At 41.4% G+C, this 230686-nt stretch carries 205 protein-coding genes, 10 tRNA genes, 1 other RNA gene, 17 pseudogenes and 1 riboswitch (1 of these 234 cut by a window edge); of the genes and pseudogenes, 99 read left to right on the top strand and 134 right to left on the bottom strand.

Translation table 11 applies throughout. From position 1 onward, the window contains the following. On the bottom strand, nt 1-201 hold a 201-nt coding region (locus B9T38_RS00005; protein ID WP_143222626.1), incomplete at its 3' end, for a MerR family transcriptional regulator. Nucleotides 202-956: 755 nt separating this feature from the next. On the opposite strand from B9T38_RS00005, the gene B9T38_RS00010 reads away from it, so the two are divergent. From B9T38_RS00010 to B9T38_RS00030, 5 genes are all read left to right on the top strand, one after another. After that, a complete protein-coding gene (locus tag B9T38_RS00010; RefSeq protein WP_086194856.1) occupies nt 957-1901 on the top strand; it encodes an ABC transporter permease in 945 nt (314 codons plus the stop codon). Beyond that, on the top strand, nt 1901-2782 hold the full coding sequence (locus B9T38_RS00015) for an ABC transporter ATP-binding protein (protein ID WP_086195122.1): 882 nt from the start codon (nt 1901-1903) through the stop codon (nt 2780-2782). Before B9T38_RS00010 ends, B9T38_RS00015 begins: the two co-directional genes overlap by 1 nt. A gap of 77 nt (nt 2783-2859) precedes the next feature. After that, nucleotides 2860-3867, top strand: coding sequence for an isopenicillin N synthase family dioxygenase (locus B9T38_RS00020; RefSeq protein WP_086194857.1), 1008 nt, complete (start codon nt 2860-2862; stop codon nt 3865-3867). Beyond that, entirely contained in the window at nt 3864-4742 is an 879-nt protein-coding gene (locus B9T38_RS00025; protein WP_086194858.1) for a hypothetical protein, read from the top strand. The genes B9T38_RS00020 and B9T38_RS00025 overlap by 4 nt, the downstream gene beginning before the upstream one ends. A gap of 8 nt (nt 4743-4750) precedes the next feature. After that, the gene (locus tag B9T38_RS00030) at nt 4751-5080 is read left to right on the top strand and encodes a DMT family transporter (protein WP_086194859.1); all 330 of its coding nucleotides are present in this window, start codon (nt 4751-4753) and stop codon (nt 5078-5080) included. 76 nt (nt 5081-5156) lie between these two features. Here B9T38_RS00030 and B9T38_RS00035 read toward each other — a convergent pair whose 3' ends face one another. The 16 genes from B9T38_RS00035 to B9T38_RS00105 form a co-directional block, all read right to left on the bottom strand. Next, complete coding sequence (locus B9T38_RS00035; protein ID WP_086194860.1) at nt 5157-6179, bottom strand: ABC transporter substrate-binding protein; 1023 nt, start codon at nt 6177-6179, stop codon at nt 5157-5159. After that, nucleotides 6176-7984: an allophanate hydrolase gene (gene atzF, locus B9T38_RS00040; RefSeq protein WP_086194861.1), complete on the bottom strand. Its 1809-nt coding sequence runs from the start codon at nt 7982-7984 to the stop codon at nt 6176-6178. Before atzF ends, B9T38_RS00035 begins: the two co-directional genes overlap by 4 nt. Next, on the bottom strand, nt 7981-8433 hold the full coding sequence (locus tag B9T38_RS00045; protein WP_086194862.1) for a CopG family ribbon-helix-helix protein: 453 nt from the start codon (nt 8431-8433) through the stop codon (nt 7981-7983). The genes atzF and B9T38_RS00045 overlap by 4 nt, the downstream gene beginning before the upstream one ends. Next, nucleotides 8426-8551, bottom strand: a complete 126-nt coding sequence (locus tag B9T38_RS17075; protein WP_266096747.1) for a hypothetical protein — start codon at nt 8549-8551, stop codon at nt 8426-8428. Before B9T38_RS17075 ends, B9T38_RS00045 begins: the two co-directional genes overlap by 8 nt. 519 nt (nt 8552-9070) lie before the next feature. Then, on the bottom strand, nt 9071-9274 hold the full coding sequence (locus tag B9T38_RS00050) for a hypothetical protein (RefSeq protein ID WP_086194863.1): 204 nt from the start codon (nt 9272-9274) through the stop codon (nt 9071-9073). 3 nt (nt 9275-9277) lie between these two features. Next, nucleotides 9278-10201: an Abi family protein gene (locus B9T38_RS00055; RefSeq protein ID WP_086194864.1), complete on the bottom strand. Its 924-nt coding sequence runs from the start codon at nt 10199-10201 to the stop codon at nt 9278-9280. A 122-nt stretch (nt 10202-10323) separates the two neighbouring features. Beyond that, complete coding sequence (uca, locus tag B9T38_RS00060) at nt 10324-13929, bottom strand: urea carboxylase (protein ID WP_086194865.1); 3606 nt, start codon at nt 13927-13929, stop codon at nt 10324-10326. Between the two features lie 3 nt (nt 13930-13932). Further along, nucleotides 13933-14595, bottom strand: a complete 663-nt coding sequence (locus B9T38_RS00065; protein WP_086194866.1) for an urea amidolyase associated protein UAAP2 — start codon at nt 14593-14595, stop codon at nt 13933-13935. A 14-nt stretch (nt 14596-14609) separates the two neighbouring features. Next, nucleotides 14610-15341 carry an urea amidolyase associated protein UAAP1 gene (locus tag B9T38_RS00070; protein ID WP_086194867.1) on the bottom strand — a complete coding sequence of 244 codons (732 nt, stop codon included), beginning with the start codon at nt 15339-15341 and terminating at the stop codon, nt 14610-14612. A gap of 30 nt (nt 15342-15371) precedes the next feature. Continuing rightward, nucleotides 15372-15501: riboswitch (guanidine-I (ykkC/yxkD leader) on the bottom strand. A gap of 759 nt (nt 15502-16260) precedes the next feature. Continuing rightward, a complete protein-coding gene (locus tag B9T38_RS00075) occupies nt 16261-17613 on the bottom strand; it encodes an MFS transporter (RefSeq protein ID WP_086194868.1) in 1353 nt (450 codons plus the stop codon). Nucleotides 17614-17681: 68 nt separating this feature from the next. After that, complete coding sequence (locus B9T38_RS00080; protein WP_086194869.1) at nt 17682-18749, bottom strand: enoyl-CoA hydratase/isomerase family protein; 1068 nt, start codon at nt 18747-18749, stop codon at nt 17682-17684. A 23-nt stretch (nt 18750-18772) separates the two neighbouring features. Further along, the gene (locus tag B9T38_RS00085) at nt 18773-19546 is read right to left on the bottom strand and encodes an enoyl-CoA hydratase (RefSeq protein ID WP_086194870.1); all 774 of its coding nucleotides are present in this window, start codon (nt 19544-19546) and stop codon (nt 18773-18775) included. A gap of 22 nt (nt 19547-19568) precedes the next feature. After that, nucleotides 19569-20696 (bottom strand): acyl-CoA dehydrogenase family protein, encoded by a 1128-nt coding sequence (locus B9T38_RS00090; RefSeq protein ID WP_086194871.1) that lies wholly within the window; start codon nt 20694-20696, stop codon nt 19569-19571. 60 nt (nt 20697-20756) lie between these two features. Continuing rightward, nucleotides 20757-22406 (bottom strand): AMP-binding protein, encoded by a 1650-nt coding sequence (locus tag B9T38_RS00095; protein ID WP_086194872.1) that lies wholly within the window; start codon nt 22404-22406, stop codon nt 20757-20759. An 85-nt stretch (nt 22407-22491) separates the two neighbouring features. Beyond that, a complete protein-coding gene (gene mmsB / locus B9T38_RS00100; protein ID WP_086194873.1) occupies nt 22492-23382 on the bottom strand; it encodes a 3-hydroxyisobutyrate dehydrogenase in 891 nt (296 codons plus the stop codon). An 11-nt stretch (nt 23383-23393) separates the two neighbouring features. Next, nucleotides 23394-24923 (bottom strand): CoA-acylating methylmalonate-semialdehyde dehydrogenase, encoded by a 1530-nt coding sequence (locus B9T38_RS00105; protein WP_086194874.1) that lies wholly within the window; start codon nt 24921-24923, stop codon nt 23394-23396. Between the two features lie 174 nt (nt 24924-25097). Here B9T38_RS00105 and B9T38_RS00110 point away from each other — a divergent pair, with 174 nt between their 5' ends. Beyond that, entirely contained in the window at nt 25098-25982 is an 885-nt protein-coding gene (locus B9T38_RS00110) for a LysR family transcriptional regulator (RefSeq protein ID WP_086194875.1), read from the top strand. A 1914-nt stretch (nt 25983-27896) separates the two neighbouring features. Here the strand turns inward: B9T38_RS00110 and B9T38_RS00120 are convergent. Continuing rightward, nucleotides 27897-28157 (bottom strand): helix-turn-helix domain-containing protein, encoded by a 261-nt coding sequence (locus B9T38_RS00120; protein WP_086194876.1) that lies wholly within the window; start codon nt 28155-28157, stop codon nt 27897-27899. 193 nt (nt 28158-28350) lie between these two features. Continuing rightward, nucleotides 28351-29111 (bottom strand): IS5 family transposase gene (locus tag B9T38_RS00125; protein WP_502687111.1). Its coding sequence is split into 2 segments (ribosomal slippage): nt 28351-28877 and nt 28877-29111, totalling 762 coding nucleotides; the frame shifts between segments, so codons are not numbered across the junction. A 304-nt stretch (nt 29112-29415) separates the two neighbouring features. On the opposite strand from B9T38_RS00125, the gene B9T38_RS00130 reads away from it, so the two are divergent. The 3 genes from B9T38_RS00130 to B9T38_RS00140 all read left to right on the top strand — a co-directional run bounded on the left by B9T38_RS00130 (nt 29416) and on the right by B9T38_RS00140 (nt 33366). Further along, entirely contained in the window at nt 29416-30660 is a 1245-nt protein-coding gene (locus B9T38_RS00130; protein ID WP_086194877.1) for a tyrosine-type recombinase/integrase, read from the top strand. 241 nt (nt 30661-30901) lie between these two features. Then, nucleotides 30902-31129 carry a hypothetical protein gene (locus B9T38_RS00135; protein ID WP_086194878.1) on the top strand — a complete coding sequence of 76 codons (228 nt, stop codon included), beginning with the start codon at nt 30902-30904 and terminating at the stop codon, nt 31127-31129. After that, nucleotides 31099-33366, top strand: coding sequence for an ankyrin repeat domain-containing protein (locus B9T38_RS00140; RefSeq protein WP_086194879.1), 2268 nt, complete (start codon nt 31099-31101; stop codon nt 33364-33366). The genes B9T38_RS00135 and B9T38_RS00140 overlap by 31 nt, the downstream gene beginning before the upstream one ends. 50 nt (nt 33367-33416) lie before the next feature. Here B9T38_RS00140 and B9T38_RS00145 read toward each other — a convergent pair whose 3' ends face one another. From B9T38_RS00145 to B9T38_RS00185, 9 genes are all read right to left on the bottom strand, one after another. Beyond that, nucleotides 33417-35132 carry a DUF262 domain-containing protein gene (locus tag B9T38_RS00145; protein ID WP_086194880.1) on the bottom strand — a complete coding sequence of 572 codons (1716 nt, stop codon included), beginning with the start codon at nt 35130-35132 and terminating at the stop codon, nt 33417-33419. A 102-nt stretch (nt 35133-35234) separates the two neighbouring features. Then, complete coding sequence (locus B9T38_RS00150) at nt 35235-36986, bottom strand: AAA domain-containing protein (RefSeq protein WP_086194881.1); 1752 nt, start codon at nt 36984-36986, stop codon at nt 35235-35237. Next, nucleotides 36987-37367, bottom strand: coding sequence for a hypothetical protein (locus B9T38_RS00155; protein WP_086194882.1), 381 nt, complete (start codon nt 37365-37367; stop codon nt 36987-36989). Next, nucleotides 37360-38601, bottom strand: coding sequence for a hypothetical protein (locus B9T38_RS00160; protein ID WP_086194883.1), 1242 nt, complete (start codon nt 38599-38601; stop codon nt 37360-37362). Before B9T38_RS00160 ends, B9T38_RS00155 begins: the two co-directional genes overlap by 8 nt. 9 nt (nt 38602-38610) lie before the next feature. Then, nucleotides 38611-40560 (bottom strand): hypothetical protein, encoded by a 1950-nt coding sequence (locus tag B9T38_RS00165; RefSeq protein WP_086194884.1) that lies wholly within the window; start codon nt 40558-40560, stop codon nt 38611-38613. 166 nt (nt 40561-40726) lie between these two features. Then, a complete protein-coding gene (locus B9T38_RS00170; RefSeq protein ID WP_086194885.1) occupies nt 40727-44017 on the bottom strand; it encodes a type I restriction endonuclease subunit R in 3291 nt (1096 codons plus the stop codon). A 45-nt stretch (nt 44018-44062) separates the two neighbouring features. Next, entirely contained in the window at nt 44063-45364 is a 1302-nt protein-coding gene (locus tag B9T38_RS00175; RefSeq protein WP_086194886.1) for a restriction endonuclease subunit S, read from the bottom strand. Then, on the bottom strand, nt 45365-47575 hold the full coding sequence (locus B9T38_RS00180) for a type I restriction-modification system subunit M (protein WP_086194887.1): 2211 nt from the start codon (nt 47573-47575) through the stop codon (nt 45365-45367). It abuts the gene before it with no gap. Between the two features lie 62 nt (nt 47576-47637). Continuing rightward, complete coding sequence (locus B9T38_RS00185; protein ID WP_086194888.1) at nt 47638-47964, bottom strand: helix-turn-helix domain-containing protein; 327 nt, start codon at nt 47962-47964, stop codon at nt 47638-47640. A 286-nt stretch (nt 47965-48250) separates the two neighbouring features. Between B9T38_RS00185 and B9T38_RS00190 the strand changes: the two genes are divergently transcribed. After that, entirely contained in the window at nt 48251-48514 is a 264-nt protein-coding gene (locus B9T38_RS00190; RefSeq protein WP_086194889.1) for a hypothetical protein, read from the top strand. Between the two features lie 196 nt (nt 48515-48710). Here B9T38_RS00190 and B9T38_RS00195 read toward each other — a convergent pair whose 3' ends face one another. Further along, nucleotides 48711-50513: an AAA family ATPase gene (locus tag B9T38_RS00195; protein ID WP_086194890.1), complete on the bottom strand. Its 1803-nt coding sequence runs from the start codon at nt 50511-50513 to the stop codon at nt 48711-48713. Between the two features lie 103 nt (nt 50514-50616). After that, nucleotides 50617-50796: a helix-turn-helix domain-containing protein gene (locus B9T38_RS00200; protein ID WP_086194891.1), complete on the bottom strand. Its 180-nt coding sequence runs from the start codon at nt 50794-50796 to the stop codon at nt 50617-50619. Between the two features lie 101 nt (nt 50797-50897). On the opposite strand from B9T38_RS00200, the gene B9T38_RS00205 reads away from it, so the two are divergent. Continuing rightward, nucleotides 50898-51773 carry a hypothetical protein gene (locus tag B9T38_RS00205; RefSeq protein ID WP_086194892.1) on the top strand — a complete coding sequence of 292 codons (876 nt, stop codon included), beginning with the start codon at nt 50898-50900 and terminating at the stop codon, nt 51771-51773. A gap of 217 nt (nt 51774-51990) precedes the next feature. On the opposite strand, the gene B9T38_RS00210 is transcribed toward B9T38_RS00205, so the two are convergent. From B9T38_RS00210 to B9T38_RS00245, 8 genes are all read right to left on the bottom strand, one after another. After that, nucleotides 51991-52266 carry a hypothetical protein gene (locus B9T38_RS00210; protein WP_086194893.1) on the bottom strand — a complete coding sequence of 92 codons (276 nt, stop codon included), beginning with the start codon at nt 52264-52266 and terminating at the stop codon, nt 51991-51993. 142 nt (nt 52267-52408) lie between these two features. After that, the gene (locus B9T38_RS00215; protein WP_086194894.1) at nt 52409-53026 is read right to left on the bottom strand and encodes a cytochrome b/b6 domain-containing protein; all 618 of its coding nucleotides are present in this window, start codon (nt 53024-53026) and stop codon (nt 52409-52411) included. Between the two features lie 233 nt (nt 53027-53259). After that, nucleotides 53260-53595: a carboxymuconolactone decarboxylase family protein gene (locus B9T38_RS00220; RefSeq protein ID WP_086194895.1), complete on the bottom strand. Its 336-nt coding sequence runs from the start codon at nt 53593-53595 to the stop codon at nt 53260-53262. A gap of 54 nt (nt 53596-53649) precedes the next feature. Beyond that, complete coding sequence (locus tag B9T38_RS00225) at nt 53650-54045, bottom strand: rhodanese-like domain-containing protein (protein ID WP_086195123.1); 396 nt, start codon at nt 54043-54045, stop codon at nt 53650-53652. 100 nt (nt 54046-54145) lie between these two features. Beyond that, a complete protein-coding gene (locus tag B9T38_RS00230; protein ID WP_086194896.1) occupies nt 54146-54925 on the bottom strand; it encodes a sulfite exporter TauE/SafE family protein in 780 nt (259 codons plus the stop codon). A gap of 68 nt (nt 54926-54993) precedes the next feature. Next, nucleotides 54994-55866 carry an MBL fold metallo-hydrolase gene (locus B9T38_RS00235; protein WP_086194897.1) on the bottom strand — a complete coding sequence of 291 codons (873 nt, stop codon included), beginning with the start codon at nt 55864-55866 and terminating at the stop codon, nt 54994-54996. 2 nt (nt 55867-55868) lie between these two features. Further along, entirely contained in the window at nt 55869-56285 is a 417-nt protein-coding gene (locus B9T38_RS00240; protein ID WP_086194898.1) for a DUF6691 family protein, read from the bottom strand. Then, nucleotides 56286-56702, bottom strand: a complete 417-nt coding sequence (locus B9T38_RS00245) for a YeeE/YedE family protein (RefSeq protein WP_086194899.1) — start codon at nt 56700-56702, stop codon at nt 56286-56288. 111 nt (nt 56703-56813) lie between these two features. Here B9T38_RS00245 and B9T38_RS00250 point away from each other — a divergent pair, with 111 nt between their 5' ends. Both B9T38_RS00250 and B9T38_RS00255 read left to right on the top strand, forming a co-directional pair. Further along, nucleotides 56814-57134, top strand: coding sequence for an ArsR/SmtB family transcription factor (locus B9T38_RS00250; protein ID WP_086195124.1), 321 nt, complete (start codon nt 56814-56816; stop codon nt 57132-57134). 526 nt (nt 57135-57660) lie between these two features. Then, nucleotides 57661-58284 (top strand): class I SAM-dependent methyltransferase, encoded by a 624-nt coding sequence (locus B9T38_RS00255; protein ID WP_086194900.1) that lies wholly within the window; start codon nt 57661-57663, stop codon nt 58282-58284. 136 nt (nt 58285-58420) lie between these two features. Here B9T38_RS00255 and B9T38_RS00260 read toward each other — a convergent pair whose 3' ends face one another. The 7 genes from B9T38_RS00260 to B9T38_RS00290 form a co-directional block, all read right to left on the bottom strand. Then, the gene (locus B9T38_RS00260) at nt 58421-58921 is read right to left on the bottom strand and encodes a Dps family protein (protein WP_086194901.1); all 501 of its coding nucleotides are present in this window, start codon (nt 58919-58921) and stop codon (nt 58421-58423) included. Between the two features lie 773 nt (nt 58922-59694). Next, nucleotides 59695-61053: an ATP-binding protein gene (locus B9T38_RS00265; protein WP_086194902.1), complete on the bottom strand. Its 1359-nt coding sequence runs from the start codon at nt 61051-61053 to the stop codon at nt 59695-59697. Beyond that, a complete protein-coding gene (locus B9T38_RS00270) occupies nt 61053-61715 on the bottom strand; it encodes a response regulator (RefSeq protein ID WP_086194903.1) in 663 nt (220 codons plus the stop codon). The genes B9T38_RS00265 and B9T38_RS00270 overlap by 1 nt, the downstream gene beginning before the upstream one ends. 140 nt (nt 61716-61855) lie before the next feature. Continuing rightward, nucleotides 61856-63163 (bottom strand): TolC family protein, encoded by a 1308-nt coding sequence (locus B9T38_RS00275; RefSeq protein ID WP_086194904.1) that lies wholly within the window; start codon nt 63161-63163, stop codon nt 61856-61858. Beyond that, entirely contained in the window at nt 63160-63486 is a 327-nt protein-coding gene (locus B9T38_RS00280; protein ID WP_016165445.1) for a DUF3240 family protein, read from the bottom strand. The genes B9T38_RS00275 and B9T38_RS00280 overlap by 4 nt, the downstream gene beginning before the upstream one ends. Beyond that, on the bottom strand, nt 63479-66562 hold the full coding sequence (locus B9T38_RS00285) for an efflux RND transporter permease subunit (RefSeq protein WP_086194905.1): 3084 nt from the start codon (nt 66560-66562) through the stop codon (nt 63479-63481). The genes B9T38_RS00280 and B9T38_RS00285 overlap by 8 nt, the downstream gene beginning before the upstream one ends. A gap of 10 nt (nt 66563-66572) precedes the next feature. After that, a complete protein-coding gene (locus tag B9T38_RS00290; protein ID WP_086194906.1) occupies nt 66573-67811 on the bottom strand; it encodes an efflux RND transporter periplasmic adaptor subunit in 1239 nt (412 codons plus the stop codon). A 604-nt stretch (nt 67812-68415) separates the two neighbouring features. Here B9T38_RS00290 and B9T38_RS00295 point away from each other — a divergent pair. The 4 genes and pseudogenes from B9T38_RS00295 to B9T38_RS00310 form a co-directional block, all read left to right on the top strand. After that, nucleotides 68416-68880 carry a DUF2946 family protein gene (locus tag B9T38_RS00295; RefSeq protein ID WP_086194907.1) on the top strand — a complete coding sequence of 155 codons (465 nt, stop codon included), beginning with the start codon at nt 68416-68418 and terminating at the stop codon, nt 68878-68880. A 50-nt stretch (nt 68881-68930) separates the two neighbouring features. After that, nucleotides 68931-69203 (top strand): annotated as a pseudogene (locus B9T38_RS00300) (cytochrome d ubiquinol oxidase subunit II); the annotation flags it as partial. A gap of 145 nt (nt 69204-69348) precedes the next feature. Beyond that, the gene (locus B9T38_RS00305; protein ID WP_143222627.1) at nt 69349-69606 is read left to right on the top strand and encodes a helix-turn-helix domain-containing protein; all 258 of its coding nucleotides are present in this window, start codon (nt 69349-69351) and stop codon (nt 69604-69606) included. Nucleotides 69607-69868: 262 nt separating this feature from the next. Then, nucleotides 69869-70065, top strand: a pseudogene (locus B9T38_RS00310) (DDE-type integrase/transposase/recombinase); the annotation flags it as partial. 109 nt (nt 70066-70174) lie between these two features. Here B9T38_RS00310 and B9T38_RS00315 read toward each other — a convergent pair. The 4 genes and pseudogenes from B9T38_RS00315 to B9T38_RS16525 all read right to left on the bottom strand — a co-directional run. Next, nucleotides 70175-70397, bottom strand: a pseudogene (locus B9T38_RS00315) (IS607 family transposase); the annotation flags it as partial. Nucleotides 70398-70415: 18 nt separating this feature from the next. Beyond that, nucleotides 70416-71163 (bottom strand): annotated as a pseudogene (locus B9T38_RS00320) (IS5 family transposase). A gap of 144 nt (nt 71164-71307) precedes the next feature. Then, nucleotides 71308-71775: an RcnB family protein gene (locus B9T38_RS00325; RefSeq protein ID WP_086194908.1), complete on the bottom strand. Its 468-nt coding sequence runs from the start codon at nt 71773-71775 to the stop codon at nt 71308-71310. Between the two features lie 221 nt (nt 71776-71996). Further along, nucleotides 71997-72089, bottom strand: a pseudogene (locus tag B9T38_RS16525) (transposase domain-containing protein); the annotation flags it as partial. Between the two features lie 62 nt (nt 72090-72151). Between B9T38_RS16525 and B9T38_RS00330 the strand changes: the two are divergent. Next, nucleotides 72152-72617, top strand: a pseudogene (locus B9T38_RS00330) (IS6 family transposase); the annotation flags it as partial. Between the two features lie 25 nt (nt 72618-72642). On the opposite strand, the gene tnpC reads toward B9T38_RS00330, so the two are convergent. From tnpC to B9T38_RS00355, 5 genes and pseudogenes are all read right to left on the bottom strand, one after another. After that, entirely contained in the window at nt 72643-74214 is a 1572-nt protein-coding gene (gene tnpC, locus B9T38_RS00335; RefSeq protein WP_143222628.1) for an IS66 family transposase, read from the bottom strand. Nucleotides 74215-74288: 74 nt separating this feature from the next. After that, nucleotides 74289-74624, bottom strand: a complete 336-nt coding sequence (gene tnpB, locus B9T38_RS00340) for an IS66 family insertion sequence element accessory protein TnpB (RefSeq protein ID WP_067726311.1) — start codon at nt 74622-74624, stop codon at nt 74289-74291. Beyond that, a complete protein-coding gene (locus B9T38_RS00345) occupies nt 74621-75001 on the bottom strand; it encodes a transposase (protein ID WP_086194812.1) in 381 nt (126 codons plus the stop codon). Before B9T38_RS00345 ends, tnpB begins: the two co-directional genes overlap by 4 nt. A 205-nt stretch (nt 75002-75206) precedes the next feature. Continuing rightward, entirely contained in the window at nt 75207-75659 is a 453-nt protein-coding gene (gene hemJ, locus B9T38_RS00350) for a protoporphyrinogen oxidase HemJ (RefSeq protein ID WP_086194909.1), read from the bottom strand. An 80-nt stretch (nt 75660-75739) separates the two neighbouring features. Beyond that, nucleotides 75740-75926, bottom strand: a pseudogene (locus B9T38_RS00355) (beta-ketoacyl-ACP synthase I); the annotation flags it as partial. A 487-nt stretch (nt 75927-76413) separates the two neighbouring features. Here B9T38_RS00355 and B9T38_RS00360 point away from each other — a divergent pair. The 3 genes from B9T38_RS00360 to B9T38_RS00370 are packed head-to-tail and all read left to right on the top strand — an operon-like array spanning nt 76414 to nt 79394. Then, nucleotides 76414-77481, top strand: coding sequence for an efflux RND transporter periplasmic adaptor subunit (locus B9T38_RS00360; protein ID WP_251992191.1), 1068 nt, complete (start codon nt 76414-76416; stop codon nt 77479-77481). Beyond that, on the top strand, nt 77478-78686 hold the full coding sequence (locus tag B9T38_RS00365) for an ABC transporter permease (RefSeq protein WP_086194911.1): 1209 nt from the start codon (nt 77478-77480) through the stop codon (nt 78684-78686). The genes B9T38_RS00360 and B9T38_RS00365 overlap by 4 nt, the downstream gene beginning before the upstream one ends. 3 nt (nt 78687-78689) lie before the next feature. Further along, nucleotides 78690-79394, top strand: coding sequence for an ABC transporter ATP-binding protein (locus B9T38_RS00370; RefSeq protein ID WP_074947794.1), 705 nt, complete (start codon nt 78690-78692; stop codon nt 79392-79394). Between the two features lie 59 nt (nt 79395-79453). On the opposite strand, the pseudogene B9T38_RS17170 reads toward B9T38_RS00370, so the two are convergent. Beyond that, nucleotides 79454-80163, bottom strand: a pseudogene (locus tag B9T38_RS17170) (IS982 family transposase); the annotation flags it as partial. Nucleotides 80164-80281: 118 nt separating this feature from the next. On the opposite strand from B9T38_RS17170, the gene B9T38_RS00380 reads away from it, so the two are divergent. The 3 genes from B9T38_RS00380 (at nt 80282) to B9T38_RS00390 (ending at nt 82187) form a co-directional block, all read left to right on the top strand. Beyond that, nucleotides 80282-80701, top strand: coding sequence for a DsrE family protein (locus B9T38_RS00380; protein WP_068912717.1), 420 nt, complete (start codon nt 80282-80284; stop codon nt 80699-80701). A gap of 406 nt (nt 80702-81107) precedes the next feature. Further along, a complete protein-coding gene (locus B9T38_RS00385) occupies nt 81108-81515 on the top strand; it encodes a rhodanese-like domain-containing protein (protein WP_004973758.1) in 408 nt (135 codons plus the stop codon). 24 nt (nt 81516-81539) lie between these two features. Further along, nucleotides 81540-82187: a peroxiredoxin gene (locus tag B9T38_RS00390; protein ID WP_086194912.1), complete on the top strand. Its 648-nt coding sequence runs from the start codon at nt 81540-81542 to the stop codon at nt 82185-82187. An 85-nt stretch (nt 82188-82272) separates the two neighbouring features. Here the strand turns inward: B9T38_RS00390 and B9T38_RS00395 are convergent. Together B9T38_RS00395 and B9T38_RS00400 are read right to left on the bottom strand one after the other, a co-directional pair. Beyond that, nucleotides 82273-82623, bottom strand: a pseudogene (locus B9T38_RS00395) (Dps family protein); the annotation flags it as partial. Nucleotides 82624-82627: 4 nt separating this feature from the next. Further along, nucleotides 82628-83775 (bottom strand): IS3 family transposase gene (locus tag B9T38_RS00400; protein ID WP_143222629.1). Its coding sequence is split into 2 segments (ribosomal slippage): nt 82628-83529 and nt 83529-83775, totalling 1149 coding nucleotides; the frame shifts between segments, so codons are not numbered across the junction. A gap of 343 nt (nt 83776-84118) precedes the next feature. On the opposite strand from B9T38_RS00400, the gene B9T38_RS00405 reads away from it, so the two are divergent. Next, nucleotides 84119-84706, top strand: coding sequence for a 1-acyl-sn-glycerol-3-phosphate acyltransferase (locus B9T38_RS00405; RefSeq protein WP_086194914.1), 588 nt, complete (start codon nt 84119-84121; stop codon nt 84704-84706). Nucleotides 84707-84827: 121 nt separating this feature from the next. Here the strand turns inward: B9T38_RS00405 and B9T38_RS00410 are convergent, their stop codons facing one another. Together B9T38_RS00410 and B9T38_RS00415 are read right to left on the bottom strand one after the other, a co-directional pair. Beyond that, on the bottom strand, nt 84828-85130 hold the full coding sequence (locus B9T38_RS00410; protein WP_424623895.1) for a hypothetical protein: 303 nt from the start codon (nt 85128-85130) through the stop codon (nt 84828-84830). 219 nt (nt 85131-85349) lie between these two features. Next, nucleotides 85350-86084 (bottom strand): sulfite exporter TauE/SafE family protein, encoded by a 735-nt coding sequence (locus B9T38_RS00415; RefSeq protein ID WP_086195127.1) that lies wholly within the window; start codon nt 86082-86084, stop codon nt 85350-85352. A gap of 241 nt (nt 86085-86325) precedes the next feature. Between B9T38_RS00415 and B9T38_RS00420 the strand changes: the two genes are divergently transcribed. After that, nucleotides 86326-86532, top strand: coding sequence for a hypothetical protein (locus B9T38_RS00420; protein ID WP_086194916.1), 207 nt, complete (start codon nt 86326-86328; stop codon nt 86530-86532). A 56-nt stretch (nt 86533-86588) separates the two neighbouring features. Here the strand turns inward: B9T38_RS00420 and rsmD are convergent, their stop codons facing one another. Both rsmD and mrdA read right to left on the bottom strand, forming a co-directional pair. Beyond that, a complete protein-coding gene (gene rsmD, locus B9T38_RS00425; RefSeq protein ID WP_086194917.1) occupies nt 86589-87146 on the bottom strand; it encodes a 16S rRNA (guanine(966)-N(2))-methyltransferase RsmD in 558 nt (185 codons plus the stop codon). Nucleotides 87147-87149: 3 nt separating this feature from the next. Further along, on the bottom strand, nt 87150-89174 hold the full coding sequence (gene mrdA / locus B9T38_RS00430; RefSeq protein ID WP_086194918.1) for a penicillin-binding protein 2: 2025 nt from the start codon (nt 89172-89174) through the stop codon (nt 87150-87152). 235 nt (nt 89175-89409) lie between these two features. On the opposite strand from mrdA, the gene B9T38_RS00435 reads away from it, so the two are divergent. The 4 genes from B9T38_RS00435 to B9T38_RS00450 all read left to right on the top strand — a co-directional run bounded on the left by B9T38_RS00435 (nt 89410) and on the right by B9T38_RS00450 (nt 92344). Continuing rightward, nucleotides 89410-89928 carry a hypothetical protein gene (locus tag B9T38_RS00435; protein WP_086195128.1) on the top strand — a complete coding sequence of 173 codons (519 nt, stop codon included), beginning with the start codon at nt 89410-89412 and terminating at the stop codon, nt 89926-89928. A 64-nt stretch (nt 89929-89992) separates the two neighbouring features. After that, nucleotides 89993-91309, top strand: a complete 1317-nt coding sequence (locus B9T38_RS00440) for a DUF445 domain-containing protein (RefSeq protein WP_086194919.1) — start codon at nt 89993-89995, stop codon at nt 91307-91309. Nucleotides 91310-91391: 82 nt separating this feature from the next. After that, entirely contained in the window at nt 91392-92051 is a 660-nt protein-coding gene (gene adk, locus B9T38_RS00445) for an adenylate kinase (RefSeq protein WP_086194920.1), read from the top strand. An 83-nt stretch (nt 92052-92134) separates the two neighbouring features. After that, nucleotides 92135-92344, top strand: coding sequence for a hypothetical protein (locus B9T38_RS00450; RefSeq protein ID WP_086194921.1), 210 nt, complete (start codon nt 92135-92137; stop codon nt 92342-92344). Nucleotides 92345-92387: 43 nt separating this feature from the next. Here the strand turns inward: B9T38_RS00450 and nth are convergent, their stop codons facing one another. Further along, nucleotides 92388-93083, bottom strand: a complete 696-nt coding sequence (nth, locus tag B9T38_RS00455; RefSeq protein ID WP_086195129.1) for an endonuclease III — start codon at nt 93081-93083, stop codon at nt 92388-92390. Beyond that, nucleotides 93083-93904 carry an RnfABCDGE type electron transport complex subunit B gene (locus B9T38_RS00460; RefSeq protein ID WP_286086724.1) on the bottom strand — a complete coding sequence of 274 codons (822 nt, stop codon included), beginning with the start codon at nt 93902-93904 and terminating at the stop codon, nt 93083-93085. The genes nth and B9T38_RS00460 overlap by 1 nt, the downstream gene beginning before the upstream one ends. A gap of 307 nt (nt 93905-94211) precedes the next feature. Here B9T38_RS00460 and gdhA point away from each other — a divergent pair, with 307 nt between their 5' ends. After that, nucleotides 94212-95555 carry an NADP-specific glutamate dehydrogenase gene (gene gdhA / locus B9T38_RS00465; protein ID WP_086194923.1) on the top strand — a complete coding sequence of 448 codons (1344 nt, stop codon included), beginning with the start codon at nt 94212-94214 and terminating at the stop codon, nt 95553-95555. Nucleotides 95556-95626: 71 nt separating this feature from the next. Here gdhA and B9T38_RS00470 read toward each other — a convergent pair whose 3' ends face one another. The 3 genes from B9T38_RS00470 to rlmH all read right to left on the bottom strand — a co-directional run bounded on the left by B9T38_RS00470 (nt 95627) and on the right by rlmH (nt 98004). Further along, a complete protein-coding gene (locus B9T38_RS00470) occupies nt 95627-96394 on the bottom strand; it encodes an META and DUF4377 domain-containing protein (protein ID WP_086194924.1) in 768 nt (255 codons plus the stop codon). A gap of 149 nt (nt 96395-96543) precedes the next feature. Continuing rightward, nucleotides 96544-97320: a dioxygenase family protein gene (locus tag B9T38_RS00475; protein ID WP_086194925.1), complete on the bottom strand. Its 777-nt coding sequence runs from the start codon at nt 97318-97320 to the stop codon at nt 96544-96546. A gap of 201 nt (nt 97321-97521) precedes the next feature. Beyond that, the gene (gene rlmH / locus B9T38_RS00480; RefSeq protein ID WP_086194926.1) at nt 97522-98004 is read right to left on the bottom strand and encodes a 23S rRNA (pseudouridine(1915)-N(3))-methyltransferase RlmH; all 483 of its coding nucleotides are present in this window, start codon (nt 98002-98004) and stop codon (nt 97522-97524) included. Between the two features lie 154 nt (nt 98005-98158). Between rlmH and B9T38_RS00485 the strand changes: the two genes are divergently transcribed. Next, nucleotides 98159-99118, top strand: coding sequence for a M28 family peptidase (locus B9T38_RS00485; protein WP_086194927.1), 960 nt, complete (start codon nt 98159-98161; stop codon nt 99116-99118). Between the two features lie 264 nt (nt 99119-99382). On the opposite strand, the gene lon is transcribed toward B9T38_RS00485, so the two are convergent. The 3 genes from lon to B9T38_RS00500 form a co-directional block, all read right to left on the bottom strand. Continuing rightward, on the bottom strand, nt 99383-101809 hold the full coding sequence (lon, locus tag B9T38_RS00490; RefSeq protein ID WP_086194928.1) for an endopeptidase La: 2427 nt from the start codon (nt 101807-101809) through the stop codon (nt 99383-99385). 146 nt (nt 101810-101955) lie between these two features. Next, the gene (locus B9T38_RS00495; protein ID WP_086194929.1) at nt 101956-102543 is read right to left on the bottom strand and encodes a 5-formyltetrahydrofolate cyclo-ligase; all 588 of its coding nucleotides are present in this window, start codon (nt 102541-102543) and stop codon (nt 101956-101958) included. 48 nt (nt 102544-102591) lie between these two features. Continuing rightward, complete coding sequence (locus B9T38_RS00500; RefSeq protein WP_086194930.1) at nt 102592-102972, bottom strand: MerR family transcriptional regulator; 381 nt, start codon at nt 102970-102972, stop codon at nt 102592-102594. Between the two features lie 82 nt (nt 102973-103054). On the opposite strand from B9T38_RS00500, the gene B9T38_RS00505 reads away from it, so the two are divergent. Next, nucleotides 103055-106147 (top strand): heavy metal translocating P-type ATPase, encoded by a 3093-nt coding sequence (locus B9T38_RS00505; RefSeq protein WP_171263129.1) that lies wholly within the window; start codon nt 103055-103057, stop codon nt 106145-106147. 172 nt (nt 106148-106319) lie between these two features. Here B9T38_RS00505 and ssrS read toward each other — a convergent pair. From ssrS to B9T38_RS00520, 3 genes are all read right to left on the bottom strand, one after another. After that, a non-coding RNA gene (gene ssrS, locus B9T38_RS00510) (6S RNA) lies at nt 106320-106503 on the bottom strand. A 100-nt stretch (nt 106504-106603) separates the two neighbouring features. Next, complete coding sequence (locus tag B9T38_RS00515) at nt 106604-106888, bottom strand: cell division protein ZapA (RefSeq protein ID WP_086194931.1); 285 nt, start codon at nt 106886-106888, stop codon at nt 106604-106606. A gap of 2 nt (nt 106889-106890) precedes the next feature. Continuing rightward, nucleotides 106891-107442, bottom strand: a complete 552-nt coding sequence (locus B9T38_RS00520) for a hypothetical protein (RefSeq protein WP_086194932.1) — start codon at nt 107440-107442, stop codon at nt 106891-106893. Between the two features lie 64 nt (nt 107443-107506). On the opposite strand from B9T38_RS00520, the gene B9T38_RS00525 reads away from it, so the two are divergent. From B9T38_RS00525 to B9T38_RS00550, 6 genes are all read left to right on the top strand, one after another. Next, nucleotides 107507-108139 (top strand): UPF0149 family protein, encoded by a 633-nt coding sequence (locus B9T38_RS00525; RefSeq protein ID WP_086194933.1) that lies wholly within the window; start codon nt 107507-107509, stop codon nt 108137-108139. A gap of 75 nt (nt 108140-108214) precedes the next feature. After that, a complete protein-coding gene (pepP, locus tag B9T38_RS00530) occupies nt 108215-109546 on the top strand; it encodes a Xaa-Pro aminopeptidase (RefSeq protein WP_171263136.1) in 1332 nt (443 codons plus the stop codon). 444 nt (nt 109547-109990) lie between these two features. After that, a complete protein-coding gene (locus B9T38_RS00535; protein WP_086194935.1) occupies nt 109991-110227 on the top strand; it encodes a DUF378 domain-containing protein in 237 nt (78 codons plus the stop codon). A gap of 441 nt (nt 110228-110668) precedes the next feature. Then, entirely contained in the window at nt 110669-111877 is a 1209-nt protein-coding gene (gene ubiH, locus B9T38_RS00540; protein ID WP_086194936.1) for a 2-octaprenyl-6-methoxyphenyl hydroxylase, read from the top strand. Continuing rightward, nucleotides 111874-113121 (top strand): FAD-dependent monooxygenase, encoded by a 1248-nt coding sequence (locus tag B9T38_RS00545; protein WP_086194937.1) that lies wholly within the window; start codon nt 111874-111876, stop codon nt 113119-113121. The genes ubiH and B9T38_RS00545 overlap by 4 nt, the downstream gene beginning before the upstream one ends. A 176-nt stretch (nt 113122-113297) precedes the next feature. Further along, the gene (locus tag B9T38_RS00550; RefSeq protein WP_086194938.1) at nt 113298-113546 is read left to right on the top strand and encodes a hypothetical protein; all 249 of its coding nucleotides are present in this window, start codon (nt 113298-113300) and stop codon (nt 113544-113546) included. Nucleotides 113547-113626: 80 nt separating this feature from the next. Here the strand turns inward: B9T38_RS00550 and rsmI are convergent, their stop codons facing one another. Next, nucleotides 113627-114466 carry a 16S rRNA (cytidine(1402)-2'-O)-methyltransferase gene (gene rsmI, locus B9T38_RS00555; RefSeq protein ID WP_086194939.1) on the bottom strand — a complete coding sequence of 280 codons (840 nt, stop codon included), beginning with the start codon at nt 114464-114466 and terminating at the stop codon, nt 113627-113629. A gap of 12 nt (nt 114467-114478) precedes the next feature. Between rsmI and B9T38_RS00560 the strand changes: the two genes are divergently transcribed. Genes B9T38_RS00560 through B9T38_RS00575 form a run of 4 tightly spaced genes read left to right on the top strand, consistent with a single transcriptional unit; the run spans nt 114479 to nt 117463 of the window. Beyond that, nucleotides 114479-115417, top strand: coding sequence for a penicillin-binding protein activator (locus tag B9T38_RS00560; protein ID WP_086194940.1), 939 nt, complete (start codon nt 114479-114481; stop codon nt 115415-115417). Then, on the top strand, nt 115414-115842 hold the full coding sequence (locus B9T38_RS00565; protein WP_086194941.1) for a YraN family protein: 429 nt from the start codon (nt 115414-115416) through the stop codon (nt 115840-115842). The genes B9T38_RS00560 and B9T38_RS00565 overlap by 4 nt, the downstream gene beginning before the upstream one ends. 60 nt (nt 115843-115902) lie before the next feature. Further along, entirely contained in the window at nt 115903-116586 is a 684-nt protein-coding gene (locus tag B9T38_RS00570) for a BON domain-containing protein (protein ID WP_086194942.1), read from the top strand. Next, the gene (locus B9T38_RS00575) at nt 116576-117463 is read left to right on the top strand and encodes an alpha/beta hydrolase (protein ID WP_086194943.1); all 888 of its coding nucleotides are present in this window, start codon (nt 116576-116578) and stop codon (nt 117461-117463) included. The genes B9T38_RS00570 and B9T38_RS00575 overlap by 11 nt, the downstream gene beginning before the upstream one ends. A gap of 1 nt (nt 117464) precedes the next feature. On the opposite strand, the gene nudC is transcribed toward B9T38_RS00575, so the two are convergent. The 3 genes from nudC to dnaQ all read right to left on the bottom strand — a co-directional run bounded on the left by nudC (nt 117465) and on the right by dnaQ (nt 121453). After that, the gene (gene nudC, locus B9T38_RS00580) at nt 117465-118238 is read right to left on the bottom strand and encodes an NAD(+) diphosphatase (protein ID WP_086194944.1); all 774 of its coding nucleotides are present in this window, start codon (nt 118236-118238) and stop codon (nt 117465-117467) included. Next, on the bottom strand, nt 118238-119884 hold the full coding sequence (locus B9T38_RS00585) for a chemotaxis protein (RefSeq protein WP_086194945.1): 1647 nt from the start codon (nt 119882-119884) through the stop codon (nt 118238-118240). Before B9T38_RS00585 ends, nudC begins: the two co-directional genes overlap by 1 nt. Before the next feature lie 126 nt (nt 119885-120010). Then, complete coding sequence (dnaQ, locus tag B9T38_RS00590; protein WP_086194946.1) at nt 120011-121453, bottom strand: DNA polymerase III subunit epsilon; 1443 nt, start codon at nt 121451-121453, stop codon at nt 120011-120013. 221 nt (nt 121454-121674) lie between these two features. Here dnaQ and B9T38_RS00595 point away from each other — a divergent pair, with 221 nt between their 5' ends. The 6 genes from B9T38_RS00595 (at nt 121675) to B9T38_RS00620 (ending at nt 131846) form a co-directional block, all read left to right on the top strand. After that, complete coding sequence (locus B9T38_RS00595) at nt 121675-124953, top strand: lytic transglycosylase (protein ID WP_086194947.1); 3279 nt, start codon at nt 121675-121677, stop codon at nt 124951-124953. A 28-nt stretch (nt 124954-124981) separates the two neighbouring features. Continuing rightward, the gene (locus B9T38_RS00600; protein WP_086194948.1) at nt 124982-126820 is read left to right on the top strand and encodes an extracellular solute-binding protein; all 1839 of its coding nucleotides are present in this window, start codon (nt 124982-124984) and stop codon (nt 126818-126820) included. 39 nt (nt 126821-126859) lie between these two features. Next, nucleotides 126860-127924, top strand: coding sequence for a microcin C ABC transporter permease YejB (locus B9T38_RS00605; RefSeq protein WP_086194949.1), 1065 nt, complete (start codon nt 126860-126862; stop codon nt 127922-127924). Continuing rightward, nucleotides 127924-128937, top strand: coding sequence for an ABC transporter permease (locus tag B9T38_RS00610; RefSeq protein ID WP_086194950.1), 1014 nt, complete (start codon nt 127924-127926; stop codon nt 128935-128937). Before B9T38_RS00605 ends, B9T38_RS00610 begins: the two co-directional genes overlap by 1 nt. Continuing rightward, nucleotides 128912-130501 carry an ABC transporter ATP-binding protein gene (locus tag B9T38_RS00615; protein ID WP_086194951.1) on the top strand — a complete coding sequence of 530 codons (1590 nt, stop codon included), beginning with the start codon at nt 128912-128914 and terminating at the stop codon, nt 130499-130501. The genes B9T38_RS00610 and B9T38_RS00615 overlap by 26 nt, the downstream gene beginning before the upstream one ends. Before the next feature lie 100 nt (nt 130502-130601). After that, entirely contained in the window at nt 130602-131846 is a 1245-nt protein-coding gene (locus tag B9T38_RS00620) for an NADH:flavin oxidoreductase/NADH oxidase family protein (RefSeq protein WP_086194952.1), read from the top strand. A 222-nt stretch (nt 131847-132068) separates the two neighbouring features. Here B9T38_RS00620 and B9T38_RS00625 read toward each other — a convergent pair. The 9 genes from B9T38_RS00625 to pyrC all read right to left on the bottom strand — a co-directional run bounded on the left by B9T38_RS00625 (nt 132069) and on the right by pyrC (nt 137607). Beyond that, a tRNA-Glu gene (locus B9T38_RS00625) sits at nt 132069-132144 on the bottom strand. 10 nt (nt 132145-132154) lie between these two features. Continuing rightward, a tRNA-Glu gene (locus B9T38_RS00630) sits at nt 132155-132230 on the bottom strand. Between the two features lie 127 nt (nt 132231-132357). Next, nucleotides 132358-133251 (bottom strand): alpha/beta fold hydrolase domain-containing protein, encoded by an 894-nt coding sequence (locus B9T38_RS00635; protein WP_086194953.1) that lies wholly within the window; start codon nt 133249-133251, stop codon nt 132358-132360. An 80-nt stretch (nt 133252-133331) separates the two neighbouring features. After that, complete coding sequence (locus tag B9T38_RS00640) at nt 133332-134750, bottom strand: amino acid permease (protein WP_086194954.1); 1419 nt, start codon at nt 134748-134750, stop codon at nt 133332-133334. A 110-nt stretch (nt 134751-134860) separates the two neighbouring features. Next, a tRNA-Glu gene (locus tag B9T38_RS00645) sits at nt 134861-134936 on the bottom strand. Nucleotides 134937-135355: 419 nt separating this feature from the next. After that, nucleotides 135356-135517 carry a hypothetical protein gene (locus B9T38_RS16680; protein WP_171263130.1) on the bottom strand — a complete coding sequence of 54 codons (162 nt, stop codon included), beginning with the start codon at nt 135515-135517 and terminating at the stop codon, nt 135356-135358. Nucleotides 135518-135832: 315 nt separating this feature from the next. Next, nucleotides 135833-135908: transfer RNA gene (locus B9T38_RS00650), tRNA-Glu, on the bottom strand. Between the two features lie 20 nt (nt 135909-135928). Further along, on the bottom strand, nt 135929-136588 hold the full coding sequence (gene rnt / locus B9T38_RS00655) for a ribonuclease T (protein ID WP_086194955.1): 660 nt from the start codon (nt 136586-136588) through the stop codon (nt 135929-135931). Continuing rightward, the gene (gene pyrC / locus B9T38_RS00660; RefSeq protein ID WP_086195131.1) at nt 136573-137607 is read right to left on the bottom strand and encodes a dihydroorotase; all 1035 of its coding nucleotides are present in this window, start codon (nt 137605-137607) and stop codon (nt 136573-136575) included. The genes rnt and pyrC overlap by 16 nt, the downstream gene beginning before the upstream one ends. A 151-nt stretch (nt 137608-137758) precedes the next feature. On the opposite strand from pyrC, the gene B9T38_RS00665 reads away from it, so the two are divergent. Continuing rightward, complete coding sequence (locus B9T38_RS00665; protein WP_086194956.1) at nt 137759-139036, top strand: GGDEF domain-containing protein; 1278 nt, start codon at nt 137759-137761, stop codon at nt 139034-139036. A gap of 56 nt (nt 139037-139092) precedes the next feature. Here B9T38_RS00665 and argG read toward each other — a convergent pair whose 3' ends face one another. Continuing rightward, nucleotides 139093-140436, bottom strand: coding sequence for an argininosuccinate synthase (argG, locus tag B9T38_RS00670; protein ID WP_086194957.1), 1344 nt, complete (start codon nt 140434-140436; stop codon nt 139093-139095). A gap of 748 nt (nt 140437-141184) precedes the next feature. Here argG and lldP point away from each other — a divergent pair. The 6 genes from lldP (at nt 141185) to B9T38_RS00700 (ending at nt 149349) form a co-directional block, all read left to right on the top strand. After that, nucleotides 141185-142861 carry an L-lactate permease gene (gene lldP, locus B9T38_RS00675; RefSeq protein ID WP_086194958.1) on the top strand — a complete coding sequence of 559 codons (1677 nt, stop codon included), beginning with the start codon at nt 141185-141187 and terminating at the stop codon, nt 142859-142861. Nucleotides 142862-142893: 32 nt separating this feature from the next. Then, nucleotides 142894-143637, top strand: a complete 744-nt coding sequence (lldR, locus tag B9T38_RS00680) for a transcriptional regulator LldR (RefSeq protein ID WP_086195132.1) — start codon at nt 142894-142896, stop codon at nt 143635-143637. 2 nt (nt 143638-143639) lie between these two features. Next, entirely contained in the window at nt 143640-144794 is a 1155-nt protein-coding gene (gene lldD, locus B9T38_RS00685; protein ID WP_086194959.1) for an FMN-dependent L-lactate dehydrogenase LldD, read from the top strand. A gap of 443 nt (nt 144795-145237) precedes the next feature. Next, on the top strand, nt 145238-146947 hold the full coding sequence (gene dld, locus B9T38_RS00690) for a D-lactate dehydrogenase (protein WP_086194960.1): 1710 nt from the start codon (nt 145238-145240) through the stop codon (nt 146945-146947). A 181-nt stretch (nt 146948-147128) separates the two neighbouring features. Further along, nucleotides 147129-149162, top strand: coding sequence for an NADPH-dependent 2,4-dienoyl-CoA reductase (locus B9T38_RS00695; protein ID WP_086194961.1), 2034 nt, complete (start codon nt 147129-147131; stop codon nt 149160-149162). A gap of 97 nt (nt 149163-149259) precedes the next feature. Then, nucleotides 149260-149349, top strand: a tRNA-Ser gene (locus B9T38_RS00700). A gap of 103 nt (nt 149350-149452) precedes the next feature. Here B9T38_RS00700 and B9T38_RS00705 read toward each other — a convergent pair. The 4 genes from B9T38_RS00705 to B9T38_RS00720 all read right to left on the bottom strand — a co-directional run bounded on the left by B9T38_RS00705 (nt 149453) and on the right by B9T38_RS00720 (nt 151606). Next, entirely contained in the window at nt 149453-149863 is a 411-nt protein-coding gene (locus tag B9T38_RS00705; RefSeq protein ID WP_086194962.1) for a hypothetical protein, read from the bottom strand. 377 nt (nt 149864-150240) lie between these two features. Further along, the gene (locus B9T38_RS00710; RefSeq protein WP_086194963.1) at nt 150241-150549 is read right to left on the bottom strand and encodes a NifB/NifX family molybdenum-iron cluster-binding protein; all 309 of its coding nucleotides are present in this window, start codon (nt 150547-150549) and stop codon (nt 150241-150243) included. Nucleotides 150550-150621: 72 nt separating this feature from the next. Then, nucleotides 150622-150882 carry a helix-turn-helix domain-containing protein gene (locus B9T38_RS00715; RefSeq protein ID WP_086195133.1) on the bottom strand — a complete coding sequence of 87 codons (261 nt, stop codon included), beginning with the start codon at nt 150880-150882 and terminating at the stop codon, nt 150622-150624. Between the two features lie 253 nt (nt 150883-151135). Further along, nucleotides 151136-151606, bottom strand: coding sequence for a DUF2946 family protein (locus tag B9T38_RS00720; protein ID WP_251992193.1), 471 nt, complete (start codon nt 151604-151606; stop codon nt 151136-151138). 556 nt (nt 151607-152162) lie between these two features. On the opposite strand from B9T38_RS00720, the gene B9T38_RS00725 reads away from it, so the two are divergent. From B9T38_RS00725 to B9T38_RS00755, 6 genes are all read left to right on the top strand, one after another. Next, nucleotides 152163-152510 (top strand): rhodanese-like domain-containing protein, encoded by a 348-nt coding sequence (locus B9T38_RS00725; protein WP_086194965.1) that lies wholly within the window; start codon nt 152163-152165, stop codon nt 152508-152510. Nucleotides 152511-152888: 378 nt separating this feature from the next. Next, nucleotides 152889-153347, top strand: coding sequence for a DUF2946 family protein (locus B9T38_RS00730; protein WP_424623892.1), 459 nt, complete (start codon nt 152889-152891; stop codon nt 153345-153347). 260 nt (nt 153348-153607) lie between these two features. Next, on the top strand, nt 153608-155053 hold the full coding sequence (locus B9T38_RS00740; RefSeq protein ID WP_086194967.1) for a cytochrome ubiquinol oxidase subunit I: 1446 nt from the start codon (nt 153608-153610) through the stop codon (nt 155051-155053). Further along, a complete protein-coding gene (cydB, locus tag B9T38_RS00745) occupies nt 155050-156054 on the top strand; it encodes a cytochrome d ubiquinol oxidase subunit II (RefSeq protein ID WP_086194968.1) in 1005 nt (334 codons plus the stop codon). The genes B9T38_RS00740 and cydB overlap by 4 nt, the downstream gene beginning before the upstream one ends. 9 nt (nt 156055-156063) lie before the next feature. Next, entirely contained in the window at nt 156064-156171 is a 108-nt protein-coding gene (locus tag B9T38_RS00750; protein WP_004973777.1) for a DUF2474 family protein, read from the top strand. Between the two features lie 127 nt (nt 156172-156298). Further along, complete coding sequence (locus tag B9T38_RS00755; protein ID WP_086194969.1) at nt 156299-156616, top strand: hypothetical protein; 318 nt, start codon at nt 156299-156301, stop codon at nt 156614-156616. A gap of 394 nt (nt 156617-157010) precedes the next feature. Here B9T38_RS00755 and B9T38_RS16895 read toward each other — a convergent pair. Further along, nucleotides 157011-157158, bottom strand: a pseudogene (locus tag B9T38_RS16895) (MFS transporter); the annotation flags it as partial. A 211-nt stretch (nt 157159-157369) separates the two neighbouring features. Here B9T38_RS16895 and B9T38_RS16900 point away from each other — a divergent pair. Continuing rightward, nucleotides 157370-157621, top strand: coding sequence for a LysR substrate-binding domain-containing protein (locus tag B9T38_RS16900; protein ID WP_251992194.1), 252 nt, complete (start codon nt 157370-157372; stop codon nt 157619-157621). A gap of 251 nt (nt 157622-157872) precedes the next feature. On the opposite strand, the gene B9T38_RS00765 is transcribed toward B9T38_RS16900, so the two are convergent. From B9T38_RS00765 to B9T38_RS00775, 3 genes are all read right to left on the bottom strand, one after another. Further along, nucleotides 157873-158844, bottom strand: coding sequence for a methyltransferase (locus B9T38_RS00765; protein ID WP_086194970.1), 972 nt, complete (start codon nt 158842-158844; stop codon nt 157873-157875). Between the two features lie 339 nt (nt 158845-159183). Continuing rightward, on the bottom strand, nt 159184-159882 hold the full coding sequence (locus B9T38_RS00770; RefSeq protein ID WP_086194971.1) for a pirin family protein: 699 nt from the start codon (nt 159880-159882) through the stop codon (nt 159184-159186). A 182-nt stretch (nt 159883-160064) separates the two neighbouring features. Continuing rightward, complete coding sequence (locus B9T38_RS00775; protein WP_086194972.1) at nt 160065-161300, bottom strand: L,D-transpeptidase family protein; 1236 nt, start codon at nt 161298-161300, stop codon at nt 160065-160067. A gap of 203 nt (nt 161301-161503) precedes the next feature. Here B9T38_RS00775 and hemE point away from each other — a divergent pair, with 203 nt between their 5' ends. From hemE to B9T38_RS00800, 5 genes are all read left to right on the top strand, one after another. Continuing rightward, nucleotides 161504-162574 (top strand): uroporphyrinogen decarboxylase, encoded by a 1071-nt coding sequence (hemE, locus tag B9T38_RS00780; protein WP_086194973.1) that lies wholly within the window; start codon nt 161504-161506, stop codon nt 162572-162574. Nucleotides 162575-162612: 38 nt separating this feature from the next. Then, nucleotides 162613-163413: a DUF817 family protein gene (locus B9T38_RS00785; protein ID WP_171263137.1), complete on the top strand. Its 801-nt coding sequence runs from the start codon at nt 162613-162615 to the stop codon at nt 163411-163413. A 146-nt stretch (nt 163414-163559) separates the two neighbouring features. Further along, nucleotides 163560-164030, top strand: a complete 471-nt coding sequence (locus B9T38_RS00790; protein WP_086194975.1) for a DUF3015 family protein — start codon at nt 163560-163562, stop codon at nt 164028-164030. 86 nt (nt 164031-164116) lie between these two features. Further along, nucleotides 164117-166018, top strand: coding sequence for an Lnb N-terminal periplasmic domain-containing protein (locus B9T38_RS00795; protein WP_086194976.1), 1902 nt, complete (start codon nt 164117-164119; stop codon nt 166016-166018). Between the two features lie 140 nt (nt 166019-166158). Next, nucleotides 166159-167535 carry a diguanylate cyclase gene (locus B9T38_RS00800; protein ID WP_086194977.1) on the top strand — a complete coding sequence of 459 codons (1377 nt, stop codon included), beginning with the start codon at nt 166159-166161 and terminating at the stop codon, nt 167533-167535. Between the two features lie 56 nt (nt 167536-167591). Here B9T38_RS00800 and B9T38_RS00805 read toward each other — a convergent pair whose 3' ends face one another. The 6 genes from B9T38_RS00805 to B9T38_RS00830 all read right to left on the bottom strand — a co-directional run bounded on the left by B9T38_RS00805 (nt 167592) and on the right by B9T38_RS00830 (nt 171886). Continuing rightward, entirely contained in the window at nt 167592-167951 is a 360-nt protein-coding gene (locus B9T38_RS00805; RefSeq protein WP_086194978.1) for a cupin domain-containing protein, read from the bottom strand. Between the two features lie 113 nt (nt 167952-168064). Then, nucleotides 168065-168613 (bottom strand): GTP cyclohydrolase I FolE, encoded by a 549-nt coding sequence (folE, locus tag B9T38_RS00810; RefSeq protein WP_171263138.1) that lies wholly within the window; start codon nt 168611-168613, stop codon nt 168065-168067. Nucleotides 168614-168707: 94 nt separating this feature from the next. Continuing rightward, complete coding sequence (locus tag B9T38_RS00815; protein ID WP_086194980.1) at nt 168708-169397, bottom strand: Smr/MutS family protein; 690 nt, start codon at nt 169395-169397, stop codon at nt 168708-168710. 15 nt (nt 169398-169412) lie between these two features. Beyond that, on the bottom strand, nt 169413-170219 hold the full coding sequence (gene trpC, locus B9T38_RS00820) for an indole-3-glycerol phosphate synthase TrpC (RefSeq protein WP_086194981.1): 807 nt from the start codon (nt 170217-170219) through the stop codon (nt 169413-169415). A gap of 18 nt (nt 170220-170237) precedes the next feature. Further along, on the bottom strand, nt 170238-171284 hold the full coding sequence (gene trpD, locus B9T38_RS00825; protein WP_086194982.1) for an anthranilate phosphoribosyltransferase: 1047 nt from the start codon (nt 171282-171284) through the stop codon (nt 170238-170240). Nucleotides 171285-171301: 17 nt separating this feature from the next. Further along, entirely contained in the window at nt 171302-171886 is a 585-nt protein-coding gene (locus tag B9T38_RS00830; protein WP_086194983.1) for an anthranilate synthase component II, read from the bottom strand. Between the two features lie 965 nt (nt 171887-172851). Here B9T38_RS00830 and glnA point away from each other — a divergent pair. The 4 genes from glnA to ubiA all read left to right on the top strand — a co-directional run bounded on the left by glnA (nt 172852) and on the right by ubiA (nt 176135). Beyond that, nucleotides 172852-174267 (top strand): type I glutamate--ammonia ligase, encoded by a 1416-nt coding sequence (glnA, locus tag B9T38_RS00835; protein WP_171263131.1) that lies wholly within the window; start codon nt 172852-172854, stop codon nt 174265-174267. 92 nt (nt 174268-174359) lie between these two features. Continuing rightward, nucleotides 174360-174635 (top strand): hypothetical protein, encoded by a 276-nt coding sequence (locus B9T38_RS00840; RefSeq protein WP_086194985.1) that lies wholly within the window; start codon nt 174360-174362, stop codon nt 174633-174635. 103 nt (nt 174636-174738) lie between these two features. Continuing rightward, entirely contained in the window at nt 174739-175239 is a 501-nt protein-coding gene (locus B9T38_RS00845; protein WP_086194986.1) for a chorismate--pyruvate lyase family protein, read from the top strand. A gap of 17 nt (nt 175240-175256) precedes the next feature. Then, on the top strand, nt 175257-176135 hold the full coding sequence (gene ubiA / locus B9T38_RS00850) for a 4-hydroxybenzoate octaprenyltransferase (RefSeq protein WP_086194987.1): 879 nt from the start codon (nt 175257-175259) through the stop codon (nt 176133-176135). A gap of 81 nt (nt 176136-176216) precedes the next feature. On the opposite strand, the gene B9T38_RS00855 is transcribed toward ubiA, so the two are convergent. Next, entirely contained in the window at nt 176217-177101 is an 885-nt protein-coding gene (locus B9T38_RS00855; protein WP_086194988.1) for a LysR family transcriptional regulator, read from the bottom strand. Nucleotides 177102-177289: 188 nt separating this feature from the next. Here B9T38_RS00855 and B9T38_RS00860 point away from each other — a divergent pair, with 188 nt between their 5' ends. Both B9T38_RS00860 and B9T38_RS00865 read left to right on the top strand, forming a co-directional pair. Then, on the top strand, nt 177290-179032 hold the full coding sequence (locus tag B9T38_RS00860; RefSeq protein ID WP_086194989.1) for an FAD-dependent monooxygenase: 1743 nt from the start codon (nt 177290-177292) through the stop codon (nt 179030-179032). Between the two features lie 141 nt (nt 179033-179173). Continuing rightward, nucleotides 179174-179419 carry a hypothetical protein gene (locus tag B9T38_RS00865; RefSeq protein ID WP_086194990.1) on the top strand — a complete coding sequence of 82 codons (246 nt, stop codon included), beginning with the start codon at nt 179174-179176 and terminating at the stop codon, nt 179417-179419. A 58-nt stretch (nt 179420-179477) separates the two neighbouring features. Here the strand turns inward: B9T38_RS00865 and B9T38_RS00870 are convergent, their stop codons facing one another. The 7 genes from B9T38_RS00870 to B9T38_RS00900 all read right to left on the bottom strand — a co-directional run bounded on the left by B9T38_RS00870 (nt 179478) and on the right by B9T38_RS00900 (nt 182512). Continuing rightward, nucleotides 179478-179924: a DUF2726 domain-containing protein gene (locus B9T38_RS00870; RefSeq protein ID WP_086195135.1), complete on the bottom strand. Its 447-nt coding sequence runs from the start codon at nt 179922-179924 to the stop codon at nt 179478-179480. Nucleotides 179925-179978: 54 nt separating this feature from the next. Next, nucleotides 179979-180054, bottom strand: a tRNA-Asn gene (locus tag B9T38_RS00875). Nucleotides 180055-180157: 103 nt separating this feature from the next. Continuing rightward, nucleotides 180158-180463: a hypothetical protein gene (locus tag B9T38_RS00880; protein WP_086194991.1), complete on the bottom strand. Its 306-nt coding sequence runs from the start codon at nt 180461-180463 to the stop codon at nt 180158-180160. A 198-nt stretch (nt 180464-180661) separates the two neighbouring features. Then, nucleotides 180662-180737 (bottom strand) — tRNA-Asn (locus B9T38_RS00885). A gap of 5 nt (nt 180738-180742) precedes the next feature. Next, nucleotides 180743-180818 (bottom strand) — tRNA-Asn (locus B9T38_RS00890). 158 nt (nt 180819-180976) lie between these two features. Further along, nucleotides 180977-181603 (bottom strand): superoxide dismutase SodB, encoded by a 627-nt coding sequence (gene sodB, locus B9T38_RS00895; RefSeq protein WP_086195136.1) that lies wholly within the window; start codon nt 181601-181603, stop codon nt 180977-180979. A 150-nt stretch (nt 181604-181753) separates the two neighbouring features. Further along, a complete protein-coding gene (locus B9T38_RS00900; protein WP_086194992.1) occupies nt 181754-182512 on the bottom strand; it encodes a Nif3-like dinuclear metal center hexameric protein in 759 nt (252 codons plus the stop codon). 170 nt (nt 182513-182682) lie between these two features. On the opposite strand from B9T38_RS00900, the gene B9T38_RS00905 reads away from it, so the two are divergent. After that, nucleotides 182683-183864, top strand: coding sequence for a S1C family serine protease (locus B9T38_RS00905; RefSeq protein ID WP_086194993.1), 1182 nt, complete (start codon nt 182683-182685; stop codon nt 183862-183864). Nucleotides 183865-184031: 167 nt separating this feature from the next. Here the strand turns inward: B9T38_RS00905 and B9T38_RS00910 are convergent. After that, nucleotides 184032-184107, bottom strand: a tRNA-Asn gene (locus tag B9T38_RS00910). Nucleotides 184108-184345: 238 nt separating this feature from the next. Between B9T38_RS00910 and B9T38_RS00915 the strand changes: the two genes are divergently transcribed. Continuing rightward, on the top strand, nt 184346-184804 hold the full coding sequence (locus B9T38_RS00915) for a hypothetical protein (RefSeq protein WP_086194994.1): 459 nt from the start codon (nt 184346-184348) through the stop codon (nt 184802-184804). Nucleotides 184805-184900: 96 nt separating this feature from the next. Here the strand turns inward: B9T38_RS00915 and B9T38_RS00920 are convergent. Next, nucleotides 184901-185295: pseudogene (locus B9T38_RS00920) on the bottom strand (PaaI family thioesterase). A 387-nt stretch (nt 185296-185682) separates the two neighbouring features. On the opposite strand from B9T38_RS00920, the gene B9T38_RS00925 reads away from it, so the two are divergent. After that, on the top strand, nt 185683-186534 hold the full coding sequence (locus B9T38_RS00925) for a DMT family transporter (protein WP_086194995.1): 852 nt from the start codon (nt 185683-185685) through the stop codon (nt 186532-186534). Between the two features lie 124 nt (nt 186535-186658). Here the strand turns inward: B9T38_RS00925 and B9T38_RS00930 are convergent, their stop codons facing one another. From B9T38_RS00930 to map, 3 genes are all read right to left on the bottom strand, one after another. After that, complete coding sequence (locus B9T38_RS00930) at nt 186659-187885, bottom strand: pyridoxal phosphate-dependent aminotransferase (protein ID WP_086194996.1); 1227 nt, start codon at nt 187883-187885, stop codon at nt 186659-186661. A gap of 306 nt (nt 187886-188191) precedes the next feature. Continuing rightward, nucleotides 188192-188611, bottom strand: coding sequence for a hypothetical protein (locus B9T38_RS00935; protein WP_086194997.1), 420 nt, complete (start codon nt 188609-188611; stop codon nt 188192-188194). 162 nt (nt 188612-188773) lie between these two features. Beyond that, on the bottom strand, nt 188774-189601 hold the full coding sequence (gene map / locus B9T38_RS00940; RefSeq protein ID WP_086194998.1) for a type I methionyl aminopeptidase: 828 nt from the start codon (nt 189599-189601) through the stop codon (nt 188774-188776). A 207-nt stretch (nt 189602-189808) separates the two neighbouring features. Between map and rpsB the strand changes: the two genes are divergently transcribed. From rpsB to B9T38_RS00955, 3 genes and pseudogenes are all read left to right on the top strand, one after another. Then, the gene (rpsB, locus tag B9T38_RS00945) at nt 189809-190561 is read left to right on the top strand and encodes a 30S ribosomal protein S2 (RefSeq protein WP_086175302.1); all 753 of its coding nucleotides are present in this window, start codon (nt 189809-189811) and stop codon (nt 190559-190561) included. Between the two features lie 140 nt (nt 190562-190701). Beyond that, nucleotides 190702-191577, top strand: a complete 876-nt coding sequence (gene tsf / locus B9T38_RS00950; RefSeq protein ID WP_086194999.1) for a translation elongation factor Ts — start codon at nt 190702-190704, stop codon at nt 191575-191577. Nucleotides 191578-191655: 78 nt separating this feature from the next. Then, nucleotides 191656-192140: pseudogene (locus B9T38_RS00955) on the top strand (DUF3465 domain-containing protein). A gap of 114 nt (nt 192141-192254) precedes the next feature. On the opposite strand, the pseudogene B9T38_RS16905 reads toward B9T38_RS00955, so the two are convergent. From B9T38_RS16905 to B9T38_RS00990, 7 genes and pseudogenes are all read right to left on the bottom strand, one after another. Further along, nucleotides 192255-192665, bottom strand: a pseudogene (locus B9T38_RS16905) (Mpo1-like protein). Nucleotides 192666-192912: 247 nt separating this feature from the next. Then, entirely contained in the window at nt 192913-193521 is a 609-nt protein-coding gene (locus B9T38_RS00965; RefSeq protein ID WP_086195000.1) for a septal ring lytic transglycosylase RlpA family protein, read from the bottom strand. Between the two features lie 285 nt (nt 193522-193806). Beyond that, the gene (mltB, locus tag B9T38_RS00970; protein WP_086195001.1) at nt 193807-194808 is read right to left on the bottom strand and encodes a lytic murein transglycosylase B; all 1002 of its coding nucleotides are present in this window, start codon (nt 194806-194808) and stop codon (nt 193807-193809) included. Between the two features lie 922 nt (nt 194809-195730). Further along, nucleotides 195731-196381 (bottom strand): hypothetical protein, encoded by a 651-nt coding sequence (locus tag B9T38_RS00975; protein ID WP_086195002.1) that lies wholly within the window; start codon nt 196379-196381, stop codon nt 195731-195733. 26 nt (nt 196382-196407) lie between these two features. Then, on the bottom strand, nt 196408-197223 hold the full coding sequence (gene queF, locus B9T38_RS00980) for an NADPH-dependent 7-cyano-7-deazaguanine reductase QueF (protein WP_086195003.1): 816 nt from the start codon (nt 197221-197223) through the stop codon (nt 196408-196410). Further along, nucleotides 197223-197996, bottom strand: coding sequence for an ABC transporter permease (locus tag B9T38_RS00985; RefSeq protein WP_086195004.1), 774 nt, complete (start codon nt 197994-197996; stop codon nt 197223-197225). The genes queF and B9T38_RS00985 overlap by 1 nt, the downstream gene beginning before the upstream one ends. Then, nucleotides 197993-198928: an ABC transporter ATP-binding protein gene (locus B9T38_RS00990; protein ID WP_086195005.1), complete on the bottom strand. Its 936-nt coding sequence runs from the start codon at nt 198926-198928 to the stop codon at nt 197993-197995. The genes B9T38_RS00985 and B9T38_RS00990 overlap by 4 nt, the downstream gene beginning before the upstream one ends. Before the next feature lie 179 nt (nt 198929-199107). Here B9T38_RS00990 and B9T38_RS00995 point away from each other — a divergent pair. From B9T38_RS00995 to B9T38_RS01010, 4 genes and pseudogenes are all read left to right on the top strand, one after another. Continuing rightward, nucleotides 199108-199183: transfer RNA gene (locus B9T38_RS00995), tRNA-Arg, on the top strand. A 154-nt stretch (nt 199184-199337) separates the two neighbouring features. Further along, nucleotides 199338-200171, top strand: a pseudogene (locus tag B9T38_RS01000) (tyrosine-type recombinase/integrase); the annotation flags it as partial. Between the two features lie 43 nt (nt 200172-200214). Further along, nucleotides 200215-200898: a DUF3987 domain-containing protein gene (locus tag B9T38_RS01005; protein WP_251992195.1), complete on the top strand. Its 684-nt coding sequence runs from the start codon at nt 200215-200217 to the stop codon at nt 200896-200898. Between the two features lie 362 nt (nt 200899-201260). Beyond that, nucleotides 201261-202139 (top strand): IS982 family transposase, encoded by an 879-nt coding sequence (locus B9T38_RS01010; RefSeq protein WP_086195137.1) that lies wholly within the window; start codon nt 201261-201263, stop codon nt 202137-202139. A 300-nt stretch (nt 202140-202439) separates the two neighbouring features. Here the strand turns inward: B9T38_RS01010 and B9T38_RS01015 are convergent, their stop codons facing one another. The 5 genes and pseudogenes from B9T38_RS01015 to B9T38_RS01030 form a co-directional block, all read right to left on the bottom strand. Beyond that, a complete protein-coding gene (locus B9T38_RS01015) occupies nt 202440-203318 on the bottom strand; it encodes a hypothetical protein (protein WP_086195006.1) in 879 nt (292 codons plus the stop codon). 278 nt (nt 203319-203596) lie between these two features. Continuing rightward, the gene (locus tag B9T38_RS01020; protein WP_251992196.1) at nt 203597-204652 is read right to left on the bottom strand and encodes a S8 family serine peptidase; all 1056 of its coding nucleotides are present in this window, start codon (nt 204650-204652) and stop codon (nt 203597-203599) included. 249 nt (nt 204653-204901) lie between these two features. Then, a pseudogene (locus B9T38_RS16910) lies at nt 204902-204988 on the bottom strand (IS1 family transposase); the annotation flags it as partial. A gap of 99 nt (nt 204989-205087) precedes the next feature. Continuing rightward, the gene (gene ggt, locus B9T38_RS01025) at nt 205088-206830 is read right to left on the bottom strand and encodes a gamma-glutamyltransferase (protein ID WP_086195007.1); all 1743 of its coding nucleotides are present in this window, start codon (nt 206828-206830) and stop codon (nt 205088-205090) included. 348 nt (nt 206831-207178) lie between these two features. Beyond that, on the bottom strand, nt 207179-207541 hold the full coding sequence (locus B9T38_RS01030) for a MerR family transcriptional regulator (RefSeq protein WP_086195138.1): 363 nt from the start codon (nt 207539-207541) through the stop codon (nt 207179-207181). A 67-nt stretch (nt 207542-207608) separates the two neighbouring features. On the opposite strand from B9T38_RS01030, the gene B9T38_RS17110 reads away from it, so the two are divergent. Both B9T38_RS17110 and B9T38_RS17115 read left to right on the top strand, forming a co-directional pair. Further along, nucleotides 207609-207962 carry an SDR family oxidoreductase gene (locus B9T38_RS17110; RefSeq protein ID WP_353615841.1) on the top strand — a complete coding sequence of 118 codons (354 nt, stop codon included), beginning with the start codon at nt 207609-207611 and terminating at the stop codon, nt 207960-207962. Nucleotides 207963-208159: 197 nt separating this feature from the next. Next, nucleotides 208160-208297, top strand: coding sequence for a hypothetical protein (locus tag B9T38_RS17115; RefSeq protein WP_353615842.1), 138 nt, complete (start codon nt 208160-208162; stop codon nt 208295-208297). A 229-nt stretch (nt 208298-208526) separates the two neighbouring features. Here the strand turns inward: B9T38_RS17115 and B9T38_RS01040 are convergent, their stop codons facing one another. Then, entirely contained in the window at nt 208527-209930 is a 1404-nt protein-coding gene (locus B9T38_RS01040; RefSeq protein ID WP_086195008.1) for an LLM class flavin-dependent oxidoreductase, read from the bottom strand. Nucleotides 209931-210571: 641 nt separating this feature from the next. On the opposite strand from B9T38_RS01040, the gene B9T38_RS01045 reads away from it, so the two are divergent. Beyond that, nucleotides 210572-211822 carry an SfnB family sulfur acquisition oxidoreductase gene (locus B9T38_RS01045; RefSeq protein WP_086195009.1) on the top strand — a complete coding sequence of 417 codons (1251 nt, stop codon included), beginning with the start codon at nt 210572-210574 and terminating at the stop codon, nt 211820-211822. 13 nt (nt 211823-211835) lie between these two features. Then, on the top strand, nt 211836-213092 hold the full coding sequence (locus tag B9T38_RS01050) for an acyl-CoA dehydrogenase family protein (RefSeq protein ID WP_086195010.1): 1257 nt from the start codon (nt 211836-211838) through the stop codon (nt 213090-213092). A 150-nt stretch (nt 213093-213242) separates the two neighbouring features. Here the strand turns inward: B9T38_RS01050 and B9T38_RS16915 are convergent. From B9T38_RS16915 to B9T38_RS01060, 3 genes and pseudogenes are all read right to left on the bottom strand, one after another. After that, nucleotides 213243-213683, bottom strand: a pseudogene (locus B9T38_RS16915) (acyl-CoA dehydrogenase family protein); the annotation flags it as partial. A gap of 109 nt (nt 213684-213792) precedes the next feature. Then, entirely contained in the window at nt 213793-215412 is a 1620-nt protein-coding gene (locus tag B9T38_RS01055) for an oleate hydratase (protein ID WP_086195011.1), read from the bottom strand. Nucleotides 215413-215909: 497 nt separating this feature from the next. Beyond that, nucleotides 215910-216911: pseudogene (locus B9T38_RS01060) on the bottom strand (winged helix-turn-helix domain-containing protein); the annotation flags it as partial. A 661-nt stretch (nt 216912-217572) separates the two neighbouring features. Here B9T38_RS01060 and B9T38_RS01065 point away from each other — a divergent pair. The 5 genes from B9T38_RS01065 to B9T38_RS01085 all read left to right on the top strand — a co-directional run bounded on the left by B9T38_RS01065 (nt 217573) and on the right by B9T38_RS01085 (nt 222280). Then, nucleotides 217573-218574, top strand: coding sequence for a DUF1852 domain-containing protein (locus B9T38_RS01065; protein ID WP_086195013.1), 1002 nt, complete (start codon nt 217573-217575; stop codon nt 218572-218574). A 29-nt stretch (nt 218575-218603) separates the two neighbouring features. Further along, nucleotides 218604-219632, top strand: coding sequence for a methionine synthase (locus tag B9T38_RS01070; RefSeq protein ID WP_086195014.1), 1029 nt, complete (start codon nt 218604-218606; stop codon nt 219630-219632). 97 nt (nt 219633-219729) lie between these two features. Then, complete coding sequence (locus B9T38_RS01075) at nt 219730-220224, top strand: flavin reductase family protein (RefSeq protein WP_086195015.1); 495 nt, start codon at nt 219730-219732, stop codon at nt 220222-220224. A 44-nt stretch (nt 220225-220268) separates the two neighbouring features. After that, nucleotides 220269-221066 carry a sulfite exporter TauE/SafE family protein gene (locus B9T38_RS01080; protein WP_086195016.1) on the top strand — a complete coding sequence of 266 codons (798 nt, stop codon included), beginning with the start codon at nt 220269-220271 and terminating at the stop codon, nt 221064-221066. Nucleotides 221067-222061: 995 nt separating this feature from the next. Then, on the top strand, nt 222062-222280 hold the full coding sequence (locus B9T38_RS01085) for a hypothetical protein (RefSeq protein WP_086195017.1): 219 nt from the start codon (nt 222062-222064) through the stop codon (nt 222278-222280). 96 nt (nt 222281-222376) lie between these two features. Here B9T38_RS01085 and B9T38_RS01090 read toward each other — a convergent pair whose 3' ends face one another. The 3 genes from B9T38_RS01090 to B9T38_RS01100 form a co-directional block, all read right to left on the bottom strand. Next, entirely contained in the window at nt 222377-222727 is a 351-nt protein-coding gene (locus B9T38_RS01090; RefSeq protein WP_086195018.1) for a hypothetical protein, read from the bottom strand. 215 nt (nt 222728-222942) lie between these two features. After that, complete coding sequence (locus B9T38_RS01095) at nt 222943-223569, bottom strand: hypothetical protein (protein ID WP_086195019.1); 627 nt, start codon at nt 223567-223569, stop codon at nt 222943-222945. Nucleotides 223570-223654: 85 nt separating this feature from the next. Next, nucleotides 223655-224353: a putative quorum-sensing-regulated virulence factor gene (locus tag B9T38_RS01100; protein WP_086195020.1), complete on the bottom strand. Its 699-nt coding sequence runs from the start codon at nt 224351-224353 to the stop codon at nt 223655-223657. A 617-nt stretch (nt 224354-224970) separates the two neighbouring features. Here B9T38_RS01100 and B9T38_RS01105 point away from each other — a divergent pair. Together B9T38_RS01105 and glyA are read left to right on the top strand one after the other, a co-directional pair. Then, nucleotides 224971-226221, top strand: coding sequence for an alpha/beta hydrolase (locus tag B9T38_RS01105; protein ID WP_086195021.1), 1251 nt, complete (start codon nt 224971-224973; stop codon nt 226219-226221). Between the two features lie 154 nt (nt 226222-226375). Beyond that, complete coding sequence (glyA, locus tag B9T38_RS01115) at nt 226376-227629, top strand: serine hydroxymethyltransferase (RefSeq protein ID WP_086195022.1); 1254 nt, start codon at nt 226376-226378, stop codon at nt 227627-227629. Here glyA and B9T38_RS16685 read toward each other — a convergent pair. Beyond that, a complete protein-coding gene (locus tag B9T38_RS16685; RefSeq protein ID WP_171263132.1) occupies nt 227604-227771 on the bottom strand; it encodes a hypothetical protein in 168 nt (55 codons plus the stop codon). The genes glyA and B9T38_RS16685 overlap by 26 nt on opposite strands. Before the next feature lie 24 nt (nt 227772-227795). On the opposite strand from B9T38_RS16685, the gene rnk reads away from it, so the two are divergent. From rnk to B9T38_RS01135, 4 genes are all read left to right on the top strand, one after another. Continuing rightward, the gene (rnk, locus tag B9T38_RS01120; protein WP_086195023.1) at nt 227796-228200 is read left to right on the top strand and encodes a nucleoside diphosphate kinase regulator; all 405 of its coding nucleotides are present in this window, start codon (nt 227796-227798) and stop codon (nt 228198-228200) included. 474 nt (nt 228201-228674) lie between these two features. Continuing rightward, a complete protein-coding gene (locus B9T38_RS01125; protein ID WP_286086725.1) occupies nt 228675-229580 on the top strand; it encodes a TauD/TfdA dioxygenase family protein in 906 nt (301 codons plus the stop codon). Between the two features lie 149 nt (nt 229581-229729). Further along, entirely contained in the window at nt 229730-230278 is a 549-nt protein-coding gene (locus B9T38_RS01130) for a cyclic nucleotide-binding domain-containing protein (protein ID WP_086195024.1), read from the top strand. Beyond that, complete coding sequence (locus B9T38_RS01135) at nt 230193-230429, top strand: helix-turn-helix domain-containing protein (protein WP_086195025.1); 237 nt, start codon at nt 230193-230195, stop codon at nt 230427-230429. The genes B9T38_RS01130 and B9T38_RS01135 overlap by 86 nt, the downstream gene beginning before the upstream one ends. A 128-nt stretch (nt 230430-230557) precedes the next feature. Here the strand turns inward: B9T38_RS01135 and B9T38_RS01140 are convergent, their stop codons facing one another. Then, a protein-coding gene (locus B9T38_RS01140) for an FKBP-type peptidyl-prolyl cis-trans isomerase (RefSeq protein ID WP_086195026.1) crosses the window boundary here: on the bottom strand, nt 230558-230686 show its 3' portion. 354 nt of this gene lie beyond the right edge of the window; 129 of the gene's 483 nt are visible here — the last part of the coding sequence; its start codon lies beyond the right edge, outside the window; it ends in the stop codon at nt 230558-230560.

A 230686-nucleotide genomic window follows, 5' to 3' on the forward strand; every position in this document is an offset into this window, starting at 1 on the left:
TGCGTATGCAATGGTTTTCCTTTGAAGTTGACTATCGGGCTTGTGTATTTGCTCAGGCATGATCTTACTCAGATCATATCGTCTATGATTTTTAGGGGTTCGATCTGCAACCAAAGTGCCTTCTTCATCCCAACGCCTTAATGTTTGAATGGAAACACCTAATGTTTTAGCTGCAACGCTAATGCTTACATATTTACTCATGTTGTATATAATAGTATAGAAATAAGTAGATTTCAATTAGCAGTTACAAACCCTGAGTTTTTATCTGGCTATGGCAGGATTATACAAATATTTTAAAGGCGCAATATCTCGGGTGGTGATAACTGCAAGCTCCCACTCAGGTGGGTCGTTTGGCTTATTCAGTAGACTGGTACCCTTCAGCCAGCTTCAGAATATTCAGTGGATGAGTTAGAGAAAATAGCAACATATTTTAAGGATCGAGAAAGATGCGTAGATAGCTGCGCCTTGAGGTTAAGCAGAATGTCAATTTCTAATTTATTTACTGTAATCTGTTTACATACCAAAAGTAGCGAAATGATGAGCTAACTATCGCTATATGTCTGATCAAATTGTAGAAATTCTTCCATTTTTTAGTTTTTACATTATTGTTTAACTGCCCGTTTAAAAGCTTTCAATACTTGCTCTCTGGTACTCGCCACCCATTAAACCAGATCATGGTTGAGGCTAGCTCCTTCCCCATCTATCTAAGCCACCTGATTTTAGTTTCCACGTTTTTTAACCAAGGGCTAAACACACCAGATGATGGCCTGCACAACGTTCCCGCTTCTAAAGCCTTTGTCCTATGTAAAAGGTGGCATCATGCGTAATTTAAACATCAGTTTCTTTCAGCTTAGGCTATTTCCAGCAGTCCATTGAATGAAAACAATAATTTTGGCACCTATTTTGCTTAATCAGTATTACGTTTTATAAAAATTGTAATATTGAGGGGCAACACTATGGGTTACGTTGCACGTGAACTCAGTCAAAGAAATAAACTGCTGTTTGGCTTGGGGTCTTTTTTAATACCGGTCTTGATTTGGTGTGCAGTCAGCTATTTACCCTTTATCTGGCATCCACAAGTCCAGATTGCCGATTCAGGCAGCGTGAACTATTTACAGGTCGGTAGTCGCATTGATAAAGACGTCTTTTTCTCTGCCGCCCAGTCTGCGCTAGATCAAGGTCTGGCTCCACCTCAAGGGATTCTGGTGAATCCGATCTATCTGCCCGCCCCACATGAAGTGGCGATTGCCCTGGTCACGGCATTCACCACTGAACCTGCACAGGCCAATACACCCTGGTTCCATGAAAGCCTGTGGCACAGTATCAAACTGGTCTTTAGTGCTTTCTTTATTTCTTCGCTGATCGGGATTCCACTCGGTATTTTATGTGGTTTCTCTCACAAAATTTCCCAGCTGACCGAGCCTTTTGTTGAATTTTTCCGCTACCTGCCTGCCCCGGCCTTTGGTGCACTTGCGGTTGCTATTTTAGGGATCAATGATGCACCGAAAATTGCCATCATTGTCATTGGCACCCTGTTCCAGCAAATCCTGATTATTGCCAATACCACACGTCTGGTGGACCGTAGCCTGATTGAAGCCGGTTTTACCTTAGGCACCAATAAAATGAAAAGCTTGTTTTATGTGGTCATTCCAGCGGCCCTTCCTGAAATTTACCGCAATCTGCGTGTCCTGCTCGGCTGGGCATGGACCTATCTGATCGTGGCTGAACTGATCGGCAGTACCTCGGGGATTACCTGGTTTATTACCCAGCAAGCCCGTTACCAGAATTTTGACAATGTCTTTGCCGCGATCCTGATCATTGGGGTGATTGGTCTGCTTTGCGATGTGATGTTAATGAAACTGGGACAACGCCTATTTAAATGGAAACCGGGAGCAAATTAATGCAAAACCCTGAATTTAATACCCGCGAATACTTTGACAAGATTTATAGCCGTCCGGTGATTCTGGAAGCGAAACAGCTGACGCAAAAATTCAGTCATGGCAAAACTGAACGTACGGTTTTAAATGCCCTGGATCTCAAAATTCATAAGCGTGAGTTTATCTGTGTGATTGGTCCTTCTGGTTGTGGAAAGTCTACGTTTAGCCGTGTAGTAGCAGGACTAGACCCGTATAGCAGTGGTGAGATTCTGGTCGATGGCCAGCCGATTACCGGTCCGAGTCCGGAACGTGGCATGGTGTTTCAGGGCTATACCCTGTTCCCATGGAAAACCGTCAAAGAAAATGTCATGTTTGGCCCAAAAATGAAAGGCCAAAGTAATGCCTCAGCCGAAGCGCAGGCACGTGAATGGATCAATATCATTGGTCTGGAAAAATATCAGGACCAGTATCCGCATCAGCTTTCTGGTGGGATGAAACAGCGTGTCGCAATTGCCCGTGCGCTGGTCAATGAACCCAAGGTCTTGCTGATGGATGAACCTTTTGGTGCGCTGGATCCGCATACACGCCAGAAAATGCAGCGTCACCTGATGGATTTGTGGCAGAACATCGACATCACCATCATTTTCGTGACCCACGATATGGATGAAGCGATTTTGCTGGCCGACCGGATTGTGGCCTTGAAAGCCAATCCTGGTGAAATTAAAGAAATTATCGAAGTGAATCTGCCACGTCCACGTCATCCCGATCTCCTGCTGACGCCGGAATTTAAACAGCTGCGTGAGCATGTCGATCACCTGGTGCATGCCCAGGAAGATGAACTGGATCCTGCACTGGCGGATCTGCCGGAGATTCCGCGTCTGACTAAAGTGAGCACCAGCAAATAATCAGGTTAAAAGCACCTTTGGGACGACCCAAAGGTTTTAATCGCTGTGTTGGACGACCAACAATTAAGGTGATTGCCATGCAAGACCCATATGTACTCCCGCTTATTGATATCTCCAAACTGCAAAGTCCACATCTGGCCGACCGTCTTGAAGTCGCTCATGCTCTGGATCAGGCCTGCAAAGAGGTTGGCTTTCTCTATCTGCAAGGTCACCAATTTAATTTTGACTATGCCAAAGCCCTGATTGAAATTGCCCAATCCTATTTTTCACAGGATCTGGACAGCAAGATGCTGCACTATATTGGTCAATCCAGTAACCATAGTGGTTATGTGCCCATCGGTGAAGAACAGTTTGCCGGGAATAGCTATGACCTAAAAGAAGCCTATGATGTCAATTATGACTATCAGGGACCTAAAACGAATTGTCCGTTACTTGGCCGAACCTTATGGCCGGAAGACCCCAATTTCAAGGCGGTGGTCAGTCAGTATTACAGCCATCTGCGCGAGATCAGCCAGCAGATTTTTGCTGCTTTTGCACTGGCACTGGGCGTTCACGAGGACTTTTTTGAGCGCAAAATTACCGATGCCCCAAGCCAGTTACGCCTAATTCATTATCCCTATAATCCAGAAGTCACAGATGCCGAAGGGATTGGCGCACACACCGACTATGAATGCTTTACCTTGCTGCTACCCACTGCACCCGGTTTGCAGGTACTGAATAAAGCCGGTGAGTGGATCGATATTCCTCTGATTGAAAATACCCTGGTGATGAATATCGGTGACATGATGGAAATTCTGTCCAATGGTCAATACCTGGCGACCAAGCATCGGGTGAAAAAGGTTTCTGAAGAACGTTATTCTTTTCCGCTGTTTTGTGCCTGTAACTATGACACCGTGATTGAACCGGTCATTCAAACTGAAGATTGCAAATATGCTGCTCTAATTGGTGGCGAACATCTGTTTAACCAGACTGCACAAACGTTTCATTATTTAAAACAACGTATCGCTTCCGGTGAACTGGTCTTGAAAAATGCGGTCCCGCTGTCCTCCTTTGGCCTTGAAGAACAGCCAGAGGCAGCATCATGAATCTGTTTGAAGCGCTCAAAACTTTAACACCGATAAGCCACCAGTCCGAAGTCATTCCGAACTTTTTATACGGTGCTTTCCGGCGCAAAAGCATCAGCTTCTTTAATGGCCTGACCGATGAAAACACCATTGTGTACTGGTTTCAGTCGCGCAGCTTTAGCATTGATCTGCGCCTGAAAAGTCAGGGCACACCCGTCGCAGACCGTCAGGGCTGGATTGGCAATACCTTATGGGATGAATCCAAACAGCTGTTGTCCTGGGCAGTCGCTGACTACGCCAATTACCAGAACCATGTGCAATGGCCTGAGCCGGCAAAACTGCATGCAATTGGCAACTGCATTCTGGAATTCTCTCCCAGCAACGTTTATGTCGAAGACTGGCGTCAGCAAGTACAACGCGGTGTGTTTTTAGGTCTGCGACTTCAATCAGCACTTGATGTCCAGTTAGGACAAAAGCTGGAAATGGATGGTGGCCTGATTATCTGTGGCAATTATATGGCCTATGCCCTGACCCGTTTGCCCGATGTACAAAGCACAGTTGCTCAAATGGATTTAAAAGCGGTTGATCCAACTGTTTTTGCTTTAATTGAAAGTTTTGAAGTCTCGATCGGCACAGATGGCCAAACTAAAACGTACAGCACCCGCACCAGTGAAGCAGGTAAAGCTTTTAATCTGGAAAACTTTGAAATTCTTGATGAAACCCGTCTGGTTCAGCATGTAATTTTGGATGGTCGTGAAATCGACCTGATTTTTGCGGTAGATATGTATGTGCCTGACTACGAGTTTCAGCACAGCACTGCGACAACTGCAGAAGCGGAACACTGGCTGAAGTCAGAACAGGATCACCTGATGCATCATGCAGCACGCGTGGTATAGGGAGGAATATGGCTTTTTTATATCTGTCGATTGCCATCATTGCAGAAGTCATTGCGACTTCTGCCCTGAAAGCCTCCAATGGCTTTAGTGTGCTCTGGCCATCTCTGGCCACCATTCTTGGATATGCCGTTGCGCTATTCTTTCTGTCACTGACCATGAAAACCATTCCGATGGGCATTGCTTATGCGATCTGGTCCGGTGCCGGCATTATCCTGATTTCAACGGTTGGCCTGCTGGTGTTTAAACAGCAACTGGATCTTCCGGCACTGATCGGACTGGCATTGATGATCATGGGTATTATTTTTATCAATGTGTTTTCTAAAAGCACTGAACTTTAAATTTTTGATGTTTATCTGACTATAAAAAATCCCCAGCCTGATCAGGCTGGGGATTTTTCATGCACTAGATCTGGCTTTATTTCAGCTCTTGTACCAATGTCGGCACAATGACAGCATCGACATTCATTTCAGTGCTATAAATGCCATTGGTCACATTGAATTTATTGACATGGTAGCTGGAACCATAGATCGAATCGAAGCCATGGCCTTTAGTAAAGACTTTCTTGTTCGCCTCTAAGTCCAACAGATGTGTCCCCTCGATAAACTGCATATAGGCTTTGGCATCGACTCCGACCCGTTTGGCCATAATCCGGGCCGCATCTTCACGAGTCGCCGGATCATTAATATATTTTACCGTTTTATCCCAAACCTGGATCAGCTTTTTCCATTGTTCCTGGTTGGCTTGCAGATGTGCTGGATTCACCGTCAGGGTATCGTAGATCAGGCCGGCTTTATCTTTAGAACTAAAAATAATCTTTGAACCGGCAACAGCAGATAGAGCCTGATTGGCGACCGGCTGCCATACGGCAATCGCATCAATATCTGGAGTATTAAAGACCTGAGGCAGTTCATTGGTCATGGTATTGACCAGCTTGACATCGTTCAGCTTGATTTTGGCATCATCCAGTGCAGTCGACAGCAGCAGGTGATCGACCAGACCTTTTTCAGTCGCCACTGTTTTGCCTTTCAGTTCCTGAATCGTATTAATCCCCGGTTTAGCGATAATGACGTCATTTCCCGCCGAATAGTCGGTCGCCATGATCATTACGCCTTTGGTGCCACCTGAACCAGTCACCAGATTATCGCCGTTGGTGACCATGACTGCATCCAGCTGGTTTGCAGCAAAAGCAGACAAGGAAGCCGAATAGTCAAACCATTTAAAATCGGCATTTACGCCAGCTTCTTTTAACCAGCCTTTTTCAATAGCGACTTGCCAAGCCACCCAGCCCGGCCAGTCACTATAACCAATACGGATCGGCTGGGTTTGGACACTAGCGCCTGCCTTGGCATCTGATTCTGGCACCTTAGCCGTATTGTCACAGCCACTCAATAAAATGACGCCACAAATTGATGCGGCTAAACTTAGTTTTTTCATCATGGTGCAATTTCCCCTATACAATTACATTTAAAACGCGTGTTTGAAGGTTGTTTTGATTGAATAAAGTCACGCCAGCCACCGAAATGGCTGATGTCAGTGGCATCTTCCAGCGCATAGCCTTCACAGATAAAGCCTTTGAGCCAACGGCCATCTGCCAGCTGAACATTGCCAATACCGAGCGGTGCCGGTACTTCCGCAACAATCTGACCAAAATTAGCAAATGGAATATCCCAGACTTCGACTGCAATCTTCTGACCTGTGCTGCTGTACTGCAGGCCCGGTTTAGGCGGTGTGGTATTTTTCAAGGCATACAGTTTATAACGGGCGGCGGTCTGGGTGGCTTGCAGCAAGGTTCCGCCACGTGTGGTCAGTTGGAAGTTCAACGGCATGCCCGTCAGGTGTGCACCTACGACTGCGAGTTTGACCGAATGCTGAGATTGAATCGGCATTGTTGGAGCGTAAGTTTTTTGCGAAGTCCCCAGCGTTAAAACGGTCGCTTGCTGCCAGCGTTGAGCAAAGTTGGCCAAGGCCTGATCCATCCAGGCAGGAGCAATAAAGGTCACACCGCTTGGCAGGCCATCGGCACGAATGCTATTTGGCAGTGCCAAAGCTGACAGATCGGCAAAATTGACGAAATTGGTATAGGCACCCATATGGCTGTTTTTGACCAGTGGGTCTGCTTCAACCTCGGCAATCTTGTAAATGGTCGGTGCGGTAGGCACCATCAAGGCATCAAAGTCCGCCAATGCCAGATTGATTTGGCGCGCCAGCTGGGCACGTTCATATTCCGCCTGCATCATATCGACAGCGTTGAAGTTGTCCGCCTGACTGATGATCTGGCGAATCACCGGATGGGTCACCTCACGCGAGACCATTTTCTCTACGGCGCTGCAACGCTCTGCGACCCAGGCCTTGTTATATAAAGCCGAAGCCAGCTGATTGAAGATGCTGAAATCAATCGCTTCGACCGCATAGCCCAGCTGTTTGGCACGAGCGATCGCCAGGTCAAAAGCTTTTTCAGATTCAGCATCACCATAGAATTCCAGCTGTGCCGGAATGGCAATTTTGCCTTTGGAAAACTGGGTAGGCACATTGGCTGGATGCTGGCGTGAATACTCATCAGATGTATCATAGCCTTGCATTAGCTGAGCCACTTGCCAGGCATCATCCACCGTCAAGGCAAAAATTGAAATCACATCAATGGTACGGCAAGCTGGAATCAGCCCCGAAGTTGAGAACCAGCCCTTGGTCGGTTTAAGCCCCACAATATTGTTATGTCCTGCTGGCACACGGCCCGAACCTGCGGTATCTGTGCCTAAACTGAAAGGCACCAGACCATTAGCAACCGCCACAGATGAACCCGAACTTGAACCACCACTGATATAGTCTGGATGAAAGCTATTTTTCACTGCACCGTATGGAGAACGTACACCGACCAGACCGGTTGCAAACTGGTCCAGATTGGTTTTACCCACCACAATTGCACCAGCCGCTTTCAACTTGGCAACCACTGTTGCATCCTGGCTGGCCAGATAAGTAGCTTCTTTACAGGCCACCGTGCTATAAAAACCGGCAACATCAATATTGTCTTTCACCGCAAATGGAATACCGTACAGTGGCAGGTCTGCTACGGATTTACCCTTTAGAGTATCAATTTGGGTTTGGAGTTGCTGCTCGGTGGCAATGGAAATCCAGGCATGATCGTCATTGTTAAACGATGCGACATAAGAGATCAGGTCCTGTAACTGGATCTGCTGCTGTTGGTAAGCTTTCTGCCAGTCCTGAATTGTCCATAAAGTGTTCATGACAATACTCCTTTATTGGTATTTTGGGGAATCGGAGGCATCACGGCATCCATCAGTTCCAGGTGCCCTTTGAGCATCCCTTTCAATGCAATAAATTGTTCACTAATTTCTTTCAGGTCACTGCTCACGCCCTGCATCAGCATCACCTGCAGGACCTTTTCATCATCCAGCTGGATATGTAACGAGCTGATCACCTGTTCCAGATATTGCTGTTGCAAGTCCACCAGCTGGGAACGTAGCGGCTTAAGGCTGACGTCATAGACCAGCGTCAATGTGCCGACCATCACTTCATCGTGTGCCACTAGATCGTCAATCAAATAGCGGTTAATCATGTCGAGAATAGCCTGAGAACGGCTTTCGTAATGTTGCTCGACAATCTTTTGATCGAGTGCCTGAAGCGTGCTTTCTGGCAGGGTGATACTAATCCGTGCCAATTTTTGTTTAGCCACGGCGGTATTCCTTGTGCTGTGCAGATTGCTGTAAATGCAGTCCTGCACGTACGCTTAAAAGCTCAACTAAAAATTTCAGCCATGGATGCAGCTTTTTATTCGAGTCTGGATGATTCATGTGCATCTCCTACAGGTATTACAAAACTGGTATTTCGTATTACTTGCTAAAATGCAGAAAACGTGCCAATTGTGGCGATGGGATAAAATAAAAACGGCTAAAAAAAGCCCCAGTACGCTGAGCTGGGGCCTGTTTTAAATCAGGGGGTTATTGATGATTTCACCGGTTCGATTGCTTTTATTCTTCATGTACAGTTATTTTTTTTATACATGATGGATTGACCGATGAGTATGGTTGAGTGATCAAGTAAATGGCTCTCCTCTGTTTATCTGTCATATAAATAAAGGCAGGAAGCGTGCCAGCTTAGTTGTTATAAATAAAATTATGTAAAAACAGTTATTTATTAAAATAAAAAGTACTTTAAAATATTGATCAAATGTTTATGCGCCAAGATTGATCAGATTTGCACCAAAACAATGTCATTTAAAACATAAAATTGTGCTGTGTAGTCTTGGGTGAATGGTTTCGAGTTTACCAATAAACAATTCTACAATTTTCGGATTGAGCTAATCGAACTTTTTAAGCACGATTTTTGTGAACTCGAGCTCGTAGCTCTTTTAGACTCATCTTTACGGTTTCATCATTTTTAGCTTCTTCTGCAAGTTTTAATAATTGAATATCTTCTTTAACAAGATCATTCAAAATTATTTTTGCATTTTCAAAAATACGATTTTGACTTTCAATACTATGCATTCCTAAAAGTTCTTCTAGTTTTTTAGCCATCTTTTATAAATTCCAAATAGGATGATCTTCCCATTTTTCAGGGAAACCCATCGCAACACGCCAATTCTCATTTTTCAGTATAGGTTTTAATAGTTTATTCAGTTGATTGCACCACTCTGTATCAAAACCTGTCGGTCTGAGTAATGTTTTTAATATTAAGAGTACATAGAAGATACGTTTGTTGGTCGGTGTAATAGGTGGTTGCCAATTGGGATCTTTATCGACTTTGGATTTAATTGCTAATTCTTTATTCCATAATCGCCCATGATGTGCACAAGTATTTCGTACATACGTCAATATGTGCAACCATTCAGCTAATTTTTCATGATGTACTGAAAAGTGCTGTGAAACTTCCTTTTTATCTTCTATACCTTCAGACTTATTGTTCTTCAAGCCCTGATATAAAAAAGATAATGATCCCAAACTTAAAACTTCTGTCAGCATCCAAATAGGAATTTTTGGAAATCCGATATAGTTTTGTTCAAAATGTTGAATGAATGTATCTTTTGAACGCTCAACCTCTTTATTACAGTTGTTGATAAAACTGCTATGCTTAAATTTTGGATGAAAGTTTGTTACCTGATAAATTCCAAAAGCACCATACTTATGCACCATAAAATAGGTAATCTGTGTACGTAGATAAGTTTCAATCATCTCTATGGCATTAAAGACTTGTAACCTGAGTTCTGTATCAAACTCGTATAGCTGAACAATGCTTTCAAATCTTGTATTAGGTTGAAATGTATCTAAAATTTTATATTCTTGTCGTACACGATAAGGATACCAATATGCACTTAAACGATAATAACCATATTTAGACAATACAGATTCAGCCCAAGCATGATTATGAATAATCATGCCTTTGTCTTCCAAATGATTTACCTGTTCGATATATGAGAGTGGCTTTTTATTGTAGATTTTCAACATGGTTCATTATATTCAGACATAAAAAACCGCCAAGGTTGCGCGGACTCCCGAAGAAGAACTAAGCGTGGCGGCTGTATTAAGTATTATACTAACGACAATTGTCTCTATTAGCAAGTTATTCTTTAAGCCACTGGCGCCAAGGTAAACAACACCTGCCCCGTCTTCACCGTTTGCCCTTTTTCAATGGTAATGGCATCTACACGCATCCGCTCAGGGGCAATAATTGGAATCTCGATCTTCATCGCTTCAATGACGGCCAAAGTTGCGCCTTCTTCCACAATATCACCCGAAGCACATTCAATTTTCCAGATTGAACCCGGCATATGCGATTCCACTGCACAACCACCATCTGGAATTTCCACACCTTCACCATCATCGACAGCGTCCAGGCTTTCAGACACATATTCCGCCAGCCCTGCTGCATGCCAGCGACGACGTTCTGCATCAAAGTTCGCTTGTTGCACTTCTTTAAATGCTGAAATCGATTCCTGATGTTCCGTTAAGAAGTCATTGTATTCTTTTAAGTTCAATACACCTTCTTCAATACGCAGTTTTAAACGTCCCGCTTTAAAGTCATCACGCATCTGCATCAGTTCCGCTTCAGAGACTTCATAGAACTTGATCTGGTCAAAGAAACGTAGTAACCACGGTTTACCTTGTTCAAAGTCGGCATTTTTACGGTAGCGTGACCACATTTGCGTAGTACGACCAACAAACTGATAACCACCCGGGCCTTCCATGCCGTACACACACATATAGGCACCGCCAATCCCCACGGCATTTTCAGGTGTCCAGGTCCGTGCCGGGTTATATTTGGTGGTGACCAGAAGCTGACGTGGATCAAGCGGGGTCGCCACAGGCGCACCCAGGTACACATCGCCCAGGCCCATCACCAAGTAACTTGCGTCATAAACCACATCTTTCACGGCTTGTTTATCTTTTAAGCCATTAATACGGCGAATAAACTCGATATTGTCTGGACACCACGGCGCATCTGGACGCACAGTTTGCATATAACGTTCAGTTGCCAGTTGGGTTTGAGAATCTTCCCAGGCCAGTGGCAGATACACGGTACGCGATGGCACTTGCATTGCTGTCACATCCGGCAGTTCAGCTTCAGCGACTTGCAACAGACGCAGCAGGTCGAGCTGATCCAGCTGGATCGAATCAAAATGGATTTGCAGTGAACGGATGCCCGGCGTCAGGTCAATAATGCCGGCTATATTCTGTTTCTGTACCCATTGCATCAGTGCATGGATACGGAAACGCAGGTTAAGATCTAAAACCAGCTCGCCATATTCCACCAGCATATAGTTATTGCCAGCAGGACGATAGACTACATCCGGTAGACCATTTTGACCTTTTAAGGTATCTAAAATGGCTGATTTTAAGGTGCTGATTTCAGGGTAGAACGATTCATCAAATGCCATAGCTTGGGTATCAGAAGCTTCTAATTGTGCATGATATTTTTCATTTAAAAGTTTTGCTTGGTGGTAGCTGACAGGGACAAACTTGACTTTATCGCCGGCTTTCAGCTGACCGAGTTTCCACAGTTCTGAATTAATCACTACGGCTGGACAGACGAACCCCCCCAGACTTGGTCCATCTGGACCCAAAATAATCGGCATATCCCCGGTGAAGTCAATCGCGCCAATGGCATAGGCATTGTCATGAATATTAGAAGGATGCAGACCGGCTTCACCACCGTCCTCACGTGCCCATTCCGGTTTGGGACCAATCAGACGAATCCCGGTACGGCTGGAGTTAAAGTGAATTTCAAAGCTGTTGGCAAAGAAGGTATCAATGTCATTTTTGGTAAAGAAATCCGGCGCCCCATGTGGGCCGTACATCACCGCAATTTCCCATTCCTGACTAAAAGTCGGAACTTGTTCAGGTGCAAGAGCTTTTACTTCATTAGATGTAAATGCCGTGATTGGCAGCATATCGCCAATTAACAGGTTACGCCCGGCATGACCACCAAACTGGCCCAAGGTAAAGGTCGCTTGTGAACCCAGATATTTCGGGACATTCAGACCGCCCTTGATGCCGATATAGGTACGGCAACCTGTAGCGATTTTGCCACATTTTAAAATCTGGCCTTTACCTACATTCACCGTTTGCCACATCGGTACCTCTACACCATCAAGCGTAGAGGGCATATTACCCCCGGCCAGTACGATCTGGCTATCACAGTGGAATTTCAGTGTCGGGCCTTGCAGGGTACATTCCAGCCCTGCGGTATTAGCTGCATTACCGAGTAACTGGTTGGCGACATTGAGTGACAATGGATCAATCGCACCGGATGGCGGTACACCGACATCCCAGTAACCGAGACGACCAGTGACATCCTGCACAGCAGTCTGAATACCGGCTTGCAGCACTTCAATTTTTTGGGTTTTCCATACAAAGGTATTTAAAAAACGTGTAGTTTGGGTACCGGCTTTAAACACCTCACAGTCGATGATGTTTTGCAGATATTCCAGATTGGTTTCAATCCCCGCAACCTGCGTTTTTGCCAGCGTTTTGGTCATCGCCTGAATCGCAGATTCACGGTCGTCTGCGGTGACAATGATTTTGGCAATCATTGGGTCATAGAATGAGGATACGGTTGAACCGGTTTCTACCCATGTTTCATTGCGGACATGAGCATCAAACTCAACATGGGTCAATAAACCTGCACTGGGCTGGAAGTTCTTGATCGGGTCTTCGGCATACAGACGCACCTGAATAGAATGACCTTTGGCTTCAAGTTTTTCACTTGGTGCTGTCCAGTCGCCGCTGGCCAGAGTTACCATCCATTCCACCAGATCTACGCCAAAGACCTGCTCGGTCACGCCGTGCTCGACTTGCAGACGGGTATTCACTTCCAGAAAGTAAAATTCCTGCGTATCGGTATCCATCACGAATTCAACCGTACCGGCCGAACGGTAATTCACTGATTGCATCAGCTGGATCGCAACATTCTGGATATAAGCACGTTGCTCATCATTGATATGCGGTGCCGGGGTTTCTTCAATCACCTTCTGGTTACGACGCTGTACTGAACAATCACGCTCCCCCAGTGCAAGGACCTGTCCGTTGCCATCACCAAAAATCTGCACTTCGATATGACGGGCGTTTTGTACAAATTTCTCTAGGTATAAACCTGCATCTTTAAAATTGGCTTGAGCTAAGTAAGACACCGTTGCATAAGCATCTTTCAGTTCAGTCTCATTCCAGACCAGACGCATGCCGATGCCGCCACCACCTGCGGTACTTTTTAGCATCACCGGATAGCCAATACGTGCAGCCTCAGTCAGCGCTTCAGCTTCATCTGCCAATAACTGACTGCCCGGCAGTAATGGCACCTTGGCCTGAATCGCCAGTTCACGTGCGGTGTGTTTCAGGCCAAATTTACGCATTTGTGTGGAGTTTGGACCGATAAAGGCAATGCCTTGTGATTCACACAAGTCGCAGAAGTCTGCATTTTCAGACAGGAAACCGTAACCCGGGTGAATGGCCTGCGCACCGGTCTGTTTGGCAACTTCTAGAATTTTCTCAACATTTAAATAGCTTTGACTGGCCGCTGCTTCACCGATATACACCGCTTCATCGGCCAGTGTGACATGCAATGAATCACGGTCGGCTTCTGAATACACCGCAACCGACTGGATACCCAATTTCTTTAAAGTACGGATCACGCGGCAGGCAATCGCGCCACGGTTAGCAATGAGGACTTTATTGAACATGGCTTACTCCTCACCTTCACGGATGATCAGTTGAATTCTAGTTGGGTTATAGGCATTGCAGGGATTATTCAGTTGCGGGCAATTTGAGATCAGTACGATCAAATCCATTTCTGCTTGAATCTCGACAAATTTACCGGGTGCTGAAATGCCATCATCAAATTTCAAATGACCATCTGCTGTCACCGGCACATTCATAAAGAAATTAATGTTTGGACCAATATGACGCACATTCAGGCCATGCTTTTTGGCAATCGGATGCTGAGACAACGCCATCATGAAATTGTTACGGCAGCTGTGCATTGGAAATTTGTCATGCGCATAACGCACGCTGTTACTTTCACATGAACATGCACCGCCTAAAGTATCGTGGCGGCCGCAGTTATCATCCTGAATTTTCGCAATCGCATGGCCAAAGTTGGTATAAAGCGTGGTGCCTTTTTCTAGATAAATCTGTTTATTGATCGCAAGCGTATCGGTTGCGCTGTAACGCTCTTCAGGATTTTTTGCTGAAATAAATAAGGTATCCACCGCCTGATTGCCCTCCAGGTCAACAATACGGAAATACTGTCCTTTCTTGACTTCACCCATCCACGCTTCACCGGCAGGACAGACTTCACTTAATACTGATTTTTCTAAACCATTTCCTAAATTAGCTAATGCAGTCATGATGATTCCCCCAATTAAATGCTGAGTGCGTAGTAACGATTATTGTTTTGGAAAGCACGCTGATTTTGCGGGCATGAATCACGGCAAATATCGGTCTCGGCTAAAGTATTGGCTTTGAACAGTGACAATTGAATATCGGCAGGTTGATACTCAGCACTGTTATCTAAGGCATGGGGTGCTGCAGACAGGAACAGCAGACAGTCCATTTCAAAACGCAGTTCAATGAGCTGATTGGTATGGTCCGATGCCACATAAGACAGCTCACCAGCATCATTTGGCACAACTTTAGAAAACAGATTGACCGTAGCGCTTAAATCTTGAGTCGATAAGCCAAATTTGGTCATCTCTAACAGCAAGCTGTCACGACCATTGCGGTACATGTCATTGCGTGCATCTTGAAAGGTTTTGTTTCCAAACTGTTTTTCAATTTGTACTTTGGTGCTTGGAGCACATAAAACATCATTCCAGCCATGCTCATCTTTGACAATCGATGCCATGACCCGGCCGAGATCTGAATACAGCACATGGCCGGTGCTTAAAAATGCGGTATGCTGCCCTTTTAGACTGTCGGGCATGTTGTAGCGTTCCAGCTTATCTTCAGCATTAACACAGAACAGGGAAACGTTGGCATTGGCACCAAGTGCCTTGAATTGTAGAATTGCGCCTTTTTGAATGCGGCCCGACCAGTGATGCCCGCCTGGCAGGATTTCAGTCCATAAAGTCTGATTGTTATGATAGTCGCCCATTTGCTTGACCTCTCTAAGGTTTTTGTTCCAACCTCCCGGGCTTTTATCCCTCCGTGTAGCTCTGTTTTTATCAAAACTAAGCCGTGAACTCTCGGTCTCAGACACAGTATTTTTGCAAATAACTGCCCAAATAACTGCCGGAACCCTAGATCACTTTATGATGGATAGATAAATGCAAATGACGTGCCAGTTTAGTATTACGATTTTTTGTATTTGTAATACTGACATCAGTCTTTATATTCTAGAATTGTTGTTGACATAGAACTTGGCAATAAAAGCTGTTGTTCTATTAATGAGATAAAATTTGCATAACCTTAGCAAAGTTAAACATATTCAAGGTCCAAAAACGATGACGATGACTCGGGATTGCTGTCTTGACTTCGAGCAGATGATAAATAGATGCTCTACGATGAAGCATAGGTTAAATCATTTATTTCGAGATTCTCTATTAGATCTATTGAAAAAATCTCTTTTAATCATTTCCGTGCTGTAAATTGCAGCAATCAAATTCAGACCTAAACCCATACATTTACATCGATTACGGTAAAGTGTAGCAAAAATTCTGAAAATGTTTAATTTAGCATTTACATACTCAAGTCGAATGCGATATTCGCCCATTTCTCAATGAATCTGCTGATGCAAGAAGGTTAATGGATTGTTTTACTGGCTTTGAATGGGCTTAGGCATCTTATCCCTAATTGGCCGAAAGCCTGCTCTACTCTTATCAACAAGCATAAAGGCTTGATCTCTTTGCTTCCAGCGCTGTTATTTAAACCATTGAAAATTATGTGTTTTTTGTACGAGACTGATGGAAATCATCCGTATCGTTATTCTTTCAGTCTTGGAAAAATTATTTCCAAAACCGAAAGAAATATCCATTTCATTGCTACATTATTGAATAACTTCAATTTGATTCATATTAAAGGCTGGATAAATCGGTTTCTGTTGCATTTTTTACCATCACTTTGGAGTGGGGAATACTGAACTTGTCACGCTTCATAAAACATGTACAGAAAATCGCAAATATAGCCATGCCTATAATATAGCCAATAATCAAATGAGGACTCCCCCCACCCACACTCAAAAGCTTAGTTGCAATTAAGGGAGCTAAGCCTCCGCCAATGACTCCGGCAAACTGCACAGAAATTGAAATACCACTATATCGAATTTCGGTCGGGAATTGTCGAGCAAACAACTGGGATTGCGGTGCATACATGAGCGGGAAAACTACACCAATGGCCAATACGATTGCAGTCCAGACCAAGAGTGGGTCTTTTGTATCCAACATACTAAAAAATGGATAACAATAAAGTGTAAGGACCACCAGACCAAACATAAACATATTTCTTTGACCCACCTTATCTGAGAGATGTCCAAATAAAGGCGTCATAATCATAATCAAGCCACCTCCACAAATCGTGGCAAATAGAATGTCTTGACGGGGAATTCCCAGTTTTGTGGTGGTATAGGCGAGGGCGAAGGTAGAAGCAATATAGAACCATGCATTCTCAGCGGCACGAGCAAAAATAATGGTTAAAAGCTCTCGAGGATGATTTTTAAACACTTGCAAAGCCGGTACTTTAATCTCTTGCACCTGGTCTTTCATTTTTTCAAAATCGGGGGATTCTGGCACTTTGACCCGTATATACCAGCCAACGCCCAATAGAACAATACTGGCAAGGAATGGAATTCGCCACCCCCAACTAAATAGACTGGCTTCTGGCAGCATAGACACCAATCCCAGAGCAATTGATGCGAGCATCAGTCCACCACCCGCACTGGCCTGAGGTAAGCTACCCCAAAATCCCTTGCCTCCTTCAGGTGCATGTTCAACTGCCATTAAAACAGCACCACCCCATTCTCCTCCCATAGCCATACCCTGAATAAAGCGCAGGATAACCAGACACACGGTCGCCCAATAACCAATACTTTCATAGGTCGGCAATAAACCAATAAGCACGGTGGGAATACCCATCATAATCAGCGTAGTCAATAACATGGCTTTACGGCCAATTTTGTCTCCAAAATGACCAAATACAATGCCTCCCAAAGGCCGACCAATAAAGCCAACAGCGTAAGTCGCAAATGCAGCCATGACCCCCATCAATGGATCTAGATTAGGAAAGAAGAGTTTATTAAAAATTAATGCGGCCGCAGCACCGTAAATAAAAAAATCGTACCATTCAATGGTGGTACCCACCATACTGGATATACCCGCCAAACGGTGTGAAGGCTTTTTAGCTTGAGCATGTAATTCTTGTCCGGGTTTCATATCTATCCCTCTTATATTTTTAAGCTGTGTCATCCGTGACCCACTTTGTTATTTAAAATAAACTCCGATTATTTATAACAAAGCGAATCTATATGCTGCTTGGTCCAGACTGGCCAGCATTTTTCCAGCGTTTTTTCAAATTCTGCATTGTCTGTTTGCCACTGTGGATTTTTGTCTTTATCAATGATCAGTGCCCGTACTCCCTCGATAAAATCACCCTGCTCTAACCAGATATCCTGCAAATCCCGTTCTAACTGCATACATTTTTCCAGCGATAGGTTCTGGCCGGCCTGCTGTAATTTCAGGCTGATCTGTTTGGCCATCAGCGGACGCTGCTGCAAGATGGCCAGCATTTTATCCGCCCACTCCTGCTCCGTGGCATCGCTTGCATGGGCCAGACTGTGTTCAATCTCATCCAGGTTCTGATAGGCAAAATGCTTGTGAATAGACGCTATCCGTTTTTGTAATTCTCTTTCTTGCGGATGGGTGATAAATGTACTGATGATTTTGGGGATTTCCACCGGGTTTAAAATAGGCACAGCGCTCAATGCCGCTTCTAACTCAGCAAAACGCTCACTCGGAACATGATAATCAACCAGATCCAGATACAGCGCATCACTGCTGCTGATCTGTTCACCGGTCAGTGCCATATATACACCGACTTCATCCAGTCTGGACAGAAAATGGGTGGCACCGACATCCGGGAAAAAGCCAATCGCGGTTTCGGGCATGGCAAAACGTGATTTTTCACTAGTGACCTTAATATGACACGCCTGCGCCAGTCCAAAGCCACCACCCAAGACATAGCCATCCATCATCGCGATCACAGGTTTGGGGAAATGACGCAGCGTGCTCAGCATGGCATATTCAGTAGCGAAAAAATCCTGATATCCGGTATTTCCGGCCTGATAGCTGTCATACAGATAGCGGATATCGCCTCCGGCACAGAACGCTTTCGGACTGTTGGAATTGATCAGCACGGCTTGTACCTGCGGATCATGACGCCACTGATCGAGTTGTGCCTGAATACCCTGAATCATCGGCAGGGTCAAGGCATTTAAATGGCTGCTACGGTCCAGGCTGATGATGCCCAGACCTCCTGCGACCCGAATGTCTAAGTTGTTATCATCACTCATTATTTTTGTTCCTATTATGATTTTTATTGATGGGTAAATTGGGCTGGGCGTTTTTCTACAAAGGCCTGCATGCCTTCTTTTTGGTCAGCACTAGCAAAAATGGAATGGAAAACCCGGCGTTCAAAACGCAGACCTTCGGCCAGACTGACTTCAAAGGCCCGGTTAATCGACTCTTTAATCATCATCACTGCCGGCAAGGATTTCTCGGCAATTTTTTCCGCCGCTTGCAGGGTTTGTTGCAGCAGTTCTTCCTTGGCAAATACCCGTGCCACCAGACCACTTTGCTCGGCTTCCTGCGCTCCCATTTGCCGTGCAGTCAGGCACATTTCCATGGCTTTGGCCTTGCCAATAGCCAGTGTTAAACGCTGGGTCCCGCCAATGCCGGGCAACACGCCTAAGGTGACTTCAGGCAGACCAAATTTTGCATTATCAGCACAATAAATAAAGTCACACATTAAAGCTAATTCACACCCGCCACCCAAGGCATAGCCACTTACAGCTGCGATCAATGGCTTACGACGCTGCGCAATCCGGTCGGCCAGACTGAAAAAATCGTCCAGATAAATTTGCGGAAAAGTTAAATCGGCCATTTCCTTAATATCGGCACCGGCAGCAAAGGCTTTTTCCGAACCGGTAATCACGATACAGCCGATGGCCGGGTCTTTTTCCAGCTGATCCAAGGCCTGATTGACTTCAACAATCAGCTGGTTATTCAGTGCATTTAAAGCTTGCGGGCGGTTTAAGGTAATCAGTCCGACGCCGTTACGTTGTTCGAGTAAAATCGTTTGCCATTGCATGATAAAAATCCTTTTTAATTCCTTATAAACCGCGTGCAATCACCAGACGCTGAATATCGCTGGTGCCTTCATAGATCTGACAAATCCGCGCATCACGATAGATGCGTTCGATTGGAAAATCTTTCAGATAACCATAACCACCAAAAATTTGTAGCGCCTTGGAGCAGACACGTTCTGCCATTTCCGAAGCAAATAACTTGGCCATGGAGGCTTCAGTTAAACAACTTTCGCCGGCTTCCTTTTTACGTGCAGCAAAATGAACCAGTTGCCGTGCCGCTTCAATTTCGGTGGCCATGCTGGCCAGCCTGAATGCAATCGCCTGCTGCTCAAAAATCGGTTTGCCAAAGGCCACGCGGTCATGCGCATATTTGCTGGCTTCTTCTAAAGCAGCACGCGCCAGTCCGACGGCTTGTGCGGCAATGCCAATCCGTCCACCTTCCAAATTGGCGAGGGCGATTTTCAGGCCTTCACCTTCTGCACCGAGTCTTAAACTTTCATGAATGCGCACATCGGTTAAGGCAATCTGACAGGTATCCGAAGCGTGCAGGCCCAGTTTCTCTTCCACCCGGATCACTTCATAGCCTGGGGTATCGCGTGGCACTAAAAAGGCACTCATGCCTTTTTTTCCCGCAGATGGATCGGTCACGGCAAAGACAATAATCATCCCGGCGTTGTTCCCGGAGGTAATAAACTGTTTGGCGCCATTGATGATGTAGTGCTCGCCGTCTTTGGCCGCACGGGTTTTAATGGCAGCAGCATCCGAACCGGTATGTGGTTCGGTCAGGGCAAAGGCACCAATCATTTCGCCTTGGGCCAAAGGTTTTAAAAATTGCTGCTTTTGCTGCTCTGTCCCGAACTTGAGAATCGGTACACAACCGACCGAGTTGTGCACGCTCATAATCGCAGAGGTGGCACCATCAGCTGCGGCAATTTCTTCCAACGCCAACACATAAGCCAGTGTGCCTGTGCCGGAACCGCCCCATTCCTCGGGAATCAGCATGCCGAGGAAACCCAATTCGCCCATTTGAGCCAATGCATCTTTGGGAAAGATGCCTTTTTGATCCCACTCGCCGGCATGTGGTTTAATCTGTTCCTGGGCAAAGCTCTTGGCCATGTCCTGAATCAGTTGTTGTTCTTCCGTAAATTGCATTGATTCTTCCTTCAATCTCTTTAATTCGATCTTTTATTCAATCTGCTGAATTTGGCTGGTTTATGCAGTCTTCGCTTGTTGCTTGTTAATTTCCTGATTACGTAATAAGAAACGTTGAATCTTGCCACTCGGGGTTTTCGGCAGTTCAGTGACAAACTCGATCAGGCGCGGATAGGCATGGGCAGATAAACGCTTTTTCACAAACTGACCCAGTTCCTGTTGCAGCTCGGCAGTTGCAGGAGAATGGCTGGCCAGAATCACGAAGGCTTTAATGATTTCGGTCCGCTCTGGGTCAGGTACACCAATCACCGCCGCTTCGATCACCGCGTCATGCTCCAGCAAGGCACTCTCGACATCAAACGGACCGACGCGATAGCCTGAGGTGGTAATGACATCATCACTGCGCCCGACAAAACTCATACTGCCATCGGCATGAATTTCCGCAGTATCACCAGTTAAGTAGTAATCACCGACAAAAGGCGATTTACGGCTTTCTTCATAGCCCGAGAACCACATCATTGGGGACTGGCTGATATCCACCGCCAGAATACCCGGAACGTCAGCTGCCAATTCATGGCCCTGTTCATCCACGACGGCAATCCGGTAACCCGGGCTGGCAAAGCCTGCCGAACCTGAACGCACCGGATGTTCCAGCGCATGATGGTTACACACCACCATCCCGACTTCAGTCTGGCCATAATGATCATAAATCGGCACATCCAGCACTTCTTTAAACCAGCGGATCACTTCCGGATTTAACGGTTCCCCGGCACTACTCACGACGCGCAACTTGCCGCGCAGCTGGGCCATCTGGGCAGGGTCCGCTGCCATCATCATGCGGTAAGCGGTCGGTGCACCAGCCAGATTGGTGATGCCATATTCCTTGACAATATCGCAGACACTTTCAGCATTAAAACCGCCTTCATAAAACAGGGTCGAGTGTCCGAGCAGTAAAGGCCCGGTAATCGCATAGTACAAACCATAGGCCCAGCCCGGATCGGCAATATTCCAGAAGGTGTCATCCTTGGTGAGACCGATGGCATTGTGCATATAGCCGGCAAAAGCAATCAGCGCTTTTAGCGGAACCTTTAACGGTTTGGCTGGTCCAGTCGTGCCCGAGGTAAACATCAGTAAAAATGGCTCATCGATACCAAGCATTTCCAGTTCACAGTTTTCCGCTTGCCGGTTCAGCACCCTCCAGAAGCTGAGATCCTGCGGATAGGCTTCTGCCTGCAGTTCAGCCTGTACCGTCACAATCGGGGGGCAGTGGCTAATCTCGGATAATTTCTCCCGATTGGCCAGGTCTGTGACTACCAGCTTGCTTTGTGCCAGCTGAATACGATGCTCAATGGCTTTAGGGCCAAAGGCAGTAAATAAAGGCTGATAGACTGCGCCAATGCGCCAGGTCGCCAAAATGGTAATGATCAGCTCCGGGGTGCGCGGCAACAAGCCGGAAACGCGGTCACCTTTGCCAATCCCCTGTGACTTTAAGAAGTTGGCAAACTGGCTGGAATATTTCTTCAGTTCACGAAAGCTGTATTTTTCTTTGCGGCCATCTTTGCCATACCAGTACAAGGCAATCGCATCGGAATCGGCATGCCGGTCACAACATTCATAACAGGCATTCACTGCCTGCATCGAACCGGACAAATACTGCTTTGCCACCGCATCTAAATCAAAATTTTCAACCGTTTTTTGATAATCTAACATGTTCAACCTCAGCCTGAATTTATCGTTATTACTGACAAGGTATTGTTGATGAAGCGAGTCCTTGCTCCATTGAATCATTAAGTTTTTAAGCAGGTATTGTGGTGTATTGATGCATGATGCTGGAAAAATCCAGATGGGCATGACCGTCCTGACACAGCTGTTGATAAAGTTTTTGTACCATGCTGCCCAGAACCACCGGCTGCTCGGCCTGTTGTGCCGCATCGACCGCCAGACCCAGATCTTTCAGCATCAGTTGTGCGGCAAAACCGTCGGTATAACCCCGTGATGATGGTGCATTGGCACAGATATCCGGCCAGGGATTATAGATTTCAGAACTCCAGCAACGTCCGGTGGAACTGTTGATTACCCCAGCCAGCGCCTGCGGATCAATGCCTAATTTGGCCCCAAGCGCCATTCCTTCTGCAACCGCAGTCATGGAAATGCCCAGAATCAGGTTATTACAGATTTTCGCCACCTGTCCTGTACCCACAGCACCACAATGCACCAGATTTTTGCCCATACAGCTGAGGACTGGTTTGGCGGCTTCAAAGGTGGCAGCATCTGCACCGACCATAAAGGTCAATGTACCGTCTTTGGCGCCCAAAGTCCCCCCGGATACCGGTGCATCACAGACGCGAACCTGTTTGGCCTGCGCTACTGCGGCAATCTCCTGAATGGTTTGCGGGTCAATGGTGCTGCTATCGATACACAGGCTGCCCGCCTGAAGCACCTCCAGAATACCGTGTTCGCCTAAATAAACTTCACGGACATGCTTGGCGGCGGGCAACATGCTGACCACGACCTCTGCCTGCTTGGCAGCAGCTTGCGGGCTGTCACAGATGATGCCACCGGCTTGCGCGAAATGCTGTAGTGCTGTTTCGCTTAAGTCATAACCAAAAACCTGATGTCCCGACTTGAGCAGGTTCTGTGCCATCGAGCCGCCCATATTGCCTAAACCGATAAATGCAATCTTCATGCTGATGCTCCTTAACGCAGACTGATGGTGGTATTCACACCAGTGGTTTCCTGGTTGTCTTCAAACCAGCGGCTGGTAATTGTTTTGGTCTGGGTATAAAACTGCACTGCCTGTTTGCCATAAGGACCTAAATCGCCAAGCTTGGAACCGCGTGATCCGGTAAAGCTGAAGAACGGCACAGGCACCGGAATTGGAATATTGATACCGACCTGACCGATATCAATCTGGTTCTGGAAGGTGCGTGCCGTATTGCCATTTTGGGTAAAGAGTCCCACGCCATTACCAAACGGATTGGCATTAATCAGTGCAATCGCCTGTTCCAAAGTATCGACATGCATGATCGCCAGTACCGGACCAAATACTTCTTCCTTGTAAATGCGCATCTCGGTCGTGACCTGGTTAAAAATCGTGGGACCGACAAAATTACCCTGTTCATAGCCAGGAACCTGCACATCACGACCATCCAGCAGCAGTTCGGCGCCCTGTTCAACCCCACTGTTAATTAAATCTATGACACGCGCTTTGGCACGGGTTGAAATCACTGGCCCAACATCGGTATTCGGTTCATGTCCGGCATTGACCTTTAAGGTTTTGGTTTTATTGACCAGTTCATCGACCCACTGCTTGGTCTCACCGACCATCACCGCTACCGAAAGTGCCATACAACGCTGTCCCGCTGCACCAAAAGCTGCACCGACCAAGGCATTTAATGTCTGTTCCTTGTTAGCATCCGGCATCACCACCACATGGTTTTTGGCACCCATCATTGATTGCACACGTTTACCGTGCTGGCCTGCCAGATTATAGACATGCGTACCGACTGCGGTTGAACCGACAAAAGAGATGGCTTTGATATCACGATGGGTACACAGCAGATCGACCACCTCTTTACCACCATGCACCACATTCAGCACACCAGCAGGGATACCGGCCTGAATCGCCAGCTCAACCAGCATCATGGTCGACAGGGGATCCTGTTCCGAAGGCTTTAATACAAAGGTATTACCGCAAACAATGGCCATCGGAAACATCCAAAGTGGGATCATTGCCGGGAAGTTAAACGGGGTAATGCCGGCACAGACACCCAGCGGCTGCTGCAAGGTATAGGTATCGACCCCACGTGCCACGCCTTCCACATACTCCCCCATTTGCAGAGTACCGATAGAACAGGCATGCTCCACTACTTCCAGGCCACGCTGGATATCCCCCTCGGCATCGGCCAGGGTTTTGCCCTGTTCAGCAGTCAAGACCTGGGCAATGCTTTTCAAGTTACTGCGGATCAGGTCCTGCAGTTTCAGCATGATGCGCATACGGGCCTGAATTGGGGTTTGGCGCCAGCTGGCCAAGGCATTTTGCGCCGCCGCAATCGCAGCATTGACTTCTTTAGGGGTTGAGAATGGTACCTGACCCAAGACTTCCTGAGTCGCAGGATTGACAATATCTTGCCAATGAGTACTTTTTGAATCGACAAATTCACCATTAATCAATAATTTGGCCGTGGTGAATCCGGTACTTTGCTGTGGATGATGAATAGCGTTCATGGTCGCTCCGTGCTGGTTTGTTATTGTCGTTGTCTTTGCCTTTACTGGCTTTTTTAACGTATTTTTTTACGCTGTTTCAGCAGACTAACAAAGAACACTTTGACCACCAATAGAAATTGATGCACGATGGTTGTGCAAATATGCACAGCAATTTAACAGGATGTTAAATAGAAGATGAAAGTAGATTGGGATCATTTACGCTTTTTTTTAGTTTTGGCACGTGCTAAAACGCTCACCAATGCAGCCCGCCTGATTGGGGTCGAACACAGTACTGTGGCACGCCGGATTCAGGCACTGGAAAGTACCCTCGGTACGCAACTGTTTAAACGCGAAGCCAGCGGTTATGAGCTGACCTCGGAAGGTCTGGCGCTGGTCCCGCGTGTGGAACAGATGGAACAGTCCTTCATCCAGATTGACACGCGGCATGACCCCTTGCAAGGTCGGGTGCGTATCGGTGCACCGGAAGGATTCGGCACGGCATTTCTGGCCGGTCTGTTGGCGGAGTTTTCCCAGCATTATCCGTTGCTGACCATTGACCTGATTCCGGTGCCGAAAACCATCAAGCTCTCGCATCGGGAAGCAGATATCGTCATTTCCATCGACCGGCCCAAATCTGGGCCCTATATCATTACCCGACTTTCCAATTACTGTCTAAAGCTGTATGGCAGTAAACATTATTTACAACACAATCCGCCCATTCAAAAACTGGAGGATCTGAAACAGCACCGCTTTGTCGATTATATTGATGATCTGGTCTATAGCGCTGCACTGTATTCGCTGGAACGTTTACCTTTGCAGGTCAGTGCCTGTTTTCGCAGTAACAGCATTCTGGCACAAGAGATTGCAGTCCGGGCAGGTGCCGGACTGGCCATTTTGCCGAGATTTCTGGTGCATGATAAAAGCGAACTGGAAGAAGTTTTGGGTGATCAGCTGAGTTTTACCCATACTTTCTGGATGCTGACCCTGGTCGATTTGCAACATGAGCCCAGAATTAAGTTAGTGTGGGATTTTTTGCGTAAACAGGCCGATGTTCAGCAAGGACTGCTAATGGGCAGATAAATCACAGCTTGAATCTATTGCAATAACAACATCTTGATACAGCAAATGAACGGATCACAACAATCTACATGCCAGCGAATTGTTAAATTAACTTGCGATGATGCATATAAACGTTAAAGAAAGACAGGAAAATAATATGAACATTCTGTTGACATACTCCCACCACTTTCGTTTTACCTCAAGTGGGGGGATTCTAAAAGCAAAAGCTCTTAGGTGACTTCCTCACGGATTTCACTTGCTTTCTGCTTCACAGGGCGACCTTTACCGCATCCACCCTCCACAGACAAAACGGTATGTCCTACCGCCAAAATGTTACGAGAAGCATTAATATCCGCATTCTCGTACAGAGCATGGAAAAACGCTTTGGTGCGGTCAGTTATTTGCCTCAGCCCGTTGAATGACCGACAGATAATGGCAGTTGTTATATTGCAAAATCGACATGGCAATTTGCGCATGCACTTGGCTTTCTTTTCTGATGTTGTTATTGCTATTTTTGGCGACTTGAGCATATTTCTGATTGAGTAAGAAAAATTATGCTTAACTTAAAAGGTTGTTTTTTGTACAGCACTTATAACCACTTAATTTTTTTTTGTAACTATCTTATCAAAACATTTGTAATAGACCTTGTATCTTGGTTTAATTTTTTATTTCTAACAATTTAACTTAAATTTAAATTATTAAAACAAAAAAGTATATACTTATTACATCGTTATCTATCTAAATAAAAGTTTACCCCATATAATAATTATAATTTATTAAAATCTATTTCAACCCTATAATAACTTATATATTTAATTATATATATTTTTTAATATTATATAAATAAATAACAATATATTAGTTTTCTCAAGTGGATATATGATCTATTTATTTTTATACTTCTAATTAATATATTTTTATCATTTTATAAAAACAATAATATAAGATAACAATATCAAACCACCCCTAATTTATCATGTATACAAGATCACTCTATACCCCTCTATGGTCTTGTCCGTACTTTTGATCATTTTATATACTTGGATTATGTTACTACATCAAAATTTTACTGTTACCACATCAAAACCTGTATTTTTTAATTTCTGTTACCACATCAAAACCTGTATTTTTGAAGTCTGTTACCACATCAAAACCTGTATTTTTGAAGTCTGTTACCACATCAAAACCTGTTTTTTTGAAAAATTGATCATTTTATAATCTGTATATAAATTACGGAATTATAATAGATTTATGAAAAACATATAATAAATTCATATATTCCAGATAATGAATAAAAATTTCAAAATTATTCTTAGACACAATATTCTTTATTTTTATATTTTAACTAATTTAAGTTTTTAATATCCGATGCAAAACTATATTTATCAAATTACAGGATGTAAATTTTATTTTAGACATAATCTATATTAAGAACAAAAAAATATAAATTTTATATTTTTCAGATTACTTATTTCATTTTTTTATTTTAATTTCAATTTATGAATAAGAATATTTTTCTTAAAAAGAATAACTTCATTTCAAGAGGGTGTTAATTAACAAAATTAGAGAATTATTAATAATACAATATTATAAAAATATAAATTAAACCTATTTTAAGTTAAGTTTTTTACCAAGAATATGTAAATATTATGTAAAATTACTGATTAAAAAATGTGAATATAATGATTAAAGATAGTATAAAAAACGGAGATTTATGTCTAATAAAGGGTAATTTCTGTAGAAATATTTAATAAAAACTCAATTAATTGTTATTTCTGATCTTTTTATTGATAATTTTTTGTATATACAGTGTTAAGGTGGTGTTAAAATGAGCAGCATACATTTTGAAACACCACCAAATATTTATCAGTACTGCTCACGAAAACTTGAATTAGCTTCAAGACAATAGATTTGAAACTTTCTAAACAGGTTGCCTTATTCATCATCTTCTTTAAATAAAGATTCAATTTCATCCCAGTGCGGAAATTTACGCATTTTTGGCACAACCTGAAATTGTAACTCTACACAATTAAGTACTTTTTCAAACAAATCAAAAGAGCCGGTGAAACGACCGTTTTCCATTTCAGAAATTGTTGTTTTATGGACTCCTGATTTTTCTGAAACTACTTTTTGTGTATAGCCTAGCTTTTTTCTTGCAGAGCATATTGCTTGCCCTATTTCTTTTCTAGAAGCCATATTACTTCACTCCCAACCATAATATTAGCTATATAGCGAACATCAGGTATTTTATGACTTATATTCGCCATATAACTAACTTTTTATCAGAAAAAACCTATAGGAAAGTAAAATTCTCACTAGATAAGGTTGAAAGTGATTTTGGAGTAAAGCGTTTTGAGTAAGTTATCTCATTCTTTTTTAGGGCATGTCCTCATTTGGCTTTGCACCAAATAAATATGCAGGCTATACGGATCATAGATTTATAATTGCGTGCTAGTTTATCAAATCGAGTTGCAATAGCACGGAAATGTTTTAATCTCGCAAAAGCATTTTCAACTAAATGTCTTAATTTATATAGATATTTATCAAATTCCTTATTTGATCTCTTACTGTTTGATCTCAATGGAATAATGGGAATCATATTCTTGTTCTTGTTCTTGTTGGCACATATTCTAATGTGCTTAGCATCATACCCCTTGTCAGCAATAAGATAAGTTGCCTCGCCTACAATATCAATCAGTTGTTTTGCAACTTGACTGTCGTGGACGTCACCCCCAGTGATTTTAAAATCAATCGGTAATCCATTCGCGTCGGTTGCAAGATGTATTTTTGTTGTTCGTCCACCGCGTGATTGTCCAATTGCTCTTTCGAAACCATGCCGAGCTCCACTTGCATGTTGATGCACGCGTATGTAGCTTCCATCAATGAATACCCATTCCTGATCCAGAATGCCTCGTAATCTAAAAAAAATTTATCCCATAATCCCTTACTTGCCCAGCGATTAAAGCGATTGTAAGCAGTTTGCCAAGGGCAAAGTTCTTGAGGAATATCACGCCATGTCGCACCCGTACGTAGTTTCCATAAAATGGCTTCCATGATATTTCTACTGTTTTTTGAACAGTAACAACCGTGTAATCGCATAGTATCTTGAATTTGCTGCCAAATATCATCGGTGAGAAGAGTACGTGCCATTGAAAAAATATAGAAATGAAAAGAGCTTAAAGCAGGATTTTAAGTATTTAAAACCAATTCTTCAAATGAGGACACGCCCTAGTACACGTAAGTGGTTTTTTTATATGGTGGGCCCAGACAGACTTGAACTGTCGACCAACGGATTATGAGTTCTACAACCCACCTTACACACTATAAGTTAAAAACCACAAATATACATATATACAATAAGATACAAAACTTTCTTTTTCAACTATTGGCCCTTAAGGTTGCTTATAGTATCTTTAATACGCTTACTAATTGCTTACTTTTTTAGGTTAATGGCATGAATTTTACAAAACCACTTATTGAAAAACTAGAATGTATATCTGATTCTAAGCCATCTTTTTATTGGGATAGCTCGACTAGCGGTTTTGGAGTGAAAGTAACTCCTAATAATAAAAAGACTTACATCTTTCAAGGCCGTATAGGATCAACAACTCGACGTATCACTATAGGAAACATAAAAGATTGGCGGTTAACCGATGCCCGTGAAAAAGCTAAAGAGCTTGCTGTAATGTGTATACAAGGGATCGACCCCAAAGTTGAAAAAGATAAACGTATTAAATCCGACCAAGAATATCTTAAGACTGAAAAACGAAAAGAAACTTTATTCAAAGAAGCTTGGAATATTTATCTTGAAGAAAATAAAGAAAGATGGAGAGAACGCACCTATCTTGACCATTTATTGCTATCAAAAGGCGGTTTTGATGAAATCAAAAAATTTAACTATAAACCTCAGCCTATTTTTGAATTGTTAGAAGAAAAGCTCTCAAACCTTGATAACAACTATTTTTCTGACTGGCTTCAAAATAATAGTTACCGAGAAACCTCAGCTAGTAAAGCTTTCCGTCTCGTTAGAGCCTTTTTAAATTGGTGTGAAGAAGATGATAGATTCCAAGGAATAGCCCCTGCAAATGCCATTAAATCTAAAAAAGTAAGATCTAAAGTAAAACCAATTCAAGCAAGAAAAGATTGCCTTCTAAAAGAACAGCTGGAAATATGGTTTTCTACTGTCCTCAAATCTCAAAATAAGGCACTAGCCACATTTTATATGTGTTGTTTATTGACTGGTGCTCGTAAAGATGAATTCCTTTCACTTAAGTGGGATGACTTGGATTTTAGGTGGAAGACCATTCAACTGAAAGACAAAGTTGAAGATAGTGGTCGTACCATTCCAATGACTAAGTATGTTGAAAAGCTATTACGTGACATAGAAAAAATAAGCGATTCATCTTATATATTTAGTAGCAATACCTCTGCGACGGGATACATCGTCAATCCATACAAAGAATTTAAGAAAATCTGTAATGAAATAGATATTCAGTTAACAATTCATGGCCTTAGACGTTCATTTAAGTCATTGGCGGAATGGGTAGATATTCCTGTAGGTGTCACAGCACAGATTTCTGGACATAAACCAAGTGCTCTAGCGGAAAAACATTATACTTATCGGCCTATGGATATGCTTAGAGGGCATCTGCAAAAATATGAGAATTGGGTTTTGGAACAGGCTAAGATTAAGTTTTAAAAATTAAAACGCCATTCTCTCAGAAGAATAAAAAATCATACTTAGCTATCTTTGAAATCATAGCAAATTCGCTATGATTTCAAAGGATTCATTTCATGAAAACTCAATATAACCGCCCACCGTCATCTCATCCTGGTCCTGGTGGTAATTGGCCAAGCACAACAGGTCGCCCATCAGGTGGTGGTCGTGGTAATGCCAAGTAATTATTAAGGGGAGCAATCCCCTTAATCCAGGATTACCGATGAAAAAGTACAGTAATGACAAAGAACTGAACAAATTTATTCGGCAGCTTATCAAGGATGGTATCGCATCTTTTAGACCTGGCAAAAAACATGATTTTTTGCTTGTAAATCAATCACAAAAGATTACGATACCAGGTACACCTAGTGACCGAAAAGCTTATTTAAACTTTAAAACAGACATACGAAGAGCTTTACAATGCCAAAGAATACCTTTCCAACAACTATAGAAATTGTTCGTGATTTATTTAGTCACACGGATACCAAAAGCCAACTCTCAGAGACGAACTCTAAACACTTAGATGGTTCATCAAACAAACTATTCACTTCACACTATGATGTAGACTTATTTTTAGATCAGTTATGCCCAAAAGAATTTTCTGATCGCACAGATTTACAATTCATAACATTGCTTAAACGTAATGTTTTAGACCGCTATAATGCAATGCTAATACATGCTCGCTTAACTGCATTGATGAATGTTGATTCTATTCGAACTTCACTATGGTCGAATTACTTAGTTCCATCTCTTCATCAACTCATAACCTTTTGCATTACACAAATGGGTATCACTAAGCACTGGAAAGGCGAAAACTTTATTCAAGAAAGCTTAAGTTATCTAAAAAATAATGATGAGAACTTTGCTCATTTTTGGAAAAGTGACGTATTAAGTCCTGATGACAAAAATTACATTAGTAAATTTGGTCGCCCAGATGCATTACCTACGCCGTCGACCTTAAAACGCCTATTTTTGACCGATACAGAAGCATCGCAGGCACATTATGAGCTGTTGTGTTTTTCGCGATTACTACAAGCCTTAAAAATTAAATATGGGTTCTCCTTGCAACATGGAAACTTTATCCAGTTTTTAGCCGAACAACACAACCAAAAATTGAAGTCTCATCGTATTTCGCAACATGACACCCAAGCACTTACATTTAGAGCGATGGCTATTGCCAATGCACAAACACATTTTCCTTTTTTGATGGAAATCCCTCTTTCATATCAAAAACTAACTCAAGTATTTTTTGATAAAACGCATGTTAAACGTATTGATCAAACCGATGCTCGTTTAGCATCAATGGTCTATAGCTCAACAGGTGAGACAACTTTTCAACTAAATACATTGATGGTAAACCAAATAGATAAGTACCTTACTGAGCACCAAGAAGTCGGTCATCTTCTTCCATATATACATTGGGCTAAAGCAATTAATTTGGTATATCAATATCAATTTAAAGAAGCACTCACTGAATATAAACTGTGCTTAGATGGTTTGTTATATCGTGATATGCGTTACTTAGAAGTACTGCTGAATGAGATACTTTGCATTACTTCACTTGTGGAAAGCCAAAATAAACTCATTGGAAAGATTTCAAATTTAGCGATCCTATTTGACCTTAAAGTTGGAATCTTTGACCCAATCGAGCGCCCTGACCGCTTTAAAACTGACTTTGTTTTTGAAGAATGGGAAAAAGAGGCAACCCTGGTTGGATTCTTTAAATATTTTACTGCCGATACTTTTAGCGACAAAGGTACGGAAATTAAAAAATTAATTCCAAAAATCGGCAGCCTTGCAGTTCCTATGGATATTAGCCCTGACTTTAAAAAAGTGAATGCAAGCATTTACATTGATATTGAACAAAGACGTAAATGGCCTCAACTTCACTACTTTGTCGCTATCGGAGATTTTTCTACGGCTAGAAAGCTCATTGAAGCTGGTGCCAACATAAATGCTTTAACTTCAAATAACGACAGTATTGTGCTATTGGCATTAAACCACATTACAGCTAAATCAGATGAAACATACGCATTCATCCAATATGTATTCAAATGTGGTTTTGATAAAGAGCTTTTAAATGAACGCACAGCAAAAAAGCAGACCTGCCCCTTAAACCTCGCTGTTGAGAAAAATCTACCAAAACTGGTAAAACTCTTATTGGAAAATGGGGCTAATTCTAATAATACAGGTCTTTATGGTATTTCCATGCTTTACCAGAATTTAGGTGTGATTGGCATATTGAATGGTCATAAAGTTGAACAAGCCAATGATAAATATCATGCAGATTCGATTAAACGTCATTCTAACGGAGGCAGTGATATCGAAAGCTACAAACAACTTCAAAGCCTACCAAACAGTGATCCGAGAAAGGCCTTATTTGAAGAGGTGAAAAAAATGTCTCTTGGAGACAAAAAAGTTTGCGATGCATACGAGATTTTTGAATTACTTTTACAATATGGTGCCGATCCAAATCAAAGCACAGTTCAGCATCCAATTAAAGGCTATACCCCCTTCATGTTAGCTGTTGAAAAAGATAATGCTTATGCTGTCGATCTTATGCTAAAGCACGGCGCTCAATTGGAACAAAGCTATGTAAAAGCAGATGAGGGACGCCGTATTTTTTTAAATGACATCGCTGACTTCTTCAAAGCGAATCAAGCAAAAGGACTAATTTATCAACACTAAATAAACAAGGCAGTACCCTAACTTTATTTAGTTAGGGTACTGCCTGATACTTAAGCTGCAAAATGCTCTAGTAATTTAGTTTTCACATAAGCATGATTTTTACTAAAATCAGTCACAGTCCAAGTGGCGTATTGCTGAAAAATTCTTATTGAATTACTGAATAATTCAATATTTCCTTGGAAATATTTTTGCTTTTTATCAGCGTAATCTCGGTTATTTTGAGAAGAGTTTTTTCGTCTCGACAGTAATACTAAATTACCCAGTCTGTCTTTAGCATAATCCCTCTCCTCCTCAGTAAAATCGTGTAACCATTGGCTATCAACCTTAGGTGTTTGAGGAAGAATATGCTCAATACTAATGGTACTTGGGAAATCTAATTTAGTAGTATGACCATGCAAGATACAGTCCAATTTAAGCATAAGATATTTAGCAGCTCTCCTACCATAAATTTTCTTATCTAATTCATGAGCTAATTCTGTTTGATCTATATGTTCTTTCAATAATGCAATAACTTCTTCACTAGTTTTAGAATCTATAGTTTCCATCCAATGATTTACATTTTCTATTCGGCTTGTGGGGGTCAAACCTATCAACCAATCATAAGCAAACGCATTGTCTAATGATTTTACAAAATCGATTAATTCATGATTACCAAATTTATCGTAATACTTTAATAACGGCGCAATCCAGAAATCTGACTCAAATCCTGCTTTCATCATGATAAGTAAGTTATTCAATTCAAAGCTTTTTGATAGTTCATAATGGTGATTATCAAAAATTTCTATGTAATGCTTTCTGTATTTATCAACGAAGTTAAAAGTATCGATACCCTTATTTAACAAAGGAGGTAAATTTTTAGTAATTTTATTTGATCGATCATACTCTTTGGGTGCATAAATATTGTCCTCATATTCTTTCAGAAGACTAACAGTGGCTTTCTTTTTAACTAAAATAGAACGTAGATGAGATAAAAACTCATCAAAATCCTCACCAAAATAATTTTCGGCTTCTTCCCAATTTTTTGCAGCTTTAACTCTTTCATCATCCGAGACGAGAGCCAAGTTACTTGCTTTTAAAATATCGCTACTACGAAGTTTAACACCGCGATTATTCATGACTGTAAATAGTCTAAAAGCATCATCCAACTCTTCTGATCCGACATAAATCATCAAAACATTATTAAGTAAGAATTTAACAAACTGATCAAAATTTTGATTATGTTCAAAAAACTCTCGTATTTGGACAATATTTTTCGACATATTGATTACAGAAAGATCTGTGTCTTTACCATAACCCTGAATGAGTGATGAGTTAAGCTTACGTGTGGTGCCATCATCCTTCACATAAGTATTAATAAAATCTTTCACCTCCTGCCTAATATCGAAAACTATTCTCAATCGTTCAGGAATATTTTTAAATGTATTTTTCTTTTGAAAAATAATTTCTTTACATGTTTCAAAACAATCCTTATCACTAGTTAAATCGCGAATTACAGCAATAAGTAGAAAAAGTGTAGTTAATCGTTGTTGCCCATCCAGAACATCATACTCATCATAATGAGTATTGTTTTTTTCCAAAGTTTTCTTTTGTAAAACCATTGATCCTAAAAAATACTGAGAATTTTCATCACGATTCATTGCATCACACAAATCCTGTAAAAACTCAGCTATTTGATCCTTACCCCAAACATATGGTCTTTGATACTCAGGTACTCTGTACCATTTTTCAAAAACTTTACCAACGAATAGTTTTTCACTTTCAATCATTTTATATCTACTTTTTCAACAAAATTAATTAATCAAGCCATATGTAAAAGAGCTTTAGTACTAAGATGCTTAGCACACTTTTAACTAGCTTAATTACAGTATTCAGCTATCAGTATTCAAGATAGGTAGTTTGACGAGGGCATCAAGTACAGGTAAACGCTTACTAGAGATATACTTTATATCACCCACCAAATACACTGCGTCACGAGCTCGTGAAATCGCTACGTTAATACGACGGTCATCAGCATAAAAAGTTGCAGGCCCAATGTTACGTACAAACGAGAAGAAAACAACATCAGCTTGACGTCCTTGAAATGCATCAACAGTATCAACCTCTACTGCAAGTAGTTCCCCATAATCACATTTCTTTAATGCTTGACGTAAAGCTTTGCATTGAGCACGGTACGGTGTAATCAGTGCTACACTAATCTTTCTCTTTACTGAATTATTTTTTAAGCGGTTACTCATTTCAGTCAATTTTTTCAAGATAATGTCTATCTCAAATTCATTGATCAAGATTTTCTTTTCTTTACCTCTTTGTGCTGGTACTCGATATCCCGGAGACTTATAAGTTAGCCAACCAAAATCCTGAAATTCATGATTAGTTTCCTTTCTATAATGATCTAACTCACCTTTATAAAAATGCTCAGAGATAAATTGGCCAATGTGTGGAAGCATCCGAAATTGCTTTCCTAATGTTCCTTTCATATTAGTTGGCAAGTTATCAAATAAGCGGTCAATTACACCATTACGAATTAAACATTCCTTTTGTGCATCCATTTTTTCCAGAACTTCAGACTCTTCTGTACAAAAGGTAGGAAGTAATTGTTTATGGTCCCCCACCAAAATACATTTCTTAGCAACACTCATAGCCATAAGCCATTCAGGCATAGTTGCCTTGGAACATTCATCAACGATTGCTAAATCAAACGTCTGACTTTCACTATCCATCAAATGGTCGATCTGATTACACGTAACACCTATCACTTGGTGCATTTCTGCTAAATTCCGTGCTTGCCAACGAGCAATGGATACAACATCGTCATCATTATTGGTTTTAGAGGCATTTAGCTCATTCCATAATTCCATAGTCAGTTCTGGAGCTACGCCATAAGCCTGATGCCAAAGAGTATCTGCCCGTGTCAGAGCATCTGCCTCTCGAGCTTTTTCAGATTCGAATTCAGTAATACTAAATTTTGGATATCGTAAAATTGATTTTATAAGCTCTTGACCAATTTCATTCGACAGACGATCTATTGCATTATCGACAGCCACATGTGTTTCAGAACTAATCAAAATTCGAGCATTGGGTTTAGCCTTAATTAGTTGCAGAATTATCTCTACAATTGCTGTCGTCTTTCCCGTTCCTGGTGGACCTTGGATAAAAAAAAGATCTTCACTTGCCAAAGCTTTTTGAATTAACTTAAATGCAGCATCATTTGGTTCATAGCTTTTCTGTATTGGTTGAGTTGCACAAATAGACATAGACGAGCATTCACGTGCTTGAAATTCAGCAATAAACTCATCAATTTTTTCTTGTGCATTTGAACCTTGTTTATTGTTTCTTTTATTAACATCAATATTAGATTGATCATTCATTAAAGTAAAAAGCTTATCCCCATCAACGGCGTTATTGTTGTAATAATAATGCAGGATTCGATTATGATTGATATTACAATTGGTGCCTGCACGGAAACCTAACAAGCACCGTATTTGACGCTCAAGCTTGGTTCTAGTAGCCCGATCAACATTAACAAGCAACTCTGTAAGATATTCCAACCAATGATCAATGTGATCAATAAAGTCAATTGCCTGTTTAGCTTCAACGGACAATTGAGAATTATGTAGCCCCATTTATGCCTCGACGAATTTTGTATTTAGAAGCATTTCTACCCCTGCAGGATTTTTACAGCCCAATTTATTAAGAAGTAAACGGCGTATACCTGGAGTCTGTATCTCATCAATAGATAAAGGCAACTCAAATTTATTGTTCAGCAATTCAAAGATAATATTCATATCTGTATGGATAGTGAGTTCACCAAGATTATTTTCCAACATATCTGCTGTGATCAGGAGATCGATAGCTAAAGCAATTCTATGAAGTGAGAACTGAGGTAATACAGAAAGAAGTTTATCTTTGGTGTTATATCCACTCATCACTGCTTTCGTGACTGCAAAGACAGCTTCCTCAATAGCAAAGTGTCTCCAATAAAGCTGTAATTCGACTTTAGACATATTTTTCACTCCTCTTTTGTTTTTGTTTATTCTCCCAATGTCTAATTTTTTGTTTGGTGGTATTAATTCCAAAGATAAACCAAGCTTCTGATTTATGATCTAATGCTAGCATTTCATATAAAGTATCTATCATAGTATCTGGATGGAAAGGTTTAATGCGTTCAATATAACCAAGTAGTTCGTTGCGTCGATCATATAAAAAAGAACGAGCTGCTTTAAGTTCTTGTCTTTTATTATAAGCTTCGTCATGCCTTTTTTTTAATTGATCACGCTTTGCTTTATCACTAGAAAAGCTATCTGAATACACCTTAGTATCATGTGCAATTTTTACCAAATCTTTATACAATTTGAATTCTTCTTTAATATCATTAAAGTCACGATTGGCATCATCTACAGCTGAGTTTGCGATACGAAGGACTTGTGTGATCTCTTTTAATGTCCCACCTTCACGAAGATGTCGCATCCACATATTAACGTATTCAAGATCACAATCTTTAAAGGCATAATAAGCTTCAAAACCTTTAGAAATATAATTCCACTTCTCAACACATAGCTCATATTCTTTTTTTAAAGTATTTTTATTATTTTCATGCTCTTCTTTAGCCTCTTTCTTCTTTACAGATAAATCGCTATATTCTGCACGCAGCTCATTAGCTTGCTTTAAAAGCACACTACGATGACTTTGAAGACGTCTAAGCTCATTTTTAAACTCTTCGTAGTTAGATTTAGAAGTACGCTCAATACGTTCATTCGTTTTTAAAATAAAATTATTTTTAACTGTAAGCTCACGATTGGCTGTTAATTCTCTCCATGCGTGTCTTTCCTGGCTCTGAGAGAGCTTCTTTAGCTCAAACATATACGCATCAAGTAAATTAATTGTGGAAAATAAATTATTCATTTTTTTTGAAAGGATATTTAGCTCTTGTTGGTAGATATCCATATACATCCATGAATCCACACAACAAAACATCAAATCTTGAAAATTATTAAGTTTAGGCAAATAACCAGTTGTAATAGTTAATTGTTGATTCATAAACTCAATATGTTCTTTAAGCTCTATATTTCTCTTCTCTTGATGAGATTTTATCTTCTCCGAATAGTCTCTTTTTTTAACTTGAAGTCGCTGTTTTACAGCCTCTTTTTCACGATCTAACTCACGAATTAGAGATTTAGTACGGGCCTCTTCTTTTTCCAACTTTGAGCTAGCCCACCAATGAACAAAAGCTTTAATCATAATTCCCCCTTATTGCATTTCTAAAAATTCACAGGCTAGATCCCAGCCAGTCCTATGGGGAATAAGTATTTCCATACGTGTGAGAATCGTTTGTTGCATCATTTGCTTTATAGCGGCATCTGTTTGATCCGAGATAGTCAAATCTTTAATTTTCTTTTGTAGATCTTCAAGTTCATCTGAAAAAGCTTCTGAACGTTGTTGATCTTGTTGTTGCTTACGTAGCTCAATATCCATTAACTCGGTATACTCGATATAGCTCTTGCGTACAGATGTAAACATTAAATATTGAATTTCAAGATGTTGATTGAGATCTTTACTCATTGCATCAAACTGATCAAATGCTTGCTCTGTTATGCTCGCTCTAGCTTCTTCATACTGTAGATCGATGGCTGTAATCGCATTTTCATATTGCTTAGCTAATTCTTCCATCATTGCACGCTCTTGTTCAGGCAATGCATCAAGCTGGGCATATATACTACTTTGAACAGCATGCAATTGATTTTTACGAACCCTATATTCAGAAATTACAGATATAGCACCACTCAAAGGTAGTATGTCGCTCCAACTAAAAGTTAGCTCTGATAGCTTTCCAACTTTACCTACATAAGTGGTGAGATCGATTTGTCCACCATTTAGCAATTCAAGAGCAGATTTCAGATCAGTATTGGCAATCGCGATACCCTTGGATGAGAAATGATTAACATATGCGCCAGCTGCAACAGCAAAGCCAATCGCAAATACAGTGCCACAAGCCATTACACCTAATGCACCTAAAGTAGTTCCCCCAATTGCATAACCAGATATTGCTGCTGGTATAACAGCACCAAGGTAAGAGCTCGCACCCACTCCTAAGCTAAATGCCAAACTACTACCAACAACCTGTACAGCCCCACCAATCGTGGATGAAGCAAATTGAAGATTGTCAATTTCACCTTTTGAAAACTTATAGATGTTTTGAGCTAGCTGAAATGTAATTTGGGCTACGGCGGCTGCAACGTTGCCTTTAACAAGTTGCTTACCGATTGTTTGCCCTATCGCCTTACCCGTTTGCTGAGTTGCCGCATCAACCATGGCTTGGCCTGCATGCTGAATACTAGTGACCAACAATGCATTACCAGCCCCTTTGACTGAGCTAGCTACAATACGCTGTGCTATCTCCATACATTGATCCATCGTTAAAGGATCATCGCTACGCAAAACTTCTAGCAAGATCGTTGCTGATTCACTAACAGCACCACCAATCGCCCCTGCCTTTGCTGCATTACGATATTGCATTGCGTTAAACTCAGAACGTACTCGCTGCTTATCTTTGTATTCAGGCCCTTCTTGATTTTTTTTAGTTTCCTGTACCAATTCTTCAGCACTACCTTCACCCTTTCGGTTCAGACCTGTGCTGGACACTTTACCATCACTCGATGTTAGTTTATCTGTCGCATTATCAGCAGTATCCTGATAACTCTTAGATACTTCAGGACGTATTTCTTTATTTCTCAGTGCCTGTTTACGTGACGCCGCTTTTACAGAGTCAACCTGATCTTTTGGTACAATTTTACCAACACCATCGTATTTTTCTGGTGATAGTGCACCTGCTGTCTTTTCACCATCTTTATAAAATTTAACTTGATGTTTCGTTGTACCATCTGGCGTTACTACATGGATATCTGCGACAGGATCGTTATGCATTCCAACATCTAGTGTAGCCCGATGATTATTATGCCCCTTAGCTGCAGCTTCAATATTAAATGAGCCGGCATGATGTGCTTCCGATGCAAAACCTTGCTGAACATCAATTGTTTGACTGGTAAATCCCCCATTTTTATAAGATATTGCATCTTTTATCCCTTTACTATACTCACTCAAAGCTTGGTTTAAAGCATCACCCTGTACTTGGTTCCATGCACCCTGAAAATAAGAAATACTCTGCCCTGCGATATCCAGTGACTCTTCATTTTTTTTCATAAAGCTCTATCTATGCTATTTAACTTTTATACTGCTCAATATTTAAATATGAGTAATATCATGTGTATTTACGATCTATCTCACCAAATTCAATATAAGTGGCATCTTCTCAAAAATCTTATTTACTAAACCCATATCCTCTTTAATATTCATCTTATAAGTCCTTTTAACTCACCCACTTATCATCATTCATAGCTAAAGTTTTAACCAACTCGAATACTGTTGAAACCTTTTCTTTAAATTGAATCTGGTCATAACTTATTGGTAAGTCTTTATCCAATACTTTCTCAATTTCATCTTTAACAACTGCTTGAGTCTGAACATCCTTCCACCAATCTTGCACTAGAACTTTTGGAGTTGTATTTAACAAAGCACTGATTAGGTCTTTAGCTGCCAGCTTCACTTGCTGCTGCTCATCTTTCGTTAGTTTGTCTTTTAAGAGCAGATCATAGATTTCTAACTCGTCTTCAGTTAGACCTTCTCTGATATGACGTTGATCTTCTTCTTTAAGACCTTTTGTAAATTTCTGAAGTTCGTCAAACAATTGCTCAGTCGCCGTAGCACCAGAGTTATAACGATCAACCATCTGCTGATAACGTTCTGCAAAGTTAATACGACCACCATTTTGCTTAAGCATTTGAATGATTTTCTTTTCAAGAAAGGCACGCATATCAGCAATAGCAATATTTTTATGCTTGGTTTCTTTAAACTGTTCTTTTAGCTTGTCAAAATCTACAGTACTTAAATCCCATTTTTGTCCATGAATCAAGCTATAGCTTTCTTTAAAATCTTTAACAGTCTTCACAGTGTCTTCATTGACGACTACGCTTCTATCCAATAAATCGGAAACTGAAGTACCAGATTCATCCAAATCCTGACGCTCAATCATCGCTTCAATAAAACCATGGAGGAATTGAATCACTGACACAATTGGTCTAGGTTTTGCCAATATATTCGGTTTACATGCCTCATATAAAGCTGCGACTGTATTAAAATGAACATTAAAGGTTTTACGATACTCGTCTTTTTCTAATAATTGATCTGCATATTGCTCAAATAAAGCATTCTCTTTAAACGTACCGCCGGTCTCATTACGAGTTTCTAGGATTTGATTCAGATCAATGTCTTTAGACTCGCAATATTCTAGAGTCTTAGTAATCGCTTCATCCAACATTTGGAAAAGCACTGTTTTATCTTGTACTGGAGCATCTGTTTCACCATCTTCTCCGGTGCCTTGACCATAATCTTTTAAGGCTGTTTTTAGATTCCTGAATACGTTGTAATAATCAATGACTTCACCATTTCTTTTCTCTACAAGTTCACCCTCTGTATTCTTAATGCGGTAGGAAGTCACTCGGTTAGCACGAGCAATCGTTTGCATCAACGTATGGCCTTTCATAGGCTTATCTAAATACAGGGTTGAAACAGTTGGCGCATCAAAGCCTGTAAGCCACATTGCACACACGAAGACAAGTTGTAATGGATGCTCTGGATTTTTAAAGTTATCCTCAATATCAGCCCCATTGACATCGAGTTTACTGAGACGATCAATATGTGGCTGGATGTCTAGACCCTGTTTATCAAAGCGCTCTTTTTCCGAACTTGGATCACTAATCACTACCGCCATTTGTACGGTACTCATATATTTTTGGCGCTGTTTCAAACGGTGTTTTTCAATATCATTTTTAGAATTATGAATTCGAGTTTGTAGATTTTTTTGTTCTTCCTTCCAAAGTTTTGAAACCTTGTCGAACATACGTACTGCTGTGAATTGATCCACCGCAACCATCATACCTTTACCCAAATACCCACGGTGTGGGAAATGGTAAACAATATCTTCAGCGATACGATCTAGACGATCATCTCGCTTAATGACTTCTAGCTCAGTTGAAAACTTACGCTCTAGCTTTTCTTTTTGAGCATCATTTAACTCTTCATCTTCTAATATTTCAGCGAGCTCTTCATTGAGATCGTCATTTTGCAGTAACACCTCAGGTACTCGCTTTTCATAGAAAAGCGGTAATGTTGCCTTATCTTCAATGGCCTGTTGGAAGGTATATTCAGAAACGTATTCACCAAACCACTGCTTGGTCTTCTTTTGTTTTAGAATGGGTGTACCTGTAAAAGCAAGAAAATGAGCGCCGTCTAAGCCTTTACGCATATTCTCTGCTAATGATTCATATTGGGTACGATGCGCCTCATCAACAATAACAATGACTTCACGTTCAGAAGGATCGAATAGCTGTGGATACTCTTGACCTTTTTCGTATCTAAATTTTTGAATTAAGGTAAATACAATCTTGGTATTTTGACTCAGCAAGGTTCGAAGATGAGTACTATTTTTCGGTTGAGCAGCCTCAGCCTCTGTGACGGCTTGTGTATAAATGAAATTTTTATAAATCTGATTATCTAGATCTTCTCGGTCGGTAATCACGACAAAACTAAAATTACCGGTGACTTTACGATAAATCTTTCTGACGTAAAAAATCATTGAGAAACTTTTACCCGAACCTTGTGTGTGCCAAAACACCCCAAGGCGACCTTTCAACTCATCACGTTTCAAGAAGTTTTGGAAGGCATGATTTACCCCTAAAAACTGATGGTTTTGGGCAATAATTTTATGTTTTTCATTTTGGAATAAAATAAAATTTTCGACATAATCCAATAATCTTTCAGGACGACATAGACCATGAAGCAAGTATTCAATACTTGTACCTTGCTCTTCGATCTCTTCTTTATTCACCTTTTCCTTTTCTTGGTCTACCCGTAGCCAATTAAAAAAATGCTCCCATTCAGCCGTAAAGCTTCCAAGCTTGGTGTCTGTCGCATTTGAAAGCACACAAAAAACATTGGTTAAAAATAGCTGTGGAATATCATTTTTATAATTTTTTAGGTTTTCATCGAACGCATTTTTAAGTTTTACATTTGAATTTTTAAGTTCAATAAATACCAGTGGTAAACCGTTTACATAGAGAATTAAGTCTGGACGGCGATAAGCGCAATATGGCGTACGTCCTGTCGATTGAATCCATAACTGAGAAACCACCAAAAACTCGTTGTTTTCAGGATTTTCAAAATCAATCAGTTTCAGAGATTCATTTTCATGTTTCTCGCCATAGGAATCTTCGTAAGTAATCGAAGCGCCATTACGAATCTCTGAATACAGCTCCATATTGGCTTTAATAGCCGACATAGAGCCACGGCGACCCATCAATTTCGAGACAGCAGTTTCGATAGTAACTAAAGGAACTTGGGGATTAAATTGTACGCATTTGGCAATAACACGCTCTTTTAAGATGACATCTTTCTTGCTTGCACGACCTGAACCATCATTTAAATCACTTGAATCTGCGGTATAGCAGTTTAGATGCTCATACTGAAATTCAGTCTTTAACAGTGCAATCGTTGCTTGTTCAATATCGTCTTCACTTATAAAGTTACGTGTTACTTTTGCCACAATTAATCCCCTATATCCCTCTAAATCACTCTATTTTTTTATTACTTACTGGTCTTGCATCGATGGTGGAAAATATATATCTAAGTCTTCCACAGATAGTTTTTCTGAAATTAAACGAGGTAAAAGACTATTCCTTGTAGAAACTAACATTTCATTTTGAAGCCCTAAATTTTCCATTTGCTCAACTAAAGGTTTAACAACTTTTTCAAATTGATCTGTCAAAGACTTAGTTGGAACTTGAATAGTTTGATGCTTTAAAAAACTTTCAAATTGATAATTACTAATACCAGTCGATTGAACCTGATAAAGCCCAACTAAATCATATTTATAATAAAGTTTCATAAAGTATTTCATAAAGAAAGGATTAACTTTATCTAGGTTAAATCTAATCAATTTACAAAAACTTGCGCAAATTACTTTATTTTCGAAAATCTGAAGCAAATTAGGTGTAATCATCAAATTACGCCCTAATAATTGATCCTTACTACCACCTGATACTTCAAAAATTAAATCATATGCTTGAAGCAGTCTAGATTTAAGATTTGATGGCTTGTGAAATCTTAAAACCTTTTCAGAAAAATGCATTCCATTAATTTTGGGAATATCTGTTCCTCTAATTACATATGCTTCTTCCGAAAAATCAAGATTTTGTTCTTCCTCTCCCCAACCACCACCTATGTAGTAGCCCACTATCTCTGACATTTTTAAAGTATTCCAATCTTTTGGAATCCCTTTTTCAAACTCAGTATTTTCCCAATTCGGAAACCGAAAACGTACAAACCATTCTTTATATAACTCTTCAGCCATATTTTCTAAAATTTGGATACGTTTTTTATTGTTTTCAATTAGTTCATCGTATGCTGAAAGAATTGCCGCTATTTTCTTTTGGACTTCTAAATCAGGTACTACAACATTAATTTTTTCAAACACTGATTTAGGAACAATAGGCGTATCAATCCCTGAGTTGAAGCAGAAAATATATGGTCTATATTGCTGTAGAAGATAATACACAAACTTGTAATCATGCTTATCATTCACAACAATTGAATGAATTTGTTGATTTGTTAAGCTTTCTCTTGATGCTATCCCTATTTTACCGATTGCAAAACTTAAACTCGTATAAAATACAGAATTCTTAGGAACTCTTTGATTTTTTTGAGAATCATAAGCCTTATCAGTGACTTTAGTTTGGGTGTCATAAACATAATAACTGTTCCAGTCTAAATCTTTAGGTGAAACAAATGGCAACTCTCCATCCTTGTAAAATTCATCATTTTCTTTAGATGGAGTTTTTCCTGTTACCACTTTACCCAAATCTTTTATAGTCTTTACTTGCCATTCCATCATTTATACAGCTCCTGTAATGATTGAATTTAAGTTCTGACTAATAACTTTTTCTAGATTTAACACTTGTTCATTTAGTTGTTTAAACTCCTCATTCAATGAAGTGAGATAGTCTAAAAATTCTTCTTCTGTTCGCCCATCTTCTTCAATTACAACTCCAACATAACGTCCAGCATTTAAAGAGTAATCTTGCTCTTTTACCTCTTCAGGTGTTGCCAACTTACAAAGACCTGTTACATCTTCATATACCGCATTTGGGAAACGCTCTTGCAACCATGAAATATGATTAAAGAAATACTCAGCTTCACTTCGGTCAGTTTTAATATTGGCAAGTAAGAATTTCACCTCTTTAATATCTGCTGATAAAGCATTTAAAACTTTAAGCTTTGCATCCTTAACTTTTAAAATATCTTTGTTACCATTTGTCTTTGCCTCAGCAACTTCAGCACGAGTCAGTTTCACTAGCTCATTGTGTGCTTTTTCTTTTTCACGAATCGCTTTATCTAAAACTTTAGCTTCATCAGCAATCGCTTTAAAGAACGGCGTAAAACTTGCTCGTAAGGTCTTTTGAGCTTCATTTAGATTTTTCACTAAACCCTTTGTGACTACTTGAGGGAAAGTTTTCATATAAGCATCAAAGCTTTCTTTAAGTGGTTTAAGCGCATGCCAATGTTCATTGAGTGCATCAACACTTTTAATAATGGTTGCATCATCTTTTAAAGCTTCTTTGAGCTTGTTAAAGCTCGGCTCAACATGTGGCACAGTAGCTTCAAGCTTTGCCATTCCTTGTCTAAAGTAGTCATCTACCAAACTAATATATTCATGATTCCGCCCCTTATGCAGTTTGCTAATCATGGCAATATTAAAGATCTGTTCATCAGTGAAGTCACGATGTGTTTTATCAATTTGTCTAAAGATGTTGCGTGCATCAATAAACAAAATTTTGTCGTCTGTTTTATTTTTATCAAAGAACCATAAGGTTGCAGGCAGTGTGACTGTATAGAACATATTTGATGGCAAAGTTAGCATGCCATAAATCAAATTATTCTCGATTAATGTCTGACGTACATCAGCTTCGGAATTACGTGCATCTGAAGCTGAGTTAGGCATAACTAACGCTGCACGACCACTATTAGATAACTTCGCTTGCTCGGCATTCTTCAATGAAGTAGCAAATAAGTTAATCCAAAGATAGTTCGCATTAGGAACTGTTTCAGTCTTGGCATTATCATCTGCTTTTTTAGTTTTGGTTTTGTTACGAGGTAAACCATAGGTATTAAAACGAGGATCTTTTTCAACAGTCGCTAGTGCCACATCATCCACGTTAAATGGTGGATTCGCCATGATGTAGTCAAACTTTTCAAAGCCCTTAAACGGATCTTCTGCATAAGAGTTTGCTTGTCGAATATCACCTTTTAGACCATTTACAAACAAGTTCATTTTGGCAAGTTTACCCGTATCAAGCGTCTTTTCTTGACCGTAGACAAATAAGCTATTGTTTGTCTCAGCTTCACCTAGCTTTTTGCTCAGCTCTTTACGGCGCTCTACAAATTGTAAAGACTGAACAAACATACCACCCGAACCACAGGCAGGATCATATACAGAGCCGTTATACGGTTCGATCATTTCAACCATCAATCGAACAACTGAAGTTGGTGTAAAGAATTCACCACCTTTTTGACCTTCAGACAAAGCAAACTTACCTAAGAAGTATTCGTAAATCTTACCAAACACATCCCCTGAAGCATCAGAAGGAATATTTGAAAAACTACGAACCAAAGCTTTTAAAGCCTGTTTACTTTGAGCTAAGCGATTAAATGCCTGATAATCATTTTTAGGCAAGACATCTTTAAAATCTTCTTGACCTTGATGATCTTCAATCGCCTGCATCGCTTCTTTGATTTTTGATGCTAAATCTTCACTTTCAGGAAGTTCGAGTAAGTAGTTATAACGGGCATTATCCGGCAAATAGAAACCACAATGTTTAACGGCAATTTCTGACAGAGACTTTTCACGGCGTGTGCCTTTAAGCTCATTAAACTCTTTTAAAATCGCTTCTTCCGCTGCGCCGTATTTGTTATCTGCGAATTTCAAGAAAATTAAGCCAAGTACTGGAGTGGAATACTCATTCGGTTTCAAATCTGTATTTGCACGCAGACTATCTGCCGCTGACCAAAGTTGATCTTCCAACTGTTTTAATTCAGTAAGGTTCATAATTTTTCCAAATCAATCTATAAATCTGATCTGCTCAATATCTTGAGCAATTATTTTTTAAGTTATGCTTTTTGCAAAGATAAAATGAATTTCTGAATCATCTCTCTTTCAGACTCTGGTAAACCTTGGATTGATTTTGAAATTGGGTCAGTACCTAAATCTGAATACTGATCTGTTCGTCCTAAGAGATAATCACCAGACACATTCAGAACAACAATGAGCTTATAAAAATTTTCTAAAGACGGCTTTCGAGAGCCAGCTTCAATATGCGAAATTGAAGTTGAAGGAATACCTGTTTTGTCCGCGATATCTTGCTGTGTCATTTTTCTTTGTGTTCTTATTTCTTTGAGCCTTTTACAAAATAGCTCAGAATCCATCTCAATCAACATAAAACACCATAAATCGACAATAAAAACTTGACTATTTAGACAAGTTTGCATATATATATTGACAGTAGTTTATTGTCTATTTCGACAAAAAGACATATTAAAAAGATAATTAAAGGAGAGAATTTATATGAATCATATTGTATGTGCATGAGTGCCTTATCTCGACAATAAAGCACTCATGCGTTTCATATCAAAGCACTGACATGAAAGATGTAAAATTTCGACGTTTTACCTTTGCATTCTTTCATAACCGACCATTGAAGTAAATTCACTTTAGGAGTCTCTTATGAGCAGCTCACCGAGCCATATCCCTGTTTCTATCCATCCAGCAATTCGAAATTTAAATGTACGTCAAATTTCTAAAATGATTGCAACAAAAATTATTGAAACTACGGCGTTACAGCTTCAATTTAATCCGAGATTTTGTAGTCAGCTAGACGTAGTTCAACATCTTAATACTTATGAAGCGGTTGCATACTTCATGGATAATCAATATTTTGAAAAATATGGATTTAATAAGAGCTTTGGGCTGAATTTAGTTGCAGAGTGAACTATCAAACATCTATTTGAGCAAGTTGAGCAACACGAACAAATTAAATATAACCTAATGATTTATATAGCATTTCAACTTGATAATCATATTGCTCATACTTATTTATTTTGAGCAATATGAATATTAATATATTTCAATTATTTACCCCCATATCGTCCAACTTGATCATATTGTTCAATGGATGAATTTGGGATTAAAAATTGCTGGGCTCGTCTAATTTATGAATTTTGGGCAATGACCAAAACCAACTTTTTTCGCCGTGAGGCCTGAATGGCTTGATATTTAACCTTTCTTGTGCGCGACGAATTGATGCTAAACTAAAACCCGCTTCCTTAGCTTGAGCTTGAACATCTTTAGAAGACATTTTATCAACAGTACTTAACAACTCAATCAAGAACTCTTTTGCTGTATCAACTACAGAATTATTTTCACACCCACTTAACTCTGCAGTATTTAACAGCTCCTTAGCAGCCCCATCAATCACACCCAACCAAGTTGTTTTTGTAGTTTCAATAATATTTTCAACTATCATAGACTCAAGATCATAACGAATTCCGCCATCTAAAGTAGAAATATTACTTTTTGCTCGTACGAAAATATAATCACCCTCAGTTTCTCGCCGAGCAGCTGTCCAAGCCATACGTGCCAATGCACTGAACGCTTGAGAGCCTAAAATTCTGTCAGCCGGATTATTATTTACACTACCTTTGGCAAAATGAGTGATGCCCAAAATTGCAAAATTATATTGATTAGCCAAATCAACTAAAGGCTGTAAGGACCTTCTTACATCGTTTGCTTTATTCATATCCCCGCTTACAGCAGAGATGATGGGATCAATCATTAATAACTTAAGATCTGGATTATCCTTTATATACTTTTCAATTTTAGGAAAATCTTTCGCTGGATCAAATGGTTCTAATTTACCTTCATGATTTGTTCGTCCAGCAATGAAAGATACTTTGCTAATATCTGCATCATTTGCAATTAACCGAGGTTTTAATGTGTCTGCTGGATCATCTTCTGTTGAGTAGATTAAGACTTTCCCTGGATTTTCACATCGTAGGCCATCTGGAAAAAATCCGCCTGTTGTAATGGTTGCAATTAATGCAAGTGATAGATTTGTTTTACCACACCCACCAGCACCAGCCAAAATTGTCATCTTGCCCAATGGTAACCACCTAGGCCATAACCATAGAATTGGCAAGGCAGGAATATCATTCATATTTACGATGTTAATTGTATCTATTACGGTCTTATCAACTTGAGGATCTTCCTCCACAACCCCATACTGTTTAGTAAAATCAGTGTATAACTGTTGGAGATAGCTTTGTAGGTCTATCTTATTTTTTGCCTTTAAGATCACATCAGAATTAAACAATTTCAAGGCCTTAGAATTATTTTGTGAAGCATCAATCCCAATAGGGCTGTTATTTGTGGTATTTAAAAAGAATGTGACACAATCATCTACATTATCCGCCCATGCCACACGCTCACCACACTGAGCTATTTTTAGTGCAACATCGATTCTGTTCGTACAGTAATTTACTTTTGCATTTGCTGAGTTTTTATTAAATACAGCAATGCCGTTTGTTCCAACAACGTAGCTGCTAAATTGCGTTGATTTAAATAATCCTTTTTGCCTGCCAAAAGCAAGAACACCACAAAGTTGCCCATTCTTACTATATAAATCAACTGCCACAAATCCTTCATAGTCGAACTTTGCATTGTCTTTATCTAAATATGAATTTTCTCTAAACTCAAAAAATAGATGAGCAGTAGCAATATTAAATTTTACAAGTACGGGATTAGTATCGCAGGCTACCTGTGTACTCTTTGTTTTAAAGTCATTGATTGTAAGATAAACATGATCTTCGGCATCATTTTTCTGCACAAAAAATGGTTGCATCTCTACTAATAAAGACTTTTGTTCTACACTTTTGCCAATTGCACATTCATCGAAATTATGATTATTGGCAAAGGTTTTATTTTTTTGCATTTATATAAACCTAAAAATTAGACAAAAACCCCCTCAATCTGCTTTAGATTTATAAGCAGATTTTTTTAATTTAAAAAATTTACGAGGGGATAGGATAATTCAGTTACTTAATTTCACCAGCAAACTTTAGAATTTCATTACGGTTCCAACGAAGTAAACGACCATGCCTTTTTGGAACAATGGGGCCATTTTCATATACAGCCCAGCGACGAAGTGTCTGTGGTTGCATGCCTAGTAATTTAGCAGCCTCTGCTGTTGTAAGTAGTAAACTTTCTTGCTTCATTATGAAGTACTTCTTCTAAATTGAATTAAGTACTTTTTAGTTGATTTTTAAACTGAATATAATGTTCAATGTTTTAAGTAATAACTTGACAACTGATTTCGATGAACAAAGTAGGACAACCCAAGAAAAATATTCTTAATGCATTACAAACAATTTTTTGGTACAGATATGTAGAGATGAGAGTAGTAGCAAGCCTACATGAAGAAGAACTTGAACAGTTCTACAAAGCAAAAGACTGTAATATTTGGCTTAAAGAGTTAGATGAACAAATCCGATTACGAGAGGCTTTTCATTCTTCCAAGCTAAGTGAAGAGGAAATAAACTCCTATCATACAAATCCTAATAAAGTCGGGCATCACTTTAATCAAGCGGAATCCAGGATATGGTATAAATATGCCAAAGGTGAAACCAAACCCAATGCAGTTAAGTTAGCTAGAATTGATAAAATAATCGATAACGCAAGCATATATTTTAAACATCCAATTTGGAATTTTTTGAAAACACGACCAAATACTAAAGCCGACCTTGATATTTTTTTACAAAAATTAGAGCAATCAAGTATACAAGCTATTAATAATGGAAAAATTATTGACCCAAGAAGATTTTATATTGATCAATGTTTTGATAAGGATGAATTTTTAAAATATGGAAATATTTTAGATTTCTATAGTTATATCTTGTATTCATATTACGTTGCAAGATTTGCCTTGGACTCACAAGAAATTGATAATTGTATAGTTTTTTTTATTTGTAATTTGGAACCCATAATTAGTTTTTTTTGTTTAGAAAGCATCTTCTTTTTGAAAATATGTCAAATCCATATGAAACCAATGAAATATTCGGATTTAGAAGAGTTTGAGATATTTAAGCATTTTGAGGTACTTGGATTACTTCCTACGATTCGAGAGCAACTTAAGAATGAAAATAATAATTATGATTTTTTATCCAATCTTACTGATCAGTTCATTCTAGATTAATTTTTAGCTATTAAGGTTGATCTATTTTGCTTACCATGTGCTTACCAAATTTTAAAAATTAAAAAACCACTTAGGATTAGTACACCTAAGTGGTTGTTTTATATGGTGGGCCCAGACAGACTTGAACTGTCGACCAACGGATTATGAGTTGATTCTCTCACAGTAGAGTACATGCAGTATTGTTGCTGTGGTTTCAGACCCGTCATGCTACGAGCGATCACTGGTCAAACAGGGTATATAAAAGAATAATCAGGCCCATCAAAATGTACGGACATAAGTACAATGCCAAGGCAGCAGGCCAAGTCCAATCCCATCCATAATGTACCCCAAGCACACCCACAGTCGTGCCGACAACAGGAATCCCCGCTGTAATAATCGCCACGATTATTCCGAATACACCATGCCAATCAAGTACCTCATTGAAATAGGTATAAACTCCAAAAAACTGAATAATGGTGATTATCCAATAAGCTAAAAACTTAATTACTTTCATTACTCCACCACCCCATCAGAACTCATCCCATTTAAACGATCCATTCCATCAATGTTTTGTCATTTGATGTTATGAACCCTCTCAATGTGTCAAAGGAGATGTTTAAATCTCATCTCCTTCTCAGTTCTGCATTCATATCAGCTTAGCTCAAATAGAAAAACCAGAAAGCTATCAACACGCCTAGTGAAAATAGTGCAGCAAACAGGGTGAACCATGAATGTGATTCGGCTCCCCAGAACATCCGTTTTGCCAGCCATTTTTTAAGCAGAACACTATTCAGTGTCAGCGCTGTCAAATGCAGCAACACACTGGCTAAAAACAGATTGGCAAAGAGTTCATGAATTTCTTTTAAAGTGTGGCTATAGGTATAGTCGGTCAAAAAGCCGGCCAGCACCGTTAAAGGTAGCAGGAGAAAAATACCCAGTATGCTGAGCTGAAACAGGCTGGAACTGGCTGCTTTTAAAAATGTTGGCGAAATCCATTGCTGCGGCTGTGCCCAATAACGCTGCACAAAGGGCTTGATCACCTGCAATCGTCTGCTTGGCCCTGAAGGCTGAGTATGAGCCAGTCGGGGAGCGCCAAACTGCCATAAAATTCTTAATATCAGACTGATTCCGAGGGTATAGCCAAAGGCCATATGGATTTGATGCCATTCTTCTGCATCCCCGGTCAGATAAGCCCCGGTAAAACTCAACATGATGACAATATGCAGAAACCGGATCAGTAAATCCGTTGAAGAAGTGGTTGTACGCTGAAGCATAAGAAACCTGTGCTGACTTTATTTTAAATACAGCATAGCAAATCAAGCTGAGTTGAATCTTAAGATACAGCCAAAAAAAGTGCGCTGGTTGAAGCACACTTTTTAGTATGAGGAAATGTTATCAAGATCAATAGTATGAGGCCTCAATCATCAGTTTTTCTTGTGATTTATCGACCTGTTATTCCATCAGCTTGATTCTAAACTCGGCAGGACTGCCAGTGACCCGTATCCAATCAGCTGGAAAACTCTTTAAAGGCATCCAGTGCATTTGCAGCATACATCAATGAAGGCCCACCGCCCATATATACTGCAACACCTAACAGTTCTTCCAGTTCTTGCAGGGTCATCCCCATTTTGACCAAGGTTCTGACATGAAAACCGATACAACCATCACAACGCGATGCGACACCAATTCCCAAAGCAATCATTTCCTTGGTTTTGGGATCAATCACGCCGTCACGCATAGCCGTCTGGGACAACTGATTAAAACTTTTCATTAAATCAGGTGAATCCTGAGTTAAAGTTTTTAAACTGCCTGAAATGTTCTGGGTTAATTCTTTGTATTTCATTACTGCCTCTCACATTAAACAATCAACAATACGGTTTTTCATCTATTTAACGGCTTATTTTTCTACCGGATAGCCCTGCTCCAGCCAGGCCTGATAACCGCCATGCACAGACTTGACCTGGGTAAAACCCATATTCTGTAAGGTATCGGTTGCCAATGCGGAACGTCCACCCGTGCCACAGATCAGATAAATCGTCTGATCTTTAAGATGTTCCAGTGCCTGCAAGGTATCGCAATGATGGCTCGCCACAGGATGCTGGTGAATTCTCATTTCTAAAACACCACGAGGATAATTCACCGCACGGTCTATCGCTGCCGCCTGAAATTCATCCGGTTCCCGAACATCAATCAGAATGGTTTTATGGTTTTTCATCGCTTCAAACAGTTCAGCTACACTCACTTCCTGAATTCGGCTTTTTGCATTCTGGATCAATTGCTCTGCAGTTTTCATCATTTTCATTCTTCCTCAGCCATTAAAATCATATTCATATTTTATAAACTATGATCAGGTAGATTAAAAGCGGTTTAGTTTAAATTCCCAACCAGCTGTTTTAGCCCATGAGCGCTGAATAGATTAAATACATCGCCACCCCAATCACAGTCGTGGCAAAAATTTTCTGCACCTGATGACTGTCTATCCGGTGCATCGCACGACGTCCTATTAACATGCCCACAATACAGGCCAGAACGAAAGTCAGCGTGACCGAAACAGGGTATTGAAAGCCATCCAGTACGTGTACAGAAATACTGACACCGCCAATCAGGAAAATAATCATCAGCGAAGTTGCAACGATGCTGCGCATATCCAAGTCAGTCACTTTACGCAGTGCCGGGACAATCACGAACCCCCCACCCACTCCAAGCAAACCGGTCAGCAGACCTGCAACGACCCCAATAGCGCCGAGAGACAATGCTGTTTTCATATTCCAGATCAGGCGACCAGTCGTTTGATTAACCTTGCACAGTGCATTTCCATGATCATGGACCTTATTAAAGAATATCCGGTAAGCGATGATCAGCATCACCAAACTGAAAGCCAGCGTGAGCCATACAGGAGAGATAATTCCAGCCAAATGCACGCCATAACGCGCTGAAGGAATACTGATCAGTGCAATCCAGAGCGCGGCACGATAACGTACAATGCGCTTGGACAAACCTTCAAATGTTCCAACCAGTGCTGATAGAGTCACTGCCAGCAAGCCTACAGGTGCAGCCTGTGCTACCGTCCAACCCTGACTTGCCATCAGTGCCGGTACAGCCAGAATACCACCACCCGCACCGGTTAAACCCAGCAAGCCACCGATGGCCAGCCCTTCCAGTATCAACCACATCACACCTATACCTCTCTTGACTCCAGTGGTTCAACCCAAGAACCTACTGGTTTAATCCTGAAACTTGCCTATTTGAAGTAATTCAGCGGAAGCTTTAAATAAGAAACCCCATTCTCTTCCGGTTCAGGGAACTGTCCTGCTTTCATGTTGATCTGAATTGAAGGCAGAATCAGTTTGGGCATACTCAAACCTGCATCACGCTTGTTACGCATCTCGACAAATTCAGCTTTGCTCGTGCCATGATGAATATGAATATTGCGGTTTTTTTGCGTCTGGATATCCGTCTCACACACATAGCGATCACGCGTTTCTGGCAAATAGTCATGGCATAGAAATACCCGAGTACTTTCCGGCAATTCGAACAGGCGTTGTACCGAATCAAAAAGTATGGCTGCACTGCCACGCGGAAAGTCACAGCGTGCCGTGCCATAATCCGGCATAAACAAGGTATCGCCCACAAACACGGCATCACCGATGACATAACTCAAGCAGGCTGGCGTATGTCCAGGGGTGGGAATGTTATATGCTTCGATGGAACCAATCTGGAATTTCTCATCATCCTCAAACAGGTAATCGAACAACTGCTGGGCATTCCATTGCTTGATATCCAGATGATAGATCGCAGCAAAGGTCTCCTGAACCATCGCAATTTTCTGGCTCATGGCAATCTTGCCCCCGAGCGTAGCTTTGAGATACTGCGCTGCAGTCAAGTGATCGGCATGGACATGGGTTTCCAGAATCCACTCAACTGTTAAACCCTGCGCTTTGACATAGGCAATGATCTGATCGGCATGTGTGGTCGAAGTGCTGGCAGATGCAGCATCATAATCCAGCACACTGTCAATAATTGCACAGGCTTTCGTTGAAGGATCACTCACTACATAACTGAAAGTATTAGTATCTTCATGGAAAAAGTCTTTTACAACTGGGGAATTTGACATGATTAAGCTCCTGCCCACTTACGGTGAATCAACACGCCCACCAGCATCGCGACAATAAAATACAGAACCTGATAATGTCCAAGACCAATCAAGGTAAAACTTGGTGCAGGACAGATCCCGGCAATACCCCAACCGATACCAAAGAGCAGGCTGCCCGAAATCAGTTTAGGATCAATCTTGTTATTCTTTGGCAAATCGATCGGTTCATTAAAGATCGTTTTCGGTGCCTGGCTGCGTAGCGCTTTTTGAAAGGGAATAAATGCCACAGCAATTGCACCCATCATCACAAAAGCCAGACTGGCATCCCAGTCCCCAAACAGATCCAGGAAGTCGAGCACTTTTTCCGGATTCGACATCCCGGAGACCATCAACCCCACAGAGAACAAACCGCCAAAAATGAAAGCCAGAAAATTTTTCATTTAGAAAGCTCCTGTGATATGGCGAATGATATAAACCGTAACAAAACCAGCGAACATAAAGCTCATGGTGGCCAGGATAGAACGCTTCGATAAACGGCTCATCCCGCAAATCCCATGACCACTGGTACATCCTGAACCCAGGCGCGTACCAAAGCCAACCAGCAGACCCGCGATGATCATCATCAGCGGACTGGCATTCAACTCGATCTCAGGCTGGACAAATAATCCATAAATAAAGGGCGTGATAATCAAACCTGACATAAACCAGATTGCAGGGGTTTTAAACACGGTGTGTGGATTCAGTACCTGTCCAATCAATCCGCTGATCCCTGCGATACGGCCATGCACATAGAGATAGCCGACTACCGCTACCCCCAGTAATAATCCGCCGAGAAATGCGATGAGAAAATCATGCATAGTAAATCTACTCATTTACAATATATATTTTTATATTATATAATAAATAAAAATATTCAAGCAAAAATGCTGATTTTTTTGTATCTCATCATGGCTTATCAGGACACCTACATGAACGCTGCACCGTTAAAAGCACAAATAGACTTTTCACAAGTCGATTTTGTCAGTGATTGTCTGAAAGTTTTATCCAACCCTGCCCGTCTTAAAATTCTCTGTGTCTTGGTCGATGGCGAGCTGAATGTACAGCACATAGAACAACGTACGGATATCCACCAACCCACCTTGTCACAACAGCTGACTGTATTAAGAAACAGCCAGATCGTATCGACACGACGGGAAGGCAAACAGATTTTTTATCAATTCAGTGATATACGGGTGCTAAAAATCATGCAGACCCTATATGAAGTGTACTGCAGCCACGATTGTGATTGATATACCCCTCCTTTTAAGATCACTTTTGGCAAAACAGGTTTTTCAGGGATGCTAAAAGCAAAAGTCTTTAGCTGATTTGCTCATAGATTCCCCTTGCTTTCTGTTTCACAGGGCGACCTTTAACGCAGACTCCCGCCATTAAAATGTTAGGTGCAGCATAAAGCCTACATCTGCAACATAACCCTATTCGACACCTTCCAACTGTACTGGAGTGGGTCGGTTTTCTTTACATCAATTCGACATTATTTATCCAGCTGAACCAAGCGAATTGCATCACAGCCATCTGATTTAGGCTTGAATATTGGCATCAGTGGGCGAAGTTAAACCGTTGTGCCATCAGCTCATTTAAAGAATTAGTTTTTTTTTAGGTTTGTGCTTATTTTCTTTTAGTTGTGTATGTTGATTAGTATTAAAAAATTTGGATCATGCAGCAAGATGACAAAGCTGTTGTTGTAGCGACATGTGTTTGGGGTAGCTACAATCGATGAGGTATTTTTAGATTTTATTGAGTAAAAGGATAATCCATATGCATCAAGAATGGGACAAGCGTTATCGGGAAACACAACATTTATATGGCTCAGAAGCAAATGTATTTATTCAGGACATCAGCCAGCGTTATGCGATTTCTGGCCGTACCTTGGCTATTGCAGAGGGTGAAGGGCGTAATATCCTGTATTTAGCACGTACAGCACGAGAGAAGCATTTAGCATTTAATGCCGAGGCGTGGGATTATTCGCAAGTCGCTCTTGAAAATGCCCAGGTATATGCACAAGAACAAGGGATTGAATTGCAAACCCGGCAGATCGATTTGACTACAGTGAAATGGCCAGAAGATCAATATGACAATATTCTGTGTGTATTTGGTCATGTCGATCCAGCTACCCGATTAAAAACCTTGCAGGGTGTACGTCAGGCACTAAAAAATCACGGTCATTTTATTGGTGAGGTCTATTCCAAAGCGCAATTTGCTTATAAAACTGGTGGTCCTGGCAATCCTGATTTTCTATATGATCCTCAAGAGATTTTAGAAGTTTTTGAGGACGATCATATTGTTCACTTTTTTGTCGGAGATGTAGAACGTTATGAAGGACAATTGCATCAGGGCAAAAGCCACGTGATTCAATTTATGATTGAAGTGATCAAAAAGTGAAGCTAACAATTAAATTATGAGGTGAGTCACTCTCTCATCTATTTATAAAAAATGAGAACCATCTGTTTTTGCAACAGATGGTTCGCTTGATTGATCAGCTTGCGGAGATATCTATCAGTTGAATAGCTGTAGATCGTTACTCTTCTAACAGGCTTCTTAACATCCAGGCTGTTTTTTCATGAACTTCAAGTCTTTGTGTGATCAGATCCGCTGTAGGCTGGTCATTAACTTCATCCACGATGGGAAATAGACTTCGAGCAGTGCGTGCAACAGTTTCATGTGCATTGACCAGCAGGCTGACCATTTCCTCGGCTTTAGGAACACCTTCTACTTCTTTAATTGCAGTTAATTTTACAAATTGTTTATAGGTTCCTGGCGCAGGAAATCCCAATGCCCGAATTCGTTCAGCAATAATATCCAGGGCATTCCATTGTTCGGTATATTGAGTCATAAACATGTTATGTAAGCTATTGAATTGTGGCCCAGTCACGTTCCAATGAAAGTTATGGGTCATCAAATATAAGGTATAGCTATCTGCTAGCAGTTTAGATAACCCTTCCACGATTTTGGCACGATCACTATGAGAGATACCAATATCAATTTTCACTGCTTTAGATTCTTTTTTAGAACTCGCCATTTTTGAGACTCCTTGTATTTTAAAGGTATATTTATATTAATTTAGCTCAATCTGCTCTATAAGACCTGAGCAATAGAGACTACGTGTTTAGCCCTGATAAAGAAATTTTTGAACCATCGACCGATCCTTAAATATTCTGCTAGGACATCAGCAAAGCTGTAAACATTAGTATTCTGTTGAGTTATATAAATAACATACTCTTACCAAGATGTATTGAAAATTAACGAGAGTTAATTACGCTCGCACAAATATAAATTATGGCAGAAAAACTTGAGTAGGTTTTATAACTAAGTATGGCTATATGTTTGAATTATTTCAATTTAAAAAGTAATTTTCGATAAGATATCGCGATTGATACATACAACGATCAGATATGCGCTGAACTTTATACAGTTAGCTTTGGGAGGAATAACTGCTTTTACGCCAGGATGATCAAATTCCTTCAATAACTAATCTAGTATGTGTACCGTTATATATACAATCTGTGACTTTACCGAGGCGGAGTTGTTCCATTTTCGCCCATTGAGCATCTGTAAGCATGTATCTATCCATGATGAAACTATAAACGGAATCGTCTTATTGACCCAATTCTCAACACAGCATAGAAATCAAGTTATGCTTTTAATAAAATTTATGCCGATTTTCACTGTCATATTGCAGCCTCTTATCTAAGTATAGGATCGCGGGCTTATTTGACCTCTGTCACCACACGTAGTGGTGACAACCTAATTTAAAATTTTAAAAATTACTCTTGGGTACTATCTATAGTGCGGTTATTTATTTTTGATTTTAAACTCAATCCTGATCACCAGACCGCCAATGGCATCTGCCCGGCGTGACTCAATTTTTCCGTGGTATAGATCGACAATTTGCTTAACAATCGATAAGCCTAGACCACTGCCAATAACTGTACTGTTCTGATTCACTCGATAAAATCTTTGAAAAATCAGAGGTATTTGTGCTTCATCCAAACCGATTCCATTGTCCTCAATCTGCACAAAACTATAATTTTCAACACAGCCACAACTGATTTTAATGAAACACGGACGTTCCTGGCTACGATAGATAATGGCATTTTCTAAAAGATTACGGAGCATAATTTCCAATTGATCCATTTGTGCCATGACCAGGGCTGACTCCAGTTGTAGCTGTAAGTCAATCTTTGCCTGACGAAGCTGAAAATCCATCATCGCAAGGGTACTTTGAATAATATTAACTAGATCAACCGGGCCTTGAATTTGTTGACCATTGGGTTCTATCCGGGCCAAGGTCAGTAACTGCGTGATCATTCGTGAGGCCTTATCAATGCCAATGATAATGTCCTCTGCTGCTTCTCGTGCCTCCTCAGTAGAACGTGCACTCTGCAAAACTTGTGCATGCAGGCGGATCGCCGCCAAAGGTGTACGTAACTCATGGGCTGCATTTGAGGTAAAACGTTTTTCACGTTGCATGCTTTCTGCAACTTCACTCAATAATGTATTTAATGACTTCACCAAAGGTTCGATTTCTTTGGGCACGACAGGGTTGATGGGTTTTAAATGTTCAATCGACTGCTTTTCCAGATTTTGACTGATACTGAATACAGTGGACAAATTGCTACGTACGGTCTGCAAAATCAACCAGGACAATAATGGTAAAAAAAATGCTGAAACTACTATTAAAAATAGTAGCATATCTCTCTGGATATCCTGACGGATAGTCCAGACCTGTGCAATTTGTACTTGTATAGTGTGGGTGCTGTCCCAAACCGAATAACTGCGATAGGTTTGATTGTGAATCTTAATCCAGCCAAAGTTGGCTTGCTGAACAAACGGGTGTGTATCCACGCCAACCGAACGATAAATCAACTTGCCATTACGATGCCAAATCTGAAATATAATCTGATTATAATGCTCACCTTGAGCTTTCTCGATGACAGTATGGTCAGGGATTCGCCCTTCCAGTGAACTTGAAGTGGTCGAGAGTAAAGCATGGGCGGTTTCGACCAGTGATTTATCAAATATATTGTTCGCCGTGCGCTGCATTCCCCAGTAGATACAGCCTAGACTACCCACCCAGACAGTGGCGGTGATAACCAGTAAAATCAATGATAGACGCCGGGTCAATGAATAACTGCGGATGAAATTGGCCATCAATAATTTTCATCCATAATATAGCCAAAACCCTGCACTGTACGGACAATGTTTTTCCCAAGCTTGCGCCGTAAATTATGAATATAGACCTGGATCACATTACTGCTTACATCCGCATCATAGGCATAAAATGAGTTTTCTATGCTCTCCCGTGAAATAATCCGGCCACGGTTAAGGATAAAGAGTTCCAGCAAGTGAAATTCTTTCTGAGTTAATTCAACTTCAGTTTGATCTCTCAGTACCTGTTTGGTCGCTTTATTAACTGCAATATTGCCAATCTGAATCAAATCACTCACTTCACCTGAAATACGGCGCAATACCGCTTGAATCCGTGCAATGACTTCATACAAATCATATGGCTTAACTACAAAATCATCTGCTCCTGCATCCAAACCTGAAATACGCTCCTGAATTTTATCCTGAGCAGTCAGAATAATAACGCCTACTTTATTCTTTTTACGGCGCAGTGACTTTAAAACTTCCAATCCATTCCGGTCTGGCAAACCTAAATCAAGCAAAATAAACTGATAATCATAACTCGCCAAAAAATGATAGGCTTGCTCTGCTGTGGTGGCTATATCGACCACAAAATTTGCATGATCTAAGCCCCGTGCTGTCGCCTTAGCCAGTAAGGCATCGTCTTCAACTAACAATATTCTCACGTCTGAGCTACCTTCTCATTCTGCTACTTATAAGCCTATATTTATTTCTGTGAAAGCGGCAGGTACTCTGGCCCAAGAAAGACAGAACACCAACCGAATAATGATCATACAAGGCATTGATATATCAGCACTCTACTATTTTACTCTGCCTGATGATCCTCATGTAAAGGCCATAACTGATGCGAATTCAGCAATAGTAAACTCAAGCTTTCTGCATAATCAATTTTGGCTTGATCAATTCGACCGCGCGCATCAACCAGTTGCTGTGAATGAAGTAACAGTTCATTTAAACTCAATTCACCAAGCTTATATGCTTTTTGCATCAATCCATGTTGTTGCTGTAACTGTGCCAAATTCTGTTGAGCCTGCTCACTCCGTACAGTTGCCGACTCCATCTGCGTAAACCAGTATTGCGTTTCCTGACGCAAACGGTTTTCTACTCGTCCGATCTCAAAATTGGCCTTTTGAGCTTCCGCCATGGCCATACCAGAAGCTATACGCACTTGCCGACTGGCGAGTGGAATTGAAACGCTCACACTCATCAAGTTTTCAACGCCAGACTGTTCACGACTATAGCCCACTCCGACCGTAGGATTAGGTACCCGATTGAGTTGCTCTCTTTTGACTAATGCATCTTGCTGTGCTGCCTGTGTTTTAACCAGCTCAAGCTCATGGTTGGCAGACAAAACCTGCTGTATCCATTCAGTCTGTGTATATTCGAGTGGTCGAATTTTGATGACATCACTGCTCCAGTGTTCTGGAATATTTCCCTGATAATCACGTGACAATAACTGCTGTGCTTGATAGTAAGCTGTTTTAGCCTGCATATATTGCTCTTTGATTTGCCGCGATTCATTGCTAAGTAGCATCAGTTCCAGTCGTGGGGCATCTCCAGCACGAATACGCTGCTGGGTCATTTGCATATAGTGCTGTATTCTTGCTTGCTGTTCCTCTAAACGCGTCAATTGCAAAGCACTGCGCATATATGCAAACCACTGATTTAGCAAATTTTTGGCAACTTCATGTTTGGCATCTTCATATTTTAATTCCGCAATACTCATCCCTCGTTGCGCCAAATCCTGATCCAGCTCGTATTTGCCAGGCAAACGAATCTGCTTTTCAATACCAAAGCTCGGCTCATAACTATTGGACTTTGTTTGACCATCCGGGGCGTTGCTGTTACGAAGCTGCATGCCTGCACGCACGGTCCAGGGATGGCCCAGTTTTAGCCCCTGTCCTGCAAAATTGGCATAGTCCTGGTCCGAAACTGCCGATCGAACAGTTGGATGCTGTAACAAGCTCTGTTTGACCGCATCGAGTTGCGGCAAGACTTGATCCAAAGCGGGTTCCGCGGATACGACAGAAGTCATCATCACACAACAGCCCAAGCCCAGTAAACGTAAGGCTTTACCCAGCAAACGGGGTTGAGTCGCTATCTCTGGTTTCATTCGTTCACTTCTCCTTGACCAGCATAACCCGATGTTATGGTTGGTAATACCCAATAGAAACAGTCACTTGATTTAAATTTCTTTTGGATATGGGCTAAAACTAAAGGTACAGTTGCGAGGGGTAAAATCAACAGAATCAAATTACGCTCAGTTGCACCCCGAATTTTTTCTTGAATGTTGCGATAATGTTGGCGGCTGCCGAAACCTTGTGCCGGGATACAGGTACATCCTGTCACAATCTCGGGAATAAGCCATAAATGGCTCATTAATTCTTCCGCAATATCACTGGAGATGTTGATAGAGAGTTGGCACATTTCAGACATGAGTATCTCGCACTAAACCAAATTGTTTGAACAAGTTAGGAAGTAAAATCAGCGTCAGTAAGGTGCAGGAAATTAATCCCCCAATCACCACGATCGCCAATGGACGCTGAATTTCAGCACCTGGCCCAGTGGTAAAGAGCAAGGGAATTAAACCCAAAGCCGCGATACTTGCAGTCATCATTACTGGACGTAAACGTCGCATCGCCCCCTCACGAACCACTTCTTCAATTGCAACGCCGCGTGAAATGAGCTGGTTAAAATAACCGATCATCACCAAACCATTCAGTACGGCAATCCCCATTAATGCAATAAACCCAACAGAAGCAGGTACCGATAAATATTCACCGGTAATGGCTAAGGCTACGACTCCCCCAATTAAAGCAAAGGGAATATTCACAAAAACCAGTACTGCCTGACGAACAGACCCTAAAGTTGTAAAGAGCAGGAAGAAAATCATGGTCAACGCTGCAGGGACAACCAGCATCAGACGCGCTGCTGCACGTTGTTGATTTTCAAACTGTCCACCCCATTTCAATGAATAGCCGGCCGGTAATTTAACTTTCTGGGCAACCTGCTGTTTTGCTTCCTCGACAAAACCAACCAGATCCCGGTCACGCACATTGGCACGGACAACGGACATTCTTGAAGCATTTTCCCTGTCAATTTTGACGACGCCTTCAGTCTTGACCATTTCTGCTAAAGAGGACAACGGTACAGCCGCTGAGTTTGCAACAGGTAAATTCATGTTCGCGAGGGCAAAACTGGATTGTCCCAGACGTGGATCACCTTTCATCATCAATGGAACTGGTCGACCCTGTTCAATAATCGAACTAATCTGCTGCCCTTCAATGAGCATTTTGAGTTGTGCCTGTATGCTCTGACTATCTAACTGATTGCGGACAGCCATATCACGACGAATACGTAATTCCTGATATTGCACCCCAGAATTTTCCAAAGTCATGACATCTTCACTGCCTTTGATCCCTTGTAGAACGGTAGAGATTTGCTTAGACAGCTGATTCAGCTGATCTAAATCGGTACCAAAAATTTTGACGGCCAAATCTCCACGTACACCCGATAACATTTCTGAAGTCCGCATTTCAATCGGCTGACTAAAGGTGAGATTGACCCCAGGAACATCGGCCAATACATGGCGAATTTTGGCTAAAATCTGCTCCTTACTTTGTCCCTGCCACTGATCTTGCGGTTTCAAAATGACAAAGCTATCGGTTTCATTTAAGCCCATAGGGTCAAGGCCCAGTTCATCCGAACCGGTTCTTGCCACAATGCGGGCCACTTCTGGAACTTGTTTTAGAATTCTTCTTTGAATGTCCAGATCAAGTGCAATCGAATTTTGCAGGCTGATCGATGGCATTTTTTCCAGCTGCAATATGGTGTCACCTTCATCCATGGTTGGCATAAAGGACTTACCAATGAGTGGAAAAATGAGTGCAGCAACCACCAAAGCACCTCCGGCCAAAGCATAAACACGTTTCGGATGGGCCAAACTTGCATTTAACACCTTGCTATATGCCTGTTCCAGCTTAGCAACAATATACGGCGTGTGATGTGCTTGAGATTTTAAAAAATAGGAACACAGCACCGGAATAATCGTTAATGAAAAAATCAGTGAGCTCGACAATGCAAAGACAATGGTCAGTGCCACTGGAGAGAAAAGCTTCCCTTCCAGACCTTGCAACGTCATTAACGGAATGAAGACCAGCATAATAATGATCATTCCTGCAGTCACCGGCACCGCCACCTCACAAACCGCGCGATAAATGACATTCAGCGGGGGTAAAAACGAACGGTGTTTGGACTCGTGTGCATCTGCCAGTTGCATTTCGATATTTTCAACCACCACAACCGCCGCATCGACCAGCAAACCAATGGCAATGGTTAAACCACCCAATGACATTAGGTTGGCACTTAATCCAAACTGACGCATCATTAAGAAAGTACTCAACGCAGATAAAGGTAAAATCGCGGCAACCACCAAAGCGGCTCTTAAATTGCCTAAAAACAACAGCAATAAAATCAGGACCAATACAATCGCCTCGACCAAGGTTTTACTCACGGTATGAATGGCACGATTCACCAGTTCACCACGGTCATAAAAAGGCTTGATCGTAACGCCCGGGGGTAAGTTTTTCTCAATGTCATGCAAATGTTCACGCACACTTTGCACAACCTGACGTGCATTGGCGCCTTTTAAGGTGAGGACAATCCCTTCAACAGCTTCACCCTGACCATTTTCGGTTACCGCTCCGTAACGGGTAAGGGCACCGGTATGAACATCGGCGACATCCTTCACTTGCACCAGCGTCCCCTGATGATTGGAAACAATAATCTCACCCAGCTCTTGTAAATTGGTGACACGACTATCGCTACGAATCAGTAATGATTCTCCATTTTCATTCAGACGCCCCGCACCGTCACTTGCATTATTTAATTCAATTGCTTGTTTTAACTGATCAAGAGATAGACCTCTCGATGCCAGAGCATCCAGGTTGGGTGTCACTTCAAAGGTACGTGCCAAACCACCCAGGACATTGACATCCGCTACCCCTTCAATTTTTCTGAGCTGTGGACGGACGACCCGATCGAGCAAGGTTCGTTTTTCCATATCACTCATAGGACCATGTAAAGTGAACATAAAAGATTCACCTAATGGCGTCGTCATAGGCGCAATCCCGCCAGAGGCATTGCCAGGCAAAGCTGACATGACTCCAGTCAAACGCTCATTGACCTGTTGTCGGGCCCAATAAGGATCTGTCCCTTCTGCAAAATCCAGGGTAATGATTGCAATAGCATATTTAGATTGTGAACGTAGTACAGTTTGATGAGGGATTCCCAACATTTCCTGTTCTATCGGTACCACAATACGGCTTTCCACCTCTTCTGGCGTCATGCCAGGAGATTTCATCACAATTTGAACCTGTGTGCTTGATACATCGGGAAAGGCATCAATCGGCAATTTGGTAAATGCCAAATAACCCGCAACACTGATTGCCATACCCAATAACAGCATTAGGATTCGTTGACTCAGTGAAAATGCAATAATACGTTTTAACATGTGCCTAACCTCAATTCACCGCAGTGCTACTGCTGGCAGGTGGTGCCTGCTCTGCACCGAAACCTGACCAAACGGCTTTTAGACGTTCGACACCCCGCACAGCAACTTGAATTCCAGGTTTTAATGCATTTCCAATCACATGACTTTGCTGCTGGTTCGCCCCCACCAGTTCCACAGGCGTTGCCACGAAACCATTTTGGTTCTTGATAAAAATGAAGTGCTTGTTATCTTTTAAAGTTAAGGCAGCACTCGGTATTACCCATGCGGTTTTTGTTGTCGGGTTATGGCTTTGAATATTCGCTTTAACAAACTGTTGTACTTTTAAACAGTTGTCCTTGGCCTGCATTTGGACTAGAACATTTTGAGATTGCGTATTGCCTGAAAGGGCTGGTGCAATTTGTTGTACCTGCCCGGTAATTTCACACCCCTCAACTTTGACCAGATCGCCAATCTGGATATATTTGCTATCCGCTAAAGGGGCTTGCAGCATTAATTGCAAAGGTAGATCACTATTCACCAACTGGCCCAGTACTGCACCGGTTTCTACATACTGACCTGCAGATACCTGTAAACTTTCTACACTGCCTCTGGCTGGACTTTTGACATACACCACGGGATTCAGTCCCTGACTGCTACTTCCTCCCATAAACTGCAACATGCGTTGCTTGGCACTCAAATCAATATTCAGTCGTTGCACTACATTCTGGGCTTCGTGTACACGTTTTTCAGCAATAATCCCTTCAGCATATAAACTGCGTTCACGTGCCAAATTTTGGCTGGCCAATTGCAGTTGTGCACGAATTTGTAAAATTTCATTTTGAATCTGAATTAAATCAGGGCTATGAATGGCCAGTATAGGACTGTGGAGACCCACTTCGGCTAAAGGTTGCACCAATACCTGTTGCACTATCCCCGCTACAGGACTGGTTAAAACCACTTTACTTTGAGGTGACCACTGCGCTTGCCCCTGCAAAGTCAGTGCGAGTTGTACATCTCTTGTCGCTTGCCCTAAAGTTTGTAATTGAATATCTGCTTGTTGAATCTGTGTGGGCGAAATTAAAATCTGATTACCAGACACATCTATTGTTTCTGTTTCATTGGCGACTACATTTTGTGTCTTTGATTTTTCCGTTTTATTTTTATTTAGTAGTAAACTGCTGCCCCACCAAATTCCTAAAATCACCAAGGCCAATGTGCAAATACTGATAAATAGTTTTTTATTTCGTAATACACTCACTTGCTGACTCACTGATCTACCCTCAAAAATATTTTCCCTCAGGGTAAAATCAAGTTCTTAAGATCTAATTAAATTTGAAAATTCAATTTTTTCGAGGCTTAAGCAAATGCTGGGTCGTAAAACTGTAGAAGTAAAAATTATCAAAGATGCCTTAGAGATTGCCCAGGCAAAAAGTACATATCGCAGATGCCCTTATTGCTACCCGGCGATACCCCACAGAACAATTGACATACTCGCCCCACCTACGCAAAAGGTGAGCTAATACAACTCTAGTCCTTCTCTTTTTCAAGTCAATTGCTTATCCGCTATTCAGGTTAGTAAAAGATATTTAAATAAAATCCCTACAATGTAGGAAAAATTCTTCCATATACTTTACTTTCTGAACTTTAATCATTATTTTTTAAAAGCAAAATTAATCATGCACGATTTTAATCTGAATTAATTCAGATTAAAATCAAATACTTATATAGATATTTTTTATTTTTACTTTATTATAAAAATTATTAGGCTAAATTAAAATCAAAACTCTTAAATTAATACTACATACTTTTAATAAATATTAATTCTGCTAGAATCGAATATTCTTACTTGGATAATTGAGACCATCTAAGTGATCATGGTTTTAGGTAGATTGCTAGCTTTTGGGGCAATCTTGTTGCAGATTGCTGTTTTTATACAGCCTTTACTCCCAGAGAAATATCAAATTTCTCCAGTCTGTGAAACTATTGTCCATGCACTTCAATTAGATACTTCTCATGATCTGCATAGCTCAGATCATTCGCATAATTACTCTCATCGAGACTTGAGTTTAGCTAATCATGAACCTGAAAAGCCTAATAATGCACATCTAGAACAAAAAACTTCGTACAGTCATCATCACGATACGAATCATCAATGTCAGTACTGTGTTGTTTACGCACATGTCGTTCCACTACCAGACATCGGTGTTAAAGAAGTTCTCGTTAGAATTCAAGTTCGTTTTTTAGCTTTTAAAGAAGCTTATTTCCATATCTTCTTTCTTTTAAAGCAATTATTTCTTATTCCTCAAGGCCGAGCACCTCCTTTTTCTTTTGCTGTCTAAATTTATTGGCAATTATTTATTGTTTTGAAATTTAATTAGTTGAAGATACTACCATTAAAGCTTGTCAAAAGCATCATGAATCAATGCCTTTCTTATACACATTGGCACTGATATTTTTGGCATATACAGGCTTTCTAATTAGCATATTCCCTTATGTAATTCCTCCATCAGTGACGATTTGGGATGCTTCTGCACCAGCCAATAGTCAGTTGTTCGCGCTGATCGGTGCACTGATTTTGATCCCAATTATCATCATTTACACCATCATGGCTTATTGGGTATTTAGGGATAAAGTCAGTGTTGGCGATGAGGGTTACCATTAAAGGAGTTATTAATGAAATTATCACAATTTCAGTGGTTTATCTTTTTATGGTTAGTCGATTTACTAAGTTCATTAGCAATTGCTATGAGCTTTAGGTTTCTGCTTCAGCTTTCTTATTAGCTATGTAAAAAGAAGAGGATACACCTATGAATCTACTTCAACAGCAGCATGTGAATATTAATTATGATTTTCCATTCATTGTTAATTTAACATTAGCTCAAGAAATTATTAGAGCACGCAAAAAAATGAATATCTCTCAACAAGAACTAGCATCTAAACTTGGTATCTCTCCAAGGACACTAGAAAGTTGGGAAAGAGGTGTTCGCCATCCATCAAGTTCGGCACAGGCTTTAATCAAACTATTTATAAAGTCACCTCAATTTGTACTGGATAATCTTAACTAAAATAGAAAAAGACCATGTTTTCACGTGGTCTTTTTTATCATCTATTAAAATATATAAATTATTGCGAAGTATATAAACTATCAATGGTATATTGACTACTAACACCTTTGATTTTTTCCGCAACTTTTCTAACTACACCAAGATTAATATCTGAAACAATTACTTTAGCAGCTTGCTCAATAAGAAGTAATGCTGCACTTCATTCTACACCCAAACCAGTACCTGTAATTGTGGCCATTTTATGATTAAAAAGGCTGACATCATGAAACAGGAAAGAAAATGTCCACCAGACCTTGAGCACAGGCAGGCTAAGTACAAAAATAACGTGATCGAATGTAATTATGGCAAGCTAAAGGGATCATCAGGGCCACATTAGGATTCAAATCTATGAAGATGGCTTATGCCACAATTAAAGGTATTGAAGTCATGCGTGCACTACGTAAAGGATAAGCTTCGTAATTTTATTATGGTCAGCCTCAGGGTGAAGTGTATCTAATCAACAGGGTTTTCGGTCTCTAAGCTTTTTTGAAGCGAATATCATCGACTTAGGTCCCTATTTGCAACAGTGCCTTGCACAATACATTTCCAAAACTTGCTTTTGTCGTTCCAGGTCGTCTTTTTGATCATGACTTGAAACTCTTACATAAGCTGTGTATTTGTTCAGGCGTGATTTTAATCAGATCATAACGTCTGTGATTATTTGGGATTCTTTTAGCAACTAAAACACCGCTTTCATTCCAACGTCTTAAAGTTTGAATGGAAACGCCTAACACTTTAGCTGCTATATTAATATTTACTAGGGCATGTCATCAATTAAGCCATATCATGATTGAGGCAAGGTAGATCGCTGACAGGAAATTTTGAGCCAATTTATCATAGCGTGTAGCAATACCTCGATACTGCTTGAGCTTGGCGAAGAAGTTCTCGATCAGATGTCTTGCCTTATAAAGATGTTGGTCATAATCACGCTGATCAATCGCGTTACTTTTGGACGGCATCACAATCTGACCATTGATCTTATGGATTGGATCAATCAACCGATCCTTGGAATTGTAGGCTTTATCCATGAGCCAAGTCTGACTTAACGATAAGTCCAGCAGCACATCAGCGCCATTTAAGTCATGAACCTGCCCGGCAGTGAGATAAAATCCTGTTGGGTTGCCTAAAGCATCAATACGAGCATGAATTTTGGTACTTAAGCCACCTTTACTGCGTCCAATCGCCTGTTCTTTTTTTTCCGGCACTGTGTTGATGAGCGCGCACAATGGTTGAATCCAGCATGGCATATTCATTATCACTATTCCTTGCCAGCACTTCAAAAACTTTCTGCCATACGCCTGCTTTAGCCCAACGGCTAAAGCGAGTATGCACGACTCTAAAATCCCCAAAGCGTTCTGGTAAATCTCGCCACGGAATACCTGAACGATACCGATACAATACTGCTTTAACAAATAGCCTGTTGTCTTTGGCAGTTACTCCAACAGTACTCGCTCGTCTGGGCAACAGATCCTTAATCTGTTCCCACTGATCATCTCTTAATGCATAGCGTTTAGTCATGAAAAAATAATGAGGACAGATTAGATTTTCTCAAGCTAATTGATGACAGGCCCTAATCTACTCATAACGATAATATCAGTATAGAAATGCATATATTTCAATTAGTAGTTATTAACCCTTATTTTTGTGAACAGATTAAATGCATCAATCTGGAACTACTTTTAAAATACGATGGTTAACTGTATTAATCAGGATGTAATCGCCATGTACACGAATCCATTGTTGATTTTTCTCAGGTTTGCTAAGTTTCTTATTCATTCTATAATCGAATCTATAGCCTTGACCATAGTAGCGGGATGGTAAAGCTTGTCCTGGTTTCCAGTCGCGGGATGGTTTCAATATCTGATTCTGTACGATCTCACGATGACGTTGCTGAACTTCTTGTCGAATCTCTTGTTGATTACGCTGTGGCATTTGCTGTTGAGTTTCTTGCTGCATCTGTTGCTGATGGCGTTGTTGCATCTGCTGTTGGCTCTGATTTGCAGCAGGAGAATGCATATATGCTTGATTATATGAATTGTTATGTAAACGCTCTTGAGGCGCAGCTATGACTGGTGAGATAAAAATTGCTGTTGAGAAGGTGAAAAAACTGGCTTGTACTAATTTTTTCATTTTATCGCCTTTTTTAGGTGGAGTTGCTTGATATTTTATTAAATTATAGAAATTAATGATTAACCATAAACCTTTTGTTATAACATTGTATCTTGTTTAAGCTTCTTTTCTCCTTTTTATTGAAATGGTTGGAGGGTATTATCGTGTCTAGTACTGCATATTTTATAAAAAATTAATAAAATTCAATAGTGTGTGTAAGATTTCAGTGAAAGTTACTTGAGTCAGGAAGGCTTCCACTTATGCGGTAGTAATTCTTCAATCTGGCTCATTTTCTGTGTCGGCAGTCTTTTCAATACATCGCTCAGATAGGCATAGGCACTGTTGCAAATAGCCGCTGATGGTAAGCTAAATAGTTTTTTAGCTAAAGGTTCAGCATATGAACCCCTTCCATGGTCGGCATTTTCAGGGCGAGATCATTCTTTGGGCTGTACGCTGGTATTGTAAATATGGCATTAGCTATCGTGAACTTTAGGAAATGCTTGCCGAACGTGGTGTGAATGTTGATCACACTGCTATTTCCAGTTGGGTTCAACGTTATGCTCCTGAAATAGAAAAATGCTTACGCTGGTATTGGCGTAATCCTACAGATCTGAGCTCATGGCATATTGATGAAACTTATATAAAAGTGAATGGACGATGGTCTTATCTGTATCGTGCAGTCGATCAACGTGGCTATACCATTGATTTTTATCTTTCTTCTAGACGTAATACCAAATCAGCCTATTGTTTTCTTAAAAAATTTAAATAATGTGAAGAAGTGGAAAATTCCACAAGTGATCAACACGGATAAAGCACCCACATATGGAGGTGATTTATCACGGTTAAAACGGGAAGTAAAATGTAAGCATCCGGTGAAGCCTACTTAAGTCAGGCAGGCTTCCACTTATGCGGCAACAATTCTTCAATCTGGCTCATTTTCTGTGTCGGCAGTCTTTTCAGCACATCACTGAGATAGGCATACGGATCCAGCCCATTCAGTTTTGCTGACTGAATCAGCGTCATAATATTTGCCGCTCGCTGACCACTGCGCAGTGAGCCAGCAAACAGCCAGTTCTTACGTCCTAAAGCCCAGGGACGCATTTGGTTCTCGAGCCAATTATTATCAATCGGCAGATTGCCATCATCCAGATAGTGGCTTAATACAGTCCAACGTTTTAGGCTGTAGTTGATTGCCTTGGCGGTTGCAGAACTTGGTGGCACCTTCATCTGGTGTGCTGTCAACCATTCATGTAACTGCTGCATGATCGGCTGGCTCTCTTGTTGCCTTCGCTGTAGACGATATTCTGCTGTACAGTTGGCTGTTTCTTTTAATTCAGCCTCTATAGCATACAGTTGCTGAATCAGTTGTAATGCATGTTCAGCGATCTGACTTTTCCCGGTCACATGCAGTTCATGAAACTTACGACGCGCATGCGCCATGCAGCCCACCTCAATGACCTGGCCTGATCTAAAGCGTGCTTTATAACCACTATAATCATCACAGACCAGATGACCCTGCCAGCCTTTCAGGAACTCTTCAGCATGCTGACCAGAACGGCTATCTTGAAAGTCATAGATGACTGCCTGAATTGAATTGTACTGTGTCGTCGCATAAGCCCAGACATAACCCTTTTTCGGCTTTTTCTCACCGATCTGCATCACCGTTACTGGCGTTTCATCCGCATGGATCACCTGTTGTTGCAGCAACATCTCTTTCAAGGTATCCACCAAGGGCTCCAGCTCCACACCGCAGCGGCCGACCCAGTCAGCTAAAGTAGATCGAGCCAAGTCAACTCCAGCTCGTTGATAGATCAGGCGCTGACGGTACAGGGGTAAATGATCGGCATATTTGGATACCAGCACATGGCTGAGCAATTCAGGTGTAGCAATGCCTTTATCAATTGCTTGTGCAGGCATTGGTTGCTGAATCAGGGTATCACACTGATCACAGACCCATTTACCACGCACATGTTGTTCCTTATAGAACTGTGCTGGTCTGAAATTCAGTTTTTCACTGATATCTTCGCCGATACGACGCAGCGTGCAACCACAGTGACACTGTGTCGATGTGGGTTCATGCTCAATACGGATCGTTTCCAGGTGATCTGGCAGTGCTCGGCGTTTAGGTTTATTCACCTTGAATTTTTGTATTTGCACAGCAGTCTCACTAGCATTAAGTCGTTCAAGCTCCAGATCAACCGCTGCGATATCTTCTTCGACCGCTTCATCCCACAGATGGATTTGTTTCTGGGTTAAATGTTCATTTTTACAGCCGAATTTATGCCGTTTAAACAGCGCCAGTTCATGCTCATATTTTTGCGTGAGAATGGAGAGATGTTGAACTTTGGCATCTAATTGTTGTTTATCTTCTGCGAGTTGTTGATGCTGCATCGCCAACTGTCTGGTGAATTCCAGCAGTTGTTCATGGGTCAGTTGGTTTAAATCAGGCAGCATATTCATGACCGCAGTATGCCTGAGGTCATGAGAAGAATGAAATAGAACGTTTGGAGAATAGCAGAATGCACGAGCCTAGTTTAGAGCATAGTGACCACCTGCTGCAATCCGATTCTCTGCCAGGGCAGCCCCTGAATTAAGGCCTGTAACTGTTCCGGGCTGATCGCCACGGTTTCACCCTGGTGAACTTTAGCCCAGTGAAATTTACCCTGTTCCAGCCGTCGGGCACACAACCAGACACCCAATCCATCATGCACCAGCACTTTCATGCGATGGCCACGCTTATTACAGAACAGATAGGCGCAATGCGGTTTGATGTAGCCAAAGGCTCTCAGCACCTGAGCCATGGCAGTATCCATACCTGCACGCATGTCCATCGGCTGGGTAGAGAGCCAGATTTCATCGATACGGATCATGTTGCCAGTGCCTTGAGTAGTTCTGCCAAGGCAGACATTTCTGATGCCTGCCATTTCAGCCCGATCTCTCTGCTCGAATCAGGCAAAGTAATGTGAACGTGCAACATTCCTGCAGTAGATGTATTGAATGTTGCAGGGTAAGGCAAGGCAATAAATGCGGGCTTGGGTAGTGCCGGGTTGTGCAGAGTTTGTCTGCCATCAAGAAGGCGAATCCATTTACATACGAGATTTGCATTCAGGCCATACTGCAAAGCGACTGAGGCGATTGAAGTATTGGGTTCTTTACAGGCTTGAACAATACTATTTTTAAATTCAGCACTGTATGTTCTTCGCTTTTTGGAAGCAGATACGGTTGATGCATGGATATTTGTGGTCATAAATTAAGTCCCCACTTATTTTTAAGTGGGGACTAACATAAGGCTAATTAGAGAGATTGGTAAGGAGGTGCTTTGCCGGATACTTACATTACTCCTGCCTTTTATGAAGGTGAAAAGCACTGCTTTGTAGATGGAGGGATTCTATTTTTGAGGAGGTTTTAAATTCCTCATTTAATAGAGAGAATGTACTTTTAAATCAACTGGATTAAAACTGCGGTTTAACCACTACTAAAATCACTACTGCGAGTAAAATAATCGTTGGCATTTCATTAAAGAAACGCCAAAACTTATGTGATTTGTAATGCGGGTTTTCCATCAGTTTTTTACGGTAATAACCACAAACAAAATGGTAAATCACCAGTAAGCCCACTAATCCAACTTTCAGGTAAAACCAGAGTGCTTCATGGTAATGCCGAGTTGCATCACCCCAATCCACTAAAAAATGCGCTGTGATGAGAGTGGCAAGCATTGACGGCCACATGATGCCACGGTACAACTTGCGTTCCATAATTTGGAAACGCTGATGACTCGTGCCATCTTCACTCATCGCATGATAAACATATAAACGTGGCAGGTAGAACAATGCCGCGAACCAACAAACGACTGCAATAATATGTAATGCTTTTACCCACAAGAAAGCATCAGAAGGAGCATCCATCCATTCACCCTTTTAAAGGGCAGTGTGGCAGAAGTTGATCATCCATGGCTGAATGATCAACACTTCTTAGCTTAGCCTTCCTATTTTTTGAAAACAAGAAGACAGGCATTTACACCGCCAAAACCGAAACTGTTACTCATCACAGTATTCAATTTTGCATCACGTTTTTCAAGTACGATATCAAATCGTTTTGCGCCTTCATCCAGTTCAGTCACGTTGATGTTTGGTGCAATAAAGTCATTTTTTCATCATCAATACTGAATAAATCACTCATATAGGCATACGATACGGATACAGTCCATTCAGTTTCGCTGACTGTAAGCGTCATGTGTTCACAGCTCATTAGCCATTGCGTAGTGATCCTGAAAACAGCCAGTTTTTACGTCCCATGCATGGGTATTTGTAGTCATGAATTAAGTCCCCATTTATTTTTAAGTGGGAACTTAATTAAGGCTTATCGGATAGCTTGGTAAAGAGTGTTCACTAGAGAGGTTGCTACAATCCTTTTTGGGGAAAGAATTAGTTCATTAGAAAGTGATGATTCAGTGGAATGAGCTTAGATAGTGGCAGTCCGAACCGATTAGGTATCTAAATTAGGAAGGAATTGTTTTATATAATACTTAAAAATAGATTATATTATTCTTAATTAAATAAGATAAGCAAAATACAGATGCAAACATTTTTATTAGGAAAGAGGGCTCTTTCCGTTCTTGTAGTGCTTATTACATTAATCTTATTTTTGGTTTATGTCCTATTGCGTACAGGACCTTTTGCACCAGTCAAGGTCAGTCTGACACAGGTTAAGTATAAATCTATTCAGCCTAGTCTGTTTGGTATAGCGACTGTTGAAGCTCGTCATAATTACAAAATTGGTCCCACAGCGGCAGGTCGTCTTAAAAACCTTCAAGTCGATATTGGCGATGCTGTACAAACTGGACAGCTCTTGGGAGAAATGGATCCAGTCGATTTGGAAGAAAAAACACTTGCACAACGTGCCATTATCCAAAAAATCATCTCTCAGCAACAAGATATTCAAATTCGTCAAAAGTTTGCACAGCAACAAGTTCAACGCTATCAGCAACTCACCAAAATCAATGCCACCAGTCAAGAGTCACTCGCGATTAAGCAGCAGGAGCTTGATCTCGCTACAACAGCACTTGGCTCAATGCAACAAGAACTTAATAAAGCTCGTGCAGACCTCAATACACTACAAGCCCAGCGCGACAATTTAAATTTAATGGCAACAGCACCAGGTATAGTCACAGCCCGTTATGCAGAACCTGGCTCTACTGTAGTTGCAGGGCAAACCGTATTGGAAATTGTAGACCCGAAGTCTATTTGGTTGAATACACGCTTCGATCAATCTAGTGCGATTGGCTTAGCCTCAGGTTTACCTGCACAAATTCATTTACGTTCGCGTCAAAGTAACACGCTTTCAGGTCAAGTCTTATGGGTAGAGCCTCGTGCAGATGTTATTACCGAAGAAATCTTAGCCAAAGTAGTCTTTAGTCAACAACCTAACCCTCTACCCCCTTTAGGTGAATTAGCAGAAGTGACAATTAAATTAGCACCACTGTCTCGCAGCCTTGCTATTCCAAATGCTGCTATTCACCGCATCAATAACCAAGTCGGTGTCTGGAAAGTGACAGATCAAAAACTACAATTTATTGAAATTAAACTAGGTCGCTCTAATTTAGAGGGTGATGTTCAAGTACTCGATGGTCTATCAGAAAATGATCAAATCATTTTATATAGTGAAAAACCACTTAATGCGAAAAACCGTTTGCGTATTGTAAAAAATCTTGCAGGAACATCTGAATGATTAGCTTAGCCGGTCGGGATATATTCCATTCATGGGGTAAGTTTGTTTTTACTGGTTTTGGACTTGGCTTGTTGATCGGCGTGACTCTAATTATGGCGGGTGTCTACCGTGGTATGGTGGATGATGCCAAGGCTTTATTAAATAATAGCGGTGCAGATTTATGGGTGGTACAACAAGATACGCTTGGTCCATATGCTGAACCTTCTAGTGTGCGTGATGATTTATATCGTAGTATCAGGAACATACCTGGTGTGGCACATGCCTCAAATATTACTTATCTGACCACACAAGTTCATTATAAAGATAAAGATATCCGTGCGATGGTGGTTGGAATCCATACAGGTGAACATGCCTGGAATAATTTAGGCTGGCCACCTTACCTTTTAGCGGGACGTCAATTGACTCGGGGGCACTATGAAGCTGTTGTAGACATCACTTCAGGACTTAAATTAGGTGATCGCATCAAAATCCGTCGTAATTATTTTACTGTAGTAGGATTGACTCGACGAATGGTGTCATCAGGTGGTGACCCGATGATTTTTATTCCGCTTAAAGATGCACAACAAGCCCAATTTCAAAAAGATAATGCGGCAATTTTACAAGACCGCCGACGTACCGCACAAAATCCGATTTACAATCGTCCTGCGTATCCAGATTTATTAGACAGTGTTCTGAGTGCTCAAACCAGCAATCGTTATGTAAATGCAATTTTAGTCCGTCTTAAAACTGGTACTTCCGCAGAAGATACTGCTGAACACATCCAACGTTGGCAGCAACTGACTGTCTACACGCGTCTTCAAATGGAACATATTTTAATTAGCAAGATGATTGCAACATCAGCAAGGCAGATTGCGATGTTTTTAGTAATTTTGGCTTTGGTGAGCGCGGCAATTGTGGCATTTATTATTTATACCCTAACCATGGATAAAATTCGAGAAATTGCAGTTCTGAAACTAATTGGAACACGCAACCGAACGATTGCCTGGATGATCTTACAGCAAGCGCTCGCACTTGGTCTAATTGGATTTACTATAGGTAAAATCACTTCAACCTTTGCTGCGCCATATTTTCCAAAGTATGTATTATTGATTCCTCAGGATTCTATTCTTGGATTTATTGCTGTGATGTTGATTTGTATGTTGGCAAGTCTAGTAGCTATTCGTATGGCATTACGTATTGATCCAGCCGAAGCAATTGGAGGATAACACATGACCCACGGAATTTTAATTGAGGGTTTAAAAAAACGTTTTGGGCAAGGTGATAATGCTTTTTATGCATTAAAAGATGTCAATATGTGGGTGGATCCAGGAGAAGTTGTTGGACTGATTGGTCCGTCAGGTTCAGGTAAAAGTACCTTATTAAAATGTTTAGGCGCTGTGATTGATCCCACTGAAGGACGTATGACTTTAGGGAGTGAAGTGATTTTTGATCAACACTGGTTGGTAAAAGATTTAAGTGCATTGCGACGTGACAAAATTGGTTTTATGTTCCAAACACCTTATTTGATTCCTTTTTTGAATGTTTTAGATAATGTTGCGCTATTACCTATGCTTGCAGGTGTTCCTAATGACACTGCACGTGCAAGTGCTTTAGAAATTTTGACTGCTTTAGATGTTCAGCATCGTGTTCATGCCATGCCTGGGCAATTATCAGGTGGTGAACAACAACGTGTAGCTATTGCACGCGGCTTGATTAATAAGCCACCTGTCATTTTGGCAGATGAGCCAACGGCACCTTTAGACAGCGTTCGTGCCATGACTGTAATTCGTTTGTTGCACGAAATGGCGGAAAAATTTCAAACAGCAATTATTGTTGTTACACATGACGATAAAATTATTCCGACTTTCCAGCGACTGTATCATATTCGTGAGGGAATAACGTATGAAGAAAAAGGAGAGGGTCGTAGTTTCTAAAAGCTTAGAAATTTAAAGTATTTTATCTAGTTGATAGATTTAGATTAATAGCTTAATTTTTTCAATAAGCTGAATAAATTTTCTTTTTATTGCGTTGTTTTAAGTGGTATTCATCTGCTTTGGATAAACGAATAGTTTTCATATTCTTACGATGATATGTAATTAAACCAAATGTCTTGATTCCTCGAATTTGATTTTTAATTCTTGACTGATATATCCACGAACAGCATAGAGTTTTGTTTTTAAGCCTTCTACCAAATGCTCAATCATTTTAATGTCTGCTGTATGTTCATTAGATAAAGCTGTACTGACAATTTTGCCTGACTGACTCATGATTAAATGCAGCTTACAGCCAAAGAACCAGTCCATTGAGCTTTTACCGTGTGTTGCAATGGTAGATATTTATACCGTTGAATACGCTGATTTTTGCCTACAGGCAGCGTAGTCGATTGATCCATAAATAAAATTGCTCTGATAATCTTTCATCAAGGCAAAATGTAAAGCATACAGTGCCAATCGATGTGCTCTAATGAGATAAACTATCCGTTGTTAACAAGGTAAATATCTAAAGAGTTGACCGTGATTTTGCTTTAATGAAAAGAATAAAACTTTGAGATTATGGAAATACGAAAATTTATACTAAATGGCAATAAACACGATTTACGAAACTTTTAATTGAGAGGATCGTATTTTAAAAATTGCCAATAAGTTACTTCGATTTTTGAAAAAAGTCATCAATCATGCAGAAGAAATATGTAAAATCAAACATGGTCGCTGAAAGCGTAGGTTGTGTGGTAACTCCCTAATAGTATGTAGCCACCTTTTTTTTCAAGCCAATTTCTTATCCACAATTCAGGTTATATTGATTTAAAAAGAGTATAAATCCTATGAAATTTATTAAAAACTTGTGCTTGTCTTTTCTGCTGTTTTTTTCAAGTTTATCGATTGCAGTAGCAGAAACAACAAAAGATCCATTATTTGTATTGCTTACCAGTAATGATGCTCATCGTACAAAGATGGCCATCGGCATGAGTAATAATCAATTCCAAAAAGGGCATCCCTTGACTGTATATTTAGTCGATCAAGGGGTTATGCTTGCTTCTAGCCGCTTCGAACATAGATATGCAGAGCATCAGGCCATGCTGAAAAATATAATGGTCAATGGTGGACAAGTCTTTATCTGTAAAATGTGTATGGATCAATATGGTGTTAAAGAGGGTGATCTTATCAAAGGTTTAAAATATGCGAATCCTGATGATATGGGGGAAGCAATTTTTCAACCTGGTACCAAAACTCTATCATGGTGATTTAATCAGATTCCTTATAACAAAGTATAATAAAACCTATTAAATCCACGTGACGTTACTCAGAGAACTATAAAGCTACAGCCGTGAAATTTCAGGGCTGTAGCTTTATAGAAATACCACAACTTTTCGCAACAAGAATAGCATTCAGTATTCCTGCTAATAGCTCAGGAAGAGAAGAATTTCATTTGGATGGTCTGCTTTTAGATGAAATATGCATTTTCAATTGCTTAACCATTAAATAAAAAGTTGACAATGAGATACCCCAATGTATCGCTTTGAACTAAGGATCAGAACGAAGATTGTTTTTTGATTTATGAAAGAAGTTTAATAATATTAGACAATAATGAGAATACTTATTATATTATAAATATATAAACTATATTGATATCTACTTCAAAAGGATATTATGAAAACCCCAAACCAGCTAATAGCTGAAACTAAAAATAAGGTTATTGAAATAAAAGTCGAGAAGCTCTACGAGAAATATTTAGAATATCCTGACTTAATTTTAATAGACGTTCGTGAACCTGAAGAATACAAAACTGTAGCTATTGATCGAGCTGTAAATTTTCCACGAGGGATGCTGGAAATGAAAATAGCCCAACATCCCCTAGTGAATCACCATTGCGAAATTGAACATTCTTTACAGGAACTATCAGAAAAAGATATTTATTTAATCTGTGGTACAGGAGCTCGTTCAGCTCTATCAATTCAAGCACTTCAAAATATGGGATTTGAAAAACTTTATTCTGTAGAAGGTGGTATGCAAGCTTGGATTGATGCAGGTTATCCAACCATTTCTTATTTAAATTAATTCCCCCCCCTAAGGAGACTGTAAATGTCTAACCTAGATGAAGTTGTAACATTTCCACAATTAAATAAGCCAGCACCAAATTTCAATGCCAAAACTACTCATGGTATGAAAAGTTTAGAAGATTACAAGGGAAAATGGTTAGTTCTTTTCTCACATCCAGCTGACTTTACACCTGTTTGTACTACTGAATTTATGGGTTTTGCAACTCGCGCTGAGCAATTCGCTGAACTGAACTGTGAACTATTAGGTTTATCAATTGATAGTGTACATTCACATATTGCTTGGGCACGTAGTATTGAAGAAAATTTTGGCATTAAAATCCCATTCCCAATTATTGCCGATCTTTCAATGGAAGTTGCCAAAGCTTATGGCATGATCCAACCAGGTGCTAGTGATACAGCAGCTGTTCGTGCGACTTTTATTATCGATCCTGAAGGTATCTTACGTGCAATGGTTTATTACCCTATGAGTAATGGACGTAGTATTGATGAGTTTCTTCGTGTACTTAAAGCGTTACAGACTTCTGATGAATACAAAGTTGCTACACCTGAAAATTGGCAACCGGGCCAAGAAGTGATTGTGCCACCACCAGTAACAATGGAAGCTGCTGATACACGTAAATCTGAAGGCTACAACTATGTAGATTGGTACTATAGCACTAAATCACTATAATTTGAAATTAGTTCTTTACTTCAAATTGTAGTAATAAAAATATGAGGCAGTTAGCCTCATATTTTTATTTATCATCTGACAAAATTTATTCTAAAAGACTTCTTAACATCCATGCAGTTTTCTCATGAATATCTAATCGTTGTGTGAGTACATCTGCTGTTGGCTGGTCATTCGCCTCATCCACAACATCAAATATACTTCTTGCAGTTCTCGCAACCGCTTCATGTGCATTAACCAGTAACTGAATCATTTCATTTGCTTTAGGAACACTCTCGACTTCCTTGATTGAAGCTAATTTTATAAATTGCTTATAAGTACCTGGTGCAGGAAAACCTAAAGCACGGATACGCTCAGCAATTACATCTAGTGCATTCCACTGTTCAGTATATTGGTCCATGAACATGTTGTGCAGGCTGTTAAACTGAATAGCCACCAAAATTCTAGACACACATAACCATCTTTTGATGGGCCTTTTCATAATCTAATGGAGAACGCTGACCATTGGAACCATGTCTGCGTTTTGAATTGTAGAACATCTCAATATATTCAAAAATATCCGATCTGGCTTCAGTTCTTGATGCATAGATTTTCTTCTTAATTCGTTCCCGCTTTAATAGCTGAAAGAAGCTTTCTGCAACAGCATTGTCATGGCAATTCCCTCTACGACTCATACTACTTTCAAGATTATGATGCTTGAGAAATGTCTGCCATTCATGGCTGGTGTATTGGCTGCCTTGGTCAGAATGGATTAGGACTTTGTTCTTTGGGTTTCTTCGCCATAAAGCCATCAATAATGCATCTAAAACCAGGTCTGTCGTGATTCTGGATTTCATCGACCAGCCAACAACAAGACGTGAAAACAGGTCAATCACAACTGCGAGATATAGCCACCCTTCATGAGTACGGATATAGGTAATATCTGTCACCCATATTTGGTTGGGATAAGTTGGATTAAATTGGCGGTCTAAAGTGTTTGCGGCAACGATAGCTGGATTACCAGCGTGAGCTCTAGGTTTACGATAGCCACGCTGTGATTTGAGACCATTCGCCTTCATGAGCCGATGTACTCGATTAATCCCGCAACTTTCACCAACATCTTTTAAATCACAGTGAATCTTGCGATAGCCGTAGATACCACCAGATTCCAGCCAGAACTGTTTAATCAATCCTGAAAGCTGTTGCCGTTTCCTCGCAGTTTTACTGGTGGGTTGCTTTAACCATGCGTAATAACCACTGTGATGAACATCCAGAGCTGAACATAAACGACGGACAGGCCATATGTGCTGATTGTCCTGAATAAAGGCGTACCTCATTTGGACTGGCTTGCGAAGTACACCGCGGCCTTTTTTAATATGTCTCTTTCTTCAGTGACCCTTTGCAGCTCTTTTTTTAACTTTGCCAATTCTGCACTTGGATCAGTAGATTCTGTTGTCTTGGGTTGCTGTGGATCATAACGTTTAATCCAGGCATATAAACTATGTGTGGTGGTTCCTAAACGTGCAGCAACTTCGGCCACACTATGACCTTTCTCAGTGACTTGTTTTACTGCTTCAATTTTGAATTCTTCAGGGTATCGTTTACTGCTCATAAGCACCTCGTTAATTAGTCATTTTATCTAACTAAAAGGTGTCTACAAAATTAGTGGCTATTCAAACCCAAGCAAAGCTACATGTTGATTAAATATCCATTTCGTTTGTGCTTTGTTAGGTCTTTTTTCTATGGTTTAGATATGGAACTTCGGTTTAAGATCATCAGTTTATGATCTTAATGTGGAAATGGGGGCAAAATAAAACAGCAGACCTTAGCTATTTTATTTGAACTTGACAGTTATGTCTTGATCTATTAACTGGTTGATTATTATTCATCATGCACTTTTATATTTCAGCGACCTTGTTAAAATTTGCGCACTTGATTAGGTGGCGGTGCGGTAAGTGTTTGAGAAATTAGCTGAACAAAGTTTAAAAATGATGGGCTGGGAAATCGATAACCATTGGCCCCTTGATTTGGATCAGTGCGTCATGATTGCTGCACCGCACACCAGCAACTGGGATGCCTTATATGCACGTCTGGCACTCAAGGCCTTAGGGGTCAACGTTCGTATTACCATTAAAGACAGCTATATGAAATTTCCTTTTGGTCCATTTGTACGCGCAATGGGCGGAATCGGAATTGACCGTACAGCGAAAAAAGAGGGTGAGCCACGACCAAGTATGGTTCAGGTGATGTCGGGTTTATTTAAAACCCATCCAAAACTGGTGATGTTGGTCACACCGGAAGCAACGCGTGCCAAACAGGAACAATGGAAGACCGGTTTCTACCATGTGGCAGTCAATGCAGGCGTACCCATTGCATTGGCTTATATGGATTATGCCAAGAAGAAAACCGGGGTGGGTAAAATTGTTTATCCTAGTGGTGATTATGAAAAAGATATGGCTGAAATTATGGCTTTTTATGCACAAATTCAGGCTAAATTTCCAGAACAGTTTAGCGTGGATACACGTTATTATCATGAAACCTAAGTGAAAACATACGATTTCCCTGACTGATCTTCAAGCGAAGCCAAGAGATGCAGATGGCAAAATCTTGGCTCTATGCACATGATGGATCAGTCAATGTGAAATTCAATTTTCGCTTAAAAAATTATTGATTTTGTGCCGGGTTAATCCCGCCTAAATGTTGGCAAGCTTCCTGATAAATATAATATTGTTCCTCGATTACTTCTGTTAATGGCACCTTAAATAACTCCTCTCCATCTTTATAGCTTTGTACATAAGATTCGGCTTTCTGGCGGCTAGAAGCGAGTGCCTGTTCATGATAGGAGGTAATCGAAGTATGCGCCATTTGTGCGGTTTCAATTCTATTGCACTGAAAATTTGCCAGCATTTTTTCTGCATGTTTCAGCTCATGAGAGGTGGTCAGAGAACAGCCAGAGAGAAGAATCATTCCTGCTAATAAAATCAAGGTTTTCATTTCTAGGAAAATGGATGATGGGGTTAGGTTATTGTATAAAGTTTTCCTGCCGATATATTTGATCTGCCCGACTGATTGGGTGTTTTTTGTTTAAGTGAGATTTATTGTAATTTTGACCGATTGTTATAGATAAGTAAGGTTGCAATATCTCAACATATAAATCTGATTTTTTGGGGAGGTAGACACTACTCTTTAGAGCAGTGTATTGAAAATCAGGAAACAGCCAGAAGTAAATAAAAGGCTTAAAACTGTATGTTTAAATTGCGTTTCCGAAATTTTATAAAATAATTTTGCCCCTAAAATGGCGGGCAAACTGACACTGATCAGCAAAATTGTCATATAAGGCCAGAGCTGTATGTCAAGCGTGCCTTGCAGTAAATAGGCCACTAAGGTAAACAGCTGAATGCCAAAATTAAAATGTCGTAAAACGTAACGTTGTTGCTGTTTGGGAAGATTTTTCAGCATGACCCAGGCAGAAGGCAACGAACCGCAAAAACCGCCTAAACCACCCAGAATTCCGCCCAAAAATCCAACCAGGCTGTCTGCCAGTTTTCCGGATTGTTGCAGCCGTGGAAATGCCGGATTGAAAAACATCACCGGACACCATAACATCAAAAATAAGCCTAAAACCACTTTAAAGGCTTCGGGCTGAATAATATGCAGCAGATATGTGCCCAAAGGTACGCCAATCAGCCCGGCAATTAAATAAGGCAGTACCAGTGCTTTATTTAGATGTGGATGCTTCTGTTCATTGAACAATGAAATGATATGGCTCCACACCGAAGCAAAAACTACCAGGGGCGCAGCAATTTGCGGGGGGAGGACCCACACCCAGAATGACATGGCAATGAGGGCAAAGGCAAAGCCAGTCAGTCCCTGTACAAAACCTGCGACCATTGCCCCAACAATAAATAACAACCAAGTCATAGCGATCTGTACAGATGAAAAATCGGTAGTATTCAAAAGATCAGTCAAAAAGCCAAGCATATGTTTAGCAGGATTTATGCAAACATAATGAGAACTTTGTATAAAACCGCTTCAGCATTCAGGACAGAAATTCTTCCTGTGAATAAAAAAGACATAAATGACTACAAAATTTCACATAGACTCCCATCGCTCTTCATTAAAGCATTGAATACTGAAGTCACGCCGTAAAGAGGTGATGAAGATGATGAAAAAAGTGATCTTACTTTCTGTATTGGCAGTGTCATTAACTGGTTGTGTCCTGGATCCTTATGATGACGATTATGGTGGTCATCGAGACCGTAACGGACATTATGACCGACACCATCATGGTGACCGTGACTGGAACAATAAAGACCGTCCGGACTGGGATCATGATAGAAATGACCGAGACTGGCGTTATGGTCGTTAACTAATCTATCACCGATCTGAAATTGACTGACTACATTAAACAAAAAAGGATTCCATTCAGGAATCCTTTTTTTGATACAGTCCTGCACGGACTGTTCCCGCCTTGCTTTGTTTAATCTGTTGCCAAGAAGCGGGGAGTTTAAGCTGATTTAACTCGCGATCGGCCTCCACATAGATAAAGGCGCGGTCTTTAATCAGCGGGTCAGCAAGCTGGGCCAGTTCTTCCCATAAATCCAGACTATAAGGCGGATCTAAAAAAACCAGATCAAAAGACTGTTTTAAGGTAGGTAAGGTTTGCTGTGCCGTGGCAACTTTGAGTTTGGCATGTTGGCTGGTCACTTTCAGCAACTGCAAATTATCGGTTAAAAAAGCAGCTTGGGTGCGATTCGGTTCAATCATTACCACCTGTGCTGCACCGCGGGATAAAGCTTCAAAACTTAAGGCTCCTGAGCCGGCACAGATATCGAGAACCTGTGCATTTTGAATATCCCACATCAGCCAGTTAAACAAAGTCTCACGAACACGGTCGGGTGTAGGGCGTAAACCTTCAACACTGGCAAAAGGAAGCTGACGGCGTTTCCATTCACCGCCAATAATACGGAGTTGATTTTTCATAGATCAGTCACCTTCAACTTCTGCGGGGTGTGCGCCTGATGCGGCTTGAGTAGCGTGCTGTGTCGCTGCTGCTGTTGTATTGGTCTGAACATTGGTCGCCGTGTCCACTGGTGCTGTGCCACTTGGCAATTCACCCGGTTTGATGCCTGCGGTCATGAGGCCGCCACTAATTTGATGGCCCGCAGGACGGATCGGATTCTTTTTACGGGTGTATAACCAATAGTCAAACAGAGGACGAGCCAGTTGCGCGGCCGAACCACCGTGTTTACCATTTTCCCAAACAATCGCAACCGCAATCTCAGGATTTTCAGCCGGGGCAAAACCAATAAATAAACCATGGTCAAGCTGACGTTCACTTAATAATGCTTCGTTGTATTTTTTACCTTGGGCAATACTTTTGACCTGTGCAGTCCCGGTTTTCCCTGCAATATGATACAGCGGGGTACGAATACCACGACCTGTACCGGTCTCGATAACATCAATCATGGCATCGCGCATTTTAATCCAGTCTTCAGGTTTGCCGTTAAACTGAATTTTACCATCTGGTGCATTACGCATTTTAAAAGGTTTGGCGCCGTGACTTTCACGCAGTACATGCGGGGTAATATGCGCACCTTGGTTTGCAGTAATTGCAGTAGCCATAGCCAGTTGCAGCGGCGTCGCAGTAAAGGCACCTTGTCCGATACTGACGGAAATGGTTTCACCTTTTAGCCATTTGCTCTTACGGGTCCGCATTTTCCAGTCCGGGTTCGGATACAAACCGGTACTTTCACTCGGTAAATCGACGCCAGTTTTTTCACTAAAGCCAAATTGGCGCATCCAGGCATTCATTTTTTCAATGCCCATGCGGTAGGCCAAAATATAATAATAGGTATCACAAGAAACCACTTGAGCTTTATGCAGATTGACCGTGCCATGACCTGATTTGCGCCAATCGCGGAATTTATGCGAATCGCCGGGTAAAGAAAAATACCCTGGGTCTGAAATGGCGGTGTTCCAATCCACGATATTGTAATGCAGCCCACCTAAACCAAACATCGGTTTAATGGTTGAACCTGGAGGATAGGCACCTTGTACAGCACGGTTATACAGCGGCTGGTCAAGATTGTCACGTAGTGCACTATAGTCGGTATTGCTAATTCCGGTCACAAATAAATTCGGGTTAAAACTTGGACTGGAAACCAGGGCCAGAATTTCTCCTGTTTTCGGATTCAGCGCCACAATGGCACCGCGACGACCCGCCAGTTGCTCGGTTGCTGTGACCTGCAAGCCATAGTCAATTGAAAGGTACAAGTCATTTCCGCGTACCGGCTCTTTACGACCTAAATTACGTAATACGTTACCGTGAGCATCAGCCTCGACAGATTCATTGCCGGGCAAGCCATGCAACAGATCTTCATAAGATTTCTCCACCCCAATTTTCCCAATCAGGTTGGTGCCGGCATATAAGTCTTTGTCAATCGACTTCAATTCTTTGTCGTTAATACGACCTACATAACCAATCACGTGCGCAAACAGCTCACCATGCGGATAGTAGCGCGTCATTTGGGTTTCAATATTGACCCCGGGAAACTCAAACTTGACTTCGCTAAATTTAGCAATATCGGTTTCGGTTAAATTTAATTTTAATGATACGCGTTCGGTTTTTTTAGCGGTCTTGATGCGGCTGCTAAAGCGGTCAATATCTTCTTGTGTCAGGCTTAAAATCGGAGTCAGACGCTTTACGGTATCTTCAATATCTTTTACATCAGCCCGAGACATCGTTGCAGAAAATACCGGATAATTATCTGCCAGTAAAATACCGTTACGGTCATAGATATAGCCACGTGCAGGTGCCAAAGGCTGTAGCCTGATCCGGTTCTGGTCTGAAGCGGTTGAAAACTCATTATAATGCGCGATTTGCAGATAGGCATAACGGGCAACAAGCAGGAGCAGAAAAAAAGCCACAATCCCGATGGAGATAAAAACCCGATTGCGATAAATGCGCTTTTCTTGCTGAACATTTTTTAAAGGAAAGAGCTGCTTCATACGCGATCGACTTACATACAGGGGAGTGAAAAATCTGGTGGCACATTCTAACGCAAGTCAGCATTTTTTGATATTTGTTCTGGCGAACTGTTAGGCGGGTTTAGTTTAAACTTTGACTTTACAGACATTAAAATTGTAAAGTGCAGTATATAAGAGTTCTGATAATTCTGCTAAAGTCAAAATTCAAAAAAAGGACTGTACTAAAAAATAAAATTTAGGGACAACGATGAAAATAATCACAAAAGTGTATCCTTTGCTGGCTTTTTTTGCGCTGGTAAATATTGCTCATGCACAAGACCATTCATATTTACCTGAAGCGAAATTGACATCAGACAGTGCTAAAACATGGAATATCGGGGCTGGATTTACCAAAAAGCTTCTTCATCTGAATGCAGAATGGGTCAATCCTTATGGCATCGCCTATGCAAAAGCGGGTGTATTTTATAATGATGACTATAATGCCGGTGCTCAGGTCGGGTTTCGTTATCCTTATTACCTGACCGGAAAAGATAAAAACGGTTACTACCTGGGTGTCTATGCAGGGCATCTGGAAAGTAAACACATCAACAATGAATATGAAGCAAGACTGGGTGCGGGTATAGATTTAGCCTATGTATTGCTCAGTAAAGAACGGATTAGCAGTTTTAGTATCGGGATTGGTGCTGGCGAAGAGATGACGGATCAGAAGGGTAATGTGGTTGCAGAGACAGAACCCATGCTACAATTTTCCTATACTCTAAGTGTCGGTTTATAGTGAAAATAGTGAGCTTTTATAATTAAGTATTTTGTGATTAAAAAATTAAATATGGAAATCGTGCATGTTTGAGTACGTCAACGAATTGTGGCAAACCTTCTTGAATCGCCCTGATTTCTGGGCAGTACTTAGCATCATTCCTGTGACAGCTTTTGTAACTTGGGCACATGTGTGGATGGCACTGAAAATGGTGTTTTACCCCCTGACGTTTTGGGGATTCCACTTAGGGCCGCTCCCTGTCGGCTGGCAGGGGATTGTGCCACGTAAAGCCGGTCGCATTTCAGGAATTATCACAGATAATACCTTGTCGAAATTGGGTTCTTTACGTGAATTTCTGGATGCCATGGATCCGGAAGATATGGCACGGATTATCGGTGAGCAGGTCGGTTTTGAACTGGAACATCTGATTGATGAAATGATGATCGACCGTAATGCGGTACTTTGGGAAAACTTACCCTATTCAATTAAGCGCCGTATCTATTCGCAAGCGCATAAACAGCTGCCAGGTATTTTAAGAGAATTAGTGACTGAGCTGACCATGAACGTCGAGTCACTTGTGGATATGCGTGAAATGGTGGTGCGCCAAATGGAAGGTGATCGCCGTTTAATGGTGAACATGTTCCTGAAAGTGGGACGTAAAGAAATCAACTTTATCTGGCATATCAGTGCATTAATTGGAATGTTCTTCGGTATATTCCAGATGATTGTCTGGTTTGTGGTGCCTTGGCACTGGACGGTTCCTTTCTGGGCAGCGGTGTGGGGTTTCCTGACCAACTGGATTGCCATCTGGATGGTGTTTAATCCGCTGGAACCGCATTATATCCGCTATCCACAGTTTTTTGCGCGTACAGAAAGTCGCACGTTCCCGTGGATCAAACCGGTGATTCCACATATTGGCACCTATAATATCCAGGGTGCATTTATGAAACGTCAGGATGAGGTTTCCGATGTTTTTGCCCAAGTAGTCACAGAAGACTTAATTACGTTAAAATCCATTATGACTGAGATGATGTATGGTGGGAAGAAAGATAAAACTCGCCGTATCGTCAAACGCCATATTAACGAAATTATGGAAACTCCGATTGTTCGAACCTCTTTGCAGCTGTCTTTAGGGCCAAAAGAGTATGCAAAACTCAAGACGGACTTGATCGATCGCTCGATTGAAATTACGATGGTGCCTGTATGCGACCCGGCCTTTAATGCGAGCCGTGCACAGAAAATCTATCAAATGTTTAGAGACCGTATTCGCGAGTTGACGCCAAGAGAGTTTCAGAATTTATTACGTCCTGCCTTTCAGGAAGATGAATGGATTCTGATTGTCTTGGGTGGCGTAACCGGATTTATCGCGGGTACAATACATTTGTTTGTGGCTTTCTTATAATTAGATGCTGGACTACATGACGAATAAAGAGATTCGTTATGCAAACGCATCACATATATTTGTTAAATGAGGATGTTTTTTTATGCGCATTATATTACTCGGACCACCTGGAGCAGGTAAAGGTACACAGGCTCAGTTGATCTGTAAGCGCTACAATGTCCCACAAATTTCAACCGGTGATATGCTCCGTGCTGCAATTCGTGAAGGTACTGAATTAGGTCTTAAAGCTAAAAGCGTGATGGAAAGTGGCGGTCTGGTATCAGACGAGCTTATCATCGGTCTGGTTAAAGAACGTATTGCTCAACCTGATTGTGTAAACGGTTGCATTTTTGATGGTTTCCCTCGCACTATTCCTCAAGCAGAAGCTTTGGAAAAAGAAGGCATCAACATTGATCACGTGATTGAAATTGATGTTCCAGACGAAGAAATCGTAAAACGTCTTTCTGGTCGCCGTCAGCACCCGGCTTCTGGCCGTGTTTATCATGTAGTTTACAATCCGCCTAAGGTGGAAGGTAAAGATGATGAAACGGGTGAAGAACTGGTTCAACGTCCTGATGACCAGGAAGAAACCATCCGTAAACGTTTAGGTTCTTATCACACTGAAACTGAACAATTGGTAGGTTTCTACCAAGGTCGCGCAGCATCAGGTGAAAATGCACCGACTTATGACAAGTTAAACGGTCTGCGTCCAATTGAAGAAGTTCAAACTGATTTGTTTGCCATTCTAGATCAATCAAAATAATCGTATTTCGATGATTTTGACAATCGAAGAGCCCTAAGTCATATTAGGGCTCTTTTTATTACGCTCTCAAAAAGGACAATGCTGTGAAGTTTGCTGTATTAGGGTTAATGGTCGTATTTCTGGCAGTATTGTTTGCTTTGTTCTATGTCAGTTTCAAGATGCTGAAAAAAGTACGTCAGCAAGAGCGTAGCGAAAATGCTGGCAAGGTGCCTGTGCGTCGGCTGCATCCCAAGTTACAGGCAGAACTCGAACAAAAACGCCAGCAAGAGCAGGCAGAACAAAATAAAAAATAATGGCTTTTAAACGGAGCACATCACCTGGCTGAACTCATCTCACTTATGATTCAGCTTCAATGTTCTTGACAGGAATCGCACGGCCAGCACCAAATTCAAAACGATCTGGCCAGTTGCACACATCACACACCACACATTCATGACATTTGGGCTTGCGTGCAATACAGGTATAACGACCGTGTAAAATCAGCCAATGATGGGCATCGACTATAAATTCCTTGGGAATGACTTTGACCAGCCGGTGTTCAACTTCAAGCACATTTTTGCCAATAGCCAGACCGGTACGATTACCTAAACGGAAAATATGCGTATCGACCGCCATGGTCGGATGGCCAAAAGCGGTATTCAGCACCACATTGGCAGTTTTACGCCCTACACCCGGTAATGCTTCCAGATCAGCCCGATTGTTAGGCACTACACTGTTGTGTTTTTCCATCAGTAGCTTGCAGGTTTTAATTACATTTTCGGCTTTTGCATTATATAAACCGATGGTCTTGATGTATTCTTTTAAGCCCTCCACGCCTAAAGCATAAATGGCTTCCGGGGTATTGGCCACTGGAAACAGCTTGTCGGTGGCTTTGTTGACACTGACATCGGTGGCTTGAGCCGAAAGCGTCACGGCCACCAAAAGTTCAAAAGGAGTGCTGTAATTCAGTTCGGTTTTAGGGCTAGGTCTTTGTTCACGTAAGCGTTCAAAAAAAATCTGAACCTGCTTTCTGGTCATGTTTTTAACTGCCATCATGAAGCTCCCAGAACAATCAGCTGCTGTTGCAAATCATTCAGCAGGTCACGTTTCTTAAGGTCTTCAAGAACACTGAGCTGTTTTTCTAATTTTTTGATTTGGGTGCGAATTTTTGCCAGTTGAATGGTGGTTGCTGCATCGTGGCTCACGATAGGTTTAGCTGTTTTTTCCACCACTTGAATCTCTGGAACCAAGTCACTTTGCGCTGAAAATTGGGCAAATAAGGCCGTATCAATATTGGCACGCACCACCGGACCTTTGCGGTTAATCCGGCGTTTCTCTTCACGCTGAATATGGGCGTAATAGCGCTTGCGCAGGTCAATTTGTTCAGCAATATGCGCCTCTTCTGAAGGCACGACGTGGTCGTCTTCTACCAGGTCAATACAGTCGACCGGGCAGGGCGGAATACAGAGTTCGCAACCAGTACAAAGGTCAGTCAAAATGCTATGCATGAGCTTACCTGAACCAATAATCGCATCGACTGGGCAGGCGTTGATGCACTTGGTACAACCAATACATTCATCTTCACGAATAATCGCTTTCATACGTTGTGGACGACCATCACTTTGAATTGGCCAAACACTTTCTTCTGCTTTGAGTTTTGGGCGACCCAGTAATTCAGCCAAAGCATCGGCAACGGGTTGTCCGCCTGGTACACATTTATTGGCCTCTTCACCTTCACTTATGGCTTTTGCATAAGGGAGGCATCCATCTCGGTGGCCGCAAAGTCCGCATTGTGTTTGCGGCAACAGGGCGTCAATTTTTTGAATCAAGCTAATTTGAGTGTTCATGTATAACCGGGAGTGCTGGGCAAGCAGCGTGAAACAATGTGCTGGAGAGCAATACTAGCATGTTTTTACATAGAATTCCTGTGCGCAAAAATGGGACTAAAAATGCATTAATATCGGGCAAAATATTACATTGATATATATCTGAAAGTTATTTTATTTATAAATAAAAAGACTGAATAATTAAATTAAATATATGTTCTATATAGAAAATTGAAGTTTTTTTCAAAAAACTATTGCTGAATAGGTGCAAGTGATATTTAATGTTTTGCGCCAAAATATATCATTGATTGAAATTTTGACCAATTTTGATCCATTTTCTGCTGAGGATTAAGCGTTGAAATACAACAGCCTTAACGACTTCCTAAACTACGTTAAATCACGTGATCAACATCAACCAGAGTTTCTACAAGCTGTAGAAGAGGTAATGACTAGCCTTTGGCCATTCATTGAAAAGAATCCAGAATATGCTGATCATGGATTACTTGAACGTCTTGTAGAACCTGAACGTGCGATTCAGTTCCGTGTTTCATGGGTAGATGACAAAGGCCAAACTCACGTAAACCGTGCTTTCCGTGTACAGTACAACTCAGCTATTGGTCCATTTAAAGGAGGGATGCGTTTCCACCCTTCAGTGAACCTTTCAATTTTGAAATTCCTAGGTTTTGAACAAACTTTCAAAAATGCCTTGACTACATTGCCGATGGGCGGTGGTAAAGGCGGTTCAGACTTTGACCCTAAAGGTAAGTCTGAAGGCGAAATCATGCGTTTCTGCCAGGCATTAATCATCGAGTTGTACCGTCATCTGGGTTCAAATACTGACATTCCTGCGGGCGATATCGGTGTAGGCGGCCGCGAAGTGGGCTACATGGCAGGTATGATGAAGAAGCTCAGCAATGACACTTCATGCGTATTCACTGGTAAAGGCTTGACTTTCGGTGGTTCACTGGCTCGTCCTGAAGCAACGGGTTACGGTACGGTTTATTTCGCGGAAGAAATGCTGAAAACTCGTGACGATAGTTTTAAAGATAAAGTGGTGACTATTTCTGGTTCTGGTAACGTAGCTCAATACGCTGCTGAAAAAGCCATGTTCCTGGGTGCAAAAGTGGTTTCACTTTCTGACTCTGCGGGTACTGTATTCGTTAAAGACGGTTTCACTGAAGAACTTCTGGCTGAAGTGATGGAACTTAAAAACGTTCAACGTGGCCGTATTTCTGAGTTTGCGTCTAAACACGGTTTTGAATATATGGAAGGTCAACGTCCTTGGTCTATCAAGTGTGACATCGCGCTTCCATGTGCAACTCAAAACGAATTAGATGCAGACGATGCAGCTCAACTTCTTGCAAATGGCGTGATTTGTGTTGCTGAAGGTGCAAATATGCCGTCTACGCTTGAAGCAGTGGAAAAATTCGTTGAAGCGAAAATCCTTTATGCGCCAGGTAAAGCATCGAATGCAGGTGGTGTAGCGACTTCTGGTCTTGAAATGTCTCAAAATGCATTGCGTTTAGGCTGGACGTTTGAAGAAGTTGATGAACGTTTACACGCGATTATGAAAGAAATTCACCGTAACTGTGTGAAATACGGTACTAAAGAAGACGGTACTGTGAACTATGTTGATGGTGCGAACATTGCAGGCTTCGTAAAAGTGGCTGATGCTATGCTTGCTCAAGGCGTATTCTAAGTCTGACTTGGTTTAAGCTTTAAAAAAAACCGGGGCAAATGCTCCGGTTTTTTATGTCCTGAATAAACTATTTACTTAACAGTTGAGCGTTCAACGGTCATGTCATGGATATAAGCATATTTCGACTGATCTGCAGCAGGATGCTTGATTTCATAACGCTTGACCCGGATGATTTGTCGCTCATTGGGGTTATGGGTAAAATCTTCGATTTGATCATAGAATAAAGTCCAGTCTTTATCGACTTGGATTTTTATCCCGCTTTCACTGTATTTAACTTCCCGAACCTGTAAACAGTTTTGTGGGGCGACACCGCTACATGGCTTAGTTTCAGGTGAAATTTCCAGAAAAATGGTTTCAGCCTGAGTCTGATATTTGCTTTCAGGGGTCATGGTACCAGTGAAAACGTATTTCTGACCTGTCGCTGAAATGATGGTCAATGTTGGTTGTTGTGAATTTTTTAAATCTAAAATAAACGGTACTTTGCGGTTATTAAACAGATCTTTGGCAATGTTTTCTTGCTGCATGGAGGCGTCCGGACATGCCATTTGGGTTCCCATGAGGGGACCTGTCACGATCTGATTATTTTCAACTTTCCAGCTGCTGCCCATACCATTACAGCTGGTAGCAATGCTGAGGTGGCTTTGATCATCAAAATTCAGTACCAGTGGTTTAGGTGCAGTACCGGTACGGGTACTCCATTGATAAGAAGCTAAAGTCTGATCGGCTTTTTGTTGATGTAACACTGACATGGCAACATCTCCAGCTTTTTGAATATCGCCAGATTGACAGGCTGCGAGCATGAGAGGAAAAAGAGCCATTGCTAAAAGTTTAACTTTCATTTTAAAAGTACTTGGTTTTGAAGAATTTTTAATAGAATAACGTAAAGGTACTTAAAAAATATGGATACATTCTGGCGAATTCAGTAGCAAAATGTATCCATAACTATAATTTTGTTAATTATTAATGAAAAGTTATGAGTTGATGTGCATCAGTCAAAACGGTAAATATCCATGCCCAGAGAACCCATACTGAAACTGCTATGCACAATACTGAAACGATGCCCAGTCCCCATCGCAAAGAACAGGGGAGCAAAATGTTCTAAGGTCGGATGATTACGCTCTACATAAGGGATACTTTGCCAGTCCAGAACCGCAGCATAATCGCTGTGATTCATTTTGCTGACCACATAATTTCGAAAAGTCGATGCCCACTCGGGTACAGTAGCAGCTTCACCATGCCATGCCAATTCACGCAAGTTATGGGTAATACTTCCCGAACCGATCATTAATATTTGTTTTTCACGTAATGGTGCCAGGGTTTGACCAATTTTATAAATCTCCTCAGCAGACATGTTCATCGGTAAAGAGATTTCTACCACAGGAATATCAGCCTTGGGATACATATGCAACAATGGCATCCACACGCCATGATCACGTGGACGGGTGCTATTGGCATGTGCAGCAAAACCGGCACTGGCTAAAAGATGCAGAATGTCTTCTGCAAGCTCCGGTTGACCTGGTGCCGGATAGCGGATTTCATACAGCTCAGACGGGAAACCGCGGAAGTCATGCCAGGTTTCTGGACGAACGCTACTACTCACTTCAAGCGCATTACTTTCCCAGTGCGCAGACATCACAATAATAGCTTCAGGCTTAGGCAGATTTAAGCTCAATCGCTCCAGAGCAGGACCTACCTGTTCCGGATTTAGCGCCAACATGGGTGAGCCATGTGAAATAAATAAACCGGGTAAAGTTTGTAGATTCATGTTGATGCGCCTAATTTAAATAACATCGATTGAGGCTATGATGCCAAATAAAGAGAAATAGAATAAATACAATTTATATCAACATATTGTTCCTTTTTTAGAACAATAATGCACGGTCTGATCCAGTTGATGACTCAAGCTCAGGAATATGTTCGCTTTACACGATTTTGCCAGGCTCAAATCATCCCGTTCTGAACCTGCTTAACCCGCCCGGTGATAAGGATGATTATTGTTGATACTCATTGCGCGGTAGAGCTGCTCGATCAGCATGACGCGAACCATAGGGTGAGGCAGGGTGAGTTTGGATAAAGACCAGTGCCATGCAGCAGCTTTACGTACCGCTTCGGAGTGACCATCCGGACCGCCAATCGCCAAGACCACATCATTACCTTCCAGCATCCATTGTTTCATGGTCTCAGCCAGTTTTTCAGTACTGAATTCTTTACCGCCAACTTCAAGGGCAATCAGGGTTTCATTATGTTTTAGTGCATTCAGGATGCTTTCGCCTTCAATCTGGCGATATTTCAGGATATCGGCTTCAGAATCGTTTTTTCCGCGTTTTGCCATAGGTAATTCTATAATTTGGGTCTGCACAAAAGGCTGGATACGTTTGAAGTAATCTTCAAAACCGGTGAGCACCCAAGCTGGCATTTTTTGACCGATGGTAATAATACGGATTTTCATAAGATTCGATGATTTAAGACTCATCTTTATTATAAACGCTAAAACTGATTTTACTTGTTTTTGAGCAACAAATTGCAATTGAAAAGGCGTGCCAGATGCTGCTTTAATCTTCAGCAATGGATTGAATATGCATAAGAAGAGAGGACGATAATAAATGAGATTAAAAAGGGATAAAAATTTAGGCTTATGGTTGAGCACCTTCCTTTGCACTCTTTTGTTCAATACTTCAAGTTGGGCATTACCGAGCATATCACCCGCCAGTAGCGATAATTTAAAGGTCTATCTGGAGCAAATTATAGGTCAGCAGGGGCATCGTAATTATAAAAACTCACAAGAGCTACAACGCGTTTCTGCCTGGATTAAAGAACAGATGCGTTTGTTTGGCATACCCTGTCAGTATCAAAATTATTCGGTCAATGGTTTGGGTTATCGCAACGTAGTATGTACCTTAACCGCAGGTCATGCTGACAAAGTGATTGTCGGCGCGCATTATGATGTGTTTGGTGAAACTCAAGGTGCGGATGATAATGCTTCTGGAGTAGCAGGGGTGATTGAAACCGCACGCATACTGTCACAGCAGAAATCGCAACTGCCATATAATGTTGAATTCGTATTTTATACCTTGCAGGAGCCGCCATTTTTCAAGACCGAACATATGGGTAGTTTTGTACATGCAAAATCCATCAAGGCTCAGAAAGATCACATCCGCGGCGTTTATATTTTAGAGATGATCGGGTTTTTTGATGAAAATCTGGTACAGGAGTATCCTGCCGGCCTGAAATGGGTTTATCCGCAACATGGTAACTTTATTGCGGCTGTCAGTAATTTGCAGTCGTATGATTTGGGTGCAAAATATTGTGAATCCATGCGAATACTGAAGCGCCTGGAGTGTCAACGACTGGTTGCACCGTCTTTTATCACGGGGATGGAGTTTTCAGATCATCTCAATTACTGGAAGCTGGATATTCCCGCCATGATGATTACAGATACGGGGCATTTTCGTAACAGGGACTATCACAGTGCCAAGGATACCTTGAAAACTTTAAATATTGCCAAAATAGCCAGTGTCATAGATGGTTTGGCTTATAATTTAATAATTCAAGCTGATGAATAAGAACACATAAAAAACGCAGTCCCCTAATGAAATATTGGGACTGCGATCAAAAGGTCATCCACCTGGAGATGTAGATGACCATTCACATAACTTATTAATAACTTTTTAAGTAGAAATAAATCAGAAACCTATAGTGCATCTGTATCTATACCATATTAAATGGGGATGAGCTGCTGATTTTTCAAGCTGATTTGTTATGAATATGGTAAAAATTTTACACAAAAAAGAGAGCCGAAGCTCTCCTCTTTTTGTAGCAAAATGCAATTAATGACGCGCTGCTTTACCTTCTGCAATTGGTTTAACAATCGGTGCTTTCACCAAAGGTTTTGGTGCTTCCACCAAGGCTAATGGCAAAATCTCATCGATGCTTTTCACGGTCTTAATTTCAAGGCCGGCTTTAACATTTTCTGGAATTTCCACCAAGTCACGAGCGTTCTCTTGAGGGATGAATACCAGTTTAATACCACCGCGATGTGCAGCTAAAAGTTTTTCCTTCAAGCCACCAATGCGCATTGCACGACCGCCCAGATTGGTTTCACCGGTCATGGCAATATCAGCACGTACTGGAATGCCTGTGAAAGCTGAAACCAGTGCCGTAGTTAAGGCCAAACCTGCAGATGGACCATCTTTCGGTGTTGCGCCTTCAGGTAAATGCACATGAATATCGGTTTCTTCAAATCTTGAAGCCTCAATACCCAAGGCATCGGCACGGGTGCGGACGACCGTCATTGCAGCGGTAATGGATTCTTTCATCACATCACCGAGTGAACCAGTGGTAATGAATTTACCTTTACCTTTTACCGCAGCAACTTCAATCGAAAGCAATTCACCGCCAACTGAAGTCCAAGCCAAGCCATTGACACGACCGACTTGCGCTTCTTCTTCCGCCATACCGAAGTCGAACTTGTGTACGCCCAAGTAATCAGACAGGTTTTCAGCAGTGACATCGATATGCAAGTTTTTGGCTTTTTTGCTGACCGCTTCTTTCACCACTTTACGGGCAATTTTTGACACTTCACGTTCCAGGCTACGCACACCGGCTTCGCGAGTATAACGACGCACGATGTCACGAATCGCTTCTTCATGAATGGTCAATTCTTTTGCACGTAAACCGTTGTCCTTAATGGCTTTAGGAACCAGATAACGTTCGGCAATATTGACTTTTTCCTCTTCGGTATAACCCGGCAGACGAATCACTTCCATACGGTCTAAAAGAGCCTCAGGAATATTCATGCTGTTTGCAGTACAGATGAACATCACTTCAGACAGGTCAAGATCAAGATCGAGGTAGTGATCGTTGAACTTACTGTTTTGTGATGGATCCAGTACTTCAAGCAAGGCAGAAGCAGGGTCGCCACGGTAATCCTGTGCCATCTTGTCAATTTCGTCGAGCAAGAACAGTGGATTCTTCACGCCAACTTTTGTCAGTGATTGCACGATTTTACCCGGCATCGCACCAATGTAAGTACGGCGGTGACCACGAATTTCCGCTTCGTCACGTACGCCACCTAGGGCCATACGCACAAATTCACGACCTGTAGCTTTGGCAACCGACTCACCAAGTGAAGTTTTACCTACCCCTGGAGGACCAACCAGGCAAAGAATCGGACCTTTGAGCTTTTTCACACGAGATTGTACTGCAAGATATTCCACAATACGGTCTTTGACTTCATCTAAACCGTAGTGATCGGCATCTAAAATCTCTTGTGCTTTCGCCAAATTGATGCTGACTTTGCTGGCTTTATTCCAAGGCGTATCTAAAATCGCCTCGATATAGTTGCGCACCACAGCAGCTTCACTTGAAGCAGGTTGCATGGCTTTGAGCTTACGGAATTCAGATTCGGCTTTTTTACGCACGTGTTCCGGTAAATCGGCTTCTTCCAGACGACGTTCAATTTCTGCGATATCATCTTCAGCACCGCCGTTCATGTCGGAAAGTTCGCGCTGAATCACCTTCATTTTTTCATTCAGGAAATATTCGCGCTGGTTTTTCTCCATCTGGCGTTTTACCGAGTCATGCAAGGTTTGTTCAATCTGCTGTTCTTCAGACTGTTGCAACAAATAAGTCATGAGCTCAGTCAAATGTGCTTCAAAGTCATCCTGTTCCAGGAACTTTTGCTTGATATCGATATTCAAGGGCACACGGGTGGCCACAAAGAACAACAGTTGCAACAAGTCATCGATTTTATTTGCAGCAGTAACCAATTCACGTGCATTACGTAATTTGGCTTCTGCATACTGGGCAAATAAAGTTCGCAGTTCTTGCACACGCGTTGCTTGAGAGTCAGCTGCAACATTGACCGTCATTGGGCTGAGTGCATGTTCGGCTGATAAATATTCATCATGGTCGATGATTTTCACCAGTTTAGAACGGTGTAGACCCTCAATAAGTACTTTTATACAGTTTTCATCATTTTCATGATTCACAACTTGCACAATCTTCGCGACAGTACCGTATTGATATAAGTTGTCGTGATCAATTTCTTCTGTAAGAGAATCTTGTTGTGCAACTACAAATACGAGATTGTCACTGTTACGGGCCACGTCAACTGCTTTGATCGATTTTTCACGACCTACAAATAACGCAATTTGCATGTGTGGATAAACCACCACATCACGTAGCGCTAAAAGTGGTAATACGCTTGGAACCTGTGTATCTAAGGTTTCTTGATTCATAATAATTTCAGACATGGGCACTCCTAATGAGTAACAACAGTGTTGCCATGTTTTTATAGTGATGGGTATTTTAAAAAATACAAGGGCAGGGCAAATGAAAATGTATAAAAAATGAGTAAATGTGTGATTTTAAAATATTCTTGTCAGTCAAAAATACCCATTCAATGCTTAAAGTGTAGATATTTTGCAGGGGTAAGTAAGGCATCGAGAGGTTGATCCCAGACTTCACGATGTAAAGGCTGCTGGATCAGCTGAAAGTCATGTGCAATACCAAGCCGATAGGGTTTATGGGGGGCACTGGCCAGGGTTTTATCATAGAAACCGCCGCCCATTCCAATGCGGGTACCGTGAATATCACAGGCCAGCAAAGGCATGATTAAAAAATCCAGCGTCGAAACATGCAGGCCACGCCCGGCCATAGGCTCTTTCATGCCGAGTGGATGATATGAAAATTGATTGTTTCGGTATTGTTGTTGCGTGATTTTGACCCAGTGCAATTGCTGATTCATGGTGCAAATCATCGGCAGATAAACCTGTTTATGCTGTTTAAAGCAGTATTCAATGATTTTTTGGGTATGGATTTCACCAAAGGCATTCAGATAGATGCCGATTTTTTTGGCATGCTGAAAAGATTTTAGCCGGATCAGTTGCTGAAGTACTTTTTGTTGCGCCTGTTTTTGTTGAAAGCTGGAAACGGCTCTGCGCTGATGTCGAAGTTGCTTGCGTAAAACTTTTAAATCCACTGACATCTGTTATAGATTCCCAAAAAATATATACATTTTCATCATAAAAGCAGTTTAACTGTTTTTCAGCTCTTTCAAAATCGGGCAACAGCTTTCATTTGTCGTTTTACATTCATCTACCCAACTGCTTAAACGGGTTTTGAGTGCCTGTAATTCCTGAATCCTTTGATCAATTTTTTCCAATCGTTGCTCAATGACATGTCGCACCTGTTCACGGTCTTCGAGTTGAAGTTGCAGTAATTCCTGTATTTCACTGAGTTGCAAGCCTGCATCTTTGCCTTTTTGAATAAAGCTTAAGGTTTCAATATCTTTGTCATTGTAATAACGGTAACTCTGCGTGGATTCAGGTACGCGCATTAAACCGATGCGTTGATAATAGCGAATGGTTTCGACGTTGATATGACAGTGTTTGGCCAGTTTTCCGATAGTGAGCATAAAATATCCTCAAATGACTTGACTCTGTACTTAGGTACAGACTTTATGCTAACACAATGCAAGAATAAAATAGGTGAGTCGGATGAATGAGCAACAAAAATCTGCCTGCTGTGCAAAACAGGATTCAGTCCTTGAATTAGTGAAAGTTGATCCAGTCTGTGGGATGAACGTTTCGGAAAGTTCAGCACATTATTTTGAATATCTGGGGAAAAAATATTTATTTTGTTGTGATGGCTGCAAACAAAAGTTTATTAAAAATCCTGAAGCTTACCTTCAAGAAACCACGCCTAAATCAGGCTGTGGCTGTGCAAATAAAGCTAAAGTTGTAGCGGCCTCATCTTCATGTTGTGGTAGTCAAAAAGCTGAGTCACAACAGTATATTGATCCCGTCTGTGGTATGACCGTGACGGATTTATCCAAGCCGCATAACGAATATTTAGGACAAAGTTATTATTTTTGCGGTCAGGGCTGTTTGAATAAATTTCAGGCCAATCCAGAACAGTATTTAGAAAAACATAAATCTAAAACTTCGGGCTGCGGCTGTGCATTTCAATTAAAAACAGATGAAAAAAAATCTTGCTGCGGTTCTCAAAATCAACCACCCGTAGCGCAATCATTAGGCTGTTGTGCGGGAAATAAAGCACAAACCGTAGAGCAGGTGAGTGAAACAATAGTTGATCCGGTTTGTGGCATGCAGGTTAAAACGGATTCTAAATGGCATAGCCAGTTTGAATCAAAAGATTATTATTTCTGTTCAGAACGCTGTCTGAATAAATTTACCCAGCAACCTGAACAATATCTACAAACTCCGCAAACAGCATCCTCCTGCTGTGCTTCAACAGCAAAAGTGGCAGTTGAAGAAAAGAAATCCAGCTGCTGTGGCGGAACTCATCCTGCATCATCACCTCATTCTGAGGTCGATCCTGTCTGTGGCATGTCGGTAGACACTTCAACCGATTTAAAAACTGATTATTCGGGTAAAACTTACTATTTTTGCAATCCGTCTTGCCTGGAAAAGTTTAAAGGAGACCCTGAATTTTATTTGCTTCCAGCAGATCAGCGACCTGTGCCGGAAGGTGCTGCTGACATGGATTATACCTGTCCCATGGACCCTGAAATTGTGCAGAAAGGGCCTGGAACTTGTCCAATCTGCGGTATGGCTTTGGAACCTATGCAACCTAGTTTGAATGATGCACCCAATCCTGAACTGGTCGATTTCAGTCATCGTTTCTGGATGACGTTGCCACTGACTTTAATTGTGTTTGTATTGGCCATGGGGTCGCATATTCATGCCTTTATTCCGCAGCATATTCAGCCGTGGATTGAACTGGTACTGTCTATTCCCGTCATCCTTTGGGCAGGCAAGCCATTTATTGAACGTTGCTGGATTTCCTATAAAACCCGTAACCTGAACATGTGGAGCCTGATTGGTGTCGGGGTGCTGGCGGCATTTATTTACAGTGTTGTGGCAACAGTTTTTCCATCCCTTATCCCGATGCAGGCCAAAACTGGTCATGGGGTTGCAGTGTATTATGAAGCAGCTTGTATGATTGTGTCCTTAAGTTTGCTCGGACAAATCATGGAACTGAAAGCCCGCGCCAAAACTGCAGACGCACTTAAATCCTTGCTGAAACTGCAACCGCATACTGCAAAACTGGTGCAGCATGATCAGGTGGTGGAAGTGGATGTGAGTATGGTGAAACAGGGCGATATCTTGCAGATTTCTTCAGGGGATCAAATTCCGCTCGATGGCATTGTGATGGAAGGCAAAACCTATGTTGATGAAGCGATGATGACGGGTGAACCTGTGCCGGTGAAAAAAGAACTTGATGACCGGGTGATTGGGGGGACGGTGAACCAGCAGGGCAGTATTCGTATTCAAACCACAGCTGTAGGTGCCAATACCACTTTGGCTAAAATGATTCAGACCGTGGCCGAAGCACAGCGCTCCAAAGCGCCGTTACAAAAACTTGCCGATGTATTTGCCAAATATTTTGTGGTGACTGTTTTAGCGATTAGTGTGTTGACCTTTATGGCATGGATGCTCTTTGGCAAGGCGCAATTTGATCTGGCGCTGATGTGTGCAGTGGCTGTACTGATTATCGCCTGTCCATGTGCCTTAGGTCTGGCAACCCCGATGTCGGTGATGGCAACCACAGGTCGTGCAGCGCAAAAAGGCGTGCTGTTTAAAGATGCGGAAGCCATAGAAGCTTTGAGCAAAGTCACCACTTTAATTGTCGATAAAACCGGGACCTTGACCGAAGGTAAACCAAGTCTGAAAGAGATTAAACTGCTTTCAGATACAGTTCAACAAGCGCAAGTGGAACAATGGATTGCCTCGATTGAGCAATATTCAACCCATCCGATTGCCCAGACTTTAACCAAGCTTGTTCCGAATAATCAACTGATTAAAGTCAATGATTTTGAAGATGTCACTGGTTTTGGGGTGAAAGGTCAAATTGATGGTCAAACCCTGTATGTGGGCAGTCAAAAGCTGATTGATCAATTGGGTTTGCAGCTGCCTAAGCATATTCAGACACAGCTGGATGCACAACGCGAGAGCGGTAATGTGATTAGCTTTCTGGCCAATGAGCAGCAAGTTCTGGCTTATATCTCGATTCATGATGCGATCAAACACAATGCCCATCAGGTGATTGATCAACTGATGGCCGATGGTATTGAAGTGGTGATGGCGACTGGTGACCACGAGCAGAATGCCAAACTGGTCGCGGCTGAGCTGGGGATTCAGCAGGTTTATGGCAACTGTACCCCGACTGAAAAATTAGATCTGGTAAAAAAATATCAGGCTCAAGGAAAAGTTGTGGCGATGGCTGGCGATGGTATTAATGATGCACCGGCACTTGCCCAGGCCAATGTGGGGGTGGCAATGGGCAATGGTACCGATATTGCCAAACAGACGGCTCAAGTGACTTTGGTCAAAGGGGATATCCGCGGTGTGGCGGATGCCATTCATATGGCAAAGTTAGGTGTGAAGAATATGAAGCAGAATCTGGCCTTTTCCTTTGTCTATAATGGCTTGGGTGTGCCCGTGGCAGCGGGTATTTTTTATCCCCTCACCGGACTGCTGTTGACCCCGATGCTTGCAGCGGTTGCCATGTCGCTCAGTTCATTGTCAGTAGTCATCAATGCTTTGCGGCTGCAAAAGTCTAAATAACTGAATGTCAGAAATTAAGTGATATACCCAAGATGAAAATCTTGGGTATTTTTTTGCATAAAATATTGATGAATATGGCGGAGAATGAAATGAAATTTAAAAACGAAAATTCTTTAAAATGTAAAATAGATGAATAAGTATTGTAATAAATGACACTTAGAATAATAAGAAAAAACACTCCGAAGATGCCGCTGCATGTCGTTACCCTGAACCCGAAGAAGTTCAAGGTGGACGCGACGCATACTTGCTGGGTTTCCCATTCGAAGATGGGCATACACTCTAAATATGCAGAACACAATCCGTAGATTTAAGTATCGGCAGGGATATAGACGCGCTGGCGAACACCTCAGAGATAGAGTAAGTATAACCAATAATGAGGTGTTGGCAAATCCTCAATGTGCAACAACTGTAAAGTTAAATCACAAATGTTGATAGTTTATTCAATTTAATAGGAAATTAAACCAAATCATTGAGGTCTTCTAAAATAGTCGCCAGCAAGCGATCACAATGTGCATACTCTTGCAAGGATTTGTTCATTGAAAGCACTTCCTGCATCAATTCAAGTGCAACCATAATAATCAGTTTACTCGGCTCAACACGGGGTGCTTTACGGCGAAAATCATCATATTTTTCATTTAACAATTCAGCTGCACGTTCTAAACCAGCTTTTTCCTTTTCTGTGGTTGCTAAACGAAAATTATGACCCAGCACACGCAGTTCAACGGCAATTTGTTCACTCATGATTAAATATCCTCATTTGCATCGGCTGGGTGAGCAAGCTGTTGAATTTCTTGCGCATGCTGATCTTGAGCAGTACCTAAAATTGCAAGACGCTGAATAATGGCTTCAACTTTGGCTTTAGCATGTTCATTTTTTTGTAACAATCTTTCACGTTCCTGTTGCATTCCCTGAATTTCCTGTTGAGCAACACGGTGATCATTTTGCATTTTTTCTTTAATGACACGTAATTCATTACGTTCAGCCAGAATTTCCTGAAAACGGTTTTTAAGATCGGTACAACTTTTTTCCAAACGGCTATAGCGGTCTGCTAAAGCGGCTGCATCACTATTCAGTTGCTTGAATTGCGATTGGGTTTCGCTTAATTGCTCACTCAGATTATCTATTTCTTCTTGTTTTTGAGTGATGATGCCATTTTTTTGCACAATTTGGGCATGATAGTGCTCATTGGAATCTGCTTTTGCAGCATTAAGTGCAGCATTTTCACTTTCATAATGCGCAAGTCGCGTTTTTAAAACGCCAATATGCGCCTGTAGACGCTGTAATTCTTCTAACATATCGTGGTCGCACAGTATCGCAAACAAAGGTAATATATAAGAAGTATAGAGATTGGATAAGCGAATGCAAGACGATATTTCAGGTTGGTCGGAATGGCACCACAATTTTTCAAAAATTGAAGAGATTTCAAGCCCAAGTGAGTTACATGGGTTGCTAACGGGTATTGTTTGTGTTACTCAGGCACCGACCGGTGATGAATGGCAACAAATTTTAGCCACGCTTGAAATTCCTGCGCTAGAGCAGCAGATTTTAGAGATATTAACTGATGAAGCAGAAGATATTGCCCATGCTTTATCTGAAGATGAACTCGACTATTTACCTTTGCTTCCGGATGATGAACACGTTCTTGTGGATCGTGTACAAGCCTTGGCGGACTGGTGTGCCGGTGTGGTACTGGGATTTGGTCTGGCATCAGGACATATCCGTCCGGATGAAATGGAGCTGATTGAACATCTGCAAGATGTGGCAGCTGTTGAATTTGATGAGTCGGATGATGACGAAGAAGGCGAAGAAAGCTATCAGGAACTTTACGAATTTGTGCGCTTGATTCCTGTCAGTCTGTCATTGGGTCGTAAAAAAGTGGAAATTGCAGAAACTCCATTGCTGCAAAATATTCAGCCACAGTTGCAAAAAAATAGCGCGACTACAGAAGCCAGCAGTGTTGTTGAAATGTTTACCCCGCATCGTCCGAGCTAATTCGGACGATTGTGTTCAAGAACAGACCCTTTAAAAGTTATCACCTCCTCATAAAAGACAAAAGTACACTTAATGATGAAACTGACTCAAGCAGATTTTCAGGAACGTCGTGACCGCCTGGCAGAAGAAATGGGTCCGCACAGTATTGCAATTATTGCCACCAGTCCGGTTGCCATGCGTAACCGTGATGCGGATTATAAATTCCGTGCAGACAGCAGCTTTTTCTATCTGACCGGCTTTGCAGAGCCTGAAGCAGTGGCGGTGATTGAAACTTTTGAATCGATTGATGAAGGTTATACCTATAGTCTGTTCTGCCGTGAACGTAACCGCGAGATGGAAATCTGGAACGGTTACCGTGCCGGTGTAGACGGTGCAGTGGATGATTACGAGGCAGATGAAGCCTATGCGATTGACCTGCTGGATGAAGAAATTATCGAGAAACTGCACAATAAACAAAAACTGTTTTATCGCATTGGTCATCAGGCCGATTTTGATGCACGTGTAGCGAAATGGATTGCTAAAGCCAATGGTGAATCACGCAAAGGTACTTCTGCACCCGCACATGTGATTCAGCTGGATCGAATTGTCGATGAAATGCGTCTGCATAAATCTGAAAAAGAAATCAAGTTGATGCAACTTGCATCAGATATTTCGGCAGAAGCGCATACCCGTGCCATGCAAACGGTGAAACCGGGCATGATGGAATATGCACTGGAAGCAGAATTGAATTACATTTTTGGTAAAAATGGCTGTGTGCCTTCCTATAATAGTATTGTCGGTGGTGGTGCTAATGCCTGCATTTTGCATTATGTGGAAAATGACAAAGCCCTGAAAGATGGTGATCTGGTGCTGATTGATGCGGCTTGCGAATATCAGCTATATGCCTCAGACATTACCCGTACTTTTCCGGTTAACGGCAAGTTTAGTCCTGAACAGAAGGCCCTATATGAGCTGGTGTTAAAAGCACAAGTGGCTGCGATTGATGCGGTACGTATTGGCAACTCTTATAAGGAACCGCACAATGTGGCGGTACGTATTTTGGTTCAAGGTTTGCTTGAACTTGGCTTGATGCAAGGTGATATTGAGGAAATTATCGAAAAAGAAACTTTCCGTCAGTTTTACATGCATGGTACCGGACACTGGTTGGGTATGGATGTGCACGATGTCGGTTCATATAAACAGGATGGCGAATGGCGTGCCTATGAAGAGGGTATGGTGGTGACGGTTGAACCGGGTTTGTACATTGCACCAGATGATGAAACTGTCGATGCCAAATGGCGTGGTATTGGTATCCGCATTGAAGACGATGTGGTCGCTACCGAAAATGGGCCACTGGTGCTCACCAAAGATGTGGTCAAAACAGTAGAAGATATTGAAGCCCTGATGGCAAAAGCCAAAGTAGCCTAAGCGATTTTTAGGATGAAAAGCCGATCAGATGATCGGCTTTTTTATTAAAGATATGGTCTGATTAGAGCATGATTTTTAGATTTTTCTATAAAAATCAATCTTACAATTGTGGTGTATATAATCGATGTAACTATTGCTCGTTATAACAAATTCCAGATCAATTAGCTTGTTTGACGGTTCTTGATTTTCTTGCGACGAGATTAAAAAATTTCAATATTTGATGTAATTCGGGTGGATATGCATTAAATGCGAAAAATGATTTTATTTACGTTTATCTCGAATAACTTAAATAAAACCAACCCAGTTAAAATTTAAAGTTTAAAAACTGACACGAATTCAACATATAAAATCGGTTTTTAGCATCAAAGCAACATATTAAATCTGCTTTTCTTCAGATAATTCCTCTGATCCTTAAATAAACTAAAGAACAGTGGGAGAAAAATGATGAGATTAAATACTATCGACTGGATTGCTTACGCTTTGGCGATTATTGGTGGCCTGAACTGGGGCTTAATTGGTGCATTCGATTTCAATTTAGTCGCTGCTATTTTTGGTGAAATGAGCGCTCTATCTAGGATTATTTATATCTTGGTCGGCTTGTCGGCACTATATCTGATTTATACAGGAACGAAATTAGGCAAAACAGTACATCATGAGCCTCAGACAAGAGTGGTACGTTAGCAGACTAAATACAAAACTCAATTAGAAACTTCATGAAGGCGATTTTTCTGTAATTTATATCATTGTGTTATGAGAATTTCATTTGAGTCTGTAAAAACGGAGCTTAAGCTCCGTTTTTGCTTCTACATTACAAGCTGATGGTTTTCCTGTGAGGAATTTCACATCCATATAGACTTGAAACCGATTGCTTCCACATATTTTTTCATGGTTGAGATTTAAGCAATACCCTTATGATGTTTACAGCGTAAGCACTAAACACTTTTTATGGAGCCAAGACAGCTAGATAATCGGCTTAGCCTGGCTGAAATCCATTCATAATTGGATATCATCTAAAAGTGCAGCGCTAATTCATTATAAAAATAAATTTCTTTGAGGTAATATAAAATCAATCAAGATTATAAGTATCTCAACCTGATAGATACGACATAAAAGGATCAAAACATGCAGCAAGAAGTAATCATCGTAGGCGGTGGTATGGTCGGGCTAAGTTTAGCCTTGATGTTGGCTAAGGCAAATATTGCAGTGAAGCTGCTCGAAGCAATTAAGTACCCCAATTATGATGATGCCGATCTTGCTCCCTATCATTCGAGCTTTGATGCACGTAACAGTGCCTTGTCACGCCGTAGCGTACAAATTTATCAGGAACTGGGCTTATGGAATGCCTTGCAGGAACATGCCACGCCAATTCTGGAAGTGCATATTACCGAACAGGGCAGCTTTGGCAAGGCACGTTTAAAAGCAGAACAGGAAAAAGTCGAAAGTTTTGGTCAAGTGATTGAGAATGCCTGGCTCGGCCGTGTACTGCTAACAGAAGTACGCAAACAGCCATTGATTGAACTGATTGATGGCGTACAAGTGACCTCACTGACCCAAGATGCTGACTTTGCTTATATCGCAGCGCAACGTGGCGAAGAAACCTTAGCTTTACAATCCAGGCTGGTCATAGCTGCGGATGGCCGTGATTCATTCTGCCGTAAAGCCTTAGGCATTGGTGCATCGGTACATGACTATGATCAAGTGGCTATTGTTACGACTGTACAAACTTCAAAACCGCATAACCATGTCGGCTTTGAACGTTTTAGCCCGCTTGGACCTTTAGCGCTGTTACCATTACCGGGTGAATACCGTCGTTCAGTGGTTTGGCCGGTGCAAAAAGGTACAGAAGGCGAATGGCTGGGCGATGAAAATGACCAGCACTTCCTTAATGCTTTACAGCAAACCTATGGTGACCGTGCGGGTAAATTCCAGAAAACTGCTAAGCGTTTTAGTTACCCTTTGTCGCAAGTTTTGGCAGAAAAACAGGCTGTTGGACGTGTGGTACTGATGGGCAATGCAGCCCATACCATCCACCCGGTAGCCGGTCAGGGCTTTAACCTGTGTATGCGTGATGCTTATGTTTTGCTCCGTTATTTAATAGAACAAGTCGCAAAGCAAGCCGACTTAGGTGATGCAGCCATGCTGCAAGACTATGAAAAATCCCGTCTGACCGATCAGCAACGTGTGATCAAGTTCTGTGATTCGGTGGTGCGTGGTTTTAGCAATAACAACCCTGTTCTAAAATTCATTCGTAATACCGGCTTGGTCGCTTTTGATACCATTCCAGGGATTAAACCTCTGGTTGCCAATTATGCAATGGGGTTAAAAGCATGAGTCAAGTTCAATCTGATGTTTTAAATGTGGTCATTATAGGTGGTGGTCTGGTTGGTGGTCTGACTGCATTGCTGTTAGCTCAAGGTGGTGTGCAGGCCACGGTACTGGATGCAGCCCCCATTCTGGATGCAGAGAAAACCAAAAGTGTTGCCAACCCGCGTGTGTTGGCACTCAGCCAGGCGACCATTCATTTACTGAAAACGGCCGGTGTTTGGGATAGGCTGGCACGCCAACAGCCATACACAGGCATGCAAGTGTGGAATAAAAATGGCTATGGTGAAATTAACTTTGGGCATGCAGCAGAGCAAATGCCATCGGTTGAGCAAGCTTTGGGTTCAATGGTCGAGCCAAGTTTGTTGAACTTGGCCATTCAAGAAAAAATGCTGGAGCAGCTTCAGGATTATCGTACTCAGGTTAAGGTCACAGCTATAGAGCAGGGCGTAGCGGGAATCTGGCAGATTCATCTGGCAGACGGCACCCAATTAAAAACCAGACTGCTGATTGGCGCGGATGGTGCAAATTCCTTTGTTCGTGAACAGGCCTTTATTGATCTCGATATTCTGGATTATAAACAGGCCGGTTTGAGCTGTGCCATTCGAACTGCCCAGCCGCATCAACATGTGGCTCGTCAGATTTTTCTGGAAACTGGCCCATTGGCCTTTTTACCGATGGCCAGTTTAAAGCCGGAACAGCAAGGCTATTGGCAATCCATTGTCTGGACATTACCAGATGATTATGCAGCAGAATATGCCGCTTTAAATGATGCCGATTTTACTGCGTTGCTCACGCGTGAAAGTCATCACATGCTGGGTGAGGTTTTAGAGGCAACACCACGAGCACAGTTTCCGCTTAAAGCACGTGCCGCACAGCAGTATGTCAAAGCCGGTTTAGCCTTGATTGGAGATGCCGCACATGTGATTCATCCGCTGGCCGGTCAAGGGGTCAATATTGGCTGTCTGGACGCAGCCATTTTATGCGATGTACTGTTGCATGATTTGAAACGTGGAGTATGGGCGCATGAACAAAGCTTACAGCGCTATGAACACCGCCGTAAAGGTCAAAACGATGCCATGATGCACAGCATGTCTGCAATTGGATGGATGGAAACGACCCAACTGTTTCCCGTGGTTTGGGCACGAAATTTTGGCTTAAAACAAGTGGAGCAACATGCGGCATTAAAAGATGCCTTCATGGCTCAAGCCAACGGATTGCAGATCTTAAAAGATACACAATATGCGGTTTAAGGCTGAAAAACTGTTTTTTGTACAAATATTTATACAAGGTTACTTTTTTGGTTAAAAAAGATACGATTTTTTTTAAATTGACTCTATGCGAAACCTACAGAGATTGCTAAATTTCTTCCTAGTTCGCAATCAATTCAAATTGAAGTGATAGACGTCATTTTTGGGGAGAAAGAAAGATGACAGATATGAATGACTACGATGATGTAGAAGATACTGCAGTAGATGAAGATGAAGCAAAAGCTGCTGAAAAAGGTGCATCTGACAGTGATTCAGTTGCAACTGATGGTGATGTGGCTGAAGCTGAAACACTGACAGTGACTGCTAAACTGAAACAGCGTCAAGCACTGGAAGACGAGGTGGCTGCTTTCCTTGCGCGTGGCGGTCGTATTACTGAAGTGCCTGCAGACGAGTCAGCAAAAGATTAATTGATTCTTTTGTCGGGTTTGGCTACAGAATAAAAAGCATCACTTTTCGTGATGCTTTTTGCTTTTCAACTGACAGTTGCTCAGACCTTATTGCTAAGTTCTAAAGCGCGTTGATACGCCACTTTCTTTTTTATTCCGGTTAAATCTGCGGCCAATTGTGAAGCCGCTTTTACGGATAAATCCTGTAATAAACGGGTCAATAGCTGGTCCAGTTTTTCCTGTTCCAGATCCTTTTCTTCAGTTGCACCGCCAATGACCAGCACAATTTCACCTTTTTGCTGGTTGTGGTCAGCTTCAATAAACTGAACCAGTTCTGCCAAAGTCATCTTTTTGATGGTTTCAAAGGTTTTGGTAATTTCACGGGCAAAACCCACAGGACGATTGGCACCAAATACCTGGGCCATATCTTTGACCGACTCTAAAATACGATGTGGTGCTTCGTAAAAAATCAGGGTCTGGGTTTCATCTTTCAGTTTTTCCAGCTGGCTCAGACGTTGTGACTGGCGTGAAGGTAGGAAACCTTCGAAACTGAAGCGGTCACTCGGTAAACCGACAGAACTGAGTGCTGCAATGGCTGCACAGGCACCGGGAACAGGAATAACGCGAATATTATGTTCTTGTGCTGCACGAACCAGTTTAAACCCCGGATCGCTAATCAGCGGCGTACCTGCATCACTGATCAGTGCCATATTTTCGCCATTCAGCAAGCGCTGGATCAAGATGTTAATTTTATTGCTTTCATTATGTTCGTGACAGGCAGTCAGTGGAGTTGATATATTAAAGTGCTTTAATAATTGAGCGGAAGTACGCGTATCTTCTGCTGCGATGATACTTACAGACTTTAGAATATCAATAGCACGATAAGTAATGTCATCTAAGTGCCCAATTGGGGTCGCTACAACAAATAACTGAGCACTCATAAGGTTTCTCCAATGTTGAATAATAATAAAAAATTAATTGGCTTCATCCTGTATTGCATTTTCAATCACGCTCAAGCTGAAGTGCTGGTCATTTTACCCGAATCGGGACCTTTGGCGCGAGCCGGATTAAGTGTCAAACAGGGTTTTATGAATGCTTATCAGGCATCAGAGCTGGAAACCCCTATTAAATTTGTAAACTCGGACAAAAAACCGATTGCGCAGTTGCTTAAACAAAATGTCAATAAAAAAACCCAGATGGTGATCGGACCTTTAGCCCGTCAGGATGTGGAAGCTTTAATCAAGGCAAAGCCGAAGGTTCGAGTTCTGGCCTTAAATGATGCATCATCGCAGTTTGCCAACGTTGAACAATTTAGTTTGTCCAAGCAGGATGATGCGGTGGCACTGAATCAGGTATTGCAGAATGACAAAATCAAAGAGCTTTATGTGTTGCAGCAAAAAGATGCTGAAATTGATAATGAACTGTTTCTGATTTCTTTACTCACTCAAACAAATTACCGCCTGAATTTAATCGAAGAAGCACCCAAAAAGTTAAATAAGCATACTGGTTTATTATTATTGGGGAATAATGCCTGGCTGAATAAGCTGCCCCAGTTGCCGCATAAAAACATTTATATTTTAGCAAATGCCGTTGAACAAGGTCAGACATTGCCGGTAGGGGTAAAATTTTGTGATGCTCCGGCCTTATATGGCTCGGAATGGCCAGATGTCATCCAGGCTGTTCAAGCAAATGCCATTCCCATAGCCTATCAGTGCCTGATCGCTTTTGGTGGCGATGCCTGGCATATTGCGAGCCAGTATTTGGCTGAACCCAATTTAAAAAGTATGCAGTTTCAGGGACGTACCGGACTAGTTCAAGTCAATAACAATCAAATCCAGCGCATTCCACATTGCTTCGAAAATACTAAAAAGGGAATCCGGGCATTGTTATGACAAAGCTTGCGGCACATTTAAACTTGGGGCAATGGGCTGAACAGCAGACTTTAATATTATTGCAGGCTCAAGGCTTCCAGCTGATTGTGGCAAATTATCATTGCCGTTACGGGGAAATTGACCTGATTGTACAGCAGGCTCAGGAACTGGTTTTTGTCGAAGTCAAAGCACGTTCAGTCACCCAGTATGCCCAGTCCTTCGAAAGCATTTCTTTTTCCAAACGGCGCAAAATTATGAAATCGGCGCTGTGCTTTTTACATGCCCATCCGGAATTGCAAACCTTTTATTGTCGTTTTGATGTGATTTGTTTTGATTTTCTTCAACAATTTGCAAAAACCATACAGCAAGATTTTTCTAAATTCACTTATGATCAACAATGGATTGAAAATGCTTTTACTTTTGATGAAGAGTTTATTAATCTTTGAACAAAATCATAGCGTAAATGCTGACATAAAATAGAACTGAATAATGAGGAGTCTTGCTGAGTGTTTAACCGTATTGCAATGACGTTACTGTGTGTAGCAAGTTTATCTGGTTGTGCAAGTTTTATCTCGAGTGGCACAGGATCGGCCCCGGTAGGTACAGAAAGTGGCACCCGTTCTCTTGGACAGGTGTTTATCGATTCCTCTATAGAACGTACCGCTAAAATCAATTTATATAAATTAGACAGTCGCTTTAAACAATCTCGTGTCAATATTGAAAGTTTTCATGGCAATGTATTGTTAACCGGTCAAGTGCCGGATGCACACTTAAAACAGTTGGCTGAAGATAATGTCCGTGCCATGAGTGATGTAAAAACCGTACATAATTACATTGCTGTGGGTAACCAGATTGGTTATAGCACTATTATGCAAGATACCACGGTAACTGCGAATACACGTGGTCTGATTATGAAAGCCGTGGTAGTGTCTGATAGCAAAGTGCGCATTCACACCGAAGATGGTGTTTTATATGTGATGGGGCGTTTAAATACTGCGGAAATTAATGATCTGAATCAGGTGCTGCAACAAGTCGGCAATGTCACCAAAATTATTACTCTGATTGACAATGTGGAACAGTCTGCTATAAGGACTTCAAGTTTTAGTAGTCCTGTCGTGAATGCACAGCCTGTCGAACAGACACCAGTGGCTATTGATCCGGATCAAGCAGAGCCCACCTATGCTCAATAAGGTTGTACAAACAGTTAGAAAGGAAATCCAGCAAAAAGTCGAAAAAGTGCAAATCCTGTACAAGGATTTTCGCCTTTACGATTTTGGTAGCTATGCCTTAAACCGTTTAACCCCGCGTAAAGGCTATACGGTAATTGAAAACATTGCTTATGGCTTGAAAGCCCGGCAACGCCTGGATATTTTTACCAGCGAAGTACCGCGTGAACAGCGTGCTTTAATTGTATTTGTGCATGGTGGGGCATGGCTGCATGGAGATAAAAAAGATTACCGCTTTGTGGGAGAGGCTTTCGCCAGAGAAGGCTATGATGTTGCGGTGATCAATTATCATCTTGCTCCCGAGCATGTATTTCCCAGTTATATTGATGATCTGAGCCTGGCATTAAACTATTTGACTCAGCATCAGTCCAGATACAATATTCAGACGGAAAAACTGGTATTGATGGGCCATTCAGCCGGTGCATTTAATGTCATGTCGGCACTCTATCATCCGACACCTTACCCTTTGCAATGCCGCAGCCAGATTCGAGCCATTATTGGTTTGTCTGGCCCTTATCATTTTGATTATAAAGATGATCCGATCTGTGCAGATGCCTTTGATCAAAGCGTACCTTATCAACAGGTGATGCCTTATTATTTTGTTGAAACCAATACCGTGCGACATTACCTGTTTTTAGCGGCAAATGATCAGGTGGTCGGTCATAATAATTCCGAAGATCTACATCGTATTCTGCAGGAAAAGGGTAATCATAGCCAGATGATTACCATCCCGGGTACTGGACATGTGTCCATTATGGGTTCTGTTTCCAGTTTGTTCAGTCGCTATTTCCAGACCAAGAAACAAATTTTGGCGGTTCTGGATGAAGCTTTAAAACCCTAGTTTATAGCCATTCACGGGTATCATCTGCTACGGGATGACCTTCGGTAATATGTTTAATCATGGCGTAGGCAATACTGCCTTTAAATGGAATTTCAGGCAGTTGATCCATTTTAAAGAATTGCGCGTCGCTAATTTCTTCTTCTTGCAGCTTGATTTCTCCAGAAGCATATTCAGCACGGAAGGCGAGCATCAAGTTACTCGGGAAAGGCCAGGGCTGGCTGGCAAGATACTGAATATTTTTTACTTTTAATCCCACTTCCTCAAAAGTTTCACGGCGTACAGCTTCTTCCAGCGTTTCTCCTACCTCAACAAAACCGGCAATCAGACCGTACATATTACTTTTGTTGTTGGCATTTTTAGCCAGCAAAATTTCATCTTGACCACGGGTAATGATGGTGATGACGCAGGGCTGTACCCGCGGATATTGATGATAACCACATGCTGGGCAAACCATGGCATATTCAGTCGCATGGGCTTCAGTTGGATGTCCACAATGACTACAGAACTTGTGGTTGCGGCGCCATTCTAACAGCTGGATGGCACGACTGGCGGCTTCAAACTGTTGGGTATCCCACAAGGTTAACAATTGACGGATAGGAACCAGTTGCAAGCCTGCTGGAATAGGCTCATTTTCGAGAAGGTCACGGGCAATCACCTTATCACCCGTGTTGAAGTGAAGGTCACTTGCTAAACGTTCTACCCGAGGGAGTTGAAAGTTTTCATCGACTAGAAGTTGATGTTGATGGAAGATATAAGCAAGTGACAATTCAGACATTAGGCAACAGTTTTCAGTTTTTCGCTACTTTGCAATGCTACATCAAACATGGACTGGAGGACAGGCTGTTTCGATTTTAAATTGTCGATCAGCATGTCGGCACTGGCTAAAGTATCGAGGGTGTGGTTGATTTGTTCAGCAGTGATCGTTGCAGAATTTTCAATTTGCTGTTGAATAAAGGTCGCAGCTGTATTCAATGAAGTTCGACCTGATTCGGCATTTAAGAACAGCAGGGCACCACCAATTTCACGCAATTGGGTTGGAATATTCTCAAGCGCAGCCAGATTTTGATCTTGCAGGTACTGCATCAAGATTTGGCTGGAAAGCTCAATCACGGCTCTAGTTTCGTTCAGTAAAGCCTCATGTGCTTCATCTAAACGGTCTAAAGAAATGTTCATATTATTTACACGAAGTTGTAAACGGCTTGAGGTGTAATGGCGTTCAAGGACTCCAATCGAGTTCATTGCTGACAAAATGCAATTCATCAACTGCTGTGCAAAATTTTCATCTTTTAAGATATCACCTTGGCTAAGTGATGCAGCCTGACGCGATAAATCGTTATATGCTTCATTTAGGTTCAATACTTTAAAGATATTGGCAAGATTGAGTAATTGAGCTTGCAGTTGCTGCGTTTTCTCAGCGGTCATGTTTTGATAGTTGAATTCGATATCATTACGAATTTGCGCCATTTCTGTGGTCACAAGTTCACTAATGGTATGCATGGTATCAAAATCAGGACCATAAAGATGGCGGCTAAATACCTGCAATTGGGTATCGGTCAAATGATCTTCACCAATGTTTAACTGGCTACGGATATGTTGAGCCGTCTCATCTTCCTGGCTAATACACAAGCTTAAGATGTTGGCTAGATCAGACAGACTTGGCTTGAAGCGATCTGGAGCACTAAAATATTGTGCCATATTGCGTTCAATACCGATCAGGGTGCGTAAACGTGCATCATTGATCAATAAATGGTTCACCTGATTAAATGCCACATGCACCAGATTCCAGTATTGTTTGCTTGGCGTATTTTCTGCCAGACCTGCCAAATAGGCACCGACCAGTTTGATCGCCTGCAGGTCAAATTCAGTTTCTTCCTGTTTCAGTAGCTTGTTTAAAGACAGTTTGTACAGGCGATGTACATATTGTGACTTTTCCAGACTTGGTGCTTGAGGCAGCTTAAAATCAGGAGTAATACAGTCCAGTAATGGCTCGATATGCTGACCTTCATGGCTAATCGGTTTACCCAGCACAATTTCCAGACGATTTAGGGTTTCGAGCAGGAATTGTGGAATTTTAACTTCACGTAAGCAAATAAATTCGATGTAACGTTTCAACATGGTGGTGCCTTCACTTAAGGCCACCACTTCCTGAGTATTAATTTGCGCAGGATTCTGCATAATCTTGCGCATTAACTCTGCTGAGTACTGGGCAATTTTAGCCAGACTTTGCATATCAATGAGCGCCAGAACCTGGGCACATTGTTCAAACTGATTTAGTGCATCGTCAATACCAAAGGGTAAAGTGTGGTCTTCTGCCAAAGAACTCACCGCTGATTCAACTAATTTAATTGAGTTATCAACCTCATTTTTTATTATCAGCAATGCAGTCGGGTCAAAATGAATAGAGGTTTGGTAAGAAGACATGGATCTGCACCTTTCCTAGTGTTTTATCTGTTTATGAGTAGCCCGTTCAAGGCCAAACTTCTTTGCGTTTAACTATAACGTAACTGTTAAACGTTTAAATACAAAAAACCACTAGAAATGTAGATTTTATTTTGCAAAAAGACAAGCTGTTCCATGTTTTTCTTCAAATTGTTTGACCCAATTCTCATGTTCTGCCAATTCTTCGGCTGAAGGTAAAATCACAGGCAGCTCTATTTGTACAGTGGAGCGGGCTGCTTGACTCTGTTGTTGCTCGGCTTCGGTCAGGGTATCCATATCGAAAGACACCTGACCGCCGGTCATGGCTAGGTAGACATCCGCCAGAATTTCGGCATCGAGTAAGGCCCCGTGGAAAGTACGGTCACGTTGCGGAATTTCATAACGCCGAACTAAAGCATCGAGCGAGTTTTTTTGCCCCGGGTGCTTGCTCTTGGCCATGGCCAAGGTATCGGTCACTTCACAGACTTCCGATAAGGCCACAAAACCTGCGCGTTTAAACTCCATATCGAGGAAGTTCATATCGAAGGTGGCATTATGCGCAATAATTTCTGCACCTTTTAGGTAATCAAACAGCACATCGGCAATTTCTGCATAAAGTGGTTTGTCTTTCAGAAACTCATCTGAAATACCGTGAATATTTTCAGATTCACCCACCGGTTTTTGCGGGTTGATATAAATATGAATCGAACTGCCAGTCAGTTTGCGGTTGACCATTTCAATCGCGCCCACCTCAATAATCCGATCCGTGTCCTGAAAATAGAAACCGGTGGTTTCGGTATCCAGAATTAGCTGGCGAGGACCATGAACTTCTTTGCTTCGTGGCGTAATCATGATATGCGGGTGCAGCGGTTTATCCGAAGCAGTCGTAATGTTAGGTACAATCGTGTCCAGATTTTCACTTTGTTCCTGCATACTATTTGCCTGATCGGTTTCTTGTTCTGTGTTTTCTAAGACTTCATTTTCTGAAGACTCGTTGTCTAAAATCTCACTGTCATCTTGCAGCTCGGCTTCCATTAGGTCGAAACCAAAGGGGTCATCTAACAACCAGTCTTTTTCAGCTTTTTTTTTATCCAGCATGTTGGCTTGTTCTAAAATATTTTCGGCAGATGATAATAGATTTTTCATGGCTTTTAAGGTTTGATCGGCACCCCGATTGGCCAGTTGATCGGCCATCTCATTACCCGGATGTCCGGCATGACCTTTGATCCAGTTCCATTCAATGTCACGACCCTGACAAGTCGCATCCAGTAATTTCCACAGGTCCGGATTTTTGACATCTTTCCAGTTTTTCTTTTTCCAGCCATGAATCCATTCGGTAATGCCTTGTTTGACATATTTGGAATCGGTCCAGATGATCAGTTTGGCATCGTGTGGACAAAACTGAATACCTTCAATTGCTGCGGTAAGTTCCATGCGGTTATTGGTGGTTTCCGCTTCTCCGCCATACAGTTTATGCTTTTCCGATTCTGTAATGATATATGCACCCCAACCGCCTAAACCAGGATTGCCGCGACACGCGCCATCGACATAGAGAGTGATTGTTTGAGTCATATAAACCAAATCCGAACGCTAAAATGAGAGTCAAATAAACCAGGTGATTGGCATATTGTATAACGCAATTTCACTTTAAAAGTGTATTACACGGTTATTTTTTAAATTCTTGTAACATTTATAGTGAAATCGCGCTAAATTAATCCCTTGTGTCTCCCTCATGCTTCACTACAATGGCAGATCTAAAAAATAAATTTTATACGAGTTGTTTGGATTTTTTTATGTATAAACCAACCGCGATTTTGTGGCAGCCTACATTACCCAATTTTTTAAAAATAACAGTACTGGGTTCAGCTTTAGCTGCATTGGGACTGTCAGGCTGTTCTTCAAGCCAAAGTGTGACACATGGCTCAAAATCGAAAATGGTGGGTTCATCCGGATACCTGGATGCCGACAGCTTGGATTCATTGGAAGATTTATTGTCTGCAACAGACATGAGCGCAGTAGAAGGCGATCGCCTGCTGATCTTGAAACATGGTGATGTCTGGAAGCGTATGACCGTCGGTTTCAAGATGGATCAGAGCCATTGGGACTCCCGTATTGAAGCACAGCGCGGCTGGTTCATTTCCCGACAACCTTATCTGGACCGTTTAAGTGCCCGTGCTTCACGTTATCTTTATCATACGGTGAAAGAAGCGGAACGCCGTGGTTTGCCAACAGAACTGGCTTTATTGCCGATTATTGAAAGTTCCTATGACCCTGCAGCGACCAGTAGTGCAGCTGCTGCGGGGATGTGGCAATTTATTCCAAGTACCGGACGGATTTATGGTTTAAGACAGACCAGTCTGTATGATGGCCGTCGTGATGTGGTGGAATCGACCCGTGCAGCCTATGAGTTTTTGGGCGGCTTATATAACCAGTTTGGTTCATGGGAATTGGCTTTGGCGGCTTATAATGCGGGTCCGGGACGGATCCAGCAGGCGATTAACCGCAATAAGGCAGCCGGCTTGCCTACAGATTACTGGTCACTGAAACTGCCTCAGGAAACCATGAACTATGTGCCACGCTTCCTGGCCGTAGCGCAAATTATTAAAAATCCGGGGGCCTATGGGGTGTCTTTACCACCAATTGCCAACCGTCCTCACTTTAGGGAGGTATCGGTCGGGCCGGTAAACTTAAATGAAGTGGCCTCTATTACCGGTTTAAGCCGTGCCGAGCTGTACCAGTTAAATCCAGGACATCGTGGGGACTGGGTTGATGAGCAAAGCCCGATGAAGATCATTATTCCTGCGGATTTAAGCCCTGCTATTGATGCACGGCTCAAGAAACTCTCACCGAGTTCAGGTGCGCTATGGGCAAGCACGGCAAAACCCTTTACTCCGGAAAGAAGTAATCCGCCTGAGCTAAATACGCAAGTGATTAATCCGGCCAAAACAGCACCACCGGTATTAGCTACAAACACGCCTAAAAGTTCGCAGCCAGCCACTGTTACCCCAGTGAATGCGGCAAATCCTGTTGCAGTAACAAAGCCTTCAAGTAGCAAACGTATGGCTACGCCTCAAGGCTCTGATGCCTTGGCATCTTTTGCTGCAAATAGCGATATTCCAAGTGCACCACGTATTCCTGTTGCGGTGAGTCAGGTGGCGAATGTCAAGCCTGTGACGGTAGAACCTCCATTGTCTGCTGCTGAGCGTGAGCAGATTATGGCGGCAGTGAAAGCAGAAGGTGAAAATAAAACGTTAGAACAGGTACTGCAACCGGTAGCCAGTAAAGCTGAACAGGAAAAAGTCGTAGCAGAAATTAAAGCGATTGCACCGCAAGGCACCGAAATTGTCGATCCGTTTGACGGCAAAATTAAGTTAACGGCCATTCAAACCAGTTTGTCGGTCGCTGAACAGCAAGGCAAGGAGTTAACCAAAGGTTTCGCTTATCCAAAAGGTGTGGCGGAAAGTACCAAGCCTGATTCAGATGAAGCTAAACGTAACCAGGGTAAAAATTACGTTAAGACAGATACTGAAATTGTAGTGGTTGCACCGAAAGGAAAACGCAGTACCTATACCGTTCAACAGGGTGATACTTTAGCCGTTATTGCCATGAAAAATGGCCTGAACTGGCGTGATGTAGCCAAATGGAACCAGATTGATCCAAACTCGCCGCTGTACGTGGGAACCAGTATTTATTTATATGATGCTAAACCACAAAATAGCGAAAAAAATACCGAAACATCTTCATCGGCCAAGTCTAAAGCACAGCCTGAAACCTATGTAGTTCAGGCCAATGACAGTCTGACCGGAGTGGCCAGCCAGTTTGGCTTGTCGGTGAAGCAGCTGGCAGATTTCAACAACTTATCGGTTAGCAGTGGTTTGCGCGTAGGTCAAAAATTATCGTTAAAAGAAACTGCTCAAAGTCATTCCGATATTGTTGAAACTAAGAACAATAATTCAAAATCCGCTGCTAAAGTGAAGACCAAATCTTATGTGGTCAAACGTGGTGAATATCTCAAACTGATTGCTGACCGTTATGCCTTATCTAATCAGGAGTTGGCCGATTTAACCAGCGGATTAACTGCGGGCAGCAGCTTAATGGTGGGACAAAAAATTAATGTGCCACTGCATGAAGTAAACAGCAAGCCAGAAGAAAAAACAGCTCCAGTTAAAATAGATCCGGTAGTTATTGAGCCATCCTATAAAACGGAAAATTATCAGGTGCAACGTGGCGATACCCTGTCGAGTATTGCAGCCAAATCGAAAATTTCCTTAACCGAACTGGCACAGCTGAATAAATTATCCAACAACAGTGGCGTTCGGGTAGGTCAAACTTTGAAGATTCCTGTAAGTTCAACTGTTCCGGAGAGTTATACCGTGCAATCTGGGGATAGTCTGTCGGCCATTTCTGCCAAATACAATTTAGGCATGGATTATATTGCTAATATCAACGGTATTAACCGCAATACGGGTTTACGTGTAGGACAGCGTTTAAAATTGACTGGTGAAGAGCTAGTGGCAGCATCTAACAAAGTAGAAGCGAAAATTGAAAAAGTCAGCTTTGAAAAGAGTGATAGCCATGTGGTTAAATCTGGCGAAACATTAAGCAATATTGCGAAAAAATATCATTTACAGCTGGATTATTTAGCTGCATTGAATGGCTTAACCCGCAATTCTACTGTCCGTATTGGGCAACGTTTAAAAATTGACGGGGATCTGCCAAAACTGGATGCTAAAGTGGATGAGCCTATCGCAAAAGCAGTGAAATCATCTAAAAATACTGATGCGTATACTGTGAAAGCGGGCGAGTCCTTAAATGCGATTGCCAATCGGACTGGGGTATCGGTAGCTGAATTGGCAGCACTGAATGACCTTAGCACGCGTTCAGGTTTACGTGTCGGTCAGCAAATTGTGATTCCTAAAACTGTGGTTGAATATAAAGTCAAACGTGGCGATACCCTGATTGGGCTGGCCAGCCGTTATGGTCTGGAAAGTTCGAAACTTGCAGAAATGAATGATATGCAACCCAATAAACAATTGCGAATTGGTGATGTGATTAAAGTTCCAAACTTATAATAAATGCAAAGACAGGGAGTCAGTTTAGATGTCATTTGCCAGGGCTAAATATTGGGGTTTTGCATGGGGGCTTAGTCTTTTGACACAAGGGCTATGGGCTGCCGTGCAGACTACGCCCTATATTGCCATTCATAGCCAGCCAAAATATGCTGGCTTGTCGGTCATGCCCTATGCCAATCCCCAAGCACCTAAAGGCGGTTATTTAAGTACTGCCAGTAATGGGACTTTTGACAATTTAAACAGTATGAATGGCAAAGGCAGCTCAACCGATGGTGTGGAGTATCTGTTTGATTCGCTGATGTCAAATTCGCTGGATGAGCCGGGGGTGATGTATCCCTTGCTGGCCGAAAAAGTGACTTATGATCCCAAGCAGACCCAATATGTCATTTTCCATCTTAATCCCAAAGCACGTTTTAGCGATGGCAGTGCAGTGACTGCCGAAGATGTCAAATTCACTTTTGATACCTATAAAACTAAGTCTAATCCGGGACTGCAAATGTATCTGGCCGATCTGGATAAAACCGAAGTATTGTCCAAATATACAGTCAAGATGAGTTTTAAGTCTGCCAATAATGCAGAGATGCCGCTGATTCTGGCGCAAATGCCAATTTATTCAAAACGCGATTGGCAGAAGAAAGATTTCACCCGGGTCACCATGCAACCGATTTTGGGATCAGGGCCGTACCTGATTGACCGGATTGATGCAGGTCGTAGCATCAGCTATAAACGCAATCCAAATTACTGGGGCAAAGACCTGCCGGTCAATAAAGGCCGATATAATTTTGATCGCCTGAAATATGTCTATTACCGCAATCTGGACATTGCCTTTGAAGGTTTTAAGTCGGGGCAATATACCCTGCATGAAGAATTTACCGCGCGTAAATGGGTGACTGAATATCGCTTTCCTGCGATAAAAGCAGGGATGGTGGTGAAATACCGCTTTCAGCACCATAACCCGATTCCAACACAAAGTTTTGTCTTTAATACCCGCCGTACACCTTTGCAGGATATCAGGTTTCGCCAGGCCATCACCTACGCTTATGATTTTGAATGGCAAAACAAGGCGCTGTTTTACGGACAGTATCGACGCTTACAAAGCTATTTTGCCAACAGTGAACTGGAGGCTAAAGGCACGCCAAGCCCTGCGGAGCTGGCGATTTTAAAACCCTATCTAGCCCGACTGAATCCGATTCAACGTCAGGGGGGGGTGAAGAATTGGAAATATCCGGTGTCGGATGCCAGCGGATTTAACCGCAATAATCTGCTGACTGCACGCCAGTTGCTCATCAAAGCCGGCTATACCTTTAAAAATAGCCGTTTGCTCGATACCCAGGGTAAGCCGATCCGGATTGAATTTTTAATCCATCAGGATGGTTTGCAGCGTACCCTGATGCCTTTTATTCGCAATATGAAACGTTTGGGCGTGGAAGTGGCGATCCGCCATGTCGATGTGCCGCAGTATATCGAGCGCATGCGGACCAAGGATTTTGACATGACCACCAACGTAATGCCGCAGTCGCTCAATCCGGGCAATGAGCAGGCGCAGTTCTGGGGCAGTGCATCTGCAGATCAGCCGGGTAACTACAACTATGCAGGCATTAAGAATCCTGTGATTGATGCAATAGTACAGCAGGTTATTCATGCACCGAGCCGTGAGCAACTGGTGCTGAAAACCCGGGTGCTGGATCGTTTATTGCGTGCCGGTTATTATCAAATTCCGACCTATGGCAAGGGTGAAAACTGGTTTGCTTACTGGAACATGTATCATCAACCGAAAGTGAAACCGAAGTTGTCATCGGGCATTGACTACTGGTGGAGTGATGCTGGGCAAGCGCAAAAAGTCACCCGGTATTTAGGTCAAAAATAAACAATAAGTCATAACGCAGGCACAGGGAACACTGTTTCGATGGGCATATATATATTAAAAAGACTGCTGCTGATTATTCCAACGCTGTTTTTCATTTTGTTGATTAACTTTGTGGTGATCCAGATTGCGCCGGGTGGACCGGTTGAGCAAGCCATTCAACAGGCAGAAGCTTTTCAGGGCCTGGGTGCAACAGGTGGCGAAACTGCTGCTGCAAAAAATAATTATCAGGGAGCAAAAGGTTTAAGTGCAGAAATGGTGGAAAAGATTAAAGCCCAATACGGCTTTGATCAGCCTGCGCACATCCGCTTCTGGGACATGCTGAAAAGTTATGCCAGCTTCGATTTTGGCAGCAGTTTTTTTAAAGACAAGCCGGTGACGCAATTGTTGTGGGAAAAAATGCCGGTGTCCTTGTCTCTGGGATTATGGAGCACTTTGCTGATTTATCTGGTATCTATTCCTTTGGGTATTAAAAAAGCCCGGCAGCATGGCATGCTGTTTGATAAATCTACGTCGTTGTTACTGGCGATTGGTTATGCCGTTCCAGCTTTTGTATTTGCAGTGTTACTGATTGTGTTCTTTGCGGGTGGTTCCTATTTTCAGTGGTTCCCGCTGCAAGGCCTGGTGTCGGAAAATTTTCACAGCCTAAGCTGGCTGGGCAAAATCAAAGACTATTTCTGGCATATGACCTTGCCTTTAATGGCGATGGTGATTGGCGGCTTTGCCGGGCTGACCTATTTGACCAAATATTCCTTTATGGAAGAATTAAACAAGCAGTATGTACTGGCAGCGCGCTCTAAAGGCCTGACAGAATCACGGGTACTCTATGGTCATGTTTTTCGTAATGCCATGCTGATAGTGATTGCCGGTTTGCCTGAAGCGCTGATCGGGATTTTCTTTGTTGGCAACCTGTTTATTGAAATTATCTTCAATCTGGATGGTTTGGGGCTGCTGGGCTTTGAAGCCATCCAGCAGCGTGATTATCCGGTTATTTTCGGAACCCTGTTCTTATTTACCTTGCTGGGTCTGATTCTGCGATTAATCAGTGATGTGCTGTATCAGGTGATTGACCCGCGGATTAATTTTGATTCGCGAGGTGCTGAATAATGTCCCCGTTAATGCAAGCACGCCTGAAACGCTTTCAGGAAAATAAACTCGGTTTTGGCTGCTTAATCCTTTTTGCCGTGATTTTTGTGTTGTCGCTGGCTTCTGAACTGATCGCCAACGATAAACCGCTGTTGGTAAGCTATAAACATTCACTGTATGTGCCGGTGTTCAAGTCTTATCCGGAAACGACTTTTGGCGGGGTGTTTGAAACTGAAGCTGATTATAAAGACCCGGTCGTGCAGCAATTGATTGATGAAAAAGGCTGGGCGATCTGGCCACTGATTCAATATTCCTATCAAACACCCAATTTGGAACTAGCAGTACCGGTGCCATCTGCACCGACCTCGCAAAACTGGTTAGGTACCGATGATCAGGGACGTGATGTATTGGCCCGTATTCTATATGGTTTGAGGGTTTCACTGCTATTTGGTTTTGCACTCACAATTGCATCAGCGCTTTTAGGTATTGCTGTAGGTACGATTCAGGGCTATTACGGTGGCTGGGTCGATTTATTGGGACAGCGTATCCTGGAGGTATGGGGTGGTTTGCCGATGCTATTCATGGTGATGATTCTGGTCAGCATGTTTACTCCAAACGTCTACTGGCTGTTTCTGATCATGCTGTTATTTGGCTGGACCACTTTGGTCGGTCTGGTACGTGTGGAATTTTTAAAGGCGCGTCATCTGGACTACGTCCGTGCCGCACGTAGTCTGGGCGTCACAGACCGAACCATTATGCTGCGCCACATCTTGCCCAATGCCATGAGTTCCAGCCTGTCACAGCTCCCTTTTATGCTCACAGCCAACATCACTGCACTGACGGCATTGGACTTTTTAGGCTACGGTTTACCACCGGATGCAGCCTCTTTAGGCGAGCTGTTGTTGCAGGGTAAATCCAACCTGAATTCACCATGGCTGGCACTATCCGGCTTCTTTACTCTGGCCATTGTCCTATCTTTACTGATTTATATTGGGGAGGCGACACGTGATGCATTCGATCCAAGACGCCAATAATCCGCAAGCCTTGTTAAGCGTGCAGCATTTAAATATCCGGCAAGCAGAGCATGTGCTGGTAGCTGACCTGAATTTTCAGTTGCATGCCGGTGAAACCGTTGCACTGGTCGGTGAAAGTGGTTCGGGTAAGTCGATTAGCAGTTTGGCTTTACTCGGACTGTTACCCAGTACTTTGAAGATTCAAGGTCAGGCCTTATTGGGACAGCAAAATCTACTGGCACTGAAAACTGAACAGTTACGACAAATTCGTGGCCAGAAAATTGCCATGATTTTTCAGGAACCGATGACGGCTTTAAATCCCTTGCACAGGGTGGAAAAAATTATTGGTGAAACCTTATTGCTGCAAGGCTGGTCCAAACAAAAGGCCAAAGCACGAATTATTGAATTATTAAAAGATGTCGGCATTCCCGACCCTGAAGAGAAATTGCGCCGTTATCCGCATGAGCTTTCTGGCGGACAGCGGCAGCGCGTGATGATTGCCATGGCACTGGCCTTAGATCCGGACATTCTGATTGCCGATGAGCCGACCACAGCACTGGATGTTACCTTGCAAGCACAGATTTTAAAACTGCTTAAATCTTTGCAGCAAAGCCGAAATATGGCGATGATTCTGATCAGCCATGATCTTAATCTGGTACGTCGCTATGCCGATCAGGTCATTGTAATGAACAAAGGTGTAGTAGAAGAACAGGGCAGCGTAGCGGAAATATTTCAACATCCGAAACAGGCCTATACTCGTGATTTGCTGAATCATGATTTTGGTGAAGCGCTGCATATTCCAGAAGCTGAAAATTTATTGACCTTAAAGCAGGTTGCGGTGAAGTTCCCGATCAAGCAGGGATTACTCAACTGGGTCAAAGACTACTTTATTGCGGTCGAGCCTTTGGACTTACAGTTAGCCCAAGGTGAATCGATTGGCATTGTCGGGGAAAGTGGTTCAGGTAAAAGTTCACTGGCTTTGGCCATTAGCCGCTTGATTAAAAGTGACGGTGAAATTGTGCTGCTTGGCACAGATTTAAATCGGTGCAATGAAAAACAGTTACGGCCTTTACGCGCTGAATTTCAGATTGTGTTTCAAGACCCGTTTAGCAGTTTAAATCCACGTTTGAATGTGGAGCAAACCATTGGTGAGGGATTGGGCTTAAAAAAACTCTCATCGACTGAAATATCAGAGCGGATTGATGAGGCCCTGGAAAAAGTGGAATTGCCCATCAGCTTTAGAATCCGTTATCCACATGAGTTGTCAGGTGGGCAACGTCAGCGTGTCGCCTTGGCACGCGCTTTGGTGTTGAGTCCTAAACTGCTGATACTGGATGAACCGACCTCGGCGCTGGACCGTACCACGCAGCGCGCCATAGTGAAATTACTCAGACGTTTGCAGCAGGAACATCAGATCAGTTATCTGTTTATCAGCCATGACCTGCAAGTGGTTAAAGCCCTGTGTCAGAAAGTGCTGGTGTTACGTCGGGCGCAGGTCATGGAATTTCAAGACACTGAACAGTTGTTTTTAAATCCGAAAACTGAATATACCCGGCAGCTGATTGAGGCCAGTCAGTATATTTGAAGTTACTGACAAGTCATATTGTCAAATAGCCTATTGACGAATTGTATATTCAGGTTAGAGTTTTCACTCTATATAAATACAAATAAGTCAGGATTGAGAGATGAGCCATCTTGCTGAAGCAACCATCATTCGACATACCACCTTTAAAAATAGAATTATCAAAGCCGCAATGAGTGAAGCTCTGGCAAATGATGCAGGTCAGCCCAGCCAGTTGCATTTTAATCTTTATGAAACCTGGGCCAAAGGTGGCTTGGGCTGTGCCATTACCGGTAATGTGATGGTAGATTTCCGCGCCAAAAATGAACCGGGCGTGGTGGTGATTGATTCAGAACGCGATTTGGCCAAGCTACAGCAATGGGCAGCGCTCGGCAAGAAATATGACATGGTACAACTGGTTCAATTGTCCCATCCCGGCCGCCAGTGTCCTAAAGGTCTAAATAGGGAAACCGTAGCACCTTCGACTGTGCCTTTTTCTCCTGCACTGGCAACCACCTTTGGCACACCACGTGAATTACGTGAAGATGAGATTCTCGATATTATCCAGCGTTTTGCCATTTCTGCACAAATCTGCGAAAAAGCTGGCTTTGAGGGCATACAGTTGCATGGTGCGCATGGTTATCTGATCAGCCAGTTTTTATCGCCATTGACCAACAAACGTCAGGATCAATGGGGTGGTCCGATTGAAAACCGGATGCGCTTCCTGCTGGAAATTTATAAGGCTGTCCGTGCGGCAACCTCGGATCAATTTATCATTTCCGTGAAACTGAACTCGGCTGATTTCCAGCGTGGCGGCATTACCGAAGATGAAGTAGTTGCGGTCTTTAAAGCCATAGATGCTGCTGGAATCGATCTGATTGAGATTTCTGGCGGAACCTATGAAGCTCCGGCTATGGCGGGCGCGAAAGAGGATAAGCGCAAAGCCAGTAGCATTGCACGTGAAGCTTATTTCCTCGATTTTGCCGAGAAAATCCGTAAGGAAGTGCAGTGTCATTTAATGGTGACTGGTGGCTTCCGTACTGTAGAAGGGATGAACGCAGCACTCGACAGTGGCGCGTGTGATTTTATTGGTATTGCCCGTCCATTGGCGGTGGAAACCGATTTAACCGATCGACTGATCGCTGGACAGGACGTTCGTTATGCGGTGAATAAAATTAAAACCGGCATTCCGATGGTCGATAAAATGGCAATTATGGAAATTATCTGGTATGCCGCACAGTTTAAGGATATTGCGCGTGGTAAACGTCCAAATCCAAAACTGTCACCGCTGAAAGTATTTTTGAAATATGCCAAAAACAATATTACCGCAATGATTAAAGGGCAGATTAATTCACGCCGTAGTGCTTAACTGGATGACTGGGCTTTAGACCAGTAAGACTGAAACTGCACAGCAACAGCAGACCATCGTTCTTTTTTTCCGTGTACATTGAAAGGCAGGTCTGCTCTATTTTTATAATTTCTTTAGATGTACAGCAAAGATCAAGCAATATTGAAATTCAATCCATTTAAAAACAAAAAAGCCTGATTCATGACGATCAGGCTTTTTGCTGAGATATTACTCTCTCGAATATGGCGACCCTACGGGGATTCGAACCCCGGTTACCGCCGTGAAAGGGCGATGTCCTAGGCCTCTAGACGATAGGGTCATCTAAGTATTGGCGTCCCTACGGGGAGTCGAACCCCGGTTACCGCCGTGAAAGGGCGATGTCCTAGGCCTCTAGACGATAGGGACGTTTCAGAGGTGGGCGTATAATAGGGTGGATAGGACACCCTGTCAAACCTTTTTCTGGGATAATGTTTAAAAATAGACTCAACTGAATAAAAATAAAACAAATGTATGAAATGTGTTTTGAAAATCACTATTTTTCTGCGCTTAAACCCCCAATGATGCTGTTGACCACCGCTGGATGCTGTAAGTAACCGATAATACTGTGAGGATTATAAAAAGATGTAGTAATCGCTTGGTTAATGATCGGTGGCTGAAAATTGAAAGGTGCTTCTGATAAAGGAAAAGCAGTCAAAAAATCATCGGGTGAATAAAAATTAAACCAGTCACCCTGCAGTTGGGGTGGTCTGGAAATTGGGGTGACGAGTTTTTCCTGAATGACTCTAAAAGCCAGGGGAGAGCCTAGGGTAATAAAGCGCTGAATTCTAAAATGCGGATATTGATGCAGCAGGTTATAGGTAATGACCGAACCGAGGGAATGCGCCACAATAATATGATCTAGCTCGGGATGAAGATAAGACATGATCCGGTAATGGACTTCATGCATGAAATCGGGATTGGATAAATATAAATAGGTTTCAATCAGGAATTTATGGATGAATGTTTCATGTAGCTTGGGATAATGATTTAGAAATAGTGCCAGTTCCTTAAATGCATGATCTCTGGTAAGTGCGCTAATGAGGGCCAATCGCTGCGTGAATGACTCAGAGCTTTCGGGATTTACACTCGGTAATCTGCTCGCACAGGGATGATGTTCCGGGACAATGGTAGTGTTATGTCTTAAATGAAAGGGAAGATGAAAATGGGAGATGGACTTGGGTAAAAAGGTCTCCAGATCCAGGCTGTTATATAAATGATGTTTGCTGAGCAAATCGCCATAAAAAGGAAAGCGCAGTTCCAGAGCCTTAAGATCAATATTTTGCCGGGAATTGCGTAGGCCGGTCTGAAAAGCGGATAGCCAATGCTGTTTTAATGAAGGTTGATCGTAATTCTGTTGATTCATGCCGTGAATAAAAATGATTTTCATACATGGTCAGAGCTTTTATAGAAAGGGTAGCTTGATTGAGCGTAAAAAAAAGAGCGGTACTTGACCACTCCTTTTCTGTGTTAGTTTTGCTTTCGATAGAAAACATGGTAACTGAGATAACAACCCGCAATAAACAGCAGGCAGCCAATAAAGCCGGCCAGCATTTCCGGATCTGCTGCCATACTGATACAGGTAATAAAACAGAACACAAAACCCAGAATCGGTACAATCGGGAACAGCGGTGCTGCAAAGCCTAGCTCTTGCACGGTATGACCGGCCTTATACCACTGACGACGGAAATTGAACTGGCTTAAGCAAATGCTCATCCAGACCACCACCATGGTAAATGCAGCTACACCCAGCAGGTTCTTGAAGATGGTTTCCGGTGCAAACTGCTCTGACAATAAGCCCGGAATCGCACCAAGCATGGTGACAATAATCGCCACAAAAGGAATGCCACGGTGGTTCACTTTAGAGAACACGGCAGGTAACTGTTTTTTGTCAGATAAAGACCACATCATGCGGGACGCGGCATATAAACCCGAGTTGGCTGCTGATAACAGCGCAGTGATAATCACAAAGCGGATGATATCTTCCGCATGTGGAATACCGATATAGGTAAATACTGTTACAAACGGACTGCTACTGACACCTTCAGCCCCCAAGCCTGCCATCTGATGCGGTAACAGTGCGCTAATCACTACAATTGTGCCGACAAAGAAAATCAGCAGTCGCCAGATGGCAGCATTGATGGCTTTGGGTACGTTTTTAGCCGGATCCTGGGTTTCACCTGCGGCAACACCAATCAGTTCAGTTCCAGAGAAAGCGAAGTTGACAATCAGCATGGTGGCGAAAATTGGAAATAAGCCTTGAGGAAACCAGCCCTGAGCCGTAATGTTGCTAAATAAAGGCGCAGAACTGTGACCCTGAAACGAAAGCACACCAAAAATTGCCAATAAGCCTAAAATAATAAAGCTAATCACGGTCACGACTTTGACCAGAGATAGCCAGAATTCAGACTCTGCAAATAACTTTGTTGAACTCATATTGAGCCCAAAAACAATAGCGGCAAAAACGATGGTCCAGATCCAGACTGAAATTTGCGGAAACCATTCCTGCATCAGCAAGGCTGCGGCGGTAAATTCGGTTCCAAGGGTGGCAGTCCAGGTCAGCCAGTACAACCAGGTAATCATATAACCGGTACCTGGACCAATATATCTGCGTGCATAGGTACCAAAAGAACCTGATTCGGGCATGTGTACCGCAAGTTCGCCCAGGCAAAGCATGACTGCATAGGCAATTAAACCGCCTAATACATAGGAGATGATGGCACCTACAGGCCCCGTTTGTGCAATGACTTCACCCGAACCTAAAAATAACCCCGTTCCGATTGCGCCGCCTAGCGAAATCATGACCAGATGTCGAGTACTCATAGCGCGTTTTAAAGGCGCAGAATTGCCCTGATGCGTAGCATCATTCGGAGTATGAGATGACTGCATAAGAGAAAATGAAAAAGAAAAATGAAGCGAACTATTGTAGTGAAAAACTACAAATCTGCAATGTAATAATGATAAGTGTTGAAGCTTGAATGATCGTATAGCACGATATATGGCGACCCTACGGGGATTCGAACCCCGGTTACCGCCGTGAAAGGGCGATGTCCTAGGCCTCTAGACGATAGGGTCGTTAGGAGGTGATGCGTATATTATGGATTTTTAATAAAGCTGTCAAACCTGTAATTGTGTTATTTTTAAAATATTGAATTAATTGCATAAAAAATGACAAATCTAAAATAAAAAAAAGCACAGTTTTTAAAAGCTACTTGATCTGTCACTTTAAAACAGTATGAATTTTTAGCACGATACAACTTGTATCAATGCGCCATCTAAGGATAACTGAAAGAGATGGCTTGTTGTGGTCTCTCTGTTTAGCGATGGCTTAGGTTTCCCATCAGACGAATGCTGCGAAGGTTGATAATAATAGTGCATAAGATAAATAATAAATTGAACGTATTATTTTAGGGGGGTACGTGAATTATCAAATAAATCAAATTTTCCATGATTCAGAGGAGTTGATGGAAAACTGAAATTTAAAAGACCACAAATTAGTGGTCTGGTGTTTGATATTTTTGAGCTTTCTCTTGTGCTGGAGCTGCTGCTGGCGTGATTGATGAATCTTTGTCTGGAGATTTATCTTTGCTGACGATATATAAATATAAAGCTGAGGGAAGAAGAATGATTAAAACAATAAAAGCTTTTTTCAACATGATTTCAGGGTCATTGATTTCAATAGAGTGAACTTAGCATGCAAATGGTGATAAAAAAAGGGTGCTGTAGCACTTAAGGCTAAACTTTAAAAATCAAGCTTTGAAAATGAATATTCAGGATAGGATGAGTAATTTTAGAAATAATGTTTGGTGATTATCCGCAAGTTATGACAGCCCTTTTAAAGGGCTATGGATGTGAATATGTGGGTCAAGGTTTTAATTTTAAAACATTTTCGGAAGTGAAAATAAAGGAGATGTAGTGCGCATCTAAAAGCTTAGATGAGTAGTTAGAGAAATAAAGAAGATAAAAATAGATGGCGTCCCTACGGGGATTCGAACCCCGGTTACCGCCGTGAAAGGGCGATGTCCTAGGCCTCTAGACGATAGGGACGTTTAGAAGATGGCGGTATCTTATTGATCCGCCACCAAGGTGTCAAGTAGATGGGGTGCGAGTTTGTTCAAAATATAGCAAAACAGTTCGGCCGTCTTTTGAGTGTCGTATAAAGCAGAGTGTGCTTCCTTACCATCGAACTCTATTCCAGCCTGAATACATGATTTTGCCAGTACAGTCTGACCAAACATCACAGCACTTAAAGTCACAGTATCAAACACCGAAAAACTGTGAAAAGGGTTTTGATTTTTAGTCCCCGTACGGGCAATGGCCGCTTGTACAAAGCCCAAATCGAAATGTGCATTATGGCCGACTAAAACGGCATGTGTACAGTTTTGCTGACGACGGACTTCATTGACCGATTTGAAAATGCGTTTTAATGCACTTTTTTCATCTTCCGCCATGGCAATGCGCATTGGGTTTGACGGATCTATACCAATAAATTCCAGAGAACGGCGGTCTAAATTCGCCCCTGCAAAAGGGTTAATATGTGCATGGTGTGCTTCACCAGGTACAAATTGGCCTTCTTCATTGTAAATGATTGGGATTGCTGCGATTTCCAGTAAGGCATCGGTATGTGAGTTAAAACCTGCTGTCTCGACATCGACAACAACAGGTAAAAATCCACGGAAACGCTGACCAATTACTGGTGTGGTTTCATCTGTCACACTTTTCTCCATTGGATGGTCTTACCCGCATACAATGGGATAATCTGTTCACCATCCAAATAGTCTAAACTTTCCGGAATAACTTGCTCTTCTTTGACCAAGGTAATGGTATTGGTATTGCGCGGCAGACCATAGAAGTCCGCACCGAAATGGCTGGCAAAACCTTCCAGACGGTCCAGTCGACCTGCCTGATCAAAAGCCTGAGCATATAATTCAATTGCGGTAGGGGCGCTATAGCAACCGGCACAGCCACAGGCATTTTCTTTGGCATTTTTTGAATGCGGCGCGCTGTCTGTACCCAGGAAAAATTTGGGATTAGAACTGGTTGCAACTTCAAGTAATGTTTGCTGATGGCTTTGACGTTTTAAAATCGGCAAACAATAGAAATGTGGTTTAATACCACCCACTAGCATATCGTTACGGTTGAACAGTAAATGCTGTGGGGTAATGGTAGCAGCTACATTGCGGTCTTGTTCAAGTACAAAATGTGCAGCATCGCTTGTGGTAATGTGTTCTAAAACCAATTTAAGCTTTGGAAACTGTTTTAAAAGCGGTGAAAGTACTTCATCTAAAAAGCGTTTTTCACGGTCAAAAATATCGACATGATTGTGGGTGACTTCACCGTGAAGCAACAATGGCACCTGATGTTCTTCAAGCTGTTCAATCACTGCATAGACTTTACTGATATCACTGACGCCATTGTCTGAATTTGTGGTTGCACCAGCTGGATACAGCTTGATGGCATTGACATGCTCAGATTCTTTAATTTTTTTGACTTCGCTTGGTTGAGTCTGGTCGGTAAAGTAAAGCACCATACGTGGATCAAATGCGACACCTTCAGGGACATGCGCCATAATGCGTTCGCGATAAGCCAATGCTTCCTCAACTGTTTTGATGGGAGGTACAGTATTTGGCATGCAGATAGCACGAGCAAACTGCTTGGCAAGATCGGGAACTGTGCGTTTTAAAGATAAACCGTCACGTAAGTGAGCATGCCAATCATCTGGCTGGAGAAGAGTGATTGTATTCAAGGCCATTTCAATCGAAGAAATAAAACAGATGATAATCCATAAAGTGTGAAAATGGTAACGAGAATTACAGACAAATGGTTATATATACATAATTCTAAATAAGAAAAATATGTTATTTTTAGTAACTAAAAGAATTAAGAAATGCTGGGCAATGGAATCCAAGTATAATCTAGCGAAATTACAATATGATAAAGAAAAAATAGAAGAGCTGATTATACGGCAAAGTCAGCGTATAGGTCAGGTTTTTCCCAAAAAAATGGAACAGGAATTTTGGTCGAAAAATTTGGAGCGTGCCCGTAAGCATGTACAAAAATATCTGTGGGGCGGCGTTTTATCTTACTTTATTTTTATTCTGGTGATTTTGCCCAGCGACTACTGGGTGATTGACAAACAGTATATCAGGCATGATTTTCTGAACTGTAGCCTAGGTTTGGCCAATGGTGCTGTATGCCTGCTGATTTTATTTTCTTTTTCACATTTTCCCAAATTGCGTCCCTATTTTTCTCTGGCTTCCATGGTGCTTATGTTTTGGGCCATGATTTCCATGTCCTGGTTGACTTTGACCGTAGAAACTGTTGCCTTACGCCAACAAGGTATGGCCATTCTATGCATGATTTACATCATGGGTTCCCTTATTTCCGGGGTAAAACCATTTCAGATGTTGATGACCGGATTTTTAGCGGCTTCGCTGACAGTCATTCTGTTTTTTCTGCTTCATGTTGATTTTGATGCCGTAGTACTTGGTCGTATTCTTTTTGGCAGTTGTGTGTTTGGTTATGTGATTAGTCATATGATTTTTGCGCGTGAACGAATGATTTATCTGTTTACAATGCGAACCAAAATTAGTGAAAAAATGCATCGGATTCATAATTCGGAATTATTGCATTTAAGTCAGCATGATGACCTGACTAAAATCTCAAACCGTCGTAGTTTCGATGAAATGATGGAAGTGTTTTACCAGCAAACCCGTCAAGAACGAAGTACTTTGGCGATCCTGTTTATTGATATTGATTTTTTTAAAAACTACAACGATTTTTATGGGCATCAGAAAGGCGATGATGTGATTTCCTCTATCGCCAAATCGATTAAAAATGCCATTCGGCATATGGATTTTGTTGCACGATATGGTGGGGAAGAGTTTGTGGTACTACTGCCTGAAACAGATGCTCATGGTGCCTATGCCGTAGCGTCAAATATCTATAAGGCCATCGAGCGTCTAGAAATTCCTCACGAGAAATCTTCAATCTCCGATTTTATTACCATTAGTTTAGGAATTACTGTTTATTATGGCGAAGCTGAGCTAAGCAAAGAAGAGTTATTAAAAATTGCTGATCAGGCTTTATATCGTGCCAAGAATTTAGGCCGTAACCAGATTTATTATCAATCTCTCCGTTCCAATATCGCTGCAACTGAATTTATAAAATCATAAACAGGTCAGATAAAAAAAACCGCTCTTTTGAGCGGTTTTTTTGACCTAAAACAAACTTATTTGTTTTTGTCTTTTAATTGAGGAACAGCTGAACCTGTGCCTACAGAAAGTAAGCCTGCACCTGTATAGATACCCAATTTTGCACGAGTATCGGTAATGTCAAGGTTACGCATAGTCAATTGACCAATACGGTCAGCAGGACTAAACATAGAATCCCCTTTCTCCATCGTCAAACGCTCAGCTTCATAAGTAAGGTTAGGCGATTCAGTGTTCATAATTGTGTAGTCATTACCGCGACGAAGCTCTAAAGTCACAGTACCTGTGATGGCTTTCGCTACCCAGCGCTGTGCAGTTTCACGAAGCATCAGCGCTTGAGAATCGAACCAGCGACCTTGATACAATAAACGACCTAAACGCAGACCGTTGATACGGTATTGTTCAATGGTGTCTTCGTTATGAATACCAGTCACAAGACGCTCGTAAGCGATGTGAAGAAGTGCCATACCTGGTGCTTCATAAATACCGCGAGATTTCGCTTCGATGATACGGTTTTCGATCTGGTCAGACATACCTAGACCGTGACGACCACCGATACGGTTGGCTTCAAGAATGAACTCAACTGGATCTTCAATGCGTTGACCGTTAATCGCAACAGGGAAACCTTCTTCAAAAGTAATTGATACTTCTTCAGGTTTGATTTCGACTTCTTCTTTCCAGAATGCAACGCCCATGATTGGGTCAACGATTTTGATACCGGCATTTAAGTATTCAAGATCTTTCGCTTCGTGAGTCGCACCCAGCATGTTTGAGTCAGTTGAGTAAGCTTTTTCTTTTGACATTTTATAGTCAAAGCCGTTGTCGATCAGGAATTGTGACATTTCCGCACGACCACCAAGCTCATCAATAAAGGTTTGGTCTAACCAAGGTTTGTAAATTTTAAGCGCAGGATTAGTCAACAAGCCATAACGGTAGAAACGTTCAATGTCGTTACCTTTATAAGTTGAACCATCACCCCAGATGTTGACATCATCTTCTTTCATTGCGGTAACAAGCATGGTACCGGTTACTGCACGACCCAATGGCGTAGTGTTGAAGTAAGGAACACCACCAGTGCTGATATGGAAAGCGCCACATTGAATCGCAGCAATACCTTCTAATGCAAGTTGTAAGCGGCAATCAACCAAGCGAGCTTTTACTGCGCCATACGCTTCCGCTTTTTTCGGAATCGCATCATAGTCGTCTTCATCAGGCTGACCCAGGTTTGCTGTATAAGCATAAGGTTCTGCGCCTTTTTGTTTCATCCACAATAGAGCAGCTGAAGTATCTAGACCACCAGAGAAGGCAATACCAACTTTTTTGCCTACTGGGACATTCTGCAAGATAGTTGCATTATCAGACATTGTTAATCCTAACGATATGAAATAGGCACCGAGAAATTTGGTGGCCCAAGAAAATACACATTTCTTCAATTGTAGCACTATTTTATTTCTAATGGTTTTACAAAAGAAAATCTCGTTGAAAATTTGAAATTGATAGATTCAATATATGGTTATAAGCAAAGATTTTGATTAAATCGTGAAGCAGAGCAGAGTTGTGGCTTATAAACAGGAGTTAAAAGGAAGGTGGATAACAATTTTGAGCAGCACATTGAAAGTTTGACCGCTTGCAACATGTCCGCACATTTTATTTCCTCTCAGAATGGCTTTCTGTCGCACCTGTTATTTGTATCTAATTATCCAGGATCTAATGATCAGTATCTATGCTTGTTATAATACGCTTGTTATCAATAGTGCTTTGCTTTGAGTAATCATCATTCAAATAATCCATATTATCGACTAAAGTATTAGATGATTGTCCCGGATTTTTTATTTTTCTAAAAAAATAATAAAAATGAAATAATTAAAAATATCTGAGTGAATTTTAATCAGTGCAGTCTGTATAAATTTAAATATTTCATGCATTATATTGGTATGACCAATTTTAAATAAGAAATTGCTTATTGATCTTTATTTGGTTAAAAAGTAGCATATTTAAAGTTTATTGATATATTTTTTTAATTAAATGATTATTGGTCATACCAGTTAAGATGTTAATTGGTAGGTGATCAGACCATTTTGTATTCTGGAAAAGCATTTCAAGGAGAGGACAATGCTTCAACAATGGCAACAGATTTACGATCCTATGGGCAATATCTGGCTCTCCAGTTTGATTGCCCTGATTCCCATCATTTTCTTCTTTTTAGCGCTTGCGGTATTCCGCATGAAAGGTAGTGTAGCGGGAACAATTACCGTGATCCTTGCGCTGCTGGTTTCATTATTTTCCTATCAGATGCCGGTCGTGATGGCTTTTGCATCAATGATTTACGGTTTTTTCTATGGTTTGTGGCCCATTGCCTGGATCATCATCGGTGCCGTATTTCTGTATAAAATTTCGGTTAAAACAGGGCAGTTCGATATTATTCGTTCTTCCATCCTGTCCATTACCGAAGATCAGCGCTTACAAATGCTCTTTGTGGGTTTTGCCTTTGGTACTTTCCTGGAAGGTGCGGCAGGTTTTGGTGCTCCGGTTGCCATTACTGCTGCATTGCTGGTGGGATTAGGTTTTAAACCCTTATATGCAGCGGGCTTGTGCCTGATTGTCAATACTGCGCCGGTTGCCTTCGGCGCGATGGGGATTCCCATTATCGTAGCCGGGCAGGTTTCAGGTGTAGATACCCATGAAATTAGCCAGATGGTAGGACGTCAGTTACCGTTTATGGTGCCCATTGTTCTATTCTGGATTATGGCGATTATGGATGGCTGGCGTGGTGTGAAAGAAACCTGGCCAGCGGTGATTGTGGGTGGTGGATCATTCGCGCTAGCACAATATCTAACCTCTAATTTTGTAGGTCCAGAGCTGCCAGACATTACCGCTGCAATTGCTTCACTTATTTCTTTAACAATTTTGCTTAAATTTTGGCAACCGAAACATATTTTCCGTTTTGCAGACCAAGACGCAAATGTTGATGAATCAGCTGCTCAACAGCTCGCAGCTCAAAAACAGCAAAAATATAGCATTGCTCAAATTGCCAAGGCATGGTCACCATTTGCCATTTTAACCGCGATGGTCACCATCTGGAGTATCAAACCCTTTAAGGATTTATTTGCCAAAGATGGTGCGCTGCATGATCTGGTGATTTCCATCAAGGTGCCGTATTTGCATCAGCTGATCCAGAAGATGCCGCCGGTGGTCCCTGAAATTAAGGACTACGATGCGATTTATAAATTTGACTGGATTTCTGCTACAGGCACAGCCATTTTCATTGCCGCCATCATCACCATTATTTTCCTGAAAATGAAGCCCAAAGTAGCAGTGATCACTTTTGGCGAAACCATCAATGAGTTAAAAGTACCTATTTATTCCATTGGTATGGTACTGGCCTTTGCCTTTATTGCGAACTATTCAGGCATGTCGGCCACCCTAGCTTTAGCGCTGGCGCATACAGGCCAGGCATTTACTTTCTTCTCTCCATTCCTGGGCTGGATAGGCGTGTTCCTGACCGGTTCAGACACATCTGCCAATGCACTGTTCTCGGCACTTCAGGCGACCACGGCACAACAGATTGGCGTGCCGGAAGTACTGCTGGTTGCAGCTAATACCAGTGGGGGTGTAACCGGAAAAATGATTTCACCTCAATCGATTGCAATTGCCTGTGCGGCTGTAGGTCTGGTAGGTAAAGAATCTGATTTGTTCCGCTTTACCGTGAAACACAGTATCTCCTTTACCGTGATGATTGGTATTATCATCACATTACAAGCCTATGTGTTCCCATGGATGATTCCATAAACTGGAATTGATGCAAGAGTAGAGAAATGCAGATGAAAGTTTCCGACCAAGCCGTACAGCAGCTCCGTATGTTGATTGAACAGAGCAATATGCAGGTTGGAGACCGTTTGCCTGCAGAACGTAAATTATGTGAACAGCTCGGGGTGTCGCGTTCATCGTTGCGTGAAGCGATTCAGCATTTGGTCAGTACGGGTATGTTGCTGAGCAAGGCTGGCTCTGGAACCTTTTTGCAGTTGCTACCGAGCGCCTGGACCAATCATCAAATTGTAGAACCTTTAAGCAATCTGATTGATCAAGACCCGGCTTACCGATTTGATGTGCAGGAAGCCCGTAGCGTTTTAGAGGGTGGTACTGCCTGGTATGCCGCTCAGCGTGCAACAGCAGCAGACCTGGAAAATATTCGCCGCTGCTATGATCGGATTGCCCATTATCAATCTATTGGGGATGATGACCAGTCAGCAAAAGCAGATGCCGAGTTTCATTTAGCTATTGCCGAAGCCTCACATAATTTAGTGCTAATACAGATGATGCGCAGCCTGTTTGACCTGTTGAAATACAATGTGGTTTTGGGCCGGCGCAAAGTTTATAGCGAATCGCATCGTTTTGATCAATTGCATGATCAGCACTTTCAGGTGATGGATGCAATTGAACGCCGTGATCCTGATGCTGCACGCAGTGCAGTCTGTGGACACATTGAGTTTGTAGTACAACAGGTACGCTTGATTGATGAAGAAGAAGCTCGTCGCCAGCGTGCCAGTAGATTAAACAGGATATAAGCATGATTATTTCTTCTGCGAATGATTATCGTGAAGCTGCGAAACGCCGGTTGCCCCCTTTTCTTTTTCACTATATTGATGGTGGTGCATACGCGGAATATACACTAAAGCGTAATATGGAAGATTTATCAAAAATTGCGTTGAGACAACGTGTACTGAATGACATGTCGCAGTTAAGTCTGGAAACCAAACTGTTTGATGAAACCCTGTCGATGCCAGTAGCATTGTCACCAGTCGGTTTAACCGGTATGTATGCACGTCGCGGGGAAGTTCAGGCAGCTGTAGCGGCAGATAAAAAAGGCATTCCTTTTACCCTGTCTACCGTTTCAGTCTGTCCGATTGAAGAAGTGGCGCCAGCCATTCAGCGTCCAATGTGGTTCCAGTTGTATGTGCTGCGTGACCGTGGCTTTATGAAAAATGCTCTGGAACGAGCCAAAGCGGCAGGTTGCTCAACGTTAGTATTTACAGTAGATATGCCTGTGCCGGGCGCGCGTTACCGAGATGCCCACTCGGGTATGAGTGGACCAAATGCAGCAATGCGCCGTTATATGCAATCCTGTTTCCATCCGCATTGGGCCTGGAATGTGGGCTTGATGGGACGTCCACATGACTTGGGCAATATTTCTAAATACTTGGGTAAACCGACGGGTCTTGAAGATTATATTGGCTGGTTAGGTTCTAACTTTGATCCCTCGATTTCCTGGAAAGATCTGGAATGGATTCGTGAGTTCTGGGATGGTCCAATGGTGATCAAGGGTATTTTGGACCCTGAAGATGCCAAAGATGCAGTACGTTTCGGTGCAGATGGTATTGTGGTGTCGAATCACGGTGGCCGTCAGCTGGATGGTGTTTTATCTTCCGCGCGTGCTTTGCCGCCAATTGCTGATGCAGTCAAAGGTGATATTAAAATTCTAGCTGATTCGGGTATCCGTAATGGTCTGGATGTGGTGCGTATGCTGGCCTTGGGTGCCGATACCTGTATGTTGGGTCGTGCCTTTGTTTATGCACTGGGCGCTGCTGGTGGTGAGGGTGTTTCCAATCTCCTCGAATTGATTGATAAGGAAATGCGCGTAGCAATGACGCTGACCGGTGCCAAAACCATTGCCGATATTACTTCGGATTGTTTGGTGAAGTTAGATAGAGAGTTGGCTGAGTGATGATTACCTAAACTCTTGTTTGGAAAGAAGGAGTTCCCCTCTTTATTAAAGAGGGGTTAGGGGAGATTTTGAGAATTTATAAATTAATAAATTCTAGAAAAATAGCTTCGTAATTTTTTCTCCCAGTATCTGTTAAGCATATAGATAATAAATTGAAGCAAGATGAGTTTAGACGGAGTCTTATCGTGAAAAAGCACCTATTGGGAGCTCAGCTGTTACTTTGGTTTTGCCCAAAGTAACCAAAGGCATTTGTCATCCGTTGAACTCGTCAAATAACAAAACAAATTAATCTCTCGCAGAAACATTGAGGTCCTATTTCAGTCTGCCTCAAACAGCAACGGATGACGTTTTCGTGTATCAAATGTTAGTTATGATGATATTTCTAAAGCGTATTAAAAGAGCGGCGAGTAGCTTAAAAATGACTTTAGAAAAGGATTAGAAATATGTTCAGGCAATCAAATTCACAGCAAACCATTCAAAAACTCATCCACATTGTCGGCAAGCAACATGTATTCACGGATGACAATGACACACGATTATACCGTCAAGGTCGTCGTTACGGTTCCGGCCAAGTGCTGGCCGTGGTCGTCCCGGGTTCATTGCTGGAACAGTGGCAAGTTTTGCAGGCTGCGGTGGACGCAGACTGTATTGTGATTATGCAGGCTGCCAATACCGGTTTAACCGGTGGATCAACCCCTTTTGGCGATGATTATGACCGTCCAGTGATTCTGATCAACACTCGACGCTTGGTTGGCATTCAAGTAATTAATGATGCGAAGCAAGTGGTTTGTTTGCCCGGTGCAACACTAGACAAACTGGAAAAAGAACTGGCAGTGTTTAATCGTGAGCCGCATTCGGTGATTGGTTCCTCCTGTATAGGTGCATCGGTTTTGGGTGGAGTCTGCAATAACTCGGGTGGTGCACTGGTTCGCCGTGGACCTGCCTATACGGAACTTGCCCTGTATGCACGTGTAAATGAATCGGGGCAACTGGAACTTATCAATCATTTGGGCATCCAGCTCGGTTCAACACCAGAAGAAATTTTATCCCGACTTGAAAATCAGCAATATCAATTGACTGATATTAAAAATGATCAGCATTGCTGTGCTTCAGATCATCGTTATGCGCATGACGTGACTCAAGTCGATGAGAACACGCCTGCGCGTTTTAATGCCGATCCATCACGTTTGTATGAAGCGTCAGGTTCAGCAGGGAAAGTCTGCGTGTTTGCGGTACGTTTGGATACCTTTGAAAAAATTCCCAGTCAGGTATTTTATGTCGGCACCAATACCCAGCAAGATTTAACAGCAATCCGCCGTTTTCTACTCACGGGTTTAGCGCGTTTACCGATTGCGGGCGAATATATTCACCGGGTGGCTTACGATATTGGTGCTGAATATGGCAAAGATACCTTCATGTTTATCGAAAAATTCGGAACAGCCAAAGTACCGGCGGCTTTTGCCATGAAAGATAAGGTCGATGGCTACCTGGAAAAAGTCGGCATGAAAGGGCTGTCTGATAAATTCCTGCAAATGCTGAGCAAATTTTTACCGTCGCATTTACCGAAACGCATGAATGAGTTCCGGGATTTGTATGAGCATCATCTGGTACTGCGCATCGAAAATCAGGATGTAGAACAGGTTCAGCAATTTTTACAGCACTATTTTTCATCTCATAACACTGGAAATTATTTCCACTGTACCGAAGAAGAAGGACGTAAAGCCTTTTTACATCGTTTTGCTGTAGCTGGAGCTGCCATTCGTTATCGCGACACCCATCGTTCAGAAGTAGAAGATATTGTCGCACTGGACATTGCCTTACGCCGTAATGACCGTGAATGGGTAGAAACTTTGCCGAAGGAAATGGATGAGCTGATTATCCATAAACTGTATTATGGTCATTTTTTATGTCATGTCTTTCATCAGGACTATATTGTGAAAAAAGGTGTTGATCCTTTAGCCATAGAACATCAAATGTGGAGTTTACTGGATGAACGCGGGGCTGAATATCCTGCAGAACATAATGTCGGGCATTTATATGTGGCCAAGCCTGCACTAAAAAATCATTATCAAAAACTGGATCCGACCAATAGCTTTAATGTGGGGATTGGTCATACCTCCAAATTAAAATACTGGAATCAAGAAACAAATTAAAAAACTGAATTATAATAAAAAATAACGGGTTCTATCTCAGGCGCAGTCTAAGCACTGCGCTTTTTTTATGAAAAATTGACTGTTTCGTCAGACAATGTGTAAAACAAGTCATAAACAAAAGAATAAAAATAGGTAAAGTAATATGCAACAAGTTGCAAAGCCAATATATAAAGGATTCATCATGACAACTCGCTATGCAAATATATTAAAACCGCTACATTTGGGCTTTACGACCATTAAAAACCGTGTCGTGATGGGTTCCATGCATACCGGTCTGGAAGACCGTTTTTATAATTATCCTAAATTGGCCGCATATTTTGGCGAACGGGCAAAAGGTGGTGTGGGTCTGATTATCACTGGAGGGATTTCCCCAAACCGTCAGGGCTGGTTGCTTCCTGCGGGCGGTACCATGAATAATTTGGCGGATGTGGCGCCGCATCGTTTGGTCACACATGCTGTACATAAGCATGGTGCAAAAATTTTAATGCAGATTTTGCATTCTGGCCGTTATGGCTATCAGCCTTTTGTGGTTTCTGCCAGTCCAATCAAGTCACCGATTTCACCTTTTAAACCGCGTCAAATGAGTGAAAAGCAGATTTTAGAGACTATTGAGGATTATGCACACACGGCCAGCATTGCCAAAAAAGCCGGCTATGATGGTGTGGAAATTATGGGTTCTGAAGGCTATTTGCTGAATCAGTTTTTAAGCCGTCATGTCAATCAGCGTACCGACCACTGGGGCGGTGACATTGAAAACCGCATGCGTTTGGCAGTAGAAATTGTCAAAGCCATTCGGGAAAAAGTCGGTGAAAAATTTATTATCTGTTTCCGTTTGTCCATGCTCGATTTAGTACATGATGGCAACACCATGCAAGAAGTGATTACGGTGGCACAGGCTTTGGAAAAAGCCGGTGTTACTTTGCTGAATACCGGGATTGGCTGGCATGAAGCCCGTATTCCGACCATTGTCACTTCCGTACCGCGTGCAGCATTTGCCGATTACACGGCAGAAGTGAAAAAGCATGTCGCTATTCCTGTGATTGCCTCTAACCGGATTAACATGCCTGAAACGGCCGAAGCCATTTTGGCTGCTGGAAAAGCCGATATGGTGCAGATGGCGCGACCATTGTTGGCGGATGCCTTCTGGGTCAGCAAGACTGCCACCAATCGGGTAGATGAAATTAATACCTGTATTGCCTGTAACCAGGCTTGCTTGGACCACACCTTTAAAAATAAACGTGCAACCTGTCTGGTCAATCCACGTGCAGCTTATGAAACGGAACTGGTGTATGTAAAAACCAAAGTACCGAAAAAAATTGCTGTTGTTGGTGGTGGTGTGGCAGGCATGTCGGCTGCAACAGTAGCTGCAAGTCGTGGTCATAAAGTCACATTATTTGAAGCCAGTCATGAGGTGGGTGGACAGTTCAATCTGGCTAAAGTGGTACCGGGTAAAGAAGAATTCCATGAAACCATCCGTTATTTTAAAGTTCAAATTGAAAGAACTGGGGTAGAACTGCGCTTAAATACTAAAGTGAACCGTGAACAACTGGAACGTGAAGGCTTTGATGAGGTCGTGGTTGCGACTGGAGTTGTTCCGCGTGCCTTAAATATTGAAGGTAGTCAGGCACCGCAAGTGTTGTCTTATGCAGAAGTGTTACGTGGAGCGGCAGTTGGCAATCGGGTGGCAGTGATTGGTGCCGGTGGTATTGGTTTTGATGTATCCGAGTTTTTATTAAAACCTGAACATCAGTCACAGCCGCAACCTCTGGCTGACTGGCAACGGGAGTGGGGCATTGATCCGAATCCGAACTATATTTCTGAGGGTGGCATACAAGCTGCCGAAGTGGCTCATCCTGTCCGTGAAATTTATCTCTTGCAACGTAAAACGACACCGCTGGGGATTGGCTTGGGTAAAACCACAGGTTGGGTGCATCGTGCGCAATTGAAAAAACACGCTGTGAAGATGCTACGTGGTGTGCAATACAAGTCTGTGACCAATGAAGGTTTATGGATTGAAACCAATGGCCACGATCAATTGTTACGTGTAGATACTGTGGTAGTGTGTGCAGGACAGGAATCGGTCAAAGACATTATGCCAACGGCGGATGAATTTACCTTGGCGAATTACCATATTATTGGTGGTGCCAAACTGGCGGCAGAGCTTGATGCAAAGCGTGCAATTCGTGAGGGTGCCGAATTGGCAGCCAAATTATAATTTTTAAAGTTAATTTGGTGAAACAATATTCATTTGAATAGTTTGCTTGTAATTTTTACTTGTCAGTTTTTAAAAAGATCCGTATTATGGCGCACATGGAAGCGTGGCAGAGCGGTTTAATGCACCGGTCTTGAAAACCGACGAGGGTGTGAGTCCTCCGTGAGTTCGAATCTCACCGCTTCCGCCAAATTTAAGATAAAGCCCTAATCATTGATCGGGGCTTTATTGTTTTTAGGGTTATGCAAGGTAAGCCGATAATAAGCAGAATAAAAACCTAGCTTAAGTTCAAGTTATTGATCAAGCCTAAATACAATTTCAAATTGAGTACCGTCCCAAACAGTTAATTCACCAATCCAATTTGTTTTTGCATTAAATCTTTTCGGGTATTGGCTGCCATCTTTACCCTCTAAAATATTTTGAAAATCAGAACTGTTATTGAGCATTGCTATAATTGGTCTAATTTTTAAGTTTTCTTCCAAAGCAAGATCAAGATTTCTCTTAAACTCATTACGTCCATTGCACGACCATCTATCAATACGGTCACGATAGACCTGTTTTCTTTCAGTTGGGTGTTTAGACAATAAAGGTTTATGTCCCCATAAACTAACAATTAGCTCATTGTTAGAGCTAATTGAAGATACCGACCAGTTCGGATTCTTAAGATCAGCATTAAATTTTTTAAATTCAGAAACGATGCCCACAAAATAGCCTTATTCAATTTTACCCTTATTAAAAATATTCTGATTGGTATAAATTACAAGTATTTAATGGTAATAAATGTCTGATATTCCAACTATTTGGGGTATATGCATTGGTGTGCATGTTGGAACTGAACCAGTTTAAAAAATTACATTGGAATAGAGTGGTTAGAGCTAGGCGATTTAAGTCAGATGATAGTGCGATATTGTGAATACAGCATTTATGCTAGGTTGAGTCGGGATAAAAAACATTTCAGGCTACGTTGCCGCTACACATGGTGTGATAGTTAGTATACTACTCAATAATTAAAAATTTAAATAAAAGACCCTGCTGATGCAGGGTCTTTTATATGAGTAAAGATGATATGAATCTAAATTGTTTATTTAGTTGAAGCCAAACCGCAGATAAATTGTTCTGGTTCAATTTCTGTAGTCACGATGACATGTACACCAATATTTCTGAGCTTTTCTCGTAATCGATCTCCGATTCCTGTGGTCACAAATATGTCCATAGGCAAAAGTTTTTCGAGTACTTCCCCAGACTGGGAAAAAGATTCTTCTTTTTCCACTTCAATAAGCTGTTTGTCAGTCACTTTTTCATCTTTTAATTCATATTTCCAGAATTTTCGACATTTTCCAGCATGTGGAGTAATGTGACGCCGGTTCTGGGATGTAATTACAATTAACATGGAGTGTCTTCCAAACCAATAGTGATTTAAATTGATGATAATCATAAGGGTTTAAATTATTCCCGATTATCCTCAAGCTAGATTTTCCAGTACAAATTGAGGCGACTTTATAAATAGTTTGATCAAAGCCTGTGCCGAACTTGATGGATGACGCACTCCGCGTTCCCAGCTCTCCAAGGTACGGGCAGAAATACACAGTTTGGCTGCCAGTTCTGTCTGTGAAATATTAAGGGCATGTCTGATCCGGACAATCTGTTGCGCCAAATCCAGATAACAGCCGCTATTAAAATCATTTTTTTGCGAGTGTGCATGATCATGCTGAAGTAGATTCATCATTATCTCCTCCTTATTGATACATCAAAAAGTTGTAATAACACTTTAAAAAAATCCAAAGGTAATTAAGACAGTAACAACTGAACTCCAAGCAGGTTTGAGCACAGTTAAACTAAACGTCATGATCACCTATTATGGATTGGACCACTGTGGCTGAAGATGTGGGTTACGAGATGCCTATGCGATAGATAGGGCCATACTGTATCGATATTCAAACGTAGGCAGACTACTCAGCGATACCACATCTGTTGATTTAGTGGGTGAGTGTTAAAGGAGGAGCACGGCCCTGAGGAATCAGGAACCAGGGAGCGGGTGGGGTCAGTACATGCGGGACAGAGGCACTGAAGAACAGAAGTAGGGTCTGAGTTCTGACCAGTACTGGTCTGAGCTTGGTGTCCAGTAGCGGTAGGGTATAGCTGTGCACCAGACAGAACTGGCAGTCATGAGTGGTGTGTGAATCATTCTGCTGTTGGTGTGGTGCATGCCGATCCTGCACGTCGGTGACGACCTGTACATCGTTCTGATCTGCTGCACTGGTGTGATGGACGTGTGGATGGGATGTTGGAAAATTAAGAGTTTTGTGAGTGCTATTAACTTCTAGATCTAATGCAACGGCAACAGTTTTACATACCGAAAAAACACTGTGCTTTTCTGGCAATAAAGGCTGCAGGAACACAGCGATCTGTAACAAGATTGCGGATAATCCCAACAATCTTCCCAACATTATGAGCACTTCACTACGCTTTTATGGATATTGCATGAATTATAATATAACAAAATATGAAATTTAGAACTGAAAAAATAAGCTATTACATTAGATCTCTTTCATAAATCAAAATATCTAAGATTAGATTTTTAAAATCAGCACTGCCTCATATTTAATTGATTTTATTTTTATACCTTTGAGTAGGCAATCTCTCTACTTTTGAAAGGTTAAAAGTAGACAAAAACCTTTTGTTTCCCATACACGACTTCCTTGTCGTGATGAGAAACGTGTGGCATCCATGCCACACTCATGAATCTAATATCGACTAAAATCTATTTTCAATTTTGGCTTTACGAACAATTTTATTTTCTAAAATGATTTATGAAAGAAGTCTATTAATTCTAATCTTTTATTAAACATGGTTTTATTTTTCTGCTGGATTTGAAGGCATCATCTATTTTTAAGTATAAACTTAGAGTTCAATCCAATATTGATTTATAGTGATTTTAATCGTTATTTTTTATTCTATATTCTTATAAATTATAGATAAGAATTGTTTTGATAGAGGAAAATCATGTTTAACATTCTGATGTATGTCCCTTGGGGCAAGGTGCCTGAAACTCCGGCAAAGAAATTATGGGAGCAACGAGGAAATGTACAAATTGTGGATGTTCGAACTGAGCAAGAATTTAAACACAGCCATATAGAAGGTGCCGTCAATTTGCCGATTACCCGGTTTACAGAATCTGCAATATGCTCATTAGGTCTCAAAACAGATCAACCTGTTGTAACGATCTGTTTATCAGCACACCGGAGCATTCCTGCGACACGTAAACTGGCCAAGATGGGGTATTCGGTCTCACAGTTAAAAGGTGGCATGAAATCCTGGTGGAAAAATGACTTACCTTGTATCGAAAACTAAAGGCTAAATCTGCAATAAGAGATGTTTTATTTAAATAAATAAAACAAGTTTGGCTGGTCCGAGGGGGCAAGATTTTTTAATCCTCAAACACCTCTATTAGGAATGCATAACGCTTTTCTTGGCTAGAACGAAAAATAGCGTCTCTTATTTAAAATTTCCTTTCACGCATTTCAATTCAGTAAAGTTTTTTGTGGGCTACTCTTTAGCCAATAAATAAACTTATTTGGCAGTTTAGACAGAACAAGTTTATTTTTTATTTTAAGTCTTTAATTTAATTAATCTTTCGTTTAATTTTTTTGCTTTTCAAAACTGGCTATATGTTATATATTTATAAAGTGAAAAGTCGAGTAAATACGTAGGGATTTATTCTGAAATTTCATGTTTTTATTCAATGTATCCCTCTTAATTCGATTCCAGTCGAGAGAAAGTTTGCTGAAGCGAAGTGGATTTTTTATTGCATTTGCAGTCTTACTTCTGCAAATCGCAGTATATTTACAGCCTCTGCTGCCGGAAAAATTTCACATTGCTCCGGTCTGTATGTCGATTACCCACAATCTTCTTTCGTCTGCTGATCATCATGCCCACTCGGCTCATCATGAGCTGCTCAAGGATTTGATTCCTCAACACTCCCAAGATCACCATCAGCATAATCATCAGTGCCAATACTGCACTGTCTATGGTGATTTGGTACTGCCATTTAAACTGGGAATTGATGAAGTTCTGGACCGGATTCAGGTTCGACTAAATTTCTATCAGTCGTTCTTCCGGCATGTCTATTTCAGCTTGCAGAAGCTGTATTTGCTGCCACAGGGCAGAGCACCACCTCTGACTTTTTAGGACACGATTGGTCACGTCAAACAGTTGTTTTGTTTGCACTACACAACATCTTAAAGAGTTTTAATCATGAAAATTCAGTTTTCGCTGTTCGCTAACAGCGTAAAGGTTTCGTTCGCCCTCAAAAAAGTCTATAGCGTATCCGGTATATGGGTTGCATCTCTATACCAGAGGATCGATGTCTGGCAAGGGGTGTCAGTTTCACTGCATCAATCGGCGCCGTTGATGTCCTCCCTGTATTCAATTGGTCAGCAGGAGGCAGCATGAATTTAGGGCTAACCGCGCTGGAACTGGCGCGTATCCAGTTTGCATTTACCGTATCATTTCATATTATTTTCCCGGCAATTTCTATTGGTTTAGCCAGTTTTCTGGCCGTTCTGGAATGGCGTTGGCTTAAAACCAATGATCCGGTATACCGGGACTTATTCAAGTTCTGGATCAAGGTTTTTGCCCTGTCCTTTGGTATGGGCGTAGTCTCCGGTGTGGTGATGAGCTATCAATTTGGCACCAACTGGAGTGAATTTGCACGGATTTCCGGCAGTGTCACAGGACCATTACTCGCTTATGAGGTTTTAAGTGCGTTTTTCCTTGAAGCCGGCTTTCTGGGGATTATGCTATTTGGTTGGGGCCGAGTGGGACCGAAAACCCATTTTTTCGCAACGCTGATGGTGGCTATAGGCACCTGTATTTCAATGTTCTGGATTCTGTCCTCGAATAGCTGGATGCAGACGCCACAAGGCTTTAGCATTGAAAATGGCATTATTGTCCCGCAAGACTGGTTTGCCATTGTCTTTAATCCATCTTTCCCCTATCGATTAGCACATATGGCAATGGCCTCTTTTCTGGTTTCTGCTTTGCTTGTCGCTGCCACAGCCGCATTTCATTTATTAAAAGGTCGTCGAGATGCCTTGGTAAAAAAATCATTTTCCATGGCCATGTGGATGATTGTGGCATTGGCACCTCTACAAATGTTTGTGGGAGATATGCATGGCCTGAATACGCTTGAACATCAACCGGCCAAACTGGCAGCCATAGAAGGACACTGGGAAACCAATAAAGATCATGGCATGCCTTTATATCTATTTGGTATTCCCGATATGCAGGCTGAAGAAACCAAGTATGCGATCGGTATTCCGAATCTGGGCAGTCTGATTATGACGCATAGCTTAAATGGCGAAGTCAAAGGCTTAAAGGAATTTGCCCCTGTAGACCGTCCAAACTCACTGGTCATATTCTGGAGTTTCCGGATTATGGTCGGACTGGGGGTACTGATGATGCTGATGGCCATCATCGGTTTATGGTTAAGAAAAAACGGAAAGTTTTATGAAACACCATGGTTCCATAAATTTTCTTTATACATGGGTTCATCTGGATTTATCGCTTTACTCGCCGGTTGGTTTACCACTGAAGTCGGTCGTCAACCCTGGGTGGTTTATGGCATTTTACGGACCAAAGATACTCTTTCTCCCGTTTCAGCAGAGCAGGTGGGTTTAACCCTGATCATTTTTGTAATGGTCTACTTTATTGTGTTTGGTGTTGGCATTTTCTACATGCTTAAACTGATGCGTAAAGGTCCAGAGTTTATACATTCGGCACCCCATAGTGAGCAGGCGGTCATACAGGCATCAAAACGTCCTTTAAATACAATTGATGAGGAGAGCGATCTGGATCAAGTAAGTTCTACACAATCTCAGGAGAATCAAAAATGATCGATTTATCATTAATTTGGATTCTAATTATTGGATTAGGAGTGCTGATCTATGTCGTGCTGGATGGCTTTGACCTCGGTATCGGTATCCTATTTCCTTTTATTTCCGATCGCCAGGAACGTGATGTTATGATGAATACTGTCGCGCCTGTCTGGGATGGTAATGAAACCTGGATGGTACTGGGTGGTGCAGGATTATTTGCTGCATTTCCCTTGGTGTATTCCACTGTGTTATCGGCTCTGTATATACCCATTATTCTGATGCTGATTGCGCTGATTTTCCGGGGCGTTGCCTTCGAATTCCGGTTTAAGGCCAATAAAACCAAATCTCTTTGGGATCAAGCTTTTATTTGGGGATCAATCCTCAGTTCTTTTTTTCAGGGCGTGATTTTGGGTGCCTACATTCAGGGCATTAAAACCACGAATGGTATCTATACTGGCGGTGGTCTGGACTGGTTAACACCTTTTTCCCTGTTTACTGGTTTAAGTGTGGTTGTACTGTATGCAACCCTGGGATGTGGCTGGTTGATCTTTAAAACCGAAAAAATGCTGCAGAATCGCATGTTTGAACTGATGCCAAAACTGCTCATCGCATTATTGCTGATTTTTGCCTGTGTCAGTATTTATACGCCTTTGCTTCATCATGAAATTGCAGCGCGCTGGTTCAGTCAACCACAACTCTTTTATTTTAGCCCGGTTCCCGTACTGGTTCTGCTGTTTACTTTCCTGGCAATCAAAGCCTGTAAGCAGCGCAAAGAGTTCCTGCCATTCATTTATACTTTGGCTCTGGTAATTCTCGCTTATAGCGGTTTTCTGATTAGTTTATGGCCTTATGTCATTCCACCATCCATCACTATCTGGGAGGCTGCAGCACCTGCCAGTAGTCAATTATTTGCCCTTATTGGCGCATTGATCTTAATTCCGATCATTCTTATTTATACCGGACTATCGTATTGGATTTTCAGGGATAAAGTGCGTGTGGGTGATGAAGGTTATCATTAAGGAGGCTGAATGAAAATTTCTGAATTGAAATGGTTTATTGGCTTATGGCTGGCTGGTTTTTTAAGCTTGGCCTTGGTTGCAGGGCTATTTAGACTGCTGTTGAAATTGGCGTATTAAGTTTTAAACACAGATCAGTGGGAGTTCTTACTGGTCTGCTGAATAAAGATACGGTATGTTAATCATGAAGCTGTTCATGGAATTGAACCAATTGAATCAGACAATTCATATCAATCAGGAGTCGATAATGAAAAAATATCTTTTTTGTGTAGGCATTGAATTTAAAAAGGCATCTGATCCATCGGAATCTTATGCGTATGTGACAGCTTATTTAGGCGCAAAAAACATCGATGAAGCAATTCAACGGGTGAAAAAACAGCTGGAGCAAGAAGGAAATGAAATCCTGTTTGTCCGTGGTTGTTGGGTCGTCGATTCAGACTGTGATGATGGTTTCTGTCCAACAGATGAGAGTAAAGTACTTGCAAAAAATGACTTGCTCTTTAATGACCAGATCTTGTTTGGAAAGTTACAGGAATGGTCTATCGATAATAACTACGAATACTAATTTCGTGAGCGATGCATCAGTTGGTTTTTTCTTTCTGATGTATCGTGCTTTATCCAAGTCCATGTATGGTCAGTGATGAACAAGAACTATACTCGGTAACAGACAGAACATCATCTGATTCAAATAGCTGTGGATAATGCTGATTACATCCTAGTAGTGAAAAGCATTTACAAAGAGTTTGAAGAATACTAAAAAGAATAACAAGAAAAGCAATCCTTGTTCGCTAGAACTCATCAGAGTCTTAACATAAAAGCTATTCCAATCTTATCGGAATTACGCTGAAAATCGTAAATTGCAGTTGAGATGTAAATTTCAAACTGTTTTTGTCATGTAGAAGTTTCTATATTCACAGACCTCATAAAATATGAAGGGGTATATTTTTTCCTTCCAGTAGTTAAATTGCTTTTGCATCTTTTTTATGCAGCCATAACAGAGATAAGGCCGAGAGAATAATCCAAGGCAGGAGAGCAATATTCATGATTTGCCATCCCCCAAATATCCAATAAAGCTCCAGCACTGAAAGAACAGGCTAACCCGACAATGGGAGTGGAAGCTGGTCTGGACTTGTCGCTGAAAAATTAATGGGAGAAGAAACGTTTCCCGTCTGTTCACCCAGCTTTTATCAGGCACATTTAGAGCAATTAAAGTCTCCTGAAGGATTGTTAAATTTACCTTTAATTCATGATCTTTCAATGGATCATCACTCTGGTTTTACGACTTGGGATACATGGCTGCATTTTCATCAGATCATTAATGAGTGATAATCCACGGGGCCTCAAAGTCAATAATTCAGCTACGGTATTACAGGCTGCAATTAATGGTCAAGGAGTAGCACTCGCGAGAAGTGTCATGGTCTATGATGATTTAAGAGCAGGGCGTCTGGTCCGCCTGTATCCAGAAATAAAATGTCCTTGCACCTTGGCCTATTATGTTGTTTACAGAGAAGAATGTCGGACTTTACCCAAGCTGAGTGCATTTAAAGACTGGCTGATACAGCAGGCTTAACAGGCTGATATTTTGGAGTTAATTTGACGATGCGCTGATGAATAAGTCCCGCCGGGTCCCAATTTAAAAAAACGTGTCGATGATATTGCAGAGCCGACTGTCATTGATACAGTTCAGCTATAGCTTCCTAATTTATCCTAAAACAGAATAGGTGGAAAAGCGGCGACTGATTTAACTGTAGTCGCTTTATTTTTTAATAGTTTCGATTTTAGCTAAACGCCTTTTAAAGTTTTTCAATATTGCAGCCGCTTTTAATCCATCAATTCCGCCTTCACCAAAACCAAAGCAATCCTTTCAATCTGCTGATAAGCAGGCTGATCCAGTTCTTCACCAAAAACATCAGGATCAATTTCTTCATAACACCAGCGGATATTCGGTTGAGACAGCATTAATTTTTCAAGCTGTTGTAAAAAAGGGTTACCGTCTGGACGAATAGCTACACCCGTATATAAAAATAAACATCCTTGAGGATTAAGCCGCTGAATGCCTTCTTTTACAATATTGAAGGCGAGTTCACTACCATCGAGTTGATTTCCACCATGACGATATTGACGCTGATCTGCATCCATTAAATAAGGTGGATTGGCCAAAATAAGATCGAACTGTCCTGCAAGATGAGTAAATAAATTGCTGTAAACCGGAGTGATATTATTTAAACCTGCAAAGCTGGCATTGATTTGACTATACAATAATGCTTTCGGATTAAGATCCGACACGGTTATTTCACTAAAGTCGGGATAATGTTTAGTCATACTAATAGCAGCAGCCGAACTGCCACAGCACATTTCCACAGCACGTTTAAGTGAATGGGGCCGAGCTGCTAAATATTGTTTAAGATGGTATGCAAAGCGGTAAGTATCGGGACCAAAAAATACCGAATCGTGTTGAAGGGTTGGGAAACTTGAATGAATAAATAATTCACGATCAAGCGAAGCGACACGTATATCACTCAGCCATTGATGATCCTGAAAATGGATGAGCCGATTTTCTTTTAGAATTTCAAAAAGTGCTGGATCAAGATCGGTTTCGGCAAATGCCAAATTCCAGCCAAATATATCTCGAAGCGTAATTAGGGTGTTCTTTTCTTGTCTTTTTCGGCTCAGAATACGTTGATGGGAAAGTGGGGTAATGGCGGTAAACTGATAGTGTCGTTGTTTTAAGAAATCTAATAAAAAAAGCAAAGCCTGTTGTTGAGCGGTATCGACATTCAAAATTTGGTTCATATAGATGTTCTCTAATATGATTATTAAAAACCAATTCCAAAGATTTTGGACCTTATTTAAGTTTTTGAAATGGTGTGGCCAGACGAGTCCTGACTGATTAAAGGGCTTTTTATCGTGTAATTGCATACAAACGACAAGCTTGATTTTCGCCTAAAAAGCAGTTGATTTGGGTAAAAAAGTGCTGCTGATTGGTTAGATTTATATTTTTGTATAGATCGATAAGACAGGCTATAAACAACAATTAAATTTGAGTAAATCATTAATTTTATTATTTTATTTAAATATATCGAGATGACTACCTGACAGTAATCATCTCGAAATTGGAGGTATAAAATGACTTTAATCTTGCAGTTCAGGCAAATCAAACCAGATGACTTGAGCATCTTGCAAAGCTTCAATCTGACTTGCCTCTAAAAAGGCAATGGCGCCGCCAGCTTCTACCGTATGCTCTGCAATCTTGATTGAACCCGAAATAACATGCACATAATTAATATATTGGGTCGCTTCAATGTTTAGGCTTTGACCCTGGTTAATCACTGCAGTTTTAACTTCGGCTTGCTGACGAATATGCATCGGTGCATTTTCGTTGGGACCAACAATCAAATGCCATTGATTCGGCTGTTCACGTGGGTCACATTTGATTTGTTGATAGTTTGGTTCTGCATTGCGTTCATTTGGAATAATCCAGATCTGCAATAAATGAACCGGCTCATCACCCTGGTTAATTTCACTGTGCTGAACACCTGTGCCGGCACTCATCAGCTGCCATTCACCTGCAGAAATTCCACCTTCATTACCCATGCTGTCTTTATGAGAAATCGTTCCCTTAAGCACACAGGTCAAGATTTCCATATTGTCATGCGGATGGGTGCCAAAACCATTATGCGCTGCGATCAAGTCATCATTAATTACACGCAAGGCACTGATACCCATGAGTTTTGGATTATACCAGCTACCAAAGGAGAAGCTGTGTTTAGACTCAAGCCAGCCCATTTTTACATGACCGCGGTTGTCACTGGGGTGTAAAAAAGCATTCATATTGATGCTCCTATCATTATTTTAAACATGAGCTTATTTTAATGGTTTGAAAATGACATAGAAATCATAAAACGGCAACAAGTCATCCTGTTTTTGAAACGATGATGTTTGTATTGTTGAGACAGTAGTTTATAAAAAAGCCTGCAACAGATGCAGGCTTTTTTTGATACAGGGTGCAGGGATTATTCTAGGAATTTAACTGTGACACCCGATTTGACTTTTTTACCCAAATCATTAGCATCCCAGTTAGTTAAACGGATACAGCCATGCGATGCAGTTTTAGAAATTGCAGATGGATTTGGTGTACCGTGGATACCAAATGATTTTTTACTTAAACCGATCCAAATGTTTCCGACAGGAGCATTTGGACCTGGTGGTAAAGAAAGCGGTTTTGTATTATTGCCTTGAATAAAGTTACTTGGTGAATAGCTGTACCATGGGTTTTGCGCTACACCGGTAATTTTATAGGTGCCTGTAGGGGATGGAGTATCTGAGCTACCAATTGTGGCAGGGAATGAGCCAATCATCTGGTTACGACTATTAAATAAGTACAGTTGTTTCGCACCTTTATGTGCAACGATCAGATGAATATCTTCTGGAACTTCATTGCGGATATTAGCAACGATAATTTTTTCACCGGCTTTTTTGAAGGTTGCCTTAGGATTTAACTTTTTCAAAAAGTCTTCATCCATATGGAATTTTTCACCCAGCATTTCCGTTACGCGTGTGTAATACAAGCCTTTCATTTTGGCTTGCAGGGCATAATCGTGCGGAATGGTTTGTGCATAAGGACCTTTCAGGTCTGCATCGGTAATCGTATATTCAATAAATGCAGGCTTAGCACCTTGGCGAGCAATCAAAGCATCCCAAGTTTCCTGAGTTAAAATACCTGTCGGTTTAATGCCGTTGATTTGCTGGAAGGATGCAATGGCTTTCAGGGTATTTTTACCACTTGCACCATCAATTGCACCCGGAGAAGCATGGGCATTGTTGAGCATCACATGAGCGCGTGCATAAACAGGGAATTGGCCTTTACCAATATTGTCATACCATGTAGCGTTATTTAAACCTTCTAAGGTCCAAGAGGCTTTCGCAGAAGCAGGAGTAGTAGTTGGCGTGCTCAGTGTTTTTGTAGTCGGTGCAGCACCAATCGCAGCATTATTATCTTCAGTATTTTGAAGATCTTGCAGGGTTTGCGAGGCCTTGTTCAGGTCATTTTGTTCTTGTGGGGTAATCTGTGCATTCGCAGTGCTTGCAGCACCAGATGCGGCATCGGTTGCCAGTGGATCAATCGGATCTTGAACCGCCGTATTCGCAATCTTTTGAGGATTTAATGGTTGTTCAGCAGTAGATGCGGCAAACGCTGTACCCGCAAAAATGCAACTTAAACTCATGGCGAGTAATGTGCGAACGTACATGTAATTCAACCTTAAGAATTATTCATTAACTATGTGACAAAACTAGGCAAGTATTGCAGAAAAAATGAGGAGATGCAGTATTTGTTTTGTGTAAAAAAAATTTTACATTTAACGTGATCGATTTTTAGCTGCAAGAGAAGTTACTAAATTTTCGACCTTTTTGTTATGATGGTTCGAAGATTAAAAATGAGATGGGAAAGTAAATGACGACGCTAAAAAACGATCGTTTTCTGCGGGCCTTATTGCGTGAGCCGGTAGATACCACACCAGTTTGGATGATGCGTCAAGCAGGACGTTATTTGCCTGAATATCGTGAAACACGTGCCAAAGCAGGTGATTTCCTTTCCCTGTGCAAAAATAATGATTTTGCCTGTGAAGTGACCTTACAGCCTTTGCGTCGTTATGACCTGGACGCGGCCATTCTATTTTCAGATATTTTAACCGTGCCGGATGCTTTAGGGTTGGGCTTGTATTTTGAAGCGGGAGAAGGTCCAAAATTCCATAAGACTATCCGTACCGAGCAAGATGTGGCGAATTTACCCAATTTTAATGCCAAATCCGATCTTGATTATGTGATGAATGCAGTCAGCACCATCCGTTCAGCCTTGGGTGGTCAAGTGCCGTTAATCGGTTTCTCGGGTAGCCCGTGGACATTGGCCACTTATATGGTGGAAGGCGGTTCCAGCAAGGAATTTCGCTATACCAAACAGATGATGTATGCACAGCCTGAAGTGTTACATGCTTTGCTGGACCGCTTGGCGATTGCTGTGATTGATTATTTAAATGCGCAAATTGATGCTGGAGCGCAAGCGATACAGATTTTTGACAGCTGGGGTGGTGCGCTGGCACATCGTGAATATATCGAATTTTCACTGAATTACATGCAAAAAATTGTTGCTGGTTTAAAACGTGAAAAAGACGGACGTAAAGTTCCGGTGATTTTATTCACCAAAGGTGGTGGACAGTGGCTTGAACCTATGGTGGCAACTGGTGCTGATGCCTTTGGTTTGGACTGGACTACATCTTTGAACGTGGCACGTCAAACCGTGAATGGCCGTGCTGCATTACAGGGCAACCTCGATCCGGCCACTTTATATGGTAACGCTGCATCGATTGAAAAAGCCACCAAAGCCATGCTGGATGATGCTTATGCGGGTGGTGAAAAAACAGGTTATGTGGCTAATTTGGGCCATGGTATTACCCAGTGGGTTGATCCTGCTAATCCTAAAGTGTTTATTGATACGGTGCATGAATACAGCGCTAAATATCTTTAAATCTGTATGAGTTAATTCATTATTAGGATTCAACCTTGATCAGTTTTTTTAAATCATGTTTTGAGTTCTCAAATAAGGCAGCTTCGGCTGCCTTATTTGGGATATTGCTGCTGATTGCTTTTGCACTTAGCGCCTCTATGGGCAATCAGGAGTTTTACGGCTTCTTCAGATATGATTATTTATTGTTCTATGCCTTGATCATTCAGGTCTGTTTGCTGTATTTAAAACTGGAATCGTGGGCCGAAGCCAAAGTTATTGCCTTGTTCCATATCATGGCCATGGGCATGGAAATTTTTCTGACCCATCCGCAGATTGCATCCTGGCAATATCCGCAGCCGGCTGTTTTTAAAATACTGACTGTGCCCTTATTTGCCGGATTTATGTATTCGGCAGTGGGCAGTTTTTTTGCACGCTCACTCAGACTGTATCAGGTGTCCTTTGAGAAACTGCCAAGCTTTCCGAACATGCTAGTTCTGGCGGTTTTTTCCTATATCAACTTCATGAGTAAATTTTTTGTTCCCGATATTCGTCTGTTTCTCTTCGCCTGGAGTGTGATTATTTTCTGGAGAACCAAAATTCGCTTCCAGTTGCAACAGCATCAGCTACAACTCCCGATGTTACCCGTACTGATTGTTTTAGCGTTTATAATCTGGATTGCAGAAAATATCAGTACTTTTTACAGAATCTGGCTGTACCCCAGTCAGGTCGATGCCTGGCATATGGTGGGTTGGGGCAAGATGGGTTCTTGGTATTTACTGCTGCTCTTGAGTCTGGTGTTAGTGTTAAAAATATTGGGTAATCGCAGCAAAGACGGGGTCTGGACTTTAAAAAACAAATAACTTCAATGTTTTATGTGGTAGGTGATGACTTTGGTGTAAATTGTTTTGCCTTATAAGAAAGTTGCCGCTATCTTACAGAGGTGTAATAAAATTTACACAATGGTGAAGAATTAGAACGCTTGAATAATAAATTTTGGAGAATAACCATGTTGAAAAAATTAGCTTTAGCTGCAGTTGTAGCCCTCGGTTCTACAGCAGCATTTGCGGATCGAGATGCAGGTTGTGGTATCGGTTCTCAAGTCTGGGCAGGTCAATCCGGTAAAGTGCCTAAAATTCTTGCTGCAACAACCAATGGACTTTTTGCCAACCAGTTATTCGGTATTACCTTTGGTACGCTAGGTTGTAGCGGTACAGGTACGGTAACTGCTCAAGCGGTGACTTTCACCAATGAAAATGCTGAATCTTTGGCACGTGATATGGCCGTTGGAGAAGGGGAAAGCCTGAATGTACTGGCTGAGCTTTTAAATATCAAAGCACAAGACAAAGCCCGTTTTTTTGCGGTTTCTAAACAAAACTTCACTAAAATTTATGCTGCAGAAAATCACGATTCACTTCAGGTACTTGCTTCTTTGCAAGCGGTGATGGCTAAAGATGAAGTGTTGAAAGCCTACGTATAATAGATAAACACAACACCCTGTCATTCTGATGGGGTTTTTTCTTATTTTACATTTCTTCTTGAATAAAAGATAAATACCCAATTTGCATGAAATCACTTGCATTCGTTTTTGCTTTAACCTTTTCCACAATGACCTACTCGGCAACGGCTATTCAAAGTATTGAAGCTTATATCGCTCAGCCCTACATGGAACGTGCAGCACAACAAAAACTAGACCAAGACATCACCTGGCTCAGACTCATGTATGCCGATAAACAAGGACAAAGTGAAGTCAGCTATGCAGGTTATTTCTTATCGCCAAATGGTCAAGTTGATTTAAAACAAGAATTGCAGGCCAATATTCAGGCCTTATTTCAACCCGCAGCGCCGAATCAGTCGCTGCGTTGTCGCTTTCCTGCACGTAGTCATTGGTTAATGCAGCAATTGCATATTCAAGAAGAGCAATTACCTACAGTGACTTGTCCGGAACTTGACGACTGGATTGGTCAGATCAAGCCTTATAAAGCCACACTGATTTATGCAACCGACTTTATGGGTAATCCCAGTTCGATGTTTGGGCATACCTTGTTGCGTTTGGATCCTAAAGATCAAAAACAACTGAATTTAGTTTCCTATGCCGTGAATTATGCAGCCACAGTCACGAATGGTGAAGGTTGGTCTTTTGCATGGAATGGCCTGACCGGGCAGTATCCGGGAGAATATTCCTTAATGCCTTATTATCGCAAGGTAAAAGAATATGGGGATATGGAAAGCCGGGATTTGTGGGAATATGAACTCAGCCTGACACCTGAGGAAACCCGATTTTTAGTGCAGCACATTTGGGAAATGAAACATGTGAGTTTTCCTTATTATTTTGTCAGTGATAACTGTGCTTATCGTTTATTGGGTTTAATGGATCTGGTTCGTCCAGCGCTGAATTTAAAACAGCAATTTAAAGTCGCAGCCATTCCTGTTGAAACCATGAAAGCCATTGAGCGGCAGGGTTTAGTCAAGGAAACGATCTATAGGCCGGCTTTAGAAACCCAGCTGTTATCGCAAGCTAGACAGCATGGCAAAAGTCTGGCTAAAGTGGCGCATCAAGTCGCTTTTGCCGAACCTATAGAAATGTCTAGGCAAATGGGGGCGTATCAGGACTTGGATAAAGCCAAGATTTTAGAAATGGCCTATGATTATTTATACCTGCAATTTATCGGGCGTAAAGTTGAGCCAGTTTTTGCCCAGCCACGCTTGCGCCAGCTATTGAGTATGCGCAGTGAAATAGATCTGGAAAAACAACGCCAACAACCACAACGCCCTAAAGTAGACCCTACTCAAGCGCATGATGCCCGTCATTTTTCGGTCAATATGGGGGAGTTACAGGGTGAGAAGTTCGTCGAGTTGGGACATCGTCAGGCTTATCATGACCTGATTGATCCGCAAGGGGGCTTCAGGACGGGTACGCAGTTGCTATTTTGGGATGGTTCAATCCAGTATCGTGATGATGAGTTGAAACTTGAACATTTTGATGTTCTGAGCGTGAATTCTTATAACCCGATGACCCCCTTTAAAACGCCACTCAGCTGGGGTTTTAACTTGGGCTGGAAGCAGGAAGCTTTGGATCAAAAGGGTCAGTTCAGTGAGCAGGAACAGCACGGGATTGCCAATTTACAGGTTCAGATGGGCTATAGCTATGCAAACCCGGCACGTGAACATTTGTGCTATATGCAACTGCAAAACCATATACAGGCCGGCAAGGCTTTAGATCAGGGCTGGCGTGTCGGGATGGGACCGACCATAGGCTGTCAAAATATCTGGTCAGATCACATCAATAGTCTGCTACAGCTGGAATTACCGTATTGGGGAGATTCCAAGCAATGGCAACTTAAACTGAACACCCAGTGGCAATATGTCCTGAATCCGCAAAATGTCATTCGTTTTAATTGGCAATACCAGCAACAAGATCATAAGGACTGGATGAAAACCAGTCTGGGCTATGTACGTTTTTTTTAATACTTTATAAAAATAAATTTATTTTTTCTCATTACTTATGAAAAAACATCGAATAGTTCACAAAGTTATTTTTATTAAAATTTGTTATATTAGTCATCTAAACATCTCCCTCATATTCAAAAGCTGTTGGAATCAATTGTATGAATACTGAAAGTATTGCTGTGCTTGCCGCACAATGGAAGTCGGTTTGCCAGGACTTTTCAACAACTGATTTAAATGACACTTTTCAATTTATTCAAGCGCATTCCCAGACCCTGGTCGATGAGTTTTATAAAGATATAATGCAGGAAAAGGAAGCATCCTATTTCTTATCCGATGATATGGTTCAGAACCGCTTAAAAACCACGCTGAATCAATGGTTAATTGATTGCTTTAATGTGCCCTTGCAGCAGAACTTTATCGAGATTGTCGAAAAGCAGCTGATGGTGGGTAAAGTCCATGCGCGTATCGGCATTCCATCCTGGCTGATTATGCGGGGTATCGGTGAAATTGAAAAGAAAGTCTTTTTGCTTCAGACCGAGCAGACGCAAGAAAACCGTCTGGCCATTGCAGCGTATATTGTGCAGATACTGGGTTTTGCTTCGGAAATTATGTGTCGCTCCTATGAAGTCAATCTGGAAAAAAATAATGACACAAAACATACTTATCGTTTATTTTCTGCCATGCAGGATGTGTCGGCGCAAAAGGACAAGCAACGCAGCTCATTATTAGACTGGGAAAATGAACTGATGTTTAAGGTATTTTCGGATGAGCCGAAATTTACACATTCCTTGCTGTCAAAATCTGAATTTGGCTTATGGTTTATCCATAAAGCTGCTTATGCATTTACTGGGACCGAGCAGGTCTCGACCATTATTGACCGTATTCACCAGATTGATTTGCTGAGCCAGCAAGTTTTAAATGCCACTGAAAGAGAGCAGGCCATTCAGCTGATCCAGCATATTCGTGAAAATAATAGGGAGATTCAGCATCTGGTCGATCAGCTGTTTCAGGTGGCTGACTATATCGACTCGGGCAGTGATTCCCTCACTCAACTGCTCAATCGACGCTATTTACATACCATTGTTTCGCGTGAAATTAATTTTTCCCGTAAAAATAATGCCCCCTTGTCTTTGCTGGCCATAGATGCCGATTACTTTAAACGGATTAATGACAAATTCGGCCATGCAGCGGGTGATTCAGCTTTAAAGTTTATTGGTGAAGTGCTGCTCACTTCCATTAAGGGCAGTGATTATGCATTCCGTGCAGGTGGGGAAGAGTTTTTATTGCTGCTGGTAGACAGCGATTTGGTTCGGGCAAAAGAGATTGCAGAACAGGTGCGTACCCGGATTCAGGAAACCACCATTCGTACCAGCATGGGCATCAGTTTTAATTTTACAGTCAGTATCGGCTGTGCACTTTATGATGGCCATCCAGACTATCAGCGTTTTCTGGATGCAGCAGATGCAGCACTCTATGCGGCAAAAAATAATGGCCGGAACTGTATTCAAGTCACCAAGCAAGTTGCGAGTGTTTAATTTGGAAAAATCAAATCGATGAATAAAAAACTCCTCATATTCAGATTTTTCTGAAGTTAGGCTTCGACAATCACGTAGTATTTTTTCACAGCTTCAATGACTTCAAATGTTCCCGTAAAGCCTGGAGGAATAACACCCGCATTTCCTGCACTTACTTCAATATAAGTGCCATTCGCTTGGTCGTGGATGCGAACGATACCTTCAATCACCTGAAAGAATTCCTGTTTATTGTCGGCAAACTGAATATTCCAGCTACCCACTTCACAGTGCCAGATGCCACAGTCCATATTGGGATGTTCATACAGGCTATACGTTTTACGTTGAGGATTGCCTTGAACCAAACGGTCAGGGCGGGGGTAATCAATTGATTTTTCAGCGTGCGTTAAACCTTGTCCAGCTAACAGAATTTGCGACATGATCGGTCCTTAATATATGTGCTTCAATCAGGAGATATCAATTTTTGTACGGTGTTATTTAACCACACACAAAAAAAGCCTCAATCGCTATTGAGGCTTTTTTTAGAATTAAATTAATAGCTTTCAGGCAAGGCAGCCAAAAATTCACGACGTTCATCTTTATTGGTTTTGAAATCACCCACAAAAGACACAGTACGGGTAGTCGATTCCTGTTTGCCTACACCGCGCATCATCATGCACATATGCGCAGAATCAATCATTACCGCAACACCACGTGCTTGAGTCACTTCAGCCACCGCCTCAGCAATTTGCTGGGTCAGATTTTCCTGAATTTGCAAACGGCGTGCAAACATTTCAGTAATGCGGGCAAATTTGGATAAACCCAAAACCTGACCTTCAGGTAAATAGGCGATATGCACACGGCCATAGAACGGCAATAAATGATGTTCGCAGAGTGAATAGAATTCGATATTTTTGACCAAGACCATTTCATGGTTGTCAGAAGGGAAGACCGCATTATTGGTCACTTCTTCCAAAGTTTTGCTATATCCAGACGTTAAATACGAAAAAGCTTTAGCAGCACGCATTGGCGTATCTTTAAGACCAGGACGATTAAGATCTTCACCAACGGCAGTTAAAATGTTGGCGTAGGATTGCTGCATAGACATAAGACGTGTTCACTTACACTGATATTGAACAAGGACGGCATTGTAGCAGAAAACCGCTACAATGCCCTGTTTTAGAGAAAAATTCCGATTACTGTTTGAATTTTGGGTTCTTTTCTGCACGTTTTAGCAGAACCAGAACAGCACCGGTGCCCCCTTGCTTTTCAGGTGCACTGACAAAGGCTAAAACATCACGGTGCTGACGCAGCCAGCCATTGACATAGGTCTTTAAAATGGCTTCAGGACCTTTGCCGTGCACAATTTTAATGACATTCTGATTTTCATCTTTAGCCATTTGAATAATCTGGAGCACCGCAACACGGGCTTCTTCCACCGTACAGCCATGCAAATCAACCGCTTCAAACCAGCGCAGGTTACCTGCTTTTAAATCTTCAAATACTTTATGCTGCAAAGTTGCAATCCGATAGCTTAAGGTCGCCTGACTGGCTACCGGATTGAGCATGGCCTGTGTATCAGACAACTCTGCCTCATCGGTTTGCATCGGGCCGGTCGCAGCTGCACGTTTCGCTAAAGTTTGTGCATCCGGTTTTTTCTTTGATGCTTTTTCAAGTTTTGCAATATTGCTGGTGTCCATCTTTTTGACACCTTGCATTTGCTTTTGAAAAAGCGCGAAGTCATCTTCCTGCTCTTGTTCAGCAGTCTTTTGCACAGGCTCAGGCTGCTTCGTAATCTTCGAGGAATGCGGATTAGTGATTTGCTTTTTAAAAGATTTCAGTAAATTGTACTGATCTTTCGAAAGCGAAGAATCATGTTTACTCATAATCTTAATTATTCATCAAACAGTTTCAGGCTGACCAAATAATGCCGTAAAGGCATGATCTGGACGAGGCTGTTTCATAAAACTTTCACCCACAAGGAAGGCATGAATATCATGTTCTTGCATCATGTGGACATCATCTGGTGTGGCAATGCCGCTTTCAGTCACCAATAAACGTGAGGGTTCGAGTAATTTTTTCAAACGCAGCGATGTATTTAAATCGACATCAAAGGTTTTTAAATTGCGGTTGTTTACACCCAGCAAGCAACGTTCTGAAAGTTTCAGTGCACGTTCCAGCTCATCTTCATCGTGTACTTCAACCAGTACATCTAAGTTGTGCTCAAATGCGGTTTTAGACATTTCTTCCAGTTGCTGGTCAGACAGACATGCCACAATTAAAAGAATACAGTCTGCATGCAGGGCACGGGCTTCAATCACGCCATAAGGGTCAATCAGGAAATCCTTGCGTAATGCCGGCAGGGCACAGTGCGAACGGGCAATCTGGATATTTTCGTCGGCACCCTGGAAAAAGTCCACATCTGTCAGTACAGACAGGCAGGCTGCGCCAGCGTCTTCATACTGCTGGGCAATTTCAGCAGGATTAAAGTTCTCACGAATCACGCCTTTAGAAGGAGAGGCTTTTTTGATTTCTGCAATCACACCTGGGCGCTTGTGTTGTAAAGACTGTGCAAAACCACGCACAGGCGTTGCTGCTTGTGCCAGTTCCTCCACATCTTTATAGCTGCGTTGCTTAAGACGGGCAGCAAATTCTTCCTGCTTACGGTCGACAATTTTGCCTAAAATTGTATTTGCGATATCTACCATGATCTTTGTCCTACCGTCTTAAGCTTCGTATTCTTTTAAAGTTTTGGTGAATTCAGACAAAATACCCATTTTTTCTAAAGCTTGACCGCCATAGATAATGTCATGGGCCAAAGCGACACCTTGCTTATAGCTATGGGTCAAGCCTGAAACGTAGATTCCTGCACCGGCATTGAGTGCAATCATATTTGCCGCCTTTTCACCGATTGCAGATTTTTTCTTGCCTAAAGCATCTTTAATTAAAGCCAGGCTTTCAGCTGCACTATCTACAGAAAGGCCGGTTAAAGTTTGCGATTCAATGTCGACTGCTTCAGGCTGAATTTCCCATTCCGTGATTTCACTATCTTTCAGTTCAGCCACATAAGTTGAAGAGGCAAGACTGATTTCATCTAGACCATCTTTGGAATGCACTACCATGGCATGTTCTGCGCCCAGCTGTTTCAATACTTCAGCCATTGGGCGACAAAGTTCAGTGGAAAATACGCCAATCACAAAGCGTTTCACCCCAGCTGGATTGGTGAGCGGGCCAAGCAGGTTGAAAATACTGCGAAAGCCGAGTTCTTTACGCGGACCAGCAGCATATTTCATCGCTTTATGGTGATTTGGTGCAAACAGAAATCCGACGCCCATTTCACGGATGCAGCGTTCAGTTTGTTGCATGTTCAGGTCAAGATTAATTCCTGCCTGTTCAAGCAAATCAGAAGAACCTGATTTGGATGACACACCACGGCCACCATGTTTGGCAATGGTAGCACCAGCAGCTGCAATGACAAAGCTTGATGCAGTCGATACGTTAAACAGGTTCTGGCCGTCACCCCCTGTACCCACAATATCAACTAAATGTGGAAGATCGCTGACATCAATTTTAATTGCAAATTCACGCATCACGCGTGCAGCAGCAGTAATTTCATCAATACTTTCGCCTTTTAAGCGCAGTCCCATCATCAAGGCACCAATCTGAGCATCAGTGGCCTGACCATTCATGATGGTACGCATCACGTCTTCCATTTGCGGTTGAGTGAGTTCGATATTTTTAGTGATGTTATTTAAAGCTTGTTGAATATTCATAATCTTTGTAGCGCTCATTATGCGTAAATTTCTAAAAAGTTTTTAAAGATCTGATGACCGTGCTCACTCAGAATGGATTCAGGATGGAACTGCACGCCTTCAACCGGCAATGTCTTATGTTTCACACCCATGATCTCTTCCATAGAGCCATCTTCTTCATTAGTCCAGCAGGTCACTTCCAGGCATTCTGGCAATGTCGCCTGATCAATCACCAGTGAGTGATAGCGCGTTGCAGAAAATGGGGAAGGGAGATTACTGAAAATCCCTTTATTGCTGTGATACATGTCCGATAAACGGCCATGCATGACTTTTTTAGCCCGAATCACATTTCCACCAAAAGCTTGTCCAATACTTTGATGTCCCAGGCATACGCCCAATAGGGGGATTTTACCGGCAAAGTGCTGGATCGCTGGAATGGAAATACCTGCTTCGGAAGGAGAACAAGGGCCAGGACCAATGACGAGATACTTTGGTTGCCATCGCTCGATATCTTCCAATGTCACGGCATCATTACGGACTACTTTTACTTCCTGATTTAACTCGCCAAAATACTGCACGATGTTGTAGGTAAAAGAGTCATAGTTGTCGATCATTAAAAGCATGAGCTAACCTATTGAAATTTGCGCACATATATGTGCTCGAATAGTCCAAGAATACTCGCATGATTCAGATTTTCACTGCCTGGTCCAACTTAAACTAAAGGCAGTAAAACGGCTAAAAAAATGGAGTGCGAATCATCATAGCAAAAAATAAACATTTTCGGCTGAACTATTTCCATGATAATGATTTTATAGAAATCACTACATGAGAATAAGCTGATTTATTTGCATTTTATGTGGAAGAAAATTCATCGAAGATGAGGTTAATCATCTTATGTTATTTTGAAAATATGCTACAAGTACCATCTCCATTTAAAAGCTTAATATAAGATACTTAGTTTGTATTAGTAATAAACTATTTTTAAGTAAGTATGGCGCTAGTTAAATTAATGTGATTGAAGTTTGGCTTCATAAAGGTTCATAAAACTGTTGCAATCAGATTGGCAGCTTGTCACCAAAATGGCGCAGAGTATTTCACGCTTTCGACAGTTTGAAATATCTGCAATTTAAGGGCCAAAAATAAAAAACATATCTATAATAATAAGATAGCTTGTATTTATGCTTTAGCTGGGTTTTAGCTTGAAAGAGAAAATGCTGAAAATATTCAATAATGAAATCATTAACATGACAGAAAATTAATTATTAAGAATTTATTTTAAGCGGAACTGATGGATATTCAGGCAAATCGCAAGAAAAATAGGACTCTTATAAAAGGGAAAAATAAATATGCACCAATTTGATACACTAAAAGCTACTTTTCAAGTAAATGTGATTATGAGTGTTTGAATATGGTGCATTTAGATTTACACACAGTATAATAGCAACAAAGCAAAAGGCTCAAATCTTCTATTCTGATAAAGAATTCAACATTTTAGCTTTGCTTTTTAAAAGTTGGTACGAGAATTGCTTTATAGACACCAACTACTAACACGCACTTAGCAGGTGCAACAAAAAATCATCGGAGCAAAATGAGCATGGCGAACAAGGTCCTTCAACTCATCCAAGAAAGTGGCGCAAAATGGGTCGATTTTCGCTTTACTGATACTAAGGGTAAAGAGCAGCACGTAACTTACCCTGCAGATACAATCGACGAAGATACTTTTGAAGACGGTAAAATGTTTGACGGTTCTTCAATTGCTGGTTGGAAAGGCATTGAAGCATCTGACATGATCTTGCGTCCAGACGCTGAAACATGTTTCCTTGACCCGTTCTTCGCTGAAGCTACAGTTGTGGTAACTTGTGACGTAATCGAGCCATCTACTGGTCAAGGTTATGAACGTGACCCACGCTCTATCGCTCGCCGTGCAGAAGAATACTTAAAATCAACAGGTATCGGTGATACTGCATTCTTCGGTCCAGAACCAGAATTCTTCGTTTTTGACGAAGTAAAATGGGACATCGACATGTCTGGCGCGCGCCACACATTGATCGCTGAAGAAGCTGCCTGGTCTACTGGTAAAGATTACGAAGCTGGTAACTCTGGTCACCGTCCACGTGTTAAAGGCGGTTACTTCCCAGTTCCTCCTGTAGATTCTTCACAAGATATGCGTGCTGATATGTGTGCCCGTATTGAAGACATCATGGGCCCAGGTCGTGTGGAAGTACATCACCATGAAGTTGCATCTTGCCAGTTAGAAATTGGTGTGAGCTTCAATACTATGGTGCGTAAAGCTGACGAAGTTCAACAGTTTAAATATGCAGTTTGGAACGTTGCACACCAATATGCTAAAACTGCGACTTTCATGCCTAAACCAATGGTAGGTGACAACGGTTCTGGTATGCACGTGCATATGTCAATCTCTAAAGATGGCAAGAACCTGTTTGCTGGTGATGAATATGCAGGCCTTTCTGAAATGGCATTGTACTTCATCGGTGGTGTGATCAAGCATGCTCGTTCATTGAATGCGATCACTAACCCATCTACTAACTCGTACAAACGTTTAGTTCCACATTTCGAAGCGCCGATCATGCTTGCTTATTCAGCACGTAACCGTTCTGCTTCTATCCGTATTCCTTACGTTTCTAGCCCTAAAGGCAAGCGTATTGAAGCACGTTTCCCAGATCCAATGATGAACCCGTACTTAGGTTTCGCTGCATTGTTGATGGCTGGTCTTGACGGTATTCAAAACAAGATTCACCCAGGTGAAGCTGCTGACAAGAACTTGTATGATCTTCCTCCTGAAGAAGAAGCTAAAATCCCTACAGTGGCTCACAGCCTGGATATGGCGCTTGAAGCTCTTGCAGCCGATCATGATTACCTGCTTAAAGGTGGCGTGTTCACTAAAGAAATGCTTGAAGCCTATATCGAACTTAAAACTGAAGAAGTACGTCGTCTGAACACGACTACTCACCCAGTTGAATTTGATATGTATTACAGCCTGTAATTCATATTCGAATTTAGGTTCAAGAAAAACCCGCGCTTGTCGCGGGTTTTTTTTGTATGATCTATTCAATTACTTGAAGTATGTACACGACTATGGCGCAGCGTAAAAAGCACACCGGTTTCTTTCCTTGGATTGATCCAAAGGATCATGAAAAAGGATTTAAACTGAACTTTTCAGAAGTGACTTATATTGAGGTTGGGCGAACAGTGGAAGGCTATAAGCAAGCCGAATTCGTCGCTCTGGAAAATCCTGAATTGGCTCTGGATTATGCTTATCCTAAAAGTTTTTATTTAACTGCCGAAGGCATGATTTTAATTAGGACTCCGCAGGGGAAATTTGAAGTCATCGCCAAAACAGACAACAGTTAAACCAAAATTTCATTTTAAATTAAATGATAACAAGTAAGCTCCAGTCTTCTGAATATCATTTAAACTGTGTATAAATTTTCATATTTTTAAGAGCTTTATGGTTATGCGTGAACCGCTTGCATACGCAAATCAAAATTCAACTATTTTACCTGCATTAAAATCGTGGTTATATGCTTCAGGTTCACTGACACAACAATTAACCGATTTTGCGGGTGGGGTATTCAAGGTCCAGCCTATTGAAGAGCACTATCAGCGGCTTCTACGTGCCGATGCACAATGGATGAATATGCCGCATCAGCATACCTCCTGGGTACGTGAAAGCTATTTATATGGTTGTGATGCAGAGCCGTGGGTCAAAGCGAAAAGCATTTTTCCAATCCTAAGCTTGCAGCGTCGGGCACGCCTTTTTAAGCATATTGGTAAAAAACCGATCGGATGGTTTTTATTTCAACGCACAAACCCTATATGTCAGCGTCGTGTCATTCTGCTGGAAGATGGCTGGACACGGCAAAGTTGCTATACTTGGCATGGTTGTAAATTTATTGTGCAGGAAACTTTTTTACCTGCATTTGAGCAATTTATTCAACAAAAAATTAAACAGTAATCTGGTTAAGGATTGTCATGGCAACTGCGCATCAAATTACCTGGCGTGAACGCCTGGAAGCTTATTATTATCTCTGTCGTTTTGATAAGCCGATTGGTACGGAACTGGTGTTTTGGCCAACCATGTGGGCGTTATGGATTGCCAATCAGGGTATGCCATCCATCAGCATTTTGATTCCCATGATTTTGGGCACGATTTTTATGCGTGCGGCAGGCTGTGCCATTAATGATTTTGCCGACCGAAAAGTAGATGCACATGTGGAACGGACTAAAACCCGTCCACTGGCGACCGGAATTATCAGTGCCAAAGAAGCAATATATGTATTTTTAGCTCTGGTTGCTACCAGTGCCTGTATGTTGTTCTTTTTGCCGATTGAAACCTTTTACTGGTCATTTGGGGCTTTGTTTCTGGCGTTTATCTATCCGTTTATGAAGCGCTATACCCATTTGCCACAAGTCTTTCTTGGCGCGGCATTTTCATGGTCCATTCCGATGGCCTATACCGCAGTGGGACAGACACCGGATTTAACCTGCTGGCTTTTGTATTTTGGTAATCTGGCCTGGACGGTAGCGTATGACACGCAGTATGCCATTACCGACCGTGAGTATGATTTAAAGATCGGGGTAAAATCCACAGCGATTTTATTTGGCAAATATGACATTGAAATTATTTCTTTATTGCAAGTCCTCAGCCTTGTATTGATTGGCAGTGCCCTATATCTGGAAAGTCTGTTAATGCCATTTGGTTTAATCGCATTGCTATGCGTTGCTGCAGATTTTATCTATCAATGGAGCAAAACCCATGACCGTGATCCGCAGCGCTGTTTTTGGGCATTCCGTCATAACCGCTGGGTAGGCCTCATGATTTTTGCCGGAATTTTTCTCACTTTGCTTTAGTGATTATTTGAAGTAAAAATCGTCATAAAAAAGTATCCGTATGGATACTTTTTTATTATGGGTTAAATGTAGGCTGCGACATCAGCTCAACTGAGTTTGTATCTTTAGTTCTTGGGTAATAAACTGCAGTGCGGCATTTTTTGAATTTTTTCTAAAACTGGCATACAGCTGCAAGGTTGGAAGTTCAAAATCGGTCGCAATCACTTGCACATGATCGCTGAGAAATTTCAGCAGATATTCCGGAACGAAACTAAAGCCCAATCCCATATTAATCATATTGATATGTTGCAGGACATTGGTCACCCAGTGCATCTGATGATGCGGTAGATGTTTAAGCTGCAATTGTTGATTGATTTTTTCATAAAATACCGGCGAAGCACTTTGCTCACACATGATGATGTTCTGTTTTCTCAGGTACTCACGGTTGATCTGATGTTTAGAGGGGTGTAATTTTTCTGCTGCTACAACATAGATTTTTTCAGTCAGTAAGCACAGGTTTTCATAATCATCATGCTGCACGGCATAACGGGTAAAGGTCAGGTCGAGTTCAGCATTCTTTAGGCGCTGAATCTGTTCAATGCAGGTCAGGCTTTGTACATGAATGTGCAGATCCGGAATTTGCTGCTTGAGTTTGTCTAGAATTAAGGGCATGACCTTCAGTTCTGCCACATTTAAAAAGCCAATATAAATCTGGTTGTTTTTATTGTAGGCGACCTGACGTGCAGCAGAGATAGCGAGCTGGGCATTTTCCAGCGCATTCTGTGCATAAGGTAAAAAGGCTTCACCTTCATCAGTTAGACGGATTTTTTTAGCAGAGCGGTCAAACAATAATACCCCAACTTCTTCTTCCAGGTCTTTAATCTGCTGGCTTAATGAAGGCTGTGCGGTAAACATTTTTTCGGCCGCCTTGGTGAAACTGCCTTGCTGAACTACGCTGACAAAATATCTTAAATGACGTAATTCCATAATTCACCACACCTATAAACCCGATTGCACAGTCTCTTTCTGAGCTGATGCCGCAAATCAGATTATGAAATGTGGCAGACCTAAAAACTATGCAACCATAGTTTAAGTCTATGGGTGTTCTGCAAAATAACGTGGTTGCATACACTGAGATCAGACAGCTGAAGGGTGACATTGAAAAGGAGTAGCTGATGTCTGAGCAATTTGATACGGATGTGCTGGTGGTGGGAACAGGTCCTGCGGGATCAACCTTGGGACTGGCACTGGCCAATTATGGTATTAAAGTCCAGCTTTTTACCCAGTTTAGCTGGCTAGCCAACAGTCCACGTGCACATATTACCAATCAGCGGGCCATGGAAGTGTTGCGTGATCTCGGCGTAGAAGAACAGGTCAAGCAGATTGCCACGCCCTGGGAACAGATGGGGGAAAGCCTGATTACCACCAGTCTGGTCGGGGAAGAAATTGCCCGTTTAAGTGCCTGGGGTACTGGTGATGAACGACATGGTGATTATATCAAGGGCAGTCCCTGTCCATTGGTGGATCTGATCCAGCCGAAAATGGAAGCATTGTTAGCAAAGAATGCCGCCGAACGTGGTGCGATTTATAACTTTAATACAGAATATCTGTCTCATACTCAGGATGAACACGGTGTGACGGCAACCTTTCTAAACCGGATTACCAATACCGAGTTTAGCTTACGTGCCAAATATCTGGTGGGTATGGATGGTGCACGCTCTAAAATTGTCGAGCAGTTAAATCTGCCGCTTGAAGGCGTCATGGCGCGTGCCGGTACTGTGTATGTGACATTTAAGGCGGATTTAAGCCAATATGTGCAGCATCGTCCAGCAATCCTGCAATGGATTGTTAACCCCGAAGCCAGTTTTGGTGATTTGGGTATGGGGCTACTGCGCGCTATTACCCCATGGAATGAGTGGATTATGGGTTGGGGCTTTGATATTTCCAAAGGTGAGCCGCAGGTGACTGAGGAGCAGGTTCGTGCTCGCCTGAATGCCTTTGTTGGGACTGAAGTTGAAGAAGTAGAAATTCAAAAACTGTCGTATTGGTATGTAAATCAGACTTGGGTGACAGAGTATTCCAAAGGTCGTGTGTTCTGTGGTGGTGATGCAGTACACCGTCATCCACCATCCAGTGGTTTAGGCTCGAATACCTGCATGCAGGATGCCTTTAACCTCGGCTGGAAACTGGCCTATGCGGTGAAAGGCTGGGCCAAAGAAAGCTTGTTGGATTCTTATACTCGTGAGCGTGCACCTGTAGGCAAGCAGATAGTCGCCCGTGCTAATCAATCCCGCTTCGATTATAAGCATCTCAAAGAAGTCTTTGGTTTTGATCATGGTGTAACAACACATGTAGAAATGTTGCAGCGAATTTTCGCTGAAGATGACGCGGGTGCCGAGATTCGTCAAAAATTATTCCAGGCGCTCGAGATTAAGCATTTCGAATTTAATGCCCAAGGGGTAGAGCTGAATCAGCGTTATGATTCAAATGCTGTGATTGCCGAGGCGACAGCGGAAACCTTTATGCAAGATTCGCAGCTTTACTTGCAGGCAACGACACGCCCGGGGGCAAAAGTGCCGCATACCTGGCTGATTAATGCCAAAGGACAGAAGCAATCGACCTTAGATATCGTAGGACAGGGCCGCTTTACCTTGTTGACCGGGCTGTCTGGTACAGGCTGGAAAAATGCGGTGCATGCTATGAATTTACCTTATCTGGATGTGATTCAGATTGGTTCCCGCGAATACCGCGATGTTTACGGAACCTGGAACCAGAAATCTGAAATCCATGAAGCGGGTGCGGTACTGGTACGTCCGGATGGTTATGTGGCTTGGCGAATGCAAGACAAGCCTGAAGCAGACTTTGATTATCTTAAAACCTTGCAAGAGGTATTGCAGCAAATTCAGCTTGCTGTCTGACTGTAGAGATAAAAAGCCGGTTTCGACCGGCTTTTTTGATGCGAGTTTACAAAGCAGGTGAATGATCTGTTGAGACAGCACAGGGTTTTGTTATATTGGACAGGCAAATTTAGTGTGTATATAGATTGACAGGTATTGATTATGTCGCAGTCAGGCGCGAAGCCCAATCCCAAGAAGATGATTATTCTGATGAGTCTTGGTTTACTTATCCCGATTTTTCTGGTCTCTATGGCCTATCTGGCAGTCAGTAGCGACGAGAAAAACCAGCAAAAATATCAACAGCAGCAGGCTGAAATGCTGGAACGGATCAAAGCCCGTGAAGCAGCTGAACAGGCTGCTTCTAAGCCCACTGTAGAGCTATCTGAACAGCAAGCCAGAAATAATTGAGATCGATACTGAATTCAGCCACCGCATCATACGGTGGCTTTTTTATGTCGAAATGGAGTTAATTTAAAATGTCTTTTTTTAAGTTGTGGGTACTTGGAATATCGGTATAGCGATAGACCTGATAGCCTGCTTCGTTCAGCATGGCATCACGCTCGGCATCTTCCTGTTCCTTACCTATATGGCTGGGATCATCCAGTTCAATAATCGCGACCACTTCGAGCTTTTGATTCAGTAAAACGAAGTCGGTGACTTTACGGTTAAACTTGTTACGGATCTTAAAGTTGTCATTGGTGATTAATGCGCTAAAAGCAACTTGAGCCAAAATATGATGTTGTGGAAAGGCTTCTTTCAGCCGGATAAACATTTTACTTTCAAAAGGCGTGATCACACGTTTAGGGAAAAATTTCTGCTGTGGTTTGAACAGTTGCTGAAAAACAAGGGTCAGCAAGGCAAGAGTGGCAATGCAACCAATAATAAAAAAAGTGGCTTGGCTTGAGTCGAACACAATAAAATCTTGATATAAGAAAAAACCCACTCTGTTGAGTGGGTTTTTAGAATTTGGCTCTCCAACCTGGGCTCGAACCAGGGACCTGCGGATTAACAGTCCGTCGCTCTACCGACTGAGCTATTGGAGAATCTGGTACGCATTCTATGTATCTCAGCTTACAGGGTCAAGAGTTTAGTGTTAAAAAAGCCATGAAAATGAATTGAATGTTTTAAAAATAAACTTATTGCTAGTTATTTAAGTGATTTTATTAGGTCTATATAGTTTTCTTTGCTTTGTAATGGTTGGGCTTGACGGCATTCGTCCAGCAATTTCATCACTTCAGCTTGGGTAAGCTCAGGTTTGAGTTGCTGCTGAATGTGTTTTAAAACCTCCGGGTTCTTTTTGACTAAATTACGGGTGCAATGAAACAGGCGTTCATACATGAGCGCGGAAGCCTGCTTTTTATTTTCAGAATTTTGACTACATTGAAACACGGCGAACATCACAACAATCAAAATAATCCAGAAAATGAGAGATTTTAACCAGGTGGCATTCATAGCAGTTTATTAGAATATTGTTATTAGAATGAAAATAACCAAATTTTAATCAGCGAACAAGAGATAGGAGAATGATCTACAATTTTAATAAAAAGTGATGACTCAAAAGTAGAGATCGTAAAAGTGCAGATTGCAGGAAATGTAAATCTGCTGAATAAAAAAAAGCCCACTTCGCAATGAGTGGGCTTTTTAGAATTTTGGCTCTTCCACCTGGGCTCGAACCAGGGACCTGCGGATTAACAGTCCGTCGCTCTACCGACTGAGCTATGGAAGAATAGATGGCTCTCCAACCTGGGCTCGAACCAGGGACCTGCGGATTAACAGTCCGTCGCTCTACCGACTGAGCTATTGGAGAATCTGATGCGCATTTTAGGGATGAAAACTAAAGTCGTCAACAAGATAATGTAAAGAAATGAATTATTTGCTTTATTAATATGCGTTTGGGTTCTGAAAATAAAAAAATCACCCATAAAGGGTGATTTTTTAAGCAAAAAATAAAAAATATTTTATTTCTTATTTTTCAACGCCAGCAGCTTGACCAGCATATTTAGCATTTGCGTAATCCCAGTTTACCAAGCTTTCCAGGAAAGTTTTGATATAAGCAGGACGTGCATTGCGGAAGTCGATGTAGTAAGCATGTTCCCAAACGTCAATAGTCAACACAGCAACTTTACCATGAGCAAGTGGAGTGTCGGCATTTGAAGTTTTAAGGATAGAAAGGTTGCCATTTACTTCATCAGCAACCAACCAAGCCCAGCCTGAACCGAATTGAGTGGTTGCAGCAGCAGCAAATTCTTCAGCAAATTTTTCATAAGAACCGAAAGCTTCATCAATTTTAGCCGCTAAAGCACCAGTCGCTTTACCACCACCATTTTTAGCCATACAGTTCCAGTAGAATGTATGGTTCCAAACTTGAGCCGCGTTGTTGAATACGCCAACTTTAGCAGCATCACCAGCAGATGCTTTAATGATTTCTTCTAAAGTTTTACCTTCAAGGTCTGTGCCTTTGATCAGGTTATTCAAGTTTACAACGTAAGTGTTGTGGTGTTTGTCGTGATGGTATTCTAAAGTTTCTTTGCTGATGTGCGGAGCAAGATCTTCATAACCGTATGGAAGTGCCGGTAAAGTAATCGTTGTCATGTCTTCAATTCCTTGCATTTTGCTGGGTTTTAACATTAAGTCGCTTTATTGTAATAGATTCTTGAGGAAAATTGCGCATTGCTTATAAATAACAATACAGAATAAAGCCTCAATTTATACGTATAAAGAAAATGTTAAACCGTCATTAAATTAAATCGGATTGTTTAATTCGAAGTAACTATACTCAATATCGAACTGTTCTGAAATAGCTTTTGCCAGACGTTGTACTCCATAACGTTCGGTGGCATGATGCCCGCAGGCATAGTAGTGCACATTCAGTTCTTTGGCCTCATAAAAAGTCCGTTCACTGACCTCACCGGAAATGTACGCATCACAGTTTTGCTCCGCCGCTTTACCAATAAAATCTTGCGCGCCACCGGTACAATAAGCCACTTTCTGAATGCTGGTTTTTTCGGCAGGAAGATGAATGGCATTAAAATTTAAACGTTCAGAGACATACTGTTTAAAGTCTTCAGCAGACATGGCGTTTTTTAAATAACCAATATTGCCAATCGGGTTGCGTTTATCTGGATCTAAAGCTTCAATATTTTCTAATGCTAACATCTCGGCAATCGCGGCATTATTACCTAAAGTAGGGTGACTATCTAAAGGTAAGTGATAGCCGACCAGTGAGATATCATGCTGAATCAGGCTTTTAATACGTTTACCGCGCATACCTGTAATCGGGTAGGGTTCACCTTTCCAGAAATAGCCATGATGCACCAGCAGTAAGTCGGCACCTTGTTTAATTGCAGCCTCAATCGCATCCTGAGATGCCGTAACAGCACACAAAATTCTACTAATCTCCGGTTTGCCTTCTATTTGTAAGCCATTTGGTGCATAGTCTTTAAATTCGTGTGATTTCAGGGTTTGATCACACCACTGAATAATCTCGCTGAGCTTTGCCATAAATTTCTCAAAAGCCTTAATATTGAATATCATCAAAAGATATTTTGAATTGTAACTAAAGCAGCACAAAACTCTGAATTATTTTTAAGTTTCCTGCTGTATTTCATTTTACAATGGCCAATAAATTACTTAGTCATCAACGAATTAAAATATTGTTAGAGGAAATTACCGTGCGCCGCACCTTTTCATGGTTACCTTGGGTTTTACTTGTTTTAGTCACTCTCGGTTTTCTTGTCTGGCAACATTCTCAGAAGCCGCAAGCCCCTGTTGCATCTGACGGTATAAAAATGCCCAGAGAAAAAGTCGAGCCTTTAGTTAATACCAACAGGGCGGGTGCAGTCGAATCTTACAGTAATGCCGTGAAAGTGGCGGCTCCTGCGGTGGTAAATATTTTCACTACCCAGAAAGTGAATAAAGCAGAGCACCCTTTGTTAAATGACCCTGCATTTCGCGAGTTTTTTGGTGATCAGGTCCCTGAACAGTTTGATCAGGAGCAAAATGAAAACAGTCTGGGGTCGGGTGTTATTGTACGTTCAGATGGCTATATCTTGACCAACAATCATGTAATTGCTCAGGCTGAACAGATTGTGGTGGGTCTGAATGATGGACGCCGTGCAGTCGCTAAAGTGATTGGCACAGACCCGGATTCCGATCTGGCGGTCATTAAGATTGAGCTGGATAAACTGCCAGTTTTGCCTTTTAAACTCAGCGGCAATGAAGTTGGGGATGTGGTACTTGCCATTGGCAACCCATTCGGTGTGGGACAAACGGTCACTCAAGGGATTATTTCCGCCATCAACCGTTCAGATTTGGGCATTAATACTTATGAAGACTTCATTCAAACCGATGCGGCGATTAATCCGGGGAACTCGGGTGGGGCACTGATTGATGTGGCTGGTAATCTGATTGGTGTGAATACGGCTATTTTCTCGCAATCCGGTGGTTCATTGGGAATCGGTTTTGCCATTCCTGCGAAAGTGTGTCAGCAAATTCTAAATTCAATTCTGAAAGACGGTCGTGTAGTTCGCGGCTGGTTGGGCATTAGTCTCATGCCAGTACAACAGGACAATATTCTTGAACCTAAGCAAACTGGTGTAGTCGTTGCTGACGTACTTCCTCGTGGTCCTGCAGCCAAGGCGGGAATTAAAAAGGGTGATAAAATTATCCAGGTCAATGGAGAACAGATTACTTCTGCTTCCCACTTGATTAATTATGTAGCCTTGCAAGCGCCGAATAGCACCATTAAAGTTGAAGTGGTACGAGATGAGCAGCCATTAACCCTGAATGTGGTGGTGACTGAACGTAAAGCACAGAATAATAATTCACAATATATTCCTTTACCTCAACAATAAAAACAATCCTGCTATTGATCCACGTTGAGGTGAATGAACACAGAAAAAGCGCATTTCGATGCGCTTTTTTTTTATGACCTGGCTTAGGGTTTATCTGATGACTAGATAATTATAGATTATTTAGGTAATAAAAAAGCCCGCTTTAGTGCTGCGGGCTTTTTTGTATTTGGCTCTCCAACCTGGGCTCGAACCAGGGACCTGCGGATTAACAGTCCGTCGCTCTACCGACTGAGCTATTGGAGAATCTGCATGCGATTATAAGCAGATTTTACAGGGGGTCAAGCTAAAAGTGTCATGATTCCTTAATTTTTATGCCGTATGCTTTTTATTTAAACAACTCAATTAAAAATCCTAAAAAAACTTGCACAGCCAAAACTGGATTGTTAGATTAAATGCATAACAGAGCGTTTGAATGTAAGTTCAAACAGTGTGGATTTAAACCAACTTGCCAGCACTAAAATGGCTAAACAGGAGAAAGCGAATGCATACGCTGACGATTGCCGAAATTTTTTCAAATTTATCTTTTTATCAAGACAACTACCTTTCTATTATTCAAGACCCGCAGCGTTATCAGACCGCTGTTGAGGATGCTTACATCCAGGTGTGGCCTGTCGGAACTCAAGTCTTATATTTGGGTGACTTGTTGCAGCTTTGGTTTAGCGATAAATGGTTGATTAATTCACCTTGTCAATTGCTGCTGGATAGTTATTCGAATGGTCGCAAGCAACCTTTGCAACGTGATCATGATCTGTATTTGTATCAGTTGAATGGCAGCGCTTTATCTGGACGCAACAATTCTAAAGTATGGTCGGTGTCGGAACAGAAGAAACTATCTGTATCACTTGATAGCGTATTTAAATATTTATGTATCTATAAGGGAACTTCACGTCCGGAAGTGGCTTTATCTGCTCTAACAAAATCATTTAAATCGGCCGTTTAATCATGTACTCGCACAAGAGCTTAGTAAATGACTTAAGCTCTAAGTGCGGCATATTGTCTATTAACGAATAATCATACATGTTGCAGTGGCGTCGGCTTAAAGTTTGACTTCTTTATCTACAATTTTACCTTCAGTAATCTCCAGGTTTTATGGATATTGATGATGGTTCCTGTGGCAACCAGTTGTTGATCTTGAGGAGTAGGGTGGCACATTTTGATATTTAAATCGATGGTGCCATAACCCACACCTGCTTCCAGCATACTGTGAACGGCACAACCAGTAACGGAATCCAGTACGGTTGCTGCAAAACCGCCGTGTATGCCCCCTAAAGGGTTTAAATGACGGTTATCCGCTTTCACTTTGAAATGAATCGTGCCTTCCGAAACTTCATAAGGTTGCATGGAAACGGTTTCACTCATTGAGGGTGCTGGAATTCTGCCATTACACATGGCTTGTAAAAGTTGCAGTCCAGTCATTTCTTTGGGATTCATTGTTATTATTTCCTTATTGATTTATAAGTTACAAAAAGGAACTTGATGTTTGAATTAGCGGTGTTGATCAAAACCGTCAAGAAACATTCAGCAGGTTGTAGGGAAATAAAATTTATTGAATGAGCAAAAGAATAGAAAATTATTGAAGCATAAAACTAAGCCTACTATCTCTCGTGCTATAAAAATTTGCCAAAGGATAAGTTGAGAGTCACTTGCAGTGGTTTGTAAAGATTGAATGTTGATCATCAAGTGCGTGTGGATCATTGTTATGTATCTCCAGAATTTTGCTCATGTGTATTTTTTATAAATTGAATCAGCAAATCTCTATGGATTTAAAAAGCTAGATTGGCTATATCTAAAGCAGGTTGTTGATAGGGACGCTCAACCATGCTGTTTAAAATCATGATTGCCATGCTGGCTTTTGCTGCCAATTCGGTTTTATGCCGTTTGGCATTGGCAGGCCAGCAAATCGACCCGATGAGTTTCAGCTTGATTCGTGTCTGTAGTGGTGCTGTCGTTTTATTGGCGCTTTACCTGTTTTCTACACAAAAAGCCAAAATTGAGTGGAGTGTTAAAAACGGTTTTTTTCTGGCGCTGTATATAGTCGCTTTTTCACTGGCTTATTTACATATAGATGCCGGTGTCGGGGCATTGCTGTTATTTGGCACTGTTCAGCTCAGTATGTTCGGTTATGGTCTATGTCATGGTGAAAAAATCAATCTGCACCGTGGTGCCGGGTTGTGTATTGCGATTATCGGCATTTTCATTCTCTTGCTTCCGGGTGCAGATGCTCCAAATTTGGTTTATGCAGCCATTATGGTGCTTTCAGGAATAGGCTGGGCGATGTACAGCATTGCGGGCAAAAATATGCAAAACCCCTTGGCCAGTACATTAGCCAATTTTGTCATGGCGATTCCTTTTGTCTTGCTGGCTTACGCTGCGTTTTATGCACACAGCTTTACACAGCCTCAAGGTGTCCTTTTGGCAGTGCTGTCAGGCGGTTTGGCCTCAAGTGGTGCCTATGTGTTGTGGTATGTCATTGTGAAACAGATTGACCGTGTGACGGCCAGCAGTGTGCAGCTCTCTGTGCCGTGTTTGGCGATAATGGGTGGCGCGCTGTTTATTGGTGAGACTTTAAGTTGGCGGATGATCATGTCTGCCATCATTGTTTTAGCAGGAATTTCCTTGGTGATTAGAACTATGCCTGATCAGACGCATGCGCCAAGCACATTGAAATAATTAAAATATGTTTAAAGCAGAATTAATCTGGATATTTTTTAAGTTTAAAAAGATAAATCCTGAAATAGAAAAAAACCCACGAAATTCGCGGGTTTTTTTTAAATCTTACTTTAGAAAAAGCAGATTATTTTTCAGCAGCAATTGAAGCAATCGCAGCGTCAACACCTTCGATTGAATCAGCAGCTTTCTTGATACGTGCAAGCGCATCTACCAGTACTTCGTCAGCAGTCGCATAAGAAATACGCATGTAACCGCCCAGACCGAATGCATCACCAGGAACAACGGCAACACCAGTTTCTTCCAATAACCATGCAGAGAATTCTGTGCAAGATTTTAAACCTTTCGCACGAATTAATGGACGAATGTTGGCATAGGCATAGAATGCACCATCAGCTGGAAGGCAAGTAATACCGTTGATGTCATTCAAGCCTTTTACAACTAAGTCATGACGGCGTTTGAAAGCTTCAACCATTGGCTCAAGAACGTCTTGAGGACCGTTCAATGCAGCTTCAGCAGCAACTTGTGAAATGGAAGTCGGGTTAGAAGTGGATTGAGACTGGATTTTTTTCATCGCACCAATCAGTTTAGCAGGGCCCGCTGCATAGCCAATACGCCAGCCAGTCATTGCATAAGCTTTAGATACACCGTTCAGTACAATTACGCGGTCGTAAAGGTCTGGAGCAATAGTGGCGATGTTGTAGAATTCGTCGTCCCAACGGATTGGTTCGTACATGTCATCAGAAGCCACGAGAACTTCTGGGTATTTGCGAAGTACTTCAGCCAAAGCTTCAAGTTCAGCTTTAGTGTAGATCATACCAGTCGGGTTAGATGGGCTGTTCAATACCACTAAACGGGTTTTGTCAGTGATAGCAGCTTCTAATTGAGCAGGTGTGATTTTGAAACGTTGTTCTTCACCACATTTCACTACAACAGGCACGCCTTCAGCAATGAGTACCATGTCTGGATAGCTTACCCAGTATGGCGCAGGGATGATCACTTCATCACCTTTATTTAACAAAGCAAGTGCCAAGTTAAAGAATGACTGTTTACCACCGCAAGAAACCAGAATCTGGTTTGCTGCATAGTCAAGATTATTATCACGTTTTAATTTCGCAATAATTGCTTTTTTAAGACCTGGAGTACCGTCAACAGCGGTGTATTTGGTAAAACCGTTGTTAATAGCTGCAATTGCTGCATCTTTGATGTGTTGTGGGGTGTCAAAATCTGGTTCACCTGCACCCAAACCAATTACGTTTTTACCAGCAGCTTTAAGTTCGGCAGCTTTGTTGGTAACAGCAAGTGTAGGGGACGGTTTGATGGCATTTACACGATCAGAGAGACGTACGTCCACGGCAGTATTCCTTCTTATAGGGATTAAAAAATAAAAAAGCACACTATCTTAGCTTAAATTGCGCCAAAAAGGGGAGGTCGAATATAGCAATATTGGAAAAAAGTATTTAATCCGGTTGAATCAGCTGAGCATTAACAATTAATCATTAAATATTTAGTCTGAATAAAAGGGCTGAGAATGACTAAAAAATGGCGGTAAAAGGATAATTAAATGTGAATGACGAAGTGAAAAAGAACACTACAATTAGATGGTGCACTATTTAATTGTAGTGTGTAGTGTTAGCAAGTTATCACAAAAAATTAAACATCAATAAGCATAATTCAGGTCGGTATAATCATTTAAGGATTTTTGCAGATGGGCATTAATGAACTCATGTACATCAGCAGTGGTCATTGGTTGCCCCTGTTTGGTAATGACATGTTCAATCGGCTGCTGACCTTGAGCAGTAATGGTGTAAACGAAATTACGCGTCACTTTATAACCTGCTTCTTCTTTTAGAATGCAAGTCACATAACGATAGCTATGCTCAAAGTTTAAATCGGTATGTGAAAATACAAACTGATCAAACAGTTTCATATTTTGACCATCAGCCAAAGCTTTGAGTTCATCCACAATGCTGGCACTAAATTTCATGCCGTAACGTTCAGAGATAGGCTTGTGATCAATCAGTAGTGAAACGGTGTCATCATCATTTTGGGTTACGGTGACATTGCTAAAATCGGACATGAAAAATCCCTGTGTTAAATTGAACTGTGCTGCAGTATGTGGAAAATAAAGTGAAAATCAATTGAGTGTGGTACAGATTTTCAGCAAAACGTTCAAATAAAGACCACTTTAAATAAAAATGGCTACAAAAACAGTAGCCATTTAAATTAATTTGAAATGAACTTATTGATTAAAGCGGGACAGGTCTTCTTCAGGACGGGCAGTCAATACTTCAACACCGGTTTTCGTCACTAAAAGGGTGTGTTCATATTGTGCGGACAAACTATGGTCTTTGGTCACTACTGTCCATTTGTCACCTAAGATTTTGGTTTTCCAGTCGCCAGCGTTTACCATCGGCTCAATGGTAAAGGTCATGCCTTCTTCAAGCACCATGCCGGTATTGGGTTGACCATAATGCAAAACTTGCGGTTCGTCATGGAATACAGTGCCAATACCATGACCGCAATATTCACGGACTACGCCAAAACGTTCTGATTCAACATATTTCTGGATGGCATTGCCAATATCACCAATGGTAGAACCTGGTTTTACCGTCGCAATACCGAGGTACATGGCTTCTTGCGCCACTTTGCATAAACGATCGGCAAGAATTGAAGTTTCACCGTCGACGATATACATCATATTGGTGTCGCCGTGATAGCCGTCTTTAATGACAGTGACATCAATATTTAAGATGTCGCCTTTTTTCAGGATTTTGCTTGCAGATGGAATGCCGTGACACACTACGTGGTTGACGGAAGTACAAATGACATGCTGGAAAGCTGGACGGCCGGGTGCTGCACCATAACCAAGACAGGCAGGAATGGCATCCTGTTTATTGACGATATAATCGTGGCAGATGGTATCCAGTTCGAGTGTAGAGACACCCGGTTTGATATGCGGTTTGATCATATCCAAAACTTCTGCCGCCAGTCGACCCGCCACACGCATTTTTTCAATTTCTTCAGGGGTTTTAATGAGTCGACGAGGAGCTTCGTAAGTACTGTTCATGATCTTTAAAAACTTTTGGAAATTTGTGTGTGACTATGGTATAAATAGCCGCCCATTTTATCAAATGCTTTTTCGTGAATAAATTTCACGGGCTTTGTGCGATGGGGCAATAAAATCCGCACATATATCGACACATTTCTCTGGGTGCTCGCAAGAGTGGAGAATGCGGATATATGGAGGCCTAACCCAAACTTTAAGGTAAAGAAAATGGCAGATTACAACGTAAGCATGCGCGACCTTCTTCAAGCAGGCGCTCACTTCGGTCACCAAACTCGTTTCTGGAACCCAAAGATGCGCGAATACATCTTTGGTGCGCGTAACAAAATTCACATCATCAACCTTGAGCACACTGTTCCTGCGTTAAATGATGCTTTGAACTTTGTTAACAATCTTGCAAGCAAAAAGAACAAAGTATTGTTTGTTGGTACTAAACGTGCTGCTTCTAACATCATTCGTGAACAAGCTCAACGCGCTGGTCAACCATACGTAGACCACCGCTGGTTAGGTGGTATGTTGACGAACTGGAAAACACTTCGCCAATCTATCAACCGTTTAAAAGATCTTCAAACTCAATCTACTGACGGTACTTTTGCTAAACTTACTAAACGTGAAGCTTTAGAACGTACTCGTGAAATGGAAAAACTTGAACGTGCTTTAGGCGGCGTTAAAAACATGGGTGGTTTACCTGACGCATTATTCGTAATTGACGTTGACCACGAATCAATCGCGATTAAAGAAGCTAAAAACTTGGGTATTCCTGTAATCGGTATCGTTGATACAAACTCTAACCCAGACAACGTAGATTACGTTATTCCTGGTAACGACGATGCGATCCGTGCGGTTACACTTTACGCTTCTGCTATGGCTGATGCTATCCTTGCTGGTAAAGAGTACGCTCAATCACAAGCAAATGCTCAAGCTAAAGGCGAAGAAGCTGCTAAAGAAGCTCCAGAGGCTTAATGCGTTTTGACGCAGAATTGTCATTTTTGCGACATGTAACCGTGGCAAATTAAGCGTCAAGAAAGCGAAACGGTCCAGAGAACACTTTGGGCCGTTTTTGTTGAACAGATTCATTTTTCTACCGTATTTAGGAGAATAACATGACTGCAGTTACTGCGAGCATGGTAAAAGAATTGCGTGACCGTACTGGTTTAGCAATGATGGAATGTAAAAAAGCTTTAACAGAAGCGAACGGTGACATCGAATTAGCGATTGATAACCTTCGTAAATCTGGTCAAGCAAAAGCAGCTAAAAAAGCTGGTAACATTGCTGCTGACGGTGCAATCACTATTGTTCAAGAAGGCAACAAAGCTATTCTTGTAGAAGTAAACTGCCAAACTGACTTCGTTGCTAAAGACGAAAACTTTGCTGGTTTCTCGACTAAAGTTGCTGCTGCTGCGCTTGCTGCAAACGAAACTGATGCTGCTAAAATTGCTGAATTGAAACTTGAAGATGGTTCAACTGTTGAAGAAGCGCGTATTGCTCTTGTTCAAAAAATCGGTGAAAACATCCAAGTACGTCGTGCGAAAATTGTTGAAGGCGAAAACCTTGCAGTTTACAAACACGGTTTAAAAATTGGTGTTGTTGTATCTTACAACGGTGATGCTGCTACTGGTAAAGGTATTGCGATGCACGTTGCTGCGTTCAACCCAGTTGCTGTAACTGCGGAAGGCGTATCTGCTGATCTTATCGCTAAAGAAAAAGAAATTGCTGAAGCGAAAGCATTGGAATCAGGTAAACCTGCAAACATCGTTGAAAAAATGGTAACTGGTTCAGTTGAAAAATACTTGAACGAAGTTGTTCTTGAGCGTCAAATGTACGTAATCGACAACGACAAGAAAGTTGCTGATGTTCTTAAATCAACTGCGACTACAGTTGCTCAATTCGTTCGCTTTGAAGTGGGTGAAGGTATTGAGAAAAAAGCTGAACTTTCTTTCGCTGAAGAAGTTGCTGCTGCTCAAGCTGCTGCAAAATAATCTCTGATTATTTGCAAAAAAAAGCCCCGTTTGGGGCTTTTTTTATGCAGATTTTAAAATTATGAGAGAGCAATAAAAATGGCGAATAAAGCCCAGATGGGCATCGATGCCATTATTCCTGTTTCAGTTGCTGTCTATTTCGGTATTGATTTACAACAACGGCAAAATTCTTTAAATCAATTGCTTAGAAATTCAAAAGCACATACTGAAATTTTATCCAAATCACAATTTCAGAAAGCCTCTCTAGATTCGAAAGCATTAAATTTTCAAATTCCAAATGATGATGCAAAAATTCAACAGGCCTTTCAAACACAAAAAACAATATACAGGTCCAGTCAAGCGGAACAGTCAAAGTGGTTTTAGTGGATGATAACAACGGCTCACGTCATCAAAAGTTTATTCTACAATTGCAGAATGGCCTAACCATGTTAGTGGCTCATAATATCGATTTAAGTTCCCACATTGATGGATTGCAAAAGGGAGATATGGTCGGGTTCTATGAAGAATATGAGTACTCTGAAAAAGGTGGGTTAATTCACTGGATTACTCACGCTCCACAATAATGATATGCGGAAGTATGGTTGAAATAGAAAGGGAGAATCTATCAATAAAGATCCTTTAGAAGGCTAAAACGATAATTGCTCTTAAATTGCGTTGTTTTGCGATTTTTGGCGGGTTTAAATTTTTGCTGGTAGTTCGATTGTGTAGGCATTCATGCACCATACGCGGCCAATCAGGAGGAACTGGAGATATTTAAACACGGAAGGCTTTTTTCTCTCGACTTTATGGCTATAAAGTTGCCCGATTCAGGCTAAAATGAAAAGCGCAATATAAAATCCTGCTCCTAGAGGCAAAATAAAAATCAGCCACGCCATGATTAGAATGGAGAGTAGCCATTGCGACAGCAAGGACTAAGTTTAGTCGTGTAAAAAGACCAAGCTTAAAACCAAAATTAAGGCTGTGATTAACGCACTGAAATGAGCAAGAGCAATGATCGAAAATAAAATAGCGAGCACATAAGCTCAGTGAATGACTTTGTTAATTTTGTTCTGATGGTTTTCTCTATATTCATTCAGCCATTCTGTTATAGCTTTCCTTGTTTACTCCGGCTTTGTATTGATGAACATCCATCAATCCATGCTTTATTCTTGTAAAGATAAAATATAAATCAGACAGCAGTCCTCACATGAGCGGCTTAGTAATATTTGTTTGTAAAGGATGGGTGATGTTGGGGTGTTGTGAACAAGATTGGGGAGATGGTTACTTTTGGTCAGGCATTAAAAAAGCCACGAGAAGTGGCTTTTGTGTCAAATGTATCAGGAGTCTGGCAAGCTCTTATGAATTTGGACCATCCACACGTTCGATGTTTACTTTTGCAGTACCTGCATTGGTAATACCAAGTTGTTTTGCAGCACCATAAGATAAGTCTAGAACACGGTTACCATGGAATGGACCACGGTCGTTCACTTTTACCACTACGCTCTTACCATTGTTTTTATTGGTTACGCGAATATAGCAGTTTAATGGTAGGCTACGGTGAGCTGCAGTTAAACCATTCATATCGAAAGTTTCACCACTTGCAGTTTTACGGCCATGGAACTGACGACCGTACCAAGAAGCTGCACCAGTTTGGCTAAATTTACGTACTGTATTCGATGCAACAGTATTTAGTTTTTCAATCACTGAAGGCTCGTCTGCAGGGATTTCAATTTTCGCAGCAATCGTTTGACGACGAATTTTATCACCAGAACGTTCAGCGATTGAAAGACTATTTAAATTTGAAAAGTGGGAATTAAAATTTTGAGCATCTTTATTTAATACACGAGTGGCCAAGCGGGAGTTGTCACTATCGGTATTAAATGATGACTGCACCAATTCTGCTTGAGACTGACTCAGGGCAAAGGTGGTGGTTAAGGCTAAAATATACTTTATCGAGGAATGCATTATTAAACTCCTAAAGACTGCTCTTTTATCTAAATTAAGCGATTGAAATAAAAGCGATCAAGTCTGTTAATTCTCTTTTGCAACTACATTTGACGAGATGGATAATATTCATGCCAAGCTAAAGCTGTCTACTTTTTAATTGAAATAATTACAAAAAGCACAGAAAAGCATCGTTTTTCGATTAAAATTTAATCAATATTGTAACATAATATTTAAAATGTCCATTTTATGAACGATTTGGTAAAAATAAATCTTGACTTTAGTATTGTTTGGTAAAAATCAGTCTTAACGACTGATGATTTCGTTACCTAATTGCCATACCGCTGTAGCATACATGCGACTCTTATTGTAGGTCGTAATGACCTGAAAATTTGGATAGGTAATATAATAAATCGGGCCATAACTATCTTGAAGTTGAATAATATTTACCATATCCAGATCATCAATTTGTACAATCGGATTGATCGGTGTGATGCCTTGATTTTTTAAAGCGCCATATGGTGTTGGCTGTTCCAAATCTTTTGCAATAATTGAGTCTGGATTATTCTCTGTATAGCGGGCAGCAAAGCCGATGGGTTGATTGCGTTGCCATCCATGTTGTGCCAAGTAGTTGGCAATAGAACCAATAGCATCTACGGCAGAATTTCTTAAGTCAATATGTCCATTGCCATCATAGTCCACGCCCATTTTGCTAATGTTGCTCGGCATGAATTGAGGATAACCAATCGCTCCAGCATAAGAGCCAACGACTGAGCTGGCAGGTACTCCATCTTTATAGGTCCATGCAATCAGTGCCGCGAGCTCATTCTGGAAATACTGGGCACGTCGCTCATAGCCGAAGCCTAAGGTTGCCAGAGCATCACGGGTAATGAAATTACCCTTATTGGCCCCAAAACCGGTTTCTACCCCTAAAATCCCTAAAATGATCGATTGCGGTACACCAAACTGCTGTTCAGCGCGGTTTAAAGTGTCGGCATATTGAGTTTTGAAACGTACTCCACGCTGAATGGTGCTTTCCGCCATCAAATTGGTTTTATATTCATACCAGGGTTTACTTTCACCAGGGCGGTTCATGATATTGATGATATTAGGCAGGTTTTTTGAGCCATTCATGGCCCAATCGACCTGTTCTGCACTCAAGCTATAAGTTTGCATGGTTTGTTGTTTAAAGCTGTTATATGCGGGGTGATTATAAAAATCGTTAGCTTGACAGAAACTGGTGATGGAAAGTGCACCGAGAAGTAAAGGAAGACGTTTAATGCTGTTATAAAAGTTGATACTTAACATATTACTCAAAGTTCCAAAAACATAATCAGTGTGTGTAAATTGACATCACGATGCTAAAAGACGGTATTACAAATATAGTGACCAAAAATCCATTTCATGAAAGATAACGGAATTTTTCAAGTGGTTAAGATAGCATTGACCAGGGCTCTATCTACAAGTCCATATACAAAAAAAGACAAAGAACGTTATTTATTGCATAAATCCATGTATTTGATGCCAGTTCTTTGAACTGTACTGTGTATACTCAGCAGAAGAACTGCAAATTAAAGTTCAGTCTGCTTAAGCTGATCCAGCCCGGTTCTTTATATTGTTTGCAATGATACGTTTTATATAAGCCCAGAATATGAAATTTAGTAGTGATTTTGCATTATCAGGAGGTGTTTGTCTGAAAAAACATCAGAACATTGTATCTGGTTGGATGGATGCTTAATTGTAATAAATCATCTAATATTTACCGGTCAGGTAAAAATATGTTCTGTTATGGCTTCTTTGTATCAGATCGCTAAAAAAGTCTATTTGAAAACAAAATTTAGAAAAATTCCTGCTTTTTTATTTCTTATTCAAGCATGCAAGAATCTGCTTGCTAGACAACCATCTTACAAGTTCATAAATTGAAATTTTTCTTGATGATTGTTGCTATAAAAAACGTGAAAGAGATAAAAATTTAAGCACTAAAATAGTATAAAAAGTGAATTCAGTAGGGTTTGATTTTGCTCAACACTTTATATTGAAATTATTTGTATAAATGATTGAGGCAGAGATCATAAAGCCTTTTCTGAAATTTATATAATACCCAGTACATCTATAAATTTGATCAAGACAAATACCCACAAAGACAGTAGTGCTGCACTTATGGTTTGGGAATAAAATTTTGCAATAAAAAACCTGGCGATTGCCAGGTTTTAGATCATGTTAAATGTGCTCAAGCATGAAATAAGGTATCGTGATATTCAGCCAGTACCAATAACTCACCTTTAGTTAGATGCGGAATGATTTTTTCCACAGCAATATGTACGGCTTTAATCACTGCAGCAGAACCCAGATCGGCAGCTTTACGCTTGATCATGCCTAAATCTAGAGTTTTATTAAAGTCATTCATGAAATGACGTACGGTCGCTTCAGCAAACTGCTTATAAAGTTCAGTTAAGACTGCTTTATTTACCTCATTGCCTGCTTTAATTTCCGCATAACTATTTTTAAGATTGGTCACCAGACTGGCATCTAATGGTTCACCTACACGGAAATTGCCATCGGCATCTTTAAACAGGCTTTTTTGTGAAAACTCAATTGACTGTTTTACTACATCATTGGAGGATTTGCTCAACAACTGTTTCAATAAAACTGCAACGGTTGATTTGACATAACCGGCCAGTTTTTCAGCGGTATCACGTTTATCACTGGCTGGGAAACGACGCACAAGCTCAGTCAAAATAGCATCAATGATTTCATCATTGATAAGCAATGCAGTCTTGTCGCGTAAAGGGTATAGCGGTTCGCTGGAATTTTTCTTTTCCTGACCTGTTTGAATACTTGTTAATAATTCTGCAGAAGGAATAAAACCAAAAAATGGCATGTTAAACAACCTCAATATTCTTCATTTTATTGTCGCGCCAAACGAATGGGGCGAGGCATCCATGTCACATCGGATACACGGCAAGGGTTGATGTCTAATCCACCACGACGTGTATAAGTTGCATATACCATCAGTTTTTCCGGCGCAAGGTTTTGCCAGATGTCGGCAAACATCTGTTCCACGCATTGTTCGTGGAAACCGTTATGCTGACGGTAAGAAATAATATAAGCTAAAATGCTGCGATAACAAGGTTTTTTACCCTGATAACGTATAAAAACTGTGCCCCAGTCCGGTTGGCCGGTGACTGGACAGTTACTGCGTAATAAATGTGAATAAAGTTGCACTTCAACTGCTTCACTATTTTCTGCATCTAATTTTAATAAACCCGCATCTGGATGGTTTTCCAGGCGTTTAGGGCTTAAATCATCAATACAGATTCCTTCAGGTTTGGAAATATCCAGATCATCTACCTGAAATAAAGTCAGCGTGACCGGTGCACCTGCCGCAGCAGATAAATCTTTTTCGACCGTTGCAATAAATACTTCTTTTGAATCAAATTGGGTAAAGTTCATACTATTAAAGTAGAGCTTGAGCGATTTCGATTCGATCAGGTTAGGTGAAGATGCCGGTAGAGTTATACGGCCAATCGCGACTTGAGGAATGCCTGCAGCATTGAGCCAGGAAATTTCAAAAACATGCCACCAGTCTTGACCTTGCTGAATACCTTCAACATGGGCGTATTTTTCACGTGCAGTGGCACGTGAAATTGGAAACAGAATATCGGGTTGATATTCTGTTGGATAATTGGTGTCTTTACCTAATAGAGAATGTTCTACACTCATTATTCACGCATTCCTGAACCACGAGAAAGTAAATAGTAAGCTATACCGTAAAGTACGGCACAACATAAGGTAATAACAGTCAATGAAATGGACACATTGACATCACTATGACCTAAAATGCCGAAACGGAAGGCATTGACCATATATACGATCGGGTTAATTAAAGAGAGATTTTGCCAAAATGGACTTAAAGCACTAATAGCATAGAATACACCACCTAAATAAGTCAGTGGAGTCAGTACAAAAGTCGGGATAATCGAAATATCATCAAATGATTTTGCATAAACAGCATTAATAAAACCGCCGAGTGAAAATAAAAATGACGTAATCAGCACGGTATATATAGTGACGAACCAGTTTGTAATATATAAGTCAGTAAAGAACAGGCTCATGGCTGTGACAATGATACCAACCAAGGCACCACGGCAAACACCACCAATTACATAACCCCAAAGAATCATGTGTAAAGGTACGGGACTCATAATTAGTTCTTCAATGCTTTTCTGGAATTTGGCACTAAAGAAACTGGAGGAGACATTGGCATAACTGTTGGTGATCACCGCCATCATAATCAGGCCGGGGACAATAAACTGCATGTAGCTAAAGCCGCCCATTGTGCCAATTCGCGAACCGACCAAATTGCCAAAAATCACGAAATATAAGCTCATGGTGATGGCAGGCGGTAATAAGGTTTGTGGCCAGATGCGCATGAAACGACGCACTTCTTTATGTACCAGGGTATACAGCGCAACACTGAGTTGATTAAAGTTCATTGCGCGGCTCCTTCAAGATTTTTTTCCACCATTTTCACAAACAGCTCTTCCAGGCGATTCGACTTGTTACGCATACTGCGTACTTGAATGCCTTGTGCTTCCAGCAGTTGGAACAGTTCATTCAAGGTATGTGCCTTGTCCATGGTTACTTCTAGGGTCACTGGATCAATTAAATTAAAACGAACGCCGATAATTTCAAGATGTAGCGGTTGAATCGGTTCGACCAGATCAAAAATAAAGGATTCTTCACTGAGCTGGTTTAAGAAAGATTTCATGCTGGTATCTTCTTTAATCACACCACGGTCGATAATGGCAATGCGACGGCATAGCATTTCAGCTTCTTCTAGATAATGTGTAGTCAAAATAATCGACGTACCTTTTTCATTCATTTCGGTGAGGAAGTCCCACATCGAACGACGCAGTTCAATGTCTACACCGGCAGTCGGTTCATCTAAAATGAGCAACCGAGGTTGATGCATCATGGCACGGGCGATCATCAAACGGCGTTTCATTCCGCCAGAAAGCATGCGTGCCTGTATGCCACGTTTTTCCCATAAGCCTAATTTTTCTAAATATTCTTCAGCCCGGCTTTCTGCAACTTTTTTAGGAATACCGTAATAGCCGGCTTGAGTCACCAAAATATCAAAGGTTTTTTCAAACTGACCAAAGTTGAATTCTTGCGGTACGACACCCAGGCATTGTTTGGCTTCTGAAGGGTGGGTATCCAGATTATGGCCAAAAATTTCCACTGTACCGGAGGTTTTTTTGGTCAGTGAGCTAATGATGCTGATGGTGGTTGATTTACCCGCACCATTTGGACCAAGGAGGGCATAAAACTCACCTTCAGGTACCGTTAGGTTGATTCCTTTTAGTGCTTGAAAACCGTTACGATAGGTTTTGGATACGTCCCTCAAGGTCAATGCATCAGTCATGAAATTCTCACCTGGTGAATAGTATGAGTATTGTGAGTGATCTTGCTGAATAAACCAAGTAAATAAGCAGGAATTGTCTGTTGCAATAATGGAACATTGCTCAAAGTATAAGCACAAAAATTGATGACTTATATATAGTTGCTTTACCTTACGGTTTTTTTTGTTATGATGTGCATCGCGCGCTCATAGCTCAACTGGATAGAGTACAGGTCTCCGAAGCCTGTGGCGTGGGTTCGAGTCCCGCTGAGCGCACCATATTTATAATTCGAAATACCAAGATATAGTTTAAAAAACATTAAAAACAATAACTTAAATATGATTTATACCCAGATATACCAAAGTAAATGTAAATTTAGTTCAATTGAATAAGGATATATTCAAATTCTATTGAATTTTATATCCTTATTTTATGGCTAAACCTATAAGTCCACTAACAGATTCCAAATGCAGCGGCGCTAAATCACAAGAAAAAGATTATTCTTTGTACGATGGGCAAGGTTTAATTTTATTTGTCCGTAAAAGTGGCAGTAAAGTCTGGCGTTACAAATATAAAAGAGCAAATGGAAAAGATGGTTTAATGACTCTCGGAAGTTATCCAGCGCTGAGTCTTAGAGCTGCCAGAGATAAACGCCGTAGTTATGAGCAACTATTAGTACAAGATATAGATCCTATTGAATATGAAGAAATACAGAAGATCAAAAAGGATAGGCTTTTTAATTTTGAATCAATAACTCGTGATTGGCATAAGGAATATAGTCAAACAGGTAGATGGATTCCAGATACTGCAAATAAAGCTATTAGAAATTTTGAAGAATATGTATTTCCCTTGATTGGTTCTAGACCAATTGATGAAGTTAAGCCTAAAGATCTCATCATGGTTTTACGTTATATAGAGGAAAAAGGATTTACCGAGGTCTTAAAAAAGATGAGGTAACGATTTAATGCAATTTTTGCATATGCAATTTCAAGGAATCTAATTGAAACTAATACAGCCTATTTTTTAAAAGATGTATTTGTTAAGACAAAGAATGCCAAACACCATCCACAATTGCCACTTGAAAAGTTACCTGAGCTTTTACAGAAAATAAAAGAAGATACTGGGCATCCTTTAACTCAACTTTGTACTTTATTCACATTACATACATTTGCTAGATCAAGTGAAATTCGATTCGCTCGTTGGAATGAATTTAATTTAGATAATGCTATATGGTTAATTCCTGCTGAAAGGGAATTGGTAGAAGGTCCAACGTGAAGTTTATCCGAAATGCTAAAAGACCCTGTTTTACGTGGCCAAGGCTTTTTACCCCGTTTTTTACTTACTATCCCTGAAAATCTGGCAGGTACGTATACAAGATAGTAATTACCTTAATGAAGACAGTCATAGTGATCCAAGGTTAATTGCTTATTGGGAGCGTTGTTTATATTTATTGGATGAATGTCCAAAGCCTTACCAACCGAAAACAACGAATAATGGACGTTTTGTTATGCATATGAGTTCGAAGGCTCAGCAAGTTGATATGGATTTTTATAATGAAATAGAGTGTTTACAAGCAAAGGGGCAGTGTTATGAGTATTTGCAGGCGTTTGCCAGTCGTGCAAGTCAACTTGCTCGTCGTTTAGCCACTGTATTTGCATACTTTGAAGGTCTTGCAGAAATCGATGCAGTAACATTAGCTGGAGCGTGTGATATTGTCAGATATTCATTAGGTGAGTGGGCTCGTTATGCGGAGGTTGAATCAGTAAAAGAACAAGATGCTGAAAAACTCTTAAAAAATATTGTTGCTAAGTGTAAAAAGATCAATTCAACACGTATTTTGAAAAATATAGCTTTAAAAGGTGCGCCGTCGCATTTACGAAAGAAAAAACAATTTGAGGAATGTTTAAATGAGCTTATTGAAAGTAATTATTTACGTCTAATACGTATAAATCAGTCAATGTATATTGAGCTTAATCCTTTAGTGCTTGATTAGCTGAGATTTTGCGATTTTAGCTTGTAAGTCCTTATTTATAGGTCTTATCAATTCGCAATGAGCCTGCGATAAATTGCAGCTCATTGCGAAATTTAGAAAACTCTAAATAAACTGCGTAATCGCAATCAAATCACAGTTAGCTTGCGACATTATTAAGGTTGATATTCAAGGCTTTTAGCTCAAAATCACAAGATTCATATAGTTACTCTGAATAATTCTGAGATGTAATTATAATGAGTGTTGGAGGTTATAATTCCTTTAAGTACTATAATAACCCGAATTACGGATAAGAAAACCGCTTGAAAAAAAGATGGTTAGAGCCATTTAGAAAGTTACTACACAAACCAAAGACTCTAACCACCATGTTTGATTTTACAAAAATCTTCTGTGCTATTGATGATTTTTTTAAGAAATTTGAACCTATCTATTGGCAATTTCTCAAGCAGGAAAATAAGCGTAAACGAATTCGATTAGCAACCTTATCCCTCTCTGAAATTGTGACGATTGCAATTTGTTATAAAACATCGCAAGTAAATAATTTTAAAACATTTTTCCAATTGCTTTATCAATTTGAGAGTAAATTATTTAAGTCTTTGCCTTGCTATAAAAATATGCTCAGCCTGATTAACCAACATCAGCTTGCGATTCATGCACTACACCGTGCTTTAAGCAAAGGACAAGCATGTCAATATCTATGGATTGACTCAACACCTTTACCTGTTTGTAAAAACAAAAGAATTCCTAGAGGCCACCATGCTTTGGAGGATATTGCTTCTCGTGGCAAAAGTTCTATAGACTGGTTTTATGGTTGCAAATTACACCTTCTCATGAATAGTGAAGGACAAATTGTGAAAACAGTTTTATCCACTGGATACCTTGCAGACATTAGAAAAATCGAAGAGTTAGTTGATGGTTTATTGGCAACTGTTTATGGAGATAGAGGTTATATAGGAAAATCGATAAAAGCTAAATTATTAGATCAAGGTATTGATTTAATTACTTATCCTAGAAAGAATATGCGAGTAAGTCTATTGCCTTTTTCTGATGAATACCACTTGAGACAGCGGAAAAAAATTGAAACGTTAATTGGCTTATTGAAAGAAAAATACCATTTAGTAAGCAGTAAACATCGGACTATTTCCGGTTTCCTAGCAGGCATATTTTCATCTTTATGTGCTTATCAACTCTGTCAGAAGAATAAGCCAAAAATTCATGTCGTTAGAAATTTAGCTTATCCGTAACTAGGGTTATAATAGCATTCAATAAAATCATTAGAAAAATAGAATGTACTTTATTGGCATAATCTACCAAAAATGATTAAAAAACAAACTAAATACTATGTGTCGCAGATTTTTTGATTAATTTTTAATTAAATCATGTATTTACATAGTTTTTTTATGGAATTTAGGGTTGTTTTTCTTGTTTTGGGAAACAACCCCATGGAGCCCCTTGGTTAAGTATAAAAATGATTGGCAAAAAGTTACAAATAAGTAAGGAATTTATAGTATTCAAAAAATATTTTTTAATTAAAAAACTACTATTTATGCTTCCTCTAAATGAGAATTTTTTGATATCTGGTAACCGGCAGCTTTTGTAAACTCAATATACTTTTCAATTATTATATTTCGTAGCTTTGATGGATCCTTTTGAGCAAGAGAAAGGGCCTTTTTTAATTCATAACGATCTAAAGCATCAGGTACTAAATTACGTTCAAGCATCATCAACTTTAAAAGATTAGTAAGTTCAATGAGATTGATGGGATAGTCATTAAATAAGCTATGTTCTCCGATTTGACGAAGGACATAATCCTCTAAAAATCCATCTCGCAGAGAACACTCTATAGATACACCAAACATATTCTCTTTGATGCGGATATCTTCTTTTGCATTTAATTGTCGAAACTCAAAATCATAGGTGAACCCTTTTTCCTCTTTACCATTGTCGTTTAGATAAATAAGAGGTGTTTTGCTGGTAACTTTCCAAATGTGATTATTAAAATTTGACTCATAGAAATTTAATAAACGTAAACAACGATGTTTGATCAACAAGAATCGGCATTGGCAACCAAAGTTGCGAGCTCCTTCTTGAATAATATTATGTATTTTCAAGGCCTTTTGATTTAGTTGATAACAGGCTTCTTTTAAACTATTAATATTTAAGAATTCTTCTGGTTTAAATCTTTCTTCAAGTTTATCGATTTGTTTTAAGTAAAAATTACTACCATGATAATAAGTGTTCGTATATAGCTTATAGATAGACTTTTCCGCATCTTGTGGTGTTTTCCAAGTCATGACCTTACGATAATGATTACCTATGGGGAAATAGGCTGCTAGCTTATGTTTTTCATCATAATCAATAATTAATAGACGCGAATTTTTTGCTTCAAGAAAGTCAGCATAACCCTTTAAGTTAAAATCCATTTTACCTTTACCAGGCTGGCGACTTGGAAACTGATGAGCTGCTCCAAAAGAGAGGGCATTTTTCTTAAGTTCGAGAATCTCATCGTAACCTGTATAATTTTCTTTATGATTTATGATTTATGATTTATGAATTTCATAATGCGCCTAATTTATTCAATTTTAATATTCAATATCTTAGATCAAATACATAACTTTTATTAGGTTTTTTATAATTAACATGTTGAATATTTAGAAACAAAATAACCTCAAGTTTGAGGTTATTTTGTAATTGTTAACTTTTAAAGCTGAATACGTGTCGATACCTTAAGAGGTTGTAAGGTTTGATTTTTCTGTAGAATAGAATTATAGTGATTCACATCACCAATAGCCTGTATTGTTAAAACTAAGGAGTATTGGATAGGAGAAAGATCATTAATTTTTTCAGTTGCAGCACCTTGTTCCCTAGTATGATACTTAACATCAAATACCGGGTCTTCAAGTGTGTTTAATCTAAATTTTTTAGATCTAGAAATAGTTGTTTCCCATTTATGTGCATCTTCTCGCAACTCTTCTTCAGTGAGATAGAGCTCTTTGCTTGAAAAGAATCTCTTAGCATCAGGATGCTGTTGCTCATCATTCTTCTTGTTTTGATTCGCTCTAAATGTAATGTCCAAACCTGATCTTGTGTAGTGTAAAGGGTGCTCAGGATCAGTGACTGCATTTATACAGAAGGTAGCTTTTAGAATAACCGAACTGCAGTTTGCATCATTTGGAATTGGAATGCGTAAGTGCTGGTTAGGCTTAAGTTCACCTTGGAATAAAATAGTTGCTTCGTCATCTAAACATTCCAAAATTTCTTCAGGGGTATGAGGTAGTTTTCCCCAACCAACTTCATTCTGAGAGTGTTTTTCAGATTTTGCATTGTGAATCATTAAAGCTTTAATAGAATTTGTTGTTAAATCAAAGTCAGTAAGAGCATCTATACCAGCAGCAACACGCATGGCAAGAGGAGCGGCATAGCTAGTTCCCATTGTGCCTACAATAGAATGAGAAACTGGAGAGTATACATAGAATTTTTCATCTTCGCTTCTACCAAATAAAACACCATCAGGTTTCACTAAACCAGGGCTTCTACCAGGACCTGTGCAGCTGTATGGTGCACGCTCCCAAGTTTCACTTTGGCTATTACTTGCACCAATAGCTAGGCTATTAACCATATCACTTGGAGGTTGAATACGCCCAAGTTCTCCAGGTAAATCGCCGTCATTACCAATAGCAATTGTTGCTAAGCAATGCCCATCTTGCAGATATTGATCTAGAACAGAAGTCCATACATGTACTTCATCATCATCCACTGCTGGGAAATTGTAAAATCATGATTTCAGCCGGTACCGATATAATTTTATGAAATTTAAAATTCCAGAATTCTTAAAGAAAAAATCTTTTACTATATTATGGGAACTCCAGTAGTTCTATATCTGCTTTTATCAGTAATTCCAAATTTAATCGGTTGCCTAGTACCTGAGAGTTACTGTCTTGCTGGATCAGATAAATTGGTTGATGTTCTAACTATTTCAGCATACGTGATACCAATTATTTTAATTATTGTTGCCTTCCATATCGGCGGTAAAAAACTTGCCTATTACTTGCTTGTAACATGTAAATGCTGTGACAAAACTATCACTATGATCTAGCTCATCCATTTTTATACAGGCTTGCATCTTAGAAAGGCATCCGTCAACTTTCTGTGCATATATTTTGGCTCAGTAAAAGCCTATGATGTGTAACCCTTAATATCCACGTGTTGCGCCATCCGGATTACGTGGATCAGAATAGCCATAGATGCCATCTGGCAGAATTTGGATGGTTTGGGTTCTGCCCATGGTAGATTTCTGCACAATTTTATGACCTTTTTGCTTTAATAACTCGAGGGTATCGGCACTGATGCCTTTTTCTACACGGATTTCGTCCGGTAACCACTGGTGATGAATTCGCGGTGCTGCCGCCACTTCAGCCGGGTTCATCTGAAAATCGATGCTATTGATCAGGGTTTGTAGCACGGTACTGATAATTCGGGAGCCTCCCGGGCTGCCGGTGACCAGCCAGGCTTTCTGGTCTTTTAATACAATTGTGGGGGTCATTGAAGACAAGGGACGTTTATGGGGAGCAATGGCATTAGCATCTCCGCCAATTAAACCAAAAGCATTCGCTACACCGTGTTTGGCTGAAAAATCATCCATTTCATTGTTGAGTAAAATGCCGGTACCTGCTGCGACAATCCCACTGCCAAAGTTGAAATTCAGGGTATAGGTCACCGAAACCGCATTGCCGTGTTGATCGACTACTGAATAATGTGTGGTTTGGTCACTTTCATAGGGGATTGGGTTGTTGGGCTGAATGGAGGCTGAAGGACGGGCTGTGGTAGCTGAAATCTGCCGAGCCAGCATTTTCGCATATGGTTTTGAGCTAAGACCTGCCACAGGCACATGCACAAAATCAGGATCTCCCAGATATTTAGACCGGTCGGCATAGGCCAGTTTCATGCTTTCGGCCAGATAATGAAGGGTCTGGGCACTATTCGCACCCCACTGTTGCAAGGGGAATTGTTCCAAAATATTCAACATTTGTACCAGATGTACACCACCGGAACTTGGCGGTGGCATGGTGACAATCTGATAGCCTTTATAATTGCCCATGATGGGCTGACGTTCGATAACTTTATAGGCATGCAGATCACTTTTTTGCATGATGCCCTGATGCTGCTGAATTTCTGCAATAATTTTGTCGCCGATTTCACCACGATAAAACACGCGGCTACCCTGTTGGCTAATTAATCGCAAGGAATGTGCCAAATCCTGCTCAACCAATCGTTCACCATAGCGTAAGGGGCGATTCTCTTGAAAGAAAATAGCATGTGAACTGGGCCATTTGCCTAATTTATCTTCAGCTGCATTCAGCATTTTGGCCAAAGAATGGCTGACCGAAATGCCATTTTCTGCCAGTTGAATTGCAGGGGCAATCACCTCTGAAAGGGGTAAGCTTCCCCATTTTTTCAGGGCATATTCCAGACCTGAGACTGTGCCAGGAACCCCGATGGCATCATGTGAATACAACGATTTGCCGGCAATAATATTGCCATTTTCATCCATATACATATCCTGTGACGCACGACGTGGAGCCATTTCACGAAAATCCAGCGCAATATTTTTACCAGACTGGGTATCATGCACAATCAGAAAACCTCCACCGCCCAGATTACCGGCATGCGGTAAAACCACTGCCAAGGTAAATCCAACGGCAACGGCGGCATCAACCGCATTGCCACCGCGTTTCAGAATGTCCAGACCGACCTGACTGGCGATTTCATGTTCGGAGGCCACCATGCCATTTTGCGCCCGAACCGGATGGAAAATGTCATTGTCATAATCATAACTGCTGAGCGTTGCCTGATTGAGTGCCGTATTTGCATAAAGTTCAGTGGAAAGACAACAAAGTGTGGCCAAGCTGAGTTTTAGGGCAAAACGGATCAACATAATATTTCTCAAGCAAACGAACAGTCGAAGCTACACAGCATTCAGCACACTATCCGCGCGCCGTTTTGGGGCGCCTTAGTATATGCTGAAATTCATATCCGGTTGAGGCTTGAAAGAAAAAGCAGGTCAGGACAATGCCGTAAAAGACCATGAAATCATCAGATCGCTCAGTGATGATTTTCTCACAAGCGAATTTTTCAATCAGCATTCAGCAGTTCAGCCTGTTTTTTCAGCATAGTTTTTGAAGCACTACCGAATTTTTAATTTCATTTTTTCTGATTGTAAAATACGACCAGTAATACCGCGACTATGATCAGTATCACAACTATTACATATCTTTCCATAGGTTCACCTGTAACTAATCGGTGGTCTTAATTCCGAGAGTCTAATCTCAAAACTATTTTTATAGTAATCCGGAGCTGATTCTAAATCAGACAGTAATTTAGCTTCAGTGTATTCAGCTGGTGATAGCCTTAATAGCGATGGAATGTAATTGGATTTGTATGCTATAGGGTATCTTTGTTTAATTTCCGTCAGGGTAAAATCTAATTTTTTAGCGCTTTGAATCAGTTTGAGTTGCTGTAAGCTTTGTTCAGTATAATCCTTATAACCATTGCTTCTAATAAGTGGTTTAATTAATTGCAGTTTTTCATAAAATCGGATGGTATCCCGACTGAGATTGGTGTGTTGTGCTAATTCTCCGACTAGCATCATAATCTCCACATCTTCTGTATAAAAACACTTGACCCTAGAGTGTAGTTCATACTTTATCTTAAGCATGAATCAATCAACAGAGTGCCATTCTATGCAAGGCTTAAACCAAACAGCATGGGTGATTGGGGCAACAGGATTTATCGGTAAATTTTTAACGGCACAATTACTCAAAGAAAATTATCAAGTGTTTGCCATGTGTCGCAATCTCCGTCAGCAAGAAGCTCAATTACGGGACTGGTTAAATTCATCCGGTGCTGACTGTACAAAATTAATCTGTATGCAAGGTAATGTTACACAAACTGATTTAGGGATTTCTGAGTATGACTGGCAGCAATTAAAAACCGTCGATTATCTGTTTAATACTGCTGCTTTATTTACCTTTGGTGTCTGTCAACATGTTGGTAAATTCAATGATTAAAGCATCCAAGGATGACCAAACGACAGGTCAGGAAATCTTGATTGCCAGCCAAGAGCAAATTTGTTTTCAAAAACTTGTCGAAATCATTTCAGCGCAATTGCAGGTCAATTGTCCTCGACATTTTATTTCTATCCAGTTGCTAAAATATCTACTGCAATGGAAGTGGTTGGCAAAAAAAAATAGATTTATCAACAGAAATGTTAAATTTCTTAAGAACCGAAACACTGGATTTAAATACATTTAAACAGTTAGATCGGACTTGGAATATTCCAGCAACCGATCTGAAAAAAACCATTGAAAATACCGCAATATGGGTAAGCCAACGCCAGGTTTAAGTAGAGTATCATCCACTATCCAACTGTAATGTGTAGACTTATATTCATGTTGCGGTCGGGTTATTGAATCGAAGTTTTATAATATGTTCATCGAGGCTGTTCCGGAACAGCCATCCTGTTGATATTCTGGATTAAAGCAATAGACAAACAACCTGAGACGCCAGATGGATTTTCTATTTTCATGCCGGGAGTATAGAACGTGAACTTTGCCGTTATGCGAATAAAGACATTAAGCTCTTTTTAAAGCCTCTGTCGGTTGAAGGTGTTGAGCTGGATAACGGAAGCTTGCACCACGGTGATTCTCTGGAAGCAACGGTCCGTGGCCAAACAGTTTTTCACGTAATGTCCCTTCAGTATATTCAGTTTGATATACACCACGGCGCTGAAGTTCCGGGACTACAAACTCAACCACATCTTCAAAGGTTTGATGTGCCAAAATGTAGGCCAGGTTGAAGCCGTCAATATCGGTATCTTGTACCCATTCTTGCAAACGGTCTGCCACTGTTGAGGCTGAACCGATAATTACCGGACCATTGCCGCCCACACTGATAAACTTAGCAATCTCTTCAATCGTCCAAACTTTATCTGGGTCGGCTTTGACATAGGAATCCAGCATGGACTGAATGGCATTGGTATGGATGTATTCTACTTGATCCTCTGCCTGGAATTTCGAGAAGTCTACACCTGACCAGCCTGAAGCCAGTGTTAATCCACCATGATAGCTGCCATATTGCTGGTATTCTTTAAATTTCAATTGTGCTTTCTCATCGGTTTCATCGACCACAATTGAAAGCATGGTATAGATCAGAATTGAATGAGGATCACGGCCTTCTTCGAGCAGTTTACTGCGGATTCCCTCAACCAGTTTTTTTACTGCGGCTTTGGTCGGTGCAGAAATGAATACACATTCTGCATTTTGGCTGGCAAACTTTTGACCGCGACTAGAGGCACCAGCTTGATAAAGCACGGGGGTGCGCTGTGGAGACGGTTCACAGATATGAATGCCGGGCACAGTAAAATATTCGCCCTGATGTTCAATGGGATGCACTTTCGTGTGATCAGCAAAAATGCCTTTTTCCTTGTCACGCAGCACCGCATCCTGTTCCCAAGAACCTTCCCAAAGTTTATACAGGACTTCCAAGTATTCATCGGCAATGTCATAACGGTTGTCATGGCTAACCTGTGTTTTCAGTCCGAGGTTTTTGGAACCACTTTCTAAATAGGAAGTTACGATGTTCCAGCCGGCGCGGCCTTTGGTTAAATGATCCAGTGTGCTCATGCGGCGCGCAAAGGGGTAAGGGTGCTCACATGAGATGGAAGTTGTCACCCCAAAGCCTAGGTGTTTGGTTACAGCAGCCATCGCAGGAACGATTTGTAGAGGGTCATTCACTGGAACTTGCACCGCACCTGTCAGCGCATGTTCAGCTGACTGGTGATAGACATCATAAATACCCAGCACATCGGCAATAAAGATACCGTCAAATTTACCGCGTTCCAAAATTTGTGCTAAGTCTGTCCAGTATTCCAAGTCTTTGTATTCAGTCGAACGATCGAGCGGATGCCGCCATAAGCCCGGAGATTGATGGGCAATACAGTTCATTTCGAAGGCATTAAATCTAATTTTCTTGGTCATACTTGTCTACAGTAATATTAAAATTTTTAATAATTTTAATAAAAAAATATTGAGACTTTTAATAAGAAAAATATCAATATTTATCACAATACCTGTTTAGGAAAATAAAGTATTTAGTAATTGGACCTCTTTCATAAAGCAAAACCATACAACTTTTTGGTGATTGTCTTTACAGAAAATCTTGTAGGATTTATACATCATCTATGGATGATATATATGGATATAAAAATTTTTCTGACCCTCAGTTCAAGTGATACACGGTTATCTCCTGGTCAGCTTTTTATTTAATACTTGATCAATTACAGAAGCCTATCCCGTCTGAAGGCAGATCACCCAAGTGAAGCTTAGACAATCAGGTTCTTCTTTATCTTTGCTAAATGTTATCGAAATAAAGGGAAAATACTCGATTTTAGATTTAATTTAATCGCTGGAATTTACAACATGAAAATGAGTAAAAAATGATCCATTAAAGAAGTCTATTGTTTCTTGTTATCCTTTATATGAAAATATGAAATTCTAAGAATAAATACTACATAACATTTTAATTAAAATGATTTGTTTCGCTTATTAAATTATAAATAGTCTTTAAAAATAATGTTAGCTTTTATCCATTATATATAGGGTAACTAGAGCATTTTATAATGACATCCAAAATTGAAATAAATCTGAAACATGCAGACAATATTCCAAAAGATTTTTATCAACATGACCAATTGGCACATGTTATACAGTCAGATGAAGAAGCAATTGAAGTGGCGCAGCAGCTGGCGGCTGTTTTTGCCAAAGAGGCGTCCAAACGTGATCATGAACGCCTTCTGCCTTTGCAGGAAGTACAGCAGTACTCAGCTTCAGGCCTGTGGGGAATTACGATTCCAAAGCAGTTTGGTGGTGCAGGGGTTAGCTATAAAACCCTTGCAGAAGTGGTAAAAATTATTTCCAGTGCAGATTCCTCATTGGGTCAAATAGCACAGAACCATTGGGCCTTTTTGGAACATATCCGTCTGGATGCCAGTTCAGAACAGCAGGCATTCTTCTTTGACCAGGTGCTAAAAGGACAGCGTTTTGGCAATGCCTTTTCAGAAAAAGGCTCAAAAACAGTGGCAGATCTGAGCACCAAAATCGAGTTCAAGGATGACCATGCGGTGATTAACGGCCAGAAATTCTTTGCTACTGGTGCACTGCTGGCACACTGGATTCCTGTGGTTGCGGTCAGTGATGAAGGCAAGCCATTTGCAGCACTGGTGCCACAGCATACACCGGGTTTAACCATTGTTAATGACTGGAGTGGTTTTGGCCAGCGTACCACTGTGAGTGGTTCAGTACTTCTAGACAATGTACAAGTCGATCTGAAATATGTTGTGCCGATCTATCAGGCATTTGAACGTCCTACGGCAGCAGGAGCAATTTCACAATTTATCCAGTCTGCTATTGATGCGGGTATTGCGCGCGGTGCAATTAACGAAACCATTGCTTATGTACGCCAGCATGCACGTCCGTGGATTGACTCTGGTCTGGAACAGGCCGTGCAAGACCCGTACACCATTGCCAATATCGGTGAATTAAAAATCAAGCTGCGTGCGGCCGAAGCAGTTCTGGCTTTAGCCGGTGAAGCGATTGACCATGCTTTGGAAAACCCGACGGAAGAGACAGTATCTGAAGCGACGTTAATTACGGCCGAATCGAAGGTACTGACCACTGAAATTGCCCTGTTGGCTGCCAATAAGCTGTTTGAACTGTCTGGCACACGCTCAACACTTTCTGAATTGAACCTAGACCGTCACTGGCGCAATGCACGCACACATACTTTACATGACCCTGTGCGCTGGAAATTTAATATCGTCGGGAATTATTACCTGAATGATGTTCCGCCACCGCGTCACGCATGGAGCTAAAAGGAAAAATATTATGACTCTTCAAGCCAATCAAAACTTATCTCTGGGTGCAGATTACCAACAGGTTGCTGCTAAATTCCGCCCGATTTTTCAACGAATTGCAGACGGTGCGCTGGAGCGTGAAAAGACTCGTACACTCCCGTATGAGCCAATTCAATGGCTGAAACAAGCTGGTTTCGGTGCGATTCGCGTACCCACTGCTTTTGGCGGTGACGGTGTATCGCAGAAACAGCTATTTCAACTACTGATTGAACTGGCAAAAGCCGATTCAAATGTAGCTCAAGCGTTACGCGGCCATTTTGCCTTTGTCGAAGATCGCTTAACTGCCCATAAAACTCAATCTCAAGACCTCTGGTTTCAGCGCTTTGTACAGGGTGAAATCGTGGGAAATGCCTGGACGGAAATCGGCAAAGTTGAAATTGGCGATGTGGTGACCCGTGTCACTGAAAATCCACAGGGCCAGCTGGTGGTGAATGGCCAGAAATACTATTCCACTGGAACCATCTTTGCCGATTGGATCGACTTATTTGCCTGGGATGAAACCACGAATCAGCATGTGATTGCTGCGGTGTCGACTCAAGTGCCAGGCATTCAAGTGGTGGATGACTGGAACGGTTTTGGCCAAAAAACCACAGGCAGTGGTACTTTGACCATTCAGCAGGTTGACATCAGCCGTGATCATATTTTGCCATTTGAAGAACGCTTTAAATACCAAACTGCTTTTTATCAAGTGGTGCATTTAGCAACCTTGGCCGGTATTGCACAAAGTGCTGTAGAAGCATTTACTCAAGAAGTACGCAAGCGCACCCGTATTTTCAGTCATGGCAATGCGGATTTGGTACGCGACGATGCACAAATCCTGCAAGTGATTGGCAAAGCGTCTGCACAGGCTTATGCGGCTGAAGCGATTGCTTTGAGTACTGCTGAAGCACTGGATGGTGCCTATATCAGTCATTTTCAGAATGATGCGGCGGCTGATCAGCAGGCAAATGAGCGTGCTGAACTGGAGTCTTCACAAGGACAGGTGGTTATTTCAGAGCTGGTGCTGAATTTAACTACAGAGCTGTTCAATGCACTGGGGGCCTCTGCCAGCACCACCGAAAAGCAGCTGGACCGCTTCTGGCGCAATGCCCGTGTTGTGTCTTCTCATAATCCACTGATCTATAAAAAGAAAGTCATTGGTGACTGGGTAGTGAATCAGGCACCCTTGCCCTATGTTTGGCAGATCGGCAACAGTCCGGCAGCTAAAAAGCAGGAAATTGCAGCATAAATTATGATTTAAAAGATTTAAATAAAACCGCATATCAATGCGGTTTTACTCTATTGAAAGGCTCGAAAAATATAATCTCAGCTTTATTTTAATTCATGTATTTCAGATATTTTTAAATCTTATTTTCTATCTTAGTTTCCAGAACTAAACCTGACCAAAGCCGTTCCAATCGTCAATGATGGTTACACCTGTAGCATCACACGGAATCAGTATGCAGGCTGAGAGGCCCTCCAGATCCGTAATTTAGACATCCATCCAGTCAGCATATAGGCTGCCGGTGGTATAGTATTTTTTGCCATTCAGTACCACAGTCCCGTCTTTCAATTGTGCAAGATGCGTGCTGAATTGTTCAATGGACTCTTTACCGTCTTCTCACCAGATATTGTAAACTGTTTCACCTTTGCTGATATGTTGCAGCCATGATACGTTGCAGCCATAACGCTTTAAAATCGTCATTCTGGCTCAACAGCAGATCTTCAGTAAAGCCAAAATGCACACGCAATGCAGGGGTAATTGGCATCTGCCTGCGCGAGTTCAATCAGCAAGGCAAACAGTTCAAGAAGGGGGAGCATCAAAACCATGATAAGCCTGCATACAGCCGCTGATAGCGGAATGTTGATGATTTATCTGGAGCAAAAAAGAGCACCCGAAAGTGCTCTCATGCTGCATGCTTCCGCATGCATTTAGAATGAACGGAAAATTAATGAAAAACGGTTTCCAACGCCTTTAAGCCAACTTTAGGGTCAAGCAGGCCATTATAAATGTCAGGAATTTCACGTTCTACGCCAAAAAACTCGTAAATGGCAATCATGGCACCACGTACTGAATATTCCACGGTAAAGACCACATCCTCTTCAATTTCCACAAACTGGCCTAAGAATGCAAAGTTTTGCGAGCCTTGAGGGATGACTAAAGGGCGATCGCCAGGTTTACGGCAGGCGAACAAGGCAGATGCATAGGGCATCATGGCAGTGGTAATGTCGGTGCTTTGCAGCACATGGTCTAAAATGTCATCAAAACCGAGCTGCTTGACCAGTTCCGTTAAAATCTCTTTGCCTGTCGCTTGTGACATGGGCTTTTTGATGTAATCGCCTGTATGGTCAATTTGGAAACCGTAGCCCCAAAGGGTGTACACGCCTTCAGGCAAATCGGCAAAATGCGGCTGTGCTGGAACAACAATAGATAAATGCCAGCCAGACTCAAACCAAGTCATCAGTGCACCTGTACCCGGCTCATTACCGGTATAGTCAATGATGCGTTTTAACAGTACCTCATCTTTCATGGTCAGGGTAAAAGACTCCCATTTATGTTCATCGACATTGCCATAAAAGGTCATGGGACGGCCAAAATCCGGTGCCTTTTTAGCTAATGTATCCCACAATGTCCAGCCATGATCCAAGCGGTCACGAATTAATGCAGGTACATCATCCTTGCCGCCATAGCGAGAATCTGCAGTAATCGAACCTAGGGTGAAAATAGCCAAGTCATGCGCTTTCAGCTCAATCTGTTCTGTGCCTTCAGGCAGTTTGACATACAGGCGTGTAGCACGGCGCTCTTGCGTGTCTGCATCTGTCATGAAGTCTGCATCTGTTACATAATTGCCAAAGCGCACATCGACACCTTGCGCCACCAGCCAGCGTTGTAGCGGCAGAATCATCGAATCATATTGATTGTATTTGGTGCGCTTTACCCCTGCGAGCGTATGAATGCGTGGCAGCTCTTGAATGAAGCGCAAAAAATAGCGGCGTAGTTCGGCGGCGCTATGCCATTTTTGAAAGGCGAATGTCGTGCGCCACATACGCCAGAAGTTGGTTTCAAAAAATGTCTCATCAAAAAATTCATCAATACGGCGACTACCGATTTTCTCTTCTTTAGACGCCAACAAGCGCAGCATTTGCGCACGGTGTAGGGTATTGAGGCCTAGTTTTGCGGCATCGGCAATGACATGCTGCGCATCAATTAAACGCGCTTGGGCATGTGTTTTCACCTGTTCATTAAACTCACGGCATTCTTCGCGTACGGAAATTTCAGGGTTTTCCAAAGAGGGAATACTGGAAAATAAATCCCAAAGGCATAAGTAGGTTTCATCGGTCAGCATGCGTCCCCCCCGTGTGACCCATGCCTGTGCAGCATTGGGAGTAGGGCCGCCGTCCATTGATCCACCCGAAATATCCAGCTCTTCCAAAATATGAATATTTTTTGCAGGTATTTTCGCATCACGGATTGCAAAGGCCGCTGCTGCCATACCAGCAATACCGCCCCCGATAATCCAAAGATGGGATTGCTGTGCATCTAACCCATAACGTTTGTTATTTTGCATTATTAGCCCCTCGTTTAATTAATATGATGTGCAAACGGTTTTAAAACCATAAATTTAGTATGCTTTTTTATATATGAAAAATGTATTAAATATAAAGTTATTTATCCATAATTTTTGTAATTAAAGATTTACTTATTATGGTTTTTATGAATATTTAATGGACATTAAATGATTTTAATCTTTAATTAAATTATTGAGTTAAAATTTTTTTTTTTGGTTATTGCTCTATATTATTTTTTAAAATAAAGATTTTTAGATAATTCACAAGTGTATTTAAATTTATAATAAAAATCTATCATTAATGTGAAGGGCTTGACTATACAGCTTTCAAAGCTGGCTTTGCTGTTGTCGCACTGAATTATTAGATCAAATCAGGCAGATATCATCTTTGAATGGTATCTCGACATCAGTGAATCATAAAATCATTCAGCTTCAGGGGATATGCAATAAAGTCACTGATGCTGGTTTTACTCTCCATTAATAATTCAGTACACAGACTAAAGAAACTTTAAAAACAGGTTTCGATGTGGGCTGTCTTGCGGCAACAGTTCCAGCAGGCGCTGTACGGCATCTATCCGCTCAGGGGCACGACCAATAATCCGCAGCAACTGGTCGATATCCTGCATTTGGTAAATTAACTGGCTCAGTCGTGCATCAAAACTATTGCGCCAGATAGTTAAAAATGGACTTTCGGATTTGCTTAAAAAACTTCCTTTATACAAATTGAAAGTACTGGCAAAAAGACCCGCATTCAACGATTGTTCTGCCCGTAAAAAGTCGCATTGAATTTCACAGCTCAATTTGTAAATACGCGGTTCAATACAATTGGGCAGCAGGTTACGCAGTTGGGAAAGTTCAGCTTTAAGGGTCTTGATACTGACATCACGTTCACCATACAAGGCATAATGCAGTTCGTCTAGACTGATGCCGTATGGATGCAAGACCAAAATACACAGAATCTCAATCTGCCGGTGAGTCAGGCTTAAAACATGCTGATTAAACTGAATCCACGGCGTGCCCAGCGCTTGAATATACAGGACATTTTTTTGTTCAAACTGGATGGCACGCTGTACCAAATCTGCACAGCGCTCTACCGCAAGCAAGCCAAGCGGCGTATGTTTTTTATATTTGGTTGAAAGGTTAATAATGCCATGAAACTGGCCAGAGTACGGATCTAAAATGGGGGCTGCATAGCATACCCAGTCACGGACGCTATCCATTTGATTTTCATGCGAGTAAACAGAGCTGGAGGTATGGCTGTTCAATGTCAGCCCGATGGCATTGGTTCCAACGGCCTGAGTGGACCAATGTCCGCCTTCAACAAAATGAACCTGTTCAGCCGAAGAGAGCATGGCTGAGCTACTCCATGTCCATAACAAGGTACCCTGATGGTCGGTCAAGCCTATTGCCATGCCTGAATCATCCGCAATTTTCAGCAAATCGGCATAATTATGCTGAATGGAACGGCGGAACAAGGAGGGCTGGGATTCCTGGGGTAAAGTCTATATAGGTCACAGTCTTGGATATGCGATTTAACTCATGTTCAGTTAAATCCCACTTCATAAGTTTTATGAACTTACTCACTGAACCAAAATTTTCGACGATGAAGATGGCTTAATCAGCCTAATATTCGATAGTTAGCTGTTTAAGCTTTGAAATTAATATTGTTGCATCTTATTCATGACTTTTTACGAGAGTCAGTTTTTGATATCCAAGTTTGTTTGATATAGCGATAGGGTGAGTATCTAACCCTGATATCAAGCTATTTAGATAGCATTAGGCAAAGTGAATATCTTGATATTTTCTAATTTTAAGATGAGATAAATTCACATAAAGTCTTGGATGCATATTTTTATATCATATTTGTTTTTGGATATTTTCTGCATCTCATTCAGCATTTTTACTCAAAAAATTAATAATAACAATAAACAAGTATTTATTATTTATAGATTTATTAGGTTTTGAATATTCAATTTTTTAAAGGATAAATTAGAGCAGGTTCATCCTCATCAAACGATAGACGAGCAAAGAATATATAAACATGAATTTTACTCATCTTTTGATTAGGTTAAATCATTTTTATTCATCTAGTGATTCGCGTATAAATTATTCCATTCAGAAATTTTGGTTTTATCTCAAAAATTAGGGTAGCGGATCACCATGAGTAAAGAGTTTGCATGTTCAATTAAACGCATTCGTTTTGATGAAAACTATCAGCCAGCAGACAGCACACGTCTGACTACGAATTTTGCCAATTTAGCACGCGGTGAAAGCCGTCAAGAGAATCTGCGCAGAACTTTAGTGATGATCAACAACCGTTTTAATAGCTTGGCAGCTATTGATAATCCGAAAGGAGATCGCTATTCACTTGAAATCGATATCATCTCTGCAGAACTAGACGTTGAAGGCAACGGCAAGACTTTTCCATTCATTGAAATGCTAAAAAGTACGATTACCGACCATAAAACCAATGAACGTATTGAAGGCATGATTGGTAACAGTTTTTCATCTTATGTACGTGATTATGACTTTAGCGTTGTATTACCGGCATTGGGCTGTAAAACAGATGAGAAGCCAGAGAACTTTGGTGATTTGCATGGCAAGCTTTATCAACATTTAGTCAATTCAGAGGTCTTTAAAGCAGAGTTTAAAAAACAGCCTGTGATTTGCCTCAGTGTTTCAACCACTAAAACCTATTATCGTACCGCCAATGTGCATCCTGTATTAGGAGTGGAATATAAAAATGATGAATATTCACGCACAGATGACTATTTCAAAAAAATGGGCTTGCGAGTGCGTTATTTCATGCCTGCTCATGCAGTTGCACCTTTGGCGTTCTACTTTAGCGGTGATTTACTGCGTGACTACACCGATTTTGAGCTCATCAGTGCGATTAGCACCATGGAAACTTTCCAAAAGATTTACCGTCCTGAAATTTACAATGCCAACTCGAACGCAGGTTTAGTCTATCAGCCAAGTTTGAACTATCAGGATTATTCATTGACGCAAATTGTCTATGACCGTGTTGAGCGCGGCCAACTGGCAGTCAAACAAGGTCAATGGACTGAAGAAAACTTTATCAAGCCTTATAAAGACATTCTTGAGCAATGGGCTGCCGACTTCACTGTAAACAACAATGTCAGCCAAGAGCACGCTGCGTAATTTAACGAAATAGAGATAGAAGATTAATCATGGCTATTTTATTACCGACTTCAACTGCGGGCAGTTTACCGAAACCCTCTTGGCTGGCAGAACCTGAAAAACTTTGGTCACTCTGGAAACTGGAAGGTGAACAATTGCTTGAAGCAAAGCGAGATGCTTTAAGTTTGTCGTTGCATGAACAACTGCAAGCAGGCATTGATATTGTCAGCGATGGTGAACAAACCCGCCAGCACTTTGTGACCACGTTTATTGAACATCTTGAAGGTGTCGATTTTGAGAAACGTGAAACGGTTCGAATCCGTAACCGTTATGATGCAAGCGTGCCTTCAGTGGTGGGAGCAGTATCACGTAAAAAACCGGTGTTCGTGGAAGATGTAAAGTTTTTGCGCAGTCAAACCCATCAGCCGATTAAATGGGCGTTACCTGGTCCAATGACCATGATTGATACGCTGTATGATGGGCACTATAAAAGCCGTGAAAAACTGGCATGGGAATTTGCCAAAATTCTTAATCAAGAAGCTTTGGAATTAGAAGCTGCAGGTGTCGATATCATCCAGTTTGATGAACCTGCTTTTAATGTGTTCTTTGATGAAGTGAATGATTGGGGCATTGCAACTTTGGAGCGTGCACTTGAAGGTTTGCAATGTGAAACTGCGGTACACATTTGCTACGGTTACGGCATTAAAGCCAATACCGATTGGAAAAAGACTTTAGGTTCAGAATGGCGTCAATACGAAGAAATTTTCCCGAAATTACAACAGTCTAAAATTGATATCGTATCACTTGAATGCCAAAACTCACGTGTGCCGATGGATCTGATTGAACTGATTCGCGGTAAAAAAGTGATGGTCGGTGCGATTGATGTTGCAACCAATACCATTGAAACACCTGAAGAAGTGGCAAACACTTTACGTAAAGCATTGCAATTTGTTGATGCAGACAAGCTGTATCCTTCAACCAACTGCGGTATGACACCATTATCTCGTCAAGTCGCTCGCAGCAAACTTGAAGCATTAAGCGCAGGTGCTGCGATTGTTCGTCAAGAGCTTGGTGCTTAACACGAAGTGTGGCTAAATCAGAGCAGGGCGAATGATCCATAGATTATTTGCCATACTTGAGTCTAGGTACGTCATAAATACATTTGAGATAGAAGAGATGATTGAAGCAACTGACTTTAGAAATGCAATGTCCTTGTTGACGACTGCTGTGAATGTAATCACAACACAAGGTACAGCAGGGATGCATGGTTTTACTGCATCAGCCGTATGCAGTGTGACCGATACACCGCCCTCATTGCTGGTCTGTATGAATCAATCTTCTCGCTCACATGCACATTTTATTGAAAATAAAGTGCTATCAGTCAATGTGCTCAGCACACAGCATGAACACATCTCTAATGCATTTGCCTCAAGCAAATTCAATTCTGAAGATCGCTTCAAACTTGGTGATTGGACCACACTCGAAACAGGATCACCTGTGTTAGAAGATGCTTTGGTGAGTTTTGATTGTCAGATTGAAGATATTCAAAACGTCGGTACACACAGCATTTTCTTATGTCGTGTCTTAGCGATTAAACAAAGTCAGCAAGAGGAAAGCCTCGTCTATTTTAACCGCGCTTATCATCAAGTCGGTCAATTAGAAACGGCTTAAACGTCCATTGCTTCAATATTCCATTCTTTAAAAGTCAGCATATCGTGGAACTTATTATTTTTTTAGCCATTGGGGCGCTTGCCGGATTTGCAGCAGGGCTCTTTGGTGTCGGTGGTGGAACAATTGTCCCGCTCTTATTTATTGTCTTTACCCAAATGGACTATCGTCCTGACGTCATTATGCATTTGGCCTTAGGCACTTCTTTGGCAACCATTGTGGTTACCTCGATCAGCTCATTGATGGCTCACCATAAGAATGGCGCAGTCATATGGCCTGTATTTAAAAATCTCGCACCAGGAATGGTGATAGGAGGCTTTGTCGGGGCCGGAATTGCAGGATTACTTTCTGGAATTCATCTTCAGCTGATTGTTGGCGTATTTTTGCTTTGGGTGGCTTACACCATGTTTAGCGGTGCCAGACACGTGGTAGATACTCATAAAGTATTGCCTTCATCGCCTAAACAATTAGGTGCAGGCGCTGGGATTGGTGTAGCTTCTGCAATTTTTGGTATCGGCGGTGGCAGCTTAACTGTACCTTACTTAAATCATTATGGCGTAGTCATGCAAAAAGCGGTTGGAACCTCAGCTGCATGTGGTTTACCTATTGCAATTGCTGGTGCTTTGGGATTTATGATTTTTGGTATGAAAGCCCACACCGCTGTGCCCAATAGTATTGGCTTTGTACATATTTATGCTTTTTTAGGCATTAGCCTGATGAGTTTCTTTACAGCAAAATTTGGTGCAAAAGCAGCACATGCATTATCACCGCAAATGCTGAAAAAATGTTTTGCCATATTGCTGTTTATCGTTGGATGTTTTTTCCTTTTTAAAGGACTGCATTGAAACATATTCAATCTTCAGCGTGATGAAAAAGCCCATGGAATATGGGCTTCTGTATTTTTGCAATAGCTAGAATGATTGTCTGAGACGCAGTTGTCTTACTATGACTGATATAACTTGGTGTTGAGCCATTAAGAATCATTGAACAGCCAGACTGAAATTTGACTTGCTGAAACAAGGACGAAATGTGCTGAAAAAAAATAATTTCACAAAATAGTAGGCAGGATTGCTAGGTACTTTATACGGAATGATTTAACCCATTTTTGTATGAATTTGACCAATCAAATCTAAGAAATATGGGGAAAATTTAGATGAAATTTTAAAAGTGAAAAGCCGGAAATTTTATATTTATTGATTCTACAGACTTTACTATTGTGCTTGGACATCCGAAATATTCTGAAGGACAAGACGTCATTGTGATTCCCAGAATCCGTTGCTGTGAGCGTATTTACTGTCATTGGGCTAAAAATGGCAGAGATAAACTATTAAATAAAAGCTAATATTAAAACAGCATCTATTATCCATGTATTTATAAAATATACAATAATAGTTTCTTTGAATTGTTGTGTATAAATGTTGAGCAGGGTTGCCTATTTCATTTTCGAGTTTTATATTAAAAATACAGTAGGTCGAGAGACGCTACAAAGTGGTTGGACGGATCAATGACAGCTTGTTGAGCTTGCAACCTTCGAGTTGAAGCAAAAAATCAGCACTAGCCTTCCAACATAAAAGCCCGCAGTAATGCGGGCTTTCTTATTTTTAGGGTTAAAAAAATTTCCAATGAACCAATATTCTAGAATTTATTTTAGATGATTGAAGAAATTGATCGAGGTGATTTATTATAAAATTAAGCGTTTTCTAAACAACATGTTTAAGAGAAATATCATCTATTTGTTTATAAAAAATTACATTGCCAAAAAATCTAACATCTCTAAATTATGAATAAATAAAATTTATGCTATAAAAAGTTTATTTAAATAAAGAGAGCAGGGAATAATATGAGCCAATTAATAGAGATAAAGGTTAAAGACCAATTTAGCAATATTCATGCAGTACAGGCATTATTACAGACAATTCCGGAAAATTCAGCTTTGCATAAACTCTCATTATTTCAAAAGATCGAACATATCGTGGTCAAAGGTGAAATTATTCGTCCAAGTATTGAACTGCTTTTTGAAAGCCGTATTTCCACGAGTATTTATCGTATTATTGAATAATGAAAGTATGATAAAAACTCACTATTAAAGGTGAGTTTTTATAAAAAGTAAAAAAATGATTAAAAATAATCAATACATGGAGTTACAGAGCAATATTTAAATCAAACTAAGTTCGACGTCATATTTATTAAATTCTTCTATCAGGTTTTCAATAACTTTGATTCCAATAGCATCACTACAACTGAATAATTCATCCTTACCTTGAGCACTGTTATAACAGATGATTTGCTGGATTAACCAGCGATTTTCAATTTCTGTTTGATCAATAATGATTCGAACAGGTTGCAGGTTTTCACTGACCTGGCGCGGCAACACACTGGTAATCGCAAGTTGGATATGGGTCAGATCTTCTCTAGGACTCAAAAATGTTATTACCCAGTTACCTATTTTTTTTAAGTATACGGGATGGTCTGCCGGATGAAATTCTAAATAATGTAAGGATGTCATCGTGAATTCCCCTGAAATAGTTAATATATGCGGTTTTTAGCAATACTTTACCATTCAGCTAAGGTCGTATTTAGAATCACGCCATGGGTTCTTGTTTAATCTAGTTATTGTGTAATAAATAGAATCTTATTGTTTTATAAGTATAAAAATAAATATGTTTTAGATGGCTAAGACCTCAAATAAATAATGAAACATAAAAAAGCTCTTAAGCTTGATCAGCTTGGAAGCTTCTGTAGAGAAAAATTGATCTGATTGAGGTAGCGGTTTAATTCCTGTGGAGTAATGCGGCTTTCCTGTAAGGTGGTAATCCATTGCATCTGGCACTGTTTTAAACTGCGTAAATCGTCAGCAGACAGAATACGGCTAATCAGCTGTTTTGCCATTAAACCGCAATGACGTTGCAGCAGTTCAGCCATGAATTGCTTGACCTGTTCAAAATCAAGGATTTCTAGCGTTGTTTGAACTTCATTTTGACAGGATGCCTGCTCAGCTTTTTCATCCGTGATTGAAGATGGGGAAATGCTGGGAACAAAAATTTCTTCGGCAGAGTGATCCTTAAGTTGAGTGCTGTGCAGCGCAGGGCTGGTTTTAATTTCTGTATCTAGGTTGTCGGATGTCAAGGGTGTTTCAATGGACGGGTTAGCCGCACGGCCGATCAGTCCCATTTCCAGCAACTGTTCGAGTAATTCGGGTGGCGCGATACGATGCCTGAATTGTTCAGAAAGCAGATCAAAATCATCGGTGCCAATCAATAGTAACAGTCTGCGCTGACGAGCATTCAGATTCATTGAACGCTGTTTTAAACTTTCAATGCCTAAATCAGTTTTATGAAATTGAGTCATGCTTTAATTTACGTTGCAATAAATTAAAGCTGATTGTAGGGGGGAATCATGACAGGAATATTAAATAATATTACAAATCATTATATTACAGGGTAACAATACTGGTTTTCTCTAGAGCCTTGCGCAAATAAGGGTCCAGATCTTCCTGACGCAGCAGCCATTGCATATAGTCTGCAGGTAAATCTGCTATTGCTGTACCTCGGTGCTTGCCAAAATTAATGGTTCGAGGAATACGCGCGTCTTCTGATGCCAGATAAAGCTCTTCAATATTTTGAATGTTTAAATGATGGATTTCATGCATTAAAATATTGGCGGTTAAGATAATATCCATATCGGCACGATGTGCTTTTTTAATCATTTCACGGGCTTTTTCACTGCCTTTGCTGATCATATAAATAAGGGCAGAAATATTGTGAGCTTCGGCATCCGGCCAGACTAAACGTGCCAGGGCAAGGGTACAAATCGCTTTGATCTTGCTGGTATCTACACCGCATTTCTCGATGGCACGAATATCATAATCAATATTGTGACCAATAATGTACGTGGTTTCCTGTGGAAGGCTGAAAGTCGTGTAGTGAGGCTGACCCACCAGCTCGGATTCCAGAATATGATGCACTGCCATGGCTGCATACGAAATCGGTTCATCGACACTATAAAGCTGGTCGAAAATTTCGCTCTTGTCTAAGGAAAGTTTGCTGTCATGAATTTGGATCGGCGCATAAGCAATCTCAATCGGCTGTCCATTTAAAGTATGGGTTTCGGTATCGAGAATAATTGCTTGCATGACAGATCCATAACTGTTGCGATTGTTTGAGTCAATTTAACATTTTCAAAGATACCGATACAAACTGAAAATAGGCTCTTTTCCCTGTTCATGCTGATTTCTGTACCGGACTGCTGGTTAAATACACTGCTTCGAAAGCATCACTCGAAATACAGGCTTGAGATGGATATCAGGATAGCCAGTCATGTTGATCAATGTTTATTTGAGAAATCGTAAGCATACCTTTGGGTTTCTGTTTAATGAATTCACTAATCTGTACGCTATCGCTTAGATGACGGCTTTTATAGGTCAGTTTTGTTGATTAGTTATCGGTGCCGCATAAGAAGTGACCACTTTGCTCACGATTTTTTTAATACTTCTATAGCCTAACTCCACGCAAGCCTGGAATCAGACAAATAAAAGCAGACATATTTTGTTAAATTAATAGTGTTTGATATTTGTAAAAGTAAAAAAATAAAATTTATAAAAATCATTGATTTGTATTAATAAGAATTCGGTCTCTTTTTAAATTTTTTATTTGATGTTAAATCGCATTGTTCAAATATTAAATAAAGGTAATAGTTTGTATTCATGATTACTTAAATCATCAAAATAAAAAGATATAAGGAAATGCAAAAATGAAAAAAACATTATTAACGGTGTTTATCAGTAGTTCGGTCATCCTTTTAACAGCGTGTGGAAGTGGAAATGGTGATTCGGTCTTCAATAGTCCAAATAATGGAATTCCGGTCAATGATATTCAGAACCCGGTCGTTTCTACCCCCACAGTTTATAACAAAACAAATATGACTAGCGTGGCGGGTGAAAGCGTAGTGATGACTTATAAAATGTTGGGGATTAATGCTAAACAAGTTCAGGCAACTGCATTGGTCTTTACACCGAAAACGGCTGTGCCTGCAAAAGGTTGGCCAATTGTGGTTTGGGCGCATGGTACAACGGGCGTGGCAGACCAATGTGCACCGAGTCGAAATGCATTGAATATCTATATTCAAGCAATGATTGCTCAACTTTTAACTGCGGGTTATGTGGTAGTTGCTCCTGATTATGAAGGGTTGGGAGAACCAAATGGTAATGAGCTCCATCCTTTCTTGAATGTAAAAAGCGAGGCCTATTCTATTACGGATGCGGTTGTCGCTGCGCGCCATTATTTGGGGATAAAAGCATCCAACCAGTGGATGGCAGTAGGACATTCACAAGGTGGACAAGCTGCATTAGGTGCGGCCCAATATGCTTCACGCGCCTCTAACTTGGTCTATAAAGGAACAGTGGCTCTCGCTCCAGCTTCTAACCTTGCGCTTATTTTGACAGCTGGGGAAAATGCTGCGGAAAAAGAAACCGACCTGAATAAAAAAATTAAAACGTTATCATCTTTGGATGCATTTACTGCATTAATTACAGCAGGACTGCGCAATCCTCATCCTGATTTGCAATATAGTCAGGTTTTTAAGTCTCCTACGGATAATATTGCGAAAAATGCAGAAGTTGATTGCTATGATCTGTTAGAGCAGGAATTTGTTAAAGGGATGGATGATTACGTGGCAACAGAGGGTTCAGTCAATATAAATAATTATCCGCGTACTCAAATGAATTTTATGGGTATTCCTGTAGTTAAAACCTTTTTGGAAAAAGATTCGCAGCCACTTCAGGTTAAAGTCTCAACGTCAGTGATTATTTATCAGGGATCACTGGACCCTACTGTTCCCAAACAAGTGACTGACGTACTTTATTCTTCAGCGATACAACAAAACACCAATATCCGTTATTTGACCGATGAATCAGCTGCAACGAAATGGGATCATGGAACGGTCTATGCTTTAAATATTCCTAATATTATTGCAGATGTAAAATCTCTGATGCCAATTCAGTAATTTGTTTTGACTATATATGCTCATGTTTTTTAATCATGAGCATTTTTTTATTTAAAACTGAGTAAAGTTCATTCTCAACATTTATAAACTTCATGCTACAATACGCGCCAATCTTAGCACGGCTTAAAAGCCCTAATTTAATAGGACCTCGCTAATGTTTGCCAATATCTCTATTGCCGAATTTGATCCAGAAATCGCTCAGGCAATCGCTAATGAAGATGCTCGCCAAGAAGCGCACATCGAGTTGATTGCTTCTGAAAACTATTGCTCACCAGCAGTAATGGAAGCGCAAGGATCAAAACTCACTAACAAATATGCAGAAGGCTACCCAGGCAAACGCTATTATGGCGGTTGTGAATATGTAGACGTTATTGAACAATTGGCAATTGACCGTGCTAAAGAACTTTTTGGTGCTGATTATGCTAACGTTCAACCGCATGCTGGTTCTCAAGCAAACTCAGCTGTTTACTTAGCTCTTCTTAACCCGGGCGACACAGTTTTGGGTATGAGTCTTGCTCACGGTGGTCACTTGACTCACGGTGCAAAAGTAAGCTTCTCTGGTAAAACTTATAACGCAGTTCAATACGGTTTAAACCCGGAAACTGGCGAAATCGATTACGAAGAAGTTGAACGTTTAGCTGTAGAACACAAACCACGCATGATCGTGGCTGGTTTCTCTGCTTATAGCCAAGTTGTAGACTGGCAGCGTTTCCGTGACATCGCGGACAAAGTTGGCGCTTACCTTTTTGTAGACATGGCTCACGTAGCTGGTCTGGTTGCTGCTGGTGTTTACCCAAGCCCAGTGCAAATTGCTGACGTAACGACTACGACTACGCATAAAACTCTTCGTGGTCCGCGTTCAGGTTTAATCCTTGCAAAAGCAAACGAAGAAATCGAGAAAAAATTACAGTCAGCTGTATTCCCGGGTAACCAGGGTGGTCCATTGGTTCACGCTGTAGCTGCTAAAGCAATCTGCTTTAAAGAAGCAATGGCACCTGAATACAAAACTTACCAACAACAAGTGGTTAAAAACGCTCAAGCAATGGCTGAAGTATTAATCGCTCGTGGTTATGACGTAGTTTCTGGCGGTACTAAAAACCACTTGTTCTTGTTGTCTTTAATCAAGCAAGACATCACTGGTAAAGACGCTGACGCTTGGTTAGGTGCTGCTCACATCACTGTGAACAAAAACTCTGTACCTAACGACCCGCGTTCTCCATTCGTGACTTCTGGTATCCGTATCGGTACCCCAGCTGTTACAACTCGTGGTTTCGGTGAAACTGAAGTGCGTGAACTTGCTGGCTGGATCGCAGACATCCTGGACAGCAAAGGCGACGAAGCTGTAATTAATGCTGTAAAAGCGAAAGTTGAAACTGTATGCGCTAAATTCCCTGTTTACGCAAAATAAGTTCTGACTTGAGAAAAGCCCCCTCAAGGGGGCTTTTTTTATATATATTAAAAGTCATATTTTTCAAAGCTGGTATTTCTGCTATAACAGAATAAATCCCCCTATAAAAGCTATAAATATTTTGCTGTTGCTGTAATGACATTTTTCGTCCAAAGGAATCAGATAAATGGCTAAACCCACTATTATTATTTCACAACAAGATCTGGAACGTTTAGAAACGATGCTTGAGCATCAGTCTAAACTGACGCCAACCATGCAGCATCTGGAAGATGAGCTGGCACGTGCTCAAGTGGTTGCCCCGCATGATATGCCGGCAAATGTGGTGACAATGAATGCACGGGTATCAATTACCATTGCCCCTGCGAATGAACCAACTACGATAACCCTGGTTTACCCGCATGATTTTCTGGGTGAGAAAGGGCAGGTGAATGTACTTGCACCAGTCGGTGCAGCAATTCTGGGACTGGCTGAAGGTCAGGAAATTGAATGGCCGCAGCCAGATGGTCACTTAATGAAAGTGAAAATTGAAAAAGTATTGTATCAGCCAGAACGTGAAGGCAATTATATATAACTTTTTCAAATAAATAGCCCCCATTTAGGGGCTATTTTGATGTACAGATAAAAATAATTAATGCTTAATGATTTTATCGAGATAACACATCATCAATGCTGAAACGACAAAGCTCTGGTGCATGTTATTCCCCAGATTATTTTCTTGATGTTTTGACTTGATCATCAATAAATCGCTTTAAAAATTTGACATTTTTATGTTTTTTAATAGCTTGTATTTTTTTTATTGTCTGAATAATTTCAGGGTTGAGAAATCTAATCTTAAAATTCTAAATCAGGAAAGTTCAAAACTTCAGCAGGTATTATGCTGATCACTGTCAACGCTTTGACAGTGTTTATGGCCTATTCAGGGCAGACTGTATTTCAACAACATAACGTTGCAATAAAAATTGAAATATAAGGAATCTCCATGAGCCAAACTCAAACTAAACCCTATGATCCGAACTATCAATATCAACATATTTAGGTAAAACCGATTACCGGGCGTATTGGTGCGGAAATTGAAGGGGTTAAATTGTCTTCAACTTTAGACCAGGATACGGTCCATGAAATTAACCATGCTCTAATCAAGTACAAAGCTATTTTCTTTAAAAACCAACAGCATTTAACTGATGATGAACAGGAAGGCTTTGCCGCTTTATTGGGCAAGCCCTTGAATCATCCAACCGTTCCGGTCAAAAGTGGCACAGCACATGTGCTTGAGCTGGATTCACGTGGTGGGCGGGCAGATACCTGGCATACCGATATTAGCTTTATTGAAGATTATCCAAAAGCTTCCATTTTACGCAGTATAGTTGCGCCTGCAGCAGGGGGTGATACGGTTTGGGCAAATACCACAGCAGCTTATAACGATCTGCCAGAAGAACTGAAAGTTTTGGCAGACAGTTTACGGGCAGTGCATAGCAATGACTATGACTATGCTTCTAAAGTAACCACAAGCCCGCGTATCGATGCAGAAAAATATCGTGCACTCTTCAATTCAACCGAATATGAAACAGAGCATCCGTTGGTTCGGGTACATCCTGAAAGCGGTGAGAAGACATTATTATTGGGGCACTTCTTTAAACGCTTTGTAGGTTATAACAGCCAGGATTCACGCCGCCTGTTTAATTTATTCCAGGACTATGCCGTGAATTTAGAAAACATTGTACGTTGGCGCTGGAGTGTAGGTGATGTTGCCATCTGGGATAACCGTGCTACCCAGCACCGTGCAATTAATGATTATGGTGACGACCTTCGAGTCGTGCGCCGTGTCACCATTGAAGGAGATATTCCAGTTGGTGTAGATGGTCGTCCAAGTGTGAGTTTGAAGAAAGTGGTGAAACAGGACATTTCCAATTTTACCTTTGAAAATGGTCAAATTTTAGAAAAAGCATCCTGATAATTCAGTGAACTGACTTATGCTATTTAGAATCGTAGTGATCTAAATTCGAGATATACATAGCGCTAAAAGTTGGTTGGTTTAAGCATATAAAAAACCTAGTATTTATATATTAGGTTTTTAATTTTGAATGAGATCATCAATTTCGTATGCTGAGTCGCGCAGAAAAATTACAGCAGATTTTGGGGCAGGATGCAGTGTTTTCTGCATTCAATGCACAATCCCATCAAACCTTATTGCAGCATGTGAAATATCTGCGTTTTTTACCACAGCAACAGATCTTGCATTATCAGCAAAAAATGGACGATATCGATGTACTGTTGTCCGGACGGATGCAGATTGGCTGGCTGCTCAGTGATGGCGAGTTTAAAGTCAGTGATTATGTGAAAATGTATTCGGTATTTAATCTGGTGCCATTTTTACAGCAAAAACCGCTGAATTTTGATTTTTATGCCGTAGAAGTAGTTGAAGTGGCTGTAATTTCAGGTCAGGTTTTTCTGGAACAATTACAACAGCAGCCGCAAGCCATGTGGCAGATCATTCAATTACTGAGTGAACGGATGTATAGTTTGATGGAGAAAAACCGTTATCTGCAAACTGCGAACTGCGAGTATGACGCAAAAAATTGCGTGTCATTTAATAACCTTGGGTCAACAGGCAAGACCAGTAGGTCAGGAAAAATCAACCATTCAATTTAAAATGAGCCAGCAGGAATTTGCCGAATTACTGCATGTGTCCCGGCAAACCTTAAACAAGCAACTGCAATATTTTATCCAAGAGCGCATTGTAGAGTGGAATTATAGCCAGATTCGGATTATCGATATGCAGCGCCTAAAACAGCTTAGTTAGTTCTAGAGATATGACTAAAAAGTTGCCCGGCTCACTGAAATTCTCTCAGGTGATTGAATGGAGTATAAAAATTTAAGGCAATAAAAAAGGCAAAGTAAAAACTTTGCCTTTTATGATCTGTACCGATCTTAGTGGTGATGACCACCTGCACCGTGTACGTGACCGTGTTCTAATTCTTCAGCAGAAGCTGCACGAATTTCAACGATTTCAACTTCGAAAGTTAAATCTTGGCCAGCAAGTGGGAAGTTAGCGTCTAC

It is taken from the genome of Acinetobacter sp. ANC 4218 (assembly GCF_002135245.1).
Lineage (GTDB): Bacteria > Pseudomonadota > Gammaproteobacteria > Pseudomonadales > Moraxellaceae > Acinetobacter.

Bases quoted from the DNA above. Each gene is read 5' to 3' on its own strand.
- B9T38_RS00280 (WP_016165445.1), bottom strand. From the start codon at position 63,486: ATGTCTGAAATGTGCCAACTCTCTATCAACATCTCCAGTGATATTGCG.
- B9T38_RS00565 (WP_086194941.1), top strand. From the start codon at position 115,414: ATGACAAAGCTTGCGGCACATTTAAACTTGGGGCAATGGGCTGAACAG.
- B9T38_RS00900 (WP_086194992.1), bottom strand. From the start codon at position 182,512: ATGGCAAAGCTCAGCGAGATTATTCAGTGGTGTGATCAAACCCTGAAA.
- B9T38_RS00085 (WP_086194870.1), bottom strand. From the start codon at position 19,546: ATGCAATGGCAAACGATTTTACTCGAACAACGTAACGGCGTCGGACTG.
- B9T38_RS00175 (WP_086194886.1), bottom strand. From the start codon at position 45,364: ATGATGGAATGGCAAGTAAAGACTATAAAAGATTTGGGTAAAGTGGTA.
- B9T38_RS00500 (WP_086194930.1), bottom strand. From the start codon at position 102,972: ATGCTCACTATCGGAAAACTGGCCAAACACTGTCATATCAACGTCGAA.
- B9T38_RS00805 (WP_086194978.1), bottom strand. From the start codon at position 167,951: ATGTCGCAAATTCTGTTAGCTGGACAAGGTTTAACGCACGCTGAAAAA.
- B9T38_RS00640 (WP_086194954.1), bottom strand. From the start codon at position 134,750: ATGCAGTCATCTCATACTCCGAATGATGCTACGCATCAGGGCAATTCT.
- B9T38_RS00215 (WP_086194894.1), bottom strand. From the start codon at position 53,026: ATGCTTCAGCGTACAACCACTTCTTCAACGGATTTACTGATCCGGTTT.
- B9T38_RS00830 (WP_086194983.1), bottom strand. From the start codon at position 171,886: ATGCTTTTAATGATCGACAACTATGACTCTTTTACCTACAACATCGTG.
- tnpB (WP_067726311.1), bottom strand. From the start codon at position 74,624: ATGATCCGTATCGATGAAATCTGGCTCTCTACCCAGCCGATGGACATG.
- B9T38_RS00235 (WP_086194897.1), bottom strand. From the start codon at position 55,866: ATGTCAAATTCCCCAGTTGTAAAAGACTTTTTCCATGAAGATACTAAT.
- B9T38_RS16900 (WP_251992194.1), top strand. From the start codon at position 157,370: ATGAGTGATAATCCACGGGGCCTCAAAGTCAATAATTCAGCTACGGTA.
- atzF (WP_086194861.1), bottom strand. From the start codon at position 7,984: ATGAACACTTTATGGACAATTCAGGACTGGCAGAAAGCTTACCAACAG.
- glnA (WP_171263131.1), top strand. From the start codon at position 172,852: ATGAGCATGGCGAACAAGGTCCTTCAACTCATCCAAGAAAGTGGCGCA.
- B9T38_RS00840 (WP_086194985.1), top strand. From the start codon at position 174,360: ATGGCGCAGCGTAAAAAGCACACCGGTTTCTTTCCTTGGATTGATCCA.
- B9T38_RS00185 (WP_086194888.1), bottom strand. From the start codon at position 47,964: ATGTTGATTGAGATGGATTCTGAGCTATTTTGTAAAAGGCTCAAAGAA.
- B9T38_RS00010 (WP_086194856.1), top strand. From the start codon at position 957: ATGGGTTACGTTGCACGTGAACTCAGTCAAAGAAATAAACTGCTGTTT.
- B9T38_RS00305 (WP_143222627.1), top strand. From the start codon at position 69,349: ATGAATCTACTTCAACAGCAGCATGTGAATATTAATTATGATTTTCCA.
- B9T38_RS00800 (WP_086194977.1), top strand. From the start codon at position 166,159: ATGAATACTGAAAGTATTGCTGTGCTTGCCGCACAATGGAAGTCGGTT.
- B9T38_RS00525 (WP_086194933.1), top strand. From the start codon at position 107,507: ATGCAAGACGATATTTCAGGTTGGTCGGAATGGCACCACAATTTTTCA.
- B9T38_RS00190 (WP_086194889.1), top strand. From the start codon at position 48,251: ATGAGCAGCTCACCGAGCCATATCCCTGTTTCTATCCATCCAGCAATT.
- B9T38_RS01065 (WP_086195013.1), top strand. From the start codon at position 217,573: ATGAGTAAAGAGTTTGCATGTTCAATTAAACGCATTCGTTTTGATGAA.
- B9T38_RS00440 (WP_086194919.1), top strand. From the start codon at position 89,993: ATGTTTGAGTACGTCAACGAATTGTGGCAAACCTTCTTGAATCGCCCT.
- B9T38_RS00505 (WP_171263129.1), top strand. From the start codon at position 103,055: ATGAATGAGCAACAAAAATCTGCCTGCTGTGCAAAACAGGATTCAGTC.
- B9T38_RS01040 (WP_086195008.1), bottom strand. From the start codon at position 209,930: ATGACCAAGAAAATTAGATTTAATGCCTTCGAAATGAACTGTATTGCC.
- B9T38_RS00695 (WP_086194961.1), top strand. From the start codon at position 147,129: ATGACAACTCGCTATGCAAATATATTAAAACCGCTACATTTGGGCTTT.
- B9T38_RS00205 (WP_086194892.1), top strand. From the start codon at position 50,898: ATGAACAAAGTAGGACAACCCAAGAAAAATATTCTTAATGCATTACAA.
- B9T38_RS00260 (WP_086194901.1), bottom strand. From the start codon at position 58,921: ATGGCGAGTTCTAAAAAAGAATCTAAAGCAGTGAAAATTGATATTGGT.
- B9T38_RS00575 (WP_086194943.1), top strand. From the start codon at position 116,576: ATGCTCAATAAGGTTGTACAAACAGTTAGAAAGGAAATCCAGCAAAAA.
- B9T38_RS00145 (WP_086194880.1), bottom strand. From the start codon at position 35,132: ATGATTGAAAGTGAAAAACTATTCGTTGGTAAAGTTTTTGAAAAATGG.
- B9T38_RS00775 (WP_086194972.1), bottom strand. From the start codon at position 161,300: ATGTACGTTCGCACATTACTCGCCATGAGTTTAAGTTGCATTTTTGCG.
- B9T38_RS00325 (WP_086194908.1), bottom strand. From the start codon at position 71,775: ATGAAAAAATTAGTACAAGCCAGTTTTTTCACCTTCTCAACAGCAATT.
- B9T38_RS00410 (WP_424623895.1), bottom strand. From the start codon at position 85,130: ATGATTCTTCTCTCTGGCTGTTCTCTGACCACCTCTCATGAGCTGAAA.
- B9T38_RS00990 (WP_086195005.1), bottom strand. From the start codon at position 198,928: ATGACTGATGCATTGACCTTGAGGGACGTATCCAAAACCTATCGTAAC.
- B9T38_RS01070 (WP_086195014.1), top strand. From the start codon at position 218,604: ATGGCTATTTTATTACCGACTTCAACTGCGGGCAGTTTACCGAAACCC.
- B9T38_RS00635 (WP_086194953.1), bottom strand. From the start codon at position 133,251: ATGAAAATCATTTTTATTCACGGCATGAATCAACAGAATTACGATCAA.
- B9T38_RS00935 (WP_086194997.1), bottom strand. From the start codon at position 188,611: ATGTCCGATTTTAGCAATGTCACCGTAACCCAAAATGATGATGACACC.
- B9T38_RS00030 (WP_086194859.1), top strand. From the start codon at position 4,751: ATGGCTTTTTTATATCTGTCGATTGCCATCATTGCAGAAGTCATTGCG.
- B9T38_RS00250 (WP_086195124.1), top strand. From the start codon at position 56,814: ATGAACGCTGCACCGTTAAAAGCACAAATAGACTTTTCACAAGTCGAT.
- folE (WP_171263138.1), bottom strand. From the start codon at position 168,613: ATGCAGCAATCCTACGCCAACATTTTAACTGCCGTTGGTGAAGATCTT.
- B9T38_RS01090 (WP_086195018.1), bottom strand. From the start codon at position 222,727: ATGACATCCTTACATTATTTAGAATTTCATCCGGCAGACCATCCCGTA.
- B9T38_RS00110 (WP_086194875.1), top strand. From the start codon at position 25,098: ATGAAAGTAGATTGGGATCATTTACGCTTTTTTTTAGTTTTGGCACGT.
- B9T38_RS00815 (WP_086194980.1), bottom strand. From the start codon at position 169,397: ATGAGTAAACATGATTCTTCGCTTTCGAAAGATCAGTACAATTTACTG.
- B9T38_RS00230 (WP_086194896.1), bottom strand. From the start codon at position 54,925: ATGTGGTTGATACTGGAAGGGCTGGCCATCGGTGGCTTGCTGGGTTTA.
- B9T38_RS00515 (WP_086194931.1), bottom strand. From the start codon at position 106,888: ATGAGTGAACAAATTGCCGTTGAACTGCGTGTGCTGGGTCATAATTTT.
- B9T38_RS00090 (WP_086194871.1), bottom strand. From the start codon at position 20,696: ATGCAATTTACGGAAGAACAACAACTGATTCAGGACATGGCCAAGAGC.
- B9T38_RS01095 (WP_086195019.1), bottom strand. From the start codon at position 223,569: ATGACTCAATTTCATAAAACTGATTTAGGCATTGAAAGTTTAAAACAG.
- B9T38_RS01015 (WP_086195006.1), bottom strand. From the start codon at position 203,318: ATGGATTTTAACTTAAAGGGTTATGCTGACTTTCTTGAAGCAAAAAAT.
- B9T38_RS00255 (WP_086194900.1), top strand. From the start codon at position 57,661: ATGCATCAAGAATGGGACAAGCGTTATCGGGAAACACAACATTTATAT.
- B9T38_RS00165 (WP_086194884.1), bottom strand. From the start codon at position 40,560: ATGAAAAAAAATGAAGAGTCACTGGATATCGCAGGGCAGAGTATTTCT.
- dnaQ (WP_086194946.1), bottom strand. From the start codon at position 121,453: ATGACTCAAACAATCACTCTCTATGTCGATGGCGCGTGTCGCGGCAAT.
- B9T38_RS01075 (WP_086195015.1), top strand. From the start codon at position 219,730: ATGATTGAAGCAACTGACTTTAGAAATGCAATGTCCTTGTTGACGACT.
- B9T38_RS00415 (WP_086195127.1), bottom strand. From the start codon at position 86,084: ATGACTTGGTTGTTATTTATTGTTGGGGCAATGGTCGCAGGTTTTGTA.
- lldP (WP_086194958.1), top strand. From the start codon at position 141,185: ATGCTTCAACAATGGCAACAGATTTACGATCCTATGGGCAATATCTGG.
- B9T38_RS00915 (WP_086194994.1), top strand. From the start codon at position 184,346: ATGCATACGCTGACGATTGCCGAAATTTTTTCAAATTTATCTTTTTAT.
- B9T38_RS16685 (WP_171263132.1), bottom strand. From the start codon at position 227,771: ATGTCATTACAGCAACAGCAAAATATTTATAGCTTTTATAGGGGGATT.
- B9T38_RS00595 (WP_086194947.1), top strand. From the start codon at position 121,675: ATGTATAAACCAACCGCGATTTTGTGGCAGCCTACATTACCCAATTTT.
- B9T38_RS00065 (WP_086194866.1), bottom strand. From the start codon at position 14,595: ATGACTGCATTAGCTAATTTAGGAAATGGTTTAGAAAAATCAGTATTA.
- rlmH (WP_086194926.1), bottom strand. From the start codon at position 98,004: ATGAAAATCCGTATTATTACCATCGGTCAAAAAATGCCAGCTTGGGTG.
- B9T38_RS00730 (WP_424623892.1), top strand. From the start codon at position 152,889: ATGTTTTTATTCAATGTATCCCTCTTAATTCGATTCCAGTCGAGAGAA.
- trpD (WP_086194982.1), bottom strand. From the start codon at position 171,284: ATGAATATTCAACAAGCTTTAAATAACATCACTAAAAATATCGAACTC.
- B9T38_RS00220 (WP_086194895.1), bottom strand. From the start codon at position 53,595: ATGAAATACAAAGAATTAACCCAGAACATTTCAGGCAGTTTAAAAACT.
- B9T38_RS00130 (WP_086194877.1), top strand. From the start codon at position 29,416: ATGAATTTTACAAAACCACTTATTGAAAAACTAGAATGTATATCTGAT.
- B9T38_RS01045 (WP_086195009.1), top strand. From the start codon at position 210,572: ATGACATCCAAAATTGAAATAAATCTGAAACATGCAGACAATATTCCA.
- B9T38_RS00070 (WP_086194867.1), bottom strand. From the start codon at position 15,341: ATGGGCGACTATCATAACAATCAGACTTTATGGACTGAAATCCTGCCA.
- uca (WP_086194865.1), bottom strand. From the start codon at position 13,929: ATGTTCAATAAAGTCCTCATTGCTAACCGTGGCGCGATTGCCTGCCGC.
- tnpC (WP_143222628.1), bottom strand. From the start codon at position 74,214: ATGAATATGCTGCCTGATTTAAACCAACTGACCCATGAACAACTGCTG.
- B9T38_RS17115 (WP_353615842.1), top strand. From the start codon at position 208,160: ATGTTAAATTTCTTAAGAACCGAAACACTGGATTTAAATACATTTAAA.
- B9T38_RS00285 (WP_086194905.1), bottom strand. From the start codon at position 66,562: ATGTTAAAACGTATTATTGCATTTTCACTGAGTCAACGAATCCTAATG.
- B9T38_RS00560 (WP_086194940.1), top strand. From the start codon at position 114,479: ATGTTGAATAATAATAAAAAATTAATTGGCTTCATCCTGTATTGCATT.
- B9T38_RS00770 (WP_086194971.1), bottom strand. From the start codon at position 159,882: ATGAATGCTTTTTTACACCCCAGTGACAACCGCGGTCATGTAAAAATG.
- B9T38_RS00550 (WP_086194938.1), top strand. From the start codon at position 113,298: ATGACAGATATGAATGACTACGATGATGTAGAAGATACTGCAGTAGAT.
- B9T38_RS00965 (WP_086195000.1), bottom strand. From the start codon at position 193,521: ATGCATTCCTCGATAAAGTATATTTTAGCCTTAACCACCACCTTTGCC.
- lldR (WP_086195132.1), top strand. From the start codon at position 142,894: ATGAAAGTTTCCGACCAAGCCGTACAGCAGCTCCGTATGTTGATTGAA.
- B9T38_RS00720 (WP_251992193.1), bottom strand. From the start codon at position 151,606: ATGTTGGGAAGATTGTTGGGATTATCCGCAATCTTGTTACAGATCGCT.
- rsmD (WP_086194917.1), bottom strand. From the start codon at position 87,146: ATGAAAAATCAACTCCGTATTATTGGCGGTGAATGGAAACGCCGTCAG.
- B9T38_RS00740 (WP_086194967.1), top strand. From the start codon at position 153,608: ATGAATTTAGGGCTAACCGCGCTGGAACTGGCGCGTATCCAGTTTGCA.
- B9T38_RS00605 (WP_086194949.1), top strand. From the start codon at position 126,860: ATGGGCATATATATATTAAAAAGACTGCTGCTGATTATTCCAACGCTG.
- B9T38_RS00380 (WP_068912717.1), top strand. From the start codon at position 80,282: ATGAAATTTATTAAAAACTTGTGCTTGTCTTTTCTGCTGTTTTTTTCA.
- lon (WP_086194928.1), bottom strand. From the start codon at position 101,809: ATGTCTGAAATTATTATGAATCAAGAAACCTTAGATACACAGGTTCCA.
- nth (WP_086195129.1), bottom strand. From the start codon at position 93,083: ATGGCAGTTAAAAACATGACCAGAAAGCAGGTTCAGATTTTTTTTGAA.
- B9T38_RS00795 (WP_086194976.1), top strand. From the start codon at position 164,117: ATGAAATCACTTGCATTCGTTTTTGCTTTAACCTTTTCCACAATGACC.
- B9T38_RS00470 (WP_086194924.1), bottom strand. From the start codon at position 96,394: ATGAAAGTTAAACTTTTAGCAATGGCTCTTTTTCCTCTCATGCTCGCA.
- glyA (WP_086195022.1), top strand. From the start codon at position 226,376: ATGTTTGCCAATATCTCTATTGCCGAATTTGATCCAGAAATCGCTCAG.
- B9T38_RS00050 (WP_086194863.1), bottom strand. From the start codon at position 9,274: ATGGCTAAAAAACTAGAAGAACTTTTAGGAATGCATAGTATTGAAAGT.
- B9T38_RS00665 (WP_086194956.1), top strand. From the start codon at position 137,759: ATGGAATCCAAGTATAATCTAGCGAAATTACAATATGATAAAGAAAAA.
- B9T38_RS00370 (WP_074947794.1), top strand. From the start codon at position 78,690: ATGACCCACGGAATTTTAATTGAGGGTTTAAAAAAACGTTTTGGGCAA.
- B9T38_RS00195 (WP_086194890.1), bottom strand. From the start codon at position 50,513: ATGCAAAAAAATAAAACCTTTGCCAATAATCATAATTTCGATGAATGT.
- B9T38_RS01085 (WP_086195017.1), top strand. From the start codon at position 222,062: ATGAGCCAATTAATAGAGATAAAGGTTAAAGACCAATTTAGCAATATT.
- argG (WP_086194957.1), bottom strand. From the start codon at position 140,436: ATGTCTGATAATGCAACTATCTTGCAGAATGTCCCAGTAGGCAAAAAA.
- B9T38_RS00180 (WP_086194887.1), bottom strand. From the start codon at position 47,575: ATGAACCTTACTGAATTAAAACAGTTGGAAGATCAACTTTGGTCAGCG.
- B9T38_RS00610 (WP_086194950.1), top strand. From the start codon at position 127,924: ATGTCCCCGTTAATGCAAGCACGCCTGAAACGCTTTCAGGAAAATAAA.
- B9T38_RS00160 (WP_086194883.1), bottom strand. From the start codon at position 38,601: ATGATTAAAGCTTTTGTTCATTGGTGGGCTAGCTCAAAGTTGGAAAAA.
- B9T38_RS01135 (WP_086195025.1), top strand. From the start codon at position 230,193: ATGACGCAAAAAATTGCGTGTCATTTAATAACCTTGGGTCAACAGGCA.
- rsmI (WP_086194939.1), bottom strand. From the start codon at position 114,466: ATGAGTGCTCAGTTATTTGTTGTAGCGACCCCAATTGGGCACTTAGAT.
- adk (WP_086194920.1), top strand. From the start codon at position 91,392: ATGCGCATTATATTACTCGGACCACCTGGAGCAGGTAAAGGTACACAG.
- B9T38_RS00135 (WP_086194878.1), top strand. From the start codon at position 30,902: ATGAAAAAGTACAGTAATGACAAAGAACTGAACAAATTTATTCGGCAG.
- queF (WP_086195003.1), bottom strand. From the start codon at position 197,223: ATGAGTGTAGAACATTCTCTATTAGGTAAAGACACCAATTATCCAACA.
- B9T38_RS01050 (WP_086195010.1), top strand. From the start codon at position 211,836: ATGACTCTTCAAGCCAATCAAAACTTATCTCTGGGTGCAGATTACCAA.
- B9T38_RS00265 (WP_086194902.1), bottom strand. From the start codon at position 61,053: ATGGCCAATTTCATCCGCAGTTATTCATTGACCCGGCGTCTATCATTG.
- B9T38_RS00420 (WP_086194916.1), top strand. From the start codon at position 86,326: ATGATGAAAAAAGTGATCTTACTTTCTGTATTGGCAGTGTCATTAACT.
- B9T38_RS00535 (WP_086194935.1), top strand. From the start codon at position 109,991: ATGAGATTAAATACTATCGACTGGATTGCTTACGCTTTGGCGATTATT.
- ubiH (WP_086194936.1), top strand. From the start codon at position 110,669: ATGCAGCAAGAAGTAATCATCGTAGGCGGTGGTATGGTCGGGCTAAGT.
- B9T38_RS00140 (WP_086194879.1), top strand. From the start codon at position 31,099: ATGCCAAAGAATACCTTTCCAACAACTATAGAAATTGTTCGTGATTTA.
- B9T38_RS00725 (WP_086194965.1), top strand. From the start codon at position 152,163: ATGTTTAACATTCTGATGTATGTCCCTTGGGGCAAGGTGCCTGAAACT.
- mrdA (WP_086194918.1), bottom strand. From the start codon at position 89,174: ATGAAGCAGCTCTTTCCTTTAAAAAATGTTCAGCAAGAAAAGCGCATT.
- B9T38_RS00845 (WP_086194986.1), top strand. From the start codon at position 174,739: ATGCGTGAACCGCTTGCATACGCAAATCAAAATTCAACTATTTTACCT.
- trpC (WP_086194981.1), bottom strand. From the start codon at position 170,219: ATGGTAGATATCGCAAATACAATTTTAGGCAAAATTGTCGACCGTAAG.
- B9T38_RS00715 (WP_086195133.1), bottom strand. From the start codon at position 150,882: ATGAATCTACTTCAGCATGATCATGCACACTCGCAAAAAAATGATTTT.
- B9T38_RS00345 (WP_086194812.1), bottom strand. From the start codon at position 75,001: ATGACCACAAATATCCATGCATCAACCGTATCTGCTTCCAAAAAGCGA.
- B9T38_RS01100 (WP_086195020.1), bottom strand. From the start codon at position 224,353: ATGCAAGCAATTATTCTCGATACCGAAACCCATACTTTAAATGGACAG.
- B9T38_RS00585 (WP_086194945.1), bottom strand. From the start codon at position 119,884: ATGTCTTCTTACCAAACCTCTATTCATTTTGACCCGACTGCATTGCTG.
- B9T38_RS16680 (WP_171263130.1), bottom strand. From the start codon at position 135,517: ATGTTGAAAAAAGCTTTTATTGTTTTAATCATTCTTCTTCCCTCAGCT.
- B9T38_RS00025 (WP_086194858.1), top strand. From the start codon at position 3,864: ATGAATCTGTTTGAAGCGCTCAAAACTTTAACACCGATAAGCCACCAG.
- B9T38_RS00295 (WP_086194907.1), top strand. From the start codon at position 68,416: ATGGTTTTAGGTAGATTGCTAGCTTTTGGGGCAATCTTGTTGCAGATT.
- B9T38_RS00620 (WP_086194952.1), top strand. From the start codon at position 130,602: ATGAGCCATCTTGCTGAAGCAACCATCATTCGACATACCACCTTTAAA.
- B9T38_RS00975 (WP_086195002.1), bottom strand. From the start codon at position 196,381: ATGCCATTTTTTGGTTTTATTCCTTCTGCAGAATTATTAACAAGTATT.
- rpsB (WP_086175302.1), top strand. From the start codon at position 189,809: ATGGCAGATTACAACGTAAGCATGCGCGACCTTCTTCAAGCAGGCGCT.
- B9T38_RS00240 (WP_086194898.1), bottom strand. From the start codon at position 56,285: ATGAAAAATTTTCTGGCTTTCATTTTTGGCGGTTTGTTCTCTGTGGGG.
- B9T38_RS00120 (WP_086194876.1), bottom strand. From the start codon at position 28,157: ATGGCTTCTAGAAAAGAAATAGGGCAAGCAATATGCTCTGCAAGAAAA.
- B9T38_RS00485 (WP_086194927.1), top strand. From the start codon at position 98,159: ATGAGATTAAAAAGGGATAAAAATTTAGGCTTATGGTTGAGCACCTTC.
- lldD (WP_086194959.1), top strand. From the start codon at position 143,640: ATGATTATTTCTTCTGCGAATGATTATCGTGAAGCTGCGAAACGCCGG.
- B9T38_RS00275 (WP_086194904.1), bottom strand. From the start codon at position 63,163: ATGAAACCAGAGATAGCGACTCAACCCCGTTTGCTGGGTAAAGCCTTA.
- B9T38_RS00245 (WP_086194899.1), bottom strand. From the start codon at position 56,702: ATGCATGATTTTCTCATCGCATTTCTCGGCGGATTATTACTGGGGGTA.
- B9T38_RS00015 (WP_086195122.1), top strand. From the start codon at position 1,901: ATGCAAAACCCTGAATTTAATACCCGCGAATACTTTGACAAGATTTAT.
- B9T38_RS00855 (WP_086194988.1), bottom strand. From the start codon at position 177,101: ATGGAATTACGTCATTTAAGATATTTTGTCAGCGTAGTTCAGCAAGGC.
- hemJ (WP_086194909.1), bottom strand. From the start codon at position 75,659: ATGGATGCTCCTTCTGATGCTTTCTTGTGGGTAAAAGCATTACATATT.
- B9T38_RS00790 (WP_086194975.1), top strand. From the start codon at position 163,560: ATGTTGAAAAAATTAGCTTTAGCTGCAGTTGTAGCCCTCGGTTCTACA.
- B9T38_RS00210 (WP_086194893.1), bottom strand. From the start codon at position 52,266: ATGAAAGTAATTAAGTTTTTAGCTTATTGGATAATCACCATTATTCAG.
- B9T38_RS00925 (WP_086194995.1), top strand. From the start codon at position 185,683: ATGCTGTTTAAAATCATGATTGCCATGCTGGCTTTTGCTGCCAATTCG.
- B9T38_RS00600 (WP_086194948.1), top strand. From the start codon at position 124,982: ATGTCATTTGCCAGGGCTAAATATTGGGGTTTTGCATGGGGGCTTAGT.
- B9T38_RS00365 (WP_086194911.1), top strand. From the start codon at position 77,478: ATGATTAGCTTAGCCGGTCGGGATATATTCCATTCATGGGGTAAGTTT.
- B9T38_RS00155 (WP_086194882.1), bottom strand. From the start codon at position 37,367: ATGTCTAAAGTCGAATTACAGCTTTATTGGAGACACTTTGCTATTGAG.
- B9T38_RS00750 (WP_004973777.1), top strand. From the start codon at position 156,064: ATGAAAATTTCTGAATTGAAATGGTTTATTGGCTTATGGCTGGCTGGT.
- B9T38_RS01130 (WP_086195024.1), top strand. From the start codon at position 229,730: ATGCTGAGTCGCGCAGAAAAATTACAGCAGATTTTGGGGCAGGATGCA.
- B9T38_RS00020 (WP_086194857.1), top strand. From the start codon at position 2,860: ATGCAAGACCCATATGTACTCCCGCTTATTGATATCTCCAAACTGCAA.
- B9T38_RS00755 (WP_086194969.1), top strand. From the start codon at position 156,299: ATGAAAAAATATCTTTTTTGTGTAGGCATTGAATTTAAAAAGGCATCT.
- B9T38_RS17110 (WP_353615841.1), top strand. From the start codon at position 207,609: ATGAATCAATCAACAGAGTGCCATTCTATGCAAGGCTTAAACCAAACA.
- B9T38_RS00200 (WP_086194891.1), bottom strand. From the start codon at position 50,796: ATGAAGCAAGAAAGTTTACTACTTACAACAGCAGAGGCTGCTAAATTA.
- B9T38_RS00225 (WP_086195123.1), bottom strand. From the start codon at position 54,045: ATGAAAACTGCAGAGCAATTGATCCAGAATGCAAAAAGCCGAATTCAG.
- B9T38_RS00880 (WP_086194991.1), bottom strand. From the start codon at position 180,463: ATGAATGCCACCTGGTTAAAATCTCTCATTTTCTGGATTATTTTGATT.
- B9T38_RS01030 (WP_086195138.1), bottom strand. From the start codon at position 207,541: ATGCTAGTCGGAGAATTAGCACAACACACCAATCTCAGTCGGGATACC.
- B9T38_RS00475 (WP_086194925.1), bottom strand. From the start codon at position 97,320: ATGAATCTACAAACTTTACCCGGTTTATTTATTTCACATGGCTCACCC.
- B9T38_RS00075 (WP_086194868.1), bottom strand. From the start codon at position 17,613: ATGAAACCCGGACAAGAATTACATGCTCAAGCTAAAAAGCCTTCACAC.
- rnt (WP_086194955.1), bottom strand. From the start codon at position 136,588: ATGGAGAAAAGTGTGACAGATGAAACCACACCAGTAATTGGTCAGCGT.
- B9T38_RS00095 (WP_086194872.1), bottom strand. From the start codon at position 22,406: ATGTTAGATTATCAAAAAACGGTTGAAAATTTTGATTTAGATGCGGTG.
- map (WP_086194998.1), bottom strand. From the start codon at position 189,601: ATGAACAGTACTTACGAAGCTCCTCGTCGACTCATTAAAACCCCTGAA.
- ggt (WP_086195007.1), bottom strand. From the start codon at position 206,830: ATGTTGATCCGTTTTGCCCTAAAACTCAGCTTGGCCACACTTTGTTGT.
- B9T38_RS00080 (WP_086194869.1), bottom strand. From the start codon at position 18,749: ATGAGTGATGATAACAACTTAGACATTCGGGTCGCAGGAGGTCTGGGC.
- pepP (WP_171263136.1), top strand. From the start codon at position 108,215: ATGAAACTGACTCAAGCAGATTTTCAGGAACGTCGTGACCGCCTGGCA.
- B9T38_RS00985 (WP_086195004.1), bottom strand. From the start codon at position 197,996: ATGAACTTTAATCAACTCAGTGTTGCGCTGTATACCCTGGTACATAAA.
- sodB (WP_086195136.1), bottom strand. From the start codon at position 181,603: ATGACAACGATTACTTTACCGGCACTTCCATACGGTTATGAAGATCTT.
- B9T38_RS00710 (WP_086194963.1), bottom strand. From the start codon at position 150,549: ATGTTAATTGTAATTACATCCCAGAACCGGCGTCACATTACTCCACAT.
- rnk (WP_086195023.1), top strand. From the start codon at position 227,796: ATGGCTAAACCCACTATTATTATTTCACAACAAGATCTGGAACGTTTA.
- B9T38_RS01105 (WP_086195021.1), top strand. From the start codon at position 224,971: ATGAAAAAAACATTATTAACGGTGTTTATCAGTAGTTCGGTCATCCTT.
- tsf (WP_086194999.1), top strand. From the start codon at position 190,702: ATGACTGCAGTTACTGCGAGCATGGTAAAAGAATTGCGTGACCGTACT.
- B9T38_RS00865 (WP_086194990.1), top strand. From the start codon at position 179,174: ATGTCGCAGTCAGGCGCGAAGCCCAATCCCAAGAAGATGATTATTCTG.
- B9T38_RS00765 (WP_086194970.1), bottom strand. From the start codon at position 158,844: ATGAACCAAATTTTGAATGTCGATACCGCTCAACAACAGGCTTTGCTT.
- B9T38_RS00860 (WP_086194989.1), top strand. From the start codon at position 177,290: ATGTCTGAGCAATTTGATACGGATGTGCTGGTGGTGGGAACAGGTCCT.
- mmsB (WP_086194873.1), bottom strand. From the start codon at position 23,382: ATGAAGATTGCATTTATCGGTTTAGGCAATATGGGCGGCTCGATGGCA.
- B9T38_RS00035 (WP_086194860.1), bottom strand. From the start codon at position 6,179: ATGATGAAAAAACTAAGTTTAGCCGCATCAATTTGTGGCGTCATTTTA.
- B9T38_RS00545 (WP_086194937.1), top strand. From the start codon at position 111,874: ATGAGTCAAGTTCAATCTGATGTTTTAAATGTGGTCATTATAGGTGGT.
- B9T38_RS00055 (WP_086194864.1), bottom strand. From the start codon at position 10,201: ATGTTGAAAATCTACAATAAAAAGCCACTCTCATATATCGAACAGGTA.
- hemE (WP_086194973.1), top strand. From the start codon at position 161,504: ATGACGACGCTAAAAAACGATCGTTTTCTGCGGGCCTTATTGCGTGAG.
- B9T38_RS00385 (WP_004973758.1), top strand. From the start codon at position 81,108: ATGAAAACCCCAAACCAGCTAATAGCTGAAACTAAAAATAAGGTTATT.
- dld (WP_086194960.1), top strand. From the start codon at position 145,238: ATGTTCAGGCAATCAAATTCACAGCAAACCATTCAAAAACTCATCCAC.
- cydB (WP_086194968.1), top strand. From the start codon at position 155,050: ATGATCGATTTATCATTAATTTGGATTCTAATTATTGGATTAGGAGTG.
- B9T38_RS01055 (WP_086195011.1), bottom strand. From the start codon at position 215,412: ATGCAAAATAACAAACGTTATGGGTTAGATGCACAGCAATCCCATCTT.
- mltB (WP_086195001.1), bottom strand. From the start codon at position 194,808: ATGTTAAGTATCAACTTTTATAACAGCATTAAACGTCTTCCTTTACTT.
- B9T38_RS00390 (WP_086194912.1), top strand. From the start codon at position 81,540: ATGTCTAACCTAGATGAAGTTGTAACATTTCCACAATTAAATAAGCCA.
- B9T38_RS00615 (WP_086194951.1), top strand. From the start codon at position 128,912: ATGCATTCGATCCAAGACGCCAATAATCCGCAAGCCTTGTTAAGCGTG.
- ubiA (WP_086194987.1), top strand. From the start codon at position 175,257: ATGGCAACTGCGCATCAAATTACCTGGCGTGAACGCCTGGAAGCTTAT.
- B9T38_RS17075 (WP_266096747.1), bottom strand. From the start codon at position 8,551: ATGAATCATCCAGACTCGAATAAAAAGCTGCATCCATGGCTGAAATTT.
- B9T38_RS00150 (WP_086194881.1), bottom strand. From the start codon at position 36,986: ATGGGGCTACATAATTCTCAATTGTCCGTTGAAGCTAAACAGGCAATT.
- B9T38_RS01010 (WP_086195137.1), top strand. From the start codon at position 201,261: ATGTTTGATTTTACAAAAATCTTCTGTGCTATTGATGATTTTTTTAAG.
- B9T38_RS00105 (WP_086194874.1), bottom strand. From the start codon at position 24,923: ATGAACGCTATTCATCATCCACAGCAAAGTACCGGATTCACCACGGCC.
- B9T38_RS00495 (WP_086194929.1), bottom strand. From the start codon at position 102,543: ATGTCAGTGGATTTAAAAGTTTTACGCAAGCAACTTCGACATCAGCGC.
- B9T38_RS00520 (WP_086194932.1), bottom strand. From the start codon at position 107,442: ATGTTAGAAGAATTACAGCGTCTACAGGCGCATATTGGCGTTTTAAAA.
- nudC (WP_086194944.1), bottom strand. From the start codon at position 118,238: ATGTCTGAATTGTCACTTGCTTATATCTTCCATCAACATCAACTTCTA.